212 protein-coding genes, 4 pseudogenes and 2 riboswitches (1 of these 218 only partly in view) are annotated in these 226785 nt (G+C 74.9%); of the genes and pseudogenes, 113 read left to right on the top strand and 103 right to left on the bottom strand.

The features are described from left to right. Nucleotides 1–637, top strand: the final stretch of a protein-coding gene (locus CRP39_RS22465) for a xanthine dehydrogenase family protein molybdopterin-binding subunit (protein WP_245854042.1). 1703 nt of this gene lie to the left of the window's left edge; only the last 637 of its 2340 coding nucleotides appear in the window; its start codon lies beyond the left edge, outside the window; the stop codon is at nucleotides 635–637. 170 nt (nucleotides 638–807) lie between these two features. Here the strand turns inward: CRP39_RS22465 and CRP39_RS22460 are convergent, their stop codons facing one another. From CRP39_RS22460 to CRP39_RS22450, 3 genes are all read right to left on the bottom strand, one after another. After that, a complete protein-coding gene (locus tag CRP39_RS22460; RefSeq protein ID WP_245854041.1) occupies nucleotides 808–1197 on the bottom strand; it encodes an ester cyclase in 390 nt (129 codons plus the stop codon). A gap of 133 nt (nucleotides 1198–1330) precedes the next feature. Beyond that, on the bottom strand, nucleotides 1331–2284 hold the full coding sequence (locus tag CRP39_RS22455) for an alpha/beta hydrolase (RefSeq protein ID WP_097208608.1): 954 nt from the start codon (nucleotides 2282–2284) through the stop codon (nucleotides 1331–1333). 278 nt (nucleotides 2285–2562) lie between these two features. Then, nucleotides 2563–3267 carry a TetR/AcrR family transcriptional regulator gene (locus CRP39_RS22450; RefSeq protein WP_216359874.1) on the bottom strand — a complete coding sequence of 235 codons (705 nt, stop codon included), beginning with the start codon at nucleotides 3265–3267 and terminating at the stop codon, nucleotides 2563–2565. Nucleotides 3268–3362: 95 nt separating this feature from the next. On the opposite strand from CRP39_RS22450, the gene CRP39_RS22445 reads away from it, so the two are divergent. Further along, nucleotides 3363–4385 carry a DMT family transporter gene (locus tag CRP39_RS22445; protein WP_097208607.1) on the top strand — a complete coding sequence of 341 codons (1023 nt, stop codon included), beginning with the start codon at nucleotides 3363–3365 and terminating at the stop codon, nucleotides 4383–4385. Between the two features lie 170 nt (nucleotides 4386–4555). On the opposite strand, the gene CRP39_RS22440 is transcribed toward CRP39_RS22445, so the two are convergent. Beyond that, on the bottom strand, nucleotides 4556–5863 hold the full coding sequence (locus CRP39_RS22440; RefSeq protein ID WP_097208606.1) for an MFS transporter: 1308 nt from the start codon (nucleotides 5861–5863) through the stop codon (nucleotides 4556–4558). 115 nt (nucleotides 5864–5978) lie between these two features. After that, nucleotides 5979–6596: an NAD(P)H:quinone oxidoreductase gene (wrbA, locus tag CRP39_RS22435; protein ID WP_097208605.1), complete on the bottom strand. Its 618-nt coding sequence runs from the start codon at nucleotides 6594–6596 to the stop codon at nucleotides 5979–5981. A 385-nt stretch (nucleotides 6597–6981) separates the two neighbouring features. Here wrbA and CRP39_RS22430 point away from each other — a divergent pair, with 385 nt between their 5' ends. The 11 genes from CRP39_RS22430 (at nucleotide 6982) to hutI (ending at nucleotide 20744) form a co-directional block, all read left to right on the top strand. Next, nucleotides 6982–7437: a MarR family winged helix-turn-helix transcriptional regulator gene (locus CRP39_RS22430; protein WP_097208604.1), complete on the top strand. Its 456-nt coding sequence runs from the start codon at nucleotides 6982–6984 to the stop codon at nucleotides 7435–7437. Between the two features lie 290 nt (nucleotides 7438–7727). Continuing rightward, nucleotides 7728–8759: an NADP-dependent oxidoreductase gene (locus CRP39_RS22425; RefSeq protein WP_097208603.1), complete on the top strand. Its 1032-nt coding sequence runs from the start codon at nucleotides 7728–7730 to the stop codon at nucleotides 8757–8759. A gap of 30 nt (nucleotides 8760–8789) precedes the next feature. Next, on the top strand, nucleotides 8790–9722 hold the full coding sequence (locus CRP39_RS22420; RefSeq protein ID WP_097208602.1) for an NAD-dependent epimerase/dehydratase family protein: 933 nt from the start codon (nucleotides 8790–8792) through the stop codon (nucleotides 9720–9722). 68 nt (nucleotides 9723–9790) lie between these two features. Further along, nucleotides 9791–11248 carry a nuclear transport factor 2 family protein gene (locus tag CRP39_RS22415; protein WP_097208601.1) on the top strand — a complete coding sequence of 486 codons (1458 nt, stop codon included), beginning with the start codon at nucleotides 9791–9793 and terminating at the stop codon, nucleotides 11246–11248. 115 nt (nucleotides 11249–11363) lie between these two features. Continuing rightward, nucleotides 11364–11657: a DUF1330 domain-containing protein gene (locus tag CRP39_RS22410; protein ID WP_097208600.1), complete on the top strand. Its 294-nt coding sequence runs from the start codon at nucleotides 11364–11366 to the stop codon at nucleotides 11655–11657. A 202-nt stretch (nucleotides 11658–11859) separates the two neighbouring features. Beyond that, on the top strand, nucleotides 11860–13434 hold the full coding sequence (gene dacB, locus CRP39_RS22405) for a D-alanyl-D-alanine carboxypeptidase/D-alanyl-D-alanine endopeptidase (RefSeq protein WP_097208599.1): 1575 nt from the start codon (nucleotides 11860–11862) through the stop codon (nucleotides 13432–13434). Between the two features lie 279 nt (nucleotides 13435–13713). Further along, nucleotides 13714–15252 (top strand): histidine ammonia-lyase, encoded by a 1539-nt coding sequence (hutH, locus tag CRP39_RS22400; RefSeq protein ID WP_097208598.1) that lies wholly within the window; start codon nucleotides 13714–13716, stop codon nucleotides 15250–15252. 24 nt (nucleotides 15253–15276) lie between these two features. Beyond that, nucleotides 15277–16959 carry a urocanate hydratase gene (gene hutU, locus CRP39_RS22395; protein ID WP_097208597.1) on the top strand — a complete coding sequence of 561 codons (1683 nt, stop codon included), beginning with the start codon at nucleotides 15277–15279 and terminating at the stop codon, nucleotides 16957–16959. Between the two features lie 4 nt (nucleotides 16960–16963). Beyond that, the gene (locus CRP39_RS22390; RefSeq protein WP_216359873.1) at nucleotides 16964–18181 is read left to right on the top strand and encodes an allantoate amidohydrolase; all 1218 of its coding nucleotides are present in this window, start codon (nucleotides 16964–16966) and stop codon (nucleotides 18179–18181) included. Continuing rightward, complete coding sequence (locus CRP39_RS22385) at nucleotides 18175–19503, top strand: formimidoylglutamate deiminase (RefSeq protein ID WP_216359872.1); 1329 nt, start codon at nucleotides 18175–18177, stop codon at nucleotides 19501–19503. The genes CRP39_RS22390 and CRP39_RS22385 overlap by 7 nt, the downstream gene beginning before the upstream one ends. A gap of 56 nt (nucleotides 19504–19559) precedes the next feature. Beyond that, nucleotides 19560–20744: an imidazolonepropionase gene (gene hutI / locus CRP39_RS22380; protein WP_245854039.1), complete on the top strand. Its 1185-nt coding sequence runs from the start codon at nucleotides 19560–19562 to the stop codon at nucleotides 20742–20744. Nucleotides 20745–20842: 98 nt separating this feature from the next. On the opposite strand, the gene sbnA is transcribed toward hutI, so the two are convergent. After that, a complete protein-coding gene (sbnA, locus tag CRP39_RS22375) occupies nucleotides 20843–21880 on the bottom strand; it encodes a 2,3-diaminopropionate biosynthesis protein SbnA (protein ID WP_097208595.1) in 1038 nt (345 codons plus the stop codon). Nucleotides 21881–22725: 845 nt separating this feature from the next. Between sbnA and rox the strand changes: the two genes are divergently transcribed. Both rox and CRP39_RS22365 read left to right on the top strand, forming a co-directional pair. Beyond that, nucleotides 22726–24156, top strand: coding sequence for a rifampin monooxygenase (rox, locus tag CRP39_RS22370; RefSeq protein ID WP_216359871.1), 1431 nt, complete (start codon nucleotides 22726–22728; stop codon nucleotides 24154–24156). 114 nt (nucleotides 24157–24270) lie between these two features. Further along, nucleotides 24271–25698, top strand: coding sequence for a DUF2252 domain-containing protein (locus CRP39_RS22365; RefSeq protein WP_097208594.1), 1428 nt, complete (start codon nucleotides 24271–24273; stop codon nucleotides 25696–25698). 56 nt (nucleotides 25699–25754) lie between these two features. Here CRP39_RS22365 and glgC read toward each other — a convergent pair whose 3' ends face one another. Next, the gene (gene glgC / locus CRP39_RS22360; RefSeq protein WP_097208593.1) at nucleotides 25755–26987 is read right to left on the bottom strand and encodes a glucose-1-phosphate adenylyltransferase; all 1233 of its coding nucleotides are present in this window, start codon (nucleotides 26985–26987) and stop codon (nucleotides 25755–25757) included. A 72-nt stretch (nucleotides 26988–27059) separates the two neighbouring features. Between glgC and glgA the strand changes: the two genes are divergently transcribed. Next, the gene (gene glgA, locus CRP39_RS22355; protein WP_097208592.1) at nucleotides 27060–28298 is read left to right on the top strand and encodes a glycogen synthase; all 1239 of its coding nucleotides are present in this window, start codon (nucleotides 27060–27062) and stop codon (nucleotides 28296–28298) included. A gap of 37 nt (nucleotides 28299–28335) precedes the next feature. Here glgA and CRP39_RS22350 read toward each other — a convergent pair whose 3' ends face one another. From CRP39_RS22350 to CRP39_RS22340, 3 genes are all read right to left on the bottom strand, one after another. Beyond that, nucleotides 28336–29292 carry a carbohydrate kinase family protein gene (locus tag CRP39_RS22350; protein ID WP_097208591.1) on the bottom strand — a complete coding sequence of 319 codons (957 nt, stop codon included), beginning with the start codon at nucleotides 29290–29292 and terminating at the stop codon, nucleotides 28336–28338. A gap of 69 nt (nucleotides 29293–29361) precedes the next feature. Beyond that, the gene (gene fucP / locus CRP39_RS22345; protein ID WP_097208590.1) at nucleotides 29362–30702 is read right to left on the bottom strand and encodes an L-fucose:H+ symporter permease; all 1341 of its coding nucleotides are present in this window, start codon (nucleotides 30700–30702) and stop codon (nucleotides 29362–29364) included. A gap of 127 nt (nucleotides 30703–30829) precedes the next feature. Beyond that, nucleotides 30830–31132, bottom strand: a complete 303-nt coding sequence (locus tag CRP39_RS22340) for a putative quinol monooxygenase (RefSeq protein WP_097208589.1) — start codon at nucleotides 31130–31132, stop codon at nucleotides 30830–30832. A gap of 294 nt (nucleotides 31133–31426) precedes the next feature. On the opposite strand from CRP39_RS22340, the gene CRP39_RS22335 reads away from it, so the two are divergent. Beyond that, complete coding sequence (locus CRP39_RS22335; RefSeq protein WP_097208588.1) at nucleotides 31427–31888, top strand: hypothetical protein; 462 nt, start codon at nucleotides 31427–31429, stop codon at nucleotides 31886–31888. Nucleotides 31889–31921: 33 nt separating this feature from the next. On the opposite strand, the gene CRP39_RS27050 is transcribed toward CRP39_RS22335, so the two are convergent. Further along, nucleotides 31922–32074 (bottom strand): hypothetical protein, encoded by a 153-nt coding sequence (locus CRP39_RS27050; protein WP_172442561.1) that lies wholly within the window; start codon nucleotides 32072–32074, stop codon nucleotides 31922–31924. A gap of 300 nt (nucleotides 32075–32374) precedes the next feature. Between CRP39_RS27050 and CRP39_RS22330 the strand changes: the two genes are divergently transcribed. The 10 genes from CRP39_RS22330 (at nucleotide 32375) to CRP39_RS22280 (ending at nucleotide 42647) form a co-directional block, all read left to right on the top strand. Then, a complete protein-coding gene (locus CRP39_RS22330; protein WP_097208587.1) occupies nucleotides 32375–33349 on the top strand; it encodes a zinc-binding dehydrogenase in 975 nt (324 codons plus the stop codon). Nucleotides 33350–33575: 226 nt separating this feature from the next. Continuing rightward, nucleotides 33576–34337 carry a class I SAM-dependent methyltransferase gene (locus tag CRP39_RS22325; protein ID WP_216359870.1) on the top strand — a complete coding sequence of 254 codons (762 nt, stop codon included), beginning with the start codon at nucleotides 33576–33578 and terminating at the stop codon, nucleotides 34335–34337. Continuing rightward, the gene (locus CRP39_RS26235) at nucleotides 34334–35317 is read left to right on the top strand and encodes an SAM-dependent methyltransferase (protein ID WP_143426728.1); all 984 of its coding nucleotides are present in this window, start codon (nucleotides 34334–34336) and stop codon (nucleotides 35315–35317) included. The genes CRP39_RS22325 and CRP39_RS26235 overlap by 4 nt, the downstream gene beginning before the upstream one ends. Next, nucleotides 35314–37680, top strand: a complete 2367-nt coding sequence (locus CRP39_RS22310; protein ID WP_097208584.1) for a CDP-alcohol phosphatidyltransferase family protein — start codon at nucleotides 35314–35316, stop codon at nucleotides 37678–37680. The genes CRP39_RS26235 and CRP39_RS22310 overlap by 4 nt, the downstream gene beginning before the upstream one ends. 5 nt (nucleotides 37681–37685) lie before the next feature. Next, a complete protein-coding gene (locus CRP39_RS22305; protein WP_097208625.1) occupies nucleotides 37686–38693 on the top strand; it encodes a zinc-dependent alcohol dehydrogenase in 1008 nt (335 codons plus the stop codon). Further along, nucleotides 38671–39069, top strand: coding sequence for a 6-pyruvoyl trahydropterin synthase family protein (locus CRP39_RS22300; protein ID WP_097208583.1), 399 nt, complete (start codon nucleotides 38671–38673; stop codon nucleotides 39067–39069). The genes CRP39_RS22305 and CRP39_RS22300 overlap by 23 nt, the downstream gene beginning before the upstream one ends. Nucleotides 39070–39147: 78 nt before the next feature. Then, nucleotides 39148–40257 carry a glycosyltransferase family 4 protein gene (locus CRP39_RS22295; RefSeq protein ID WP_097208624.1) on the top strand — a complete coding sequence of 370 codons (1110 nt, stop codon included), beginning with the start codon at nucleotides 39148–39150 and terminating at the stop codon, nucleotides 40255–40257. Nucleotides 40258–40298: 41 nt separating this feature from the next. Further along, complete coding sequence (locus CRP39_RS22290) at nucleotides 40299–41279, top strand: lysylphosphatidylglycerol synthase transmembrane domain-containing protein (RefSeq protein ID WP_216359869.1); 981 nt, start codon at nucleotides 40299–40301, stop codon at nucleotides 41277–41279. Then, entirely contained in the window at nucleotides 41272–41988 is a 717-nt protein-coding gene (locus CRP39_RS22285) for a RibD family protein (protein ID WP_097208581.1), read from the top strand. The genes CRP39_RS22290 and CRP39_RS22285 overlap by 8 nt, the downstream gene beginning before the upstream one ends. After that, nucleotides 41988–42647, top strand: coding sequence for a GTP cyclohydrolase II (locus tag CRP39_RS22280; protein WP_097208580.1), 660 nt, complete (start codon nucleotides 41988–41990; stop codon nucleotides 42645–42647). Before CRP39_RS22285 ends, CRP39_RS22280 begins: the two co-directional genes overlap by 1 nt. 159 nt (nucleotides 42648–42806) lie before the next feature. Here the strand turns inward: CRP39_RS22280 and CRP39_RS22275 are convergent, their stop codons facing one another. The 5 genes from CRP39_RS22275 to CRP39_RS22255 are packed head-to-tail and all read right to left on the bottom strand — an operon-like array spanning nucleotide 42807 to nucleotide 47062. After that, nucleotides 42807–43211 (bottom strand): hypothetical protein, encoded by a 405-nt coding sequence (locus CRP39_RS22275; RefSeq protein WP_097208579.1) that lies wholly within the window; start codon nucleotides 43209–43211, stop codon nucleotides 42807–42809. A 25-nt stretch (nucleotides 43212–43236) separates the two neighbouring features. Beyond that, the gene (locus CRP39_RS22270; RefSeq protein WP_097208578.1) at nucleotides 43237–44355 is read right to left on the bottom strand and encodes a lysophospholipid acyltransferase family protein; all 1119 of its coding nucleotides are present in this window, start codon (nucleotides 44353–44355) and stop codon (nucleotides 43237–43239) included. Nucleotide 44356: 1 nt separating this feature from the next. Further along, nucleotides 44357–45226, bottom strand: coding sequence for a patatin-like phospholipase family protein (locus CRP39_RS22265; protein WP_097208577.1), 870 nt, complete (start codon nucleotides 45224–45226; stop codon nucleotides 44357–44359). A 48-nt stretch (nucleotides 45227–45274) separates the two neighbouring features. Continuing rightward, entirely contained in the window at nucleotides 45275–46843 is a 1569-nt protein-coding gene (locus CRP39_RS22260) for a serine hydrolase domain-containing protein (RefSeq protein WP_097208576.1), read from the bottom strand. 33 nt (nucleotides 46844–46876) lie between these two features. Further along, nucleotides 46877–47062, bottom strand: coding sequence for a hypothetical protein (locus CRP39_RS22255; RefSeq protein WP_097208575.1), 186 nt, complete (start codon nucleotides 47060–47062; stop codon nucleotides 46877–46879). Between the two features lie 297 nt (nucleotides 47063–47359). On the opposite strand from CRP39_RS22255, the gene CRP39_RS22250 reads away from it, so the two are divergent. Further along, nucleotides 47360–49951, top strand: coding sequence for a DUF4062 domain-containing protein (locus CRP39_RS22250; RefSeq protein WP_097208574.1), 2592 nt, complete (start codon nucleotides 47360–47362; stop codon nucleotides 49949–49951). Nucleotides 49952–50051: 100 nt separating this feature from the next. Here CRP39_RS22250 and CRP39_RS22245 read toward each other — a convergent pair whose 3' ends face one another. Together CRP39_RS22245 and CRP39_RS22240 are read right to left on the bottom strand one after the other, a co-directional pair. Further along, nucleotides 50052–50519: a hypothetical protein gene (locus tag CRP39_RS22245; protein ID WP_183358930.1), complete on the bottom strand. Its 468-nt coding sequence runs from the start codon at nucleotides 50517–50519 to the stop codon at nucleotides 50052–50054. A 28-nt stretch (nucleotides 50520–50547) separates the two neighbouring features. Continuing rightward, nucleotides 50548–51363, bottom strand: coding sequence for an alpha/beta fold hydrolase (locus CRP39_RS22240; RefSeq protein WP_097208573.1), 816 nt, complete (start codon nucleotides 51361–51363; stop codon nucleotides 50548–50550). Nucleotides 51364–51530: 167 nt separating this feature from the next. Here CRP39_RS22240 and CRP39_RS22235 point away from each other — a divergent pair, with 167 nt between their 5' ends. Next, a complete protein-coding gene (locus tag CRP39_RS22235) occupies nucleotides 51531–52517 on the top strand; it encodes a rod shape-determining protein (protein ID WP_097208572.1) in 987 nt (328 codons plus the stop codon). Between the two features lie 63 nt (nucleotides 52518–52580). Here the strand turns inward: CRP39_RS22235 and CRP39_RS22230 are convergent, their stop codons facing one another. Together CRP39_RS22230 and CRP39_RS22225 are read right to left on the bottom strand one after the other, a co-directional pair. Then, nucleotides 52581–55529 carry an FtsW/RodA/SpoVE family cell cycle protein gene (locus CRP39_RS22230; protein WP_097208571.1) on the bottom strand — a complete coding sequence of 983 codons (2949 nt, stop codon included), beginning with the start codon at nucleotides 55527–55529 and terminating at the stop codon, nucleotides 52581–52583. A gap of 21 nt (nucleotides 55530–55550) precedes the next feature. Next, nucleotides 55551–56750 (bottom strand): hypothetical protein, encoded by a 1200-nt coding sequence (locus CRP39_RS22225; RefSeq protein ID WP_097208570.1) that lies wholly within the window; start codon nucleotides 56748–56750, stop codon nucleotides 55551–55553. A gap of 157 nt (nucleotides 56751–56907) precedes the next feature. On the opposite strand from CRP39_RS22225, the gene CRP39_RS22220 reads away from it, so the two are divergent. Then, nucleotides 56908–57282 (top strand): ArsC/Spx/MgsR family protein, encoded by a 375-nt coding sequence (locus CRP39_RS22220; protein WP_097208569.1) that lies wholly within the window; start codon nucleotides 56908–56910, stop codon nucleotides 57280–57282. 30 nt (nucleotides 57283–57312) lie between these two features. Here the strand turns inward: CRP39_RS22220 and CRP39_RS27045 are convergent, their stop codons facing one another. From CRP39_RS27045 to CRP39_RS22210, 3 genes are all read right to left on the bottom strand, one after another. Further along, the gene (locus CRP39_RS27045; protein WP_172442574.1) at nucleotides 57313–57480 is read right to left on the bottom strand and encodes a hypothetical protein; all 168 of its coding nucleotides are present in this window, start codon (nucleotides 57478–57480) and stop codon (nucleotides 57313–57315) included. Nucleotides 57481–57519: 39 nt separating this feature from the next. Beyond that, nucleotides 57520–58725 (bottom strand): phosphoglycerate dehydrogenase, encoded by a 1206-nt coding sequence (serA, locus tag CRP39_RS22215; protein WP_097208568.1) that lies wholly within the window; start codon nucleotides 58723–58725, stop codon nucleotides 57520–57522. Between the two features lie 67 nt (nucleotides 58726–58792). Continuing rightward, nucleotides 58793–60937 carry a DEAD/DEAH box helicase gene (locus CRP39_RS22210; RefSeq protein ID WP_097208567.1) on the bottom strand — a complete coding sequence of 715 codons (2145 nt, stop codon included), beginning with the start codon at nucleotides 60935–60937 and terminating at the stop codon, nucleotides 58793–58795. Between the two features lie 440 nt (nucleotides 60938–61377). On the opposite strand from CRP39_RS22210, the gene CRP39_RS22205 reads away from it, so the two are divergent. Then, nucleotides 61378–62079, top strand: coding sequence for a maleylpyruvate isomerase family mycothiol-dependent enzyme (locus CRP39_RS22205; protein WP_097208566.1), 702 nt, complete (start codon nucleotides 61378–61380; stop codon nucleotides 62077–62079). 154 nt (nucleotides 62080–62233) lie between these two features. Continuing rightward, nucleotides 62234–63616 (top strand): MFS transporter, encoded by a 1383-nt coding sequence (locus CRP39_RS22200; RefSeq protein ID WP_097208565.1) that lies wholly within the window; start codon nucleotides 62234–62236, stop codon nucleotides 63614–63616. On the opposite strand, the gene CRP39_RS22195 is transcribed toward CRP39_RS22200, so the two are convergent. After that, nucleotides 63596–64348, bottom strand: coding sequence for an HpcH/HpaI aldolase family protein (locus tag CRP39_RS22195; RefSeq protein WP_245854038.1), 753 nt, complete (start codon nucleotides 64346–64348; stop codon nucleotides 63596–63598). The two genes, CRP39_RS22200 and CRP39_RS22195, sit on opposite strands and share 21 nt — an antisense overlap. A 149-nt stretch (nucleotides 64349–64497) precedes the next feature. Here CRP39_RS22195 and CRP39_RS28265 point away from each other — a divergent pair. Further along, nucleotides 64498–64686: pseudogene (locus tag CRP39_RS28265) on the top strand (amino acid permease C-terminal domain-containing protein); the annotation flags it as partial. A gap of 114 nt (nucleotides 64687–64800) precedes the next feature. On the opposite strand, the gene CRP39_RS27825 reads toward CRP39_RS28265, so the two are convergent. The 3 genes from CRP39_RS27825 to CRP39_RS22185 form a co-directional block, all read right to left on the bottom strand. Further along, nucleotides 64801–65073: a hypothetical protein gene (locus CRP39_RS27825; RefSeq protein WP_245854037.1), complete on the bottom strand. Its 273-nt coding sequence runs from the start codon at nucleotides 65071–65073 to the stop codon at nucleotides 64801–64803. A gap of 89 nt (nucleotides 65074–65162) precedes the next feature. Continuing rightward, nucleotides 65163–66242, bottom strand: a complete 1080-nt coding sequence (locus CRP39_RS27820) for a PD-(D/E)XK nuclease family protein (RefSeq protein ID WP_245854036.1) — start codon at nucleotides 66240–66242, stop codon at nucleotides 65163–65165. Continuing rightward, on the bottom strand, nucleotides 66239–67735 hold the full coding sequence (locus tag CRP39_RS22185) for a DEAD/DEAH box helicase family protein (protein WP_097208562.1): 1497 nt from the start codon (nucleotides 67733–67735) through the stop codon (nucleotides 66239–66241). Before CRP39_RS22185 ends, CRP39_RS27820 begins: the two co-directional genes overlap by 4 nt. A gap of 601 nt (nucleotides 67736–68336) precedes the next feature. Here CRP39_RS22185 and CRP39_RS22180 point away from each other — a divergent pair. Together CRP39_RS22180 and CRP39_RS22175 are read left to right on the top strand one after the other, a co-directional pair. After that, entirely contained in the window at nucleotides 68337–68852 is a 516-nt protein-coding gene (locus tag CRP39_RS22180) for a DUF222 domain-containing protein (protein WP_245854035.1), read from the top strand. 475 nt (nucleotides 68853–69327) lie between these two features. Beyond that, on the top strand, nucleotides 69328–69660 hold the full coding sequence (locus CRP39_RS22175; protein ID WP_097208561.1) for a hypothetical protein: 333 nt from the start codon (nucleotides 69328–69330) through the stop codon (nucleotides 69658–69660). Between the two features lie 451 nt (nucleotides 69661–70111). Here the strand turns inward: CRP39_RS22175 and recD2 are convergent, their stop codons facing one another. Beyond that, a complete protein-coding gene (gene recD2 / locus CRP39_RS22170; protein ID WP_216359868.1) occupies nucleotides 70112–72364 on the bottom strand; it encodes an SF1B family DNA helicase RecD2 in 2253 nt (750 codons plus the stop codon). A 190-nt stretch (nucleotides 72365–72554) separates the two neighbouring features. On the opposite strand from recD2, the gene CRP39_RS22165 reads away from it, so the two are divergent. Beyond that, complete coding sequence (locus CRP39_RS22165; protein WP_097208559.1) at nucleotides 72555–73097, top strand: single-stranded DNA-binding protein; 543 nt, start codon at nucleotides 72555–72557, stop codon at nucleotides 73095–73097. A 74-nt stretch (nucleotides 73098–73171) separates the two neighbouring features. Here the strand turns inward: CRP39_RS22165 and CRP39_RS22160 are convergent, their stop codons facing one another. Continuing rightward, on the bottom strand, nucleotides 73172–74227 hold the full coding sequence (locus CRP39_RS22160) for an LLM class flavin-dependent oxidoreductase (protein ID WP_097208558.1): 1056 nt from the start codon (nucleotides 74225–74227) through the stop codon (nucleotides 73172–73174). Between the two features lie 64 nt (nucleotides 74228–74291). Then, nucleotides 74292–76625, bottom strand: a complete 2334-nt coding sequence (locus CRP39_RS22155) for a glycoside hydrolase family 65 protein (protein WP_097208557.1) — start codon at nucleotides 76623–76625, stop codon at nucleotides 74292–74294. A 141-nt stretch (nucleotides 76626–76766) separates the two neighbouring features. Here CRP39_RS22155 and CRP39_RS22150 point away from each other — a divergent pair, with 141 nt between their 5' ends. Together CRP39_RS22150 and CRP39_RS22145 are read left to right on the top strand one after the other, a co-directional pair. Then, entirely contained in the window at nucleotides 76767–77459 is a 693-nt protein-coding gene (locus CRP39_RS22150) for an NRDE family protein (RefSeq protein ID WP_221201057.1), read from the top strand. Then, nucleotides 77456–78223 carry a glycoside hydrolase family 16 protein gene (locus CRP39_RS22145; protein WP_097208556.1) on the top strand — a complete coding sequence of 256 codons (768 nt, stop codon included), beginning with the start codon at nucleotides 77456–77458 and terminating at the stop codon, nucleotides 78221–78223. The genes CRP39_RS22150 and CRP39_RS22145 overlap by 4 nt, the downstream gene beginning before the upstream one ends. A 12-nt stretch (nucleotides 78224–78235) precedes the next feature. Here CRP39_RS22145 and CRP39_RS27040 read toward each other — a convergent pair whose 3' ends face one another. Then, nucleotides 78236–78661, bottom strand: a complete 426-nt coding sequence (locus CRP39_RS27040) for an ester cyclase (protein ID WP_172442573.1) — start codon at nucleotides 78659–78661, stop codon at nucleotides 78236–78238. Nucleotides 78662–78923: 262 nt separating this feature from the next. Here CRP39_RS27040 and CRP39_RS22135 point away from each other — a divergent pair, with 262 nt between their 5' ends. From CRP39_RS22135 to CRP39_RS22125, 3 genes are all read left to right on the top strand, one after another. Beyond that, complete coding sequence (locus tag CRP39_RS22135; RefSeq protein WP_097208554.1) at nucleotides 78924–79541, top strand: carboxymuconolactone decarboxylase family protein; 618 nt, start codon at nucleotides 78924–78926, stop codon at nucleotides 79539–79541. Beyond that, nucleotides 79538–80416 (top strand): RNA polymerase sigma-70 factor, encoded by an 879-nt coding sequence (locus tag CRP39_RS22130; RefSeq protein WP_097208553.1) that lies wholly within the window; start codon nucleotides 79538–79540, stop codon nucleotides 80414–80416. The genes CRP39_RS22135 and CRP39_RS22130 overlap by 4 nt, the downstream gene beginning before the upstream one ends. A gap of 84 nt (nucleotides 80417–80500) precedes the next feature. Beyond that, nucleotides 80501–80860, top strand: a complete 360-nt coding sequence (locus tag CRP39_RS22125) for a carboxymuconolactone decarboxylase family protein (RefSeq protein ID WP_097208552.1) — start codon at nucleotides 80501–80503, stop codon at nucleotides 80858–80860. An 81-nt stretch (nucleotides 80861–80941) separates the two neighbouring features. Here the strand turns inward: CRP39_RS22125 and CRP39_RS22120 are convergent, their stop codons facing one another. Then, nucleotides 80942–82177 carry a low temperature requirement protein A gene (locus CRP39_RS22120; protein ID WP_216359867.1) on the bottom strand — a complete coding sequence of 412 codons (1236 nt, stop codon included), beginning with the start codon at nucleotides 82175–82177 and terminating at the stop codon, nucleotides 80942–80944. A gap of 107 nt (nucleotides 82178–82284) precedes the next feature. On the opposite strand from CRP39_RS22120, the gene CRP39_RS22115 reads away from it, so the two are divergent. Next, complete coding sequence (locus tag CRP39_RS22115) at nucleotides 82285–82794, top strand: HD domain-containing protein (RefSeq protein WP_097208551.1); 510 nt, start codon at nucleotides 82285–82287, stop codon at nucleotides 82792–82794. Between the two features lie 21 nt (nucleotides 82795–82815). Here the strand turns inward: CRP39_RS22115 and CRP39_RS22110 are convergent, their stop codons facing one another. From CRP39_RS22110 to CRP39_RS22085, 6 genes are all read right to left on the bottom strand, one after another. Next, complete coding sequence (locus tag CRP39_RS22110; protein WP_245854034.1) at nucleotides 82816–83628, bottom strand: sulfite exporter TauE/SafE family protein; 813 nt, start codon at nucleotides 83626–83628, stop codon at nucleotides 82816–82818. Between the two features lie 79 nt (nucleotides 83629–83707). Beyond that, the gene (locus CRP39_RS22105) at nucleotides 83708–84841 is read right to left on the bottom strand and encodes an NAD(P)/FAD-dependent oxidoreductase (protein WP_216359866.1); all 1134 of its coding nucleotides are present in this window, start codon (nucleotides 84839–84841) and stop codon (nucleotides 83708–83710) included. Beyond that, the gene (locus CRP39_RS22100) at nucleotides 84838–85044 is read right to left on the bottom strand and encodes a helix-turn-helix domain-containing protein (RefSeq protein WP_097208549.1); all 207 of its coding nucleotides are present in this window, start codon (nucleotides 85042–85044) and stop codon (nucleotides 84838–84840) included. Before CRP39_RS22100 ends, CRP39_RS22105 begins: the two co-directional genes overlap by 4 nt. Then, nucleotides 85044–85523 (bottom strand): DUF2975 domain-containing protein, encoded by a 480-nt coding sequence (locus CRP39_RS22095; protein WP_097208548.1) that lies wholly within the window; start codon nucleotides 85521–85523, stop codon nucleotides 85044–85046. Before CRP39_RS22095 ends, CRP39_RS22100 begins: the two co-directional genes overlap by 1 nt. 158 nt (nucleotides 85524–85681) lie before the next feature. Further along, nucleotides 85682–86929: a vanadium-dependent haloperoxidase gene (locus tag CRP39_RS22090; protein ID WP_097208547.1), complete on the bottom strand. Its 1248-nt coding sequence runs from the start codon at nucleotides 86927–86929 to the stop codon at nucleotides 85682–85684. Between the two features lie 159 nt (nucleotides 86930–87088). Then, entirely contained in the window at nucleotides 87089–87724 is a 636-nt protein-coding gene (locus CRP39_RS22085; protein ID WP_097208546.1) for a superoxide dismutase family protein, read from the bottom strand. Nucleotides 87725–88128: 404 nt separating this feature from the next. Between CRP39_RS22085 and CRP39_RS22080 the strand changes: the two genes are divergently transcribed. The 3 genes from CRP39_RS22080 (at nucleotide 88129) to CRP39_RS22070 (ending at nucleotide 91631) form a co-directional block, all read left to right on the top strand. Further along, complete coding sequence (locus tag CRP39_RS22080) at nucleotides 88129–88959, top strand: hypothetical protein (RefSeq protein ID WP_097208545.1); 831 nt, start codon at nucleotides 88129–88131, stop codon at nucleotides 88957–88959. 16 nt (nucleotides 88960–88975) lie between these two features. Then, nucleotides 88976–90805 carry a fumarate reductase/succinate dehydrogenase flavoprotein subunit gene (locus CRP39_RS22075; protein ID WP_172442572.1) on the top strand — a complete coding sequence of 610 codons (1830 nt, stop codon included), beginning with the start codon at nucleotides 88976–88978 and terminating at the stop codon, nucleotides 90803–90805. A 70-nt stretch (nucleotides 90806–90875) separates the two neighbouring features. After that, the gene (locus CRP39_RS22070; protein ID WP_097208543.1) at nucleotides 90876–91631 is read left to right on the top strand and encodes a succinate dehydrogenase/fumarate reductase iron-sulfur subunit; all 756 of its coding nucleotides are present in this window, start codon (nucleotides 90876–90878) and stop codon (nucleotides 91629–91631) included. Nucleotides 91632–91647: 16 nt separating this feature from the next. On the opposite strand, the gene CRP39_RS22065 is transcribed toward CRP39_RS22070, so the two are convergent. Continuing rightward, on the bottom strand, nucleotides 91648–92688 hold the full coding sequence (locus CRP39_RS22065) for a site-specific integrase (RefSeq protein WP_097208620.1): 1041 nt from the start codon (nucleotides 92686–92688) through the stop codon (nucleotides 91648–91650). Between the two features lie 130 nt (nucleotides 92689–92818). Here CRP39_RS22065 and CRP39_RS27035 point away from each other — a divergent pair, with 130 nt between their 5' ends. Continuing rightward, nucleotides 92819–93991 carry a coiled-coil domain-containing protein gene (locus CRP39_RS27035; RefSeq protein ID WP_172442571.1) on the top strand — a complete coding sequence of 391 codons (1173 nt, stop codon included), beginning with the start codon at nucleotides 92819–92821 and terminating at the stop codon, nucleotides 93989–93991. Between the two features lie 28 nt (nucleotides 93992–94019). On the opposite strand, the gene CRP39_RS22055 is transcribed toward CRP39_RS27035, so the two are convergent. Further along, on the bottom strand, nucleotides 94020–95051 hold the full coding sequence (locus CRP39_RS22055; RefSeq protein ID WP_097208541.1) for an ion channel: 1032 nt from the start codon (nucleotides 95049–95051) through the stop codon (nucleotides 94020–94022). Between the two features lie 163 nt (nucleotides 95052–95214). Between CRP39_RS22055 and CRP39_RS22050 the strand changes: the two genes are divergently transcribed. From CRP39_RS22050 to CRP39_RS22030, 5 genes are read left to right on the top strand one after another with little or no spacing between them, the layout of a single operon-like run. Further along, nucleotides 95215–95814 carry a DUF4178 domain-containing protein gene (locus tag CRP39_RS22050; RefSeq protein ID WP_097208540.1) on the top strand — a complete coding sequence of 200 codons (600 nt, stop codon included), beginning with the start codon at nucleotides 95215–95217 and terminating at the stop codon, nucleotides 95812–95814. Beyond that, complete coding sequence (locus CRP39_RS22045; protein ID WP_097208539.1) at nucleotides 95811–96320, top strand: DUF2617 family protein; 510 nt, start codon at nucleotides 95811–95813, stop codon at nucleotides 96318–96320. Before CRP39_RS22050 ends, CRP39_RS22045 begins: the two co-directional genes overlap by 4 nt. Then, complete coding sequence (locus CRP39_RS22040; protein WP_216359865.1) at nucleotides 96317–96721, top strand: DUF4247 domain-containing protein; 405 nt, start codon at nucleotides 96317–96319, stop codon at nucleotides 96719–96721. Before CRP39_RS22045 ends, CRP39_RS22040 begins: the two co-directional genes overlap by 4 nt. Before the next feature lie 46 nt (nucleotides 96722–96767). Continuing rightward, nucleotides 96768–97232, top strand: coding sequence for a DUF350 domain-containing protein (locus tag CRP39_RS22035; protein ID WP_216359864.1), 465 nt, complete (start codon nucleotides 96768–96770; stop codon nucleotides 97230–97232). A 4-nt stretch (nucleotides 97233–97236) separates the two neighbouring features. Next, entirely contained in the window at nucleotides 97237–98808 is a 1572-nt protein-coding gene (locus CRP39_RS22030; protein ID WP_097208537.1) for a polyamine aminopropyltransferase, read from the top strand. A 55-nt stretch (nucleotides 98809–98863) separates the two neighbouring features. Here the strand turns inward: CRP39_RS22030 and CRP39_RS22025 are convergent, their stop codons facing one another. Continuing rightward, nucleotides 98864–101584 carry a PEP/pyruvate-binding domain-containing protein gene (locus CRP39_RS22025; protein WP_216359863.1) on the bottom strand — a complete coding sequence of 907 codons (2721 nt, stop codon included), beginning with the start codon at nucleotides 101582–101584 and terminating at the stop codon, nucleotides 98864–98866. Nucleotides 101585–101734: 150 nt separating this feature from the next. Here CRP39_RS22025 and CRP39_RS22020 point away from each other — a divergent pair, with 150 nt between their 5' ends. Beyond that, complete coding sequence (locus CRP39_RS22020; RefSeq protein WP_097208535.1) at nucleotides 101735–103000, top strand: cytochrome P450 family protein; 1266 nt, start codon at nucleotides 101735–101737, stop codon at nucleotides 102998–103000. A 40-nt stretch (nucleotides 103001–103040) separates the two neighbouring features. Here the strand turns inward: CRP39_RS22020 and CRP39_RS22015 are convergent, their stop codons facing one another. Then, a complete protein-coding gene (locus CRP39_RS22015; protein ID WP_097208534.1) occupies nucleotides 103041–104426 on the bottom strand; it encodes a carotenoid oxygenase family protein in 1386 nt (461 codons plus the stop codon). 216 nt (nucleotides 104427–104642) lie between these two features. On the opposite strand from CRP39_RS22015, the gene CRP39_RS22010 reads away from it, so the two are divergent. The 6 genes from CRP39_RS22010 to CRP39_RS21985 all read left to right on the top strand — a co-directional run bounded on the left by CRP39_RS22010 (nucleotide 104643) and on the right by CRP39_RS21985 (nucleotide 110388). Next, entirely contained in the window at nucleotides 104643–105611 is a 969-nt protein-coding gene (locus CRP39_RS22010) for an asparaginase (protein ID WP_097208618.1), read from the top strand. A 45-nt stretch (nucleotides 105612–105656) separates the two neighbouring features. Continuing rightward, entirely contained in the window at nucleotides 105657–106547 is an 891-nt protein-coding gene (locus CRP39_RS22005; RefSeq protein WP_097208533.1) for a polysaccharide deacetylase family protein, read from the top strand. Between the two features lie 44 nt (nucleotides 106548–106591). Continuing rightward, nucleotides 106592–107587, top strand: coding sequence for a GNAT family N-acetyltransferase (locus CRP39_RS22000; RefSeq protein ID WP_097208532.1), 996 nt, complete (start codon nucleotides 106592–106594; stop codon nucleotides 107585–107587). A gap of 48 nt (nucleotides 107588–107635) precedes the next feature. Further along, complete coding sequence (locus CRP39_RS21995) at nucleotides 107636–108400, top strand: esterase/lipase family protein (RefSeq protein WP_097208531.1); 765 nt, start codon at nucleotides 107636–107638, stop codon at nucleotides 108398–108400. 117 nt (nucleotides 108401–108517) lie between these two features. Beyond that, nucleotides 108518–109699: an MFS transporter gene (locus CRP39_RS21990; protein WP_097208530.1), complete on the top strand. Its 1182-nt coding sequence runs from the start codon at nucleotides 108518–108520 to the stop codon at nucleotides 109697–109699. 74 nt (nucleotides 109700–109773) lie between these two features. Next, nucleotides 109774–110388, top strand: coding sequence for a PadR family transcriptional regulator (locus tag CRP39_RS21985; RefSeq protein WP_097208529.1), 615 nt, complete (start codon nucleotides 109774–109776; stop codon nucleotides 110386–110388). A 33-nt stretch (nucleotides 110389–110421) separates the two neighbouring features. On the opposite strand, the gene lhgO is transcribed toward CRP39_RS21985, so the two are convergent. Continuing rightward, nucleotides 110422–111633, bottom strand: coding sequence for an L-2-hydroxyglutarate oxidase (lhgO, locus tag CRP39_RS21980; RefSeq protein WP_097208528.1), 1212 nt, complete (start codon nucleotides 111631–111633; stop codon nucleotides 110422–110424). Between the two features lie 324 nt (nucleotides 111634–111957). On the opposite strand from lhgO, the gene CRP39_RS21975 reads away from it, so the two are divergent. Continuing rightward, nucleotides 111958–112515 carry a DUF1772 domain-containing protein gene (locus tag CRP39_RS21975; RefSeq protein ID WP_143426727.1) on the top strand — a complete coding sequence of 186 codons (558 nt, stop codon included), beginning with the start codon at nucleotides 111958–111960 and terminating at the stop codon, nucleotides 112513–112515. An 11-nt stretch (nucleotides 112516–112526) separates the two neighbouring features. On the opposite strand, the pseudogene CRP39_RS28410 reads toward CRP39_RS21975, so the two are convergent. Next, nucleotides 112527–112658 (bottom strand): annotated as a pseudogene (locus tag CRP39_RS28410) (LuxR C-terminal-related transcriptional regulator); the annotation flags it as partial. 232 nt (nucleotides 112659–112890) lie between these two features. On the opposite strand from CRP39_RS28410, the gene CRP39_RS21965 reads away from it, so the two are divergent. Further along, nucleotides 112891–113220, top strand: coding sequence for a WhiB family transcriptional regulator (locus tag CRP39_RS21965; RefSeq protein WP_097208527.1), 330 nt, complete (start codon nucleotides 112891–112893; stop codon nucleotides 113218–113220). Nucleotides 113221–113284: 64 nt separating this feature from the next. Here CRP39_RS21965 and CRP39_RS21960 read toward each other — a convergent pair whose 3' ends face one another. Continuing rightward, the gene (locus CRP39_RS21960) at nucleotides 113285–113833 is read right to left on the bottom strand and encodes a TIGR03086 family metal-binding protein (RefSeq protein WP_097208526.1); all 549 of its coding nucleotides are present in this window, start codon (nucleotides 113831–113833) and stop codon (nucleotides 113285–113287) included. Nucleotides 113834–113870: 37 nt separating this feature from the next. Between CRP39_RS21960 and CRP39_RS21955 the strand changes: the two genes are divergently transcribed. Together CRP39_RS21955 and CRP39_RS21950 are read left to right on the top strand one after the other, a co-directional pair. Beyond that, complete coding sequence (locus CRP39_RS21955) at nucleotides 113871–114722, top strand: helix-turn-helix domain-containing protein (protein WP_097208525.1); 852 nt, start codon at nucleotides 113871–113873, stop codon at nucleotides 114720–114722. A 56-nt stretch (nucleotides 114723–114778) separates the two neighbouring features. After that, a complete protein-coding gene (locus CRP39_RS21950) occupies nucleotides 114779–115579 on the top strand; it encodes an alpha/beta fold hydrolase (RefSeq protein ID WP_172442570.1) in 801 nt (266 codons plus the stop codon). A gap of 257 nt (nucleotides 115580–115836) precedes the next feature. Here CRP39_RS21950 and CRP39_RS21945 read toward each other — a convergent pair whose 3' ends face one another. Further along, nucleotides 115837–116190, bottom strand: a complete 354-nt coding sequence (locus CRP39_RS21945) for a nuclear transport factor 2 family protein (RefSeq protein WP_097208523.1) — start codon at nucleotides 116188–116190, stop codon at nucleotides 115837–115839. Nucleotides 116191–116316: 126 nt separating this feature from the next. Between CRP39_RS21945 and CRP39_RS21940 the strand changes: the two genes are divergently transcribed. Together CRP39_RS21940 and CRP39_RS21935 are read left to right on the top strand one after the other, a co-directional pair. Then, nucleotides 116317–117126 carry a MerR family transcriptional regulator gene (locus CRP39_RS21940; RefSeq protein WP_245854033.1) on the top strand — a complete coding sequence of 270 codons (810 nt, stop codon included), beginning with the start codon at nucleotides 116317–116319 and terminating at the stop codon, nucleotides 117124–117126. A 49-nt stretch (nucleotides 117127–117175) separates the two neighbouring features. Next, on the top strand, nucleotides 117176–118033 hold the full coding sequence (locus CRP39_RS21935) for an alpha/beta fold hydrolase (protein ID WP_097208522.1): 858 nt from the start codon (nucleotides 117176–117178) through the stop codon (nucleotides 118031–118033). Between the two features lie 42 nt (nucleotides 118034–118075). Here CRP39_RS21935 and CRP39_RS21930 read toward each other — a convergent pair whose 3' ends face one another. From CRP39_RS21930 to CRP39_RS21905, 6 genes are all read right to left on the bottom strand, one after another. Further along, on the bottom strand, nucleotides 118076–119035 hold the full coding sequence (locus CRP39_RS21930; RefSeq protein ID WP_097208521.1) for a VldE C-terminal domain-containing protein: 960 nt from the start codon (nucleotides 119033–119035) through the stop codon (nucleotides 118076–118078). Nucleotides 119036–119316: 281 nt separating this feature from the next. Beyond that, nucleotides 119317–119469, bottom strand: a riboswitch (cyclic di-AMP (ydaO/yuaA leader). A 145-nt stretch (nucleotides 119470–119614) separates the two neighbouring features. Further along, on the bottom strand, nucleotides 119615–120568 hold the full coding sequence (locus CRP39_RS21925) for a C-terminal binding protein (protein ID WP_097208520.1): 954 nt from the start codon (nucleotides 120566–120568) through the stop codon (nucleotides 119615–119617). Nucleotides 120569–120580: 12 nt separating this feature from the next. Further along, complete coding sequence (locus CRP39_RS21920; RefSeq protein WP_097208519.1) at nucleotides 120581–121465, bottom strand: dihydrodipicolinate synthase family protein; 885 nt, start codon at nucleotides 121463–121465, stop codon at nucleotides 120581–120583. A gap of 5 nt (nucleotides 121466–121470) precedes the next feature. Further along, the gene (locus CRP39_RS21915; RefSeq protein WP_245854032.1) at nucleotides 121471–122433 is read right to left on the bottom strand and encodes a sugar kinase; all 963 of its coding nucleotides are present in this window, start codon (nucleotides 122431–122433) and stop codon (nucleotides 121471–121473) included. Then, nucleotides 122426–123829 (bottom strand): Nramp family divalent metal transporter, encoded by a 1404-nt coding sequence (locus CRP39_RS21910; protein ID WP_245854031.1) that lies wholly within the window; start codon nucleotides 123827–123829, stop codon nucleotides 122426–122428. Before CRP39_RS21910 ends, CRP39_RS21915 begins: the two co-directional genes overlap by 8 nt. A 128-nt stretch (nucleotides 123830–123957) precedes the next feature. Beyond that, a complete protein-coding gene (locus tag CRP39_RS21905; RefSeq protein ID WP_097208517.1) occupies nucleotides 123958–125241 on the bottom strand; it encodes an alpha-hydroxy acid oxidase in 1284 nt (427 codons plus the stop codon). 198 nt (nucleotides 125242–125439) lie between these two features. On the opposite strand from CRP39_RS21905, the gene CRP39_RS21900 reads away from it, so the two are divergent. Further along, nucleotides 125440–127239 carry an IlvD/Edd family dehydratase gene (locus CRP39_RS21900; RefSeq protein WP_216359862.1) on the top strand — a complete coding sequence of 600 codons (1800 nt, stop codon included), beginning with the start codon at nucleotides 125440–125442 and terminating at the stop codon, nucleotides 127237–127239. A gap of 39 nt (nucleotides 127240–127278) precedes the next feature. Here the strand turns inward: CRP39_RS21900 and eda are convergent, their stop codons facing one another. The 5 genes from eda to CRP39_RS21875 all read right to left on the bottom strand — a co-directional run bounded on the left by eda (nucleotide 127279) and on the right by CRP39_RS21875 (nucleotide 131698). After that, nucleotides 127279–127929, bottom strand: a complete 651-nt coding sequence (gene eda / locus CRP39_RS21895; RefSeq protein WP_097208516.1) for a bifunctional 4-hydroxy-2-oxoglutarate aldolase/2-dehydro-3-deoxy-phosphogluconate aldolase — start codon at nucleotides 127927–127929, stop codon at nucleotides 127279–127281. Next, nucleotides 127926–128867, bottom strand: a complete 942-nt coding sequence (locus tag CRP39_RS21890; RefSeq protein WP_097208515.1) for a phosphoglycerate dehydrogenase — start codon at nucleotides 128865–128867, stop codon at nucleotides 127926–127928. The genes eda and CRP39_RS21890 overlap by 4 nt, the downstream gene beginning before the upstream one ends. Nucleotides 128868–128880: 13 nt before the next feature. Then, a complete protein-coding gene (locus CRP39_RS21885) occupies nucleotides 128881–129471 on the bottom strand; it encodes a hypothetical protein (protein WP_097208514.1) in 591 nt (196 codons plus the stop codon). 12 nt (nucleotides 129472–129483) lie between these two features. Next, nucleotides 129484–130632: a zinc-dependent alcohol dehydrogenase gene (locus CRP39_RS21880; RefSeq protein WP_097208513.1), complete on the bottom strand. Its 1149-nt coding sequence runs from the start codon at nucleotides 130630–130632 to the stop codon at nucleotides 129484–129486. A 106-nt stretch (nucleotides 130633–130738) separates the two neighbouring features. Then, nucleotides 130739–131698 (bottom strand): Gfo/Idh/MocA family protein, encoded by a 960-nt coding sequence (locus CRP39_RS21875; RefSeq protein WP_097208512.1) that lies wholly within the window; start codon nucleotides 131696–131698, stop codon nucleotides 130739–130741. Nucleotides 131699–131850: 152 nt separating this feature from the next. On the opposite strand from CRP39_RS21875, the gene CRP39_RS21870 reads away from it, so the two are divergent. Both CRP39_RS21870 and CRP39_RS21865 read left to right on the top strand, forming a co-directional pair. Beyond that, the gene (locus CRP39_RS21870) at nucleotides 131851–132828 is read left to right on the top strand and encodes a glucosyl-3-phosphoglycerate synthase (protein ID WP_097208511.1); all 978 of its coding nucleotides are present in this window, start codon (nucleotides 131851–131853) and stop codon (nucleotides 132826–132828) included. Beyond that, on the top strand, nucleotides 132825–134012 hold the full coding sequence (locus CRP39_RS21865) for a glycosyltransferase (RefSeq protein ID WP_097208510.1): 1188 nt from the start codon (nucleotides 132825–132827) through the stop codon (nucleotides 134010–134012). The genes CRP39_RS21870 and CRP39_RS21865 overlap by 4 nt, the downstream gene beginning before the upstream one ends. A 62-nt stretch (nucleotides 134013–134074) precedes the next feature. On the opposite strand, the gene CRP39_RS21860 is transcribed toward CRP39_RS21865, so the two are convergent. From CRP39_RS21860 to CRP39_RS21830, 7 genes are all read right to left on the bottom strand, one after another. After that, a complete protein-coding gene (locus CRP39_RS21860; RefSeq protein WP_097208509.1) occupies nucleotides 134075–135733 on the bottom strand; it encodes a bifunctional 3'-5' exonuclease/DNA polymerase in 1659 nt (552 codons plus the stop codon). A gap of 141 nt (nucleotides 135734–135874) precedes the next feature. Further along, on the bottom strand, nucleotides 135875–136411 hold the full coding sequence (locus CRP39_RS21855) for a DNA-directed RNA polymerase subunit alpha C-terminal domain-containing protein (RefSeq protein WP_097208508.1): 537 nt from the start codon (nucleotides 136409–136411) through the stop codon (nucleotides 135875–135877). Nucleotides 136412–136420: 9 nt separating this feature from the next. Further along, nucleotides 136421–137656, bottom strand: coding sequence for an MFS transporter (locus CRP39_RS21850; RefSeq protein WP_172442569.1), 1236 nt, complete (start codon nucleotides 137654–137656; stop codon nucleotides 136421–136423). A 102-nt stretch (nucleotides 137657–137758) separates the two neighbouring features. Beyond that, entirely contained in the window at nucleotides 137759–139006 is a 1248-nt protein-coding gene (gene fmdA, locus CRP39_RS21845) for a formamidase (RefSeq protein ID WP_097208506.1), read from the bottom strand. 12 nt (nucleotides 139007–139018) lie between these two features. Continuing rightward, nucleotides 139019–139651: an AmiS/UreI family transporter gene (locus tag CRP39_RS21840; RefSeq protein ID WP_097208505.1), complete on the bottom strand. Its 633-nt coding sequence runs from the start codon at nucleotides 139649–139651 to the stop codon at nucleotides 139019–139021. Nucleotides 139652–139654: 3 nt separating this feature from the next. Next, complete coding sequence (locus tag CRP39_RS21835; RefSeq protein WP_097208504.1) at nucleotides 139655–139984, bottom strand: zinc ribbon domain-containing protein; 330 nt, start codon at nucleotides 139982–139984, stop codon at nucleotides 139655–139657. An 85-nt stretch (nucleotides 139985–140069) separates the two neighbouring features. Next, nucleotides 140070–141125 carry a substrate-binding domain-containing protein gene (locus CRP39_RS21830; protein WP_097208503.1) on the bottom strand — a complete coding sequence of 352 codons (1056 nt, stop codon included), beginning with the start codon at nucleotides 141123–141125 and terminating at the stop codon, nucleotides 140070–140072. 143 nt (nucleotides 141126–141268) lie between these two features. Between CRP39_RS21830 and CRP39_RS21825 the strand changes: the two genes are divergently transcribed. The 7 genes from CRP39_RS21825 to CRP39_RS21795 all read left to right on the top strand — a co-directional run bounded on the left by CRP39_RS21825 (nucleotide 141269) and on the right by CRP39_RS21795 (nucleotide 147772). Beyond that, entirely contained in the window at nucleotides 141269–141697 is a 429-nt protein-coding gene (locus CRP39_RS21825; RefSeq protein WP_097208502.1) for a MarR family winged helix-turn-helix transcriptional regulator, read from the top strand. 74 nt (nucleotides 141698–141771) lie between these two features. Further along, nucleotides 141772–142146: a VOC family protein gene (locus CRP39_RS21820; RefSeq protein ID WP_097208501.1), complete on the top strand. Its 375-nt coding sequence runs from the start codon at nucleotides 141772–141774 to the stop codon at nucleotides 142144–142146. Nucleotides 142147–142415: 269 nt separating this feature from the next. Continuing rightward, a riboswitch (cyclic di-AMP (ydaO/yuaA leader) is annotated at nucleotides 142416–142565 on the top strand. An 8-nt stretch (nucleotides 142566–142573) separates the two neighbouring features. Then, on the top strand, nucleotides 142574–143194 hold the full coding sequence (locus CRP39_RS27810; protein WP_245854030.1) for a VldE C-terminal domain-containing protein: 621 nt from the start codon (nucleotides 142574–142576) through the stop codon (nucleotides 143192–143194). Nucleotides 143195–143335: 141 nt separating this feature from the next. Further along, a complete protein-coding gene (locus tag CRP39_RS21810) occupies nucleotides 143336–143683 on the top strand; it encodes a hypothetical protein (protein ID WP_097208500.1) in 348 nt (115 codons plus the stop codon). Beyond that, nucleotides 143680–144945: an FAD-binding protein gene (locus CRP39_RS21805; RefSeq protein WP_097208499.1), complete on the top strand. Its 1266-nt coding sequence runs from the start codon at nucleotides 143680–143682 to the stop codon at nucleotides 144943–144945. Before CRP39_RS21810 ends, CRP39_RS21805 begins: the two co-directional genes overlap by 4 nt. Nucleotides 144946–145133: 188 nt before the next feature. Then, nucleotides 145134–145853, top strand: coding sequence for a DUF2306 domain-containing protein (locus CRP39_RS21800; protein WP_097208498.1), 720 nt, complete (start codon nucleotides 145134–145136; stop codon nucleotides 145851–145853). Between the two features lie 80 nt (nucleotides 145854–145933). After that, nucleotides 145934–147772: a phosphoenolpyruvate carboxykinase (GTP) gene (locus CRP39_RS21795; RefSeq protein WP_097208497.1), complete on the top strand. Its 1839-nt coding sequence runs from the start codon at nucleotides 145934–145936 to the stop codon at nucleotides 147770–147772. A 105-nt stretch (nucleotides 147773–147877) separates the two neighbouring features. Here CRP39_RS21795 and CRP39_RS21790 read toward each other — a convergent pair whose 3' ends face one another. The 3 genes from CRP39_RS21790 to CRP39_RS27805 are packed head-to-tail and all read right to left on the bottom strand — an operon-like array spanning nucleotide 147878 to nucleotide 149983. After that, a complete protein-coding gene (locus tag CRP39_RS21790; protein ID WP_097208496.1) occupies nucleotides 147878–148897 on the bottom strand; it encodes an amidohydrolase family protein in 1020 nt (339 codons plus the stop codon). A 52-nt stretch (nucleotides 148898–148949) separates the two neighbouring features. Further along, entirely contained in the window at nucleotides 148950–149726 is a 777-nt protein-coding gene (locus CRP39_RS21785; RefSeq protein ID WP_097208495.1) for a DUF1932 domain-containing protein, read from the bottom strand. Further along, nucleotides 149723–149983: a hypothetical protein gene (locus CRP39_RS27805; protein ID WP_097208494.1), complete on the bottom strand. Its 261-nt coding sequence runs from the start codon at nucleotides 149981–149983 to the stop codon at nucleotides 149723–149725. Before CRP39_RS27805 ends, CRP39_RS21785 begins: the two co-directional genes overlap by 4 nt. Before the next feature lie 345 nt (nucleotides 149984–150328). Between CRP39_RS27805 and CRP39_RS21775 the strand changes: the two genes are divergently transcribed. From CRP39_RS21775 to CRP39_RS21765, 3 genes are all read left to right on the top strand, one after another. Further along, nucleotides 150329–150517: an Rv0909 family putative TA system antitoxin gene (locus CRP39_RS21775; protein WP_097208493.1), complete on the top strand. Its 189-nt coding sequence runs from the start codon at nucleotides 150329–150331 to the stop codon at nucleotides 150515–150517. A 208-nt stretch (nucleotides 150518–150725) separates the two neighbouring features. Then, entirely contained in the window at nucleotides 150726–150920 is a 195-nt protein-coding gene (locus CRP39_RS27285; protein ID WP_097208492.1) for a hypothetical protein, read from the top strand. Between the two features lie 88 nt (nucleotides 150921–151008). Further along, complete coding sequence (locus CRP39_RS21765) at nucleotides 151009–152646, top strand: flavin-containing monooxygenase (protein ID WP_097208491.1); 1638 nt, start codon at nucleotides 151009–151011, stop codon at nucleotides 152644–152646. A 68-nt stretch (nucleotides 152647–152714) separates the two neighbouring features. Here the strand turns inward: CRP39_RS21765 and CRP39_RS21760 are convergent, their stop codons facing one another. After that, nucleotides 152715–153383 (bottom strand): GntR family transcriptional regulator, encoded by a 669-nt coding sequence (locus CRP39_RS21760; RefSeq protein WP_245854029.1) that lies wholly within the window; start codon nucleotides 153381–153383, stop codon nucleotides 152715–152717. 124 nt (nucleotides 153384–153507) lie between these two features. On the opposite strand from CRP39_RS21760, the gene CRP39_RS21755 reads away from it, so the two are divergent. From CRP39_RS21755 to CRP39_RS21725, 8 genes are all read left to right on the top strand, one after another. Beyond that, nucleotides 153508–154458, top strand: coding sequence for an alpha/beta hydrolase (locus CRP39_RS21755; RefSeq protein ID WP_097208489.1), 951 nt, complete (start codon nucleotides 153508–153510; stop codon nucleotides 154456–154458). Between the two features lie 60 nt (nucleotides 154459–154518). Next, nucleotides 154519–156066 (top strand): ATP-dependent DNA ligase, encoded by a 1548-nt coding sequence (locus tag CRP39_RS21750; RefSeq protein ID WP_097208488.1) that lies wholly within the window; start codon nucleotides 154519–154521, stop codon nucleotides 156064–156066. A 166-nt stretch (nucleotides 156067–156232) separates the two neighbouring features. Further along, nucleotides 156233–156724 (top strand): DUF5994 family protein, encoded by a 492-nt coding sequence (locus CRP39_RS21745; protein WP_097208487.1) that lies wholly within the window; start codon nucleotides 156233–156235, stop codon nucleotides 156722–156724. A gap of 90 nt (nucleotides 156725–156814) precedes the next feature. Next, nucleotides 156815–156949 (top strand): hypothetical protein, encoded by a 135-nt coding sequence (locus CRP39_RS28155; RefSeq protein ID WP_260180051.1) that lies wholly within the window; start codon nucleotides 156815–156817, stop codon nucleotides 156947–156949. 281 nt (nucleotides 156950–157230) lie between these two features. Beyond that, entirely contained in the window at nucleotides 157231–157605 is a 375-nt protein-coding gene (locus CRP39_RS21740) for an ATP-binding protein (RefSeq protein ID WP_172442568.1), read from the top strand. A gap of 93 nt (nucleotides 157606–157698) precedes the next feature. Then, nucleotides 157699–158412, top strand: coding sequence for a GAF and ANTAR domain-containing protein (locus tag CRP39_RS21735; protein ID WP_143426726.1), 714 nt, complete (start codon nucleotides 157699–157701; stop codon nucleotides 158410–158412). Nucleotides 158413–158492: 80 nt separating this feature from the next. Continuing rightward, entirely contained in the window at nucleotides 158493–159242 is a 750-nt protein-coding gene (locus tag CRP39_RS21730; RefSeq protein ID WP_097208484.1) for a GAF and ANTAR domain-containing protein, read from the top strand. Nucleotides 159243–159398: 156 nt separating this feature from the next. After that, the gene (locus tag CRP39_RS21725; protein WP_143426725.1) at nucleotides 159399–159869 is read left to right on the top strand and encodes an STAS domain-containing protein; all 471 of its coding nucleotides are present in this window, start codon (nucleotides 159399–159401) and stop codon (nucleotides 159867–159869) included. 115 nt (nucleotides 159870–159984) lie between these two features. Here CRP39_RS21725 and CRP39_RS27030 read toward each other — a convergent pair whose 3' ends face one another. After that, nucleotides 159985–160236, bottom strand: coding sequence for a hypothetical protein (locus CRP39_RS27030; RefSeq protein ID WP_097208482.1), 252 nt, complete (start codon nucleotides 160234–160236; stop codon nucleotides 159985–159987). Between CRP39_RS27030 and CRP39_RS21715 the strand changes: the two genes are divergently transcribed. The 3 genes from CRP39_RS21715 to CRP39_RS21705 all read left to right on the top strand — a co-directional run bounded on the left by CRP39_RS21715 (nucleotide 160235) and on the right by CRP39_RS21705 (nucleotide 161967). Further along, complete coding sequence (locus tag CRP39_RS21715) at nucleotides 160235–160417, top strand: hypothetical protein (RefSeq protein WP_097208481.1); 183 nt, start codon at nucleotides 160235–160237, stop codon at nucleotides 160415–160417. The genes CRP39_RS27030 and CRP39_RS21715 overlap by 2 nt on opposite strands. A gap of 31 nt (nucleotides 160418–160448) precedes the next feature. Continuing rightward, nucleotides 160449–161168 carry a TetR/AcrR family transcriptional regulator gene (locus tag CRP39_RS21710; RefSeq protein ID WP_216359861.1) on the top strand — a complete coding sequence of 240 codons (720 nt, stop codon included), beginning with the start codon at nucleotides 160449–160451 and terminating at the stop codon, nucleotides 161166–161168. Between the two features lie 595 nt (nucleotides 161169–161763). Beyond that, a complete protein-coding gene (locus CRP39_RS21705; protein WP_097208479.1) occupies nucleotides 161764–161967 on the top strand; it encodes a cold-shock protein in 204 nt (67 codons plus the stop codon). 63 nt (nucleotides 161968–162030) lie between these two features. Here CRP39_RS21705 and CRP39_RS21700 read toward each other — a convergent pair whose 3' ends face one another. Beyond that, the gene (locus CRP39_RS21700; RefSeq protein WP_097208478.1) at nucleotides 162031–163806 is read right to left on the bottom strand and encodes a DUF2207 domain-containing protein; all 1776 of its coding nucleotides are present in this window, start codon (nucleotides 163804–163806) and stop codon (nucleotides 162031–162033) included. Nucleotides 163807–164019: 213 nt separating this feature from the next. On the opposite strand from CRP39_RS21700, the gene CRP39_RS21695 reads away from it, so the two are divergent. Continuing rightward, on the top strand, nucleotides 164020–164469 hold the full coding sequence (locus tag CRP39_RS21695) for a DUF5709 domain-containing protein (protein WP_097208477.1): 450 nt from the start codon (nucleotides 164020–164022) through the stop codon (nucleotides 164467–164469). Between the two features lie 47 nt (nucleotides 164470–164516). Here the strand turns inward: CRP39_RS21695 and CRP39_RS21690 are convergent, their stop codons facing one another. Continuing rightward, nucleotides 164517–165059, bottom strand: a complete 543-nt coding sequence (locus CRP39_RS21690) for a bifunctional adenosylcobinamide kinase/adenosylcobinamide-phosphate guanylyltransferase (protein ID WP_245854028.1) — start codon at nucleotides 165057–165059, stop codon at nucleotides 164517–164519. A 150-nt stretch (nucleotides 165060–165209) separates the two neighbouring features. On the opposite strand from CRP39_RS21690, the gene CRP39_RS21685 reads away from it, so the two are divergent. From CRP39_RS21685 to CRP39_RS21665, 4 genes are all read left to right on the top strand, one after another. Next, a complete protein-coding gene (locus CRP39_RS21685; protein ID WP_097208476.1) occupies nucleotides 165210–165908 on the top strand; it encodes a Clp protease N-terminal domain-containing protein in 699 nt (232 codons plus the stop codon). 165 nt (nucleotides 165909–166073) lie between these two features. Next, a complete protein-coding gene (locus tag CRP39_RS21680) occupies nucleotides 166074–166499 on the top strand; it encodes a nuclear transport factor 2 family protein (protein ID WP_172442567.1) in 426 nt (141 codons plus the stop codon). A 94-nt stretch (nucleotides 166500–166593) separates the two neighbouring features. Continuing rightward, entirely contained in the window at nucleotides 166594–167619 is a 1026-nt protein-coding gene (locus tag CRP39_RS21675) for an LLM class flavin-dependent oxidoreductase (protein WP_097208474.1), read from the top strand. Nucleotides 167620–167803: 184 nt separating this feature from the next. Continuing rightward, nucleotides 167804–169426, top strand: coding sequence for an alpha/beta hydrolase (locus tag CRP39_RS21665; RefSeq protein WP_143426724.1), 1623 nt, complete (start codon nucleotides 167804–167806; stop codon nucleotides 169424–169426). 32 nt (nucleotides 169427–169458) lie between these two features. On the opposite strand, the gene ggt is transcribed toward CRP39_RS21665, so the two are convergent. The 3 genes from ggt to CRP39_RS21650 all read right to left on the bottom strand — a co-directional run bounded on the left by ggt (nucleotide 169459) and on the right by CRP39_RS21650 (nucleotide 172816). After that, nucleotides 169459–171267: a gamma-glutamyltransferase gene (gene ggt, locus CRP39_RS21660; protein WP_097208471.1), complete on the bottom strand. Its 1809-nt coding sequence runs from the start codon at nucleotides 171265–171267 to the stop codon at nucleotides 169459–169461. An 83-nt stretch (nucleotides 171268–171350) separates the two neighbouring features. Beyond that, on the bottom strand, nucleotides 171351–172223 hold the full coding sequence (locus tag CRP39_RS21655; protein ID WP_097208470.1) for an alpha/beta fold hydrolase: 873 nt from the start codon (nucleotides 172221–172223) through the stop codon (nucleotides 171351–171353). Between the two features lie 74 nt (nucleotides 172224–172297). After that, complete coding sequence (locus tag CRP39_RS21650) at nucleotides 172298–172816, bottom strand: copper chaperone PCu(A)C domain-containing protein (protein WP_143426723.1); 519 nt, start codon at nucleotides 172814–172816, stop codon at nucleotides 172298–172300. A 156-nt stretch (nucleotides 172817–172972) separates the two neighbouring features. On the opposite strand from CRP39_RS21650, the gene CRP39_RS21645 reads away from it, so the two are divergent. The 4 genes from CRP39_RS21645 (at nucleotide 172973) to CRP39_RS28260 (ending at nucleotide 175226) form a co-directional block, all read left to right on the top strand. After that, on the top strand, nucleotides 172973–173731 hold the full coding sequence (locus CRP39_RS21645; RefSeq protein ID WP_097208468.1) for a hypothetical protein: 759 nt from the start codon (nucleotides 172973–172975) through the stop codon (nucleotides 173729–173731). A 51-nt stretch (nucleotides 173732–173782) separates the two neighbouring features. Then, nucleotides 173783–174277 carry a hypothetical protein gene (locus CRP39_RS21640; protein ID WP_097208467.1) on the top strand — a complete coding sequence of 165 codons (495 nt, stop codon included), beginning with the start codon at nucleotides 173783–173785 and terminating at the stop codon, nucleotides 174275–174277. A gap of 143 nt (nucleotides 174278–174420) precedes the next feature. Further along, nucleotides 174421–174582, top strand: a complete 162-nt coding sequence (locus CRP39_RS27025) for a hypothetical protein (RefSeq protein ID WP_172442566.1) — start codon at nucleotides 174421–174423, stop codon at nucleotides 174580–174582. Continuing rightward, nucleotides 174579–175226, top strand: coding sequence for a TMEM175 family protein (locus CRP39_RS28260; protein ID WP_311712024.1), 648 nt, complete (start codon nucleotides 174579–174581; stop codon nucleotides 175224–175226). Before CRP39_RS27025 ends, CRP39_RS28260 begins: the two co-directional genes overlap by 4 nt. Before the next feature lie 54 nt (nucleotides 175227–175280). On the opposite strand, the pseudogene CRP39_RS21630 reads toward CRP39_RS28260, so the two are convergent. The 5 genes and pseudogenes from CRP39_RS21630 to CRP39_RS21610 all read right to left on the bottom strand — a co-directional run. Next, a pseudogene (locus tag CRP39_RS21630) lies at nucleotides 175281–176351 on the bottom strand (cation:proton antiporter); the annotation flags it as partial. A gap of 91 nt (nucleotides 176352–176442) precedes the next feature. Then, nucleotides 176443–176883, bottom strand: a complete 441-nt coding sequence (locus tag CRP39_RS21625) for a flavodoxin family protein (protein WP_097208466.1) — start codon at nucleotides 176881–176883, stop codon at nucleotides 176443–176445. A gap of 30 nt (nucleotides 176884–176913) precedes the next feature. Then, nucleotides 176914–177096 (bottom strand): hypothetical protein, encoded by a 183-nt coding sequence (locus CRP39_RS21620; RefSeq protein WP_097208465.1) that lies wholly within the window; start codon nucleotides 177094–177096, stop codon nucleotides 176914–176916. Between the two features lie 63 nt (nucleotides 177097–177159). Next, complete coding sequence (locus tag CRP39_RS21615; protein WP_097208464.1) at nucleotides 177160–178029, bottom strand: tryptophan 2,3-dioxygenase; 870 nt, start codon at nucleotides 178027–178029, stop codon at nucleotides 177160–177162. A gap of 97 nt (nucleotides 178030–178126) precedes the next feature. Continuing rightward, on the bottom strand, nucleotides 178127–178810 hold the full coding sequence (locus tag CRP39_RS21610) for a CPBP family intramembrane glutamic endopeptidase (protein WP_097208463.1): 684 nt from the start codon (nucleotides 178808–178810) through the stop codon (nucleotides 178127–178129). A gap of 35 nt (nucleotides 178811–178845) precedes the next feature. Here CRP39_RS21610 and CRP39_RS21605 point away from each other — a divergent pair, with 35 nt between their 5' ends. Then, nucleotides 178846–179235, top strand: a complete 390-nt coding sequence (locus CRP39_RS21605) for a hypothetical protein (RefSeq protein WP_097208462.1) — start codon at nucleotides 178846–178848, stop codon at nucleotides 179233–179235. Continuing rightward, nucleotides 179232–179429, top strand: a complete 198-nt coding sequence (locus CRP39_RS21600) for a DUF6186 family protein (RefSeq protein WP_097208461.1) — start codon at nucleotides 179232–179234, stop codon at nucleotides 179427–179429. Before CRP39_RS21605 ends, CRP39_RS21600 begins: the two co-directional genes overlap by 4 nt. A 44-nt stretch (nucleotides 179430–179473) precedes the next feature. On the opposite strand, the gene CRP39_RS21595 is transcribed toward CRP39_RS21600, so the two are convergent. The 7 genes from CRP39_RS21595 to CRP39_RS21565 all read right to left on the bottom strand — a co-directional run bounded on the left by CRP39_RS21595 (nucleotide 179474) and on the right by CRP39_RS21565 (nucleotide 192860). Continuing rightward, entirely contained in the window at nucleotides 179474–180484 is a 1011-nt protein-coding gene (locus CRP39_RS21595; RefSeq protein WP_097208460.1) for a PDR/VanB family oxidoreductase, read from the bottom strand. Nucleotides 180485–180493: 9 nt separating this feature from the next. Then, nucleotides 180494–181756 carry an aromatic ring-hydroxylating dioxygenase subunit alpha gene (locus CRP39_RS21590; RefSeq protein ID WP_097208459.1) on the bottom strand — a complete coding sequence of 421 codons (1263 nt, stop codon included), beginning with the start codon at nucleotides 181754–181756 and terminating at the stop codon, nucleotides 180494–180496. 16 nt (nucleotides 181757–181772) lie between these two features. Continuing rightward, nucleotides 181773–183266, bottom strand: coding sequence for an MFS transporter (locus CRP39_RS21585; RefSeq protein ID WP_097208458.1), 1494 nt, complete (start codon nucleotides 183264–183266; stop codon nucleotides 181773–181775). 39 nt (nucleotides 183267–183305) lie between these two features. Next, entirely contained in the window at nucleotides 183306–185273 is a 1968-nt protein-coding gene (locus CRP39_RS21580; protein WP_097208457.1) for a 3-oxoacyl-ACP synthase III family protein, read from the bottom strand. Between the two features lie 18 nt (nucleotides 185274–185291). Next, complete coding sequence (locus tag CRP39_RS21575; protein ID WP_097208456.1) at nucleotides 185292–190808, bottom strand: ATP-binding protein; 5517 nt, start codon at nucleotides 190806–190808, stop codon at nucleotides 185292–185294. Between the two features lie 65 nt (nucleotides 190809–190873). Continuing rightward, nucleotides 190874–191689 carry a 3-oxoacyl-ACP reductase family protein gene (locus CRP39_RS21570; protein WP_097208455.1) on the bottom strand — a complete coding sequence of 272 codons (816 nt, stop codon included), beginning with the start codon at nucleotides 191687–191689 and terminating at the stop codon, nucleotides 190874–190876. Nucleotides 191690–191954: 265 nt separating this feature from the next. Further along, nucleotides 191955–192860 carry a LysR family transcriptional regulator gene (locus CRP39_RS21565; protein WP_097208454.1) on the bottom strand — a complete coding sequence of 302 codons (906 nt, stop codon included), beginning with the start codon at nucleotides 192858–192860 and terminating at the stop codon, nucleotides 191955–191957. Nucleotides 192861–192932: 72 nt separating this feature from the next. Between CRP39_RS21565 and CRP39_RS21560 the strand changes: the two genes are divergently transcribed. Next, nucleotides 192933–194012: an EamA family transporter gene (locus CRP39_RS21560; RefSeq protein ID WP_245854026.1), complete on the top strand. Its 1080-nt coding sequence runs from the start codon at nucleotides 192933–192935 to the stop codon at nucleotides 194010–194012. Here CRP39_RS21560 and CRP39_RS21555 read toward each other — a convergent pair. Further along, nucleotides 193931–195034 carry a YihY/virulence factor BrkB family protein gene (locus CRP39_RS21555; RefSeq protein WP_097208453.1) on the bottom strand — a complete coding sequence of 368 codons (1104 nt, stop codon included), beginning with the start codon at nucleotides 195032–195034 and terminating at the stop codon, nucleotides 193931–193933. The two genes, CRP39_RS21560 and CRP39_RS21555, sit on opposite strands and share 82 nt — an antisense overlap. Nucleotides 195035–195122: 88 nt before the next feature. On the opposite strand from CRP39_RS21555, the gene CRP39_RS21550 reads away from it, so the two are divergent. Then, nucleotides 195123–195593: a heme-degrading domain-containing protein gene (locus CRP39_RS21550; protein ID WP_097208452.1), complete on the top strand. Its 471-nt coding sequence runs from the start codon at nucleotides 195123–195125 to the stop codon at nucleotides 195591–195593. A 27-nt stretch (nucleotides 195594–195620) separates the two neighbouring features. Here CRP39_RS21550 and CRP39_RS21545 read toward each other — a convergent pair whose 3' ends face one another. From CRP39_RS21545 to CRP39_RS21525, 5 genes are all read right to left on the bottom strand, one after another. Next, entirely contained in the window at nucleotides 195621–196346 is a 726-nt protein-coding gene (locus CRP39_RS21545) for a maleylpyruvate isomerase family mycothiol-dependent enzyme (protein WP_245854025.1), read from the bottom strand. A 58-nt stretch (nucleotides 196347–196404) separates the two neighbouring features. Further along, nucleotides 196405–197244, bottom strand: coding sequence for an ABC transporter permease (locus tag CRP39_RS21540; RefSeq protein ID WP_097208450.1), 840 nt, complete (start codon nucleotides 197242–197244; stop codon nucleotides 196405–196407). Next, nucleotides 197241–198218, bottom strand: coding sequence for an ATP-binding cassette domain-containing protein (locus CRP39_RS21535; RefSeq protein WP_097208449.1), 978 nt, complete (start codon nucleotides 198216–198218; stop codon nucleotides 197241–197243). The genes CRP39_RS21540 and CRP39_RS21535 overlap by 4 nt, the downstream gene beginning before the upstream one ends. A 148-nt stretch (nucleotides 198219–198366) precedes the next feature. Further along, nucleotides 198367–199047, bottom strand: a complete 681-nt coding sequence (locus CRP39_RS21530; RefSeq protein WP_245854024.1) for a response regulator — start codon at nucleotides 199045–199047, stop codon at nucleotides 198367–198369. Further along, on the bottom strand, nucleotides 199044–200675 hold the full coding sequence (locus tag CRP39_RS21525; protein WP_216359860.1) for a sensor histidine kinase: 1632 nt from the start codon (nucleotides 200673–200675) through the stop codon (nucleotides 199044–199046). Before CRP39_RS21525 ends, CRP39_RS21530 begins: the two co-directional genes overlap by 4 nt. Before the next feature lie 173 nt (nucleotides 200676–200848). Between CRP39_RS21525 and CRP39_RS21520 the strand changes: the two genes are divergently transcribed. After that, nucleotides 200849–202267 carry a cation:dicarboxylate symporter family transporter gene (locus CRP39_RS21520; RefSeq protein WP_097208447.1) on the top strand — a complete coding sequence of 473 codons (1419 nt, stop codon included), beginning with the start codon at nucleotides 200849–200851 and terminating at the stop codon, nucleotides 202265–202267. 157 nt (nucleotides 202268–202424) lie between these two features. On the opposite strand, the gene CRP39_RS21515 is transcribed toward CRP39_RS21520, so the two are convergent. Next, nucleotides 202425–204212 carry an FAD-dependent oxidoreductase gene (locus CRP39_RS21515; protein ID WP_097208446.1) on the bottom strand — a complete coding sequence of 596 codons (1788 nt, stop codon included), beginning with the start codon at nucleotides 204210–204212 and terminating at the stop codon, nucleotides 202425–202427. 258 nt (nucleotides 204213–204470) lie between these two features. On the opposite strand from CRP39_RS21515, the gene CRP39_RS21510 reads away from it, so the two are divergent. Continuing rightward, the gene (locus CRP39_RS21510; RefSeq protein ID WP_221201104.1) at nucleotides 204471–205640 is read left to right on the top strand and encodes an LLM class flavin-dependent oxidoreductase; all 1170 of its coding nucleotides are present in this window, start codon (nucleotides 204471–204473) and stop codon (nucleotides 205638–205640) included. A gap of 66 nt (nucleotides 205641–205706) precedes the next feature. Continuing rightward, the gene (locus tag CRP39_RS21505; protein WP_097208444.1) at nucleotides 205707–206756 is read left to right on the top strand and encodes a 2,3-butanediol dehydrogenase; all 1050 of its coding nucleotides are present in this window, start codon (nucleotides 205707–205709) and stop codon (nucleotides 206754–206756) included. A 23-nt stretch (nucleotides 206757–206779) separates the two neighbouring features. On the opposite strand, the gene CRP39_RS21500 is transcribed toward CRP39_RS21505, so the two are convergent. Continuing rightward, nucleotides 206780–208156 (bottom strand): FAD-dependent oxidoreductase, encoded by a 1377-nt coding sequence (locus CRP39_RS21500; RefSeq protein WP_097208443.1) that lies wholly within the window; start codon nucleotides 208154–208156, stop codon nucleotides 206780–206782. A 141-nt stretch (nucleotides 208157–208297) separates the two neighbouring features. Here CRP39_RS21500 and CRP39_RS28405 point away from each other — a divergent pair, with 141 nt between their 5' ends. Then, nucleotides 208298–209164, top strand: coding sequence for a cold-shock protein (locus CRP39_RS28405; RefSeq protein ID WP_097208442.1), 867 nt, complete (start codon nucleotides 208298–208300; stop codon nucleotides 209162–209164). A gap of 108 nt (nucleotides 209165–209272) precedes the next feature. Here the strand turns inward: CRP39_RS28405 and CRP39_RS21490 are convergent, their stop codons facing one another. The 3 genes from CRP39_RS21490 to CRP39_RS21480 all read right to left on the bottom strand — a co-directional run bounded on the left by CRP39_RS21490 (nucleotide 209273) and on the right by CRP39_RS21480 (nucleotide 213437). Further along, nucleotides 209273–210310 carry a cytochrome d ubiquinol oxidase subunit II gene (locus CRP39_RS21490; protein WP_097208441.1) on the bottom strand — a complete coding sequence of 346 codons (1038 nt, stop codon included), beginning with the start codon at nucleotides 210308–210310 and terminating at the stop codon, nucleotides 209273–209275. Continuing rightward, nucleotides 210307–211692, bottom strand: coding sequence for a cytochrome ubiquinol oxidase subunit I (locus CRP39_RS21485; RefSeq protein WP_216359859.1), 1386 nt, complete (start codon nucleotides 211690–211692; stop codon nucleotides 210307–210309). Before CRP39_RS21485 ends, CRP39_RS21490 begins: the two co-directional genes overlap by 4 nt. 407 nt (nucleotides 211693–212099) lie before the next feature. Further along, a complete protein-coding gene (locus CRP39_RS21480; RefSeq protein ID WP_097208440.1) occupies nucleotides 212100–213437 on the bottom strand; it encodes an FAD-dependent oxidoreductase in 1338 nt (445 codons plus the stop codon). On the opposite strand from CRP39_RS21480, the pseudogene CRP39_RS28400 reads away from it, so the two are divergent. Together CRP39_RS28400 and CRP39_RS21465 are read left to right on the top strand one after the other, a co-directional pair. Then, nucleotides 213327–214198, top strand: a pseudogene (locus CRP39_RS28400) (AzlC family ABC transporter permease). The gene CRP39_RS21480 and the pseudogene CRP39_RS28400 overlap by 111 nt on opposite strands. Beyond that, entirely contained in the window at nucleotides 214195–214515 is a 321-nt protein-coding gene (locus tag CRP39_RS21465; RefSeq protein ID WP_097208439.1) for an AzlD domain-containing protein, read from the top strand. The pseudogene CRP39_RS28400 and the gene CRP39_RS21465 overlap by 4 nt, the downstream one beginning before the upstream one ends. Nucleotides 214516–214530: 15 nt before the next feature. Here the strand turns inward: CRP39_RS21465 and CRP39_RS21460 are convergent, their stop codons facing one another. Both CRP39_RS21460 and CRP39_RS21455 read right to left on the bottom strand, forming a co-directional pair. Continuing rightward, the gene (locus CRP39_RS21460; protein ID WP_097208438.1) at nucleotides 214531–216012 is read right to left on the bottom strand and encodes a tannase/feruloyl esterase family alpha/beta hydrolase; all 1482 of its coding nucleotides are present in this window, start codon (nucleotides 216010–216012) and stop codon (nucleotides 214531–214533) included. Nucleotides 216013–216071: 59 nt separating this feature from the next. Beyond that, nucleotides 216072–216530, bottom strand: a complete 459-nt coding sequence (locus tag CRP39_RS21455) for a winged helix-turn-helix transcriptional regulator (protein ID WP_097208437.1) — start codon at nucleotides 216528–216530, stop codon at nucleotides 216072–216074. A gap of 83 nt (nucleotides 216531–216613) precedes the next feature. Here CRP39_RS21455 and CRP39_RS21450 point away from each other — a divergent pair, with 83 nt between their 5' ends. Together CRP39_RS21450 and CRP39_RS27020 are read left to right on the top strand one after the other, a co-directional pair. Continuing rightward, nucleotides 216614–217111, top strand: a complete 498-nt coding sequence (locus tag CRP39_RS21450) for a GNAT family N-acetyltransferase (RefSeq protein WP_097208436.1) — start codon at nucleotides 216614–216616, stop codon at nucleotides 217109–217111. 15 nt (nucleotides 217112–217126) lie between these two features. Then, the gene (locus CRP39_RS27020; RefSeq protein WP_172442564.1) at nucleotides 217127–217270 is read left to right on the top strand and encodes a hypothetical protein; all 144 of its coding nucleotides are present in this window, start codon (nucleotides 217127–217129) and stop codon (nucleotides 217268–217270) included. A 6-nt stretch (nucleotides 217271–217276) separates the two neighbouring features. On the opposite strand, the gene mug is transcribed toward CRP39_RS27020, so the two are convergent. Further along, nucleotides 217277–217780 carry a G/U mismatch-specific DNA glycosylase gene (gene mug, locus CRP39_RS21445; protein WP_097208435.1) on the bottom strand — a complete coding sequence of 168 codons (504 nt, stop codon included), beginning with the start codon at nucleotides 217778–217780 and terminating at the stop codon, nucleotides 217277–217279. 53 nt (nucleotides 217781–217833) lie between these two features. Continuing rightward, the gene (locus CRP39_RS21440; protein WP_172442563.1) at nucleotides 217834–218931 is read right to left on the bottom strand and encodes a ScyD/ScyE family protein; all 1098 of its coding nucleotides are present in this window, start codon (nucleotides 218929–218931) and stop codon (nucleotides 217834–217836) included. Nucleotides 218932–219218: 287 nt separating this feature from the next. Here CRP39_RS21440 and CRP39_RS21435 point away from each other — a divergent pair, with 287 nt between their 5' ends. From CRP39_RS21435 to CRP39_RS21420, 4 genes are read left to right on the top strand one after another with little or no spacing between them, the layout of a single operon-like run. Then, nucleotides 219219–220304: an LLM class flavin-dependent oxidoreductase gene (locus tag CRP39_RS21435; protein WP_097208433.1), complete on the top strand. Its 1086-nt coding sequence runs from the start codon at nucleotides 219219–219221 to the stop codon at nucleotides 220302–220304. A 3-nt stretch (nucleotides 220305–220307) separates the two neighbouring features. Next, a complete protein-coding gene (locus tag CRP39_RS21430; RefSeq protein ID WP_097208432.1) occupies nucleotides 220308–222101 on the top strand; it encodes a sigma-54-dependent Fis family transcriptional regulator in 1794 nt (597 codons plus the stop codon). A gap of 36 nt (nucleotides 222102–222137) precedes the next feature. Beyond that, a complete protein-coding gene (locus CRP39_RS21425; protein WP_172442562.1) occupies nucleotides 222138–222956 on the top strand; it encodes an SDR family NAD(P)-dependent oxidoreductase in 819 nt (272 codons plus the stop codon). 21 nt (nucleotides 222957–222977) lie between these two features. Next, nucleotides 222978–224558 carry an RNA polymerase sigma factor gene (locus CRP39_RS21420; RefSeq protein ID WP_097208430.1) on the top strand — a complete coding sequence of 527 codons (1581 nt, stop codon included), beginning with the start codon at nucleotides 222978–222980 and terminating at the stop codon, nucleotides 224556–224558. Here the strand turns inward: CRP39_RS21420 and CRP39_RS21415 are convergent. Both CRP39_RS21415 and CRP39_RS21410 read right to left on the bottom strand, forming a co-directional pair. Further along, nucleotides 224534–225475 (bottom strand): ribonuclease Z, encoded by a 942-nt coding sequence (locus CRP39_RS21415; protein ID WP_097208429.1) that lies wholly within the window; start codon nucleotides 225473–225475, stop codon nucleotides 224534–224536. The two genes, CRP39_RS21420 and CRP39_RS21415, sit on opposite strands and share 25 nt — an antisense overlap. 37 nt (nucleotides 225476–225512) lie before the next feature. After that, nucleotides 225513–226631 (bottom strand): NDMA-dependent alcohol dehydrogenase, encoded by a 1119-nt coding sequence (locus CRP39_RS21410; protein ID WP_097208428.1) that lies wholly within the window; start codon nucleotides 226629–226631, stop codon nucleotides 225513–225515. Nucleotides 226632–226785 lie beyond the last annotated feature (154 nt).

The raw sequence follows: 226785 nt of genomic DNA, 5'->3' as shown, positions 1-226785 counted from the left end.
CGAGGACCTCGAGGTCGACCCCGCCGACCTCGCGGTCGACCGGGCAGCGGCGGGGCTGCGCGTGACCGGCGTCCCGGGGACGGCGGTGTCCTTCGCCTCCCTGGCCGAGCGCGAGCCACTGCTGGTGCGCAGCGTGTTCACCGCCCCCGGCCCCACCTACCCCTTCGGTGCACACGTCGCGGTGGTCGAGGTCGACGTCGAGTCGGGGAAGGCCGAGCTGGTCCGGCTGGTCGCCGTGGACGACGCTGGAGTGATCGTCAACCCCTTGCTCGCGGAGGGGCAACGCCACGGCGGGCTGGCCCAGGGGGCGGCGCAGGCCCTGCTGGAAGAGGTCTGCTACGACACGGACGGCAACCCCCTGACCAGCACGTTCGCTGACTACCCGATCGTCTCGGCGACCGAGGTGCCGAGCTTCGAGCTGGTCGACGCCCAGACCCCGACCAGCTACAACCCACTCGGCGCCAAGGGACTCGGTGAGGCCGGCACGATCGGCGCCACGCCGGCGGTACAGAACGCGGTCATCGACGCCGTCGCCCACCTGGGGGTGCGGCACATCGACATGCCCACCACGCCGATGCGCGTCTGGCGGGCGATCCGCCAGGCCCAGGCGACCGGTGATCGTCCATCACGGTCCTGAATGGAGGACGCCGCGCCGCGCGCACCGCCGCAGCGCCAGGGTGGCGCTCGACGGGTCGAGCCGACGGCGGGGCCGGCCTCAGGCGTCCAGCGATCTCGAGGGCTCCCTCGTCGCCGACGGGAAGCAGCCGGTGAGGGGGGACGGAGCGAGACCGCTCCGCCGCAGGTCCATCACGTCGTGGCACCTGAGCTGCGGAGTTGACGGCGGCGCTCGTCGTTGTCCTCCAGCCCCCACCAATCGACGATGCGCCCGTCCCGGACCGTGAACCAACAGACCTCTCGCACGTCGCGGAAAGCACGGCCGGTCGCGGGTCGACCCATCCACGGTCCCGTCTGGGTGCCCGAACAACGGAAGGAGCCGACGACCGTGTCCCCCTCCCCCACCAGAGCGACGGTCTGCATGTGCACGTCCGCAAAGGCCTCCCGGAACGGAGCCACCCACGCCCGCGCCGCCGCGGCGATCTCGGAGGCGAAGGACCGGTCGATGGCACCCAGGTCTCCCCGGTTGATGACCTCGGCGACCATCCGGGCCACCAGACGCTTGTTCTCGCCGACGCTCAACACCGCCTCCCCTGTGGCGATCGGTTGATGTCGGCAGGAGCCGCGAGGGGCGCGCCCCTCGCCGCTGCGGACAGCATCTCCGCGATCCGGCCAGGTCCACCCGACGCCGAGGTCGGGCCGCTTCGACCGGCGTTCACGCCTGCTCCCGCCCGGCGGCCGTCGACGCCGCGCCGTGCCGCGTCCGCTCCACCAGGTGCGCGCGCAGGAAGTCGATCTCGTCGGCCACCACCTGCTGGCGCACGGGATCGCGGTAGAGGTCGAAGTGGGTCCCCGGGTAGCGGCGCAGCTCGCCCCGTGGCGCCCGCTGCGCTATCAGCCGCGTCGTCTCCTCGGGCGTCTCGCGGTCGTTGTCGGCGATGCACACGAGCACCGGCATCCCCAGCCGGTGCGCCACGTCGCCGGGCCGGTAACGCAGCATGCCGAACAGGCCGCGCGGAGCCACCTCGTTGCGCCACAGTGAGGTCGCGCCCTCACCGGAGAGCAGAGCGATGTGCTCCTGTGCTCGCGCGGTGGTGGTCACCGCCACCTCACCCGGTGCGCCCACCATCGGTGTGTAGCGGGGCGAGAGGCCCACCCGGCCGCGCGCCGCATCCACGGTCATCGCCCACAAGAGCCGGACCGCGTCGCGCGTCGAACGGCCCTCCACCCGACGCGGGAAGCCGTTGAACGGCATCTGGGCGACCACCGCCGCGATGCGTGGGTCGTCCGCGGCGATACGGACGACGTGCCCACCTCCGAGCGAGGAACCCCACAGCGCAACCCGCTCGGGGTCCACGCCGTCCAGGCCCCGGGCGAAGCGGACCGCCGCCTGCCAGTCCTGCAGTTGTCCGGACACGTCGACCAGCTGGCGCGGCACGCCGTCGCTCTCCCCGAAGCTGCGGTAGTCGAACGTCAGAGCCGGGAGGCCGACGGCCGCGAATCGTCCCGCGAGCTCGAACAGCCGGTCCTGCGTCCCGCTGAAACCGTGCCCCATGACCACACACGGCAGCATCCCGCCGACATCGGCGGGGCGGTGCAGATACCCCGCGAGCCGCACGCCGCCCGACTCGAAGGACACCCGCGTCCGCTGGCTCTCTGCACTCGTCATGACGGTCCTCCCCGGGGCATCCACCCCGTCGGCGGAGCGACCCCTCGTTCGATGCGGACCAGCCACCCCGGACGGGGAGGCCGGTGGATGTGGAGTCACCACGGGTCGAACGACACCGGGCCCGACGCTGACTGGACCCGCCGGCAGCGGTGCAGGTCGACCCGATGGTGCTCCACGTCGACAACGGCTCGATCATCACCGGGCCGGGCCTCGACCCTCGTGGGGGACGTCGACCGCGCCGCCTGATCCGGGCTACCGGGCCGGCGGACACGGCAGGCTCATCTCCCCGCGGGAGTACTCGCCTGACCGGTCGGGCTCGGCCGGCCCTCGGGCGATCCGGCCGCGTTCGGGGGGAGCAGCCGCCGGGCCAGCCACACCAGGCCGTCGGTGATCCGCTGCCCACTGATGCCCTGGGCACGCTGGTGCGCGTACACCTCGGGCCCGAGCGGCGCCAGCAGCGGGTCCACGAGGGCGTCCGGATCAGGGACGGTCGCTGCGACCAGGAGTGACCGCACGTGCGCTCGCCAGAACCCGTAGGCCCCGGTGCCGAACCGGGCGTTGCCCGTCTCCGCCCCGAGGGCGAGGTGCAGGTGTTGGTCGAGCAGGCTCGTCATGGCCACGTAGAAGGCCGCGAGCCGGTCTGCCGGGTCGGCCCCGGGACCGAGCGGCGGAACGCCGCGGATGAGCTCGTGCTGCAGTCGCCGTTCGTGCTCGTCCAGCAGTGCCAGGGCGACCGAAGCGACGTCGGGGAAGCGCCGGTAGAGGGTCGCTCGCCCGACACCGGCCAGCCGGGCGATCTGGCCCATCGTCACCGATCTCGGGTCGCAGGTGGCGAACAGTTCCTCGGCCGCGGCCAGGACACGGCGACGGTTGCGCGCCGCATCCGCGCGCTCCCGCGGGGATGCGGCGCCGGCCGTCAGCGGATCGAGCGGCTCGGGTGAGGAGCCTTCCCCCGCCTCGTACGGCGGTGCGGGCGCGGACACGGCGGCACTTTAGCGGAATATCCGGACGCCATGTCCGCTTGGAGCCTTCGTCGTAACCGGACACCATGTCCGGGTCCGAGGCTCTTGGAGGGGTCATGCCTCTCGTCTTCCTGGCTTCCGCGCTCCTGATCGGCTGCCTGCTCGCGGTGCAGGCCTCGGTGAACCAGCGGCTGAGCAGGGCGGTCGGGACGCCGTTCGGTGCCGCGACGCTGCAACTGCTCATCGCAGGCGTGGTACTCGGGCTCGTCGCGCTGGCCACCGGCGCCGTCGCGGCGATGGGTCGGGTCCCGGAGGTGTCGCACTGGTGGCTGTTGCTCGGCGGGGTGGCGAGCCCGCTGTACATCACCGCGGGGATCCTGCTGTTCCCCCGGCTGGGCGCACTGGTCGCGGGCGCCCTGTTCGTCACCGGCCAGGTCTTCGCCTCCCTGGGACTCGACCTGCTCGGCCTGCTGTGGGTGCCTCGCCGGCCCTTCGGCCCGGGGATCCTGCTCGGCGCGTTGGCGGTGGTGGCCGGAGTCACCGTGATGATCACGGGAAGCGTCAGTGGCAGGCTCACCCGGGTCGCCGTCCCGGTGCACTCCGCGGCCGCCCTGGCCAGCGGAGGCACGCGCGTCGACGCTCCGGCGTCCCCCGTTCGGCAAGCGCTCGGGACGCCGACCGCGTCGCGGCTCGCCTGGACGCTGCTGGGCCTGGCTGCCGGGGCGGTACTCCCCGTCCAGGGCGCCATCAACAGCCGGCTCGAGGGTGAGATCGGGGCGCCGCTCGCGGTCGCGACCATCAGCTTCGTCGTTGCGACCGCCACGATCCTCGTCGTCCTCGGCACCCTCCTCACCCTCCGTCGCACGCCCAGACCGCAGCTCCGACCGCTGCGCACCATGCCCTGGTGGGGCTGGCTGGGCGGCCTCTGCGCGGCCGTCTACGTGACCGTCACCTTCCTGCTGATCCCGGTCATCGGAGCCGCGGTGACGGTGGCCCTGACGGTGACGGGCCAGCAGGTCGCATCCGCCGTGATCGATCACCGCGGGGTGCTGGCCATGCCACGCCGGCGGCTCACCGCCGCGCGCGCCGGCGGCCTGCTCCTGCTCGTCGCAGGCTCGGTGCTCGTGCACTGGAGCTGACCGGGCGACCTCGACCGCCAGCAGCGCACCTGCGGATCCGGCGCGGGACTGCGCCAACGCGCCGACGGTGGCCGCCGCCCACAGCGCCCGGGTGGCTCGATCGGCCACGCCGTGGCCGATCGACGCGCTGCGCGCCCCCTGCCGCGGGACGGACGCCACGACGAGGCCGATCAGGTCGCCGTCCGGAACCGTCGTCCCGACGCGTGCAGGCACCCCGCAGCCAGCAGGGCGGCTGAGCACAGGACGACCAAGGACCAGCGGAGCCCGGCCACGGCGTCGGTGGACGTCCAGGTCGCCGCCACCAGGGCCGGGCCGAGACCGAATCCCACCGCACGGGCCGCGCCGGAGGCTCCCCCGGTCGAGCCGAGCAGCGGGCGGGGAGCAGCCGTCATGAGCATCGCCTGGTTCGGGCCGACGAAGAGGGACGTGCCGGCTCCCACCACGGCCAGCCGCCAGCTCAGGTCCGGAACACCCCAGGTGGGGTCCAGCGGAAGCAGGACCACCAATCCGGTCGCGGCCAGGACGGCACCGGCCCTCGCCACGCGGTCGGCACCGAATCGGTCCGCCAGCACGCCGGCCACGGGGGCGAGGACCAGCATGGCGAGGGACAGGGCGCTCAGGGCCAGCCCGGACTCGACCGCCGTCGAACCGGCCCGCCCGGCGAGGGCGAGGGGAACGGCATATATCAGGCCGCTCGTGACGACGGAGACGAGGGCCAGCGCGACCAGTCCCCCGGTCACCGATCGCACCGTCAACAGCTGCAGCACCGGCGCGCTGCTCGGCAGGCGCGCCCAGACGAGCAGCAGCGGAACGGCGAGGAGGGCCGTCGCCGCCCAGGCGACGTCGGCCCGGGACGCCAGGGAGAGGCCGGCCAGGATCGCGAGTACGGCGCCGCCCAGCAGGGCCACCTGCGCCACCAGCCTCCGGTCCGGTCCGCTGACCGGCTGCCCCGAGGGGAGGCTGCGGAGGGCGATGACGGCGACGGTCATGGCGACGGGCAGGTTGATGAGGAACAGCGCCCGCCAGCCCAGCGCCTCGGCCAGCCAGCCACCCACCGCCGGGCCGGTCAGCGCACCCAGGGGCCCCAGCACGGAGACCACGCCCATGGCGCGGCCCCGGCGCTGCGGCGCGACCGCCACCGCGGCGAGCACCGGGGTGAGGGCGGTCAGCACTGCCGCTGCCGCACCCTGGACGACTCGCGCGGCCAGCAGCACCTCGATCGACGGCGCCAGTGCACAGCCGATGCCGGCCGTCGCGAAAGCCCCGACGGCGGCCAGGAGCGCCGGCCGATGACCGACGCCGTCGAGCCAGCGACCGGCCGGCAGGACGACGGCAGCCATGGCCAGCGAGTAGCCGAGAACCACCCAGGGCAGGAGCCCTGGTGTCACCGCCAACGACGTTCCGAGGTCCGGCAGCGCGACGACGACGACGTAGCTGTCCAGCATGGCCATGAACACCGCCAGACCCGCCGCGACCACGAGGGACCAGTGATCCCGGTCCGGCGAGCCGTGCGCGCTCCCCGACGGGTGTTGAGGGCGGCTCGCCGGAGGGGTTACGACCGGCGCAGCTGATCCGGGCCCGCGCCGGAGCCGATCAGACACCGGAGGTCACCGGGACGGACACCGCCCGGAGCGCCCACTGCACCAGCCGCCCACCCTGGTGGCGGGCCACACGGAGGGTGAGGTCGTCGGGGTGGCGGTGGCTGCCGGACACCCAGGTGGAGCCGTACGGGTTGCCCGTCTCGAACACCTCCGGGCTGCTGTACCCGAGGGGCACGATGACCGAGCCCCAGTGCGAGAAGACCGCGTCGAGCGACAGCAGCGTGGTCTCGTGCCCGCCGTGCGCGGTCGCGGCGCCGGTGAAGGTGGTGACGACCTTGTCGGTGAGCGCGCCCTGCTGCCACAGCGGGCCGGTGGTGTCGAGGAACTGCTTGAGCTGGGCGGCGACCATCCCGTAGCGGGTGGGCGAGCCGAAGGCCAGCCCGTGTGCCCACCCCAGGTCGGCCAGCTCGGCCTCCGGGACGTGCCGGGTGGCGGCGACGTGCCGGCGCCAGGCCGGGTTGCGGTCGATCGCCTCGTCCGGTGCCAGCTCGCGGACCCGCCGGAGGCGGACGTCGGCTCCGGCGTCGGCGGCTCCCTCTGCCACGGCTTCGGCCAGCCGGTGCGTGTGGCCGGTGGCCGAGTAGTAGACGACCGCGATGTTGACGTTCACAGCTGCCTCCTCTTGCGGTGTTCGGAGGGTCCCGGGCGGGGACCGCTCCACGGGTTGCCGGCGACCGGGCTCGTCGGGTACGGCTCAGCACCGGGCGCCGAGATGAGCTCGACGGCTGCCGTCCAGCCCCCAGGACGTGACCCCGGTCGGGACCAGGCGGATGACGGCCACTCCATCGGGTACGTCGCCCGCCGTGAGGGCCGGTCCGGGCCCCTGGACGAGAACCCGGGCGCGCCAGGGCGGTGGCACGTCGACGACGAACGCCGCCTCGCGTGACGTCCGTGTGGACATGGTCCCCTCCGGGTGCTGGACCGGTCGACGGCTCCACTGTGCGCCGAGGTCCTTGACCCAGTCAAGTGTTGACCGGACCTAGTAATGTCGGACCGTGGCGCGAGCGGACAGGACGACGTCGGCCGGTGAGGCGCGGGACACCGCCGCGTTGCTCATGCACGTGACCGAGCAGACCCTGCACAACTTCGAGGCGGCCGCCGCGGGGTTCGACCTCACCGTGGCCCAGGCGCGGGCACTCCTCGCGCTGGAGGGTGCCGCTCCCATGCGCTCACTGGCCGAGCACCTGCGCTGCGACGCGTCCTACGTCACCGGTATCGCCGACCGCTTGGAGCAGCGCGGCCTGGTGTCCCGCGCGGCTCAGGCAGGGGACCGCCGCGTCAAGCTGCTCCAGCTGACGCCCGACGGCAGGCGGCTCCGGAGCGAGCTGCAAGCCAGGATGCTCGAGACCTCACCGGTGATGGTGGCGCTCGAGGCGGGCGAACGGGCGCTGCTGCGCACCCTGTTGGCCAAGGCCGCCGGCGCCGCCTCGACGCCGCCGTCGGAGGGCTGAAGGGGCTCCCGGACCGGGCGGGGCGCCACCCCCGTACGGCCGGCCGGCCGGCGCCGAGCGCCACCTCCCCGAGTTCCCCACCGCCGTCCTGTCCGGCTGGGATGTCGCCAGATGGCCGGTGGGTCCCGCTCCGTCGGCGGCAGGATCTCGGTCTGGCAGGACCTTTGCGGAGAGGGGCAGATCTGCCACTTCCCGGCGGTGGCGGCCGTGCACACGATCGTCTCCGAGGGACCACGCCGCTGGCCTCTCCTCACCGGAGCCGGCCGCTCCGCACGTCGCGGGAGGACCCCATGATCCGACGATCGGCACTCGCGTCGGGCAGTCCGCAGGAACCCCCGCCCGGGAACGCGCCGGACGCCGACATCGGCCGGTTCGACGGTTCCCGGCGCACGCGGTCGGTGGTGACCGCGGGGTTCGGCGGACACGACGTGCTGAGGATCGTCGAGGAGCCCGCGGCCCCACCCGGGCCGCACGAGGTGCGGATCCGCGTCTCCGGAGCAACGGTCAACCCGATCGACCTCTCCACCCGCTCCGGCCGTCTCGCCGAGGCCGGACTCATGGTGCCCACCGACCGGACCGGCCTCGGGTGGGACGTCGCCGGGCACGTCGACGCCGTCGGTCGGCAGGTGCGCAGCTTCTCCAGAGGCGATGCCGTCGTCGGGCTGCGGGACCTGCTGTTCGCCGCCGGCACCCATGCCGACTCCGTGCTGCTGGACGAGTCGGTCCTGGCCTCGGCGCCCCGTACCTGGTCGCTGGTGGAGGCAGCGACCCTGCCGCTGAACGGGCTCACCGCCGCGGGGGCGCTGGCCGCCAGCGGTGCCCGTGCAGGAGACGTCGTCCTGGTCACCGGTGCCGCCGGCGGCGTGGGCGGATTCGCGCTGGAACTGGCCCGGCACCAGGGTGTACGGACCGTCGCGGTGGGCCGGCCGGACGACGCCGAGCTGCTCGAGCGGCTCGGCGCCTGGCGGGTGCTGACCAGCAGCGAGAACGTGGGCCCGGTCGTGCGCCGGCTGGTGCGCGGTGGGGTGGACGCCGTCATCGACGCCGCCGTCCTCGGGGTCGCCGCGCACGACGCGCTGCGCAGCCGTGGCACGTTCGTGGCGCTGGTGCGGCCGTTCGCGCCGCCACCCATCCGCGCGACGAGGGTCATCGTGCACGAGGTCGCCGCGGACGGGCGGGCACTGGCCGAACTCGTCCGCCTCGCCGACGCCGGCGTCCTCACCCCCCGGGTCTCCGAGGTCGTCCCGCTCGAGCACGCCGCCCGTGCCCACGCCCTCCTCGAGCAGGGCGGCCTGCGCGGCCGGGTCGTCCTCACACCCTGACCCGTCCCGACTGAGCAAGGAGGACACGTCATGGAGGTCACCGTTCTCGGCGCCACCGGCACCGCCGGGCGCTCTGCCCTGCCGGCCCTCTCGGCGGCCGGCCACGCGGTGCGCGCACACGCCAGGACCGACGCGGGCGCCGAGATGGTCACGGCCCTCGGCGCGACCGCCGTCCGCGGCGACACCGAGGCCCTCGAGGCGCTGCGCGACCTGATCACCGGGTCCGATGCCGTGATCGACCTGCGCGTGGCCATCCCACCCGCCTCCCGCGCACCCCTGCCGTGGGCGTGGCGCGAGTACTCCCGGCTGCGCGGCATCGGGGCGGGCACGCTGGTCGAGGCGGCACTGGCCGCCCGGGTGCCGCGGCTGGTCCACGACACGGTCACGATGGTGTACGCCGATGGCGGGAACGGGCTCCTCGACGAGGACAGCCGAGTGCTGGCACCCGGCGCGCTGCAGGCCAACCTGCTCGCCGAGCGGCACCTGGCCCGCTTCACCGCCTCGGGAGGCGCGGGCGTGGCACTGCGCTTCGGCGCCTTCTACGGTCCGCACGACGAGTTCAGCCGCGACCTGATCGGCGCGGCCCGCCGCGGTCGCGGCATGGTCGTCGGCGCTCCGGATGCGTGGACCAGTGCCGTCCACACCGACGACGTCGGCCCGGCTCTGCTCGTGGCGCTCACGGCGCCGGCCGGGGTCTACAACGCCGTGGACGACGAACCGCTGCGCCGGCGCGACGTGCTCGCCGTCCTGGCCGAGGCGGCCGGCATCTCGAGGGTGCGCCCGCTGCCGTCATGGACCGTTCGCGCCGCCGTTGCCCCGGTGCGCGCGCTCGCCCGCTCGCAGCGGGTCAGCGCCGCCAGGTTCCGGGCGCTGGGGTGGCAGCCCACGGTGCCGAGCCGGCGGGAGGGTTGGCCACGCGCCTTCCGCGAGGCGGAGGAGCGCACCGCGGCCGGCGGCCGGTGACCCGCCGTGCACGCCGGCGCGGTCGTGGGCCCGGCCGGCGACCAGCGGTGCGGTGGGGTACGTGAGCGATGACGAGGGCGCCGTCCGTCGCGCGGTTCCTGAGCCTGTTGCTCACCCTGTCGCTGCCCTTCTACCTCGCCGGCTGGCTGGCCGGTGCCCGCGCCGTCGGGACGGGACTCCCGCTGCCGGTGAGTGCGGCGGTGTTCATCTGCCCGGCAGTCGCCGCGGTCGTGCTCACGCGCTCCGAACGAGGCCCAGGCGCGGGACGGAGCCTGCTGGCGCGGGCCGTGGAGCTGCCTCCGGCCGGGCGACGACGGTGGCTGCTCCCGGCGGCGCTGGTCGTACCGGGGGCCACTGTCGCGTCGTACCTCGTTCAGCAGGTGATGGAACGCGACCTCCCCAGCGGGCAGGTCTCCCTGGCGCTGGTGGCCGGTCTCCTCGCCGTCTTCCTCGTCACGGCGGCGGCGGAGGAGATCGGTTGGACGGCCTACCTGCTCCCAGCCGTGCGGAGGAGGCGGCCCGCGGCGCACGCCGCCGTCCTGATCGGCGTCGCGTGCGCGCTCTGGCACGCGCTCCCGTACGTCCAGGCAGGCCACCGCATGGGTTGGATCGTCGCGCAGTGCGTGGTCACCGTGGCTCTGCGGGTCCTGACCGTCTGGGTCCACGAGCGCTCGGAGCGAGCGCTGGGGAGCGCGGTGTTGCTGCACGCCTCGGGAAACGCCTCGGTCTGGGCCTTTCCTCGCCTGGGCTCGCACTACGACCCGGCCGTGCTCGTGCCGTTCCTCCTCGTGCTCGCCGGCTGCGCCGCCCGGCGGTTGCGGGTTCCCGAGAGCACGCCGGCGGCGGGCGGCGGAGGTCGAGTGAGCGGGGCGAAGACGACCTCCGGTTCCCGGCGTGCTGCGGACTCCTCGGCAGGGCGACCCGCCGGCGCGCACCACGTGGTCGCCGCCCTCGTCGGCGCGCCGACCTCGCACCCCCCAGATCCCACACCCCCGATCAGGAGGCCCGCCATGTCCGTCGACCTGGAGGACACGACTCCCCGCGACGCCGGGATCCCCGACGTCGCCCGACAGGTGCGGCAGCTGCGCGACAGGCAGGAGGTCGTCGACGCCCTCTACCGCTTCGGCGCAGGCCAGGACCTGCGGGACCGGGAGCTGTTCCTGTCCGCCTTCGCTCCCGACGCCGTCCTCGACTTCACCCAGCCCGCGGGCCGGTTCGGGGCCGCCGTCCCGGTCATGCACGGCCGGACGGCGATCGAGGCGATCCTGACCACCCTCGAGCCGCTGGCCACGACGCACACCGTGACCAACCCGCGGGTCGGCCTCGACGGCGACCGCGCGCGACTGTGGGCACTCGTCGAGGCCCAGCACGTCCTCCGCGCGCAGCCGCACCGGCACCTCCTGCTCAAGAACACCTACGACGTCGACCTCGTGCGCCGGGACGGCGTGTGGGTCATCACGGCCATGACGATCCGGACCGTCTGGTCCGACGGGGAAGGCTCAGTGCTGTTCGGGGAACCGACGTGATCCGGTCGACGAACGGGCTGCCCGACGCGTGCGGCACGGGCATCGGAGGAGCGGTCGACATCCACCGGGACCGGTCGGGATCGTCGACGCCAACTCGGCGGAGAAGGGACACACCGTGACGAAGGCGTACTGGATCAACACCTTCCGGTCGATCAGCGACCCGGACAAGCTGGCCGCCTACGTCGACCTCGCCGGTCCGGCGATGCTCGCCGGCGGCGGACGGTTCCTCGCCCGAGGCGCCCCGGCCGCGGCGTTCGAGTCGGGCGTGCTCGAGCGGACGACCGTGATCGAGTTCGACACCGTCGACCAGGCCGTCGCGGCGTACCGCAGTGCGGCATACCAGAGGGCCCTCGCGGCGCTCGGCGACGGCGCCGAGCGGGACATCCGGATCATCGAATCGATCCCCTGACCTCGCTGCAGCGGCCGAAGCGGCGGAAGCGACCGGGGCGTCGGCGTCGGCTACGCGAGTGAGGGCGGCTCTCCACCCGGGACCAACGGCACTGTGCGGTCTCGGCGACCAGCACCAGTGTGGGCCACCCCCGCAACGGTTCGGCTGTCCCCTCTCTCCTGAGCCCCCGCGGGCCTCCCGACAGGGGTACGCCGTGCAACTGATGAGTCGTGAGCGGCGGACGTCGCTCGTCGTCGCGGTGGTCGCGCTGACCGCTGCCGTGAACGTGCCGGTCGCCATCGCCTCCGCCGACGATCTCGATCCGCGGATCACCGCGGTGATGGACAAGCCTGCGTACGAGCACGCGCAGTGGGGCCTGCTCCAGATCGATCCGTCCGACGGTCGGGTCGGCCTGTCACAGTTCCCGGATCAGTCGTTCCTCCCCGGGTCGGTGACCAAGCTGTTCAGCGTCTCGGCCACGTGGGGCACGCTGGGCGCAGACCATCGGTTCGAGACGCCGGTCCACGCCGTGGGCAGGCAGGACGGCTCGACGTTGGACGGCAACCTGGTGCTCGTCGCCCAGGGTGACCTGACGATGGGCGGCCGGACCAAGCCGGACGGCACGGTCGACTACACCGACACCGACCACACGTACGCGAACGACCTCCCCGGGGCGACGCTGACGCCGGAGGACCCCCTCGCAGGGCTGGACTCCATCGCCGAGCAGGTGCGCGCCGCGGGGATCACCCGGGTCGCCGGCGACGTGCTCATCGACGACCGGGCCTTCTCCGCGGTCGGCGAACTCGACCCCACGCCCACTCCCCTGATCATCAACGACAACCTGATCGACCTGCTGACCACACCCACCGCCCCGGGCCAGGCGGCCGACTTCTCGTGGCGGCCACAGGTCAGCACGTTCCAGGTCACCTCCGACGTCCGTACGGTCGCGGCGGACGACGCGACCGACATCCAGGTGACGACCTCCCCCGACGGTCACCAGATCTCGGTCAGCGGCACCATCGCCGCCGGCTCGCAGCCGCAACTCCGGGTCGCACAGGTCGACGACGCGTCCGCGTTCGGCCGGACCGCGCTCATCGAGGCCCTCGCCCGCGCCGGCGTCACCGTCGACGCCCCCGCGGGCGGTCCCAACCCGGTGGACCAGGCGCCCCCCTCGTACACCGCCGACCGGACCGTGGCGTCCTACGTCTCCCCCGTCTTCTCCGAGTACGCGGAGCTGATCCTGAAGGTCAGCCACAACCTCGGCGCCAACCTGACCCTCTGCCTGATGGCCGTGCACGCCGGGTCGCCCGACTGCATGGACGGGTTCCCGGTGGAGAAGACCTTCCTCCAGGGAGCAGGAGTGGACACCGACGCGGTCAGCTTCTCCGACGGCCGCGGCGGCACCCCGGACGACCGCGTGACCCCCCGAGCGGTCACGCAGATCCTCGAGTACTGGCTGGGCACCGAGGACGCGGACCGGTTCCGCACCTCGTTGCCCATCCTGGGGGTGGACGGCTCGCTGGGCGGGTTCTGCCCCTCCTGCCCTGCGCACGGTCGCGTGTTCGCGAAGACGGGGACGGTCGCCGGTCCCGACGACCTGAACGAGCGTCTCCAGATCGGCGCCATGACCCTCGGTGGCTACCTCGAGGTGGGCGACGGCCGCTACGAGGTGTTCTACGTGGGCGTGACCGGCGCGACGGCGACGACCATCGAGGAGCTCGTCGCCGTCCTCGGGGACGTCGCGGACATCTCCGCCGTCATGCAGGAGAACGCTGCCGCATCGGCGCCGCCCGAGTGACCCTCCCCGGGACGCGCCGGGCACGCACCGACGAGGTCGGCCAGAGCAGAGCGGGCACGCCGCCTCCGCTCACGGCCGTAGCCGTGTGCGTGTCCAGCGAGTCGCCCCTCGGACACCGCGGCTCGACGGCCGTGGGCGTCCCGTCGCCATGGGGCAGATCCGCACGTTGCCGTCCGCAGCGACCGTCCCGCGGCCCGGTTCGGCAGGACGTCGGAGGTGTCCGGCGCGACCGGGCGAACAGGTCTAGGCGGACCGGCGGTCACGGTGTCCCATGGCCCCATGCGCCGCGAGTGCGTGGTCGTGGGGACCGGCCCGGTCAGGCCGGGGGATGTGGTGCGCGTCGCTCGCGACGGGTGCGGGGTCCGGCTGTCCGCCGACGCCGTCGCGGAGATCGCCCGTAGCCGCTCCGTCGTCGACGCCCTGTCCAGGGACGACCGGCCGCACTACGGCGTGTCCACCGGTTTCGGGGCACTGGCCACCCTGCACATCCCGGTCGAACAGCGCGCCAGGTTGCAGCGCAGCCTCATCCGGTCCCACGCCGCCGGGTCCGGGCCCGAGGTCGAACGCGAGGTCGTCCGGGCCCTCATGCTGCTGCGGCTGTCCACACTCGCGACCGGCCGCACCGGCGTCCGGCCGCAGACGGCTCAGGCCTACGCGGCCATGCTCGATGCCGGTCTCACGCCGGTCGTGCACGAGTACGGCTCGCTCGGCTGCTCCGGCGACCTGGCCCCGCTGTCCTCGGTCGCGCTCGCCCTCACGGGAGAAGGCCGGGTCCGAGACGGCGCCGGTGTGCTCCGCCCGGCCGCGGACGCCCTTCGGGCGCACGGGATCGAGCCCGTGGAGCTGGCCGAGAAGGAGGGGCTGGCGCTGGTGAACGGGACCGACGGCATGCTCGGCATGCTGGTGCTGGCCCTCGTCGACCTGCGCCGCCTGCTGACGACGGCCGACGTCGCCGCGGCCATGAGCGTCGAAGCCCTGCTCGGCACCGACGCCGTGTTCGCCGCGGACCTCCAGGCCCTGCGTCCGCACCCGGGGCAGGCTGCCTCGGCCGCCAACCTGCGCATGCTGCTGAGCGGCAGCGGTGTGATGGCCAGCCATCGCGGGCCCGGGTGCACCCGCGTGCAGGACGCCTACTCGCTGCGCTGCGCACCGCAGGTGCACGGCGCGGCGCGTGACACCGTCGCCCACGCCGCAGTGGTTGCCGACCGTGAGCTGGCCGCGGCCATCGACAACCCGGTGGTCACCCTCGACGACCGCGTGGAGTCCAACGGCAACTTCCACGGCGCCCCGGTCGGGTACGTCCTGGACTTCCTCGCGATCGCGGTGGCCGACGTCGCGGGCATGAGCGAGCGACGCACCGACCGGTTCCTCGACCCGGCCCGCAGCAACGGCTTGCCGCCGTTCCTGGCCGACGCTCCCGGGGTCGACTCCGGGCACATGATCGCCCAGTACACGGCGGCCGGGATCGTCAGCGAGCTCAAGCGGCTGGCCGTGCCCGCCAGCGTCGACACCATCCCCTCCTCGGCGATGCAGGAGGACCACGTCTCGATGGGCTGGGCCGCCGCTCGCAAGCTGCGGCGCGCGGTCGACGGCCTCACCCGTGTCCTCGCCGTCGAGATCCTGACCGCGGCCCGAGCCCTCGACCTCAGGGCCCCGCTGCAACCGGCCCGGGCCACCGCCGCGGTGCGCGACGCCGTCCGCGCCGCCGGCGTCGGCGGCCCCGGGCCGGACCGGCACCTGGCCCCGGAGATCGAGGCCGTCGTCGGCCTGGTGGCTGACGGAGCGCTGCTCCGGGCCACCCGCCTCCCCCTGAGCTGATCCCGCCGAGACGAGGAGCCACCCATGGACGGAGCACGACCCGTACGGGCCCCGCGGGGCACCACTCGCACGGCCCGGAGCTGGCAGACCGAGGCGCCGCTCCGGATGCTGCAGAACAACCTGGACCCAGATGTCGCCGAGCGGCCCGACGACCTGGTCGTCTACGGCGGCACCGGCCGCGCCGCCCGCGACTGGCGCAGCTTCGACGCCATGGTCCGCACGCTCACGACCCTCGCCGACGACGAGACCATGCTCGTGCAGTCCGGTCGGCCGGTCGGCGTGCTGCGCACGCACGAGTGGGCGCCCCGGGTGCTGATCGCCAACTCCAACCTGGTGGGCGACTGGGCCACCTGGCCGGAGTTCCGGCGCCTCGAGCACCTGGGCCTGACCATGTACGGCCAGATGACGGCGGGGTCCTGGATCTACATCGGGACGCAGGGGATCCTCCAGGGCACCTACGAGACCTTCGCGGCCGTGGCGGCGAAGCTCGCCGGCAGGCATGACGGGCAGGGGCAGAGCGGCGGCACGCTCGCCGGCACCCTGACGCTGACCGGCGGCTGCGGCGGCATGGGCGGCGCCCAGCCCCTCGCGGTGACCCTCAACGGCGGTGTCTGCCTGGTGGTCGACGTCGACGGGGGCCGGCTGCGCCGCCGGGTCGGGCACCGCTACCTCGACGAGGTGGCCGAGGACCTCGACGACGCGGTGGCGCGCTGCCTGGCCGCCAGACGGGACCGGCGGGCACTGTCGGTCGGGCTGGTCGGCAACGCGGCCACGGTGTTCCCCGAGCTGCTGCGCCGGGGCGTGGAGATCGACGTCGTCACCGACCAGACCTCGGCACACGACCCGCTCAGCTACCTGCCGGAGGGCGTCGACCTCGACGACTGGCACGACTACGCCGAGACCAAGCCCGAGGAGTTCACCGACCGGGCCCGCGCGTCGATGGCCAGGCACGTCGAGGCGATGGTCGGGTTCCTCGACGCCGGGGCCGAGGTCTTCGACTACGGGAACTCCATCCGGGACGAGGCCCGCCAGGGCGGTTACGAGCGGGCGTTCGCGTTCCCCGGTTTCGTGCCCGCCTACATCCGGCCGCTGTTCTGCGCGGGCAAGGGCCCCTTCCGCTGGGCCGCCCTCTCCGGGGACCCGGCGGACATCGCCGCGACCGACCGCGCCGTCCTCGACCTGTTCCCGGACGACGACCACCTGCAGCGCTGGATCCGGGCGGCCCGGGACCGGGTCGCCTTCCAGGGCCTGCCCGCCCGCATCTGCTGGCTCGGGTACGGGGAACGCGACGTCGCCGGGCTCCGCTTCAACGAGATGGTCGCGTCCGGCGAGATCACCGCACCGATCGTCATCGGCCGCGACCACCTCGACTCCGGGTCCGTCGCCTCCCCCTACCGGGAGACGGAGGCCATGGCGGACGGATCGGACGCCATCGCCGACTGGCCGCTGCTCAACGCACTGGTCAACACCGCGTCCGGGGCGACCTGGGTGTCCGTGCACCACGGCGGCGGCGTCGGGATGGGCCGGTCGCTGCACGCCGGCCAGGTCAGCGTCGCCGACGGCACGGGCCTGGCCGCCCGGAAACTGGAGCGGGTGCTGCGCAACGACCCCGGCACGGGCGTGCTCCGCCACGTCGACGCCGGCTACGACCTGGCCGCCCAGGTCGCGGAGGAACGCGGCCTGCGGGTCCCGATGGCGGAGCGCTGAGCCGGTGACCACGTTCGACGCGATGTGGTCGGACCTGAGACCGGTCGGCCGGCACCCGGCGACGGGCGGCTACCGCCGGTACGCGTGGACGCGCACCGACGCCGCGCTGCGCGAGTGGTTCCGCGGCGAGGCCCGGCAGCGCGGGCTGGACGTCGTGCCCGACCGGGCCGGCAACACCTGGGCGTGGACGGCGGATCCCGACGCCGCCGCGGACGCCGGCCGGCCGGGCCTGGCGATGGGCAGCCACCTGGACTCGGTCCCCGACGGCGGCGCCTTCGACGGCCCGCTGGGCGTGGTGTCGGCGTTCGCCGCACTGGACCTGGTCCGGGCGCGGGGCCGCTCGCCACGGCGACCGCTCGGCATCGTCTGCTTCGGCGACGAGGAGGGCGCCCGCTTCGGCGTCGCGTGCGCCGGGTCGCGGCTGCTCACCGGCGCGCTCGACCCCGACCGGGCGCGAGGGCTGACCGACGACCAGGGCACCACGCTGGCCGAGGCGATGACCGCGGCGGGAACCGACCCGCGGCCCCTCGGCCGCGACGACGAGGCGCTGCGCCGTGTCGGCACGTTCCTGGAGCTGCACGTCGAGCAGGGCCGCGCGCTCGCCGACGTGCCCGGCGACCGGGGCGCGGTCGGGGTGGCCGAGGGCATCTGGCCGCACGGCCGGTGGCGGCTGGACCTCCGCGGCCGGGCCGACCACGCGGGGACCACCCGGCTGGCCGACCGGCAGGACCCGACGCTGCCGCTGGCCGCCGCCATCCAGGCGGCGCGCACGGCCGCCCAGCGCCACGGTGCCCTCGCGACCGTGGGCAGGCTCCGGGCCCGGCCCAACGCCGTCAACGCGATCCCCGCGGAGATCACCGCCTGGCTCGATGCCCGCGGTCCCGCCGCAGCCGACGTGCACGCCGTCGTCGCCTGCGTCGCCGAGGCGGCCGGCAGCACTCCCGTCGAGGAGTCGTGGACGCCGGCCACGCCGTTCGACCCCACCCTGCGCGACCGGCTCGCCGCTGTCCTCGCCGGCCCCGACGGCCGCCCGGCGCCGGTCCTGTCCACGGGAGCCGGTCACGACGCCGGGATCCTGTCCGCAGCCGGCGTCCCCACCGCGATGCTCTTCGTCCGCAACCCGACCGGGGTGTCCCACTCCCCCGCCGAGCACGCCGACCCGGCGGACTGCCGGGCCGGCGTCGCCGCGCTCGCCCGCGCCGTGGAGCACCTGGCGTGCTGACCGGCTTCTGGTGCGAGCACGCCGACCTCGGTACCGGCCCCGTGCCCGGCGTGCGGGTGGTCGTGGACGGCGGCCGGATCCGCACCGTCGAGCGGGCTGCGACGCCGCCCGCCACGGACCACCGGTTGCCGGGCGTCGTGCTGCCCGGCTTCGCGAACGCGCACTCGCACGCCTTCCACCGGGCACTGCGCGGGCGCACCCACGACCGGGCCGGCACGTTCTGGACCTGGCGGGAGCGGATGTACCGCGTCGCCGCGCGGCTCGACCCCGACAGCCACCTCGCCCTGGCCCGGGCCGCGTACGCCGAGATGGCGCTCGCGGGGGTCACCTGCGTCGGCGAGTTCCACTACCTGCACCACCCGCCCGGCGGCGGTCGGTACACCGATCCCAACGCCATGGCCGAGGGGCTCATCCAGGCTGCCGCCGACGCCGGCATGCGGCTGACCCTGCTCGACGCCTGCTACCTCACCGGCGGGCTCGACGGGGCCGGGCACCTGCCCCTCGACGACGTCCAGGTCCGGTTCTCCGACGGGGACGCCGAGGCCTGGGCGGCACGGACCGGGCTGCTCCCGGAGCGGGACGGGGTCCGGGTCGGGGTCGCGGTGCACTCCGTGCGGGCCGTGCCGGCGGCGCAGCTGCCCACCGTCGCGCACGCCGCCGGTGAGCGCCCTCTGCACGTGCACCTCTCCGAGCAGCCTGCGGAGAACGCGGCCTGCCTGGCCCACTACGGCACCACGCCCACCGGGCTGCTGCACGAACGGGGGGTCCTCGGTCCGTCGACCACCGCCGTGCACGCCATCCACCTCACCCCGGACGACGTCGCGACCCTCGGCAGCACGGGAACGGGGGTCTGCGCCTGCCCGAGCACCGAGGCCGACCTCGCCGACGGCATCGCCCCCCTCCTGCGGCTCCGGGACGCCGGCTCGCCGCTCAGCCTCGGCAGCGATCAGCACGTCGTCACCGATCTGCTCGCCGAGGCCCGGCTGCTCGAGGACCACGAGCGGCTGCGCACCGGCGAACGTGGCCGCTTCTCCCCGGCCGGGCTCCTCGCCGCGCTCACCGTCGACGGGCACCGCGCCCTCGGCTGGCCCGACGCCGGTCGGATCGCCCCGGACCAGCGGGCCGACCTGGTCGCCGTCCGGCTGGACAGCCCGCGGACCGCCGGCTGCGCACCGGACCAGCTGCCGATGGTGGCGGCGGCCGCGGACGTGCACACCGTGGTGGTCGACGGCCGGGTCGTCGTCACCGAGGGCCGGCACGTGCTGGGCGACGTGGGCCGCCTGCTCGCCGCGGCCATCGACCCGCTGTGGGACGACGCATGAAACCAACTCCACGAAACCGCTCCGCCGGCGCTCCACGTCTCCGCGGGGGCCCCGGTGTGAGCACGCTGGTCACCGGCATCGCCGAACTGGTCACCAACGACCCTTCCCACGGGAGGGGCCCGCTGGGCCTGGTCGCCGACGCGGCCCTCGTCGTGGAGGACGGCGCCGTCGCCTGGAGCGGACCGCGACGCCGCGCACCGGCCGCCGATGCGTCGATCGACGTCGGCGGCCGGGCGGTGATCCCGGGCTTCGTCGACAGCCACACCCATCTGGTCTTCGCCGGTGACCGGGCCGCGGAGTTCGAGGCCCGGATGTCCGGCGCGCACTACGACGGCGGGGGCATCTCGGCCACCGTCGCGGCGACACGCTCCGCCTCCGACGACGTCCTGCGCAGCCGGCTCCGCGATCTGGTGGCGGAGATGCGCGGCCAGGGCACGACGACCGTGGAGGTCAAGAGCGGCTACGGGCTGACCGTCGAGGACGAGGCGCGGTGCCTCCGGCTGGCCGCGGAGGTCACGCCGGACACCACGTTCCTGGGCGCGCACGTGGTGCCGGTGGAGTACGCCGGCCGCCGCGAGGACTACGTCGCCCTGGTCACCGGTCCGATGCTCGAGTCGTGCGCCCCGTTCGCCCGGTGGATCGACGTCTTCTGCGAGCCCGCCTCGGCGCACGCCTTCGACGGCGAGGAGGCGCGCGCCGTGCTGGAGGCCGGGCTCGCCCGGGGCCTGCAGGCGCGGGTGCACGCCAACCAGCTCTCGGCGGGCCCCGGTGTGCGCCTGGCGGTGGAGCTCGGCGCGGCCAGCGTCGACCACTGCACCCACCTGACCGACGCCGACGTCGACGCGCTCGCCGGTGGCACCACGGTCGCCACCCTGCTGCCGGGCGCCGAGTTCTCCACCCGCTCGCCGTACCCGGACGCCCGGCGGCTGCTGTCGGCGGGGGTCACGGTGGCCCTGGCCACCGACTGCAACCCCGGCAGCAGTTTCACGTCGTCGATGCCGTTCTGCATCGCGCTCGCCGTCCGCGAGATGGGGATGACCCCCGTGGAGGCGCTGTGGGCGGCGACCGCCGGCGGCGCGGCGGCGCTGCGGCGTCCGGACGTCGGGCACCTCGGTCCCGGCGGGCGGGCCGATCTCGCCGTCCTCGATGCGCCGTCCTACCGGTACCTGGCCTACCGCCCCGGCGTGCCCATCGCCCGAGCACTCGCACCGGAGGACAGTGGTCCGCGGACCCGGTCATGACGGTGACGATCCTCCTTCCCGAGTTGCCGATCGGCATGGCTGCGACGGAGCTGGATGCGCCTCGTGGTCCCCCCTCGAGGGCGGCGCGGACCGCGCCCTCAGCGCCGGTTGCTCAGGACGGGCGAGCGGGAGCCGGATGAGCGCGGCTCGGGCACGGTCGCTGTGACGCCGGCTCCCTCGTCGAGACGGAGCACGTCCCCGCCGTAGAGGTCCTCCACCCAGTTGGTCTGGTACAGGGTGTCCAGGTACCGCTCGCCGAGGTCGGGGGCGATGGTCACTGCGGTGAGGTCCTGCGCGTCGTTGCGCGTCAACCAGCTCGTCGCGGCGCTCACCACCGTGCCGGTGGAGCCACCGAACAGGAAGCCGCGCCGAGCCATCCGGTGGCAGGCACGGACGGTCTGCGCCTCCTCGACCAGCACGACCTCGTCGATGTAGGACTCGTCGAGCACGTCCGGCCGCTCGGCGCTGCCCAGGCCCGGGATCATCCGCCGGCTCGGCGGTCCGCCGAACGTCACCGAACCGACGGAGTCGACGGCCACGATCCGCACCGGCCGGTGCCACTCCCGGAAGAAGCGCGCGCAGCCCATCAGGGTCCCGGTGGTGCCGGCACCCACGAAGAGCACGTCCAGCTCCGGGAAGGACCGTGCGATCTCCTGCGCCGTCCGGCGGTGGTGAGAGCCCCAGTTGTTCGGGTTCTCGTACTGGTTGAGCCACACGTACCGGCGGTCGGAGGCGCACATCGCCCGGACGTAGTCCTTCCGCGCGCCGAGGAAGCCGGTGACCGGGTCCGGCTCGGTGATGGTGTGCACCTGGGCGCCGAGCGCCTCCATCAGCCGCCGGGTCGACAGGTTGCACCGCGGGTCGGTGATGCAGAGGAACTCGTAGCCCCTGCTCGCCGCGATCATGCTCAGCGCGACGCCCAGGTTGCCCGACGAGGACTCGATCAGCACCGATCCCGGCGTCAGGACGCCGGCGCGCTCGGCGGCCTCGACCATCTCGGTCGCGGCCTTCATCTTGATCGAGCCGGCGAAGTTGAAGCCCTCGCACTTGAGGAAGAGCGAGCACCCGAAGACGGAGCGCAGGTCGACGTACAGATCCTCTTCGTTGAATTCCTGCGGCACGGAGATGATGGGCACGTCGGTCCCCTGTCTGCATGGACGCCGGAATGCGGCGCGATGTGTGTCCGGTGGAGGAACTGCATTCCCGGGCACAGGAAGAGTGCGGGGCACCGCGTTGGCGAGCGATGGGGTTCTTCCCAGAACTGGCGGCCTCTTCCCCCGTATCGAGGTAGGGAGAACCCCCTCGGCAAGCCCCACCCGTCCGACCGTGCGGGCGCTGGAGCCGGCCGACGTCGCCGTCGGCGTCCCGCCGGGGACTCGGCGTCCAGCCGGCACGGGTGAGATCCCTGGGGGTTGTCCCCCGTCTCACAACGGGGGTTCTCGCCGGTGATACGGGAGTTGACTCCCTGTCGTCCCCGTCCGCGCCCGCCGATCCTGGTCTCACGACATCGACGATCACGGAGCCTCCGATGAACACCTACGACCCCTCGGACTACATCCGCTACGTCGACATGTCCGGACCGGCGGATGCCCGCTCCGCTCCTGCGGACAGGGAGACCGCGTGCGCTCCACTGCCTCCCGGATACGCCAACCAGTCGCCGCGGACCCGGCTGCAGCGCCGCCCGGCACACGCCCGGGGAAGCCGGGCGGGAGTCGCTCTCCGCACCGCGTGAGCGTGCCGCTCAGGTGCGCCGATTCCTCATCGTGTGAAGGTGACGGGTACTCCCCCCGTAGGGACGAGGTCGCCGACCACGACCCTGCACGCCGGTTCGACCGCTGGAGGGCCACCCCCGGGACCGGACGATCCTGGCCGGGCGGCGGGGCTCTCCCACTCCAGGATCCATCTCACCTCGGGGCTTGCGGCAAGCCCCCGGTCGTGCCGCAGAGTGCCGGCCGGAGCACTGATCGAGGGAGACGGGGTCGTGGATTCCGACGTGATCGTCATCGGTGGTGGTCCCACCGGCGTGATGCTGGCCGGCGAGTTGCGGCTGCACGGCGTGCGGGTGCTCGTGCTGGAGAAGGAGGCGGAGCCGACCCGGGTCGTCCGCGCTCTCGGCTTGCACGCACGCAGCATCGAGGTGCTGGACCAGCGGGGTCTGCTGGACCGGTTCCTCCCGCTCGGCACGCGGTACCCGCTCGGTGGCTTCTTCGCCGGGATCGACAAACCCGCACCGGAGCGCTTGGACACCGCCCATCCGTACGTCCTCGGCATCCCGCAACCCACGACCGAGCGGCTGCTCCTCGAGCACGCCACCGAGCTGGGCGTCGAGATCCGGCGCGGCTGTGAACTGGTCGGGCTGAGCCAGGACGACCACGGGGTGACCGCCGACCTGGCCGACGGCACGCAGCTGCGCTCGCGGCACCTCGTCGGCTGCGACGGCGGCCGCAGCACGGTGCGCGGACTCCTCGGCATCGGCTTCCCCGGCGAGCCGGCCAGCCGCGAGTGGCTGTCGGGCGAGGTGGAGGTCACTGCGCCGCCGGAGGAGGTGGCTGCCGTGGTGACCGAGGTCCGTACGACCCAGAGGGGGTTCGGTGTCGGCCCTTCCGGAGAGGGCCTGTACCGCGTCGTCGTGCCCGCCGAGGGGGTGGCCGAGGACCGCTCGGTCCCGCCGACCCTCGAGGAGGTCAGGCAGCGCCTGCGGGTGGTCGCGGGCACTGACTTCGGCGTGCACTCGCCGCGCTGGCTCTCCCGCTTCGGGGACGCCACCCGGCAGGCCGAGCGGTACCGGGACGGTCGCGTGCTGCTGGCCGGCGATGCGGCGCACGTCCACCCGCCGACCGGCGGCCAGGGCCTGAACCTCGGCCTCCAGGACGCGTTCAACCTGGGCTGGAAACTCGCCGCCGACGTCAACGGCTGGGCCCCGGAGGGGCTCCTGGACAGCTACCACACCGAACGGCACCCGGTGGCCGCCGACGTGCTGACCACCACCCGGGCGCAGGCCGAGCTGCTGTCCACCGAGCCGGGGCCCCAGGCGGTGCGCCGGCTGGTCTCGGACCTGATGGACTTCGACGAGGTCAACCGGTTCCTGATCGAGAAGATCACCGCGATCGGCGTCCGTTACGACTTCGGCGAGGGACATCGGCTGCTCGGCCGGCGCCTGCGCGACGTGGGATTGCAGCGCGGGCGCCTCTACGCGCTGATGCACGCGGGGCGCGGGCTCCTGCTGGACCAGACCGGCCGGCTCTCGGTCGCCGGCTGGGCCGACCGGGTCGACCACGTGATCGACGTCAGCGAGGAGCTGGCCGTGCCTGCGGCGCTGCTCCGGCCGGACGGTCACGTGGCGTGGGTCGGTGACGACCAGCAGGACCTGCTCGGCAACCTGCCCACGTGGTTCGGCGCCGCGGCCGGTTGAGCACCCTCCGGGAGGTGCCCGGTGGTACACGGCCTGGAGTCGTCGAACGACGCCGCTCCATCGCCGACCGTGCCAGGATCGACGGCGGCACACGAGGCCGTTGGGGAGGTCGAGATGGCCCACGTCCGTCCGCACGCCCCCGCCCCGACAGTGCTGGCCACCGTCGACGGCCAGACCTACGGCTCCTTGCGCACCCGGAGCACTCCCCGCGCGGAGCGGTATGCCATCGGCCGCAGCCTGCGGCAGCAGGTGCCGCGATCGTCGCTGTCGCGGTGGAGCCCCTCGGCCGACCGGCGCGACGTCCTGGACCTGCTCGAGGAATCGCACGATGGCCGGATCAGCTGGCTCGTGCCGGTGCGGATCGGGCGGATGACCGCCTCGCCGTACGGGTTCCTGCGCGGCGCCGCCGTGGTGATGGCCGAGGACTTCGCCAGGCTGCCGGCCACCGGCATCACCCCGATCATCTGTGGCGACGCGCACGTGGGCAACATCGGCTTCTACGGCTCTCCCGAGCGGGAGCTCGTGCTCGATCTCAACGACTTCGACGAGGCCCACCCGGGTGCTTGGGAGTGGGACCTGCGCCGCCTCGTGGCGAGCGTCTGGGTCGCCGGACGGCAGAACTCCATGAGCGAGGACTCCTGTGCCGACGCCGTGATCTCCTGCGTGGCCTCGTACCGCAGCCACCTCTGGGAGCTGTCGGACCAACCGCTGCTCCGGCGCTCGTTCCAGCGCCTGGATCTCGACCGGCTCCAGACGGCGGCTTCCGACGAGGCACTGCGTCAGGAGTTGGACCGGGCCGCGAAGAAGGCACGTTCCCGGACGGGCGACCGGGCGCTTCCCCGCTTCACCGAGCAGCACGAGGGACGCCGGCGCATCGTCGAGGAGCCACCGCTGATCACCAGGGTGGGCGCCGCCGAGGCGGACGAGCTGGCCGCGGCCCTGGACGGCTACCTGGCGACGCTCGCCCCGCACTGGCGCCGGATCCTCGGCGGCTACACCATCGTCGACATCGCCCACAAGGTGGTCGGCGTGGGCAGCGTGGGGCTCCGGGCGTACGTCGTCCTGTGCGAGGGATCCGACCCGGAGGACGTGCTGTTCCTCCAGCTCAAGCAGGCGCGCCGTTCCGTCGTCGCCCCCTTCGTCCACGGCGACTCCGCATGGCACGCGCACCAGGGCGAGCGGGTGGTGGAGTACCAGCAGGCACTGCAGACCGTGAGCGACCCCCTGCTCGGCTGGGCGACCGTGGGAGGCCGGCAGTACTACGTGCGCCAGTTCCGCAACATGAAGGGCAGCGTCCAACTGGACGCGATCGACCCCTCCGCTCTCGCCGACTACGCGGGGATCTGCGGGCGGCTGCTGGCCAAGGGCCACGCGCGCACCAGCGGCGCCTCGATGATCGCCGGCTACCTGGGCAGGTCCGACAGGGTGGAAAGTGCCCTGTGTGAGTTCGCCCGCGTGTACGCCGACCAGACCGAGCAGGACCACCAGCGCCTCGTCGATGCCGTGGCGCGCGGCACCGTTCCCTGCGACGAGGGGGTGTGAGCCCGCCGGCTCCCGGGACCTCTCGAGAGTGCCGGTGGCTCACGTCGCGGGGACCGTCAGGGCACGACCTGTCGGCCCTTGCCGATGACGACGATCCCGTTGTCCGACACCGTGTACAACTCGCGGTCGCGGTCGGTGTCCACACCGACCCTCGCGCCCTCGGGGACGACGACGTCCTTGTCGAGGATGGCGTTGCGCACCACCGCGTTCCGCCCGACCTGCACACCCTGCATGAGGACCGAGGAGTCGACCTGCGCCCAGGAGTGCACGTGCGCTCCCGGGGACAGCACCGACCGGTTCACGGTGGAGCCCGACACGACCGACCCCGGCGACAGCAGGGACTCCGTCGCCATCCCGACGCGGCCGGCCGAGCCGTGCACCGACCGGGCCGGTGGCCACGGGTCCTGGCTGGTCAGGATCGGCCACTCCGGGTTGTACAGGCTGAACTCCGGATCGACCGAGATCAGGTCCATGTGGGCGTCGTAGAAGCTGTCCAGGGTGCCGACGTCGCGCCAGTACCCCCGTTCGGTCTCCCGCTGGCCCGCCACGTCGTTGTCCCGGAAGTCGTACACGCCTGCTTCGCCGCGCTCCACGAGCATCGGCACGATGCTCCCGCCCATGTCGTGCTTGCTGTCCGGGTCCTCCGCGTCGCGGGTCAGGGCGTCGACGAGCACGCTGGTGGTGAACACGTAGTTGCCCATCGAGGCGAACACCTCGTGGGGGGCGTCCGGCAGGCCACGGGCGTCCGTCGGCTTCTCCCGGAACGCCGAGATCCTCCGGCCGCCCTCGTCGACCTCGATCACCCCGAACTGGTCTGCCATCGACAGCGGCTGGCGGATGGCGGCCACGGTCACGCCGGCGCCGGACTCGACGTGCCGGGCGACCATCTGCCGCGGGTCCATCCGGTAGATGTTGTCCGCGCCGAAGACGACGACGTGCGCCGGCCGCTCATCACTGATCAGGTTCATGCTCTGGTGGATCGCGTCCGCCGACCCGGCGAACCAGCGGGGGCCCAGCCGCTGCTGCGCCGGCACCGGGGCGACGTAGTTGCCCAGCAGCGTGGACAACCGCCAGGTCTTGCTGATGTGCCGGTCCAGGGAGTGGCTCTTGTACTGGGTCAGCACCACGAGCTTGAGGTAGCCGCCGTTGACCAGGTTGGACAGGACGAAGTCGATCATGCGGTACATGCCACCGAAGGGGACCGCCGGCTTGGCCCGGTCCGCAGTCAACGGCATCAGCCGCTTGCCCTCGCCACCGGCCAGCACCATCGCGAGCACGTCAGTCGCCACAGACGCGGAACGTAGACCTCATCCGGGTCGGCAACCAGGGTCGTCGTCGGCTTGCGGCTCTAGGGTCGGCGTGTGACCCAGGACACACCGGCTGACGCCGCGTTCCCGACCACCGGCAGCGGCCTCCGCGTCGACCTGCTGACCCGCGAGTACCCGCCGGAGGTGTACGGCGGGGCGGGCGTGCACGTGGAGTACCTGGCTCGTGAGCTGCGCCCACTCGTCGACGTGCGCGTCCACTGCTTCGGGGGGCCGCGGAACGAGGCAGGCGTCACGGCCCATGCCGAACCGGCCGGGCTCGAGGGCGCCAACCCGGCACTGCGCACCTTCGGCGTCGACCTGGAGATGGCGGCGGGCTGCGCGGGCACCGACGTCGTGCACAGCCACACCTGGTACGCGAACCTGGCCGGTCACGTGGCCAAGCTCCTGCACGGAGTCCCACACGTCGTGTCCACCCACAGCCTGGAGCCGCTCCGACCCTGGAAGGCCGAGCAGCTCGGCGGTGGCTACGCGCTGTCCTCCTGGGCGGAGCGGACGGCCCTGGAGGCTGCCGACGCCGTGATCGCGGTGTCGGCCGGGATGCGCCGCGACGTCCTCGCCGCCTACCCGGCGGTCGACCCGGACCGGGTCACGGTGGTGCACAACGGCATCGACACGACGGAGTACGCACCGGACGAGGGAACCGACGTCCTGGCCCGCCTGGACATCGACCCGGACCGACCCAGCGTGGTGTTCGTCGGCCGGATCACCCGCCAGAAGGGGCTGCCCTACCTGCTGCGGGCCGCGCGCGACCTGCCGGCGGACGCGCAGCTGATCCTGCTCGCCGGCGCGCCCGACACCCCGGAGATCAGCGCCGAGGTGACGGCCCTGGTCGAGGAGCTGCGCGCGGTGCGGAGCGGTGTCGTGTGGGTCGCGGACATGTTGCCCAAGCCCGAGGTCATCCAGGTCCTCAGCCACACCACCGTCTTCGTCTGCCCGTCGATCTACGAGCCGATGGGCATCGTGAACCTCGAGGCCATGGCCTGCCGGGCCGCCGTCGTCGCCACGGCGACCGGTGGCATCCCCGAGGTCGTGGCCGACGGCGAGACGGGCCTGCTCGTGCCGATCGAGCAGGTGCCGGACGGCAGCGGCACGCCCCTGGACCCCGCCAAGTTCACCGGCGACCTCGCCGCGGCGATCACCCAGCTGCTCGAGGACCCGTCCCGCGCGGCGGCGATGGGCGATGCCGGGCGCCGGCGCGCGGTCGACCACTTCTCGTGGGCGACGATCGCCGAGCGCACGGTGGAGGTGTACCGGTCCGTCGGAGCCGGTTGACGCACCGATCGGCTCGAGGACCGCCCGCCGGCGGTGGTCAGCGCGGGATGGACTGCCCCGTCGACGGCCGGGCAGCGCGGGCGGTCTCCACCTCCGCCCAGGTCGGCGGATCGGCACCCGGACGCGAGCAGGTGATCGACGCGATGAGGCTGGCCTCGTCCAGCACGCTGATCAAGCTCGACTCGTCGATCCTCGCGAGGGCGTCCCGGCGGACACCACCGAGCAGGTCCGCACGCCCCAGCCCGTCCAGGAGTCCCGAGGTGAAGGAGTCACCCGCGCCCACGGTGTCGACGAGGTCGATCCGGGTCGCGGGGCGATCCAGCTCCAGGTGCGCGGTGACCGCGAAGACGCCTTCACCGCCGCGGGTCACGATGACGAGCGGGGCGCCCAGCGCCAGCCAGTCCCTGGCCACGTCCTCGTCCCGGCGGTCGGGGTAGAGCCAGCGCAGGTCCTCGTCGCTGACCTTGACCACGTCCGACAGGGACACGAGGTGCTCGATCGCGGGCCTGGCTCCCTCCGGCTCACCCAGGAGGGCGGGGCGCACGTTGGGGTCGTAGGAGATGGTCACCCTCCCCCGCTCACGCTCCCGTTCCAGGAGGTTCGTCACTCGGGCCGCACCGGGCGCCAGAGCGGTCGCCAACGAACCGGTGTGGACGCACCGGGTCTCGACCGGGAGGGGGGCCAGGTCACCGATGTCCCACTCGATGCGGAAGTCGTAGGAGGCGACTCCCGCGGCCAGGCTGGCCACGGCCAGGCTCGTCTTGGCGCCGGCATCGGGCCCGGCGTCGACCCGGACGCCACTCGCCTTGAGGTGGGCGGAGACCATCTCCCCGAAGGAGTCCCGCCCGAGGCGCGTCATCAGGGCGACCCGGTCCCCGAGTCGGGCGAGCCCGAGCGCGACGTTGGCCGGACTCCCGCCCGGGTGCGCGACGAGCGTTCGACTGCCCCGTTGCCCCACGAGATCGACCAGTGCTTCCCCGACCACGACGAACATCCGCCTGCTCCCATCGACGAGAACGGTGTACCGGTACCCGAGGCCGGCGGGCCGGGACGGCCCACCCGGTCAGTGCGCGGCGCCCTCGGACACCAGGGGACCGCCGTGCCGCGAGGACCGCAGGTCGAACAGCGCGTAGGCGGCGACGATCGCGAGGCACACCGCCGGGACGACGAAGCCGATGTTCGTGTCCGCCCCGTCCATGATGAGTCCCTGGACCGGGGGGAGGAGCGCTCCGCCGAGGATGGCCATGACCAGGCCCGCGGCGCCGAACTTGGTGTCCGGGCCCAGGCCCTGCAGGGCCACCCCGTAGATCGTCGGGAACATCAGCGACAGGGAGAGGGAGATCCCCACGACGGCGAGCAGGCCGAGCATGTTGGGAGAGACCACGGCCACCAGGGAGAGCACGACGCCGAGCGCCGCCATGGCGAAGAGCAGCTTCGTCGGCCGGATGATCCCCAGCAGGTACGTCATCACGAAGCGCGCGATCAGGAAGAGGACCAGGCTGGCCTGCAGGTACAACCCCGCGATGTCCTCGGAGACACCCACCACGTCCATGGCGTACTGGATGGTGAACGACCACGCGCACACCTGCGCACCGACGTTCAGGAACTGTGCGATCACCCCGAAGCGGTAGTGCTGGTTGCGCCAGAGGCGGCTCGTCGCCCCGCCCGAGGACTCCTCCAGTCCGAAGTGGGCGTGCTCGTCGGGCGTGTTGATCTTCTTCAGTGCGATGAGCACCCAGATGAGCAGCAGCGCGAGGGCGATCCCGAGGTAGGGGCCGAGCACCAGGGACAGGTCCTGTTCCTGAGCTGCCTCGAGCTCCTGCGCCGTCATGGACTCCTTCTCGGCGTCCTTCGTGATGCGGGGCAGGATGAGGACGGCCCCCAGCAGGACGCCGATGTTCGCGCCGACGGGGTTGAACGCCTGCGCCAGGTTCAGCCGCTGCGTGGCGCTGATCTCGGGGCCCATCGCGATCACGAAGGGATTGGCCGAGGTCTCCAGGATGGAGAGCCCGGCCGCGAGCACGAACAACGCGATGAGGAAGAACCCGTAGGCCAAGAGCTGGCTCGCGGGGATGAAGAGGAGCCCGCCGACGGTGGCCAGCCCCAGGCCGGTGAGGACACCGGTCTTGTACCCGAACCGCCGGTTGATCAGGGCCGCGGGGATGGCCAGTGCGAAGTACGCCCCGTAGTACGCGAACTGGACCAGCGCCGACTGGAAGTTCGACATCGTGAAGATCTGCCGGAACACGCCGACGAGCACGTCCGTGAGGTTCGCCGCCGATCCCCAGGCTGCGAAGCAGGCGATGAGCAGGATGAACGGGCCCTTGAGCCCCGGGTAGACCAGCGCCGCCTTCGCCGGTCCTCCGACGTTCGGTGACTGCTGGGTCGCGGACGGTCGGGCCATGGGATCCACCCCTCGCCGACGCGGGAAAGAGGATCTCTGTGACCTCGATCACAGCCCGCTCCGCGAGAGTAGCCGCCACCCCGAGCACATTCCACCCGGACCCGCGCTGCCTGGAGCCGGGAAGCCGCTACTTCTCGTCCATCAGGCGCAGGTCCGACGGTTCGCGGAGCAGGCCCTCGAGGATGCGGTTCCCCTCGGTGTTGTAGGGCTGCTGCATGTGCTCGTCCCAGGCAGCCCGGGAGCGGAACATCTCCAGCATCACCCAGTTGTCCGGATCGTCCTGCGGCTGCACGAGGTGCATGAAGACGCAGCCGGGCTCGGTGAGGGTCTGCCGGCGCATGGACTGCAACTGCTCCTCGGCCTCGGCCCGCCGGTCCGCACGCGGCTTGATGGTGACGACGAGGAAGAGCGCGCGGTCCGGTTCGGTCATGGCCGCGTTCCTACACCCGCGTGGAGCCCTCCGGCGGAGTGCGGGACGTCGTCGGGACCGGCGCCGCCCCGACCGTTGCCCGGCCCGGCTCCGCGTCCGTTCTCACGGCTCCGGATGAGCGGTACGGTTCCGCCGTCGATCCCCTGCTGCCCGACGCCCGGAGCACCAGGTGGGCGAAGCGGCCATCCGCCTCTCCTGCCGCCGCCCCGGGTCGGGACCACAGCGGTGACGGCCCCGCGACGTCACCGCGTCGCCTCGGTTCGCGCACGTCCAACGGTTCGTCCGGAGGAGACCATGCACCGCTACCTCGTCGTGGCGAACCAGTCGCTCGACAGCGACGAGCTCATGGAGCTCGTCCGTGAGCGCGTGGCCAGTGGCCCGGCCGAGTTCTGGCTCGTCGTGCCGGCGACGCCGGTGAAGGACCTCGCGTCGAACGCCATGCCGATCCCGATGCCCGTCATGGGTGGGATCCCGACGTTGCCCGCCCCACCGGAGGAGGCGCGGAGGATGGCGCAGGCCAAGCTCGACGCCGCCGTGCGGAGGCTGACCGCTGCGGGGGTACGTGCCGACGGCACGGTGGGTGACCCCGACCCCGTGCGGGCGGTCGAGAACGCCATGGCCACCCGCGAGTTCGACGAGATCATCGTCTCCACGCTCCCCGCGCGGGTGTCCCGCTGGCTGCACCACGACCTGCCCGGTCGCCTGGAGCACCAGTTCCACCTGCCGGTCACCCACGTGCCCACCAGGGACGTCTAGCCCGGCGGACCCCCGTCCGGCGAACCGGGCGGATCAGGCTCCGGGGCGCGCCTCGGGCTCACGCCCGGCGGTGAAGGCCGGGTGCTGCGCGGCCAGTTCGCTGGCCCGTCCGAGCCCGGTGAGCGGACTCCAGGGCAGGAACGCATCGAGGTTCCGGCGGGCGACCTCGACGAGGTGAGTGGTCAAACGAGTCATCGTGCTGGCACCTCTTCTCCATGTGATCGATCAGTGACATCAAGGCTAGCCACGAGTGCACGAGCACTGTTCCGGTCGTCGGCGTGAGGTCGCTTACGCTCGGAGGCACGCCGGCGTCGGGCGTCCGGGCCCGTCCACGCCGGACGACTCCCCGGGTTGGACTGCGCGCCCCCGCACGGCACCGCAGCGATGCAGCAAGCTGAGAGACCTCACCCGGGCACGGGCTCGCGTCGACGACACGGTTGCTGGCAGCGTCCGGGTGCCGGCCCGCCCAGCAGGACGGAGACATCCATGTGGGCACAGACGCTCCGCGGTCCCTTCCGTTTCGAGCAGGTCGAGGTCGCGGCGCCGGACCCCGCTGCCCTGGCACCCGGGCACGTGCTGCTGGCCACCCGCGCCGGCGCCATCTGCGGCAGCGACCTGCCCAACTTCCGCGGTGGGGTGTGGCCGCACCCGGCCGCCGAAGACGGCTGGGGCGCCACGCGGGCGCCGGGCTTCCCGATGCACGAGATCCTCGGGTCGGTGGTCGCCAGCCGGCATCCCGCCCACTCCCCCGGCGACCTCGTCGTGGGCTGGGCGTCGATGTTCGACGGCATCGCCGAACTCGTGGTCACCGACGGCGAGGGGCTGGCGCGCTACGACACCGGCCTGCCGGCCACCACCGCGGTCATGCTCCAGCCGCTGGCCTGCGTGCTCTACGCCGTCGAGCAGCTCGGCGACGTCTCGGGGCGGACGGTCGGCGTGATCGGTCAGGGCCCGATCGGGCTGCTGTTCAGCCACGTCCTCAAGGTCCGCGGCGCGGCCCGGGTGACCGGCGTGGACCCGGTCGACCGCACCGACGTCGCGTCCGCCTTCGGTGTCGACGAGGTCGTCACCGCCCGCGCCGAGCGGTGGGCCGGCTCGCTGTCCGACGCCGACCGGCCGTCGGTGGTCGTGGAGGCGGTGGGCCACCAGATCTCGACGCTGCAGCCGGCGCTGGACGCCGTGGCACCCGGCGGTCAGGTCTTCTACTTCGGCGTCCCGGACGACCCGGTCTACCCGCTGGACATGATGACCATGCTGCGCAAGAACCTGACCCTGCGCTCGGGCATCACCCTGGAGCGGCGCCGCGTGCTGGCCGACGCCGGCACCCACCTGGCGGCACACCCCGTCCTGCAGGAGTGCTACGTCAGCCACGTCCATCCGGTCGCCGACGTCCAGTCGGCCTTCAGCGCCGCCAACGCGCCCCGGCCGGGGCAGGTGAAGATCGCCGTCGACATGACGTGACCGCGGTCTCCCGACCGCCCCGGCCCGGCCCAGGACGACCGGTCGTCACCGACTCCTACGGACGCGAGGTGCGCGGCCACCTGGACGGCCGATCCGTCCACCGGTGCACGGGAGTTCCGGAAGCGCAGTCGACACCGTTCCCCCCCGGCTCGATGTCCGGCATCCTCACGAAGTCCGAGGGCCGGGGTCCCCGACCTCGCCGGACGACGACCGTGAGGACCGAGCGGTGAGACAGGACCAGCGCGCCCCGTTCCTCGCGGGGCTGCAGCGGGCGCGGGAAGCCGCCTACCCCGCGGGCGAGTACGTCGGCCAGGAGAGCTTCATGCGGGCCGCCGAGATCCTGCACCTGGCCCGCCGCGCAGGGATCGGCCCCGGCGTCTCGGTGCTCGACCTGTGCTGCGGGGTGGCCGGTCCGGGCCGGCTGATCGCGGCGGAGCTGGGCTGTCACTACCTGGGGCTGGACTCCTCCGCGAGCGCCGTGGAGATCGCTCGCGGCCTGGCCGGGGACCTGCCGTGCGGCTTCGAGCGGGCGGAGGTCCCGCCGCTGCCGGACGGTCGCTTCGACGTCGTGCTCCTCCTGGAGACGATGCTGGCCTTCCCCGACAAGGGAGCCCTCCTGGCCGACGTGGCCTCCGTGCTCGAGCCGGGAGGCCGCTTCGCCTTCACCCTCGAGGAGGGCCCGCCGCTCACGCCGGACGAGCGCGTCCCAATGCCCGACGCCGACACCGTCTGGCTCATCGAGCTCGCGGAGATGGCCGTCCTGCTGCGCGAGGCCGGGTTGACGGTGACCTGGCAGGAGGAGTGGAGCGCCGTCCACCACGCGACGGCGACGTCCCTGCTGCGGGAGTTCCGGGCCGGGACGAGCGACATCGCCCGGCAGATCGGGCCGCCGGCCCTGACCGAGTTGATCGCAGCCCACGAGCTGTGGAGCGACTGGCTGGGCCGCGGACGGGTGCGGAAGTTCGCGCTGGTGGCGGAGAAGCGATGACCCCAGAAGCGGTGACCCCAGAAGCGATGACCTACGCCTACACCCGCTACCTGGCGGCGAAGAAGAGCGTCGACGACCGGGCCCTGAACCGTCACGTGCTGTCCGAACTGTGCCGCCTCGTGCCGCCGGGCAGGCCCCGGGTCCTGGAGGTCGGCGCCGGGCTGGGGACGATGGTGGCCCGGCTGTTCGAGTGGCAGGTCGTCACCGCCGGGGAGTACACCCTGCTGGACGTCGATCGCCGGCTGCTGTGGGACTCCCGCGCGTGGCTCTGCGAGTGGGCGGACGCCCGGGGCCTGCCGGCCCGACCCCTGCCGGACGGCGTGCGTCTGGGAGACCTGCGGGTGCGGCTCGTCGAGGCCGAGCTCGGGAGCTACCTGGAGGCCGGTTCCGGGACACCGGTCGACCTGGTGATCGCCAACGCCTTCCTGGACCTCGTGGACGTGCCGGCCGTCCTGCCCGGACTGCTGCGGCTGCTGGCCCCGGGCGGCGCGTACTGGTTCACGGTCAACTTCGACGGCGAGAGCATCTTCCAGCCCGACCATCCCCACGACGACGACGTCATGGGCGCCTACCACCGCAGCATGGACCGCCGCGTCCGTCACGGCCGATCCGCCGGGGAGAGCCGCACGGGCCGCCACCTGTTCGGCCACCTGCGTGCCGCCGGCGTGCCCCCTCTGTCGGCGGGTTCGTCCGACTGGGTCGTGCTGGCCGGCCCGGACGGCGCCTACCCCGACGACGAGGCGTACTTCCTCGAGACCATCCTCCGGACGGTCCAGGACGAACTGGACGGCCCGGCGGCACCGGCCGGCCTCGCCGACTGGCTCGCCGTCCGGCGCCGGCAGCTCGCCGACGGGGAGCTGGTCTACCTGGCCCACCAGCTGGACGTCGCAGGCAGATCCCCCGGGTGGCAGACCGATGGGCCGGCACGATCTCCCGCGTGGGGTGAACCGTTGCGCCTGCACGGCCGTGATCCACGATGACGACAGCGGATCGTTCCGGCGGTGCCGTGCGCTGGGTGCGGCTGGAGACGGTCCTCGGCGGGCTCGCGACGCCCACCCTGCTCGGCGTCCTCTCCCTGACCGCGGGCCTCGGCGCGGCCGGATGGGGCGTCGGGTTGGCGTCCGGCTGGGCGGCGACCGCGCTGCTGGCCGCCGGCCGGATCCGCAGCGGGCGGTCGATCCTCCCGGCGGACTGGGTCACGCTGACCCGGGCGCTGTTGAGCGCCGGGGTCGCGGGACTCGTCGCCGACTCCGTCCACCGGCCGCTGCCGGTTCCCGCGCTGGTCGTCCTCTCCTGCGTCGCGCTCGCGCTCGACGGCGTGGACGGGCAGGTGGCGCGCCGCACCGGGACCGTGACGCCCTTCGGGGCCCGCTTCGACGGTGAGGTCGACGCCTTCCTCATCCTGGCGTTGAGCGTCGCGGTGTCCTGGGACCACGGCGGCTGGGTGCTGGCCATCGGCGCCGCCCGCTACGTGCTGCTGGTCACGGGCTGGGTGGTCCCGTGGCTGGCCGCACCCCTGCCACCCCGGTACTGGGGCAAGGTCGTCGCGGCCGTCCAGGGCATCGTCCTCACCGCCGCGGTCTCGGGGGTGCTGCCGCGCCCGGTCGACACGATCGCGGTGGGCGTCGCGCTGGTGCTGCTGGCCGAGTCGTTCGGGCGCAGCGTCATCTGGCTGTACCGGACCGGCGCCGGTCCGCGCACCCGCCGGACACTCCGGTTCGCCACCGCGCTGGTCGCGGTCGCGGTCGTCTGGGCCGTCCTCGTCGCGCCGCCCCGCCTCGACCAGCTCACCCCGGCCGCGTTCGCCCGCATCCCGCTGGAGGGGCTGGCGCTGGTCGCCATCGGACTGGTGCTGCCGCCCCGGCCGAGACGGGTCGTGGCGACGGCGGCGGGCGTCGCGCTCGGCCTGCTCACCGTCGTCAAGGGCCTCGACGCCGCCTTCACCGCGCAGCTCAACCGGCCGTTCAACCCGGTCCTCGACTGGAGCTCGTTCGGGCCGGCGATCGGGGTGGTGCGCGACTCGGTCGGGACGACCGCGACCGCCGTCGCCGTCGTCCTCGCCGTCCTCGCCGTCGCGCTGCTGATCGCCGTCGTCGTCGGGTCGACCATCCGGCTGAGCAGCGGCACCGCCCGGCACCGGCGCCGCGCGGCCCGCGGGGTCGCCGTCCTGGGCCTGCTGTGGGCGGTGTGCGCCGCGCTGTCGCTGCAGCTGGCCCCGGCAGGCCCCGTCGCCTCGGCCAGCACCGCCGGACTGGCTCTCGAGCACGGACGCGACGTCGGGGCCGCCGTGCGGGACCAGCAGCGCTTCGAGGCGGCCACCCGGGCTGCCGACCCGTCCGCCGGCCTCTCCACGTCCGACCTGCTCGCCGGCCTGCGCGGCAAGGACGTCGTCGTCGCCTTCGTCGAGAGCTACGGACAGGTGGCCGTCCAGGGCTCTCCGATCGCGCCCGGCGTCACCGCCGTCCTGCGCGACGGGACCGCCCGGCTGGCCCGGGCCGGGGTCGAGGCGCGCAGCGCCTTCCTCGACTCCCCCACCTTCGGTGGGCAGAGCTGGCTGGCCCACGCGACCCTCCACTCGGGCCTGTGGATCGACAGCCAGTCGCGCTACGACCAGCTCATGGCCAGCGACCGGTTCACGCTCAGCAGCGCCTTCGGCCAGTCGGGCTGGCGCACCGTCAGCGTCAACCCCGCAAACGACCGGCCGTGGCCGGAGGGCGCGTCCTTCTACCACTACGACCAGATCTACGGCCGGAACGACCTCGGCTACCAGGGCCCGGGGTTCAGCTGGGTCACCATGCCCGACCAGTACACCCTGGCCGCCTTCCAGCGGCTCGAGCTCACCCCGGGGCACCCCCCCGTGATGGCCGAGATCGACCTCATCTCCTCGCACCAGCCGTGGACCCCGCTGCCGACCATGGTGCCCTGGGACCAGGTCGGCGACGGCGCCGTCTTCGACCCCATGCCCGCGCGGGGGCTGTCGGCGGACGAGGCCTGGCGCGATCCCGACACCGTCCGCCGGCTGTACGGGCAGTCCATCGAGTACTCCCTGCAGGCGCTCATCGAGTGGGTGGTCACCCTGCACGACGACGACCTCGTCCTCGTCCTGCTCGGCGACCACCAGCCGCTCACGGTGGTCACCGGTCCCGACGCAACCCACCAGGTCCCCATCTCCGTCGTGGCCTCCGACCCCGCCGTGCTCGACCGCCTCGCCGACTGGGACTGGCAGGCCGGGCTGCTGCCGAGCCCCGCCGCGCCGGTGTGGCCCATGGACGCCTTCCGGGACCGGTTCCTCGATGCGTTCACCGACGGCGTCGAGCCGCAGGCGCTCCGGGTACCGCGGTGAACGCCGTGCCCGACGTAGCCCGTGCCTTCTGGCTGCGGGAGGCCGGAGCCGGGGAGATCCGGCCGGTGCGGCTCCCGGAGCCGGGTCCGCTCGACGTCGTCGTCCGGGCGCTGTACTCGGGGATCAGCCGGGGAACCGAGACCCTCGTCTTCCGCGGCGAGGTGCCCGAGAGCCAGCGCGAGGTCATGCGCGCTCCGTTCCAGGCCGGGGACTTCCCGGGTCCGGTCGAGTACGGCTACCTCAGCGTCGGGGTCGTCGAGCGCGGACCCGCCGACCTCCTCGGACGGACCGTCTTCTGCCTGTACCCGCACCAGACGGCCTACGTCGTGCCCGCGCACGCCGTCATCCCCGTCCCGGACGACGTCCCGGCCCGGCGCGCCGTCCTCGCCGGCACGGTCGAGACCGCGGTCAACGCGCTGTGGGACGCCCCTCCACTGCTCGGTGACCGGGTCACCGTCGTCGGCGCCGGGATGGTGGGGTGCTGCGTCGCGCGGCTGCTGGCGCGGTTCCCGTGCACCGACGTCGAACTGGTCGACGTCGACGCGGGCCGGGCGGAGGTGGCCGCTCGGCTCGGCGTGCCCTTCGTCGCGCCGGCGGACGCCTCGGGCGACCGCGATCTCGTGGTGCACGCCAGCGTGACCGCCGCGGGCCTGCAGCTGTCGCTGGGCCTGCTCCGGGCCGAGGGCACCGTGCTCGAGCTGAGCTGGTACGGCGACCGGGAGGTGACGCTGGCGCTCGGCGGCGCCTTCCACTCCCGCCGGCTGGACCTGCGTGCCAGCCAGGTCGGCACCGTGGCGCCGGCGCGCCGGGGCTCGCGGACCCACCGGGACCGGCTGGCGCTGGCCCTCGACGTGCTGCGCGACCCGGCCTTCGACGCGCTGCTCAGCGGGTCGTCGTCGTTCGACGACCTGCCCGAGGTCATGGCGCAGCTCGCCGACGGCCGCCTGCCGGCCCTGTGCCACACGATCGCCTACGACGAGGAGGCAGCCCGTGTTCAACGTGACGGTCCGTGACCACATGATGATCGCGCACAGCTTCACCGGCGCGGTGTTCGGCCCGGCCCAGCAACTGCACGGCGCGACCTACGTCGTCGACGCCACGTTCCGCCGGGCCGAGCTGGACGACGACGGGGTGGTCGTCGACATCGGCGCCGCCGCCGGCCTGCTGCACGAGGTGCTCGGCGCGCTGACCTACCGCAACCTCGACGACGACCCCGACCTCGCCGGCACGAACACCACGACCGAGGTCCTGGCGCGCGTGATCGCCGACCGGCTGGCGCTGCGGATCCGCGACGGCGCGCTGGGTCCCGGCGGGGACCGTCTGGAGGCCCTGGCGGTCACCCTCCACGAGTCGCACATCGCCTGGGCGAGCTACGACCTCCCCCTGTGAGCGGACAGGAACGTGAGCATCGCAGTGAGGGACGAGCGAGGAGCGGAGCGCCCCGCGGAAGTGAAACCGGGCAGCACCGTGAGCGCCGTCCACGTCGTCGTCCCGGCGGGGATCCACGACCCCGCGCGGATCAGTGGCGGCAACCGCTACGACCGCGAGGTCTGCGCCGACCTGCGCGACGCCGGGTGGAGCGTGACCGAGGTCGCCGCAGGAGGCTCCTGGCCACGACCCGACGCCATCGCGCAGGCCGCGCTGGCGCGATCGCTCGACGCCCTCCCGGACGACGCACTGGTCCTCGCCGACGGGCTGGTCGCCTCCGCGGCCGGTGCGGTGCTCGTACCACGCTCGGAGCGGCTGCGGCTCGTGGTCCTGGTGCACATGGTCTTCGGTGGCATGGACCTCGGGGGCAGGGACCTCGACGGCGTGGCCGTCGAGGAGCGCGACGAGTCCGCGGTGCTCGCCGCCGCGCGGGCCGTCGTCACGACCAGCGCCTGGACCCGTCGGCGGCTGCTCGAGCGGTACCAGCTGCCGGTGGACCGCGTGCACGTCGCCCGCCCGGGCACCGAGCCGGCGCCCGTGAGCCCTCGGACGGCCGGCGGCGGACGGCTGGTGTGCGTCGGGACGCTGTCGCGGCTCAAGGGCCAGGACCTGCTGCTGGAGGCCCTGGGGCGCCTGGTGGGCCTGCCCTGGCGCTGCGCCATGGTGGGCCCGCTCGACAGGGACCCGGGCTTCGTCGCGTCGCTGGCGCGCGGGGCCACGGCCACCGGCATCGCCGATCGCGTCCGGATGCCCGGGACCCGCACCGGGGCGGCGCTGCGACGCGAGTACGAGGACGCCGACCTGCTGGTCCTCCCGTCCCGGGCGGAGACCTTCGGCATGGTGGTCCCCGAGGCGCTGGCCGCCGGGGTGCCCGTGCTGGCGACCGAGGTGGGCGGCGTCCGGGAGGCCCTGGGCCGCACCGCCGCAGGCAGGCCCGGCCTCCTCGTGCCCCCGGAGGACCCCGCCGCGCTCGCCGGCGCCCTCGCGCGGTGGCTCACCGACGCCGGGCTGCGCAGCCGTCTGCGGCGCGCGGCGCTGCGCCGGAGGGAGACCCTGCCGGACTGGCGGCGGACCGGCGAGCGCATCCGCAGCGTCCTGTCCGCGGTCCGGCTCGAACCGGGTCCGCCGCAGATCCGGGGTGTCCCGTGACACGGACGGTGACCGATCACGGACGACGACGCGCGTGGGCAGTGGCCCGTGTCCTGGGCGGGCTCCTGATCCTCGCCGTCCTGGTCTGGCGGTTGGGCGCGGACCCCTTCGTGGACGGCCTGCGCGGACTCGGCCCCGGCACGCTGCTCACCGCGGTCGCCATCGGCGCCGGGACCACGGTCTGCTCTGCCTGGCGCTGGCGCGTCATCGCCGCGGCGCTCGGCGTCGGCCTGCCGCTGCCCGGTGCGACCGCCGCCTACTACCGCTCGCAGTTCCTCAACAGCACGCTGCCCGGCGGCGTGCTCGGAGACGTCCACCGGGGGCTGCGGCACGGCATCGACGCCGGCGACCTCGGCCGCGGGCTGCGCGCCGTCGTCTGGGAGCGCGTCGCGGGCCAGGCGGTCCAGGCAGCGGTCGCGATCGCGGTGCTGCTGGCTCTCCCCTCGCCGGTGCCCGCGGCGGTACCCGTGGTCGTCGCGGTCAGCGCGGTGGCCGGGGGCATCCTCCTGGTCACGGGCCGCAGTGTGGTGCGGCGTGGTCCGTCCCGGCCGGCCGGGACCCTCCGCCCGGCCGCGGCCGAGGCCCGGGGCGCGCTGCTGCGGCCGGCGACCCTGCGACCGGTCCTGCTCGCGTCCCTCCTCGTGGTCGGCGGGCACCTGGGCATGTTCCTGCTCGCCTCCCGCGCCGCCGGTGTGCACGGCGCGCCGCTGCAACTGCTGCCACTGGCGCTGGTCGTCCTGCTGGCCGCCGCGATCCCGCTCAACGTCGGCGGCTGGGGCCCCCGCGAGGGCGCGGCCGCGTGGGTCTTCGCGACCACCGAGTGGGGGGCGGCTGCGGGGGCGTCGGTCGCCACCGCCTTCGGCGTGCTGACCCTGGTGTCGGTGCTCCCCGGCGCCGTCGTCCTCCTCGCGGCCCGGCGGCAGCCACGGCCGCGGGGTCCCCGGCCCCCAGTTCCCCGATGGGCAGCGGTGGCCGACTGCCTGCAGAGCGCGACCCGAGAGGACGGTGCGGCACATGGCTGATCGGCCCTACACCCTGCTCAGCTGCGGCATGTCGATCGACGGCTACCTGGACAGCACGGAGGCCACCCGGCTGCAGCTGTCCAACGCCGCCGACTTCGACCGGGTCGACGCGGAGCGGGCCCGCTGCGACGCGATCGTCGTCGGTGCCGCCACCGTCCGGAACGACAACCCGCGCCTGCTGGTCCGCTCCGCGGACCGGCGCGCCGAACGACTGTTGCGTGGGTTCCCCGCATCACCCACCAAGGTCACGCTCACCCGGCGGGGGGACCTGGCCGCAACGGCCGCCTTCTTCACCACGGGCGACTCCGACAAGATCGTCTTCTGCCCCAGCCGTGCCGTGGACGACGTCCGGGCCCGGCTGGGTGCGGTCGCGACCGTCGTCGACACCGGCCCGGCGCGAGACGTCGACGTGGGCGAGGTCCTCGAGCACCTCTCGGCCCGGGGGGTCAACCGCGTGATGGTGGAGGGCGGCGGGAACGTCCTCACCCAGTTCCTCTGCGCGGGCCTCGTGGACGAACTGCACCTCGTGGTGGCGCCGCTGTTCGTGGGCGATTCCCGCGCGCCCCGGCTCGTCGGCGATGGGCGATTCCCCTGGAACGCCCACCACAGGGCGACCCTGGCCGCAGTCCGGCAGATCGGCGACGTGGTGCTGCTCCGGTACGCACTGTCCGAGCGGTTCTGCGCCGAAGACCCCGCCGGCGAGGACTGATGGCACCCCATCTGGCCGACGCGGCGATCCGCACCCAGGTGCGGATCCCGTTGCGCTTCCCCGACGGTTACGCCACCACGGCCCTCGTCACCAGCTTCCGCGGACTCGTCGACGGCCGGGAGCACCTCGCGTTCGCACTCGGCACCTCGACGGCCGTCCCGCTGGTCCGCCCGCACAGCGAGTGCCTGACCGGAGACGTCTTCGGCAGCCAGCGCTGCGACTGCGGACCACAGCTCCGGGAGGCGGCCGAGCGGATCACCGTGGCCGGCGGCTACCTGCTCTACCTGCGCCAGGAGGGCCGCGGCATCGGTCTCTACGACAAGCTCGACGCCTACGCGCTGCAGGACACCGGCCTCGACACCTACGAGGCCAACCTCGCCCTCGGCCACGCCCCCGACGAGCGCGACTACACGGTCGCGGCCCAGATGTTGCGCGCGCTCGGCGTGTCCTCGCTGGCCCTCCTGAGCAACAACCCGGACAAGGCAGCCCAGCTCGAGCGACTGGGCGTGACCGTGGCGGCCCGGATCTCCACGGGCGTGCACGCCTCCGAGGCGAACGCCGGCTACCTCGCCACGAAGGCCCGCAACGGTCATCACGGCCTGGGCACGATCCACCCGTCCGGCGCAGCCGGACGGGTGGACCGGGCCGAGGCCGGCTGAAGACGGCGCGATCGCCCCGGGCCGACCCGAGGACGGTGACCGACCGCCCGGCCCGCGGGAGACCTGCCCGTCCCCGCCGGTCAACGGGCACCGGACGGTTCCGGTGGCTGCTCCGGCGACGTGCCCGGACGCCCCCGGCCGGCACGGCGGGAGCAGCGGTCAGCGGCGGGCGAGGACGGCCATCGCCGTCGCGCAGCTCCACCCGACTGCGACGATCGGGGTCTCGAGCGGGTCGACCCCGCCCGGGCGGACCCGGACGCGGTTCCACCGCTCGCTCGGATAGCCCAGCACCAGACCCGTACCCAGCCACCGCAGCACCCAGCGCGCCCGGACGTCTGGCCCGCGGAGCAGCCGGGCGATGGCCCAGACCTGTGGCCCGAGCAGGTACGGAGGCGTGCTGTAGGCCGTACCGAACCAGAGCCAGTCCCGGACCATGTGCTCAGGGCTCCCCGCCATGAACGGGACGTCGAAGGTGCGACGCCGCCGCAGGGCGACGACGTGGCCGGCCACCTGAGCGGCCAGTTGGGTCGAGGCGACCGCCACGAGCGTCCACCGGTGCGCCATGTCGCCGCACCGTAGTCCCTGCGGGTCAGGGACCCGCGGCGTCGCCACCCGGGCCCGCCGGCTCGACCGTCGGGCCGGGCGCCGCCGGCGCGTCGGTTCCGCGCGCGGTCTGCGCCGGCTGCTCCGCGGCCGAGGTGGTGGTGATCCAGTCGTCGATCGTCTCCCACCACTGGTAGAGCCAGTCGGTCAGCCGCGTCTCGTCCCGCGGCACGTCCGCGGCCGGGATGAACCACCAGCGCAGGTGCAGCGTCTTGTCCATGGGCAGGCTCCGCCACAGGTCCCGCACCGTGCTCAGGTGCTCCAGCCCGGTGTGCGCGACGAGGACGACGTCGGCGTGCGGAGCTGCGCGCAGCGCCGCGACGACCCCGCCCGGACGCGGGGGCAGCAGGTTCCGCATCGCCTCGGCCCGGCGGACGGCCGCCAGCAACCCCCGGTCCTGCAGTCGCTGGATGGCCCGGGTCCGGCGCCGCGCGGTGAAGTTCGCGCCCTCCGGGAAGATCAGCAGCGCGTCCTCCTCGCCCAGGTCGCGGGCCAGGTCGGCGATAGCCTGCTCGGAGCCGGTCCCCCCGGTGGGATCGGCCGGGACGAAGTGGTTGGGCAGCCGGTTGAGGTAGACGTCGATCAACGGGTCCAGCTGCAGCAGGTCCTTGAGCACGATCCGCGGCCGGCGCAGGTGGTCGCGGTTCATCAGGGTGTGCACGAGCAGGAAGGAGTCGCCCGGACCGGCGTGCCGGGACAGCACGACCATGGCGTTCGTCGAGCCGGGCACCCCGTCGTCCAGCGGCGACCAGGACGCGCCGTCGGTGACCAGCCGCAGCGCGAACAGCCGCTGTGCCACCCGCATGAGGACGTCGAGCAGCAGGCGCAACACGGTGTAGTGGGCCGCCCGGAACGCCGGGGCCCGCAACCGGCGACCGAGTCCGCTGAGCCCCCAGAGCACCGCCGCAGCCGCCAGCCCCGCCACCTCCAGCACCAGGTACACCAGCCCGAAGCCCAGCAGCCGCAGCGCGCGCCAGCGTCCCGGCAGCAACAGCGAGGCGAGCACGGCCACCACCACGAGCACGGGGAGGAGGACGACGGCCGCCACCAGCGCGCCGATGAGCAGTGGACCGGCGACCCGGCGGACCCGGCGTGGGGGCAGCACCTCAGGCCACCCCGTCCCGGGACACGCCGCTGCGTTCCAGGTAGCCGCGGGCCGCGGCGTGTGCCCGCTCGATGCGGGCGGGCACACCCGAGAAGTCGCGGTAGCGCAGGTTGCCGGCCCCGGGCGGGGTGGGGTCACCCGCCGGCAGGACGTGCACCGTGACACCCGGCGGCAGTGCCGCCAGGTCCGCCGCGAACCGGTGCCGGCGGGCGATCTCGAAGGCGACCGTCGCGACCTCCCACGGCCGGGTCGGTGGGCGTAGCGGATGGTCGATCCGCCCGACGTGGAGCACGTAGACGGTGTCGGCTCCGAGGGCGATCGCCCGGCCCACCGGGATGCTGTTCACCAGGCCCCCGTCGAGGTAGTGCTCCCCCTCGAGCTCGACCGGCGGCAGCAGCCCGGGGACGGCGCAGGAGGCGAGCACCGCATCGACCAGGGCACCGCCGGTGAACCAGCGCTCGGCGGCCCGCTCGATGCTGGCCGCGACGCACTGGAACGGGATCTGCAGTTCGGCGAAGGTCTGCACCGGCAGGTGGGCCAGGAGCAGGTCCCGCAACGGCTCGCGCGGGTGCAGGTGGGTGCGGGTCCGCACCAGGGTGCCCACCCGGGCCAGCACGGATCCGGCGAAGATCCGCTGGGAGGTCAGCTCCTCCCACACCCCGCGCAGGCGGTCCACGGCGCACGGCGCCGGGTCGGCGGCGACGAACGCGCCGTTGATCGCCCCCACCGACGTCCCCACGACCAGGTCGGGCCGGACGCCGTGGTCGAACAGCGCCTGCAGCATCCCGACCTCGGCCGCGCCGAACACTCCCCCGCCACCGAGGACGAACGCCGTGCCGCCCCGCCCGGCAGGCACCCCTGGCGAGGCCATGGTCGCATCGTGCCACCCCCGGCACGACGGGACACGACCTCCTGCGGGTCAGGGGCCCGGGGCGTTCGACCGTCCGGGCTCCCGAGGCCCTCGTGACGCCCGGGGGGTGCTCCGCGCCCCCGCTCGGGCACGGATCAGGGCGCCCGCTCGTCCGGCGGAGACGGCGAGCCCCGCCAGGGCGGTGGCCACGAGCAGGACGACGACGTCGGGAGCGGCCAGAGTGAGCTGCCAGACGGTGAAGGACCGGCCGATGGCCGCGCGGAGGACCCCGGGGAGGAGGAGCAGCAGCACCGCCGGGATGAGCGTGGGCACCAGCCGGATGGCCGTTCCCCACCCCGACCTGGCCCGGCGGCGCGCCGCCCAGCGCGACGCCCGCAGCAGTCCTCGCGTCCCCGCGACGAGGACGGCGAGAGTCGCTGCGGCGAGGAGCCCGGCGGTCAGGCGGGTGTCCCGGACCGCGCTCGGCTCCGAACCGGTGAGCAGGGCCGCCACACCGTCGGCGACCCCTGCGGTGTCGGCCGGCGCGCTGTTGCCGTTGTAGAGCAGCGCGAACGCGTCGCCGGTGTCCGGCAGGAGCACCTGCTGGGCGGAGGAGGTCGAGAGCACCCCGGTGTGCTCCAGCCGTGCCGGGCCGTTCCCCGACCGGTGCGTCACCTGCCAGCCCATGGCGTAGCTCCCCCCGCCGGCGGGCGGGCGGTGGGTGAGGTCGAGCAGGTCCGGTCGGAGCAGGAGTTCCCCGCTCGACGTCCGGCCGCTGGTCTGGAACGCCAACCAGCGCGCCATGTCCGCGGCCGTCGTGACCACGCCGCCCGATCCGGCCAGCAGTCCGTCGAGCTCGTCCCGGGGCAGCGCCCGGCCGTAGAGCAGCACGTGCCCGCGAGCGAGCCCGTCCAGCCGTGCGCCGTCGGCTGCCGTGGTCACCGAGACGGTCCGGTCCATGCCGAGCGGCCCGAACACCTGCTCACGGAGGTGCCCGCCCAGGGGCATCCCGGTGACGACCTCGACCAGCCGGCCCAGCACCTGGTAGTTCAGGTCGGAGTAGCGGAATCGGGCACCCGGCTCGTCGACCAGGTGCGCGGCACGCAGGTCGGCGACGCGGGTGGCGAGGTCCTCGGCATCGTCGTCGGCGACCTGGGGGAAGCTCGCGTCGGCCAGCCCGCTCGTCTGGTTGAGCAGGTGCCGGACGGTCACGCGCGCCGCGGCGCCGGCGTCGCTCGTGGTGAACCCGGGCAGTTGGGCCTGGACGGGCGCGTCGAGGCGGACCCGCCCGGCCTGCACCAGCTGGAGCACCGCGACCGCGGTGAAGGCCTTGCTCAACGACCCGACGAAGAAGCGGGTGTGCGGCGTGACGGTGCTCCCGCGGCCGTCCCGTCCGACGCCACCGACGAAGACGGTCCGGTCCCCCCGGACGACGGCCGCCGCCACGCCCGGCAACCGCGTGTCCCGCAGCGCGGACTCCAGGTACGCGGTCAGCCGCGCGGCATCGGGCGGCCCCGGCCTCGCAGCAGCAGCGGGGAGGACCCCCGACGTCACCACGACCGCGGCGAGCGCCGCACCCAGGAGCAGCCTGCCGAGCCGGGCGGGCGCCGGGGGTGTCCGCACCACCGGTGTCGTCACGGCGCGACCACCAGGCCGGCGGCGAGTCGGGTCTCAGGCCAGGGCGGGCACCAGGTACCTCGGGTCGTCCGCCGTCCCGCGGAGCGGGTCGGCGAAGCCGATGGCACGGAGGCCCCGGCCCTGGAGGGCTCGGATCACCCCCGTGGAGCCGGCGGCGTCGGCCCAGACGCCGTGGACGAGGAGGATCGTCGGCTCGGTCCGGTCAGGGTGCACGCCCATCAGCTCGGCTCCTCGCCTGCGAGCGGGATCGGAGGGCCGCAAGGGTTCTCCGGCCCACCGTGCCCCGCCAGGGTCGTCCGCCCCGTTCATCGCCCGGCCGGACGGGATCCCGCGGGAACCGGCGCGTCACCGCGGTCCGGCGCCCGCCGTCTGCGCAGCGGCACGTCCACACCCGGCGCACCGACCTCGGGGCGGCCCAGGGGCTACCCCCCGCTGCCGGAGGGACGACAGGATCGTCCCGGCGGTCATCCGGCACGACCGCCGGACGTCGACGGCGAACCCGGACGAGGACGACGCATGACGGTGACCGAGCAGGAGAAGGCCGCGATCTGGACCCCCGACCAGCGACTGCGCGTCTTCGTGAGCTCCACGCTGGCCGAGCTCGCCGAGGAGCGGGCGGTGGTGGCCCGGGCCATCTCGGCGCTGCGGCTCACGCCGGTGCTGTTCGAGCTCGGCGCTCGACCGCACCCGCCTCGTGAGCTGTACCGGGCCTACCTGGCGCAGTCGGACGTCTTCATCGGTCTGTACTGGCAGCGGTACGGCTGGATCGGGCCCGACATGGACGTCTCGGGTCTCGAGGACGAGTTCCGGCTGTCCTCCTCGATCCCCCGGCTGCTGTACGTCAAGGGGCCGGCGCCCGAGCGGGAACCACGGCTGACGGCCATGATCGCCGAGCTCCAGTCGGAGGGCACCGACTCCTACCGTCCGTTCCGCACCCCGCGGGAACTCGCGCGGCTGGTCCGCGACGACCTCGCCCTGCTCCTCAGCGAGCGGTTCACGGCCGCCGCCCCCGCCGCCGCGCGGTCCTCCCCGTCGCGGACCGGGGACCGGCCGGGCTCACGGTCCCTGCCGGTGACGTCGACGTCGTTGATCGGACGGGAGCAGGACATCGTCGACGTCGCCACGTTGCTCCGGTCACCCGAGGCGCGGTTGGTCACCTTGACCGGTCCCGGTGGCGTCGGCAAGACGCGGCTGGCGATCGCCGTGGCGCACGAGCTGGACGACCGCTACCCGCGCGGAGCGGTGTTCGTCCCGTTGGCGTCGGTCGTCGACCCGGCGCTGGTGCTCCCTCGCATCGCCGCCGCCGTCGGCGCCGCCACCGACGGAGCGCGGCAGCCCCTGGACGCCGTGGCCGAGCACCTCGCGGAGGCGCCGACGTTGCTCGTGCTGGACAACCTCGAGCAGGTCGTCGGCGTCGCCCCCGACCTCGACCACCTCCTGGCGAGGTGCGCCGGGCTGACGATCCTCGTGACGAGCCGCACCGCTCTGCGGCTCCGCGCCGAACGGGAGTACCCGGTCGGCGCGCTCACGGTGCCGGCCCTCCCCGATCGGCCGGACACGGACCGGCTGGCCGCGCTGCCCGCAGTGCGGCTCTTCGTCGATCGGGCCCAGGCGGTCCGCCACGACTTCGCCCTGACCCCGGACAACGCGATGGCCGTCGCGGAGATCTGCCGGCGCCTCGACGGTCTGCCGCTGGCCATCGAGCTCGCGGCGGCGCGCAGCCGGCTGCTGGCCCCGGGGGCACTGCTCGCCCGGCTCGGCAGCCGCCTCGACGCCCTGGGACCCGGACCCGTCGACCTCCCCGAGCGCCAGCGCACCCTGCGCGCGACCGTCGAGTGGAGCGTCGGACTGCTGGCGGACCCCGAGCAGTCGATGCTGGCCACCCTGTCGGTCTTCGTCGGGGGCTGGACCGTCGAGGCGGCCACGCACGTCTGCGGCCTCCCCGAGGACCAGACGCTCGACCTGCTCGACGCCCTCGCCCGGCACAGCCTCGTTCCCATCGCCGTGACCGACGCCGGACCGCGGTTCGGCATGCTCGAAGCGGTACGGGAGTTGGCCGCCGAACGCCTGTCCGCCCGGGGGGACCTGGCCGACGTGCAACGGCGCCACGCCGGGTACTTCGGCGGGCTCGTGGAGAACGCCGACTGGCCCGCCCAGCGTCAGGGCGAGTGGGCCGAGCGGTTGCGCACCGAGGAGGAGAACCTCCGGGTCGCGATCCGGTGGTTCCTCACGCACGACATCGCGCCGCTACCGCACCTGTTCCGCATCCTGTGGCTGTTCTGGCAGATGCGCGGTCGCATGCCGGAGGCCCGGGCCTGGATCGGCGAGCTCCGGTCGCGAGCCGACGCACTCGACGACCGGGCCCGCGCCGAGCTGCTGTTCACCTCCGCCGTCACGGCCGTCGAGGTCGGGGACGACGACAGCGCGCTCGCCGCCGTCGACGGGCTCCGCCGACTCCAGGGCCGCATCGACGACCCCTACCTCGAGAGCGCCGCCCAGCTGGCCCTCTCGTGGATCCTGCCCCTCGTCGACGACGTCGACGGTGCGCTCCGGACGGCATCGACGGCGCTCGACGGCTTCCGCCGTCAGCACGAGCCGTTCCAGGCGTTCGCCGCCCTGACGGTCGGGATGGCCGAGATGGCGCTCGGCCGGGACGAGGCCGCCCGGGCGCACCTGACCGAGGTCGACGAGCTCGGCGGCCAGTTCGACAACGACTGGCTCAGGTCGACGGCACGGACCCAGCTCGCCGCGCTCGCGGTGGGGTCCGGTCGCCTGGACGAGGCACGTGACCTGCTGGTGCGGTCCGTCGACGCGCGTGAGGACACCGAGGTGAGCACGCTCAGCCTCACCTTCGCACTCGTCGCCGCCGCCCGGCTCGCGCTGGCCCGGGCAGACGCGCGGCGGGCGGCGACCGCCCTGGGCGCGGCCGACGGGCTGCGACGACAGGCGGGCCTGCGGGCGTGGCCGTCGACGAGGCGGAGCGAGGCCGAGCTGATCAGCCGCGTGCGGCAGGCGAGCGCTGCCGAGGACTACGCCGAGGCCTTCTCCGCGGGCGGCGAGCTCGGTCACCGCGAGGCGGTCGCCCTCGTCCGCGGTGGTCAGGGCTGAGGACCCCCGCCATCGGGGCACGGCCCCCGGAGACGCGCGTCCGCGGCCCCTGACCTCCGGGCGCCCACCGCGACGGCTCGCCCGGGCTCGCCGCAGAGCGCTACCGGCGGCGCACGCCGACGGCGCCGACGGCGCCGCGGAGGCCGACGCAGCCCACGCAGCCGACGCACCCCACGCAGTCGACGCACGCGATGCAGGCGACGCACGCGGTGCAGCCGACGTCGGCGAGGCCGGTGAGGATGCCAGCACTGCCGACGACGCCGGCGCTCAGCGCGACACCGGCGCTGCCGATCACCCCGGCGCCGGCGGCGACGCCCGCGCTCCCCAGGACGCCGGCGCTCGCAACGGTGGCGGCGCTGCCGACGACGCCGGCGCTCGCGACGGTGCCGGCGCTGCCGACGACGCCGGCCGACGCGGCGGTGCCGGCGCTGCCGACCACGGCCGCGCTGCGCGCGGTGGCCGCGCTGCCGACGACGGCGGTGCTGCCGGCGGTCTCGACGCTGCCGTCCGGTGCCGCTCCCGCTGGTGGGCCGGCCCTGCCCCGGCGAGTGACGCGCTCTCGCGACATCGAGGTGCCTCCTGAGTCGTCGGAACCGTCATGGACCCGTGCACGCGGGCGCGTCCGTTCCCGGCCGACGCGAGCGCTGGACGCGCGCCAGCCACTCGGCGAGGAGGCCGCGCAGGAGCTCCGGCTGCTCGTGGGGCAGGGCGTGTCCCGCGCCGTCGACCACGGCCAGCGAGGCGTGCGGATGGTCGTCGAGGAGCCCGACGGCGGCGGCGTACCCGACCGTCGAGTCCAGTCGCCCCGCCACGAGCACCGTCGGACCCGCGTAGGCCGGCCCGGAACCGGGGGTGAGCTCCCACCGTTCCCCGATCCGCTCGAGCGCCGCCCGGTCGACGAGCGCCGCGGCCGGGGCGACGAAGCGCTCGTACCGCGCCAGCATCTCCGGGGTCTGGACCACGAAGTAGCTCCGGAAGACGTCGTCCCCGATGGCACCCGATCCGTCGGCGACCCGGTGCTCCGGGACGTCGCGCAGTCCGGGCAGCAGCGGGCAGACGAGCGCCAGGCCGGCGACCTGCGCCCGGCGCCGCGCGGCCATCGCCCGCGCGAAGTACGCACCTGCCGAGTGACCGATGAGCAGGAACGACCTCCTGCCGGTGACCTCATCGGCGAAGTCGAGCAGCGTGCCGAGGACGTCGTCGGCGCTGCGCAGCGTCTCGGGAGCGGGCGTCCGGCCCATCCCCGGGAGGTCGGGGTAGATCCGCCGCAGCCCGGGAACGGCGTCGAGGGCCGGCTCGAAGCAGGCCTCGGCCTCGCGGTGGTCGACGCCCGCGCCGTGGAGCACCAGCACGGGCAGGCCGGTCCCGTGCTCCACGTGGTGGACCACCACCTGGCCGGCTCGGGTCCCCATCCCGTCAGCCAACCGCGCCGGGGGCCGCGGGACAACGGCGAGCCCGATCCTCCCTGGGCGACACGCGGACCGGCGCGCCGTCCCCGAACCGATGGTGGCGCTGAGCCTGGACCAGGTCACGGCGCAGCCCCCAGACTGTCCCGGCAGCCGGCGGTCAGGAGGCACGGGTGGATCTCGGTATCGATCTCGGCACCGCCAACACCGTGGTGAGCGATGTCCACCGCGGCATCGTCTTCGACGAACCCACCATGATGCTGCTGCGCAGCGGAGGGGCCCGCCGGGAGAAGGTCCTCGCCGTCGGCAGCGAGGCGGCCGACCTCCTCGGCCGTGCCCCGTCCCGCTTCGTCCCCGTCCGGCCGCTGCACGACGGTGTCGTCACGGACCTGGAGACGGCCCGGTTGTACCTGCGCCTGGTCCTGCAGCGGGCGGGGCGGCGGGTGTGGTCCCCCGTCCGGGCCGTCATCGGGGTGCCCGTCGGTTCGACGGCGCTGGAGAACCGCGCGCTCCTCGAGGCCGCCCAGGAGGCGGGCATCCGTCCGGTGACGGCTCTCGACGAGTCGATCGCGGGCGCGGTCGGCTGCGGCATCGACCCGCTGGAGCGGCGGGTGCACATGGTCGTCGACGTCGGGGGTGGTACCGCGGAGGCGGTGGCGTTCTGCTTCGGCGGCGTCCTGGCCCACCGGACCAGCAAGCTCGGCGGCGACGAGATGACGCTGGCCGTCTCCCGCCACCTCCGCGAGCAGCACCAGCTGCACGTCGGCGAGCTCGAGGCGGAGGACCTCAAGATCCGCTCCGGGACGGACCTCAACGGCTCGCTCGTGGTGCAGGGCCGCGACGGCGCCACCGGCCGGCCGCGGCTGGCGACCGTGCAGGCGGCCGAGGTCGCCGACGCCGTGCGGCCGATCACCGACGAGATCATCCGGACCCTCGCCGCGGCCCTGGACGACCTCCCCCCGCAGGCGATCGCCGACGTGCTGTCGGAGGGCGTGCTGGTCTTCGGCGGGTCCTCCCTGGTCCCCGGCTTCGCCCAGGAGCTGGAACGGAGCCTCGGCCTGCCGGTCAAGCTGGCGGAGGACCCGCTGACCTGCGTGGCCGAGGGCGCCGCGCGGGCGCTGCGCAACCGCCCGCTGCTCGCCGCCTACGGCCGGAGCTGACCTCAGGGCGGCGGCACGGTCCGGAGCTGACCTCAGGGCGCCGGCACGGTCCGGAGCTGACCCTCAGGGCGCCTGCACGGGGCCGGTGCCGACCACGTCGGCCCGGTGCTCGAGGTAGTGGCGCAGGGTGTCGGCCACCACGTTCCGCGCGGTGTTGCCGCCCGTGCCCGGCCCCTGCACGAGCGCGGTCACCACGATCTCGGGGGCGTCCATCGGGGCCGCGGCCGACATCCAGTTGTCGTACTCGTCGTCCCGGAGGCCGCCGTCCTGAGCGGTGCCGGTCTTCGCGCCAGCCGGCGCCGGGAGGTCGGCCAGCCGTGTGGCGGTACCGCGGGTCACCGCCTCGCGCATCCCCTCGCGGACCGGTCCCAGCTCGGCGGCGAACGGCACCGGCGTCGCGGCCGGCGCGGGGAGGGCGGTGTAGGTGCCGGCGTCGGTCCCGACCGCCAGGGCCAGCCGCGGGGTGACCAGTTCCCCGGTGGCGACGGCGGCGGTCCACCGGGCGTTCTGCAGCGGCGTCACCTGGATCTCGCCCTGCCCGATACCGAGGATGACGGTGGACCCGCCGTACCACGCGCCGCCCCGCTCCCGGACGGACTCCGGTGTGCCGAGGTATCCGGCGGACTCGGCCGGGAGGTCGATGCCGGTGCGCTCCCCCACCCCGAGCGACCGGGCGGTCTCGGCGATCGCGTCGACGCCGAGCGCGAGGGCGAGCTTGTAGAAGTAGACGTCGTTGGAGATCGCGATCGACTCCACCAGGTCCATCGGTCCCATCGGCTTCCAGTTGCCGAACGTGTGACCGCCGTAGGTGAAGCTGGCCCCGGTGGGGATGGCCCGGTGGGGCGCGAACGCGGCATGGGCCTGGTTGGCCGCGGCGACGACGAGCTTGAACGTCGACCCGGGCGGCGCGACGGCCTGGGTCACGTGCTCGAGCATCGGCGAGCCCGGCGCGTCGGCCAGGGCCTGCAGGGCCCCGGTGTCGACGGGTGGTCCGTAGACGTTGTTGTCGAACGACGGGGTGCTGGCCATGGCGAGGACCTGCCCCGTCCTCGGGTCCATCGCGACGGCGGCGCCGATCTTGCCCTGCGGCCGCGGCTGCGCGCGCAGGGCCGCGGCCAGGCCGCTGTCCAGGAGCCGCTGCAGGCCCAGGTCGATCGACAGCCGCAGCTCGGCACCGGGGACGGGGGCCTGCCGTTCCCCGAGCGCCGCCGGCACGCCCGTCGGGTCGACGTAGACGCACTGCTGCCCGTTGATGCCGCGCAGCACCGCGTCGTACTGCTGCTCGAGCCCGGCCCGGCCGACGAACTCCCCCCGCGGCAGGTCCGGCCAGCGTTTCTCGTCCTCCGGCGTGGCCACCCCCGCGAAGCCGAGGACCGGCCCGAGCAGGGCGCCCTGGGGATAGGAGCGGCGGGGCTCGGGGACGACGAGCACGGCGGCGATCCCGGCCGCGGTGATCGCGTCGCCGACGTCGCGGGGCACCTCGGCCACGGGCAGCGACAGAGTGGTCGGCTCCGTCGTCGCGATCTGGGCGTGCAGCTCCTCCCGCGGCCGGGCGAGGAGGTCGGCGAGGCGGTCGACGTCCGCGGGCCGGGTGCGCAGCAGGGCGGGCACCACGAGCACCCGGTCCACACCGCGGCCGACGTCCGCGGCGTTCACGGCGAGCGGCTCGCCGTGCCGGTCGGTGATCGCGCCGCGCTCGGCGGGGAGCCGGATGCAGCGCGTCATCTGCTCCTGCCCGACGACCTGGAGGGCCTCGCCCTGGGTGCGCTGCAGGTTCCACCCGTAGAGCCCGAACGAGATGAGCAGGACCGAGAGGGCGAGCGCGGCCAGCCGGACCAGCCGCGGTCGCGGGTGGTAGCGGTTGGGCACCCACAGCCGCCTCCGGGCGCCGTCCCGCCGGACGGCGAGGACGACGCCGATCGCGGCCAGGTGGACGACCAGCGCCGTCCCGCCGTAGCTGAGCAGGGGGAACGGGACGCCGGCCAGCGGCAGCAGCCCGAGGTTGGCCCCGACCGAGACGACGGTCTCCACGCCCATGAGGACCGCCAGCCCGCCGCCCACGAGCGCGCCGTGGGGGGTGCGGGAGGTCCGGCTGGCCAGCGCGAGCCGCCAGACGAGGACGATCGCGGCCAGGACCGCGCCGGCGCCGGCGACCAGCCCCCACTGCCCGACCAGGCTGGCCAGGGCCAGGTCGGTGTCCCGCTCGGGCAGGTACTGCGCACGCAGGCCGCGGAGGGGGTCGTCGGTACGCCCGAACAGCCCTCCGGAGCCCACTGCGATGTGCGCCTGTCGCAGCGCCCACCCCGAGCCGGTCGGGGACTCGTGCGCGCCGACCAGGAAGGTCCCGAGGCGCTCGACCTGGTAGGGCCGCAGCAGGCTGATCAGCAGCGGCGCCGCGACCGCCGCCGCGGCGACCAGCGGCAGCAGGAACCGGGCCGGGACGCGCCCGATGACCAGCATGGCCCCGGACAGGACGACGAGCAGGGTCGTGGTGCTGAGGTCCGGCTGGAGCAGCGTGAGCCCGATGGGTACGACGGCGAGCAGCACGGCCAGCGTGACCCGCTGCCACGGCGGCCGGCCGGAGCCGAGGACGGCGGCGAGGACCAGGATCAGCCCGAGCTTGGCCAGCTCGGAGGGCTGGAAGGTGAGGGAGCCGATCGCGATCCACCGGGTGGCGCCGTTCGCGGACAGGCCGACCGTGAGGACGCCGACGAGGAGGACGACGGCCGCACCGTAGGCCAGCCAGCCCAGGACGCCGAGGTAGCGCACGCGGACCCGCCAGAACCCCGCGAGGGCGACCACCCCGCCGAGGGCGATCACGGCCTGCCGGGCAGCGAGCTCGGTGGCACCGACGAGGTACAGGTTCGCCAGCCCCAGCCCGACCAGCGCCAGCGCGGCCACGACGGCGAGCAGGTCGAACGCGCCGCTGCGGAGGGCCCGGCGCTGCTCCCGGGTCCGCGGTCGACCCCTCCGCACGTCCGTGAGCGGCCCGGCCGGTCCTGAGATCGGCATGGCGTCCTCCCTCCGGTGGGGTCAGCCGGCCTGGCCGGCGGACGGGCACGAGCCGAGGGAGACCGGCGGCGAGGCCGCGATCGCCGGGGAGTCGGTGACGGCGACCACCGCCACGCCGTCCAGGGCCGGGAGCGCGACGGTGCCGACGACCGCCGCCCGCTCTCCCGCGGGCGGCACGGTCACGGTGCCGCCCGGTGCGGTCTCCGCCGCGCCCGTGCAGCGGTCCACGATCCGGTACGACCAGGTCACGACCTGCGGCTCGGCTCCGGGGACGAGCCGCACCAGCAGCCGCAGGGTGCAGGGCGTGCCCGGCGCACACGGGGTGAGGAGGCGCAGGTCGACGCCGGTCACCGCCCCGTTCGCGGCGGGGGCGGGGGGCACGACCGGCAGGCCGTCGGGCTCCGGCGTGGTGGACGGTTCCGCCCCGCTCCGCCCGGCGTCCAGCAGCAGGCCGATGTCCTTGGCGATGTCGTCGCGCAGGAGACCCACCTCCAGCGCGACGACCCCGGCCAGGACCAGTACCGAGAGCAACCACGCGCCGATCCGCCGCACGGCGACCCTGGGACCCCCGGGAGTGGCGCGCCCGGACGGGGCGGCGCGCGCCCGGGTGGAGGGTGGGGTCCCGCTCGGTCCGGGTCCGTACGTCGACCCCGCCGTCCGACCGGCCGCCCTGGCCAGCGCGCCGAGCTCGGCGCGGACGGTGCCGCGGTCGATCGACGCGGCCGCCGCTCGCAGCACCTCCGCCGCGGCAGCGACGCCAGCGACCGGCAGCTCCGCCACCGCCCGGTCGAGCTCGTCCAGCAACCGCTCGGCGGCCGGATCCGGACGGCGGGCGCCCTGCCGGGCGGCCCGCGCGACGTCCGCGAGCACCGCCTCGGCGGTGGCCCGGGCCGTCCCGACCGTCGCCGGTGCCCCGGCGGGTCCGCCGTCCGCGGTGGAGCCGGCCACCACCTGCCCGTCGGCCGTGACGACCAACGGGCCGATCCCGACGCGGTCCTCGCCGGGGCCCTCGGCGTCCGGTTCCGCCAGCGCCGCCGCCCGTGCCAGCACGCCGACGCCGATCTCGACGGCCTGCGGTGGAGTGAGCCGGGCCAGGCCGATCAGGCGGGCCAGCGCCACGCCGCCCGAGGCGTCCGGCGGACCGGCCGGCGCCGGCTCGGCCTGGTCCGGGCGGCCGGGATCGGGACCCGGTTCACGGCGCGCGGTCACCAGGTCCGTCACCGACCGCCACCCCCGCCCAACAGCCTCTGACTGGGCCTTCCCCCGTGCACGTCTGGCCAGATGCTGGCCCGCGCCGGCCCGGATGTCACGGGGTTCCCGCGCGGCTCCCGGTCGTCGGATGACCGCCGCGCGGGGCGCCGTGTGCGAGGGTTCACGCGTGGAGGTCTGGTTCAACCCGTCGTGCTCCAAGTGCCGCACCGCGCGGGACCGCCTCGACGAGGCGGGCGTGGAGTACACGCTCCGCCGCTACCTCGACGACCCGCCGAGCGAGGCGGAGCTGCGGGCCGCGCTGTCCGCGCTCGGCCTCGAGCCGTGGGACGTCACCAGGATGTCCGAACCGCTCGCCCGCGAGCTCGGGCTGAGGGGCATGACCAGGGACGCTGACGCGTGGATCCGGGTGCTGGCCGAGCACCCGCGGCTCATCCAGCGTCCGCTGGTCCTCACCGACGACGGCCGGGCGTGGGTGGCCCGGGACGACGAGACCCTCACCGAGGTGGTCGCGACCACGCGGCGTCCGGCCGGGGAACCGTGACCCACCGGTCCTGACCGCGCGGCGCGCCCCTCACCCGAACGTGATGACGCCGTTCTGCGGCTCATCCCGGTGGACGGCGACATCGACGCGCTCCGCGAGCGCCTGGTCCGGGCGATGGCCGCCGAGCACGTCCCCGGTCCGCGGGTCCTCGACATGCTGCTGGCCGTCACCGAGGTCGTCGCCAACGCCGACCAGCACGGCGGCGGCGTGGCGGCGGACCGACGATCTCCAGCCGGCTCAGCGGTACCGGGGGAACGTCGTCAGGCGGACGGTCTCGGGGAGCGCCTCGAGCGCGGTCAGCAGGGCTGGGGGCAGGCCGCCGTTGACGTCGGTGACGACGTAGCCGAGTTCTCCGCGGGTGGCCAGGACCTGGCCGTCGACGTTGAGGCCGTGCTCGCCGACCAGCGCGTCGACGCGCGCGAGGACGCCCGGCACGTTGCGGTGCAGCAGCGCGAAGCGGGCCGCCGAGGACCCGTGCAGCGCCACCGCGGGCAGGTTCACACTCAGCGTCGTCGTCCCGGTGCGGGCGTAGTCGGCCAGCTTGCCGGCGACGAACCGCCCGATGTCGTACTGGGCCTCCTGGGTGGACCCGCCGACGTGTGGGGTCAGGATGACGTTGGGCAGCCCGCGCAGCACCGAGTCGAACGGGTCGCCCTGCTCCCGCGGCTCGTCGGGGAACACGTCGACCGCCGCGCCGGCGATGTGGCCGCTGAGGACGTGCTCGCGCAGCGCCTCGTGGTCGACGACGAACCCACGGGAGAGGTTGAGGAACAGGCTGCGCGGCCGCATCCGAGCGAACTGCTGCGCGCCGAACAGCCCCGCGTTGCCGGCCCGCCCGTCGACGTGCAGCGTGACCGTCTCCGCCCGCTCCAGGAGCTCGTCCAGGCTGCCGCAGGCCTGCGCGTTGCCCAGGGCGAGCTTGTCCTCGAGGTCGTAGAACAGCACCCGCATGCCCAGGGCCTCGGCCAGCACCGACAGCTGGCTGCCGATGTTGCCGTAGCCGACGATGCCCAGCGTCCGCCCGCGGATCTCGTGGCTCCCGGTCGCCGACTTGTCCCAGATCCCGGCGTGCAGCGCGCGGTCCCGGTCGTTCAGCCGCCGCGCCAGGCTGATGATCTCCGCGATCGCCAGCTCCACCACGCTGCGGGTGTTGGAGTACGGCGCGTTGAACACCGCCACCCCGGCCGCGGCCGCCGCGCCCAGGTCGATCTGGTTGGTGCCGATGCAGAAGGCCCCCACCGCCGCCAGCCCCGGATGCCGCTCCAGCGCGGAGGCGCTCACCTGCGTCTTCGACCGGATGCCCAGCAGGTGGACGCCGTCCAGCGCGGCGATCAGGTCGGCCTCGTCCAGCGCTCCCCGCACCGACTCCACCTCGTACCCGGCCGCGGACAGCGTCTCCACAGCCACCGGGTCGATGTTCTCCAGCAACAGAGCTCTGGGCATGTCCGACCCGTCCCCTCGAGAAGCGCGTTCCCGCCGATCCTCGCAGTCAGGGCAGGAGCGCCGTCGGTCAGGCCGCGCCTGGCTGCGGCACGGCCGACAGTGCGTCGGTCAGCAGCGTGACCAGTGCCTCGAGCTGTACGTCCGCCGACGAGGAGACCTCCTCGTCGGACCCGTCGAGCGCACGGGCGGCGAGTCCCGCCTTGCTGTCGATGAGCTCGGCGATCCGGGCGTCGATGGTCTGCGCGGCGATGATGCGCCACGCGGTGACCGGCTCGGTCTGCCCGATGCGGTGGCTGCGGTCGATGGCCTGGGTCTGCTCCGCGTCGGTCCAGGACAGCTCGGCGAGCACGATGTTGGAGGCGACCTGCAGGTTCAGGCCCACGCCGGCGGCGGTCAGCGAGCAGACCGCGACCGCGACGTCCGGGTCGCTCGTGAAGGCGTCGATGTTCCGCTGCCGCGACGCGGGCGTCTGGTCGCCGCGGATCGAGGAGAACCGGACGCCCTGGCGGGTGAAGGTCTGCTCGGCGGCGTCCATCACGTCGACGTGCTTGGCGAAGAAGACGACCTTGCCGGCGCTGCGCGCCAGCTGCGCCGCGTAGTCCGCGGCGAGCCCGGCCTTCGCCTGGCCGATGCGCCGCATCATGCTGAACACGTTCTCGCCGGCCTGCGCGGTGGTGGCGTCCTTGAGCTCCCACCGGGCCACCCGGCGCACCAGGTCGTGGTCGATGCCCTCGACGACGGTCGCGGACTCCCGGGCCGCGAGCGCGGTCTCGTACCGCGCCACCATCCGGCGGGCGAGCTCCCGCTCGGCCGCCCGGATCGACCGGCCGGCGGGCCCGTCGAGCTCGACCGGGAGGTCGGCGATGCGGCGGGCGGGGATGTCGGCGGCGACGTCGACCTTGCGCCGGCGGACGATCCCGAGGTCGATCACGCAGCGCCGGGCGGCGGCGTAGAAGCCGGGGTCGGCGGGCGTCAGACCGGTGTCCTCGAGCGCGTCCATGAGCTCGCCGCGCGGTCCGGTCTCGTCGATCCAGCCGAGGAACTGCCAGATGGCCCGGAAGTCGTCGATGTCGTTGATCAGCGGCGTGCCGGTGAGGGCCATCAGCAGCGGCCGCGGAACCCGGGCCCGGACCCGCTCGGACAGCTCCAGCACGTGCTGCGACCGCTGCGAGGTCTTGTTCTTGATGAAGTGGGCCTCGTCGACGACCATCCCGCGGAAGCCGAAGTCGCCGAGCCAGCCGACGTGGCGGTCGAGCACCTCGTAGTTGACGACGACGATGTCGGCGAAGCCGTCGATCGTGTCCCCGTTGCCCTGGACCACGGTGGCCGCGCGGTGCGGCGTCCAGCGGCCGGCCTCGCGGGCCCAGTTGGTCTTGACGACGTTCGGCACGACCACGAGCAGCGGGTAGGCGTCCGCCGCCTCGGCGGCGAGCAACGACTGGGCCGTCTTGCCCAGGCCCGGCTCGTCGGCGAGCAGGAAGGTGCGGTGGCCGGCCGCGGCCGCGGCGACCAGCTGGGCCTGGTGCGGCATCAACTCCGACCCCGCCGGGGTGAAGCGGCTGGTCGGGAAGGGCAGGTCCATGCACGCCGGGGCTCCGCTGCCGGCGCGCTCGAAGGAGCTGAGCAGTGGCGCCATCAGCTCCCAGCCGGCCAGGCGACGCGGGCGGGGCGCGCGCTGTGGAGCGGCGGAGAAGTCGGGGGCCAGGAACGGGTTGGCCAGCTGCCGGGAGATCACCGACTGCGGCACGACGCGGCGCTCCAGGGTGGCCGGCGCGGCCGGGCTCTCCGCCGGCGGGACCTCCTCGGGGGCCGGCTCGACACCGACCGACTTCAGGATGTCCCGCTTGAGCGCGCGGGCCGCGTCGGAGGCGACGGCGTCCTCGGCGAGCAGCGCCAGCAGGCCGGCGTCCCGCACGGCGGTCGTCGCGAGGATGGTCGCGATGCCGTCCAGCCGCTTGAGCTGCTCGGCCCGGTGACCGTCGCTGCCGTTCGTCGCGGCCTGGACGCGGGCCCGCTCGTCCCGCAGCAGCAGGGCGACGGCCTGGAACTTGGTGCGCACGGCAGGCGTCACGCGGCCGCGCTGGGCGGCCGCCTCGACCTCACGGACGGCCCGGGCGAGCACCGAGACGACGTCGTCGCGGGTGCGGGCCCGTCGCTGGCTCCGCGGGGCGCTACGGCGAGCGCCTGCCTGGCGCTGGCCTGGTCGAGCCACAGACTCCTCCTCTGCAATGCCGGCCACAGTGGCCGCGACAGCACGGCCACGGTGGCCGCGGCAACATGCCGCACACACCCGCGGACGGGGCGAGGAACGCCCCGAGCGGGAGGACCTGGTCCTCCGGACGCCCAGCCGGCCGGTGGATCTCCGAGGATCGACGCCGCGGGGCCCCCGCAGCCTCTCAGAAGCGAACCGCAGCTGCCGGGTACGGGTCGGTGGACACGGACCAGGACGCCGACGCCGGACGATCGATCCCGGTCGCCTCGTTGGCACTCCGTCCCTGTCAACGCGTGCGGGGCGGCAGGATTCCCGGCCGCCGGCACCGCGCTGTCCTCCTCCGCCGCCGGACCGACGGCGAGCACTCGTGGCGGACCGATGAGTCCGGCGCCGCCATGCAGTCCTCACCGGTGTCCGTGCCACCCGTTCCGGAGGTCCCGATGTCCGACGCCGTGTCCCGTGCGGCCCTGTGGGCGGCCGCCCATGCCGAGCGCGCCGCCCTGGCCGAGGACCTCGCGGGTCTCGAGGACGCCCAGTGGGGGCAGCAGTCGCTGTGCGGACGGTGGATGGTCGAAGAGGTCGTCGCCCACCTCACGGCGGCGGCGAGCACCGGCAGGTGGCGCTGGATCGCCAGCGTCCTCGGCGCCCGGTTCGACTTCGACCGGCACAACGAGCGCCGGCTGGCCGAGCACCGGGGGAGCTCGCCCGCGGAGACCCTCGACCGCTTCCGGCGGACGCTCACGAGCACCACGGCGGCGTCCGGTCACACCGCTGCCTGGCTGGGCGAGGTGGTCGTGCACGCCCAGGACATCCGCCGTCCCCTCGGGCTCGCGCGCACACCGGACGTGGCCGCCGCCACCGCGGTGGCCTCCTTCTACGCCCGCCGTGACTTCACCGTGCCGAGCCGCAGCGCGATCGCGGGCCTGCGGCTGGAGGCAACCGACAGGCCCTTCGGAACCGGGACCGGCCCGCTCGTCAGCGGCCCGACGGTGGCGCTGGTCATGGCCATGGCCGGGCGGCGGGAGTACTGCGACGACCTCAGCGGTCCCGGCGTCCCGACGATCCGCTCCCGATGCGCCCGCCCGGACGACGGGACCCGGCCCCGGGCCACGGAACGCAGCCCGGGCCGCGCAGCCCGCTGACGCTCGCGCTGCCGGTGCGGCGCACGGCGGACCGTCACGGCCGGAACGAGAGACCCCGCCGATTGTGACCGGCCTCACTCCTGGGTAGTTTCGGCGCTCCACGACCGACCGCACCGGTCAGTTCCGGCGCGGCACAAGATGGGCCAGGTGCGCGATGTCCGGACGATCGGTCACTGCACCCGCCGGGCGCGAGCGGACGACCTCCGAGGAACGCAAGGTCCTCGCCGCCACGCTCGCCGGCACCACCATCGAGTGGTACGACTTCTTCATCTATGCCCAGGCCGCGGGCCTGGTGCTGGCGCCCCTCTTCCTCGCGCCGGTCAGCGAGGACTCCCCCGGGCTGGCCACGATCCTCTCGCTGGCCACCATCGGGATCAGCTTCCTCTTCCGGCCGCTGGGCGCGATCGTCGCCGGGCGCTTCGGCGACCGGCTGGGCCGCAAGCGGATGCTGGTCTTCACCCTGGTGCTGATGGGTGCCTCCACGGCCCTGATCGGCCTGCTGCCCACCTATGACGCGATCGGCGTCGCCGCACCGGCGCTGCTGATCCTGCTCCGCGTCCTGCAGGGCTTCTCGGCCGGCGGCGAGTGGGGCGGCGCGGCGCTGATGTCGGTCGAGCACGCGCCGGTCCACCGCCGCGGCCTCTTCGGCGCCTATCCGCAGATCGGCGTCCCGATCGGGATGATCCTCGCGACCGGCGTGCTGTGGGTCCTGAGCACGGTGACCACCCCGGAGCAGTTCGAGTCCTGGGGCTGGCGGATCCCGTTCCTGTTCTCCGTCGTCCTGATCGTGATCGGCTACCTGATCCGCCGAGCCGTCGAGGAGAGCCCCGTCTTCGAGGAGATGCGGCTGCGCAGGAAGGAGTCCTCGGCACCGCTGCGCGACCTCTTCCGGACCAACACCAGGGAGGTGGTCCTCGCCGCGCTGATCTTCATCGCGAACAACGCCGCGGGCTACCTGCTCATCGCCTTCTTCATCGCCTACGCGAGCGGGGCCCTGGGGATGCCCCGGGAGTCGGTGCTGCTGGCGACCACGCTGGCCTCGTTCGGCTGGCTGGCCTTCACCATGTACGGCGGCGCGTTGTCGGACCGGATCGGCCGGGTGCGCACCTTCCAGATCGGCTACGCGCTGGTGTTCGTCTGGATGATCCCGCTGTTCCTGCTCATCGACACCCGCAACATCTGGCTGTACGGGCTCGCGTTGTTCCTGCTCACCGTCGGGTTGGGCCTGTCCTACGGGCCGATGTCGGCCATGTACGCGGAGATGTTCCCCGTCGCCGTCCGGTACTCCGGCGTCTCCATCGGCTACGCCCTGGGCGCGATCCTCGGCGGCGCCTTCGCCCCCCTCATCGCCGAGGTCCTCCTGCAGTCGACCGGGTGGTCGGGGTCGATCGGCATCTACATCATGGTGCTGTGCGTCATCTCCTTCGCGGCGGTGACGGCCGCCGGCGAGACGAGGGGCAACAACCTGCGGGTGCCCGAGGCGCACGAGCAGTACCTGCGGGAGCACCCGGACGAGTCACGCCGGCTCGGGCCCTGACCGTGACGGCCTGCCGCCGCGGCCGAGGCCGAGGTGATGCGCCATGACGTCGCCCAGAGCGACGACGTCCACGGCGACCGTGCTGATCGTGCCCCCCTCGGCGGTGTACCCGGCGGCCTCCTCGCCGCTGTAGGCGTGCACGCCCACGGGCACCCCGGCGGCGCCGGCACGGGCGAGGATCGAGGACAGGACGCTGCGGAGCTCGGCCCGCCGGTCGGCGCCGGTCAGCCCGAGGGACAGCGCGAGGTCGCCGGGACCGACGTACAACCCGTCCACCCCGTCCACGACGAGGAGCGCGTCGAGGTCCTCGAGCGCGCTCGCGGTCTCCACCATCACGATCACCAGCGGCTCGTCGGCCCCGCCGGAGAGCCGTCCGATCGACCGCCCACCGGCCGGGGCGTACCGGGTGGCGGCGACCACCTCCCGGGCATGGACCGCGTCGCGCACGTTGGGCACGAGAACGCCGCGGGCGCCCAGGTCCAACGGGCGGCCCACGTCGGCGAACGACGGGCTGCGGGTGCGGACGAGCGGCACCGAACCGGCAGCGGTGATCGCCGCCGTGACCGCCGGCAGCCCCGCCTCGGCCGTGGCGCCGTGCTGCAGGTCGACGACGACGAAGTCGGCGCCGGTCCGCGCCAGGACCTCGCCGGTCACCGCTCCCGGCAGCATGTTCCACAGGCCGTGGCACGGCTGTCCCGCGGACCACCGCCGTCGCAGGTCGACCTCGCTCATCGCCATCCCAGGACACGTCCTCTCCGAGGGCTCCCGGGAATGCGGCGTGGTCGGACACCGACCCTGGACCTCGCCACGCGATCCTGCCGCATCGACGGAGTCCGCGAGGGCGCCGGACGGCCGGGCGGCCCCCGGCCGGGGCTGTTCCGATGAGTTCGCACCGACCTCCGTCACGACCCGTGGCCCGACAGCCGCGGCACGAAGACCTTCGGCCTTTCGAGCTCGTGGCCGTGGCCATGGCCATCAAGATCGTCCTCATCCTGCAGTTGCGCTGGGAGACCTGGCTGCGCTTCGGCATCTGGCTGCTCATCGGGCTCGTCCTCTACGCCATCCACCGCCGCAAGCACTCGCTGCTGAACCCCGACAGCCCTCTCCACCAGCGGCAGCCGACCCGTTCCGCCGGGGAGGCGCCACCACCACGGACGGCGGGTGAGCGCCGGAGCCGCCCCGGGTCACGCCACCCCGCGCGCGGCCGTGGGCTCGTCGGGACCCGGCTCGGCGAGGACCCAGGCCGTGCGGCCGTGCAGGGGCGGCGTCTTGGTGCCGTCGGTGAACCAGACCACGACTCCCCCGTGGGCCCGGCAGCGCGAGCGCACGACCCGCACCTCGCTCCCCCGCCTGGTCCGGGTCGGGCGGACGAGCGGGAGCCCGAAGTCCGTGCCGACGACGCTGGTGGTCAGGACCGGTTCCCCGGCGGGCAGGTGGGACGTGGCGACGGTGGTCACCGGGACCTCCTGGACTTCGGTGGTGGACTCACTCGAACGCACGTTCGATTGTGCATGGTGCGTCCGACGACTCCGGGCCTGCCGGGTGGTCAGTCCGGGCGGGTCACGTTCTTCGTCACCCGGATGGCCTGCGGGCTGCGGGTCCTCCGGGTCGGCACGACCTCGCCCAGCTCCGTCAGGCGCTCGACCGCGGCGTCCTTGTCCACCTGCGTGCGCAGGCCGCCACCGGACCACTCGCAGTAGAGGTCGTCTGCCGGCCCGGACCGGCCTCTCAGCCGCTCCCGCGCGAACTCCTTCTGACGCCTGGCCTCGTTCTCCGCGGCCCGCCAGGTGTCGTAGTCGTGGACGGCGTCGACGTAGTCCTCGTCGGTGACGGTCAGGCGGGACTGGCGGGAGACCTCACCCTCGGTCTCCGGGTCCACGGGCGGGCCCCAGCACAGGTCCAGGAAGGGGCACCAGTCGCACATGCTGTCCACGCCCGGGCCGAACCCGTCGCGGGGGACGGCGTCGACCCCCTCGTCCTCCACGGTGGCGTAGACGTCGGTGAGCCACAGGATCGCCTCGGCGGTCAGCGCCGGGTCGTGGTCGGCCTCGATGACGACGTCCTCGCCGGAGTCGCGGGACAGGTAGCGGATGCGCAGGCCGTCGACCTCCTGCCCGGTGCCGGCCGGGAGCCGCCGGTCGTGGACCTGCCCGGTGCGCAGCAGCCAGGCGTAGACGGCGACCTGGAACCAGTGCTTGGTCGGCACGCCACGCGTGAGCACCCGCTCGAACCCGAACCGGGACGTGGTCTTGAGGTCCTCCACGACCGGGGCGTGCCACCAGTCGCAGCGGCCCTTGACCTGCTCGCCCCTCAGCCCGACCTCGGTCAGCCCGCCGTACTGGCGGCGCAGGACGCGCAGCACGCCGCGGTGCAGCTCGGTGCCGAGGAAGGCCTGCAGCCCGGTGTGGGTGTTGGTCGGCCGGCGCCGGGCGACCCGGTAGGCCGCCCGGCGCCGGCACTCGCCCAGCTCGGAGGCGCCGATCATCCGCTGGCGGGCGCGGGCCCGCCGACCGTCGAGGTCACGGACCGCGGCGGCCAGGCTCGGAGCGGCCCGTCGCTCGGCCGCGCTGGGGCGGGCGGGCAGGACCGTGGCCCCCGTGGGCCGGGCCGGTAGGACCGCTGTCACGCGACGATCTCCTGCTGCCCGGCGAGGCCGGCCCGCTGGACGGCGATCGCCTCGCGGACGAGAGCGGTCAGCCGCCTGGTCGCCACGTGCTCGACCGGCCGGCCGAACCGGGCACCGATCTGCTCCGCGGTCACGCCCAGGCTCTCCAGGCTGGCGAGCACGCCCCGGCGGGCTGCGGTGAGCCGGCGCTCGCGCGGGTCGTCCGGGGTCGGCGAGGCCTCCAGCAGCGGGTTCGCCGGCGCGACCATCCCACCGGTGGCGGCGGACGGGGCTGCCGCAGCGGGGGCCGACGGGGCCGGCGCCCCACCGGTGGCCGACGCGGCGGCCGCTGGCTCCACCGCGGCGTCGGACGCCCGCCCGGCCGCCGGCCGGCGACGACCGGCGGGGTGGGCCTGCATCGACGCCTCGACGAACTCCTCGTGGCGGGCCCGGATCAGCTCGGCGACGCTGAACGACCCGCTGGGGGTCGGCACGTCCGCCTGGAGCAGTGCGCCGTGGTCGGCCTCCGTCCAGATCTCGCGCAGCTCGTCGTCGTCCGCGGCGTCGCCGATGCGGGCGACCAGGTCGGCGACGTCAGGCTCTGGCCGTCCGCCGGGCCGGGGGGCGGGACGGGTGTCCGGCCGGCCGGCCGGGACCTCCTCGGTCCGCTCGTGGTCGAGCAGCCCGCCGCCGTGGAAGGAGACGAGGTCGCGGACGTGCGCCGTCCCCGGGTCGCACTTCAGGGCGTCGAAGACCAGCCACTCCAGCAGCCGGCCGGTCGCCGCCGGGTCGGTGACCTCCTTGGCCGGGTCGGTGTTGGGCTTGATCCCGACGTGCACGCTGCGCGCGCCGACGATCAGCGGCCGCCGCCCGCGGCGCAGCCGCACCCACACGCTGGCCGCGTACGGGAACTCCCGGTGGGTCTGCACCGACCAGGTCTTCTGCCCCTCGATCGGGCGGCCGTTGGCGTCGACCTCGGTGACCTCCTTGCCGCGGGCGGTCACCACGACGATGCCCGGGAAGGTGAGCAGCTCGGTCTGCAGCTTGCGCCAGCGGGCGCCGGCGTCGTTCCACAGGTTCTGGCTGATGGTGATCTCGGCGTTGGGGTCGCGCTTGAGCAGCTCGCGGTTGCGGGCCGACTTCGCCGCCCGGTCGCTGGCCCAGTCCTTCAGGCCGTCCCAGATGGCCGAGCCGGTGTCGATGCCGAGCACGAGCGGCGGCTCGCCGGCGTCGGCCGCGCGACGCGCCTGGGCCTTCACCGCCTGGACGGCGGTCAGCACCTGGGCGTAGGAGCCGTCGTGCTCGATGATCTGGTAGTTCGCGCCGGGGATGGCGCCGTACTCGTCGCCGGCGCCCTCGTTGAGGTCGATCCAGTACAGCGCGCCGATCTTGTCACTGGCGCTGAACTGGGCCAGCGACCAGCTCTTTCCCGCCTTCTCGTCGCCCTCGAGGAGGATGCACGGCCACGGGACGCGACCGGTGGGCTTGCGGGTCTTGAGGCCGGAGAGGGCCATGGGGGACTCCTTGTCGACACGGGGAAGATGTCGCCTCGGAACCTAGGAACGGGTGCTGACACATCCGGCGGCCTCTGCGCAAGCACCTGGAGGCGTCACGGCAGAAATCGCAGGTCGCGGCGCCGACCGGCGTGTCGGCCGTTCGCTGTCGGCGTAATCGCACGCCACCACCGACGGCAGGGCGGGCGCTGCCCCCGGATCACCGGGCGCTGCACCGGTTCGGCCCAGGCCCACCGTTGCAGCCGCCCGTCGCCACCCGGACCTGGTCCGCAACGTGCCTGGTCAGGCGCGAGAACTGTCAGATCCCGCCCGTACGTTCTGCGCATGGAGCGGATCGGGGCCGGCAGTCGGTGGAGGGGCTGCTGCTCGACTGGGCCCACACCCAGCCGCTGCCCGACCGCGGGCTGCCCGTCGCCCTGCTGTCCCGGGAGCAGAAGGCCGCCGAGTTGCAGCGGGTGCAGGTCCGACGGGCCATGGACGCCGCCTACGAGGCCGAACTCGTCATGGCCCTGGCCGATGACACCCCGGACCCCCTCGACCCCGCGCCGGGCTCCCCGGCGCGCGGAAGGGCTCCTGGGCCCCGGATCCGGAGCTGCCCGGGGTGTCGGAGTTCTTCCCCGCCGAGTTGGCGGTGGTGCGGAACTGTGGACGTGGCACCGCCTCCCACCTGGCGCAACGCGCGTGGGTCCACCGCGAGCACCTGCCCGCCACGTGGTCGGCGATGGCCGCCGGCGGCCTCGACGAGCCGCGGGCCAAGGTGCTCGCCGACGTGCTGGCCCACACCTCACCCCGGGTCGCCCGCCAGATCGAGGCCCGGCTGCTGCCCGAGGCCACGCAGTTGTCCACCGGGCGGTTGCGCCGCCGGGCGCTGGCGCTGCTCCTGGAGCTGGACGCCGACGCCGTGGACGCGTGCCGTGGCCACCACCGGCTGAAGACCCTGGCCCGCGGGTGGCGTTTCGTGATGGACGACGACGGCACGCTCCACGTCACCAATCCGTCGGGGATCACCCGCACCACCCGCCCACCCGGCCTGCGACCACCCGGCCTCCGACATCCCGTGCCCGAGCCACCGACGACCGAGTCGTCACCCCACGGCGACGACCCGCCACCGTTCTGACCTGAAGACGGAGTGGAGTTGTCGGCTCGTCGACATGTCGACGAGACCCCACGCGTCTCCATGCACGCCGCCAGGCCCAGATGCGTCCTGGCATCGACACCGCGGGAGCACGGCAGCCCGGAGCCAAGGGCCGCTGTCCGCTCCGTCTGGGCCCGCAAGGCCGGCCGCTGGACGCCGCACCGCGCGGCCCCGCGGTCCAGGCAACGGGGACACGATCGGCGGATCGTGCGTGTCACCACCCACGTCCCTTGAGGCAGCCCATGGGACAGCTGACAGTCGACAGGAGTGGCACCGGGCGGGCCGCACTTGCGTTCGTCGGGCACCGCAGGTGTGAACCGTCGACCCACAGGTGGTGATTCTCATCACCCAGGGTGGCTACTGACCGCGCGGGCGGTGCTCCAGATTTGTGGCAGGCCGTTGCCGGGGCGTCCGGGACAGGCCAGATCGTGGAGCATCCGGTTCAGGAAGGTCCGACATGACGACCACCGCCGACCCGACCATCACCGCCCAGCCTGGCGTAGCCGCAGGGCAGCCGCGAGCGGAGACGGGGTCTTCGCGGCAGTCGCCTCCCGTCGAGGAGTCGACAATGGAACGCCCGATTGTCTCCGCCGTGATCCACCTGCTCGGCGCCTGCGCCCTGCTGGGGCTTGCTGGCATCATCGGGCTCATCGCCCTGAGGGCCGAAGCCAGCAACCTCGCCGCGCTGACCGCACTCGTCGGTCCGGCGATCGGCGGGCTGGCGAGCATTCTGGCCACCACTCGGACGAGTTCACCGGCCGCAGGCCGCAGGGACGCTGCGGGCAGTTGACGCATCGGCCGTCCGGTGGTGCCGCAGGACGGAGCCCACGAGAAAGAGCGCCGTGCTCTCTCAGCTCGCCTTTCAACCCCGAGGCACCCGGGAGTTGCACTGGCGTGATCCGGGGCTGACACGAGCGCGGCCACCGATGGGTCCTTCGGAGTCGCGACGCTTCGAAGCAACGGCGGTGGCCGCGATGGACAGTGTGTGTCCGACCGATGGTCCTGACCAGAGCCTGGCTGTTTGCGGGGCTGCGGAGCTTCCGTGACGAGGCGTTCGGCTGTCTGGGGAGGCGCGGAGACGCGCAGTTGGAGCTCGTCGACGCTCTGTTGACGGCCGAGTCGATGCCCTCGCTGCCGCATCTGAGCCTGTTGCCGGTCCATCAGCGGGCCGGGGCAGCGCGAGCTGACCTTCGACGAGGCCTTGAGGACACGCGGGTCGTGCCCAGCCAGTCGCGCCCCGATCAGACGGCGGCCGGCACGGGCGGCGCGAGATCGGGCGCGCGCCGTCCGCCGCGGAGGCGGTGCGCGAGGGCGGTGTGGCGGCGGCCGGAGCCGTCGGCCCGCACGGCCTGGGCGAGCGCCCGCGGCGAGCCGACGAGGACGACGAGCTGCTTGGCGCGGGTGACGGCGGTGTAGAGCAGGTTGCGCTGCAGCATCATCCACGCGCTGGTGGTCAGCGGGACGACGACGCAGGGGTACTCGCTGCCCTGGGAGCGGTGGACGGTGACGGCGTAGGCGTGCACCAGCTCGTCGAGCTCGCCGAAGTCGTAGCCGATGGTCTCGCCCTCGTCCGTGACCACGGTCAGGGTCTGCTCCACGCCGTCGACGGCGGTCACGACGCCCTGGGTGCCGTTGAACACCCCGTTCGCGCCCTTGTCGTAGTCGTTGCGGATCTGGCTGACCTTGTCCCCGACGCGGAACACCCGCCCGCCGAAACGCTTCTCGGCGCGGTCGGGCCGGGCCGGGGTGAGCGCCTCCTGCAGCAGCTCGTTCAGCGCGGCGGCGCCGGCCGGCCCGCGGTGCACCGGGGTCAGGACCTGGACGTCGCGGCGGGGGTCGAGGCCGAACCGGGCCGGGATCCGGCGCACCACGACGTCCACGGTCAGCCGGGCGGCCTCCTCGGCGTCGTCGGTGCTGAACAGGAAGAAGTCGTCGAGACCGCGGACCTGCGGGGGGCGGCCGGCGTTGATCCGGTGCGCGTTGGTCACCACCCCCGACCGGCTGGCCTGCCGGAAGACCTGCGTCAGGCGCACGTGCGGGATCGGGCTGCCGTCGGCGAGCAGGTCCCGCAGCACCTGCCCGGCGCCGACCGAGGGCAGCTGGTCGACGTCACCGACCAGCAGCAGGTGCGCGCCCGGCGGAACGGCGCGCACCAGCTTGTTGGCCAGCAGCAGGTCCAGCATGGAGGACTCGTCGACCACGACCAGGTCGGCCTGCAGAGGTCGCTCCTTGTCGAAGGCGGCGTCGCCGCCCGGCCGCAGCTCCAGGAGCCGGTGCACGGTGACCGCCTCGACCCCGGTCAGCTCGGTCAGCCGCTTCGCGGCCCGGCCGGTGGGGGCGGCCAGCACGATGCGGGCGCCCGTGGCCGCCGCGAGGGTGACGATCGAGCGGACCGTGAAGCTCTTGCCGCAGCCGGGACCACCGGTGAGGACGGCGACCTTCTCGGTCAACGCCAGGCGCACCGCCTCGCGTTGACCGCCGGCCAGCTGCACGCCGGTCCGCCGGTGCAACCAGGTCAGCGCGGCGTCCCAGTCCACGCCGGCGAAGGAGGGCACCCGGTCGGTGTCGGCCGCCGCCAGCCTGCGCAGCGCCGCGGCCAGGGAGACCTCCGCCCGGTGGAAGGGGACGAGGTAGAACGCCACCGTCGGCGGCTCCCCGTCCGCGCCGGGGAGCTCGTCGCGGATGACGCCCTGCTCGGCGACCAGCAGGGCCAGGCAGTGACCCACCAGGTCGGCCGGCACCTGCAGGATCTCGACCGCCCGGGCGACCAGCTCGCTCTCGGGCAGGAAGCAGTGCCCCTGCCCCGTGGCCTCGGAGAGCACGAACTGCAGCCCCGCCTCCACCCGCTGCGTGCTGTCGTGCGGGATGCCCACGGCGGCCGCGATCGTGTCGGCGGTCCGGAAGCCGATGCCCCACACCTCCGCGGCCAGCCGGTAGGGCTCGTGGCGCACCACACCGATCGAGGCGTCGCCGTACTGCCGGTAGATGCGCACGGCCAGCGAGGTGGACACACCGACCCCCTGCAGGAAGACCATCACCTCCTTGATGGCCCGCTGCTCCTCCCAGGCGGCGGTGATCAGCCGGGTCCGCTTCGGGCCGAGGTTCGGCACCTCGGCCAGCCGCCCCGGCTCCTCCTCGATCACCCGCAGCGCGTCGGCGCCGAAGTGGTCCACGATCCGCTCGGCCAGCCGCGGGCCGATCCCCTTGACCAACCCCGAGCCCAGGTAGCGGCGGATGCCCTGCACGGTGGCCGGCAGCACGGTGGTGTAGTCCTCGACCTGGAACTGGCGACCGTACTGCGGGTGCGCTCCCCACCGTCCGCGCAGCCGCAGCGTCTCCCCCGGGTGGGCGCCCAGCAGCGAGCCCACGACGGTGACCAGGTCACCGCCGCGCCCGGTGTCCACCCGGGCGACGGTGTAGCCGGTCCGGCTGTCGGCGTACGTGATCCGTTCCAGCGTCGCCTCCAGGACCGCGCCCACGCGCGCCTCGCCCACTGCCGTCACCTCGCCCCCGGACCGTCCACTCCCGGATGGTCACACGCCCCAGGGACAGCTCCGCCGTCGTCGTCCGGACGACGGGGACCGTGCGGGCGGCCCGTGGCCGCCGCCACGGAACTGTCAGCAGGTCTCCCTAGCCTCCAGACGCTCACCTGAGCGATGCACCGACGACACGGAGGACCGGATCATGGCCGGCGAGACAGTCATCACCGTCATCGGCAACCTGACCAGCGACCCCGAGCTGCGCTGGACGCCCTCGGGCGCGGCGGTCGCCAACTTCACCATCGCGTCCACCCCACGCACCCTGGACCGCCAGACCCAGGAGTGGAAGGACGGCGATGCGCTCTTCCTGCGCTGCAGCGTGTGGCGGCAGGCGGCGGAGAACGTCGCGGAGTCGCTGACCCGCGGCTCGCGGGTGATGGCGCAGGGCCGCCTCAAGCAGCGCTCCTACGAGACCAAGGAGGGCGAGAACCGCACCGTGGTCGAACTCGAGGTCGACGAGATCGGCCCGTCACTCCGGTACGCGACGGCGACGGTCGCCAAGACCACCCGCTCGGGGGACGGTCCCGGCGGGCACGCCGGCGGCGGGTTCGGTGGTGCCGGGATGAACGGGGGCGGGACCAGTGGGGGCGGGACCGGCGGCGACGGCCGCGCCGGGGCCGGGCGCGAGAACTCGACCGATCCGTGGGCGGCGCCGGTCGGCGGTGGCAGCGAGGAGCCGCCGTTCTGAGCCCCCGCCGCCTGTCGGAGGGCCACCGTCGGTGGCCCTCCGACACGCGGACCGCGCCGCCCCGGGCGTCCGGGTCAGGCCACGGACGCCAGCTCCAGCTGCGGCTGCACCTCGCTGACGAACAGGTCCAGGGAGCGCCGCGCCTCGGCGAGCGTCATGTCCCCGGTGGGCAGCATCAGGACGACCCGGTCGACCATCCCGGACGCCAGGAAGCCGGTGAACCGCTCGGTGATCTGCGCCGGCGTCCCGGCGCCCAGACCGATCGACATCTCCAGGCCCGCGAGGATCGCCTGGAGTGGCGCCATCACGGCGTCCCGCTCGTCGTCGGTGATCACCACGTGGTCGAACCGGTGGGCCGACACCGTCCGCCGGGCCAGGCCGTCGGCGCCCCGGCGGGCCACCGCCACGGCGTCCTCCTCCCGTTCCGCCACCGCCAGCAGCATCGAGCAGGCGACCTGCGGCTTCGAGTCGGGACCGTCCAGGCGGATGCGCTCCCCGCGGTGGGCCTCCCAGCTCGTCACGTACGTCTCGTACGACGCCGGGTCGATGGGGCCCGGCCACATCAGGCTCATGCCGTACCGGCCGGCGGTCTCCGGGTTGCCCGGGTACCAGAACGGGATGTGGTCCTGGAACGGCCTGGTCGACATCGGCATCGTCGGGAAGTCGTGGTAGCGGCTGTGCTCGCTGGAGATCTCCCCGGTGCGTAGCGCGTCGGCGATGATCCCCAGCGTGTCGACGAAGCGCTCCCTGGCGTCGCGGTGACTGCTGCCGTGCCACGCGTGCTCGGCCGGCACCGCACCGCGGCCGACCCCGTACTCCAGCCGGCCCTCGGTGAGCTGGTCGACGACGCACATGTCCTCGATCAGCGAGACCGGGTGGTGCATGGGCAGCAGCTTGACCATCGGGCCCATCCGGATGTCCGTGGTGACCTGTGAGGCCGCCGCCACGACGAGGTCCTGGTTCGGCGCCAGTGACAGGTCCGTCCCGTGGTGCTCGGCGAAGTGCACGCTGGCGAACCCGGCCTGGTCGGCCGTCCGGACGAGCTCGAGCCGGTCGCGGAGCAGCCGGTGCGTGGGCGTGCCCGGGATGCCCTCGATGTGGTCGAACAGCCCGAAGGTCGGGATCGCCATGTGCCCTGCCTCACTCCTCGGTGGTCGGTCCGGGGAGTGTGCCACCCGGGTGAGCCGACGCGCCTCAGGTGCGCGGTTCGCGACCGGCCGGCTGCCGCGGCTCGTCGAGCAGGGGGGTCGGGGCACGGAGCGGCACGGAGACCGGTGCCGCGGCCGTGACCGGCAGCGGGGCGCCGTCCACGACGACGGTCACCGGCCCCTCGCCGCGCAGCAGCGTGACCGTGGTGCCCTCGCGCGTCGTCTCGACGCGGAGCAACCGGCCGCGCCAGGTGAGGTGGTACGCGGTGCGGGTGAGCGAGGAGGGCAGCAGGGGCGCGATCTCGAGGTCCTCGTGGTCCTCCCGCATGCCGCCGAGGCCCGCGACCAGCGCCAGCCACGCCCCTCCGATCGAGGCCAGGTGCAGGCCCTTGGCGGTGTCGCCCTGCACGTCCCGCAGGTCGACGAGGGCGCACTCCCGCAGGTAGCGCAGGGCGAGGTCGGGGTGCTGCGCCTGGGCGCACACGACCGCCTGGACGGCGGCGGAGAGGGAGGAGTCCCGGACGGTGCGCGCCTCGTAGTAGTCCAGGTCGCGCGCCACCTCCTCGTCGGTGAAGTCGTCGCGGCACCACCACAGGGCCTGGACGAGGTCGGCCTGCTTGAGCACCTGCCGCCGGTAGAACTTCGCGTAGTGCTGGTGCTCCTGGACCGGGTAGTCCTCGCGCTTGTCCTCGAACCGCCACTCCCGGTAGGTCGTGAAGTTCTCGTTCATCGGGTGCACGCGCAGCCCCTCGTCCCACGGGACGTGGACGGCATCGGCCGCGGACCGCCAGGCAGCGGTCTCGGTGTGGTCCACGCCCAGCTCCCGGGCGCGCGCCTGGTGCCGCCGGCAGGCGTCGGCGGCCCACCGGAGGTTGCGCCGGGCCATGAGGTTGGTGAAGACGTTGTCGTCGACCACGCCGGTGTACTCGTCCGGTCCCGTCATGCCGAACAGGTGCCAACCCCCGGCCGCGTCCTCGTGGCCCATGGACATCCACAGCCGCGCCGTCTCGACGAGCACCTCCAGGCCCCCGACGGAGTCGAGGTCCTCGCCCGTGGCGTTCTGGTGGAGCCGGAAGGCGCGCGAGATGTCGGCGTTGACGTGCATCGCTGCCGTGCTCGCGGGCCAGTACGCGGACAGCTCGGGCCCGCTGATCGTCCGCCACGGGAAGGCCGCGCCCGCCAGCCCCAGTGTCCCGGCCCGCTCCCGGGCGTGGTCCAGCGTCGACGAGCGCCACCGCAGCAGCCGGGCCGCCGCGTCCGGGCGCAGCAGGGTCAGGGCGGGCAGGACGAAGCCCTCGACGTCCCAGAAGGTGTGGCCGCTGTACCCCATGCCGGTCAGCCCCTTGGCGCCGACGGGGGCGTCGGAGATGCAGGCGGCGGCGCAGAACAGCTGGAAGACGGCGTAGCGCAGCGCCTGCTGGAGCTCGGGGTCGCCGTCGACCTGCACGTCCGCCGTCGCCCACAGCTCGTCGAGCACGGCACGCTGACGGGCGAGCAGCCCCTCCCACCCGAGGTCGCGCGCCGACCCCACGGCGGCCGAGGCCTCACCGACGACGGAGTCGACGACGGCGTCGTAGGACCAGCTGTAGCCGACGGCCTTGACGACCGTGAGGCCCTGGCCGGGGAGCAGGTCGGCGGCGACCGTGGTGATGACGTGGTGCTCGTCGGCGTGCGTGCTCACCCGCCCGCCGTCGATCTCGTGGTCCACCGCGGCGGCGATCGTGATGCCCGAGCGGTGCGTCCGTGACCCGAGGGCCCCGCCGGTCGCCGTGCTGACGTGGACGAGCGGTTCGAAGGCGTGGTCCAGGGCCGGTGCGACCCGCGGGTCGTCGTTGTCCACGCCCGTGGGCGTCACCTCCCCGGCGGCCACCTCCGACCGCACGACGACGTGCGCGGGACCGTCGAGGGCGCGAACCTCGTACCGCACCGCGCAGACCGACCGCTCCGCCAGGGAGACGATCCGCCGCGAGGTCACCTCCATGGTCGTGCCCGACAACGCCGTCCAGCGCACCCGGCGGTCCAGCGTGCCGGCGCGCAGGTCCAGCGTGCGCTCGTGGACCTGCGGGCGGACCTCGCGCACGTCGAGCGGGACGCCGTCGACGAGGACGCGCACCGGCGTGCCGTCGGTGACGGTGAGCAGCCCCTGCCCCACCTCGGGGTGCCCGTAGCCGCCCTCGGGATAGGACAGCGGGTGCGTCTCGTAGACCCCGGACAGGTAGGCGCCCCGCATGCCGAAGGGCTCGACCTCGTCGAGCGTCCCCCGGATCCCGAGGTAGCCGTTGGCGAGGCTGAAGACCGACTCGGTGACGCCGAGCGTCTCGAGGTCCACGTGCGGCTCGCGGACCAGCCACGGGGCGGTGTCGAGTCTCGGGGTGGTCACGTGCGGCCCTTCCGTCGTCGCAGGAACGGTCCGGGCGCCCGCGGGGCCCACTCCCCTGTCCTACCTGTCCTACCGGTCGGCACGCCGCGGCGCGATCCGGCGGCACGGCCCCGCCGCGGAGGAGCACGGCAGGATGCGGGCATGTGCACGGTGGTGGTGCGTCGGTCCGCCGACCGGCCGGTGCAGGTCCTCGCCGTCCGCGACGAGGTGACCACCCGCGACTTCGACGACCCCGGCCGCTGGTGGCCGCGCTTCCCCGACGTCGTCGGCGGGCGTGACCACGCCGCCGGGGGCACCTGGTGCGCGACCCGGATCGACACCGGCGTCACCGCCCTCGTGCTCAACCGGTACCACGAGCGACCGGCCGCGCCGGGGGCTCCGAGCCGCGGGGAGCTGCCGCTGCTGGGTGCCGTCCACGGCGCCGACTGGGTCTCCCACGTCCGGCTCGACGGGATGGCGGGCTTCCTGCTCGTCCTGGCGGCTCCGGACCGGCTGACCACCTGGGAGTTCGACGGCGACCGGCTCACCCGCACCGAGTGCGCCGACGGCACGTACGTGATCACCTCCGGCGGCCCCGAGGACCGCAAGGCCGAGCGCTGGCGGGCGACCTTCGCCGGGACGGACTTCCCCGACGGCTGGCGCGGGCTGGTGCAGGACGGGCCCCCAGCCGACGACCCCTCCGCGCTGGCCGTCCGGCACGAGCGCGACGGTCAGGTGTACGGCACCGTGTTCGCCGAGATCGTCGACGCCCGGCCCGGACGGCTGCGCCTCGAGTACAGCCGCCGCCCCTGGACCGGCGCCCCCTGGGACACCGCCGCGTTCGACGGGCCATGACCGCGACGCTGCCCTTCGAGGACCACTTCGACGCCCCGGTCCTCGACACCACCGTCTGGGTCCCCCACTACCTGCCGCAGTGGAGTTCCCGGGCCGCCACCGCCGCGGTGTACGACGTCGGGGACTCCTGCCTGCGCCTGCGGGTGCCGGAGCACCACCCCCTCTGGTGCCCCGACGACCACCCGCCGCTGCGGGTCTCGGGTATCCAGTCCGGGGTCTTCTCGGGTCCCGTGGGCAGCACCGTCGGCCAGCAGCCGGTGCGCCCGGGCGCCGTCGTCCGCGAGGAGCAGCCGGCGCACTGGGGGTGGACGCCCCGGTACGGCCGCCTGGAGATGCGCGCACGGGCGACGCTCACCCCGCGGTCCATGGCCGCGTGGTGGCTGGTCGGCCTGGAGGACCGGCCCGAGCGCTGCGCCGAACTCTGCGTCATGGAGGTCTTCGGCGACGCCCTGGACGCGACCCCGAGCGCCGCCGTGGGGATGGGCACGCACCCGTTCCGCGACCCGCGGGCGGTCGAGGACTTCGCCGCGCCCCGGCTGGACCTGGACGTCGCGGAGTTCCACACCTACGCCGTCGACTGGCGGCCCGACCGGGCGGTGTTCCTCGTCGACGACGAGCCCGTCCGCACCGTTGCGACCACGCCGGACTACCCGGTGCAGTCGATGCTCGCCGTCTTCGACTTCCCCGAGAAGGCCGTCCGCGGGGAGCCCTACGTCGAGCCCGAGCTCGTCGTCGACCGCATCGGCGGGACCCCGGTCAGCTGACCACCCACCTCCTCAGGCCGGGGCCGGGGCGGCGCCCAGCTGCACCAGCAGGCCCAGGAAGTCGGCGGCGGTCCAGCGCTCGGCCACCTGGTCGCTGCGGAACCGCATGATCGTGATGACCTCGAGCAGGTAGGGCCGGCCCGTGGCGGGGACGCCCATGAAGTCGCCGTGGTGCTCACCGGACACGGTGAAGCGGCCGCTGTACAGGTCGCCGTCGACGAGGTGCTCGTGGATGCGCAGCTCCGGGTTGGGGCGCCCCGGTGCACCCAGCGCCGACCAGAACTGCTGGTAGAAGCCGGCCACGCACGGCTTGTCCATCGGATCCGGCTGGACGCCGTGGAACCGCAGGTCCTCGGCGTACAGCCGGAGGTAGCCGGGCAGGTCCCCGGCGTTCCACGACAGCCGCGCCCGTTCCACCCGCTCGGCGAGAGTGGTCATGGCTCCTCCTGCACGGTACGACCGGCACTGCACGGCATGACCGGCACTGCGCAGTGCGACCCGACGCCGCACAAGACCACCCGGCGCTGCGCGAGGTGACCTGTCGGCCCCGCCGAGGACCCTCGCAGCCGGGCCCGGCGCCCCCCAGGGCCCTTCGTCCTCCGCCGGGATCTGCTCCTCCCGCGCCGGGTGCGGGACGCTGCTGTCACGGATCGGCCTCGGCCGGTGTCTTGATGCCGCGACCAGCACACGAGGAGGAGACATGACCAGCACCCCGCGGATCCCCCCGGCCGAGATCACCGGCGTCTACGGCGCCGTGCTCAAGGCGGCCAGCCGGAAGATGCTCGGCGACGTGCCCGAGGCCCTCGGCATCATGTGGCACAACCGGCCGGTGCTCCGGTTCAGCTTCGGGCTGGGCCAGAAGGCCGGGCGGTGGCACGCGTGCGACGAGGACCTGAAGTCCTACGCCCACATGGCGGTGGCCGCGCTGATCGGCTGCTCGTTCTGCCTGGACCTGGGGTACTTCCAGGCGCACAACAAGGGGCTCGACGAGGCCAAGGCCCGGGAGGTGCCGCGGTGGCGGGAGTCCGACGTCTTCACCCCCCTGGAGCGTGACGTCCTGGAGTACGCCGAGGCGATGTCGCAGACGCCGCCCTCGGTGACCGACGAGCTCTCCGCCCGGCTGCTCGAGCAGCTCGGGGCGCCGGCGCTGGTCGAGCTCACCGCCTGGATCGCGCTGGCCAACCAGTACGCGCGCACCAACGTCGCGCTCGGCATCGAGGCCCAGGGGCTGGCGGCGTCGTGCGGCCTGGCGCCCCTCGCGCAGCCGAGTGCGGTCACCGCCCCGGCGCAGCCGACCGGGGTCGCGTCGCGGGCATGACCGACGACCCGTTCCTCGCCCACCGCAGCCTGCTGTTCACGGTCGCCTACGAGATGCTCGGCACCGCCGCCGACGCCGAGGACGTCGTGCAGGAGACCTGGCTGCGGTGGGCGGCCCTCGGAGCCGGTGCCCGTGCCGAGGTCCGCGACCCGCGGGCCTACCTGGTGCAGATCGTCACCCGGCAGGCGCTCAACCGGCTGCGCACGCTGGCGCGGCGACGCGAGGAGTACGTCGGCGAGTGGCTCCCCGAGCCGCTGCTGACCAGCCCCGACGTGGCCGAGGACGTCGAGCTCGCCGAGAGCGTCTCCTTCGCGATGCTGACCGTGCTGGAGACCCTGGGCCCCACCGAGCGGGCGGTGTTCGTGCTGCGCGAGGTGTTCCAGTCGCCCTACGACGAGATCGCGCAGGCGGTCGGCAAGACGCCGGCGGCGGTGCGGCAGATCGCCTCCCGCGCGAGCCGGCACATCGCCGCGCGGCGGCCGCGGGTGCGGGTGAGCCGGGCCGAGCAGGAGGCCGTCGTGGCGCGGTTCCTGGCCGCGGTCCGCGGTGGCGACCTGCAGGGGCTCCTCGACGTGCTCGCCCCGGACGTCGTCGTGGTCCCTGACGGCGGCGGCGTGGTCGCCGCGGCCCGGCGGCCCATCCACGGAGCCGACCGGGTGGCGGCGCTGCTGAGCGGCCTGGCCCGGCTGGCCGGCGAGCTGACGGCGACGCCGGTGTGGCTCAACGGCGGCCCGGCGGCGCGCCTCGACCTCGACGGCCGGCTGGACACGGTGGTGAGCCTGGTCGTCGAGGACGGCCGGATCACCCACGTCTACGCGGTCCGCAACCCGCACAAGCTGACCCGGGTCGACGAGGAGGCCGAGCTCAGCCGGTGACCGTGCGCGCCGACCGGACGGTTCCCGCCGACCGGGGCCCGCCGCCACCGCGCCCGGCGGCGCAGTGGCTGACACCATCGCGGCATGAGCCACGGCCACGCCGTCCAGCGAGAACTCCGCGAACCGGCCCGCGCGTTGCGCCGCGCGATCCCCGAGGTCTACGACGGCTACCGCCAGATGCACGCCGCCGCGTACGCCGCGGGTGCGCTGGACGAGAAGACCAAGGAGCTGATCGCCCTCGCCATCGCGGTCAGCAAGGAGTGCGACGGGTGCATCGCGTCGCACGCCCGGGGGGCGGTCCGCACCGGCGCGACCGAGGCGGAGGTCGCCGAGGCCCTCGGCGTCACCATCGCGATGAACGGCGGTCCGGGCACCGTGTACGGCCCGCGCGCGTTCGCGGCCTTCCGGGAGTTCGCCGAGGAGACCGACCCCCAGCAGGGCTGACCGGCGGTTCGCCGGGCGGGGCGAGGTCACCGGACTGGAAGCTGCCACGGCCGGAGGGACGGCCCACCCGGCAGCCGGGCCTCAGACCCCCATGTCGGCGGGCCGCTCGCTGCGCCGTCTGGACGGCGACAGCACCCCCGCCGCGACGAGGGACGAGCAGACGCCCGCGACGGTCGCGACGACGGCGGCGAGCCCCACGAGCTCCGTCGCGAGCGGCAGCAGCAGGACGACGGCAGCGGCCCCGAGGAGCAGGGGTGGGGAGATGACCGGCCCGCGCACGATCGGCGCGTGCACCGCCCAGAGGAGGACGAGAAACACGCTCACCGGGAGGGCGACGGCGTAGCCGACGCCGGTCGCGGACACCTCCAGGGAGTGGCCGGTGCCCTCCACGGCCACCTCCAGCCCGGCGCCCACGGCCGCGAGTGCGACGAAGATGCCGTAGTGGCCGTAGCCCCACAGGAACGACCGGTCGCGCCGGTGGGCGAGGCCCTCTCCCGACGGCTCCAGGAAGTAGAGCCACCAGAGGGCGAAGAGCAGGACCAGCCCCCCGAGGGCGACGGTGACGAACGACCCGGTCACGCCCGCCCCGGCCGCGGATGCCGCCTGCACCCCGGTCGACGCGGCCAGCACGCTCTCCCCGAGCAGGATGATCACGAAGAGTCCATAGCGTTCGGCGATGTGGTGCGGGTGCCAGCTGGTGGGCCGGGTCCGCTCCGCCCAGCGCGGTACCGCCAGCTCGCCGACGACGAGGACGAGGAACACCGGCAGCAGGGCCGGCTCCGGCAGCACACCGGTCTCCGCGAGCACGAGGCGGGCGAACCAGCCCACCTGGAGGACGGAGATCCCGAGGGCGTAGCGGACGGCGGTGCGCCGGCTCGCGGCGTCCTCCAGCCCCGCCCGGAGCCACTGCGCCACCAGGCCGATCCGCATGACCAGGTAGCCGAGGGTGATGGCGCGGTAGTCGTTCTCCTCGAACGCGGACGGCACACCCGCCGCGAGCACGAGGACGCCCGCCATCTGGACCATCGTCAGGACCCGGTAGGGGACGTCGTCGGTGTCGAAGGACGAGGCGAACCAGGTGGCGTTCATCCACGCCCACCAGATCGCGAAGAAGACCTGGAGGAAGGGCATCAGGTCGTCCAGGGCGTGCCCGGTCGCGATGCCATGGGCCAATTGCGCGGTGATGCTCGCGACGGCCACGACGAACGTCAGGTCGAACAGCAGCTCCAGCGGGCTGGACACCCGGTGCGGCTCGTCGGGTGACCGTTCCCGCATCCGGATGCGCAGCCGCCCCGAGTGGTCCGCGATCCCGGTCACCCGGCCAGGCTAGGAGTCCGGGGCCCGGCGGGCGAGGTTCGACCCGACACCGGCGGGCCCCTCGCCCGCTCCGCTCGGGCGCCGTGCCCAGCGCCTAGCCTCGACGCGTGGCGTTCACCGTGGCCGACGCGCACCTGCTCGCACTGGCGGCGCACGAGGGTCAGGTGGACCGCCAGGGCCGCGACTACTACCTCGCCCACCTGCGGCCGATCGCCGAGGCGCTGCGCCCGTACGGGGAGTACGCCGAGATGGCCGGCCTGCTGCACGACATCGTCGAGGACACCCGCGACGCCCCCGACCCGGCCCGCCGCTACGACCTGGACCGGCTGCGCGCACTCGGCGTCCCGGAGGTGGTCGTCGAGGCCGTCGACGCGGTCACCCGGCGCCCCGGTGAGCCCTACATCGCCGGCCTGATCCGCCGCTCCGCCGCGCACCCGCTCGGCCGGCTGGTGAAGCTGGCCGACAACCGGCACAACCTGGCCGCCAACGCCGAGCTGGCCCGGACCGACCCCGACAAGGCGCGCAGCCTGCGCGAGGGCCGCTACCGCCCGGCCCGCCGGATCCTGCTCGCCGCCGAGGCCGCGGACCCGGTCCACGGCCGCCGCGTCCTGGCCTGACCGCGCCGGACGGTCCGGGCCTCATCCGACGAGGGGCCGGAGGTTCTCCGTCCACACGTCCCAACCCACCCGGCCGATGAGCGCGGTGACCACCACGAGGAAGGCGACGCGGATGAAGCCGCTGCCCCGCGTGGTCGCCGTCCGCGAGCCCAGGTACCCGCCGAGCATGTTGGCCGCGCCCAGCAGGAGACCCAGGCCCCAGAAGACCGAGCCGTGCGGCACGAAGAACAGCAGGGCACCGAGGTTGGTGGCGACGTTGACGATCTTGGCCTTGGCGCTGGCCGCGAGGAAGTCGTAGCCGAGCAGCGACACCATGGCGAACACCAGGAAGGACCCCGTCCCGGGGCCGAGGATGCCGTCGTAGAAGCCGATCACGGCGCCGACGACCGCGGCCACGCCGTGGTGCCGGCGGCCGGTGTGCCGCAGTGCGGTCACCTCTCCCAACGACGGCCGCAGCAGCGTGAACAGCGCGATCGCGACGAGGGCGACGACGATGACCGGCTTGAACACGCTGGCCGGCAGCAGCGCGGCGACCGAGGCCCCGGCGAAGCTGCTGACCAGCGCCACCGCGGCCATGGGCAGCGCCGTGCGCAGGTCGGGGTGGACGCGCCGCTGGTAGGTGACGGCGCTGGTCGTGGTGCCGAAGATCGACGACAGCTTGTTCGTCCCCAGCGCCTGCACCGGGGTGATCCCGGGGACCAGCAGCAGGGCGGGCAGCTGCAGCAGGCCGCCGCCGCCCACGACCGCGTCGATCCAGCCGGCCGCCAGCGCGGCGACCAGCACCAGCACCAGCACGGTGGGGGTGATCCCGTCGGGCAGGAGTTCGGTCGGCACGAGCAGCCAGTCTCCCCGGCCGGCCGCGCCACGGGTGGCACCACCCCGCGAGCCGCCCCCGCCAGGAGGACACCTCCGGCTACCGGGGGGTGGGGAACGACCGGTCGCCGAAGAGGACGCGCCGCGCCGCGGCCTGTCCGAACGGCGTGCGCAGCAGGGGGAACGCCGCCGCCGCCATCGCGGGCGTGCGCACCTGGGCCAAGCCGTGGCGCAGCGCCAGCCGTCCCCGGAAGCGGGCCCGCAGGGCGCCGCCGTCGTACCGGGCCAGGGCGCCGGGCCGACCGGTGCGCAGGGCGTCGTCGAGGACGTCGGCGGCGTGCTCCGACAGCCGCAGGCACGGATCGAGACCGCCGGCGGTCAGCGGTGAGACCGCGCCCGCCGCATCGCCCACGAGCAGCCCGTCGGGGCCGCCGATCCGGCGCAGCAGACCGCCGACGGGGATCGGCCCACCGCGCCGCTCGACGTCGAGGGGGCGGTCGACGCCGGGCAGTCCGGGCGCCGAGACGGCGAACCGCTCCAGGGCCCCGCGCAGTCCCTCGGGGAAGCGGTGGGCGTAGCCGGCCACCCCGACGTGGGCGTGCCGCCCGTCGTTGACCACCCACGCCAGGTAGCCGGGAGCCAGCGAGGGGTCGAGCACGCAGTGGAACGCCGGGGGCTCCACGCCGCCGGGGACCGCGAAGACCTCCTCGGCCCCGACCAGCAGGGCGCGGTTGCGGTCCAGGCCGAGGTCGCGGGCCACCCGCGAGCGGGCTCCGTCGGCGCCGACGACGAACCGCGCCCGCACCCGGGCCGGTCCGTCCGCCCCCGTCACGACGAAGGCGTCGTCCCGCCGGCCGGCGTAGCGGGTGCCCAGCGCGATCCGCACGCCGGCGTCGGCCGCGGTGCGGGCGGCGGCGAGGTAGAGCGGCGCCATGTCGCCCACCCGGAACTCGTCGCGCGCGCTGTCCAGGGTCACCGGGCGGCCCCGCCCCGGGGGGTGGAGCACCACGCGCCGGATCGGCGGCCCGAGGCAGTCGGGCGGGAGTGGGAAGTCGTCCAGCGTCTTGCGGACGAAGATGCCGGTGGTGCGGATCGCGCCGGTGAAACCGGGGCGCCGCTCGACCAGCAGCACCTCGTGGCCGCGCCGGGCGAGCAGCGTGGCGGTGTGCAGCCCGGCCAGCCCGGCGCCGACGACCAGCACGTCGACGGTCGCCGGGACATCGCGGGCGGTCACTCCTCGACCCACTCGAGCAGGTCACCGGGCTGGCACTGCAGCACCCGGCACATGGCGTCCAGGGTGCTGAAGCGGACCGCCTTGGCCCGGCCGTTCTTGAGCACCGCCACGTTGGCCGGGGTGAGCCCGACGCGCTCGGCGAACTCGCCGACGCTCATCTTGCGCCTGGCGAGCTCGACGTCGATGCGCACGACGATGGGCATCAGATGACCGCGTCCATGTCGGTCCGCAGCGTCGTGGCCTGCCGCAGCAGGGCGCGCATCACCACCATGAGCAGCCCCACCACGGCGCCGGCCACGACCACCAGCAGCAGCGCCGCCGACAGACCGGGCGGCCCCCCGCCGAGGACCGACCAGCCGAACCCGCCGAGCAGCAGCACCCAGGCGGCGGCGAGCGCGCCCACGATCGTGTTCACCCAGCCCATGGACGCCGCGCTGAAGATCCGGTCGTCCTCGACCAGGGTGAGCAGCCGCCAGGTGCAGGCGATCACGACCTGGACGCACAGCAGCGCCGGCACCGCGAGGGCCAGGACCGGCCACCGGAGCGACGCCAGCTCCGGCGACTCCTCGGCGATCTGCCGTAGCAGCACGGGGAGGACGGCGACCTGCGCCGCGAGGAGGGCGCCGAACGCCAACACGAGCAGGACCCGCAGCAACCCGACCACCCGGGAGGTTCTCGTCACCCATCGAGTCTCGATGGGGATCCATCGGATGTCGATATGTCAGACGTGCCGAACCGCCGGTCTCCCCGTCGTCAGGTCCCGCCGTGCTCCCCTCGGCGTCCGCCGGTCCGGCTCGCGCTCGCAGGGGGCGGGGACGAGCCGGTCCGACGTCGGGCGGCTCACCGGACGGTCGGCCGGAACCCGTCCTCGACCACCGCGTCGGCGACGCCGCGGCCGATCTCGCGGGAGTCGTCCATCGCGTCGCGGAAGTGGAACCCCAGCCAGATCCGCGCGTCCGTGACCTCGTCCAGCCAGGTCTCCTCGTCGTCGTAGGTCCGGGTGGTGTTCGTGACGTTGCTGCGGATCTCCATGTCCACCTGCCCGCGGCCGTACAGCTCCTCGAGGGTCTCGGCGACGGCAGAGCTGACGCAGCCGTGGCCACTGGGGTTGTCCGGGTACGGCGGGGCGGGCCGCAGCGAGGTCCACGCCGGGTCTGCCGTCGTCGCGGGGTTGCCGTCCCGGTCCGCCTGCTGGATCCCGGTGACCGGGCGCCAGAAGGGGGTGTCGTACTTGACCCGCCAGCAGGTGATCAGCGCGTCGGCCCCGGCGGTGTTGACGGCGGCGAACATCCGCACGGTGTCCGCGATGTCCATCTGCTGCCGGACGGCTCGCTCCCGCATGGCGTCCTGGTACTGCCGCACGGGGTTGTCGCTCCAGAACAGAGCGAGGTCGGTCTGCTCCGCGGAGCGGCTCGCGCTCGTCGCTGAGCCCATCGCCGCCACCTCGGCGAGGTCCGCGGCGTACTCGTCGCTCTCCAGCGGGTCGGGCCCGTCGGTGGCGAACTCCTCCGGGGAGTCGACGAACAGCGGCTCGGTGAAGCCCAGCCACGGGGCCTGCATCTCGCCGGTGCCGGTCGGCACCCACATCCCGGCCGGCGGCTCCTCGGGCCGGTGCAGGGTGATCGGGGCGTCCCGCCCGTCGTCGGCGCGAGCCGCGACGAGGGCGGCCGCGGCGTCGGCCCCCACCTGCTGGCCGTTCCGCCGCACCTCGTCGTCCGGGACGCCGCCGAGCCAGGCGTCGTAGTCCGCGTCCAGGGCGGCCCGGGACGCCGGGAACCAGTGGACGAGCACGTCGTGGGCCGCGGTCGCCGCGGCCACGTCCGACGCGCCCCCGCCGTCCTCGGCGGTGACGACGGCGTCGTACACGGCCGTCGACACCATGCCGAGGTAGAGCTGGGCCACCGGTGGAGGCTTCTCCCCCTCGACGCCGATGGTGCGCCAGGCGATCGCGTTCCAGCTGAGCACGACCCCGGGGTCACCTGGCGGCTCGGCCGGGGGGTGCGCGGCCGCCGCGGTCGGTGTCACCGTGAGCACCAGCAGCGCGGCGGCCGCGGCACCCTGACGCCGTGCGGTGCGGGCCCTGGTCATGGAGTGCCTCCGCGGTCCCGCTGCCCGCCACCCCTGGTCCCCCGTCTCGGGACCGGTGGCGGCGCCGGGAGCAGAGGAGGAACGCTAGTCCCGGGTGCGGGCCGCGGACAGGGCCCGGCGCGCGCCGTCGGCGAGCGGGGTGTCGCGACGCTCCGACGGTCAGCCCTCGACCGGCCCGCAGGCGATGCGGCCGCCGGCGTCGCCGGTGTTGCGCGTCATCTCGTCGGGGCCGTCGGGGGCGTACCGCTCGGGGACGTTCGCGTAGTTGTCCCGCCCCGCGTGCACCATGACCGCGCTGCCGTCGTCGTCGGTGAGGTCCGCCCGGGTCAGGGCGTCGGTGACGACCGCGAGCGACCCGGCACCCGTCTGGTCGACGAACAGCACGGGGAGGTCGCCGGCGTGCTCGCCGTGGTCGGCCGTCCCGGCACCGAGGTGTCCTCCGGCGGAGAGGAAGTCCCCGGTCATGGACGGGTCGGCCGGGTTGGTGCTGTCCGGCTCGCAGAGGCCGACGGCGTGCACGTGGAACCCGTGGAACCCCGCCGGGAGCCCGTCCACCTCGACCTTCACCTGCAGGCCGCCCTCGACCTCGCGGAAGACGGCGGTCCCGACCTCCCCACCCTCGGGGTCGACCAGGCGCGCGGTGAGCTCCTCCTCCCCCTCGGCCGGGTCGGCCGCTCCCGCGCCGCCCCCAACGTCCGGCGCGGCCGCTGCCCCGTCGTCGGCCGCGCACCCCCCGACGAGCAGGAGCGGGACGACGCAGGGACAGGCGAACGCGAGAGCGACCGTGCGGCGCATGGGGATCCTCCTGACGGGCGGTCGACGGCCGGACGACCGCGACCGGGACGGGTGCGGGTCCCGGCGCCGCCGACGGATCGGCCCAGCCCCCCGCGCCGGGACGCAGCCAGCGTCCTCCGGGGGACGCCGCGGAGGAACCCGGTCCGCTCCCGCCGCCGGGCCGCGCCGGGCCCCGGGCCGCGGCCGGTGGCGTTCCGCGCTCCCGGAGCCGAGGCCCTTTCCCCGGACCCGGGTCCGTGGTGCACTGCGTCCCTCCGTCGGCCCGGCGGCGTCGACAGTGAGCTGGGGGCAGCGATGTCTGTGGAGCAGGACGTGACCGGAGCGATCGGGGCGGCACCCGCCCGGAGCGAGGTCGCAGGCGACAGAACCGACGGCGGCACGGGCACACCGGGCCGCACCGCGCCGTGACGACCACCGCGCCCCGCGGCACCGGGGCGGTCACCCCCGGCAACGGCAACGGTGGCCACCCGCCCCGCCGCGCGACCATCGCCGCGCGGACGCTGCGCACCGACCGCTGGTGGCTGCAGCCCCTGCTGACCGTCGTGGCGCTGGTGGCGTTCATCGTCTACTCGACGGTCCGCGCCTTCCAGAACGCGTACTACTTCTCCGAGCCCTACATCTCGCCGTTCTACTCGCCGTGCATCACGACGGCGTGCGAGGGCGACACGTTCCCGGAGTGGTTCACCGGGCCGGCGTGGATCTCCCCGGCGATCTACATCCTGGTCGTGCCGCTGGGTTTCCGCCTCACCTGCTACTACTACCGGAAGGCCTACTACCGGTCGTTCTGGCTCTCCCCGCCGGCCTGCGCGGTCGCCGAGCCCCACCGGCGCTACACCGGCGAGACCCGGTTCCCGCTCATCGCGCAGAACGTGCACCGGTACTTCTTCTACCTCGGGCTGCTGTTCAACGTCGTCCTCACCTACGACGCCGTGCTCGCCTTCCGCGACGAGACCGGCGCCTGGGGGCACATGGGGCTGGGCACGCTGGTGCTGCTGGCGAACGCGGCGCTGCTGTGGCTGTACTCGCTGTCGTGCCACTCCTGCCGGCACATCGTCGGCGGCCGGCTCAACTCCTTCTCCCGGCACCCGCTGCGCTACCGGTTCTGGACCGTCGTCTCCCGGCTCAACACCCGGCACATGCAGTTCGCCTGGATCTCCCTGGCCGGCGTCGCCTTCGCCGATCTCTACGTCCTCCTCCTGGCGACCGGCACGATCTCCGACCTTCGCTTCTTCTGATGCAGGAGTTCTTCTGATGGAGCTCGAGCGGCACGAGTACGACGTCGTCGTCGTCGGCGCGGGGGGTGCGGGGCTGCGGGCCGCGATCGCCGCCCACGAGGCCGGGGCGCGCACGGCGGTCGTCTGCAAGTCCCTGCTCGGCAAGGCGCACACGGTGATGGCCGAGGGCGGCATCGCCGCGGCGATGGCCAACGCCTACCCCGAGGACAACTGGCGGGTGCACTTCCGGGACACCATGCGCGGCGGGAAGATGCTCAACCACTGGCGGATGGCGCAGCTGCACGCCCAGGAGGCTCCCGACCGCGTCCGGGAGCTGGAGGACTGGGGCGCCCTGTTCGACCGCACCCCCGACGGGCTGATCAGCCAGCGCGACTTCGGCGGCCACCGGTACGCCCGCCTCGCCCACGTCGGCGACCGCACCGGCCTGGAGCTGATCCGCACCCTGCAGCAGCGCACCGTGGCCCTCGGCATCGACGTCTACATGGAGTGCACGGTCACCCGGCTGCTCACCGGTCGAGGTGCTGGGGCGGCTGACGACGCAGCCGACGGCGTCGGCGTCACCGGCGCCTTCGGCTACTGGCGGGAGTCGGGGCGGTTCGTCGCCTGGCAGGCGCCGTCGGTGGTGCTGGCCACCGGCGGCATCGGCAAGTCCTACAAGGTCACCTCGAACTCGTGGGAGTACACCGGCGACGGGCACTCCCTGGCGCTGCAGGCCGGCGCCACGCTGGTGAACATGGAGTTCGTCCAGTTCCACCCCACCGGGATGGTCTGGCCCCCGTCGGTGCGCGGGATCCTGGTCACCGAGAGCGTGCGCGGCGACGGCGGCGTCCTCAAGAACTCCGCGGGCAACCGCTTCATGTTCGACTACATCCCCGACTTCTTCCGCAAGGAGACGGCGGAGACCGAGGACGAGGCCGACCGCTGGTACGACGACAAGAAGAACAACCGGCGCCCACCCGAGCTGCTGCCCCGCGACGAGGTCGCCCGCGCCATCAACAGCGAGGTGAAGGCCGGGCGCGGGACCCCGCACGGCGGGGTGTTCCTCGACATCGCCTCGCGCCGCCCGGCCGACTACATCCGCAAGCGGCTGCCCTCGATGTACCACCAGTTCAAGGAGCTCGCCGAGGTCGACATCACGGCCGAGGCGATGGAGGTCGGGCCGACCTGCCACTACGTGATGGGCGGGGTGGAGGTCGACCCCGACGACGAGGCGGCCCGCGTCCCGGGCCTGTTCGCCGCCGGCGAGGTCGCCGGCGGCATGCACGGGTCCAACCGGCTGGGCGGCAACTCCCTGTCGGACCTGCTGGTGTTCGGACGGCGCGCCGGGCTGGCCGCCGCGGAGCACGCCCGCGGGCGGGTCGACCGGGCGCCGCTGCCCGACGAGGCGCTGGCCGACGCCGCGCGGGCGGCGCTGGCGCCGTTCGAGCGGGAGGGTGGCGAGAACCCGTACACGGTGCAGCAGGACCTGCAGCAGACGATGCACGACCTGGTCGGCATCATCCGCACCGCACCGGAGATGGAGCAGGCGCTGGAGCGCATCGCGGCGCTCAAGGAGCGGGTGGCGAACCTGTCGGTCGAGGGGCACCGCCAGTACAACCCCGGCTGGCACCTGGCCCTGGACCTGCCGCACATGCTCCGCGTCAGCGAGTGCATCGCCCGCGCGGCGCTGGAGCGGCAGGAGAGCCGCGGCGGGCACACCCGCGACGACCACCCCACCCCTGACGCGGAGTGGGCCCGGACCAACCTCGTCTGCTCCCTCGCCCCGGACGGCTCCGTGGCGCTCACCCGGCAACCGCTCCCGCAGATGCCGCCGGAGCTGGCCGAGATCTTCGAGGAGTCGGCGTGAGCCAGCGTGCGAGCTCCGTCATGAGTACAGCCACATGCATGCAGGCGACCAGCGCCAGCGAGGAGACGGCATGAGCTACGACGCCACCTTCCGGGTCTGGCGGGGCGACGCCGCGGGCGGAGACCTGCAGACCTTCACCGTGCCGGTCAACGAGGGCGAGGTGGTCCTCGACGTCGTCCACCGGCTGCAGGCCACCCAGGCCGGCGACCTCGCCGTCCGGTGGAACTGCAAGGCCGGCAAGTGCGGGTCCTGCAGCGCGGAGGTCAACGGGCGGCCGCGGCTGATGTGCATGACCCGGATGAGCACCTTCGGCGAGGACGAGACGGTGACGATCACCCCGTTGCGCACCTTCCCCGTCGTCCGGGACCTGGTCACCGACGTGTCCTTCAACTACGACAAGGCCGCGCAGATCCCGCCGTTCACCCCCCGGGCCCGGGACGCGGACGGCAACCACCGGATGCAGCAGGTCGACGTCGAGCGGCCGCAGGAGTTCCGCAAGTGCATCGAGTGCTGGCTGTGCCAGGACACCTGCCACGTCATCCGCGACCACGAGGACAACAAGCGGGCCTTCGCCGGCCCGCGCTTCCTCATCCGCCTGGCCGAGCTGGACATGCACCCGCTCGACGTCGTCGACCGCAAGCACGCGGCACAGGACGAGTTCGGGCTCGGCTACTGCAACATCACCAAGTGCTGCAGCGAGGTGTGCCCGGAGGGCATCCACCTCACCGACAACGGCATCATCCCGCTCAAGGAACGCGTCGTGGACCGCCGGTACGACCCGCTGACCTGGCTGGGGTCGAAGATCGGCCGGCGCCCGCGCCGGTGACCCCCGGCCGCGGCGCTCAGAGCCCGAGGGAGCCGGACGCGGGGTCGGCCCACCGGCCGGAGGCGTCGTAGGAGCGGACCACCAGGGACCTCCACCGGCCGGTCCGGCTGATCTCCTTCTCCGACACCCCCTGCGCGTATGCCGTGGTGGCGAACCCGCGGCGCAGCGAGTGCGGTGACAGCCCCTCGGGGGAGACGCCGGCGCGCTCGGCGGCGCGGGTCAGGACCAGGTCGACGCTGCGGGTGGTGAGCGCGGCCGTCCCGAGCCGCGGGGCGCGCCCCTTGCCGACCGACCGGAACAGCGGGCCCGACGTGATCCCCTGCCCGGCCAGCGCGGCCAGCCACGCGCGGGCGGCGCGGACCGGGCAGGTCACCTCGCGCACGCCCTCGGCCAGCGCGAGCGTCTCCCCCGCGCCGTCCTGGTCGGTCTTGGAGAAGCGCACCAGGACGTCGAGGCCGCCGTGCCCGGCCGGGGTGAGGTCCTCGATCCGCAGCCAGCACAGGTCCGAGGCGCGCAGGCCCAGCGCGTAGCCGATCAGGATCAGGCAGCGGTCACGCGTGCCGGCGAGGGTCTCCGGGAGGTCCTCGACCAGCGCCCGGACGGTCGCGGTGTCCACCGCCCGGGCCCGCCGCGGCCGGTGGCCGGCGCGGGCGGCGGTGCGGCGGATCCCGGCCAGGGTCCGCCGGACGCCCGCGCTGTCGCCCGGGGCGGGGTGCCCCGCGGTGCGGTGCGCGTCGTTGAGCGCCGACAGGCGCCGGGCCACGTACCGCGGGCTGTGCCCGTCGTCGGCCATCGACGCCAGCCAGGCGGCGACGGCCAGCGGGTCCGCGGGCAGCGTCGCCGGCAGGGCGCGGCCGGCGCACCAGGCCGCCCAGGCGGCCACGTCGCGCGCGTAGGTGCGGCGGGTGCTCTCGGCCTGGGCCGCGGCGACGTACGAGCCGATCGAGGTGAGGTCGCCGGACCGGAGCGTGCCGTCGCCGGCCGGCGCCGGGACGACGGTGCCCTCCGCCGCGGCGGTGGCCTCCGGGTCGGTGTCCGCGGCCTGGTCCGGGTGCATCCCGGGAGTCTCCCGCGGGACGCCGGGGCGCGCGAGCTGCACTTCGTAGAAGTGGTGTTTCTCGGAAGTGGTCCTGCCCTCCAGAAGATGGATGGGATCACCGGATCGCCCATCCGACTATCGTCCGTACATGGACACCCCCGCCGCCTCGGCAACCCCGGAGCCGTGCGCCTTCCCCGGCTGCGCGGCACCGCGCCGTCCCCGGACGCCCGGACGCAGCGGCCCGTCCCCCAAGTTCTGCACCGACCCCGGTCACAACCCGGAGTCCGCCCGGCAGGAGCGGGCCCGGGTGAGCGGCCAGCGGTCGGCCCGGCTCGGTGCGGCCACCGCGGCGTTGACCGACGACCTCCCTCCGGAGGGCCGGGTCCGGCACCTGGTGGCCCGGTGGGCCACGGCGACCCGGGAGGCCGCCGTCGCGGCGGAGACGCAGGCCGCCCTGCTCGCCGCCGCCGCCGACGCCCTGGCCGAGTACCGGGACGAGGAGACCGTGGAGGCCCGGATCGCCCAGGCCCGGTCCGACGTCGACGCCGCCCACGCCGCGCGGCTGCGCGCCGAGGAGCGGGCCCTCCGGGCCGAGCAGGCCGGCGCGGAGGCGCGGGCGGCGCGCCAGGCGGCCGAGCGCGACGTGGAGGCCGCCCGGACGGCCGCCGACCGGGCGGTCACCGAGGCCCGCGCCGACGCCGCGCACCGGATCGGGCTGGCCGAGGAGGCGCGCTCCGCCGCCGAGTCCGGCCGCGAGCAGGCGGAGGGTCAGCGGGACCGGGCCGAGGCCGAGCGGACCTCCGCCGAGGCGCGGGGCGCCGACGCCGACCTGCGCCGGCGGGCGGCCGAGCAGGACGCCGAGCGGGCGCGGCGTGCGGAGGAGCGGGCCCGCGCGGAGGCCGCCCGCGAGCACGACGCGCTCGTCGAGGCCCGGGCGAGGTGGAGCGTCACCGAGCGCACCCTCGCCGAGACGGTGCGGACGAGGACGGAGCAGCGCGACGAGGCCCTCGCCGCGCGGGACGAGGCGCTCGCCGCCGCGGCGGGCGCCCGGGCGCAGGCGCGCGAGGCCGACCGGGACCGGGACCGGGCCCGGGACGCCGAGCGGGACGCGCGGGCCTCCGCGCGCGAGGCCGGTGACCTGGCCGCGGCCGCCGAGCAGGCCCGCCAGGAGGCCCGCACCGACGCGGCCCGGTCGGCTCAGCGCGCCGAGGACGCCACCGCCCGCGCGACCGCGGCCGAGGCGACGGCACGCTCGGCCAGCGAGCGGGTCGGCGCGCTGACCGCCGAGGTCGAGGCCCTCCGCGCGCGGCTGCGCCCCTGACCGGACGGGGCGGCCGGCGGGACCGCTCTCAGCGTCCGGCGGTCAGGCGGTCGGCGTCGATCCGCCGCCGCGCGACGTAGTAGAGCGTGGCCCCTGGCGGCACCGGCCGGTCCCACGGCGGGCTCACCACCAACTCGTCGTCGGAACGGACGGCCAGCACGGTGGCCCCGAACTCGCGGCCGAAGCGGCTCTGCACCTCACCGAAGGCGACCGGCGGCCAGCCGGCCGGGACCCGCACGGAGTAGGTGTTGCCGGAGCCGCCCTCGGTCATCAGCTCGTTGTAGATCTCGGTGATGCCCGGGTCGTTGGCCTCCTCGGTCAGCAGGAAGGGCATGTGCCACTGCACCACCTGCACGTCCGGGTTGACGTAGCGGAGGTTCTCCCGGCGCCGGAGGTCGCGCACCGCGACCACCAGGTGGACCCGCGGGTTGGCGTGGTCCACGGCCACCGCGACGGCGAGGGCCTCGTTGTCGTCCCGGGCGTCGACGACGGCGGTCCGGGCCCGTCCGATCCCGGCCCGGTGCAGCACGTCGGCGTCGGCGAGGTCGCCGCGGACGAAGTGCACCGCGTCCTGATGGGGCATCGGGTTCTCCGCGACCTCGTCCCAGGCGCACAGGGCCACCTGCTGCCGGCCCTCCGCGGTCAACTCCGCCACGATCCGCTCGGTCCGCCCCGGGAGGTAGCCGAGGAGGACCACGTGGTCGTCCAGGTCCAGGGTCACCCCTCCTCTGAGCCGCCTGCCCCGCACCGACTGCAGCGCCTCGGCCAGCTGGGTGAACAGCAACGTCAGCGTGACGATGCCACCCACGATGACGTACAGGCCGACCGCCCGGCCGCCGGCCGAGACGGGGAAGAGGTCGCCGTAGCCCACGGTGGCCGCCGTGACGACGAAGTACCACCAGTAGTTCCCCGGCGCGACGATCTCGCTGCCCCGCGGCTCGACGAGGGCCATGGCCAGCCAGCTGGTCAGGAACACCCCGACCGCCACGGTCAGTGGCAACCGCCACCCGCGCAGCCGCAGCCGCAGCAGCCGCGCCAGGCGACCGATGAAGAACAGCACACGCCCTCCCGAGGATCATGGCGGCACCGCAAGCTACCGCTCGCGCGCGCCGGCTCCGGCGACCCGGGCGGTCCGGTGCTGGTCAGGCACCCGTTCGGCCCCCGGGCCGGGTTGTCGGGATACGGTCGGCCAGGCCTCGACCCCTCCGCAGGAAGGCGGCCCCATGACCGAGGTGCTGCTCGTCCTCCTGGCGCTCCTGGCCGTGCTGGCCGTCGTCATCCTGGTGCTGCGCCGGCGGAACCTGGCGCGGCGGCCCACCCCGCGCCGGGTGGACCCGCTGGCCGACGAGCCGGACGTCTACGACCCCCACGCGATCGGCGTCGGCGACGTCATCACCTACGCCGGGATCGACCACGTGGTGCGCGGCACCATCGTGCTCGAGGAGGGCGGCACGACCTGGCGCGAGCACCTGCTCGACGGCTCCACCGGACGGCGCTGGCTCACCGTGGAGGACGACGAGGGCGAGCTCGAGATGACGCTGTGGATGCGCCGGGAGGGCACCGGGCTCACCCCGGACGGGGACGTCGTCCTCGACGACCGGGTCCACCACCAGCTCGAGCGGGGCCGCGCCTCCTACACCGCGGAGGGCACCACCGGCACTCCCGCCAGCGGGACGGTCGACTACGCGGACTACGCGACCCGGGACCGCACCGGCCTCATCGCCTTCGAGCGCTGGGCGCCGACCCAGTCCTGGGAGGTCTCGACCGGGCGCGCGGTGACCCGCGGCGAGCTGACCGTCTACCACCGGACCCCCGAGGCATGACGCTGCTCTCCTTCGATGTGCCGCCGCGCGACGTCACCGCCGGCGCCCTCGGTCTGCTGCTGCACGCCCCCGCACCGGCGGCGCTGGCCGAGGTCCGGCTGCGGGCCACGCACGGGGGGACGCTCCGCCTCGGGGTGCTGGGCGCCTCGCACGTGGTCACCGCGACCGTCCCCGGGCACGAGCTCACCGAGCAGGTGTCCTGCGACGCGCTGCCGGCCGGGGGCACGGCGCTCCCCCGGCACCTGCGCTCCGGCGGCTTCGAGATCAGGTCGTCGGTGTCCGCGGTGTCCCGCGCCGAGCTCGACGCCACCGCCGGCGACCTGCGGGCGCGCGCCGCGGAGGACCCCGCCTGGCTGTGCGGGCGGTTCCCCGGCTCCGACAGCGCCCTCACCGCCCTGACCGGCGCGGCCCTCGCCGAGGGCGGCTGGGCGTGGCAGACCTGGCACCTGTACCCGGCCGGGGCCACCGGCGAGATCGTCACGACCCGCAGCCGGTGGACGCCGTGACCGCGCGCCGGTGGACCGCCGTCCTCGTGGCCGCGGTCCTGCTGCTGGCCGCGTGCGGCAGCGGCAACCAGGTCCGGGACTTCCTCCGCGACACCTACTCCCTGCAGACCTCCACCGGGGACACCGCCGTCTACAGCTCGTCGGACCCCGTCGGCACCACCACGACGGCGATCGTCGACGCGGTGCCGCCCGCCGAGCGCGCGGCCGACGGCGGCAACGAGTACCTGCGCTACGACGACGACATCGTCATCGTGAGCCCGGCCGGGAGCGGCAGCACCGTGCAGGTCGAGGACGTCGACGGCCGCTACAGTCGCGGCGCCTTCGTCTTCCTCGGCCCCGGGTTCCGGCCCGGCTCCCCCGCCGGAGGCGGCGCCGGGAGCGGCCCGGGCGACGGCAAGTGACGTCATCGCCACCCTCTCCCCCGATCCCCGTCCCCAGGAGTGACACGTGAGCGCGACAACCCATGCGCTGCAGTTCGGCTCGGTCGACGGCGGCCTGCTCGCCCAGGGCGTGGTGGCGACCCTGCTGTTCTTCATCGTCGGGCTCGCCGTGCTGACCGTGGGCTTCCTCGCCCTGGACCTGCTCACCCCCGGGAACCTGCGCACCCAGGTCTACGTCGACCACAACCCGAACGCCGCCATCCTGCTCGCGGGCAACCACCTGGCGCTGGCGATCATCGTGGTGACGGCGATCATGACCAGCGCCGACCGCCTCGCCCAGGGCCTGGTCGACTCGGCGGTCTACGGGCTGCTCGGCGTCGTGCTGCAGGCGCTGGCGCTGCGGCTGCTCGACGTCGTCGTGCCGGGCCACCTGCGCGACGTCGTCAACACGCCCCACATGACCGGCACCGCGTGGGCGGTGGCCAGCAGCCTGGTGGCGATCGGCGCGGTGAACGCCGCCGCGCTGTCCTGATCCGGTGACCGCATCGACGGCCGGGGCCCGGGCCGCCACGGGCACCCCTCTCCCGCTGCGCGCCCGCCCGCTGCTGCTGGCCGCCGTCGCGGTGTGCGCGGCCTGCGGCCTGGTCTACGAACTGGTCCTGCTGACGCTGTCGGCGAGCCTCGTCGGTGGCGGGATCAGGCAGACGTCGCTGATCGTCGCCGGCTTCGTCGCGGCGTTGGGTGCCGGGGCGCTGCTGGTCAAGCCGTTCCTCGGGCACGCGGCCGCCACCTTCGTCGCCGTGGAGATCGTTCTCGGCGTCGCGGGCGGCCTCAGTGCCGTCACGCTCTACGTCACCTTCTCCTTCTACGGGACCAGCACCGCGGTCCTGCTCGTCGCCACGGGGGTGCTGGGCGTCCTGGTGGGCGCCGAGGTGCCGCTGCTCATGACCCTGCTGCAGTCGGGCCGCACCGGCATCGACGCGGAGGGCACGGGCAAGCTGCTGGCCGACCTCAACGCGGCGGACTACGCCGGGGCCCTGCTCGGCGGGCTGGTCTGGCCGTTCGTCCTGCTGCCGCTCGCCGGGCAGATCCGCGGCGCGGCCCTCACCGGCGTGGTCAACCTCGTGGCCGCGGCCGTCGTCGCCGGGTTCCTCCTGCGGCGGCAGCTCAGCGCGCGGTCCCGCCGGGCGGCCACCGCGGCGCTGCTCGCGGCGGCCGCCGTGCTGGGGGTGCTGCTCGTGCGGGCGCAGGACGTCGAGGTGACGGCACGCCAGCGGCTCTACTCCGACCCGATCGTCGCCGCCGTGCGCTCGGACCACCAGGAGATCGTGGTGACCGAGCGGGCCGGCGACCTCCGGCTGTTCCTCGACGGCGACCTGCAGTTCGCCAGCACCGACGAGCACCGCTACACCGAGGCCCTGGTCCACCCCGCGCTGGCCCGCGACCCGGCGCGGGTGCTCATCCTGGGCGGCGGCGACGGGCTGGCCGCGCGGGAGGTGCTCCGCCACCCGTCGGTCCGGCAGGTCGTGCAGGTGGAGCTCGACCCGGCCGTCGTCGAGCTGGCGCGCACCCGGCTGGCCGGCCTCAACGACCGCGCCCTGGACGACCCGCGGGTCGACGTCGTCGTCGACGACGCGTTCCGCTGGCTCCGCCGGCCCACCGGGCGGGACTTCGACGCCGTCGTCGTCGACATGCCCGACCCGGACACGCCCGTCCTCGGCCGGCTGTACTCGACGGAGTTCTACGGGCTCCTGTCCGGCGTGCTGGCACCCGGCGGGCTGGTGACGGTGCAGGCCGGCAGCCCCTACTCCACGCCGACCGCCTACTGGCGCACGGTCAGCACGCTGGAGTCCGCCGGGCTGCGCGCGACGCCGTACCACGTGCACGTGCCGAGCTTCGGCGACTGGGGCTTCGCGCTGGCGCGGGCCGGCGACGCGGCGCCCGACCTGGGCCTGTCGCCGCAGGCCCCCTCGTTGCGGTTCCTCGACCCGGCGGTGCTGCGGGCCTCCGGGGTGTTCTCCGCCGACCGCGGCCCCCAGGCGCTCCCGCCCTCGACCCTGGACCAGCCGCGGATCGTCGAGGACATGCGGCACGGGTACGCGGGATAGCGGTGCCGCCGGGCCCTCGAGGCGTGCGTCCGGCCCGTCCCGGGGGCGCCGGCGCTCAGCCCTGGAGCTCTCCGTCGACGGCCGAGACCAGGCCGCGCGTGCCGTCCACGGTGAGCTGCTGGCCGGTCGCGATCCGGCCGGTGGCATCCGGTACGCCGACCACCGCCGGGATGCCGTACTCGCGGGCGACCACCGCGCCGTGGGAGTTCGCCCCGCCCATCTCCATGACCAGCGCACCGGCGGTGAGGAAGAGCGGGGTCCAGCCGGGGTCGGTGGACGGCGCGACGAGGACCTCGCCCGGGACGAGGTGCGCACCCACGGGGTCGAGCACGACGCGCGCCGGGCCGGTGGCGGTCCCGGCGGATGCCGGGGTGCCCACGAGGGCACCGTCCGCCGCCGGCGGGGTCCCTGCGCGCGCCTCCGGCTCGGTGCCGTCGCTGAGCAGCACGCGGGGCACGTGCCGACGCCTCATCTCCCGGTCGTAGCCCGCGCGCCGGCCGGCGACGACGTCCCGCACGTCGCGGCCGTCGAGGGCGGCCGCGACCTCGCGCGGGTCGAGGAAAGACACGTCCGCCGCGTCCGCGAGGCGGCCCGCGGCGGCCAGCTCCGCCCCGATCGCCAGGAGCTCGCGCCTGGCCTGGGCGAGGACCTGCACGATGAGGTACTTGGGCAGCTCGCGGATCCCCGCGAGCTGCCGGGCCCGGTCCAGGGCGAAGCCCACGGCCCTCCCCCGCAGCCGGCCACGCCGCAGGGCCCGCTCCGTCAGCGTCGACACCATGGCCCGGGCCTCCGCGGCGCCGCGGTCGAACACCCGGTCCGGAGCCCGGTCCGGGTCGTCGAGCCGCAGGTAGTTGCCGAGGACGCCGATCACGTGGGCGGGGTCCTCGGCCCAGCGGGGCAGGCCGACGTCGATCTCGGCGACGGCGCGGTGGCCGTAGCGGTCGAGGAAGTCCCGCAGCCGGTCCTGCAGGACGCGGGGCAGCGTCCCGGTCCGGTAGCGCTCGGCCAGCTCCGCGGCCGACGCCGATCGCACCGCCGCCGCGGCGGCCTCGTCGGCCCGGACCGCGGTCGCCACGCTCCACAGCGCGAGGTCCATCTCCGTCGTCACGTTGTGCGGGAGACCGCGCAGGACGGTCGCCAGGTCCCCGGGCCGGGCGTCGGCCCCGAGCAGCCGCCCGGCCAGCCACAGCATGGCGAACCCGGTGGCCGCGGGCGGCGCCACCCGCGGGACGATCCGGACCGCGGCCTCGCCGAGGAGCCCGACGACGAACTCCAGACGTCGGGCCGGAGTCGCGGACGCGGGCGGCACCGGACGGGCCCGCAGCCCCGCGCCGAGACGGTCGAGGCGACGCCGTGCCGCTGCCGGCCGGGCCACCGCCTGCACCACCTGGAGCGGGATCCCGGAGCGTGCCGCCACCTCCGCGAGCCGCCGGACGACCGGCGCCCACGACGGGTGCACGACGGAGAGCCGGGGATCGCCGAACAGCCCGCGCAGCACCGTGGCCGAGCGGGCCTCCATGACGTCGAGCACCCGGGGGACCACCGCCCGTCCGGCGGAGCTGCGCAGGATCGGTGTGACGTCGAAGAACAGCCGCCCGGCGGCCTCCCGGATCGCGGGTGGCCCGGCCACCGGGTCCGCCGGCGGGCGGCCGTAGAGGCGGGCGATGGAGGAGCCGATCAGCCGGATCGCGGACACCCCCAGGGGGGTCAGGGGACGGGTCAGCCCCTGCGCCAGGCTGAAGCAGAAGAAGACGCGGATCCCGTCCCCCGCCGGGTCGCCGTCCAGGAGCGGGAACAGGGTGGTGACCGGCCGGGCCTGCGTGAGCCAGAGGGCGCCGGCCCCGTCGATGGCCCACTCGGTGTCCTGCGGCTGCCCGTAGTGCTGCTGCACGCGGGCGCCGAGCCGGACCAGCGCGCGGAGCTGGTCGTCGGACAGGCAGGCGACCTCGGATGCCGGCTGGGGGACGGTCTCCGTCCCGCCGCCCGCGCGGGCCCGGACGACGAGGCGCTTGTCCCCCAGACGTCGCTCCAGCACGGCGCCGGTCCGGCTGTCGAGGACGAAGTGGTCGGGGTTGACCGCGCCGCTGACGACGGCCTCGCCGAGGCCGGGGCTGGCGTCGACAACGGTCTCCCCGCGCCGTCCGGTCACCGGGTTGACCGTGAACAGCACGCCCGCAACCGCGGAGTCCACCATCCGCTGCACCACGACGGCGAGGCGCGTGGTCGCGTGGTCGATCCCGTTGCGGACCCGGTAGACGACGGCCCGGTCGGTCCAGAGGGACGCCCAGCACCGGTGGACCGCGTCGAGGACGGCATCCGCGCCCACCACCCCCAGGAAGGTGTCCTGCTGGCCGGCGGCGCTGGCGAAGGGCAGGTCCTCGGCCGTCGCCGAGGAGCGGACGGCGACCACCGTCGACCCGCCGAGCTCCCGGTAGGCCGCGGTCACCGCCTGCGCCACGTGTGCGGGCACCGGGGTGGACACGATCCGGTCCCGCGCTCGCCGGGCCAGCTCAGCGGACCGGACCAGGTCGTCCGCCGCGGTGTCGGCCAACGCGTCGATGACGTCGGTGAGGTCCGCCGCGGCGGCCAGGTCGCGGTACGCGTCGGTGGTCACGCAGAAGCCGTCCGGCACCGGCAGGCCCGCGCCGATCAGCTCGCCCAGGTTCGCGGCCTTGCCCCCGACGCGCTCGCCGGCGCCGGCGTCGACGTCCCGGAGCCCGACGACGAGCGGGGGCGTGTCCTCTCCTCGACCGCCCACCTGCGACGTCGTCCCCACGACCATCTCCCGCCGTCGTCACCGGCGCAGCGGTCCGGACGCTACTCCGGACCCGCACCCGGCGACCGCCGATCGCCCCTCACGCCCGGCGGACCGGAGCCGCTCCCACGGGGGTTGTGCCGTCGGCGGACCCGGGGGGAACCTCGCACGATGGAACACGGCCGGTCGGGTGCCGCACGGACCGCGGGCACGGTGGTGGAGCTCGACGCGGCCTTCTTCGCCGATCCGTACGCCCTGTACGCGCGGCTCCGCGCCGAGGACCCGGTCGCGCGGGGGCGGACCCCGGTGGGCCTCCCGGTCTGGCTGGTCACCCGCTACGACGATGCGCGGGCAGCGCTCAACGACCCCCGGCTGGCGAAGGACGCGGCCGGGTTCGCCCGGGTGCTGGAACGGCACCCGCTGCCCGCCGAGCGCCGGACCGTGTTCGCCCAGGAACTCAGCCGGCACATGCTCAGCTCCGACCCGCCCGACCACACCCGGCTGCGCAAGCTGGTGAGCCGGGCCTTCACGATGCGCGCCATCGCCGGCATGCGGCCGCGGATCGAGGCGATCGCCACCGAGCTCGCCGACCGCATGGCCGCCGGTCCCCCCGAGGTCGACCTGCTCGACGCCTTCGCCTTCCCGCTGCCCATGAGCGTGATCTGCGACCTGCTGGGGGTGCCCGACGCCGAGCGCGGGACGTTCCGGAGGTGGTCCAACACGCTCCTGTCGTCCGACGGCGACGCTGCCGCACGCACGGCCGCGGGGGCGGCGATGGCGCAGTACCTCACCGCCCTGGTCGCCGAGAAGCGGGCCAGACCGGCGGACGACATGCTGTCCGCGATCGTGGCCGCCTCGGCCGACGCCGACCAGCTCTCGGCCGACGAGACGGTGGCCATGGCGTTCCTGCTGTTGGTGGCCGGCCACGAGACGACGGTCAACCTCATCGGCAACGGCGTGCTGGCACTCCTCCGTCGTCCCGACCGGCTCGCGGAGCTGCGTGCCGACCCGGAGCTCGTCCCCCGGGCCGTGGAGGAGTTCCTGCGGTTCGACGGCCCGGTCAACCTGGCCACGTTCCGCCACACCACCGAGGACGTCGAGATCGGCGGCGTCCCCATCCCGGCCGGCGAGGTGGTGCTGGTCGCCCTGGCCTCCGCCGACCACGACCCGGACCACTACCCCTCCGCCGAGGACCTGGACCTGCACCGCGACGCCTCAGGTCACCTGGCGTTCGGTTTCGGGCTCCACCACTGCCTCGGCGCCCCGCTGGCGCGGCTGGAGGGTGAGGTGGCGTTCCGGACGCTGCTCGCCCGCTTCCCCGACCTGGCGCTGGCGGTCGAGCCGGACCAGTTGAGCTGGCGGGCCAGCATCCTGATGCGCGGGCTGACCCGGCTGCCGGTGCGGCTACGGGACACCGCCGGCCCCGGCCCGGGGTGAGCGGGCGGCTGCCCGTGGCCCCGGGATCACGGGCAGCGCCTCACGCGTCGGCGACCCAGCTGCCGTGGAAGCCGAGCGGCACCCGCGCCGGCAGGTGGACGCGGGCGACCGGCGGGGCGGTGAAGTCCTGCGCGGCGAGGACCACCAGATCCGCGGCGCCCCGGTCCGCGTCGTGCGCGAAGGCCAGGACGTAGCCGTCGTCCTCGGCCGCCTCCGGTGCCGCCGGGGCGAAGACGGCCTCCCCCACGGTGGCGTCCCGCGGGAAGCGGTGCGCCTCGACCCGGCCGGTGCCCAGGTCGTGCTTGAGCAGGGCGTCGGCGAACGCGTCGTCGGCGAAGGTGCCGTCCATCCCGACGGTGGCCCGGCCGACCTCGCCGGTCACCGCGCTGTAGCCGTAGCGGTGCGGCCGCGAGACGACCCGCTCGTCGACGCGCGGGAACTCCTGCCCGCGGTCGTCGAGGCGGTCCTGGCGCACGGTGCCGGCGACCGGGTCGACGGTCCACCGGTCCAGGGTCAGCGGCCCCGTCCCGGACAGGTTCGGCAGGTCGAAGGAGCCCGCGTAGCGGCACAGGTCGACCACGACCCGGTCGCCGTCGTCGTAGGCGTTGAGCGTGTGGAACACCCAGCACGGCTCCACCTCGAACCAGCGCACCTCGCGGGTCGTCCCGGCCCGGGGCAGCAGGCCCACGCGCGGCCGGTGCCCGGGGTTCCACCCGTAGGGCAGCGAGGAGCCGGCGGCCGCGGCGTCCATGCTGAAGGTGACCGGCAGGTCGAGGAGGACGACGTAGCGCTCGGTGAGGGCGAAGTCGTGCATCATCGGCCCGTCGGGCACCGGCACGTCGGTGGTGCCGGTGACCTCCCCGCCCGGCCCGACGACGACGTGCTGCACGTGGTCCCACGCCCAGAAGTAGGCGACCGCGTGCAGCTCCCCGGTCCGCCGGTCGAGCTTGGTGTGCGCCGCGTAGCCACCGGGCAGCGTGCCGCCGAAGTCGCACGGGCCGACGGTGTCGAGGTCGTCGGTGAGCTCGTAGGGCAGCGCGCCGGCCTCGACGGTCGCCAGCGTGCGCCCGGCGTGGGCGATGACGTGGGTGTTGGCGGCGAAGTCCATGTCGGCGTGCACGGGTCCGCCCGGCCACGGCTCGCCGAGTGCCCCGGCCACCTGCCGGGAGCGGACCCACCGGTTGCGGTACCACTCGGCCCGGCCGTCGCGCAGGCGGACGCCGTGCACCATGCCGGGCCCGAGGAACCAGTGCCGGACCGGCTCGTCCAGGCCCAGCGGGTTGGGCCCGTTGCGCAGGTACCGCCCGTTCAGCTCGGCCGGGAGGCGGCCGGACACCGGCAGGTCGAACGCCGTGACCTCCTCGGTGACCGGCGCGAAGGGCCCCTGGACGAACCGGCTGGGGTCGAGCATCGGGTGGTCGAGCATCGGAGTCCCCTCGGGGGAGCGTCGGCGTGCGCCGCCGTGTGGTTGCCCTGCACCCGGGAGTCTGGCCCTCTCCGCCGTACCACCGGAAGGGCCCGGCCGGAAGGCCCGGCCCCGGGGACGGCCGACGACGTGCGCCGGGGCCGCCGACGTGGTGACCTGGTCGGGCAGCGCGCCGGCCGCCCCGACGGCGGCGCCACCGGCGGACCGGGAGGGTGCGTGGGACGGGTCCAGCTCCTGGCGACGGGCGGCACCATCGCCAGCCGGCGCAGCGCCGACGGGCTCACGGCCACGACGACGGCGGCCGAGCTGCTCGCCGCGGCCGGCCGTCCTCCCGGTGTCGAGGTCGGCGTCGCGGACCTGACCACGGTCGCCAGCTTCGCGCTGTCCTCCGCCGACCTGCGGGGGCTGGTGGCCGAGGTGCGCCGGCACCTGGCCGACGACGTGGACGGCGTGGTCGTCACGCACGGCACCGACACGATGGAGGAGTCCGCCTACCTCGCCGACCTGGTGCACGACGACCCGCGTGCGGTGGTCTTCACCGGCGCCCAGCGGCCGTTCGACTCCCCCGCGCCGGACGGGCCGGCGAACCTCTCGGCCGCGCTGCGGGTGGCCGCCTCCCCGCTGTCCCGGGAGCTGGGCGTGCTGCTGTGCTTCGACGGGCTGGTCTTCGCCGGCCGCGGGGTGCGCAAGGTGGAGACGCTCCGCACCGCCGCCTTCGCCGCGCCGGGCCGCGGGCCGCTGCTGCAGGTGGGCGACGAGTCCGTCGTCCCGCTGGCCCGCCCGGTCCGGCACCGGCCGCTGCCGCTCGACCTGGACCGGGAGCTGCCGCGCGTCGACGTCATCCCCTGCTACCTGGGCGCGGACGCGGCCCTGCTGCGCGCCGCCGTCGACGCCGGCGCGGCGGGGGTCGTGCTGGAGGCCCTCGGTGCGGGCAACGCCCCTCCCGCCATCGCCGAGGAGGCCGGCCGGCTGGTGGCCCGCGGCGTCCCGGTGCTCGTGTGTTCCCGGGTGCCGTCCGGACCGGTCGCCCCGCTCTACGCCGGCGGGGGCGCCGGCCTGGCCCGGGCCGGGGCGCGGTTCGCCGGCGACCTGAGCCCCTGGCAGGGCCGGCTGCTGCTCGCCGCCGCCCTCTCCCTCGACCCGCGCGATCCGTTCCGGGTGCTGGCCGACCGGCTGCCCGGCTGACCCACGTCGGGGAGTCGTCCGGCCCCCGGGGAGGAGCTGACAGGGATGAGCAAGGAGATCTTGGTGGCGTTCGGCGTCGACATCGACGCGGTGGCCGGCTGGCTGGGGTCCTACGGCGGGCAGGACTCCCCCGACGACATCTCCCGGGGCCTGTTCGCCGGGGAGGTGGGGGTGCCCCGCGTCCAGGAGCTGTTCCGGCGCCACGGGCTGACGCAGACCTTCTTCTGGCCCGGTCACTCGATCGAGACCTTCCCGGAGCAGTTCGACGCCTGCGTCGCCGCCGGGCACGAGATCGGGCTGCACGGCTACAGCCACGAGAACCCGATCGCCATGAGCCGGGAGCAGGAGGAGGCGGTGCTCGACCACTGCATCGACCTGATCGAGCAGCGCAGCGGCCGCCGTCCCACCGGCTACGTCGCACCGTGGTGGGAGTTCAGCACGGTGACCAACGAGCTGCTGCTCGAACGCGGGGTCACCTACGACCACTCGCTGATGCACCGGGACTTCGAGCCGTACTACGTCCGGGTCGGCGACAGCTGGACGAACATCGACTACTCCAAGCCGGCGCGGGAGTGGATGCGGCCCCTCGTCCGCGGCGAGGAGACCGACCTCGTGGAGATCCCGGCGAACTGGTACCTCGACGACCTGCCGCCGATGATGTTCGTCAAGACCAGCCCCAACAGCCACGGGTTCGTCAGCCCCCGGGACATCGAGCAGTCCTGGCGGGACCAGTTCGACTGGGTGTACCGCGAGCAGGACCACGCCGTGTTCACGATGACCGTCCACCCCGACGTGTCCGGGCGCCCGCAGGTGCTCCTGGCCCTGGAGCGGCTCATCGAGCACATCAACGGCCACGAGGGCGTCACGTGGGCGACCTTCGACCAGATCGCCCAGGACTTCCTGCGCCGCTGTCCGCGCCGGCGTCCGGAGGCGTGAGCCGGCCGCCGGAACCCGGTTGCCCGGGGCGGTAGGACGGGGACGTGCGCATCGCGGAGACCGGCCCGGACGACGAGCGGTTCACTGCCTGGTGCCGGGTCTGGGCGGCGAGCCAGCGCGCGGACCGGCCCGGTGACCCGCCGCGGCCGGCGAGCGACCACGTCGCCCTGGCGCGCCGGCTCCTGGCACCGGGCGGCTCGCTGCGGGGCACCCACCGGGCCCTCCTCCTCGGGGACGCCGTGGTGGGTGCGCTGCGGCTGCTGCTGCCGGTGCGGGACAACCCGACCGTCGCGCACGTCGACCTGGCCATCCACCCCGGGCACCGCCGTCGGGGGATCGGCGGTCTGCTGCTGGCCGAGGCGGTGCGGCTGGCCGGGGCCGCCGGCCGCACCGAGGTGGTCACCGAGGTGGACGAGCCCGGTCCGCAGGTGGCCGGCCGCGGCTTCGCGCTGCGCCACGGATGGCGCTGCGACCTGGCGGAGAGCCGCCGCGACCTGCTGCTGCCACCCGACGAGGCGCGGCTGTGCGCGCTCGAGGAGCAGGCGCGCGCCGCCGGCCGTGGCTACGAGGTGGTCACCTGGCGGGACCGGACGCCGGACGCGCTGCTCGACGACCGGGCGCTGCTGGAGCGCCGGATGACCACCGACGCCCCGCACGGGGACCTCCCGGTCCAGGAGGAGCACTGGGACGCCGCGCGGGTGCGCGAGTACGAGGACGCGCACCTCGCCCGGGGACGGACGGTGCTCTCCGCCGGGGCCGTGACCGGGAGCCGGCTGGTCGCCTTCACCGACCTGCAGGTGCCCCTGGAGCACCCGGCACTGGCCCAGCAGGGCGGCACGCTGGTCCTGCGCGAGCACCGTGGCCGCCGGCTCGGCGCCCTGGTCAAGGCCGCGGTGCTGCGCGAGGTGGCCGCGACGCTGCCGGCGGTCCGCCGCATCACCACCTACAACGCGGAGTCCAACCGGGCGATGGTCGCGGTCAACGAGGCGCTGGGCTTCCGGCGCGCCGGGCGGCTGTCCACCTGGTCCCGGCGGATCTGACCCCGCAAACGGTGGGACGGCGGCCCGCAGCCGGGGAAGGAAGGGGGTGTGCCGACGACCCGACGCCGCCTTCCCCGAGCCCTGCTGCTGACCGAGCCGCCCCGGGCCGGTATCGACCTCGCCGCCCTGCTGGCGACCTGGCCGCTGCTGGCGACGGCCCGGCGCGGGGACGGGCACCCGGTGCTCGTGCTCCCGGGACTCCTGACCGGCGACCCGTCCACGGTGCTGCTCCGCGGGGTCCTCCGCGCGCTGGGGCACCACGTGTCCGGCTGGAGCCTGGGCACGAACCGGGGTCCCACGGGACGCGTCGTGCGGGACCTGCGCGCCCGGCTGGACCGGTTGCACCGCGAGTCCGGCAGGCGGGTGAGCCTCGTCGGCTGGAGCCTCGGCGGGTTGTACGCCCAGGAGCTCGCCCGGGCCAGGCCGGGGAGCGTGCGCAGACTGGTCACCCTCGGCACGCCCGTCCTCCGGCACCCGCCGTGGGTCCGCACACTGTCCCAGCTGGTCGACCAGGGGACGCGGCTCGCCCCGGGCACCGGCGGCTTCGCGCGCCCCTGGGCCGAGGCGGGCTCGCTGCGGGTACCCGCCACCTCGGTGCTCACCCGGTCCGACGGGATCGTCGACTGGACCGCGTGCCGCTACCCGCCCGGCCGGCACCGCGAGAACGTCGAGGTGCGCGGCAGCCACCTCGGCCTGGCCCACAACCCCGCCGTGCTGTGGCTGCTCGCCGACCGGCTGGGCGCGCCGGAGGGCAGCTGGCGGCCCTTCTCCCCGCCGCCGGCCCTGCGCCCGTTCTTCCCACGGCGTCGCTGACCCGCTCCGCGCGGACGGTGGGCTCCGTGATCGGGAACCCGGACGCTCGGGTGGACCGGGCGGACCGGGGAGACCGGGGAGACCGGGGAGACCGGGGAGACCGGTAGCGTCCGACGGATGCCGGAGGCCACGCTCCAGCGCGACCCCACGCGGCGGCACCTCGACGCCCTCACCTTCGGGCTGTTCACGGTGGCCCTGGGCACCAACATCCCCACGCCACTGCTGCTGGTCTACCGGCGCACCCTGGGCCTGTCCGACGCCGACCTCACCGCCGTCTTCGGCTGCTACGCCGTCGGGCTGATCGCGGCGCTCACGGTGTCCGGGGCGGCGTCGGACCGGTTCGGCCGGCGCGCCCTCGTCCTGCCGTTCGCGGTCGTCGCCGGCCTCGTCTCCCTGCTGTTCCTCCCCGCCGTCGACCACCTCCCCCTGCTCTACACCGGCCGGCTGCTGCAGGGCGTCGTGTCCGGGGTCGTGTTCTCCGTCGCCAACGCCTGGCTGCAGGAGCTGGCCGGCCCGGAGGGCCAGCAGTCGGCGGCCACCCGCGGCGCGGTCTCGACGTCCCTCGGCTTCGCCGTCGCCCCGGCCATGAGCGGGGTGCTCGCCCAGTACGGGCCGGCGCCGACGACGCTGCCGTACCTCGTGCACGTCGCCGTCCTGACCGTGGGCATCGGCGCGCTGGTCACCGTCCCGGAGACCGTGCGCGCCCGGCGTCCGGGCCGGCTGATGACGCTCGGCCTGCCGCCGGAGGCGCGCCGGCCGTTCCGGGCGGTGCTGGCCCCCACCGCGGTGGGCGTGTTCGCGTTCCCGGCCATCGCGGCCACGCTGCTGCCGCTGCTCGTGGTGCGGGACGGGGTCGGCGTCGCCTACGCCGGCCTGATCGGCGGGCTCGCGCTGGCCGCGAGCGCCGTCGCCGCCCGCGTCGGACGCCGGGCCGAGCGCGGCGCCGCACCGCTCGGGATGGCGCTCGGCGCGCTCGGCCACGGCCTCGGGGTGGCCGCGGTCGTGGCCGGGTCCGAGGCGCTGTTGCTGCCCGCGGCGGTGCTGCTGGGCGCCGGCGGCGGACTGTGCCTCACCGCCGGGCTGACCCTGACCGCCCGGCTGGCGCCGCCGCACACCCGGGGCGCGATGAACAGCGCCTTCTACGCCTTCGCCTACACCGGGTTCGGCACCCCGCTGCTGCTGGCCTGGCTGGGCTCCACCCTCGGCACCGTGCCGGCGATGGCCGCGTTCGTGGCGGTGCCGGTGGCGCTCGCCGTCTGGCTGTGGCAGGAGCTGCGGGGCCCCCGGTCCGGCTCCTGACCGCGGCGTCCGGCGGCTTGACGAATGACGGTAGCGATGTATCGTTACCGTCATTCGATAGTCCAGGAGGACCCATGCTGCACCCCATGCGAGGCCGTGACGGCCAGCACCCCGGCCGGCGCCACCACCACTCCGGCGAGCGCCACCACCACCCCCACCACGGGCGGCCGGGCCCGTCCGGCGGCCCCCCGCCCCACCGCCGGGGCGGCCGCGGTCGCGTTCCGCGCGGCGACGTCCGCGCGGCCGTGCTGCTCCTCCTCGCCGAGGAGCCGATGCACGGCTACCAGCTCATGCAGTCGATCGCCGAGCGCAGCGGCGGCCGGTGGACGCCCAGCCCCGGCGCGATCTACCCGACGATCAGCCAGCTGGAGGACGAGGGGCTGGTGACCGTCACGGCCGACGCCGGACGCAAGCTGGCCACCCTCACCGAGGCCGGCCGCGAGCACGTGGCGTCCCGGCGCGGCACGTGGCCGGACCCGTTCGCCGGTCCGGCCGGAACCGCGCCGGGGACCGACCTCCGGGGGCCGCTCGAGCAGCTGCAGGCGGCCGCGCGCCAGGTGGCGCGCACCGGCTCCGAGGCCCAGCGGGCCGCCGCGGCGACGATCCTGGGCGAGGCACGCCGCTCGCTCTACCTGCTGCTCGCCGAGGGGCCCGACCAGCCCGGCACCCCGCCCGCCGGCGGCGACTGACCCGGCTGCCGCTCGCGGGCGGCCCGGCTCAGCTCACTCCGGCGCCAGGACGCGATCGGCGACGTACTCGCCGATCGCCAGCGCCGAGGTGGCCGCCGGGGACGGCGCGTTGCGCACGGTGACGACCGAGCCGAGCCGGTTGACGCGGAAGTCGTCGACCAGGGTGCCGTCACGGTCGACGGCCTGGGCACGGACGCCGGCCGGGGCCCGCCGGACGTCGGCGCCGGTCAGCGCGGGGACGAACTCGCGGGCCGCCGCCAGGAAGACCCGGCGGGACAGCGAACCCCGGAACTCCCCGAGCCCCGTCCGCCAGTGCCGCCGCGCCAGCGGCCGCATCCCCGGCCAGCTCAGGGTCTGGAGGACGTCCGCCGGCCGGACGTCGCGCCGGCGGTACCCCTCGCGCGCCAGCGCCAGCACGGCGTTCGGCCCGATGTCCACGCCCCCGTCGACCCGGCGGGTGAAGTGGACGCCGAGGAACGGGTACCGCGGGTCGGGCACCGGGTAGACCAGCCCGCGCACGAGGGAGCTGCGTTCCGGCACCAGCCGGAAGTACTCGCCACGGAAGGGCACGATCGCCGGGCCCTCCTCGTCCCCGGCGAGCCGGGACACCCGGTCGGCCTGCAGACCCGCGCACACGACGAGCCGGTCCACGGCGAGCGCCTCCTCGCCGGAGGTGACGACCACTCCCCCGCCGACCTGCCGCCGCACCCCGGTGACCTCGAAGCCCAGCCGGATCTCGTGGCCCGCCTGCCGCAGGTCGTCGGCCACCGCCCGGGCGACGGCCCGGAAGTCCACGATCGCGGTGTGCGGCGAGTGCAGCGCCGCCTCCCCGACCACCTCGGGCTCGACCTCCCGCAGCTGCGCCCCGGACAGCCGGCGCAGGCCGGGCACCCCGTTCTGCGTGGCCCGGCGCTCGATCTCCCGGAGCGCCGGGAGCTCGCCGGCGTCGCGGGCGACGACGAGCTTGCCGCACTCGTCGTAGACCAGGCCGTGGTCGGCGCAGAACTCCCGGAGCAGCCGCCGTCCCCGTGTGCACAGCTCGGCCTTCAGCGAGCCCGGCGCGTAGTAGAGGCCGGCGTGGACCACGCCGCTGTTGTGCCCGGTCTGGTGGACGGCGACGTCGCGCTCCTTGTCCAGCACGGTGATGTGCGCGTCGGGCCGCAGCCGGGCGAGCCGGCGGGCGACCGCGAGGCCGACGATGCCGGCGCCCACCACCCCGATGCGGACGGGTCCGGTCGAGCTCATGGGGCACCTCCGGCCGGGTGGTCCGTGGCTGCGACCCCGTGCGGGCCCGCTGCCGAGACATGACACCAGGCGCCCGGCCGGGCGCCAGCCACGCGGTCCCGGGAGATCCGGGCCGGGGTCGCCCGAGGGCGACGGCCCCGTGCTCCCCCGGGCGCCGTCGCGGACCCGGCCGGTCGATCCGTCGGCGGCTCGCCGTACGTCGTGGGGCGACCCCGGATCGCGCCCCCGGCCGGCAGACCGGCGAGGTGGCCCGGACCCATCCTCGCTGGACGACGGCGGCCCGGCCGGGCGCCGGGGCCGGGACCAGCGAGAGGACCACCCGCGATGAACCGCACGACGCTCACCACCGTCTCCCTCGTCGTCCTCGTGTGGGCGGCGATGCTCTCCTTCGGCGGCGTCGCCGCCGAGACCGTGATGCTGTACCCGAACGTGTTCGGCGACCCCCCGGCGTCCCTGGAGCGAGCCCGCGAGTTCCTGGTCGCCGGCGGCCCGAGTGACTACTTCCCGCCATTGGGCGCCTCCGTCGTGCTGGCCGGCCTGGTCACGACGGTGCTGACGTGGCGTGAGCCGCGGCTGCGGTGGTGGGTCGCCGGCGCCGCGGCGGTGTACGTCACCTGCGAGTTCCTGTTCTCGGTGCTGTTCTTCTGGCCGCGCAACGAGATCATGTTCGTCGACCCGGTCGGCACCCACAGCCCGGAGGTCCTCCGCCGGGTGGCCGGGGAGTTCGTCGCCGGCCACCGGGTGCGTCTCGCGGGCGGCGCCGCAACCGCCGTCCTGGTGTTCACGGCGCTCCTGCGCTGGGTGCGGGCCGACGGCGGCCGGGGGTCCGCGACCACCGGGAGCCGGTCCCAGGCCCCCGGCACCACGAGGCCGGTCTCGTAGGCCAGCACCACCAGGCGGGCGCGGTCCCGGGCGTCGAGCGTGGTCAGCAGCCGGGAGACGTGGGTCCGCGCGGTCGCCGGGGAGAGCACGAGCTCCCCGGCGATCTCCTCGTTGGACAGGCCGCGACTCACGAAGGCGAGCACCTGCCCGGCGTGACGTCCTCGAGCAGGAAGCCGGCCGCGCCGGCCCCGTGGCCGGCCTCCGGCTCGCCGGACACCAGGGAACGGCCGACACAATCCACCAATCGGACGAGGTGGTTTCGTTCGGTTTGTGCCTGTGCCACCCGATGGGGGGATCCGTAACGTCACGGACAGCAGCCAGTTCGTACCGGTCCGTCACGCCGGTGCGCCGCCGACCCACCTCCAGGAGCTTCCCGTGCCGTCCTCCGCCCGCCCCTCCCTGACCCTGCTCCCCGACTGGTCCGCCGGCCTGGAGCCGTCGTTGCCGGAGTGGCCCGTGTCCGGCCCCGCCGACGAGGCGTGGCGGCTGGACGCCCTGTGCGCTGAGACCGACCCCGAGGCGTTCTTCCCGGAGAAGGGCGGCTCGACCCGCGAGGCCAAGCGCGTGTGCACCGGGTGCGCGGTCCGCGCCGAGTGCCTGGAGTTCGCGCTGGCCAACGACGAGCGCTTCGGCATCTGGGGCGGCCTGTCCGAGCGGGAGCGCCGCCGGCTGCGCCTTCAGCGCCGCGACCAGCTCAGCGCCTGACCCGTCCCGACCGCCGGTCGCGCCGTCCCGACTGCCGGTCGCGCCGTCCCGTCGGGGCCGCCGGTCAGGCGCGCCTCCCCAGGCGGGCGAGCACGCGCGTGACCCGGTCCGCGCCCGGGGCGGCCGGCACCGCCGGGCGGCAGATGCCGTCCCCGTACAGGGCCTCGCCGAAGCTGTCCGCCCCCCGCTCGATCCAGTCGAGCTCGGCGTCGGTCAGGCCGGCGTCCGCGCCGACCGACCGGGCGACGTCCCAGCGGTGCACCACCATGTCCCAGACGTAGAACTGCTCGAACGTCGCGCCGACGGTCGTGGGGCCGAAGAAGCCGTCGTAGGCGGCGGTGACGACCCCGCCGTCGGAGATCGCCGCCAGCACCCGCTTCGCGTGGTCCCGCCACCCCGCGGCGGGATCTGCGGCCACGTCGGGCGCCGGGCCCAGGTCGACGCCGCGTCCGGTGAGGAACTCACGCTGGGTGTCGACCAGGTGGGCGACGACGTCGCGGGCCGTCCAGCCGGTGCAGGGTGACGGGTTCGCCCACCCGTCGTCGGGCACCGCGTCGAGGACGTCGGACAGGGGCCGGTGGGCCGACTCGTACAGAGCCGCGGTGTCGGTCATGGCCGCAGCATGCGGGCGTGCGGCACCCTGCGTCTTGATGAAACCCGACAGCGAGCAGGCCGACGGTCGGCCGACCCGGCTGGACGTGATCGAGCGGGCCCACCTCAGGGACCCCGGCGACGCGTCGCACGTCATGTACCGCTACGCGGCGCCAGCCGAGTGCGCCGGCCTCCTCCAGCGCTTCTGGCTGCCCGTCTGGTCGGTCCCGCCGGGCCGGGAGGCGCCGCAGCGGGTCCTGCAGTACCCCGGCTCCCTGCTCGTCGTCGCGACCGGGTACGCCCGCTTCTACGGCGTGGTCTCCGGCCTGTCGACGACCACGCTGAGCGGCGAGGGGTGGGCGGTCGGCATGATGCTCGCCCCGGCCGCGGGAGCCCTGCTCACCGGTGCCCCGATGGCCCGCTACACCGACCGCTCTGCCGACGTCGCCGACGTGCTGGGCGCCGACGGCGAGCGGCTGGTCACGCGGGTGCGGGCCGCCATGTCCGGCGACCCCCACTCGGCCGAGGCGCACGGGCGCGCCGTCTCGGCCTGCACGGAGGCGCTCCTGCCGTTCCTGCCCGTCGACGCCGAGGGCGACCTGGTCAACCGGGTCGTCGCGTTCGTGGAGTCCCGGACCGACGTCATCAGGGTCGCCCAGGTCTGCGCCGAGTTCGACCTGTCCGAGCGCGGCCTGCAGCGGCTGTGCCACCGGCGGCTGGGCCTGACGCCGAAGTGGCTGATCCAGCGCCGCCGGCTCCAGGAGGCGGCCGAGCGGCTGCGGACCCGAGGGACGACGCTCGGGGAGGCCGCGGCCGCCCTGGGGTACGCCGACCAGTCCCACTTCACCCGCGACTTCTCCCGGGTGACCGCCATGACGCCGGGTGAGTTCGCGGCCCGCTACGCCGTCTGATCCCCCGGCGACCGGTCGGCGGGCACACGCCGGTCGGCCGTCGTTCAATGGGCCGGGTGGAGACGTCGACGCGCCATCCGCGGCTGGACGGGCACCGGGAGGGCAGCGGAGCGCCACTACTGCTCCTGCCGGGCCTGGGCAGCACGCGCGCGGAGTTCCAGGCGGTGCTGCCAGAACTCGCCCGGCGCTACGACGTGCTGGCCCTCGACCTACCCGGCCAGGGCCGCTCCCCCGCCCTGCGCACCGCGCCGGACGTCGCGGCCCTGACCGACGCCGTGGAGCAGGAGCTCGACGCCCGGGGGGTCGGCGTCCCCCACCTCCTCGGCGTCTCCCTCGGCGGGCGGATCTGCCTCGAGCTGGCCCAGCGCCAGCGGGCCCGGTCGGTGGTCGCCATCGCACCGACCGGACCGCTCACGCCGCCCGAGCGGGCCTGGCAGGTCGCGCTGCTGGTGTCCGCGCGTCTCGGCTTCCGGGCCCTGGCCCCTGTCGCGGGGCCGCTGCTGCGCCCGGCCGTGCCGCGCACCGCCGCGCTGGCCCTCCTGCGTGCGCGGGGATGGCGGACGCCGCCCGCCGAGGCGGTGGCCCTCGTGCGCGGGTTCGCGGAGGCGGAGGACTTCTGGCGGCTGGTCCGCCACGCCGTGGTGCCCGAGGCGACGATCGACTACCGCGCGGTCGGGTGCCCGGTCCTCATCGCCCAGGGCAGCCACGACGTCCTGACCCTCAGCCAAGCCGCGCTCCTGGCCTTCCTCGTGCCCGGGGCCCGGTTCCGCGTGCTCCCGTTCGCCGGCCACAGCGGCGTCGCCGACGTCCCGGAGCGGGTGGTCCGCCTCGTCGACGAGGCCGCCGCCTCGCAGTGACGTCGACGAGACCACCGCCCGCGGTGACCCGGTAGGACGGTCCCTGCCCCCGCCGCGGACGGGCCACGGCCCCGGCGCGGGGGTTTCACGGCCACGCCGGGGCCGGTCGCACGATGGGTGCCCCGTGGGGCACGACCCAAACGCGCGGCACACGCTGGCGGGCGAGGCGCACCCGGAGAACGCCCCAGGGCCCCGCCCGCCGACAGGATGCGACGGGGACGCCGTCGCCGCAACAGATGTCCAGGACGTCTGCATGCTCACGGCGCGATGGTCAGCCCGGCGATCCGGTCGCCGCGCAGCGTGAACGCGTAGTGCAGGTCCACCACCCCGCCGGGGAAGTCACCCTCCAGGTGGTGGGTGACGATCCAGTGCTCGTCGTCGACCCGTGCCGCGCCGGTCAGCTCGGTCGTGTACGTGTACTCGGCCGCCGACCGGCTCATCCAGTCGGCGATCTCCGCCTTCCCGCGGTGGGGACGCGCCTCGTCGACGACGACCGCGTCGTCGGTGTACGCCGGCAGGGCGGCGTCGACGTCGTGGGCGGCGTGCGCGGCGAGGAAGTCGCGGACGACGGCCGGCAGCCGGCCCGGGTCGATGCGGGTGGGTGTGCTCACGGGTGCTCTCCTCCTCAGGGGACGGCGGGCGCCGCCGCCGACCCGACCCTGCGGGCTCCCCCTGCGGGAGGGTCAAGACGCGTCGAACTGGTCCCTCCCCCCGGGCGAGGGTGCACAGTCCCGGGCGTGCCCCCGCTGCTGTCCATCGGCGAGTTCTCCCAGGTGACCCACCTCAGCGTGCGGACGCTGCGCCGCTACCACGAGGCCGGGCTGCTCGAGCCGGCCCGCGTCGACCCGGCCAGCGGCTACCGCTCCTACGGCCCGGAGCAGATCCCCACGGCGCAGGTCATCCACCGCCTGCGCGAGCTCGACGTGCCGCTGGCCGAGGTCGGGCGCATCCTCGCCTCCCCCAGCACCGAGGACCGGGCGCGGTTGGTCGCGGGCCACCTGCAGCGGCTGGAGGACCAGCTGCAGCGCACCCGGTCGGCGGTCGCGTCCCTGCGGCGCCTGCTGCACCCGGAGCCGGCCCCGTTGCCGGTCGAGCTGCGCCGGGTGCCTGCCACCCTGGTCGCCGCCGTCGAGGGCACGGTGGGCTCCGACGACGTCCTCGACTGGTACTCCGCCGCCATGGCGCAGCTGGACGCCGCGGTACCCGCCCCGGCCGGCCCGCCCGGTGGCCTCTACGACAACGCCCTGTTCACCGACGGCCACGGGCAGGCGGTGGTGTACCTGCCGGTCTCCCACGCACCGCCGGCCACCGGACGGGTGCGGGCCCGGACGCTGCCGGCCGCGGAGCTCGCCGTCACCGTGCACCCCGGTGAGCACGACACCATCGACGTCACCTACGGCCGGCTCGGGTCCTGGGTGGTCCGGTCCGCGCTGGCGGTGGCCGGCCCGGTGCGGGAGACCTACCTCGTGGGTCCGCGAGACACCCCCGACCCGGCGCGGTGGCGCACCGAGATCGGGTGGCCGGTCTTCCGCGTCGCGCCCGGCTGACGCAGACTCGCCGTCGTCGCGTCCCCGAGGCAGGCGGAAGGCGATCGGCGTGACCACCACCTTCGTCCTCGTGCACGGCGCGTTCTGCAACTCCGCGGTCTGGTCGCCGACCGCGCGCGAGCTCACCCTGCGCGGGCACCGCGCGGTCGCCGTCGACCTGCCCGGGCACGGCCTGGCCGCCACCATCCCCGACGGGTACCTGGGCGCGCAGGACCTCGCCGTGCTGGCCTCCTCCCCCAGCGGGATGGCCGGCATCAGCACGGCCGACGACGTGGCCGCCGTCTCCGCGGTCGTGCGGCGGGCCCGCGAGCACGGCCCGGTCGTCCTGGTCGGCGCCAGCCGCGGCGGCCTGACGCTGACCGCCGTCGGCAACGTGCTCAGCGGGTCGATCGACCGGCTGGTCTACGTCTCGGCGTGGTGCCCGGTGGGGGCCACGGTCGCCGAGTACTCCGCCGGCCCGGAGAACGCGGCCAGCCTGCTCGGCGCGGCCGGTGCCCTCGCCGTGGGGGACCCCGCCGAGATCGGCGCGATCCGGCTCAACTGGCGGACCGCGGACCCCGCCCACCTCGACCTGCTGCAGGAGGCGCTGCTGGCCGACGGCACCCGGCGGGAGCTGCTGGCCTACCTGCACACCCAGGAGCCGGACGAGGCGCTGGTCGTCGACGAGGTCGCGACCCGCGCGGACCCGGCGACGTGGGGCACGATCCCCCGCACCTACGTCCGGCTCACCGACGACCGCGCCCTGCCCCTCGCGCTGCAGGACCGCTTCATCGCCGAGGCCGACGCGCTGCTGCCGGACCGGCCCTTCGCGGTGCACTCCCTGGCGGGCAGCCACCTGCGGTTCCAGCTGCACCCCGCGGAGCTCGTCGGCGTCCTCGACCGCCTCGCCCCGGACCGGGCCACGTAGCGGTCCCGGTCGCCCGCGGGAACGGAGCCGAGGGGCCGGGCCTCAGCCCCGGTAGTTCACGTGGACGTGGTCCATGTGGTTGGCCGTCGGGCTGCCCCGGTTCGCCATCGGCTTCCAGGAACCGTTCGGTGAGCTGAGCATCCGCTGCTTCCAGATGACGTACTCGACGCCGAGCTCGTCCCAGTGCGCGATGTGGTAGGCGGCGATCGCATCGCCGAGCGACGAGCTGCACATGTAGTCCAGGGCCAGGCCGGACGGGTGGCCGTGCGGGTCGGCGGCGCTGGCGCGGGTGCCGCCGATGGTGATGCCGGCGGCGCCGGGCACGTTGCTGACCACCACGTTGGCGGCCGCCTGCGCCGCGGGCTTGGTGGGCCCCGCGCTGTTGCTGATGCGCGCGACGGTGGACGCGGCGACGCCGGCCGCGACGGCGGCGGACCGGGGAGCGGCCGCCGGCGCCGGCTGCTCGGACTGTTCCGCGGCCGCGGCCTCGGCGGCCTTCGCGGCGTCGGCCGCCCGCGCGACCTCGGCGGCCTTCGCGGCCTCGGCGGCCTTCGCGGCCTCGGCGGCCTTCGCGGCCTCGGCAGCCTTCGCGGCCTCCTCGGCGGCGCGGACGGCGGCCTCCGCCTCGGCCCGCTGCCGGTCGATCTCGGCCTGGTCGGCGGCGGCCTGGGCCTGCTGCGCCGCGGTCTGCTCGGCCTCGCGGGTGCTGCGGCTGGCCGTCAGCTGCTCCAGCGGCTGCAGGTCCGGCGTCGCCGCGGCGGTGGGCACCGAGCCGGCGGTGAGCCCGAGCTCCTGGGCGACGCTGACCGACTCCGACACCCCGGCCTCGGCCTGCGCGCCCGGGTCGGACCCGAACACGACGTTGACCATCAGGGCGCCGGCCGTGGCCACACCCAGGTACAGGCCGGGACGGCGGACGGCCGACGGCGGGCGGCGGCGGGAGCGGGGGGCCTGGGCGCGGCGGTCGGCGGCGCGGCCGGACGTGGTGGTGCGGGGGTCCATGGGGGATGTGCTCCGAGGTGTGCGGGCACAGCTGCGCCGGGGCGGCGGGCTGCGGGGGGAGGGCGGGCAGCGACGGCTGCGGGCGTCCGGGAGCCGGCGCGGGTCACCAGGGAGGATCGGCGGTCGGCCGGTCGAGCGAGGGTGCTCGGGTGGTGGGCCCGCGGGCGGCGTCCATCAGGGACGGCCGCGTGCGATCAGCTGCGCGGGCGCACCGGGTTCCGGCGGTACCGGTTCGGGCGGGGTCGTGCTGCAGGGCAAGGGCGCGCCATCCGGCCGCTCTCCGTTCTTCCGATGGCCGCCTACCGAGTTAGCTGACGGGTTCGGGCGGGAAGCAGCCCTACCCGCTCCCGGACAGGCGTCCAGGAGCGGGATTCACCCCAGTACTGCGGTGGGTCCCCGGCTCGCCCCGGAGGGCGACTCGGCGGCGTCCGTTCGGCCTCCCCGGGCGGGGACGTGACGATCGACCGGACCCGCCCACGGTAGCCGTCGTTATGCAGTTGTGACAATCGTGAGCCGTCGATTCGTCGGGTGATGCGCGTCGCGCACCGTCCGTTCCGCGCCGCCAGGGTGTAGGGGTCCTCAGCGGCCGTCGACGACGGGGTACGTGGGGCGCCCTGTCCGTGCCCACGTGACGACGTTCTCCGCCGCCTTCCGGCGCAGCTCCGCCTCGGCCTCCGCGGAGTACCACGCGACGTGCGGCGTGAGCAGGGCGCGCGGGTGGTCCAGCAGGGGGTGCCCCGTCGGCGGCGGCTCCTCGGGGAGCACGTCGAGGGCGACGCCGGCCAGCCGCCCGTCCGCCAGCGCCGCCAGCACGGCGTCGAGGTCCACCAGGCCCCCGCGCGAGGTGTTGACCAGGTACGACGCCGGGGGGAGCCGCGCCAGCAGGTCGGCCCCGACGAGGCCCCGCGTCCGCGGGGTCAGCGGCAGGTGCAGCGTGACGGCGTTGCTCCGGGCGGCGAGCTCCTCCAGCCCGACCCGTTCGACGCCGGGCGGCCAGGCCTCCTCCGGCAGGTGCGGGTCGTAGCCCACGCAGCCGCCGAACCACGGCGCCGCCCGCTCCATCGTCATCCGCCCGATGCGGCCGAGGCCCACCACACCCAGGGTGAGCCGGCCGGGGCGCTGTAGCACCCCACCGGCCCGGTGGTCCCACCGCCCCGCGTGCACCTGCCGGTCGTGCTCGGGGAGGTTGCGGAGCAGGGCCAGCAGCATCGCGACGGCGTGCAGGGAGACCTCGGAGGTGCCGTAGTCGGGGACGTTGCAGACCCACACGCCCCGGGCGCGGGCGGCGTCGAGGTCCACGACGTCGACCCCGACGCCGTAGCGGCTGACCAGCCGCAGCCGCGGCAGCGCCGCCAGCACCTCGGCGGTGACCGGGGCGTACTGCACGAGGACGGCGTCGACGTCCCGGGCCGCCGCGATGACGTCCTCCGGTGTCCGGCACTGCGCGGTGCGCAGCTCGTGGCCGGCGGCGGTGAGGACGTCGGCCTCGATGTCGAGCTCCCCGTAGTCGGCGTCGGTGACGAGCACCCGCATGCCGCCCCCGCCTCAGCCGACCGGGACCGCCACGGCGCGCTCGGTCGCGGCCGCGGCGTCGAACGAGTCCGGGACCGGGACCAGCGGCGGGCGCACGGTCCCCATCGGGTGCCCGTGCCGGCGCTGGGCGACGCGCTTGAGCACGCCGGGAGCGGCGTGCTCCTTGGTCATCGCCCGCACCCGCTGCAGGTGGGCGGACAGTGCCGCCGCCTCCGCCGACCGGCCGCCGCGGACGTGCCCGTAGAGCGCGACGACCTGCTCGGGGACGATGTTGGCCAGCGCGGAGATCGCGCCCTGGGCGGTCGGCAGCCGGGCCGGCAGGTCGTCCTCGGTGCCGACGAGCACCCCCTTCCCCGCCGCGGAGACGGTCGCGGCGTAGCCGGCCTCCCCGCCGGAGTCCTTGACCCCCCACACCGGCAGGCTGGTCACGAGGTCGGCGGGGACGGGCACCGCGTACTTGGGGACGTGGTAGACGACGACCGGGTGCCGGGTGGCGGCCAGGACGCGCTCGTAGAACGGTCGCAGCCCCTCGGCCGACACCGGCTTGAAGAAGTAGGGCGGCAGCACCATGACCGCCCGCACGGGCAGGTCCTCCAGCTCGGCCAGCAGGTCCAGGGTGTCCGGCAGATTGCCCTCGGCGACCGTCGGGACGACGTACAGCCCGCCGGGGTCGGCCAGGAGCGCCCGGAGCACGGTCCGCTTCTCGCTCGCCGACACCGAGGGGCCCTCCCCGTTGGTCCCGAACGGGATGACGCCGGTGACCCCCTGGCCGGCCAGCCACCGGACGTGGGCGAGGTAGGCGTCGACGTCGATGCTGTACCGCGCGTCGTCGCGGAAGGGCGTCACGTTGGCGACGTAGACGCCCTCGAGGAGCATGGCGGGGTCGCCGGCGGTCATCCTCGTCACCTCCCCAGGTCGACGGTCCGGTCCAGGAACGCGCTCAGCTCCCGGCGGCTGGGCAGGCCCTCGTAGTCGCCGAGGTCCTGCACGCAGAAGGCGCCCATGGCGTTGGCCGTCCGCATGCGCTCGGTGGCGTCGAGTCCCCACAGGCTCGCGGCGAGGTAGCCGGCGGCGAACGCGTCCCCCGCCCCGATCGGGTCGAGCTGGCGCGCCGGGAACCCCGGGGAGGTCAGCCGCTCGCCGCCCACCGATGCCGCGCAGCCGCGGGCGCCGAGCTTGAGCACCACCTCGTCGGGGCCGGCGGCGGCGAGGCGCTCCAGGCAGGTCTCGTCGTCCTCCCCCCACAGGGCGCGGGCCTCCTCGTCGCCCACGAGCAGGACGTCGACGTGCGGCAGGAGCGCCTCGGTGGCGGCGCGGGCGGCCGCCGGCTCCCACAGCCGGCTGCGGTAGTTGACGTCGTAGCTCACCCGGACGCCGGCCTCCCGGGCCGTCCGCGCCGCCCACGGCAGGAACTCGGCGGACTCGGGCGACAGCGCCCCGGTGATCCCGGTGAGGTGCAGGAAGGCCGCGCCCTCGAGGACCGCCGGGTCGAAGGCACCCGGCGCCAGGGTCGAGGCAGCCGACCCGCGGCGGTAGTAGTACACCCGCAGCGCGCCGGCGACCTCCTCGCGCAGGTAGAGCCCGGTGGGCCGGTCCGGCACCCGCCGCACGGCGCTGGTGTCCACCCCCTCGGCGCGCACCCGGTGCAGCACCAGCTCGCCGAGCTCGTCCTCCCCCAGCGCGCTCACCCAGGCCGCCGGGACGCCGAGCCGGGACAGGCCGATCGCCACGTTGCTCTCCGCGCCGCCGATCGACAGCGTCACCGCGCCGGCGTGGCGGAGCCGGCCGGGGGCGGTGGGGACGACCAGCACCATCGTCTCCCCCGCGGTGACCACCCGCGGGACGGCGCCCACCGGTTCACCCACCGAAGAGCGTCCGCAGCTGCTCGTTGAAGGTCAGCACGGAGAGGAACCCGAAGAGCAGGAAGGCCCAGACGAGGGCGACGATCCGGACGGCGCCGGGTCGGATCTCCCGCGGCAGCGTCCGCCGGTTCACCAGGAGCAGCAGCGCCGAGTACATGAACATCATCAGCCCGCCGGTGACGGCGGAGATGACCAGCAGGATCAGCGGCTGCGACAGCCCGGACAGCAGCACGATGATGCCGATCGCGACCAGGCCCCACACCAGCGCGAAGTAGATCTTGCTCTCGTTGGCGTTGCGGAGGTACGCGGTCTTGAGGACGTCGGCCCCCAGCCGGCTGGTGTAGTCCACGATGCCCAGCGCGGCGGCGAACAGCGAGAACGCGCCGATGATCCAGAAGAACGTGCCGAACCAGCCGCCGACGGTGTCGTTGAGGACGTTCCCCTCGGCCTCGAGGAAGGAGATGTCGCTGGCCAGGCCCTCCTGGCCGAACACCGTGGCGTAGGCCAGCAGCGAGGTGAACAGGATCGTCAGGAAACTGATCAGCACGAACGTGGTCAGCTGCTCGGTGTTGGCGAACTTCCACCAGCGCCGCCACCGGCCCAGGTTCTCCGGCGTCGGCTCGAACACGAAGCCGGTCGACGGTGCGGCCTCCGGGTGGCCGGTGATCGGGCTGACGATCCGCGGGACGTAGGCGCCCATGCCGAATCGCTTGTCGCGGATCCAGTTGCTCTGGCAGAGGTTCTGCCCGCCACCGGCTCCCGCGAAGGCCAGCGCGCCCAGCAGCAGCGCGAACCCGAGCTCCTCGGCCGGCACCCCGGCCTCGGTGACGATCTGCGGCACGTCCGCCCAGGTCGATGCACCGATCACGGCGACGGAGGCGACGACGATGAGCAGCAGGACGGCGGCGACCTTGACCATCTGGATCTTCTCGAGGGCCTGGTACACCACCGGCGCCATGGTCAGGATGATGCCGATCAGCAGGAGGAAGCCGATCGCGATGGGCACCACGCTGCCGCCGACGAGGTAGGTGACCAGCGTCGCCGAGCTCGTCGCCCACCCCGGCCAGATGTTGGCGAAGTAGGCCATGATCGCGAACACCAGGCCCCAGTGCCGCCAGTACCGGCTGAAGCCGGTGAGTGCGGTCTCCCCGGTGGCGAGCGTGTAGCGCTCGATCTCCATGTTGAGGAAGTACTGGGTGGCCAGGCCCACGAAGGCCGCCCAGACGAAGACCAGGCCGACCTGCGAGGCGATGTAGGGGTAGAGGATGAACTCACCGCTGGCCATGCCCACGCCGGCGGCGATGATCCCCGGGCCGATGACGTGCCGGAAACTGGCCGGCGGCTCCGGCATGTCCCGCACCGACGGTGCGGCCAGGTACTTGGTCGGGAACAGGTCCACCACCGAGGACGGTCGTCCTCCCGGACGGGTCGTGACCATCGCGCCCCCTGTGTGAGCAGCGTCACTTCCTGGTGGGTCCAATCCTGCACGTCGGCGGCTCGCCGGCAACCCGGGACGGGCGACCGCGGTCAGACCGAGACGTTCGGGTAGTCCCCGGTGCCGTGCGGCGTGAACGCGACGTGCCGCTCGCACAGGTCCGCGCTGCACCGCGCGCCGAGCAGCTGCATGGACCGCAGGTACTCCTCGGCGAGGATCTCGTAGGCACGGGCCACGCCCCGCTGGCCACCGGCCATGAGCCCGTACAGGTAGGCCCGGCCGATCAGCACGGCGTCCGCCCCCAGCGCGCGGGCCGCCACGACGTCCTGCCCGTGCAGGACCCCGCCGTCGATGAGGACCGTGGCCGACTGGCCCACCGCCGCGCGGATCGCCGGCAGCACGTCCAGCGTCGCGGCGGAGCGGTCCAGCTGGCGGCCGCCGTGGTTGGAGACCACCACGCCGTCGGCGCCGTGCTCCACGGCCTCCCGCGCCGACGCGGGCGTCGTCACGCCCTTCACCAGGAGGGAACCCCGCCACCGATCACGCAACCAGTCCAGTGCGGAGACGTCCAGGCACGGGTCGAACATCATGCTGGCGACCTCGCCGGGGGTCGGGTTGCCGGGGACACCGGTCAGCGAGGCGAAGGTCATCCCGCCGGTGGTCAGCTTGTCGAACCACCAGCGCGGGAACCGGGACATGTTCAGCACGGTCCGGGCGGTGAGGGTCGGCGGGATGGTGAGGCCGTTGACGACGTCCCGGTAGCGCATCCCGGAGACGGTCGTGTCGACGGTGAGCAGCAGCGTCGAGTACCCGGCCGCCGCCGCCCGCTCCAGCAGGCCGGCGTTGAGCTCCCGGTCGGCCGTGAAGAACAGCTGGAACCACAGGTCGGCGTCCGGCGCGGCGGCCCGCACGTCCTCGATGGAGGTGGAGCCCACCGTCGACAGGGCGTAGGGGACGCCCACGTGCCCGGCCACGGAGGCGACGGCGGCCTCCCCCTGGTGGTGCATCATCCGCGTGTAGCCGGTGGGCGCGAAGGCCAGCGGCATCGCGATGCGCCGGCCGAGCAGCTCCACGCCCGGGTCGGGGTCGGCGACCGAGCGCAGGGCGTCCGGGGAGAAGGTGACCCGCCGGTAGGCCGCGACGTTGCGGGCCGCGGTGATCTCCTCCTCCGCGGCGCCGTCGACGTAGTCGAACACCGCGCGGGGCGTGGTGCGCCGGGCCGCGGCGCGCAGGTCGCGGATCGTCAGAGCCCGTTCCAGGCGCCGCGCGGTGCGCCCCAGTGGCGGCCGGCGGAACTGCACGACCTCCCGCAGCTCCGACCACCTCGGCGCCTGCCGGGCCGTCGGGACGGGTGGCAGCGCCCGCTCGTCGGTCATGGTCCTCGCTCCCGGGTGTGCGCCAGTGCCGAGCGGCCAGGGACGTGGTGCCGTCCAGGGTCGCAGGGTCCCCGTTGGTCCGCTCGCCGTCCACCGCGCCGTCGTCGCCGCTGGCGCCCGGTGCCCGCCGGGACCACGATCCTGCGGAAACGGCCCGGGCGGTCGGGTGCGGGCCGGTCACGGCGGGAGGAGACCCCGGTGGACGACGGAACGCCGGCACGGCGGCTGCGCAGCCAGGCCTGGTTCGACGACCCGCACGACCCCGGGATGACGGCGCTCTACGTCGAGCGCTACCTGAACTGGGCGCTCACCCGCGAGGAGCTCCAGTCCGGCCGGCCGGTCATCGGCATCGCGCAGACCGGTTCGGACCTCGCCCCGTGCAACCGGCACCACCTGCAGCTGGCCGGGCGCGTGCGCGAGGGCATCCGGGACGCCGGCGGGGTGGCGCTGGAGTTCCCGGTGCACCCCATCCAGGAGACCGCGCGACGGCCCACCGCGGCGCTGGACCGCAACCTGGCCTACCTCGGCCTGGTCGAGGTGCTGCACGGCTACCCGCTGGACGGCGTCGTGCTGACCACCGGCTGCGACAAGACGACGCCGGCCTGCCTGATGGCCGCGGCCACGGTGGACCTCCCGGCGATCGTGCTGTCCGGGGGCCCGATGCTCGACGGCTGGTACGACGGCGTGCGGACCGGGTCGGGGACCATCGTCTGGAAGGCGCGCGAGCTGCTCGCCGCCGGGCAGATCGACGAGGCGGGGTTCGTCGACCTGGTCGCCTCCGCGGCCCCCTCCCCCGGGCACTGCAACACCATGGGGACGGCGTCGACGATGAACGCCGTCGCCGAGGCCCTCGGCATGAGCCTGCCCGGCTGCGCCGCCATCCCCGCCCCGCACCGGGACCGCGCCCGCATGGCCTACCTGACCGGCCGGCGGGTCGTGGAGATGGTGCACGAGGACCTCCGGCCGTCCGACGTCCTCACCCGCGAGGCGTTCGAGAACGCCGTGGTGGTCACCTCCGCCATCGGCGGCTCGACCAACGCCCCCATCCACGTCAACGCGATCGCCCGGCACGTCGGCGTCCCCCTGGACGTGGCCGACTGGCAGGAGCTGGGGCTCGCGGTCCCGCTGATCGTCGACCTGCAGCCGGCCGGCCGGTTCCTCGGCGAGGAGTTCCACCGCGCCGGCGGCGTGCCCGCCGTCGTCCACGAGCTGATGGGCCACGGCCTGGTCCACGAGGACGCCCGGACGGTCAACGGCCGCACGATCGGGGAGAACTGCCGGGACACCCCGGCGACCGACCGCGAGGTCATCCGCACCTTCGACACCGCCCTGCTGCCCGACGCCGGCTTCCTCGTGCTGCGCGGCAACCTGTTCGACAGCGCGATCATGAAGACCAGCGTGATCTCCCCGGAGTTCCGCGACCGCTACCTGTCCGACCCGGAGCAGCCCGGCGTGATGGAGGGTCGCGCCGTCGTCTTCGACGGACCGGAGGACTACCACGCCCGCATCGACGACCCCGCCCTGGAGATCGACGAGACGTGCCTGCTGGTCATCCGCGGGGTCGGCCCACTGGGCTACCCGGGCGCGGCCGAGGTCGTCAACATGCAGCCGCCGGCGGCCCTGATCCGGGCGGGCGTCCACGCGCTGCCGTGCATCGGGGACGGCCGCCAGTCGGGGACGTCGGGCTCCCCGTCGATCCTCAACGCCTCTCCCGAGGCGGCCGACGGCGGCGGGCTCGCGCTGCTGCGGACCGGCGACGTCGTCCGGATCGACCTCGGGGCCGGCCGGGCCGACGTCCTGCTCCCCGACGAGGAGCTGGCCGAGCGGCGGCGCGCGCTGGAGGAGGCCGGCGGCTACCCCGTGCCGGCCTCGCAGACGCCGTGGCAGGAGATCCAGCGCTCGATGGTCACCCAGCTGGACGAGGGGATGGTGCTGCGTCCCGCGGTGGGCTACCGGCGGGTGGCGCACACCGCGGGCATCCCGCGCGACAACCACTGAGCCGCGACCACTGAGCCGCGACCACCACCGGGCAGGGGGTCAGTCCTCGGGGCGCCGCACCAGGGCCACCGCCTCCGCGGTGAGCCGGCGGACCGCCTCGACGTCGCCGGCCGCGATCCGCTCGCGCGGGACCATCCAGGACCCGCCGACCGCGACGACGGCGTCGACGGCCAGGTAATCGGCCACGGTGGCCGGCCCGACCCCGCCGGTCGGGATGAAGCGGACACCGCCGAACGGTGCGGCCAGCGCACGGATCGCCGGCGCCCCGCCCGACGTCCCGGCGGGGAAGAACTTCACCGCGGTGAGGCCCAGCTCCAGGGCGGCCTGCACCTCGGTCGCCGTCACCGCGCCGGGCAGGGCCAGGACGCCGTGCTCGGCGCACCGCTCGACGACGGCGCGGCTGAGGCCGGGCGAGACGACGTAGCGGGCGCCCGCGGCGACGGCCTCGTCGACCTGCGCCGGGGTCAGCACGGTGCCGGCGCCGAGGAGGACGTCCCCCCGGTCGGCCATCGCCCGGATCGCGTCGCCGGCGGCCGGCGTGCGGAAGGTGACCTCGGCGACCGGGAGCCCCCCGGCCACCAGCGCGCCGGCCAGGGGCGCGGCGTCGGCCGCGTCGTCGAGCACCACGACCGGGACCAGCCGGAGCCGGCCCAGGGCGTCGAGCACCTCCCCCGGCGAACGCGCGGTCACCGCTGCACCACGTTGGTCAGCGCCCCGCCGGCCAGCAGCGCCGTGAGGTTGTGCGTGATGAGCGCGTCGGCCCCCACCGGCCGCCCGCCGGCGGCGTGCGGGGTGAGCAGCAGGTTCGGCGCGTCCCACAGCGGCGAGTCCGCCGGCAGCGGCTCGACGGCGGTGACGTCGAGCGCGGCCCCGGCGATGCGTCCCTCGCGCAGCGCCGCGACCAGCGCCGTCTCGTCGACGGTGGAGCCCCGCCCGACGTTGACGACGAGGGCGTGCGGCGGCAGCGCGGCGAGGCGGCGGCCGTCCAGCGCCTGCGCGGTGGCGGGCGTCGACGGCAGGACCATGACCAGGACGTCCGTGCGCCCCAGCTCGGTCGCCAGCCGGTCCTCGGCCACGACGGGGAAGCCGGCCCGCTCCCCGCCGCTGCGGGCGACCCCGCGGACCTCCGCCCCGAGCTGGCGGAGCACCGGGGCCAGCGTCTGCCCGATGCTGCCGAACCCCCAGACGAGCACGCGGGCGCCCAGCAGCGTGGTGACCGCGTCCTCGGGGTGCAGCGGCTGGAGGCCGCCGAGTTCCCCGGCCCACCGGTGCTCGGCCTGCGCGCGCAGCGCGGCCGGCAGCCGGCGGAGCAGCGCGAGGACCAGCCCGAGGGCGTGCTCGGTGACCGGCCGGTCGTGCAGCCCCACGCCGGCGGTGACGACGACGCCCTCGGGGAACCCCGCGGCCAGGACGGCGTCCGGCCCGGCGGCCAGGGTCTGCACCCAGCGCAGCCGCGGCATCCGGCCGGCGACGGCGGCGAGGTCGGCGCCGGAGTTGCCCCAGACCACCAGCGCCTCGGCGTCCCGGTGCTCCTCGGGGACCGGGGCCGAGGCGGCGTAGGTCACCGCGGAGACGCCCTCGGGGAGGTCCGGCGCGAGCGGGAGGGAGTCGGGGAGCAGCAGCTTCACCGGGCCCTCCTGCTCAGCGCCGGAGTGCCCGCACCAGCGAGCGGGCGCCGAGGACCGCCCCGCCGGCCGCGGCCACCCACGGCCCGGCGACCAGTACCGGGTCCAGGACGTGGTGCCGGGCGTCGCTGCGGCCGCGCCGCGAGCGCAGCCCGCCGGAGGTGACCTCGCTGCGCACGCCGGTCTCGGTTCCCGGGCTGTCCGGCCGCAGCGTGGCGAACGAGCGCAGGTGGCTCCCCCACGCGTCCACCCGGTCCCCGACGATCAGCAGCAGCCAGTGCGCCAGGCGGCCCTCGCTGTACCGCCGGTAGGCGAGCTTGCGGATCGCCCCGGACAGCCCCCTCGGCGGCTGCGCGGTGCCGAAGACCGGGGTGAGGAAGGCGTGCTCGACGGAGCGCTCCCGCGGCCACGTCTCGGGTTGCCGTTCGGGGAAGTCCCAGTGCGCGCCGGTGGTGTCCGGCGCGTACCGGAGCTTGGGGTGCGACGGCCGGTCGGCCGGGTCCAGGTCGGCCCCCCAGCCCGGGATCCGGGCGCGCAGCTGCTCGGTCGTCTCCCGGGGTGGGCGCTTGTCCCGGACGTAGGCGCTCGGGATGTCGGGGGTGGTCATCGTCGCTCCTCCTCAGGCCGCATCGGGCAGGACCAGCGGCTTGATGCAGCCGTCGAGCTTGGCCGAGAACACGTGGTAGGCCTCGGCGATGTGCTCCAGCGGGAACCGGTGGGTGACCATCGCCCGCGGCGTGAGGTGGCCGTTGCGCACGTGCTCGAACATGCGGGGCCACTGGCGCTTCACCGGCGTCTGGTTCATCCGGAGGGTCAGCCCCTTGTTGAGCGCGTCACCGAACTTCACCGCGCTGGGGATCGGGCCGTAGGCGCCGACGACGGAGACGGTGCCGCCCTTGCGCACCCCGTCGATCGCCCAGTTCAGCGCCACCGGTGAGCCGCCCTGCAGCTTGAGCTTGGTCCCGGTCACGTGCTGCAGCAGGTTGCCGTCGGCCTCCGCGCCGACGGCCTCGATGACGACGTCGGCACCGAGGAAGTCGGTCTGCTTCTTCAGCTCGACCACGATGTCGTCGTACTCGTCGTAGTCCAGCGTCTCGGCGTAGGCCATGGTGCGGGCCTTCTCCAGCCGCTCCTGGAGGTGGTCGACGACGATGACCCGGCCGGCGCCCATCAGCCACGACGACTGGGCGGCGATCAGGCCGACCGGCCCGGCACCGAGGACGACCACGGTGTCGCCCTGCGCGATCTCGCCGAGCTGGGCGCCGAAGTAGCCGGTCGCGGCGGCGTCGGTCAGCAGGACCGCGTCCTCGTCGTGCATCCAGTCCGGGATCTTCACCGGGCCGACGTCGGCGAACGGCACGCGGACGTACTGCGACTGGCCGCCGTCGTAGCCGCCGGTGGTGTGCGAGTAGCCGTAGATGCCACCGACGGCCGTGGCGTTCGGGTTGACGTTGTGGCAGTTGGAGTACAGGCCCCGCGCGCAGAACCAGCACGAGCCGCAGAAGATGTTGAACGGCACCATCACCCGGTCGCCGACCTGCAGGTGCTGCACGGAGGAGCCGACCTGCTCCACGACGCCGATGAACTCGTGGCCGAACGTGTGCCCGATCCGGGTGTCCGGCATGAGGCCGTGGTAGAGGTGCAGGTCCGAGCCGCAGATCGCGGCGAGCGTCACGCGGACGATCGCGTCGTTCGGGTGCTCGATGGCCGGGACGTCCTTCTCCTCCACCCGGATCTTGTAGGGCCCCCGGTACACCATCGCCCGCATCGCAGCTCCCTCGCACATCCGTCCCGGTGGCCGCCCACCGGCCGGTCGCGGAGTGCCCAGGAAGCGCGCGGACGAACCAGGCAGTCCAGGTCGGTGTGCGGACCGGTCACGGTTCCCCGACCCGGACCGCAGCGCCGGTGCGGGCGGCCTCCGCGACGGCGCAGGCCAGGTGGTGCGTGCGCAGTGCCTCGGCGACGTCGACCAGCCCGGGCGCCCGGGGCCGGCCGGAGAGCACGTCGACGAAGGCGCGGTCGACGGCACGGCGGGCGTCGACGGTGGGGATGACCTCCTCCACCCCCTCCGCGGTACCCACCCGCAGCGAGGTCTCGGTGAGGGCGACCGACACGCCGGCGGCCGCCACGTCGAGGCCAGCCGCGGTCGGGAGGGGGAGGACGCACGAGGTGCTCGCGGTCCCCACGGCGCCGGACCGGAACCGGAGCACCGCGGCGGTCGCGTCCGGCACGTCGCGGGCCTCCCTCGTGGAGGGTGCCGCCGCACCGACCACCTCCGTGACCTCGCCGGCGAGCACGCGGACGAGGTCGAGCACGTGGGTCGCCTGCTCGACGACCTGCCCGCCGGAGCGGTCCTCGCGGCGCCACCAGGCCGCCGGGGGCGTCGTCCCCCACCAGCGGACGTCGACCAGGCGGACCCGGTCGCCGCCCAGCACCTGCCGGGCCCGCTCCACGGTGTCCAGGTGCCGCCAGTGGTAGCCGGTCGCGGTCGGCAGCCCGGCCGCGGCGACGGCGTCGGCGACCCGGCGCGCCACGGGCAGGTCGGCGGCCAGCGGCTTCTCGACGAAGAACGGCACGCCCGCGCGCACCGCGGCCAGCTCCGGGTCGCCGTGCGCGAAGGGCGGCACGCACAACCAGACGGCGTCGACCCCGGCCCGGAGCAGCCGGTCCAGGTCCGCGACGGCCGGCACGCCGAGCTCCGCGGCCAGCGCCCCGGCCGCCGCCGGCACGGGGTCGCAGACACCGACCAGCTCGACGTCGTCGAAGGCGGCGAGCGTGCGGGCGTGCCGGGCACCGACCGCGCCGGCACCCACGAGCCCTACCCGAACGGTCATCGCGCCCCCTCCCCGTCGGACCCGCGCAGCGTCCGGGTCCGTGCACCGGCGCGTCAACCGGTTCCGTCGGGGCCGTCTACTCCGCACACTGACGGCCGCGCCGGACGACCGGCAGGAACGGGTGCGCCCGTACCGCAGAAGGGGGATCTCGGATGAGGGCGGACGTCGCCACGTGGCTGGCCCGACGGACCTACCGGGCCGCGCAGTTCTCGGCCCCGCACCTGCTGGAGGCCAAGAGACGGTCCGGGACGACGACCAGCGTGGTCCTGCCCGCGCTGGACGAGGAGCGGACCGTCGGCGCCATCGTCGAGGTGATCCGGCGGGCCTTCGTCGAGGACGTCCCCCTCGTCGACGAGCTGGTCGTCGTCGACAGCGGCTCCAGCGACCGGACGGCGTCTGTGGCCGAGGCCGCCGGGGCGCGGGTGGTGCACGTCGACGACGTCCTGCCCGGGCACGGTCACGTCTCCGGCAAGGGCGAAGCCCTGTGGAAGTCCCTGTTCGTCACCAGCGGCGACGTGCTGGTGTTCCTCGACTCCGACGTGCAGGACTTCGACCCCTGCTTCGTCGTCGGGCTGCTGGGGCCCCTCCTGGCCGATCCGACGGTCGGCTACGTCAAGGGCCTCTACGACCGGCCGCTGGCCACCGCCGAGGGGATCGTCCCCTCAGGGGGTGGGCGCGTCACCGAGCTCACCGCCCGCCCGCTGCTCGGCGCCCTCTGGCCGCACCTGGCGGGGTTCGTCCAACCGCTGTCCGGGGAGTACGCCGGCCGCCGGCGACTCCTGGAGCGGGTCCCGTTCGCCTCCCACTACGGCGTGGAGTTCGGCCTGCTCGTGGACCTCGCCGAGCTCGCGGGGATCGACGCCCTCGCCCAGGTCGACCTCGGCGTCCGCCGGCACCGGCACCAGAGCGACGCCGCCCTGGGCCGGATGGCCGGCCAGATCCTGCAGACCGCCCTGGCCCGCTGCCCGTCGTTGCAGGTGCCGGGCGACCAGCTGGTCCAGTTCGTGCGCTCCGGGGGGTCGGTGGAGCCGGTCGCCTGGGAGGTCGGGATCCGCGAGCGCCCACCCATGGACCGCCTGCCGGAGTACCGGGCCCGCCGTGGCATGCCGGCACCAGGGCGCCTGCGGTGAAGGTCCTCATGGACGCCGGGCCGTGGCTGGCGGTGCCGCCGCGCGGGTACGGCGGCCTGGAGAACGTCGTCGCCACCCTGACCACCGAGCTCCGCCGCCGGGGGCACACCGTCGTGCTCGCCACCGTCGCCGAGAGCCGGCAGCCGGCGGACGGTCTGGTCTCCGCCTTCGCCACCGGGCAGTTCACCCGGCTGGCCGCCCCGTATCCCGACGTGACGGGGCTGGCGCACGCGCACGAGCAGGCCGTGGTGACCGAGATCCACCGGCACGCCGCGGCCGGGGCGCCGTTCGACCTGGTGCACACCCACCTGGAGGTGGTCGGGCCGGCGGTGCTGGCGGCGATGGGCGACGCGGCGCCGCCGGTGCTGCACACGCTGCACTGGGACCTGCGGCGCAACGCCGAGTTCTACGCCGCCTTCGACGGCCGCGGCCGGGTCTTCTTCGCCGGCGTCTCGGACACGCAGGTCGCCCGGGGGCCCGCCGCGCTCCGCCGCCAGACGCTCGGCGCGGTGCCGCTGTCGGTCCCCCTCCCGGAGCAGGACCCGGTGCCGCGCGCCGACCGCACGGACGCGGTGCTGGTGCTGTCGCGGCTGTGCGAGGCGAAGGGCACCGACCTCGCTGTCCGGGCCTGCCGTGAGGCGGGCGTGCCACTGGTCCTCGCCGGCCCGGTGGGCGGGCAGCCGGACCGCGCTGCCCTCGAGGCGGCCCTGGCCGACCCGGGCAGCCCGGCGCGGACCCACCCGGACGTCCGGTGGTTCCGCGAGCACGTCGAGCCTGAACTGGGCGAGCACGCCCGCTGGATCGGGTCGGTGTCCGGGGCGGAGAAGGACGACCTGTTGCGCCGGTCTCGGGCCGTGCTGTTCCCCGTCCGCTGGGACGAGCCCGGCGGGACCGCTGTGTGCGAGGCACTGGCCGCCGGGACCCCGGTCGTCGCCATGGCACGGGGCTGCCTGCCCGCCCTCGTCGACGACGGCGTCACGGGGTTCCTGGCGGGCGACGCGGCGCAGTTCACCGCGGCCCTGCACCGCATCCACGAGGTGGACCCGCGGGTGTGCGCCGCCACGGCCCGGCGACGCTTCTCCCCCGCCGTCATGGCCGACGGGTACGAGCGGCTCTACGCCGAGGTCCTCCGCCGGACCGGGCGTCCCCACCGGTCCGCGGCCCCCGCGGCCCGCTCCGGCTGACGGGCCGGTCAGCCGGGGAGTCGGGCCCACCGGAGTGACCCCGTCCGCCCACATCGTCACCGTCAGCCCGCGTCGGCCCAGGAACGGACGACGGCGACGTCCAGGGGGAAGTCGACGGGGAAGTCGCCGAACAGCAGCCGGCCGGCCGTCGACGCGGCGCGGCGCACCTCGTCGGCGACGTCCGCGGCCAGGTGCTCCGGGGTGTGGACGACGACCTCGTCGTGCAGGAAGAAGGCCAGGTGCGGCCGGCTGTCCCCCGGACCGCCGCCCAGGCGCCACAGCCGGTTGCGGAGGTCGGCCAGCCAGCACAGGGTCCACTCCGCGCCGGTGCCCTGGACGACGAAGTTGCGGGTGAACCGGCCCCAGGCGCGGCGGGCCCGCTCCCGCTCCTCGCGCGAGCCGCTCCGGTCCGGCGCCTCGCCCAGGTCGACCGGGCGCTCCGCCCAGGCGCCGGTGGGCGGCGGGGACCCGCGGCCGAGCAGGGTGTGCACCACCTCGCCGCGTTCACCGGCGCGGGCAGCCTCCTCCACCAGCCCGATGGCGCGCGGGTAGCGACGCGCCAGCCGGGGCAGCATGCGGCCGCTCTCGCCGCGGGTGCCGCCGTACATCGCCCCGAGCATCCCCACCTTCGCCTCGGCGCGGGTCGCCACCGCGCCGCCGGCCACCATGCCCTGGTACAGGTCGGCGGAGCGGGCCGCCTCGGCCATCGCCACGTCCCCGCTCATCCCCGCGAGCACGCGCGGCTCCAGCTGGGCGACGTCGGCGACCACGAGCCGCCAGCCGTCGTCCGCGACCGCCGCCGGGCGCACCTGGGTGGGCACCGACAGCGCTCCCCCACCGTTGGACGCCCACCGTCCGGTCACCACCCCGCCGGGCAGGAACCACGACCGGAACCGGCCGTCGCGCACCCAGCTGTCCAGCCAGCTCCAGCCGTTGGCGGTCAGCAGCCGGGACAGCTTCTTGTACTCCAGCAGCGGCGGGACGGCGGGGTGGTCGATCGGCTCCAGCGTCCACGACCGGGTGTCGTCCACCGGCAGCCCCGCCGTCTGCAGCGCACGGAGCACCGCGCCCGGTGAGTCGGGGTTCAGGTCGGGAGCCGCGAGCGCCACGCGGATCTCCCCCGCCAGCCGCTCGAGCACCGCCGGCCGCTGACCGGGCGCCGGCCGGGGCCCGAGCAGCTCGGTGAGGATGCGTTCGTGCACGTCGGCCCGCCACGGCAGGCCGGCGGCGGTCATCTCGGCGGCCACCAGCGCGCCGGAGGACTCGGCGGCGAGCAGCAGCCCCAGGCGCCCGCGGTGCGCCGACGCGGCGAGGGCCGCCTGCTGGCGCTCGTGCTCGGCGACCGGGTCCAGCCGGTCGGCGGGGTCCTCGAGGGGGAACAGCGCGGCGTCGGGAGCCGTCACCGGCTGCAGCGCGTCCCAGCCCGCGGTCTGGTCGTCGGCGAGCAGCGCCTGGTCGACGAACGGCGACCGGCGCAGGACGGCGTGGCTGAGCCGCAGGTCCGTGCAGCGCTCCACGCGGACGCCGGCCGTCAGCAGGTCCGGGTACCAGCGGGTCGTGTCGTCCCACACCCAGCGGACCGGCGCGCGCTCCCGGTCCCGGACGAACCGGGCCAGCTCCGCGGTGGGCAGCCGGGTCGCGGCGGTCGTCGTCCCGTCGTCGGCCAGCTCCCGCGCCTCGACGGCGGACCCGCCGCGCCGCAGGAGGACGACGCGGTGCACCCGCCCAGTGTCGCCGCCGGGACCACCGCCGACCGCGCCCGTGGACCGCGATGACGGCGGCGCACCCCGGCTGACGTGCTCAGGGCGTCCCCCGGGCCGACCGGCGCGCGGCACCCCGGCCCGACCCCGCCCGGGAGTGCGTCAGCCGGGCTGTCCGCCGACCAGCCGGCGCAGGCAGCGGACCGGCCACCCGGCCATCCGCAGCGGCACGCCCGCGGCGGCGCGGACCACGCGCGCCCCGAGGCGGAGCAGGTCGGCGTACTCCGCCGGCCGCGGCCCGGTGGCCGGTCGAGCCGCGGCGCGGGGGCCTGACGGCGCCGCGGCCGGCTCCCCCGGCCGCGTCGCGGCCCGGTCAGCGGGGTGCGGTGTCGCCGGCACGATGAGGTCGACCGCGGTGCGTCGCCGCGGGTCCCGCAGCGACGCGAACGACGGGATCGCCGGCGCGGCCGGCGACTCCTCCTCGGCGGCCGCGGCGTCCGGTTCCGGGACGACGCGCCGGATCGCGGCCACCGTGCCGGGGCCGAGGCCGGGGACGGCGGCCAGCTCCGCGCGGGTGAGGCCCGCCAGCTCCGCGGCGCTGGTCACGCCGGCGCGGGTCAGCGCGGTCACCGCCCGCCCGGGCAGGCCGAGCTCCTCGAGGGAGCCCGCGGGCGCGTCGCCCGGCGACCTGGTCGGCATGGCCCGACCCTAGCCGCGTCCTCCGGCGGGCGTCGGCCGGTTCCCGGCCGCGGACGGGCCCCGGCCGGTGGGCCGGCGGGCCAGGGCCACCACGGCCAGGACGGCGGGGACGACGGGGGCGGCCAGCAGGAGCAGGGCACCGGGCCGGCGGCTCCCCGCCGCGGCCACCTCCCCGGCCAGCGCCGGGGCGAGGAGACCGGCGCACCCCCACGCGGTGAACACCCGGCCGTACACCGTGGCGAACGCGCGGGCGCCGACCCGGTCCGCCGTCGCCGCGGGCACCAGCGCGGAGACGGCGCCGTACGCGAGGCCGACCGCGGCGAAGGCCGGCAGCACGGCGGCCGCTCCCGAGGACACGGCGAGTGCTCCCAGGGCCGTCGTGGTGACGGCCAGGGCGGTGACCAGCGCGGGCAGCCGCCCGACGGCGTCGGACCACCACCCGGCCGCGAGGCGGCCGGCCAGGTTGCCGGCGGCCAGCAGCGAGACCGCCGCTCCGGCGGCCTCGGCGTCCAGGCCCCGCGCGGCCGCCAGCGGGGCGGCGGTGGCGAACAGCACCAGGCCGGGCGCGGCACCGCCGGCGAACAGCACCCACAGGGCGACCAGCGCCCCGCGCTCCACCGGCTCCCGCGCGCGGTCCGCACCCGCACCGGCTGCCCGGTCCGCGGGGGCCAGGGCGGCCGCCGCGACCAGCAGTCCGGTCGCGGTGACGGCCAGGACGGCCAGCGCCGTCCGCCACCCGGCGACCGCCAGCGCGGGCGGGGCCGCGAACCCGAGCAGCACCGGCCCGGCCGCGTACGCCCCGACCACCAGGCCGCTGGCGGCGCCGCGGCGGCGTTCGGGCACCCGGGCGGCCAGCGCGACGGAGACGCCGTAGGCCACGCCGTTGGCGGCGCCGAACAGCAGCCCGACGCCCAGCCACGGCAGCTCCGGCCGCTGTGCCGTGGCGGTCAGCCCCAGCCCGGCCCCGGCCAGGACGGCGGCCGCGCCGAGCAGCCACCGTGGCCCGAAGCGCGCCATCCCGCGGCCGACGCCGAGCAGCACGGCGGTGAAGACCACGAGCGCGGCGGCGAACACCGCGGAGCCGCTGCCCGGTGGCGCCCCGACGTCGGCCGTCACGTCCGGCGCGACCAGGCTCCAGGCGAACAGCGTCCCCACCGCGAGGTTCGCGAGCACGCCGGAGGCGACCGGCCGCAGGGACGGCGAGCGGTCCGGGGAGCCCGCGTCGGGGCCGGGTGCCCGGCTCACCGCTCCCGCGCGGCGGCGCGGCCGGCTCCCCCGCCGCGGCAGCGCGGTGGAGCGGGCGGGCCGGGGTGCGCCCGGCCCGCCCGCTCCGTGCTCACCCCCCGGTCAGGAGGTGACGGCCACCTGGCCACGGTCCTCCCGCTGCGGCCCCCGGCCACCGGGCCGGATGTCGACGTCGAAGATCTCGGTCGGCAGGAACAGCGAGCAGCACGCGTTGGGGATGTCCACGACGCCTCCGATGCGGCCCTCGATGGGCGAGGTGCCCAGGATGAGGTACGCCTGCTCCCCGGTGTAGCCCCACTTCTCGAGGTACCGGATCGCGTTGAGGCAGGCGTTGCGGTAGGCCAGCGTGGCGTCCATGTAGTGGTTGGTGTCGTCGCGGTGGTCGACCGAGACGCCGATGAACGTCAGGAACTCCGAGTACCGCGGCTCCACCCGGCCCGGCATGAAGATCGGGTTGGTGGTGACCCCGTAGGTCTCCATGCCGCCCTTGATGAGGTCGACGTGGAAGTCGATGAACCCACCCATCTCGATGGCGCCGCAGAAGTTGATCTCACCGTCGCCCTGGCTGAAGTGCAGGTCGCCCCCGGAGAGCAGGCCCCCGTCGACGTAGACCGGGTAGAAGACCCGGCTGCCGCGGGTGAAGTTCTTGATGTCGTGGTTGCCGCCGTTCTCGCGGGCGGGGACGGTCCGGGCGCCGTCCTGGCCGATCGAGGTGAGCAGGTCGCCGGTGGCGGTGCCGGCCAGGATGTTCTCCGGCAGCGGCGGCAGCCCCAGCGGCGGCACCCGGTCGGGGTCGGTGGCGATCAGCGCCCGCTCCCGCGCGTTCCAGCGGGAGAGCAGCTCCGCCGACGGCGCGGTGCCGAACAGCCCGGGGTGCGTGATGCCGGTGTACTTGACGCCGGGCACGTGGCGCGAGCTGCACTGCTGGCCCTCGAAGTCCCAGATGGCCTTGTAGGCGTCCGGGAAGTAGTCGGTCAGGAAGCCGCCGCCGTTGACCTTGGCGAAGATGCCGGAGTAGCCCCAGCCCTCCCCGCAGTTCGGTCCCTGGGTCTGTGGGACCGGCCCGAGGTCGAGGATGTCCACGACCAGGAGGTCACCGGGCTCGGCGCCCTCCACCGCGATCGGGCCGGAGAGCATGTGGGCGTGCGACAGGTCGACGTCGCGGACGTCGTTGGCGGAGTCGTTGTTGCCGATCTGTCCGTCGGTCCACTCCTTGCACTCCACCCGGATGTTCTGCCCGGGCCGGACGGTCACCGCCGGCGGGATGTCCGGGTGCCAGCGGTTGTGGCCGGGGACCGCCTGGTCCCGCATGGACTTGCTCTGGTCGACGCTGAACACGACATCGGGCATGGCGACTACCTCTCAGTGGACGCCCGGCGCGGTACCGGACGGAACGGGGGCGGGGGCGGTCAGCGAACGGCTCAGCGGGGCGCTGACGCCGAGCAGGAGTAGGCCGAGGGCCGCGACGACGAGCGCCTGGGCCCAGGAGTCGTCCCACCAGCCGGCGAGGATCAGGAAGGCCGGGACGAAGGCGGTGAGCAGGCCCTCACCGGCGGCCAGGACGCCGATGGCGGGCGCGAGATGGTCCCGGTGCAGGGCCATCAGCAGGAAGAAGGCGGTCCAGAGCACCGCCCAGAGCAGCCAGATGACGCCGAAGACCCGGTCGCCGACCTCGACCCACGAGTGGACGGCGAAGCCCACCGCCGCCACGGCCACCACCAGGGAGAACCAGCCGAGGCCCTCGTTCGGCCAGCCCGTGATGCCGTTGATGCCGACCCACAGGTAGGTGAAGCCGAAGAAGTACAGCCCCGCGGCCAGCGCGATGCGCGCCGGGTCACCGGCGGCGAAGACGATCAGGTAGGTCGGTGCCACGACCTGCAGGGCGCCGACGAAGAGGTTCAGCGGCGCCGCGCCGCGCGGGCTCACGTGACCCAGCAGCATGACGCCGTTGACGACGAGGACGGCGCCGACGTAGAGCAGTCCGACCGTGCCCATGGGTCACCAGCGGGGCAGGGAGGGGTGGGGACCCGCGGGGCGGCGGGCCGCGTTGACCGGGGCCGGCCCGGTCACGGGGCTCCACCGGCGGCTGCGCGGGCGTGGCGCGCCGTTGGGGATCGAGCGCACCACCTGGGGGGTCTCGGCGCTGGCGTCGGCGGCGTCGATCGCGCGATGCGTCCCGGTGGGCACCGTCGCGAGCGCCGGCGCGGTGTACACGCGGGCGGCGTCCGCGCCGCAGGCGGGGCACGGACTGGTGGGCCGCAGCGCGGCCATGGGCTGGACCACCTCGAAGACCGAGCAGTCGGGACACCGGAACAGGTACGTCGCCATGGGGCTCTCCCTTCCTGTCACGTGGAACATATTCACATGAAAGGAAGTGTCAAGCCCTCCGCACCCGGCGGCGCGTGTGCGCCGGTCAGAGGGTGGCGAGGACGTCGAAGTCGTACCCGTCGGCGACGGCGAGGTGGACACGCTGCTGCAGGTGGTTGCCGGCGAAGGACACCGGACCGCGCGGGCCGTCGTAGCCGAGCCCGTCGGCGGCCCCCAGCACGTCGGGGACCCGCAGGCTGCCGGCCCGCTCGGCCAGCGCCGCGAGCGTCATCAGCCCCTCGTAGCAGGACTCCGCGGCGTTGTTCAGCGGAGGCGCGTCGGGGCCGTGCTGGTCGACGTAGGCCCGGGTCAGGTCCAGCGCCGACGACGTCGCCAGCGAGCGGAAGTAGGCGGCACAGACGAAGAGGTTCCGGGTGGCCTCCGCCCCGCTGGCCAGGAGCATGTTCTCCTCCATCAGCGGACTGAAGCGGACCAGCCGCTCCTGCAGACCGGCCCGGGCGAAGGCCCGGTTGAACCCGACCGCGTCCTGCCCCACCAGGTAGAGCAGCACCCCCTGCGCGTCGCTGTCCCGGATGCGGTCGACGACGGCGCCGTACTGCTCGGTCCCCAGCGGCACGTACGCCGTCCCGGTGAGCTCCAGCCCCAGCTCGCGGGCGAACACCCGGGTGACGTCGACGGAGGCGCGCGGCCAGACGTAGTCGTCCCCCACGACGAACCACCGCCGCAGCCCGCAGACGTCGCGCAGCCACCGCAGCGCCGGCGCGATCTGGCGCGCCGGCGTCTCGCCGGAGCAGAAGACGCCCGGTCGCCGTTCCCCGCCCTCGTAGAGCGAGGTGTAGACGTAGGGGATCCGCCCGGCGGTCACCGGGGCCACCGCGTGGCGCACCGCCGAGATGTGCCAGCCGGTCACCGCGTCGATGCGCCCGGCGGCGATCAGCCGGCCGACCTCGGCACCGACCCGCTCCGGGCGCGCCCCGCCGTCGACGACCTCGACGGTCACCTGGCGGCCCAGGACCCCGGTGCCGTTGATCGCCGCCAGCGCCGTCGCCGCCACGGCCTCGCACGACGGCCCGAAGATGCCCGCCGGCCCCTGCAGGGGGACGATCAGGCCGATGCGGGCGACGTCTGCCGTCGATCGCATCGATTCCCCCTTCGGCGTGAACCGTGCGGCGAAGGAACGCAGCATCCCGGGGGTCTGCGAGAATCGAGGGCCCCGAGTGGAGGCCCACTATGCTGACCTCACCCGGCCAAGGGAAGAGCGTGCGCGGCCGAGGAGAGACGAGCATGGGGCCAGACGGTCCGGGGAGCCCCGCGTCCCACGTCGACCTGCTGCGGCGGGCCGCCTCCGGCCTGACGTCCCGCCTCGAGGAGATCCTCGGCGCCGACGACCTGACCCTGGACCAGTGGCGCGTGCTCAGGACCCTCACCGAGCAGGGGCCGCTGTCCATGAGCGACCTGAGCGCGCTCACGCACGTCACCGGTCCGACGCTCACCCGGATCGTCGACCGGCTGGTGGAGCGCGCGCTCCTCTACCGCAACGTCGACGCCGCCGACCGCCGCCGCGTCCTCGTGCACGCCGCCGAGCGGGGGTCCGCGCTGTGCCGGTCACTGGCGCCCCGCGTCGCCGACGCCGAGCGCGACGGGCTGGCCCCGCTGTCGGACGCCGAGGCGCGCACCCTGCGCCGGCTGCTGGAGCGCCTGGCCACCGGCTGAGCGGCGGCGCGCGCAGGCCTCCCGGCCGGACCGCCGGCGTGCTTGGCTGCCGGCACGGCCTGCGAGGAGTCCCGATGCCCGTGCAGCTGAACCACACCATCGTCGCGGCCTCCGACAAGGAGGAGTCGGCGCGCTTCCTCGCCGACGTCCTCGGCCTCCCACCGCCCACGCCGTTCGGCCCGTTCGCCGTCGTGACCCTCGCCAACGGCGTCTCGCTGGACTTCATGGACGAGGCGGAGGTCTCCCCGCGGCACTACGCGTTCCTGGTCACCGAGGAGGAGTTCGACGCGATCCTCGGCCGGGTCCGCGCCCGCGGCCTGGACCACTGGGCCGACCCGTTCCGCAGCCGCCCCGGCGAGGTCAACACCAACGACGGCGGTCGGGGCGTCTACTGGCCCGACCCCGACGGTCACCTGCTGGAGGTCATCACCCGCCCCTACGGCGGCTGAGCGCCGCGACAGCGCGCCGGGCACCCCTTCGCGAGGCGCGCGACGCGACGCGTCCGGTCCGCGGGCGCCCGCGGCCGGCCGCGGACCGGCCTCTGCGCGGCCGTGAGTCGGCTCACCGAGCCGGTACGGGCCGCCCTGCACGACCAGCACTTCTCCCCTCGCCCGCGGGTCACCGTGACCGCCGTCACGGCGACATTGCACATGACAGAACGTAGCGTTTCGGCTGCGTTCAGCTCGTGAACGTGGCGCCGGTCCGCCAAACCCTGCCCACCGGCTGCCCTCCAGACCCTCAGGGCAGGGGTGGGGGACCCACCGTTCCCGGCGCGTTCCGCGCGCCTCGGGGTGAAGCCGCGCACCGCGGCCGGGCACCGATCGCCCGAACCCGACAGCTCACCTCGCCGGCGGTGATCGGAGATCACACACCACCATGGCAAAGCACCGCGCACCCCGTTACGTCCGCACCAAGAAGGCCCTCGCGGGCGTACCCGTCGCAGCCGGCGCCACCGTCGTCGGCCTCGGCGTCCTCAGCTCCCCGGCCAGCGCCGCCACCACCCACGACTGGACCGGCGCCGCCCAGTCGGCCGTGGCGGTGGCCCCGGCCACCCCCGCCGTGGCACCGCTCCCCGTGGTCGCACCCGAGCCCGTCGCGACCCCGCTGCCTCCCATCGCCCCGGCCCCGACCGCCGCCGCGGAGATCACCAACAGCGCGGGGGCCGTGCAGCCCCGGGCGCAGGCGGCCGCCGACGCCGTCGTCGCGGCCGTGCCCGGCGCCGCCGGCATCACCATCGGCGGCACCCGCGCCAGCGCCGCCGACCCGCACGGCCACCCGTCCGGCCTGGCGCTGGACTACATGGTCGGCACCGACGCCGCCCTCGGCGACGCGATCGTCGCCCATCACCTGGCCCACTGGGACGAGCTCGGCGTCGAGTACGTGATCTGGCAGCAGCGGATCCTCACCTCGCCGACCGGCGTCTGGAAGGCGATGGCCGACCGCGGCAGCCCGACGGCCAACCACATGGACCACCCGCACGTGAACTACCGGGCGTGACCGGGGACCGCACCCCGCACGGCCGTGCGGACGCGGCCTGACGACCGGACCCGCACCGTGGTCCCCGGCGGCCCCGCACCCGACACCGGGTGCGGGGCCGCCGGCCGTCCCGGCCGCGGTCGTCGTCGGCACACTGGTGCGGTGCCTCCTGCGCCGCCCGACAGCGCCACCGCCCGCGGCGTCGTCCGCCTGCTCAACACCGCCGGCGGGCGGGTGCTGTGCCTGGCCGGCGACGTCGACGCCGCCGCGGTCGAGTCCTTCCTGCGGCGCTACGGCCGCGAGCCCGCCCGGGTCGAGGCGATCGACGCCGGCTCGGTGACCGGCCTGTCGGCGCCCGCGGTGGAACTGCTGCTGGACCACCTCGACGCCGCGGAGCGCGCCGGCCGGCCGGTGACGGTGCGCCGCTCCCCGCTGGTGGACCGGGTGCTCGCCACGGCACTGCCGGGCCGACGCCGACCGCCCGCGCCCCCCGGTAGCGTCCCGCCGTGACCGCGGGGACCAACTGGGCCGGCAACCACACCTACCGGGCGCGGCGGCTGCACCGGCCGACGACCCTCGAGCAGGTGCAGGAGATCGTCGCCGCCGCCCCGCGCATCCGCGTGCTGGGCTCCCGGCACTCGTTCACCGGCATCGCCGACTCCGCGGAGCTCCTCTCGCTGGAGGCCGTCTCGGCCGCGGCGTCCCCGCTCGCCGGCATCGACGTCGACCTCGACGGCGGCACGGTGACCCTGGGCGGGGGCGTCCGGTACGGCGAGCTGGCCGAGGTCCTGCGCGACGCCGGGGCCGCCCTGCACAACACCGCCTCGCTCCCCCACATCTCCGTCGCGGGCGCCGTCGCGACGGCCACCCACGGCTCCGGCGTGACCAACGGCAACCTGGCCACCGCCGTCGCGGCGCTGGAGGTGGTCACCTCCGACGGGGAGGTGGTCCGGATGGCCCGCGGGGACGCGGACTTCGACGGGATGGTCGTGGGCCTGGGTGCCCTCGGCGCGGTCACCCGCCTCACGCTCGACGTCGAGCCGGCGTTCGAGGTGGCACAGCGGGTGTTCGAGGGACTGTCCTGGGACGCCCTGTCCGAGCACTTCGACGAGGTCGTCGGCTGCGGCTACAGCGTCAGTCTCTTCACGCTCTGGGGCGAGGACGTGGAGATGATCTGGGTGAAGTCCCGGACCGACCGGGACGGCGCACCGGACGGCGACCTCTTCGGCGCCGTCCCCGCGGTCGTCGACCGGAACCCCGTGGTCGGCCTGGACCCGACGCCGTGCACGCCGCAGCTGGGCCGGCCGGGGCCGTGGTCGGACCGGTTGCCGCACTTCCGGATGGGCTTCACCCCGAGCGTCGGGGACGAGCTCCAGTCGGAGTACCTGCTCCACTCCTCCCGCGCCGTCGAGGCGATCACCGCTGTCCGCGCGATCGCGGCGCGGATCCGGCCGCTGCTGCTGACCTGCGAGATCCGCACCGTCGCGGCCGACCGGCTGTGGCTGAGCACCGCGTACGGCCACGACTGCGTCGCCCTGCACTTCACCTGGCGACGGGATCCGGCGGGGGTCCTCGACGTCCTGACCGACCTGGAGGCGGCGCTGGACCCGTTCGGGGCGCGCCCGCACTGGGGGAAGGTGTTCCGGTCCGGCGCCACCAGGATCGCCCCGCTGTACGAGCGGCACGCGGACTTCGTCGACCTGGTGCAGCGGCTCGACCCCCGCGGCGCCTTCCGCAACGACTGGCTGGAGGAGAGGGTGCTCGGTCGCTGAGCCGGCGGCAGCACGCCGGCCGGCCCGAGCCGGAGGCCCACCAGCTCCTCCAGCGTCACCGAGACCCGCCGGGAGCGGGCCTCGGTGACCTCGGGACCTGGCGACCTTGGGCCCTGGCGGGGGTCCCGGGGCGCGCCGACCCTCGGCGGCGCACGGGGACCGGCACACGGCGAGCACGGAGCCCCCGCATGACCCTGACCGCACCCGCGACGTCGCCCCGGCCGTCGACCTGGCGCACCCGCGGCGCCTACTGGTGGATCGCGCTCAGCGCGCTCGCGATCGCCGTGTTCGCACCGCTGCCGTACCTGCTCAACCCGCTGGGCGAACTCGACGGCCTGGAGGTGGCGGCCACCTACGCCGACCGCTCCCCGCTGGTCCAGCTGGCCCTCTACCTGCACGTGGGGGCCGGCGGGCTCGCCCTGCTGCTCTCGCCGCTGCAGTTCGCGACGCGGCTGCGGGCCCGGGCTCCGCAGGTGCACCGGGTCCTCGGGCGGGTCACGGTCGCGGCGATCGCGGTCGCCGGCGTCGCCGGGCTCGTCCTCGCGCCGCACAACCTCGCCGGCCCGGTCGGGACCGCCGGCTTCGGCCTGCTGGCGGTCCTGTGGCTGGGCTGCGCCGCCACGGCCTTCCGGGCCATCCGGCGCCGGGACGTCGTCACCCACCGACGCTGGATGGTGCGGACCTTCGCCCTGACCTATGCCGCGGTCACCCTCCGGCTGTGGCTGCTCGTGCTGATCAGCGGTCAGACCGCCGTGGCCGGCGTGGACGCCGCGGTCGCGTTCGACCGCGCCTACCTGCTGGTGCCCTTCCTCTCCTGGGTGCCCAACCTGCTGGTCGCGGAGTGGTACCTCGCCGGCCGCCGGTCCCGTCGTGCCGCCCCCGGCGAGACGCCGGCAGCGCTCCGTTAGGTTTGCCGGTCAGCAGGCCCCCACCGCGCCCGATCGGGTGGTGCGGTGGCGGGAGTTCCGGGTGAGGGAGAAGGTGGGTCGTGGCCGCCATTGACGCCGTGCTGGACGACGCAGGACTGAAGAACGCCCGCGTGCGCGAGTTCGTGCACCGGTACGCCGAGCTGACCGGAGCCGAGCGGATCGAGGTGGTCAACGCCTCCGACGACGCCCGCCTGATCCAGGAGGCGCTGGACGCCGGCGAGCTCCTGCCCGCGGGCGAGGGACGCTACTACTCGCGCAGCCACCCCAAGGACACCGCCCGCTCCGAGGAGCGCACGGTCGTCGCCACGAACAACCCCGCCGACAAGGGCGTCTACAACAACTGGCGCCCCGCGCAGGAGATGCGCCCGCTGCTCGAGGAGCGGATGCGGGGCAAGTCGGCGGGCAAGACGATGTACGTCGTCCCCTACCTGATGGCCCCGCCCGGCTCGCCGCTGGAGCCCTACGCCGCCGGCGTCGAGCTCACCGACACGCGCACGGTCGTGCTGCACATGATCCGCATGGCGCGCGTCGGGGTCGACCACATCAACGACCTCGCCGACCAGGACAGCTTCGTCCGCGCCGTGCACGTCACCGGCGACCTGGAGAACCTCGGCCACGGGACCGAGGACGACCAGCGGTACTTCGTCACCGTCGCCGACGAGCGGACGATCCTGCACTACGGCTCCTCCTACGGCGGCAACGCGTTGCTGGGCAAGATCGCCCACGGCCTGCGGCAGGCGGCCTACGACGGCTGGGCGTCGGGTGAGTTCCTCGCCGAGCAGTTCATGCTGCTGGGGATCACCGACAAGCAGACCGGTCGCACCTACCACATCTGCGGTGGCTTCCCGAGCGCCTCGGGCAAGACGAACCTGGCGATGATGCTGGCGCCCGACGCCCTCGGGGACCGCTACCACGTCTCCTTCTACGGCGACGACATCGCGTGGCTGCGGGTGGACCCCGAGGACGGCCGGGTCTACGGGATCAACCCCGAGTTCGGCGCGTTCGGGGTCGCCAAGGACACCAACGAGGTGACCAACCCGACCGCCGTCGACGCCATCGCCGAGGGCACCGGCACGATCTTCACCAACGTCGCCTACAACGAGGACACCGGCGAGGTCTGGTGGGAGGGCAAGACCCCCCGGCCGCCGGCCGACCCCACCGGGTGGCGGGACTGGGCCGGGCAGCTGATCTCCGAGCGTCCGGCGGACGCCAAGGACGCCCCGTGGGCGCACCCGAACAGCCGGTTCACCACCACGCTGGCCAACGTGCCGAACATCGCGGAGGACTACGAGAACCCCAAGGGCGTCCCGATCGACGGGATCATCTTCGGTGGGCGCACCCGGGACCGCGAGCCGCTGATCCGGGCCATCACCGACCTCGCCGAGGGCGTCTACGACGGGCTCACCCTGGGCGCGGAGGCCACCTTCGCCGCGGAGGGCACCGAGGGCGTCCTGCGCTACGACCCCATGTCGATGCGCCCGTTCATGTCCTACCCCGAGGGTCGGTACGCCGCGCACTGGCTCAAGGTGATCGGCGCCGCGACGAACCAGCCGATCTTCGCCCACGTCAACTGGTTCCAGCGGGGCGAGGACGGCCGGTTCCTGTGGCCGGGCTACCGCGACAACCTGCGCCCCCTGCTGTGGCTCATGCGCCTCCGGGACGGCGAGGTCACCGGTAGGCAGACCCCGGTCGGGGTCGTGCCCACCGAGGACGAGCTCGAGCTCGAGGGCGTCGACATCACCCCCGAGGACCTCGAGACGATCCTCAGCATCGACACCGTGCGGTGGCGGCAGGAGATGGCGTACCGCGAGGAGCACCTGTCGGCGTTCCAGGGGCTGCCGGAGGAGATCTGGGAGGCCCACCGCCGCGTCGCGGCGGCCCTCGACGAACAGGACTGACGCCCCACCCCGAGACGAGAACACCGACGCCCCGCCCGGTTCCCCGGCGGGGCGTCGGTGTCGTCGGGGCGGGGGTCGGCCGGCGTCGATCTGCGTGGCGGCCCCTCAGCGGGTGCGGTTCTCCAGGGCGGCGTTGAGCCGCGGGTACACCCGGCGGACGTTGCCCTCGAACACCTTCTCGCGGTCCTCGGGTGTCAGGTCCAGCGCCTCGACGTAGCGCCGGGTGTCGTCGAAGTAGTTGCCGGTCCGGGGGTCGATCCCCCGGACCGCGCCGACCATCTCGGAGCCGAAGAGGATGTTGTCGACGTCGATCACCTCGAACAGGAGGTCGATCCCCGGCTGGTGGTACACGCAGGTGTCGAAGAAGACGTTCCTCATCACCGCCTCCTCGACGGCCGGCCGGCCGAGCATGTCGGCGAGCCCCCGGAAGCGGCCCCAGTGGTAGGGCACCGCGCCACCACCGTGCGGGATGACGAAGCGGAGGTCCGGGAGGTCCCGGAACAGGTCCGCCTGCACGAACTGCATGAACGCCGTGGTGTCGGCGTTGAGGTAGTGCGACCCGGTGGCGTGGAAGTTCTCGTTGGTCACCGCGGAGACGTGCACCATGGCCGGCACGTCCAGCTCGACCATCGCCTCGTAGAACGGGTACCAGCTGCGGTCGGTCAGCGGTGCCGCCGTCCAGTTGCCACCGCTGGGGTCGGGGTTGAGGTTGCACCCCACGAAACCGAGCTCCTCCACGCAGCGCCGCAGTTCGGCGACGGAGTGCTCGATCGGGACGCCGGGCGACTGTGGGAGCTGGCCGACCCCGATGAACCTGTCCGGGTACAGCTCCACCACCCGGGCGACGAGGTCGTTGTTCACCTGCGCCCAGCGGGTGCTCATCGCCTGGTCGCCGACGTGGTGGCCCATCGCCGAGGCGCGCGGCGAGAACACGGTCAGGTCGATGCCGCGCTCGTCCATCAGCCGCAGCTGGCTGCCCTCGATCGTCTCGCGGATCTCGTCGTCGGAGATCTGCGGGTAGGGCGGCGGCTCCTCGTCCGCGCCGAACGCCGCCGTCTGCTCCTCGCGCCAGGCGGTGTGCGGTGCCGGTGCGGTGGTGTAGTGGCCGTGGCAGTCGATGATCATGCGCTGTCCCCTCGTGCGGTCGTCTGTGGTCTGTTCGTCGGCGGCGCGTCGGTCAGGTGTCCTGGCGGTCCCGCAACTCCACGAGCAGGTCGCGGGCGGCGGCCGAGATCCGCGCCGGCACACCCAGCTCGATGAGCTGGTCGGTGGCGGCGGTCATCTCGTCGGCGCGACGCCGGGCGTGCCGGTGGGTACCGTCGACCAGCCGGTCGATGGCCCGCTCGTCGAAGCCGGCCAGCTCGCCGCTGATGTCGTCCCGCAGCCAGTCGGCACAGCCGGCGGCCTCGGCCGCCGTGAGCGCCTCGACCACGGCGGCGGCCAGGCCCTTGTAGAAGACGCTGCGCAGCAGCTTGCGGGAGATCGCCTCCCCGGCCGGGCCGGGCTGGATCGCGACCTGGATCCCGAACCCGGCGAGGATCTCGGCGTAGCGAGCCGCGCCCTCGCCGGAGACCAGCATCGGCGCCCGGAGCCCCTTGCCGGGCACCGGCGACATGAGCGCCACGTCCGCGACCGGCACGTCACGGCCGGCCAGCTGCTCCACCAGCGCCGCCTTCACGCCGGGGGGCGCGGTGTTCAGGTCGGCCCACACGGTGCCGGGACGCAGCGCCGGCAGCGCGTTGACCAGGGCCGGGACGGCGTCCTGCGAGCTGTTCACGCTGAGCACCAGATCCGCGTCGGCGACCGTCTCGGCCTCGCTGCCGCGGGGCTGCACGCCGTCGACCACGATGCCCTTCGGGTCGTAGCCGCGGACGTCGGCACCGGCCGCGACGAGGTCGCGGCCGATCTCCGACCCCGCCTCGCCCAGCCCGAGGACGGCGATGCGGACGGTCACGCGAGACCCCCCTCGGCACGCAGGCAGGCGATCCCGTCGAACAGCGTGCGGGCGGTCCGCACCACGCCGGACCGGACCACGCGGGGCTGGTCACTGACGGTGGTCTCGTCCACGCCCAGCTGCAGGCACAGGTGGTGGACGTCGGCCCCGGGGTGCTCCGACGGGCCCTCGTGGACGGTGGCGACGCCGTAGGCGCCCAGCGTCCGGGCCTCGCCGGCGTCCGCCCGCGACGGGTCGGTGACGACGACGGTCCTCATGCCGGCACCATCGCACGCTCGACGCGGCCGGCCACGAGGGCACCGGCCACCGGCTGCCGCCGGGTGGGGGGACGGGGGGCGGACACGGACTCCTCCTCGCGGGGTGGTGGGTCAGGCGACAGGATGTTCGGCGAGAGCGGCGACGACGCTCGCGACGTGGCTGCACGCCGCCGCCCCGGCCGCCCGCGGGTCCCGGGCCACGATGGCCTCGACGATCCGGCGGAGTTCGGCGAGCGACTGCTGCCCGACCCTTGCCCGCCTTCCTCCTGGAGGACACGCGAGGGGTCGGTGGCATCCCGGCCGGGTAGTGCCACGGGGCATCGCACCCACAGGGAGGAGCACCACATGGACGTCGGAGGACTCGGCGACAAGGCGAAGCAGGCCCTCGACAGCGAGAAGGGCGAGAAGGGCAGCGACGCCGCCCTGGACAAGGCCGAGCAGGTCGCCGACGACAGGACCGGCGGCAAGTTCGACCAGCAGTCGGACAAGGTCGGCAACATGGCCGACCAGCGGATCGGGCAGCAGGAGGCCTGAGGCCGGTACCCGAGCGGCGGGCGGCCCCGGACGGACACCCGTCCGGGGCCGCCCGCCGTTGCCGTGTCCACTCCGGCCACCGCCTTTGTGGGCTGGCGACCATTGACCCCCACCTCCGATGCATCCTATTTTGTGGTTCCGATCACACCCCTTCGGGTGAACTCCGAGCCCGGGTGGGACGAGCCCTACTGACGTCGAGGTGACGCGGATGGCGCTGGACGAGACGACGGCCTTCCTCACCGGGTTCTGCGACCACCACGCGCCCGACCCGGACTCCCGACCGCAGGTGGACGCCCTCCCGCTGCGGGCCGCCGACCTCTCCGGCCTGCCGCCCGGCGCGGCGGTCGCCATCGACCACGTCCCCGCCGCGATCGCCGCGCGGTCCGCCCCGCAGCCCGCCTGAACCCCCTCCCCCACCCCTGAACGGCGCCGGCTCCCGGCCGGCGTCCCCGCACACCCCTGTCCCGCACCGGCTCCGCCCAGGAGGACCCATGTCCGCACCAGCAGCCGACCCCCAGGCCGCGACCCCGCCCGTCCCGTCCACCGTCGACGCCGTCATCGTCGGCGCCGGCTTCTCCGGCATGTACCTGCTGCACAAGCTGCGCGGCATGGGGCTGACCGCGGTGGTGTTCGAGGCCGGCACCGACGTGGGCGGCACGTGGTACTGGAACCGCTACCCGGGCGCGCGGGTCGACGTCGAGAGCCTGGCGTACTCCTACTCCTTCGACCCGGACCTGGAGCAGACCTTCGAGTGGGAGGAGCGCTACCCGACCCAGCCGGAGATCCTCCGGTACGCCCAGCACGTCGCCGACCGGTTCGACCTGCGCAGGGACATCGTCTTCCGCACCCGGGTGGTCGGGGCGCACTTCGACGAGGACGGCGGCACCTGGGAGGTCCGCACCGAGCACGGGGACGCGGTGCACGCCCAGTACCTGGTGATGGCCACCGGGTGCCTGTCGGCGTCCAAGCACCCGGAGATCCCGGGCCTGGAGACGTTCAAGGGCGCCAGCTACCACACCGCGCACTGGCCGCACGAGGGCGTGGACTTCACCGGGCTGAGCGTCGGCGTCATCGGCACCGGCTCCTCGGGCGTGCAGTCGATCCCGGTCATCGCCGCCCAGGCCTCCGACGTGACGGTCTTCCAGCGCACCCCGGCGTACTCCCTGCCCGCCCGCAACCGCAAGCTGCGCCCCGACGAGGTCGCGGAGATGAGGGAGCACTACCGGGACTACCGGCAGGCGCAGAAGGAGTCCGGGTTCGGCGTCCCGGTCCCACCGGCCACCAAGTCGGCCCTGGAGGTCTCCCCGGAGGAGCGCGAGGCCCGGTTCGAGGAGGCCTGGGAGAGCGGCAGCCTGGTCAACCTGCTGACCACCTACACCGACCTGGCGCTCTCCCAGGAGGCCAACGACCTCGCCAAGGCGTTCGTCCACCGCAAGATCAAGGAGATCGTCGAGGACCCCCAGACGGCCGCGGACCTGTGCCCGGAGTACCCCGTGGGCACCAAGCGCCCCTGCCTGGACACGCACTACTACGAGACCTACAACCGCCCGAACGTGCACCTGGTCAACCTGCAGCGCGAGCCCCTGGTGGAGATCACCGAGAAGGGCATCCGGACGGCGGCCGAGGAGTACGTGTTCGACGCGATCGTCTACGCCACCGGCTTCGACGCCATGACCGGGTCCCTCACCAACGTCGACATCCGCGGCCGGGGCGGGGCCTCGCTCAAGGAGACGTGGAGCGCCGGGCCGCGGACCTACCTGGGCATCGGCTCGGCGGGCTTCCCCAACCTCTTCATGATCACCGGGCCGGGCAGCCCGTCGGTGCTGTCGAACATGATCGTGTCCATCGAGCAGCACGTGGACTGGGTGTGCGACGCCATCGCCCACCTGCGCGACCAGGGCCTGCGCACCATCGAGGCCAGCCAGGAGGCGCAGGACGCGTGGGTCGACCACGTCAACCTCATCGCGTCCTACACCCTCTACCCCAAGGCCAACTCCTGGTACATGGGCGCCAACGTCCCCGGCAAGCCGCGGGTCTTCATGCCGTACGCCGGAGGTGTCGGGGAGTACCGCAAGAAGTGCGACGAGGTGGCCGCCAAGGGCTACGAGGGCTTCCTCCTCGACGCGTGACCACCACCCACCGGCACACCCGGGCCGCGGACGGCGCCGTCCGCGGCCCGGGCCCGGCGCGCCTGCCGTCAGGCGTCCCCGGCCTCCCCGGGCCACAGGGAGCGCTCCACCGCCGCGCGGAACTCCACGTAGATCCGCCGGTAGCGGGCCACGGCGCCGGCGCGATCGCCGCGCTCGAGCAGCTCGAGCACCTCGCCGTAGCCCTCGACCCACGGCCGCCAGGAGTCGCTGTGGGACTCCATGGCCAGCATGCGCAGCACCCGCACCACCACCAGGTCCAGCATCGACTGGAGCTCCCGGTTGCCGTTCGCCATCACGACGATCGTGCTGAAGTCCGCGCCCGCCGCCGAGGCCGTGGTGACGTCGCCGCGGGCGAGCGCGCCGGTGTACTCCGTGTAGCGCGTGCGCAGCCGGGCCAGGTGCTCGTCGGTCAGGTTGTCCACGCCCCCGGCGAACCCCGCGCAGGCGAGCAGCTCCATGACGTCGACGAGCTCGAGCGCCGACTTCTGCGTGAGCCCGGCGACCTTCCGGGTGCGGTTGGGTGCGACGTCGACCAGCCCCTCGGCGGCCAGCTGCGTGATGGCCTCGCGCACCGGGGTGATGCTCACGCCCAGCCGCGCCGCGAGCTCGGCGTCCTTCAGGACGGTGCCCGCCGGCAGCTGGCCGGCGGTGATCTCCTGCCGCAGCCGCCGGACGACTGCCTCCCGCCGCGTGAGCGGGACCTCGAACGACGTCACCGGACCCCCTCTCCCGGTCATCCTGCCAGCCGGGCGCCGCACCTGCCCGGCTCCGCCCCCCAGTCCCCGGCCGCACCCTCGCCGGTCCCGCACACACCCGAGCACCCGACCCGATGGAGGACCCATGTCCCGCCGTGACCTGATCGACCCCGAGTGCCGCGTCCCGCTCGACGGGTTGCTGGAGGCCCTGCCCGGGGGCTTCAACTCGATCCCCGACATCGTGGCCCGGCGCGCGACGGTGCAGCAGATCCTCGCCTCCATGGAGGTACCGGAGAACCCGAACGTCACCAAGGAGGACCGGGTCGTCCCCGGACCCGAGGGCGAGCCGGACATCTCCGTGCGCATCTACCGCCCGGCCGGCGCGACCGGCACGCTGCCGGGCATCTACTACATCCACGGTGGCGGGATGGTCCTCGGCGACGTGGCCGGGGAGGACATCCCCGCGACGATGCTGTGCGAGCAGGTCGGCGCCGTGGTCGTCTCCGTGGAGTACCGCCTGGCCCCCGAGCACCCCCACCCCGCCCCGGTGGAGGACTGCTACGCCGGGCTGCGCTGGATGGCGGCCAACACCGCCGACCTCGGGGTGGACGCCGACCGGATCGCCGTCTACGGGGCCAGCGCGGGCGGCGGCCTGACCATCGCCACCGCGCTGTTGGCCCGGGACCGGGGCGGCCCCGCCCTCCGGTTCATGATGCCGATCTACCCGATGATCGACGACCGCAACGAGACCGTGTCCAGCCAGGAGATCACCGACATCGGCATCTGGGACCGCGCCGGCAACATCGAGGCGTGGGCCTGGTACCTCGGCGGCAAGCCGGCCGACGAGTACGCCGCGCCGGCCCGGGCCGTGGACGTCTCGGGGCTGCCGCCGGCCTTCATCGACGTCGGCACCGTGGACCTGTTCCGTGACGAGGACATCGCCTTCGCCCAGCGGCTGATGGCGGCCGGCGTGCCGTGCGAGCTGCACGTGCACCCCGGCAGCTACCACGCGGCGGAGACCTTCGCGCCGGACGCGGCCCTGTCCCGGCGGATCTGGGGCATCCGCATCGACGCCCTGCGGCGCGCCCTCACCTGATCGCGGTACCAGGGGGCGCCGGCACCGCGCGGTGCCGGCGCCCCCTGCCACGATCCCCCCGTGCTGCTCGCCGACGTCGTCGCCGCCTCCGCCGCCGTCGCGGCCACCCGGTCCCGCACGGCCAAGGCCGCGGCGATCGCCGACCTGCTGCGGCGCGCCGCAGCCGACGAGGTGCCGCCGGTCACCGCGTGGCTGGCCGGCGAGCCGCTGCAGCGCCGGCTCGGCGTCGGCTGGCGCACGCTCGCGCGGCTGACCGGCGACCCCGCCGGTGAGCCCTCGCTGACCGTCCCGGCCGTGGACGCCTCGCTCGACGAGATCGCCACGACCGCCGGCACCGGCTCCACCGCACGGCGCGAGACGCTGCTCGGCGCGCTGCTGTCGGCGGCCACCGCCGACGAGCAGCGGTTCCTCGTCCGCCTGCTCACCGGCGAGCTGCGCCAGGGCGCCCTGGAGGGCGTCGTCCTCGACGCGGTGGCCGCGGCGGCCGGCGTCCCGGCAGCGAGCGCGCGCCGGGCCGCCATGCTCTCCGGAAGCCTGCCGGAGACCGCGGCGACCGCGCTGGCCGGCGGTCAGGCGGCCCTGGACGCCGTGCGGCTGCGGGTCGGCCGCCCGCTGCGGCCCATGCTGGCCAGCCCCGGGTCCTCGTTGGACGCGGCGCTGGACGACCTCGGCACCGACGTCACCGTCGAGTTCAAGCTGGACGGCGCCCGCATCCAGGTGCACCGGGACGGCGACGACGTCCGGGTCTGGACCCGCACCCTGCGCGAGGTGACCGACGGCATGCCCGAGCTGGTCGAGCGCGTCCGTGCCCTGCCCTGCTCGGCCGCCGTGCTCGACGGCGAGACCCTCGCCCTGGACGACGACGGGCGCCCGCGGGCCTTCCAGGAGACGATGAGCCGCTTCGGCAGCCAGCTCCCCGACGGCGGGTCCTCCGACGCAGGCGTGCTGCTCAGCCCGTTCTTCTTCGACCTGCTGCACCTGGACGGCCGCGACCTGCTCGACGAGCCGCTCGCGGTCCGCCTCGACGCGCTCGCGCAGCTCCTGGCCGGCGACGAGCACGCGGAGCTGCGGATGCCCGGCGTCCGCTCCCCCGACGCCGACCAGGCCGCCGGGGTGCTCGACGCGGCGTTGTCGGCCGGGCACGAGGGCGTCGTCGTCAAGGCCCTCGACGCGCCCTACGCCGCGGGCCGGCGCGGCCGGGCCTGGCAGAAGGTCAAGCCGGTGCACACCCTCGACCTCGTCGTGCTCGGCGCGGAGTGGGGGTACGGCCGCCGGTCGGGGAAGTTGTCCAACATCCACCTGGGCGCCCGCGACCCCGACGGCGGGGAGCCGGTGATGGTCGGCAAGACCTTCAAGGGCATGACCGACGAACTGCTGGACTGGCAGACCGCCACCTTCCCCGGCCTGGCCCGCGAGCAGGCGGAGTGGGGCGTGCTGCTGCGCCCGGAGCTGGTCGTCGAGATCGCCCTGGACGGCGCCCAGCGCAGCCCCCGTTACCCCGGGGGCGTCGCGCTGCGCTTCGCCCGCGTGCTGCGCTACCGCCCGGACAAGACGCCGGCCGAGGCCGACACCGTCGACGCCGTGCGCGCCCTGCTCACCGGGGCCTGAGAGGCCCGGGCGGAGGTGGCCGGCGCGGCGGCCGACTGCGCGTAGCGTCAGCGGCAACGCCAGTTCGGCGCCCAGCCCCTCCGCTGCCGGAGGGAGATCGGCGGTCCCCGATGGGGCCCACCAGGACGACCACGCCCTCCGCCGCGACCACGACGTCCGGTCGGCCGTGACCACCATCCGCGTCACCCGCGTCGACCGGACGGCCCCGGCCGCACCCGCCCCGCCCGTGACCGCCGGCGCGCCGCTGCGCCTGGCGCTGCTGGACGGGCCCGGCGACCACACGACACTCGACGGCGGGTGGTGGCCCCGCTCCCGCAGCCTCGCCGACGAGCTGCCCGGGCTGCTCACGGACCTGCAGCGCCGCGGCATCCGGGTCAGCCGCGTCACCTTCAACCCGCAGAGCTGGGACGCCGCGCCCCGGCGGCTCACGGTCGGTGGGCGCACGGTCCGGCTGGGCTGGTTCCGCGGCCTCGACCCGCACCTGGTGAACCTCAGCGGCGGCGACGACGGGCGCGACCGTCTCGACCTCCTCGTCGTTCCGCCGGACACGGCGGACGCCGTCGCCGCGCGTGCCCTGTCCGCCGCCTCCGCCCCGGGCAACCACGGCGGCCCGACCGCCGTCCTCGACGGCGTCGAGGAGGGCCGCCCCGGCACGTGAGCCGCCGGCTGTCGGGACCGTCTCGGGGGCGACCCCGGGGGCGTACGGTTCGGGCACGGAGCCGCTCAGGCTCCCGGTGAGGGAGCTCCCATGGCCGACAAGTCCCCGCGACACTCGATGTCGAAGAAGTCCGGCAAGTCGCTCAAGGAGAAGCGCGTCGAACGCAAGGCCAAGGCCGACACCACGACGCAGATGGAGCGGCTGACACAGGACAAGAAGCACTGAGCCTCCCCGGCGCGGGGCGGCTGCAGCTCGCCGGGCCGTCGCCGGCGGTGACCACCCGCCGGCGCGGACCAGGGCTACCCTGGTGACCACGGGAGCGGATCAGCCGCTCTGTGGGAGCCCCGGACCCGGCGACCTCACCTCCCGAGGAGCCGGCCGTGCTCGAACCCGTCACCGACCCTCCCGCCGAGCCGCCCGACCCTGACGGCGTGCGGCCCCGCCGTGGTGCTCCGGCTGCCGCGAGTCCGCCGTCGCGCGGGAGGACGTTGCGCCACGAGTGGCGGGTGCCCTCCACGGCGCTGTCCCTGCGCGCCGTGCGGCGCGACCTGCGCGGCTGCCTGGAGAGCACCTGGTTGCCGGCCGATGACGTCGAGGACCTCGTCCTCGCGACCAGCGAGGCCGTCAGCAACGTGCTGGAACACGCCCAGCACCCGACCGAGCCGTTCTTCGACGTCGTGCTCTCGGTGGTCCCGGACCAGGTGACGATCACCGTGCGCGACTCGGGCCAGTGGCGCGACGAGCCCAGCGGGACCCACCGGGGACGCGGCCTGGCCATGATGGACACCCTGGCCGAGACGACCATCCTCACCGAGGCCCGCGGGACGACCGTGACCCTGCGCCACCGTGCGGGTCGGCGAGCGGCGGTGGCCAGCGGCTGAGCCGGGGACACACCCGGAACGGGGCGGCGCGCACCTGGCGCGCCCGCCGGGCACCGTGAGACCTCGGGACCAGGCACCCGGTCGGAGGGAGACGTGGCGTCGAGACGAGTGACCCGGATCCTGGCCGCCGTCGTCGCGGGCGCCGCCGGTGGGGAGGCGCTGCCCGAGGTCTTGGTGCGCGCCTGCGTCCGGTCGCTGCCGGTCACCGGCGCGGGGATGGCGCTCATGTCGCCTGCGGGCCCCGCCGGGACGGTGACGGCCACCGACGCGGCCGCGCAGCAGCTAGAGGAGCTCCAGTTCACCCTCGGGGAGGGCCCGTGCATCGACGCCTCCCGGACCGGACGCCCCGTCCTCCAGCCCGACCTCGCCCGCACGGCCCCCCAGCGGTGGCCGGCGTTCGCCGACGGCGCGGCACGCGCCGGGCTGCGCGCCGTCTTCGCCTTCCCCCTGCGCGTGGGCGGCATCCAGCTGGGCGTGCTCGACCTGCACCGGGACGTCCCCGGCGTCCTGTCGTCGCGGGAGTTCGCCGACGCGCTGGCCTTCGCCGACGCGGCGACGGTGCTGCTGCTGCACGCGCAGGCGCTGCAGGCCGGCGCCCGGCTCCCCCCGGACCTCACCGCGGCGGTCGAGGACCGGGCCGAGGTGCACCAGGCGACCGGGGTCGTCTCCGTCCAGGCCGGGGTCGGCCTCGCCGTCGCCCTGGTCATGCTGCGGGCCCGGGCCTACGCCGACCACCGGCCCATCGCCGAGCTGGCCCGGGACGTGCTGCGCGGGCGGGTCCACCTCGGTCAGGACGACGGCGCGTGACCCCGGGCGGTACGGGGCAGACTCTCCGAACGCGGTCGGTCCCGGGCAGGGTCCTGGGCAGAGGGGGGCGGGAGGTGTCGATGAGCGGGGACCAGCGCCTGGTGGAGGTCTTCGTCGAGCTGGCCGACACGCTGGTCGACGACTTCGACGTCGTCGACCTGCTGCAGGTGCTCACCGAACGCTGCGTGGAACTGGTCGACACCGATGCCGCCGGTCTCATGCTCGACGACCAGCGCGGCACGCTCCAGGTGGTCGCCAGCACCTCCGAGTCGGCCCGGCTGCTGGAGCTGTTCGAGCTGCAGAGGGACGAGGGGCCCTGCCTGGAGTGCTTCCGCACCGGCCAGGTGATCGCCAACATCGACCTGACCGAGGCCGGGAGCCGCTGGCCGCGGTTCGCCGAGGCCGCCCGGGGCGTCGGGTTCGCCGTCTCGCACGCCGTTCCGCTCCGGCTGCGCCAGCAGGTGATCGGCGCGCTCAACCTGTTCACGGTCGAGCAGCGGCGGCTCAGCGACGAGCACCTCGCCGTCGCCCGGGGGCTCGCCGACATCGCCACCATCGGGCTGCTGCACGAGCGTGCGATCCGCGACCAGGTCGTGCTCTCCGAGCAGCTGCAGGCCGCCCTGCACAGCCGGATCCTCATCGAGCAGGCCAAGGGGGTCCTGTCGGCGCGCGCCGCGACCAGCGTCGACGAGGCCTTCCGGCTCATGCGCACCCACGCCCGCCGGACCGGCAGGCCGCTGACCGCGGTCGCCGACGCCGTCGTCGCCGGCACGCTCGGGGCCGGCGAGCTGTCCGACGGCCGGCCCGCCCCGTCCCGACAGCGACGGTGACGCGGCCGCCGCGCACCCCGTGGGCGGGCGGCGACCGGCGCGCTCGCCCCACCGGATCGACCTCGCCGCCGTAGGCTGGGCACGACGCCCGCGCGAGCGGGCACTGCCCCGGACCCGGCAGCCGCGCGTCCGACTGCCCGGGGAACGAGGCACGGGATGACTCCACGGCCACGGCACGGCCTGCACGTGGTCCCGGACGCCGCAGCGTCGGCCGAGCCCGGGACGATCCCGCTCCGGCCCGGCCCGCTCAGCCTCCGTCAGGAGTCCCTGGTGCTGGGGATCGGCGGCCGGCTCGACGCCGACACGGCCGGCCGCCTGCGCATGTTCCTGTCGATGTTCACCGTCGTCGGCGGTCCGCGGGAGCTGGTCCTCGACCTGTCCGGGGTGCGCGCCGTCGACGAGGACGGGATGGCCCCGATCCACGAGGCCGACGAGGCGATGGCCCTGCGCGAGGCGGTCCTGCGGCTGGTCGCCCCGTCACCGGCCGTCACCCACCACCTGGCCGACCCGCGCTGTGCGCGGACCCTCCGCTGCGGTCCACCGCCCGGCGCTCCGTGGCCGGGGCCCTACGACGGGCGACCGGACGCGGCGGTGGACCCCGACCACCCGCCCCGGGACGAGGCCTGACGTGACGGCCCCCCCCGCCGCTCGCCGCTCGGGGGGCTCGACCACGAGGTGGAGCACCACCTGTTCCCGAGCAGGCCGGTTGGCCGCCGGACGGCATCCCGGGCCGCGCGACGTCCTAGTGGGTGGCGCTCGACTGCAACGCCGCTCCGCCGAGCTCGTGCAGCGCCGACACCGAGAGCACGCGGCTGACCGGGTACAGCTCCACATCGGCGTCCTCGGTCAGCACGTCCACCACGGTGAGCCAGCCCGGCGGGCCGAACCGGACGACCCGCGACGGCAGCTCGACCCGGCCGGCCGGGTCGTCGGCGTCCTGGAGGACGACCCGGCCCTCGTAGAGGTGCCGGTCGTTGACGGTCGTGATGTCCATGGCCACAGCGTCCTCGGCACGCCGCACCGCCGCCCCTCCGCCCGGCCCGCCCTCCCGTGCGGGCGGGCTGCAGTCGACGGCGCTGCAGGTGGGCGGTGCGCTGGGCACCGCCGTGCTCATCAGGGCCTGGACCGTCGTGCGCCGGGGCGAGGCCCTCGTGCTGGTGCCCGCGGCGCACTGACCGACCGTGGCCCGGCCGTACATTGGGCGGCATGACGCAACGACCGGCCGCGGGGAGGTCACCGGCGGTCCGGCCGAGCGCGAGAGCGGGGACGAAGGCGGGGGCGACCACGGGGGCGAAGCCGCGCGGCAGGGCCCCCTCGGGGCTGCGCGCCGCGCAGAAGGAGATGACCCGCCGGCTGCTGCTCTCGACCGCCCTCGAGCTGTTCCGGACCCAGGGCTACGCCGCGACGACGGTCGACGACATCGCGGCCGCCGCGGGCACCACCCGGGTGACCTTCTACGCCTACTTCCCGTCCCGCAGCGACCTGATGCGGGCGCTGATCGACGAGCTCAACGAGATCCTCGACCGGATCAACTCACCGGCGCACGGCTCCACCGCGAAGACGCTGGTGGCCGCCGTCGCCGAGGGGACCCGGGAGTCCCTGCGCGGGTGGCTGACCGGGGTCGCGGCGCAGTGGGACACCATCCGGCCGTACACGAACGCCGCGAATGAGGCGGCGACGGTCGATCCCGAGCTGCGGGGCCTGGTCGACCAGTGGATCGACGAGGTCGTCGCCGACATCGAGGACGGCCTGGAGCAGGCCGGCCGGTTCGACCCGGCGACCCGGCACGCGCGGGGCGTCCTCGCCTTCGCCCAACTGGACTTCGTGGCCCGGCACTGGGCCGAGGGGCGCCCGGCCGACGAGCTCGACCGGATGATCGACGTCCTGGCCGACAGCTGGTCCCACCTGGTGTCCGAGCCCGGCTGACCGCGCTCCCTGGCACACCGCCGGGTGCAGGGGCACGCGTCGGTCCCGGCCGCCCCGCGCGCCGGGACGATCCGGACCGGCGGGCCGCCGCAACCGGGGTAGCGTTCCCCCTGAGCGAAGGGGAACCCCATCACCACGAACCACGGCCGTTGCGCCGAAGCCCACCTCGGGTGCCCGTGCCGGGGCGACGAGACCATCCACGAGGAGCGGTCCCGGGAGATCACCGACGCCCGGGCGCGGTCGGGCGAGGTGGTGGAGTGCCCCGAGTGCGGCACCCCGACGACCCCCCTGGCCATCGTCACGTGGGGCAACTGCCGCGCCTGCCGGACGGCCCACACCCGCGTCACCGACCCGCTGCGCTGGTGACCGCCGGCGGCGTCGGGCCACCCCCGGACGGGGCAGGTGTGACCGGCTCCGCAGCGGAACCGGCCCGCAGGCCGTATGGTGGGCGGCGGTCGCTGTTGCGCCTCTGCCTCGTTCTCGAACGTCCGCAGGAGTCTCTGCCTGACGTTCCTCTCGGTCCTTCCGGTCGGTGCGGCGATCCCGGTCCGGCACACGTCGGTCCGGACACCTCCAGCACGGAACGAGATGTGACATGGCTCAGGGCACTGTGAAGTGGTTCAACGCGGAGAAGGGCTTCGGGTTCATCGCCCAGGACGGCGGCGGCGCCGACGTCTTCTGCCACTACTCCGCCATCGCCAGCGACGGCTACCGCTCGCTGGACGAGGGCCAGAAGGTCGAGTTCGACGTCACGCAGGGCCAGAAGGGCCCGCAGGCGGAGAACGTCCGCCCCGTCTGATCGCCGCATGACGAAGGGCCCCGGCGCGCTGCGCCGGGGCCCTTCGTCGTGTCCGGGTCGCGCTCACCAGCTGCCGCCGCCACCGCCCCCGGCTCCGCCGCCCACCGACACGCCCCCGCCGCTCCCGCCGGTGGCCGGGGGTGTGAGCACCGGGTTGCTCGGGGAGGAGAACGCCACCAGCGCCGGCCACACCGGGACCCCGCCGTAGCGGGCCGAGGGCGTGTACCAGTCCGGTGTGGCGTCCAGGCCGGCCGCGGTCAGCCGCCGCGACCACTCGTCGGCGACACCGAGCGCCACGGCGTACGGCAGGTGGCGGACCGCCACGTCGGTGCGCGCGGCCCCCGCGAGATCGGGGACCCGCACCGACTCCGCCGGCTCGCGCGGTCCGGCCGTCGCCAGGTGGTCGCGGAAGGCCGCCGCCGCGCGGCGCAGCTCCTCGCCGGCCGCTGTGCGCTGCGGCATCCGCCCGGCGGTCCCGAGGACGACGAGGCCGGCGAGGACGAGCCCGGTGCCGGCGAGCGCCCAGGTCGAGGTGAGCGCCAGGACGACGGTGGCGACGACGCCGGCGACCAGAGCGGCCGCACCGAGGGCGTACCAGCGCCGCCGGACGGCCGCGGGGTCGGCGACGAACCAGCCCAGCTCGACGACGTCGCGGTACAGGGCCGCGCGCACCCGCGTCTCCAGTGCCCCGAACCGGGGCTGGAGGTCCGACAGCGCCGTCTCCTCGCCGTCGGCGAACAGGCCCTCGAGCAGTTCCCGCTCGTACCCGCGCAGGCCCCGGGCGTCGCCGGGGGTGCGGACCAGCCGCCAGTCCGCCGGCGGGTCACCGGTCTCGCGCCCGGCGTCGGCGTCGTCGACCTCCTCGATCCGCAGGTGGCCGCGGACGGCGAGGTCGAGCAGGGTGGCCGTCACCTCGTGCCGCTGCGCGTGGCCGTCCAGGACGGTGCCCAGCTGCCCGGGGCGGGCGTCCCGCGGCGGCGTCAGCTGGGGGGCCGCCGGGCCCGGGTCCCGCGCCGGCCGGCCGCGCCGCGCCCGCGCGAGGACGGGGAGGACGACGGCGAGCAGCGCCGCGAGCCCGACCCCCACGGTGGCCGGGGTGGCGCGGAAGGCCTGCGCCGGGCTGAAGGTGTCCTCGTACCGGGGCGCGGCGCCGGGGAGGGTGCCGACCGGGAACGTCGCCGCGACCGTCACGCCCTCACCCGCGTCGAGACCGGACGCGGTGGCGCGCAGCTCGCCGCCCGGCCCGACCTCGGCCGCGCAGCGGGTCCGCTCCCCCTCGCCGCCGACCGCGCACGAGGCGGTGACCGGCTCCACCGGACCGGACAGGACGACCTCGACGTCGTCGATCGGCACCTCCCAGCCGGTGCCGACGGCGTTCCAGGCGACCCGGTCGCCGTCGGCGCCGCGGTCGGCCACCGCGGCCACCCGGTAGGCCAGGACGTAGGTGTGCCGGCCGGTGACCTCGGTGTCCTCGTCGCCGACCCGGATGCTCAGCGCGCCGCCCTCGTCGGTCACCTCGGTGTCCACCGGCGCCCCCGTGGGGCTCTCGACGGCCAGGTCGGTGACGGGGTACACGCGGTCGCGGTTCTGCGCGAAGGGGGCGCGGTCGGGCAGCAGCCGGACGATGCCGTGCCGCTCCTCCCCGGCGAAGTCGTAGTCGATGGTCTCCTCGACGGCCAGTGACCCGTCGGCGGCGACCTGCACGCGCACGTCGTAGGAGCGGATCCCCTCCGCCGCCTCCTCGCCGCTGCACCCGGCGAGGGCCAGCACCGCCCCCGGCAGCAGCAGGCCGAGGACCCGCGCGGGCCGCCGCCCTCGGGACGACGTCGGAACCGCCATGTGCTCTGCCTCCGGTCGTGGTCGGGACCCGCCGGCGCGGACCGGCGACCTCGCACCCGATCCTGGCAGCCTCCCCTCGGCGCCCGGCCGCACCGTCCGCCGCGACCCGCCGGGCCGGCCGCGCACGCGCACGCGATCACGCGGCCGCGGGTGGTGCCGGAGCCGCGACCGGAGCAGGCTGCCCGCGTCCACCGGCGACGCCAGGAGGCCCGCATGTTCCCGTACGGCAGCCCCGACGACCTCGACGGCGAGAACGACTCCGGCGTCCTGGACCCGGAGGACAGCCTCGACGCCCGCGGCTCGGACCCCCTCGACGAGGGCTGGTCGCCGGCCGAGCGTCCCTGGGCGGTGGACGACTGGGGTACCACCGGCGACGAGGAGGAGCGCGGGGAGAGCCTGGACGGCCGCCTCGCCCGTGAGGTGCCCGAACCCCGGGACGCCGACGGCGACGGGCTCGGGGACGCCTCCGACACCGACGGGGAGCTGCTCGACGAGGAGGTCGGGGACGCCCGCGCCGGCCGGCTCGCGGAGGACGACGACGGCACGGGGGCCGACACGGAGGCGGAGCTGACCGCCTGGGACCGCGGCATCGACGGTGGCGCCGCCTCGGCGGAGGAGGCGGCGGTCCACCTCGTGAGCGACCGCGCGACCGACGACGGGTAGCCGGTCGCCGAGCCGCCGACGGCGTGGCCGGCGCCCGCCCGGGGCGGTCAGCGCAGCCGCTGCGGGATCCCCGCGGTCAGCAGCCAGACCCGGTCGGCGGTCGCGGCGACCCGGGCGTTGAGGGCGCCGAGCTCGTCGCGGAAGCGCCGTCCGGCCCCCGTCGCGGGCACGACCCCGCTGCCGACCTCGTTGCTGACCGCGGTCACCCGGCGCGGCGTGGTGGCCCAGGCGCCCACGAGCGCGTCCACGGCCGCGGCCAGCCGGGCGTCGGCGTCCGGCGCGCCGGACCACAGGCCGCAGGCGTCCATGGTGCCGGCCAGCCAGGTGGTGAGGCAGTCCACCAGCACCGGCGTGCCCGGGCGGGAGAGCACTCCGGCCAGGTCGAGGGTCTCGACGGTGCGCCAGGCCGGCGGGCGACGGGCGCGGTGCCGCGCGACCCGGTCGGCCCACTCGGGGTCGGCGGCGTCGGGCACCGGCCCGCAGGCCACGTACTCGACGTCCCGCACGCGGTGCAGCCGGCCCTCGGCGAACGTCGACTTCCCCGACCGTGCGCCGCCGAGCACGAGCACCCGTCGCGGCCGGCCGATCACGCGGGCGCGTCGGGAGGCGGTGGGGTGGGCGGTGCGGCAGTCGGCATCCGGCGTCCAGACGTCGGGGGTGGGAGTCGGGACAACCTACGGCCCGCGTCGACGTCAACCCACGGTTGACGAAACGAAGCGCGTCAACCTACGGTTGACGACATGACGCAATCTCCAGCCTCCGGCACCGTCCGTCTCGACGACCTCATCGCGGCGGTCACCCGCGCCCACGAGACGCCCCTGGACCAGCTCTCCGGCGCGGTCCTGCTCGGCGAGCACCTCGGCGAGGTGGCCGACCACCTCATCGGGCACTTCGTCGACCAGGCCCGCCGGGCCGGCGCCTCCTGGTCCGACATCGGCGGCAGCATGGGGGTGTCCAAGCAGGCGGCCCAGAAGCGCTTCGTGCCGAGGCCGGCCGACGCGCCACTGGACCCGAGCCAGGGGTTCAGCCGGTTCACCGAGGAGGCCCGGGCCGTCGTCGTGGGCGCCCAGGAGCAGGCGCGGCAGGCCCGCAGCGCGACGATCGGCGTGACCCACCTGGTGCTCGCCCTGGTCGCCGACGCCGACAGCGAGGCGGCCCGCGCGGTGGTGGCGGCGGGGGCGTCGCTCGACGCCGTCCGGCGGACCGCCACCGCGTCGCTGCCGCCGGCCGCCGACGACGTCCCCCAGCTGATCCCGTTCGACGCGCACGCGCGGCGGACCCTCGAGCTCACCTTCCGGGAGGCGCTGCGCCGGGGCGACGACGCCATCGGCGGCGGGCACGTGCTGCTGGCGGTGCTGGAGGCCGAGGACAGCACCGGGGTGCTCGCCGCGCTGGGCGTCACCAAGGCCGCCGTCGAGGCGCACCTCACCGGGCGCTGACCCACAGCGCGAGCACCGCGGCAGGACCGCCCACCCCGCATCGCAGCGCCCCGACGCCCCTGCGATCGGGTTCCGCGCGCCAGGATGACCCGGGCGGCACCCAGGGGCCGCCGCCGTCCGGGGTGACGCCGGACCGGCGAACCACTGTCCGAGGAGGTCGGAACGGTGACGTCGAACCGGGAGATCGTGACCGACGCCTTCGCGGCGTGGTCACGCGGCGAGGGGTACGTGGCCGGCATCTTCGCCGACGAGATGACCTGGGAGATCGTCGGTCGGTCGTCGGTGGCGGGGACGTACGCGAGCGCGCAGCAGTTCAGCGACGAGGTGCTGCACCCCTTCGGAGCGCGGTTCCGGCCGGACGCACCGTTCCGGCCGGTCACCGTCCGCGCCGTCCACGCCGACGGGGACACCGTCGTCGTCGTGTGGGACGGCGAGGGCACCACCACGGCGGGGACCACCTACCGCAACACCTACGCCTGGTTCATGACCCTGCGCGACGGCAAGGTCGTCGACGGCACGGCGTTCTTCGACAGCATCGCGTTCGACGAGCTCTGGCGGAACGTGCCCCCGGACGGCCCCGGCGCGACGTAGCCCCGCACCGGCCGGCGGTCCCGGCCCGGCCACCGCCTCGGCCCCGGACGCCCTCGGGGATGATCACGGCCACGCCGTCCCGAGGAGTTCCCGCATGCCCGCACCGTCGGTCCCGCTGCAGAAGCTGGGCTTCCTGACCATCGGCTCGTTCGACGGCGCCGACCCCGGCCCGGGGCACGAGACGACGCTGCGGGTGATCGAGCTCGGCGAGCGGCTCGGCTTCGACAGCGCGTGGGTGCGCAACCGGCATCTGCAGTACGGCATCTCCTCGCCGGTCGCGGTCCTGGCCGCCGCCACGCAGCGCACCCGGCGCATCGAGCTCGGCACCGCGGTGATCCCGCTGGGATGGGAGAACCCGCTGCGGCTGGCCGAGGACCTCGCCACGGTCGACGTCCTCTCCGGCGGCCGGCTCAACCCGGGGGTGAGCGTGGGCCCGCCGATGCACTGGGACGACGTCAAGGGAGCGCTCTACCCGGACACCGCCGACGTCGAGGACTTCTCCTACGAGCGGGTGTCCCGGCTGCTGCGGTTGGTCCGCGGCGAGCCGGCCAGCACCTTCGCCGGGCGGGAGGGCGTCGTCGAGGAGTGGTCGGACCGGGTGCAGCCGCACTCCCCCGGCCTGGGCCGGCGGCTCTGGTACGGCGGCGGCAGCCTGCGCTCGGCGCAGTGGGCCGGCGAGCAGGGCGTGAACTTCCTGACGTCCAGCGTGGTCAAGGCCGAGGCCGGGTCGACGGACTTCGCCGGGATCCAGCGCTCGCACGTCCGGGCGTTCCGGGCCGCCCACCCCGACGGCGACGCGGCGCGGGTCTCCCAGGGGCTGGTGGTGATCCCGACCGACAGCGCCACGGCCGACCAGCGCGACCGGTACGCCGCCTACGTCGCGGCCCGCACCCCGCGGACGACCAGCCCGCAGGGGCCCGCGCGGCTGCTGTTCGCCCGCGACCTGGTCGGCACGTCGGAGCAGATCGCCGAGCAGCTGTACGCGCACGCCGGCTTCCAGGAGGTCACCGAGGTGGTCTTCGCGCTGCCCTTCAGCTTCACCGACGCCGACTACGAGCAGATCCTCACCGACGTCGCGACGCGGCTGGGCCCCGCACTGGGCTGGCGTCCCACGACCTGATGCCCGGCCACGGCAGGTCAGCCGGCACACCCGCACCGCGAGGGCGCGCGGGAGGAGTTCCGGAACCCACCGAGGACGCAACCGCCGACCCGTGACGGCGGCACCGGGGTCCCGGTTGACTGCCCGCGACCGAGCCAGCGGGCGCGCGTCGGTCGCGCCCCGTCACGGAGGGGTCGGTGTCCCCATGACGCCTCGTCGCACCACCGTCGTCGGCGGGCTGGTGGCCCTGCTGCTCGGCGCCGCCCCGGCCGTGGCGAACGCCCAGCCGGAGGCGCCCCCCGAGGCCACGCCGGTGCCGGTCCCCACACTGGTCTGGGCGCCCTGCGGCACCACCCCCGAGGGCACCGCGGCCGGGGTCGAGTGCGCCCGGGCGCCGCTCCCCCTGGACCACGACGACCCCGGCGGGGAGCAGGTCGGCGTCTTCGTCGCGCGGGTGCCGGCCACCGACCAGGCCAACCGCATCGGGTCGCTGTTCGTCAACTTCGGCGGTCCGGGCGGCCCGGCCGCGGAGTACTTCCAGGCCCTGGGCGCCGGGCTCTTCGGCCTGCTCAACCAGCGCTTCGACATCGTCGGGTTCGACCCCCGCGGCGTCGGCCAGAGCACCCCCGCCGTCGACTGCGACGCCCCACCGGAGCCGTTCCCCACAGCCGAGAGCCCCTGGGAGCTCGACGTCGACGCGCTGGTCGCCGTCAGCCAGCGCTACGTGGACGCCTGCCGCGAGAACAACGGGGCGGTCCTCGAGCACGTGTCGACGGCGAACGTCGCCCGGGACATGGACCTCCTGCGCGCCGCCCTCGGCGAGGAGCAGCTGAGCTACCTGGGCTTCTCCTACGGCACCTTCCTCGGCGCCACCTACGCCAGCCTCTTCCCCGACCGGTACCGGGCCCTCGTCCTGGACGGCGCCGTCGACCCCGAGCTGTACGCCACCGACCCTGTGCCGTTCAGGAGCGTGCAGCTCGCCGGTTTCGAGGACGCCCTGGACCGCTTCCTCGACGCCTGTGCGGCCGACCAGGCGGCCTGCTCGGGCTTCGGCGGGAGCGATCCGCAGGCCGCCTTCGACGCGCTCCTGGCGACCGCGGTCGCCAGCCCGCTCCCCGCCCCCGGCTTCCCCGAGGACCCGACCCCGGTCACCGCGGACGAGATCCGCGCGGTGACGTTCGGGCTGCTCTACGCCAAGCAGGTCTGGGGCCTGCTCGCCATGGCGCTGGCCGCCGCCGAGGACGGCGACGGCTCGCTCGTCCGGGCCCTGTCCGCCCTGCTCTTCCCGCCGGACGACCCCACCAGCGACGCCTTCTCCGCCATCCAGGCCGTCGACATGCGCTGGCCCGCCGACCTCGATCCCTACCTGCGGGCCAGCGCGGAGCAGTGGGCCGAGTACCCCCACTTCTGGAGCATCGTCGGCGCGCACGGAGTCGTCTACCAGGCGCTCTGGCCGGCGGACGACGCGGACGCCTTCGCCGGCCCGTTCACCACCGATGCCTCGGCACCGCCGGTCCTGGTCATCGGCACCACGCACGACCCGGCGACGCCGTACTCCGGGGCGTCCGCGCTGGCCGGCCAGCTCGGCAACGCCCGGCTGCTGACCATGGACGGCGACGGCCACACCGCCTACGGCGGCAACTCCTCCTGCGTCGACAGCGCCACCGACAGCTACCTGGTCTCCGGGGTGCTGCCGGCCGAGGGCACGGTCTGCCCGCAGGAGGTCCCCTTCACCGCCCCCTCGCCGGCACCGGTCTCCGTGGTCACCGCCACCACCCTCCCGCTGTCGGTCACCACGGCGACCGGCGTGCTCGCCGGCGGACGCTGAGGCAGCGGCACCGCCGGTCACCGGCGGTGCCGCTACCCGGCGCCCCCCTCGACGAGGACGTCGCGGACGACGCCGGCGCTGCCGCCGCCGCGTCGCTGCGGCTCGGCCGCGGCGAGCAGCAGCCCGCCGGGCAGGAACTCGACGCCGGTCGCGGCGCCGATCTCGGCCACCTCCGCGAAGGCGTGACCCCGAGCGGTGAGGTCGGCCCCGTACGCCTCGAGGAAGGCCGGTTCGGCGTCCGTCGTGGCGCCGTTGCGCGAGCTGGCCCGAGGTGCGGCGATCGCCTCACCCAGGTCGGCGTTGCGGTCGAGCCGGCCCACCAGGGTCTGCAGCACGGTGGTGATGATCGTGGCACCGCCCGGGGAGCCGAGGGCGAGCACCGGGGCACCGTCGTCCAGCACGATCGTCGGCGCCATGCTGCTGCGCGGCCGTTTGCCCGGGCCGGGCAGGTTGGGCTCCGGCTGCGCCGGGTCCGCCGCGGCGAAGGTGAAGTCGGTCAGCTCGTTGTTGAGGATGAACCCGCGGCCGGGGACGGTGATCCCGCTACCGCCGGTCTGCTCGATCGTCAGCGTGTAGCTGGCGATGTTGCCCTCGGCGTCGGCGACCGTCAGGTGCGTGGTCGACGGTCCCTCGCTGCCCCCACCGACCGTCGCCCCCACCGGCGCGGGGCAGGGGTCGTAGGCGCCGTCCGGCGTCCCGGCGGGCACCGGCCGGGCGGCCGCCCGGGCCGGGTCGACGGCGCAGGCCCGCTCCGCGGCGAAGCCGTCGGACAGCAGCTCGGCCAGCGGCACCTCGGTCGTCGCCGGGTCGCCCACGTAGGCGTTGCGGTCGGCGAAGGCCACCGCCGACGCCTCCAGGTACACGTGCAGGGCGTCGACGTCGGACAGGGAGCCCAGCGGGAACCGCTCGAGGACGTTGAGCGCCTCACCGACCGTCGAGCCACCGCTGGACGGCGGCGCCATCCCGTAGACCTCCAGGCCGCGGTAGTCGATCCGCGTCGGCTCGCGCAGCGGCGCGTCGTAGGCGGCGAGGTCGGCCGCGGCGAGCAGGCCGCCCCGCACCGCGGCAGCACCGGGGGCCTCCGGCGGGTCCTGGGCGGTGCGGACGACGTCGTCGGCCAACTGCCCGGTGGCGAAGGCCCCGGCCCCCTCGGCGGCGAGGACCTCGTAGGTGCGCACGAGGTCCGGGTTGCGGAAGACCGAGCCCACCTCCGGCAGCGCGCCGCCGGGGAGCCACAGCTGCGCGGAGGCGTCGAACCGGCGGAACTTCTCCTCGTTCTCCGCGGTCTGCTGCCGGAACGTCTCGTCGACGACGAACCCGTCCTCGGCCAGCCGGGTCGGGCCCTCGAGCACCTCGGCCAGCGACCGGGTGCCGAACTCCGCCAGCGCGCGTTCCCACGTCAGCGGCGTCCCGGGCACGCCGACCGACAGGCCGCTCTGCACCGCCTCCTGGAACGGGAGCGGGGCGCCTGCCTCGTCGAGGAACGCGTCCGGGCCCATCGCCTGCGGCGCGGTCTCGCGGCCGTCGATGGAGGAGACCGTCCCCGTCGCGGCGTCGTGGTACACGAAGAAGCCGCCACCGCCGACGCCGGCCGAGTACGGCTCGCTGACCCCCAGCGCGGCGGCCGCGGCGACCGCGGCGTCCGCGGCGTTGCCCCCCGCAGCCAGGACCTCGAGGCCGATCCGCGTGGCGTCGGGGTCCACGGTGGCGACCGCGCCGCCGGTGCCGATCGCCACCGGCTGTTTGCCGGGGTCCGGGCCGGCGGCGGCGGCCGGCGGGGCGGTGGCCACGCCGGCGGCCAGCGCGGCGAGGGCGACCAGGGTGGGGGCACGGCGGGGCATGGCGACTCCCGGGGAGGCTTCGACAACGCCGTCCCATCGCACACCCGCCGCGGCGCCCCCGCCAGCCGGGACGACGCCCCAGGTCACCCGCGCAGCACGGCGTACACCTCGGCGGCGTGGTCGAAGACGAAGAAGTGGCCCCCGCCGGGAACCCAGTGCACCGTGCTCCGGGGCAGCATCGCGCCGAGCACGCGGGCCAGCGCGGCCGGCACCTCCCAATCCTGGGTGCCGTGCCAGACGTGCACGTGCTGGCTCACCGTCGACAGTGGGAAGCCCCACGGACGCAGCAGCAGCGCGCGGTCCTCGGCGACCGCGCCGGGGCCGTGGCGCATGCCCTCGGTGAACGTCGCGACCAGGAGCCGCCGGACGACCGGGCGCCGGATCACCCGGCGGTCGGCCGGGGCCAGCCGCGCTTCCAGGTACCGCGGGATGAGCCCCGGACGCCGCGCGGCGGGGATGAACAGGGGCTTGAGCAGTGCGGCCACCGGCGACGAGCGCCGCGCTGCCGACCGCAGCTGGTGTGGCACCCAGTCGTGCCACGGCCACGGGACGTCGGGCGGCGGCGCCCCGCCGAGCACGCCGACCGCCCGCACCCGGTCCCCGAAGGCGGCCGCGCAGGCCAGCGCGTACGCCGCGCCGCCGGAGAGGCTGAGGACGGCGAACTGCCCCACCCCCAGCGTGTCCAGCAGCTGGCGGACGTCGTCGGGCCAGTCGGTCACCCGCCGGCCGGGCTGCGGGTCGGAGCCGCCGAAGCCGGGCCGGTCGGGGACCACGAAGCGCACCCCCCAGCGGCGGTAGTCGGCCGGGTCCGCCACGTGCCGTTCCAGCCGCGAGCTCGGCGAGCCGTGGCAGCCGAGCACCACCCGGCCGTCCGGGTCGCCGTACTCCGCGTAGGCCAGCGCCCGGCCGTCCGGGAGCCGGATGCTGCCCTCACGGGGTCCCGCGTCGCCGTCCACGTCGCTGCGGTACCCGCCTCCCGCCGGACGACCCTCCCGACCGGTGCCCGCGTGCGCCCGGCCCGTCGTGCCGCTCAGTCCACGGGGCCGGGGCCCGGGGCGACCGGCACGTCCAGCGCCACCTCCCCGGCCGTCTCGAACGTGAAGGTGACCCGCACGGTGTCGGTGGGCGCGATCGGCTCGGTCACGCCCTCCAGCTGCATCCGCACGGTGTCGGTGACGGCCTCCACCTGGCCCCCGGCCGGCAGCTCGATGCCCGCGGGACTGACCTGTCCGGACGCGTCGAGCAGCTGGACCGACCGCGCGGCCGGCGTGGTGACGCCGACGAGCCGGTCGGCCTCCTCGGCGTCGTTGGTGAGCACCCCGCGCAGCGGCACGGCGGCACCTGCCGCGACGGTGTCCTCGGCGTCGAGGAAGACGTCGTCCAGGGCGACCCGGCCGACCGTGCCGTCGACCCCAGCGACGTCGGGGGTCTCCTGCGCCGTCTCGGCGTCGTTGCCGGCAGCGCACCCCGCCAGCATCAGGATCCCGGCGGCGAGCAGCACCACCCAGCGGCCGCAACGGGGAGGGCGGGGCGGTCCAGGGTGTCGCACGGGGCGTCTCCCTCCGTCGTGTCTGGCGTTCCGCGCGGACGCTCCTCCTCCCCCGCCGTCGACACCAGAGGCCGCGGCCCCGCGGGGAGGGACCCCTGGTCCCCGTCCGGTCCGGGCTGCACCATCGCAGGACGGGCCGGGAGAGGGCGGTGGCGGGTGGACGTCGAGCTGGAGCTCCTCCCGGTGCTGGCCGGCCGGCGCACCGTCGTCGCGTGGATGCTGGGCGCCTTCCTGGTGACCTTCCTGGCCACGCGGTTCGTCACGCGGGCCATCCGCACCGGCCGCGGCCCGTTCCGGGACGCCAGCATCGGCGGGGTGCACCTGCACCACGAGGTCTACGGCATCTTCCTGCTGCTGGGCACCGGCACGGTGCTGCTGACCTATCGGCCGGGCGGCGCCTGGCTCGACGTCGTGGCCGTCCTGTTCGGGGTGGGGGCGGCGCTCACCCTCGACGAGTTCGCGCTGTGGCTGCACCTGGAGGACGTGTACTGGTCGCGCGAGGGCCGCAGCTCGATCGACGCGGTCCTCATCGCGCTGGTCGTCGGCGGGCTGCTGCTGGTGGGGGCCAACCCGTTCGACGCCGACCGGCACGCGGGCGAGCTGCCGCTGGCGGTCACGGTGGTGCTGGACCTCGCGTGCGCGCTGGTGGCGATCCTGAAAGGCCGCGCGGTGCTCGGCGTGGTCGGCGTCTTCGTGCCGGTGGTGGCGCTGGTCGCCGCCGTGCGGCTGGCCCGCCCGGCCTCGTACTGGGCCCGCCGGCGGTACCTCCCGGGGTCGGCGCGGCGGCGGAGGTCGGAGGCCCGGTTCCCCCCGGGCCGGCGGACCCGCTGGGACGCGCTGGTCGACCTGTTCGCCGACGTGCCCCACGCAGCGCGCCCGGCGACGGTGGTCGGCGCGCCGCACGCGGAGCGATGACCGGCCGAGGTCGGCGCAGCGAGCCCGCACCGTCCCGGGAGGTCGATCACGATGGACGCCTACGACGCCGAGGCCTGGTCGGACTTCGCGGTGGCCACGGTGGGCGCCTGTGCCGCGCTGGCCGGCCTGATCTTCGTGGCCGTCTCCATCAACCTGGCCCGCATCCTCGAGTTCCCGGACCTCCCCGGACGGGCGGCACGCAGCCTCGGCCTCCTCATGGCACTCCTGGTGACCTGCGTGCTGGTCCTGGCCCCCGGTCAACCCGTCGCCGTGCTCGGCCTGGAGCACGGCGCGACCGGTGTCCTCCTGGCCGGCAGCGCGCTGCCGCCCCTGCGCGGGGGCCGCGCTGACCCGACCGCCCCGGCGTACCGGGTGCTGGTCCACGCGGCGATCGTGCTCGTACCGGCCGCCGCCCTCGTCGCCTGCGGGGCGACCCTGCTCGCCGGTGCCGGGGGCGGGTTGTACTGGCTGGCAGCGGCCGTCGTCTCCGGGCTGGGCGGGGCGACCGCCAACGCGTGGGTGCTGCTGGTGGAGATCCACCGGTGAGCGGCCGGTCGGGGTGTCACGCACCCGCACGCGCCCCTCGCACCACGTCCCGACCTGCGGCGCCGGTGCGCGCAGGGGTGTCCCGCGCGCGCCGACCCCGGCATCGTCGTCCCACGGTTCCCGGCGGAGAGGCGGCAGGGCCGATGCGACCCTTCTCCCAGGACGGCGACGTCGACGTCGCGACCCGGGACGTGCTGACTGGCGTGTACCACCGGGCCGCGGACGTCGCCGGGGTGCTCACCACCACCGGGCGGAACCACGACGGCCGGGCGCGGTCCTCGGTCGACGAGCGGGTCCCCGCGTGAGTGCGGAGGCCGGCCGGGCCCGCGCGTCCCCCGCCGTGCCGACCGCGCGGGGGCTCGACCGCCTCATCACGTTCATCGACGCGGTCGTGGCGATCGCCATCACGCTGCTCGTCCTGCCGCTGGTCGACGTCCTAGCCGACGTGGCGCCCGAGGACGACCTCGCCGAGGTCCTGGCCGCCGACGCCGGCCAGTTCGGCGCCTTCCTGCTCAGCTTCGCCGTCATCGCCCGGCTCTGGCTGGTGCACCACCGGCTCGTCGAGCAGGTCGGCGCCTACGACCGGGCCTTCGTCGCGGTGAACCTGGTCTGGCTGCTCACGATCGTCCTGCTGCCCTTCGCCACCCAGGCCGTGGCCGTGTACGGCGCGGACCGGCTGGCCGTCGCCGTCTACATCGGCACGATGGCCGCCAGCTCGGCGTGCCTGACGGCGCTGAGCGTGCTGATCTGGCGCCGGGGGTGGCTGCGCCGGTCAGGGACGCGCCCGGCGCCGCCCGTGCCGGGCCTGGTCACGACGGCGACCATCGTCGTGGCCCTCGTCCTGGGGGTGCTCGTCCCGGCGGTCAACTACCTCGGGCTCTTCCTGCTGCTGGTCACCGGTCCCCTCGAGCGGCGCCTGCTCCGCCGGTCGGCCGGGACGCCGGGCTGAGGACCCGGCGGGGGCCGGCGCCGGCCGGCCGAAGGCGACGGCCAGCGCGGGGAACACCAGCACGGTCAGCACACCGGCACCCACCAGCGCCGCCGCGTTCTCCCGCAGCATCGTGCCGTTGCGCACCCCGATCTCGGCGAGCGCGACGAGCACGGGCAGGGCGGTCGCCGTCACCAGCGCGGTCTGGCTCCGCTGCCGCCAGGTCAGCACGCCGCGGTAGACCAGCAGCGCGGGCGCGCCGCGCACGGCGAGCATCAACGCGAGGAACAGCGCGACCCGCAGCGGTGCCTCCGCGATCGAGTGCAGGTCCAGGCTCATCCCCGAGTACACGAAGAACACCGGGATGAAGAACCCGTAGCCGACGGCGTCGAGCTTGGACTCCAGCACGGGCGACGCCCCGGCCGCCCACCGCCGCAGGACGACGCCGGCGAGGAAGGCCCCCAGGACGGCGTCGAGGTGGAACTCGTCGGTGACGGCGATCAGCGTGATCAGCAGCAGGATCGTCGCGCGCAGCGTGATCTGGGCGGTCTCGTGCTGCCCGAGCAGGACCACCGTGGCCAGCCGCCCGCCGTCGCGCACCGCCCGCCGGGCCAGGGCCAGCAGCACCGCGAGCACCGCCACCGCCCCCAGCGAGGCCAGCGCCGTGAACCGGTTCTGGGCGCCCAGGAGCAGCGCGATCGCCAGCACCGGGAACAGCTCCCCCACGCCGCCGGCAGCCAGCAGGTACCGCCCCAGCCGCCCGGAGAGCAGCCCGTTCTCGCGCAGCACGGGCAGCAGCGTGCCCAGCGCGGTGGTGGTCAGGCCCAGCGCCACCGGCACGAACGCCTGGACCAGGCCGGCCGTGGCCAGCAGCGCCACCACGCCGAGGGCCAGGACGACCGAGACGGTCCAGGCGACGACGGCCCGGCGTCCGGCGTCCTCCCGGAACAGCCGCAGGTCCACCTCGTATCCGGCGAGCAGGAACACGAAGCCGAGGCCGACGTCGGCGAGTACCTGGACCCCGGACGGCGAGCTGAGGCCCAGGACCTCCGGGCCGATCAGGATGCCGCCGGCCAGCAGGAGCACGACCTGCGGCACGGGCAGGCGGGGCAGCAGCCCCACCACCAGCGGGGCCAGCAGCGCCACGGCCAGGACGGGCACGAGCGCGTCGACCACGAGGACGCCGTCCACCCGGTTCTCCCGTCGTCCGGCCGCTGCTGCCGGGGGATTCTGCTCGCTAGATGCTCACCGCGACCGTCGCGGCGAGCTCCCGGCAGGCCTCCAGGTCCGCCGGTCCGGGCGTGCCGGTCAGGCTGAGGGGTGCGGCGACCTGCTTCCAGCGCAACGCCCCGGTGATGCGGGCGATGCTGGTGAGCGCGCCGGCGGTGTCGTCGTTGCCGTGCACGTACACCCCGTACGGCAGGCCGACGGTGGCGTCCAGGCAGGGGTAGTACACGGTGTCGAAGAAGTGCTTGAGGGCGCCGGACATGTACCCGATGTTGGCGGGGGTGCCCAGCACGACGCCGTCGGCGGCGAGCACGTCGGCGGGCCCGGCCGACAGCGCGGGGCGCACCGTCAGCTCGACGCCGTCCACCAGCGCGACGCCCTCCCGCACCGCCTCGAGCACCGCCTGCAGGGACGGCGACGGGGTGTGGTGGACGACGAGCAGGCGCGGCACCCCCGGATCATCCCCCGGCGGGCCGGCCGGTCACCGCGACCGGAAGTCGTGCGCCTCGTCGTAGGAGTGGTCACCGGCGTCCTCGTCCGGGCCGGCCGGCGGCGGCGGCGGCCCAGGGTGCGGCTGCGCCGGCGGCCCCGGTGACGCCGTCGCGTCCTCGTGCGCCAGGTCGTAGCCGTAGTCGCCGGTCCGGTCCGTGCGGTCCTGGGTCATCGCGGCCTCCTCGTGCTGGACGGCGTCGCCATGCTCGTCCCGAGCCTGCGCCGGGACAAGCCGTCAGGTCCCGATCTCGGTGCGGACGGCGTACAGCTCGGGGAAGAAGGTGAGGTCCAGCGCCCGCCGCAGGAAACCCACGCCCGAGGAGCCGCCCGTGCCGGTCTTGCCGCCGATCGTGCGCTGCACCGTGCGCAGGTGGCGGAAGCGCCAGAACTGCAGGTTGTCCTCGATGTCGACGAGGCTCTCGCACGCCTCGTAGACGTCCCACGGCGCGTCGGGGTCCTCGTAGACCGCGCGGAACACCGGCACCAGCCCCGGCTGGAACTCCCACGGCTCGCGGACGTCGCGGGTCAGGACCTCCGACGGGACGGCGAAGCCCCGGCGGGCCAGCATCCGCAGGAACTCGTCGTAGAGGGTCGGCTCCGCCAGCAGGCCGTCGAGCACGGCGCGGGCGTCGGGGTCGCCGTCGAAGACCGCGAGCACGGCGGCGTTCTTGTTGCCCAGGATGAACTCGACGGCGCGGTACTGGGCGGACTGGAATCCCGAGGCGGAGCCGAGGACGCCGCGGAACTGGGCGTACTCGCGCGGGGTCAGGGTGGCCAGCACCGACCACTGCTCGGTGAGCGTCCGCTCGATGCTCTTGACCCGGGCCAGGCACTTCAGCGCCGGCGCGGGCTCGTCGTCGGCCAGGTGTCGCCGGGCGGCCCGCAGCTCGTGGAGGACCAGCTTGAACCACAGCTCGCTGGTCTGGTGCTGGACGATGAACAGCAACTCGTCGTGGTGCTCGGGTTCGCTGCGCGGGTGCTGGGCGCTGAGCAGCCGGTCCAGGTCGAGGTAGCCGGCGTACGTCGAGCCCCGGGTCAGCCCGGTGCGGATGGAGCTCTCCATGGGGCGGACCGAGCGGTCCCGGCCCTCCTCCGGCGGTGCCATCAGGCCAACCTAGCGCCGGACGACCCTGCGGTGAGCCAGAGGAGTCCGGGGCACGGGTCGAGCGCGGTCCTGTGGTCGGCTCCGCACCCTCGCCGGCTCAGCGGAGCCGGTGGGCGGCGGCCGCGGCCAGGATCCCCAGCGAGTTGGCCGCGAGGTGGAGGAGCGCGGGGGCGAGCAGGCTGCCGCTGTGCCGCCGGAGCTGCGCGAACAGGAGGCCCGCGGCCGCCGTGCTCAGGCAGGCCAGGAGCACCGCCGCCACCCGCTCCCGGGGCCTGGTCGCCAGGCCGTTGACCGCGAGGGCGTCGAGCGTGGGCCGGACGTGCCAGATGCCGAAGAGGGCGGCGGAGGCGCCGGCCGCCCGGCGCGGGGACACCAGCCGGGCGAGGACGGCCGGCAGCGCTCCCCGGAACGCGACCTCCTCCCACAGCACGGTGCCGAGCGGGACCCGGACCAGCACCTGACCGGCGATCCCCCGGCCGTCGAGACCGGCCACCCGGGCGTCGGCCAGCAACGGCCGGGCGCCGGGCACGGCCAGCGCGACCGCGTAGCCGGAGGCGACGACGGCGGCGCACACCCCGCCCTCCCGTGCCCCCGCCGCGAGCCGGCGCCGGTCGAGGCCGAGGTCCGCCCAGGCGAGACCGGCGGCCCGAGCGGCCGCCAGCAGCACAGCGGTGGCGGCTCCGTTCGCTGCCACGTACGCCCCCGGCCGCGCGGGGAACCGGGGGACGACGACGATGTTCCAGGCTCCGAGGACGACCACCAGCGTGGCGCCGAGGGCCATCGCGCTCCGGTGGTCGGGGGCACCAGCATGCACGGGTGCTGTCTTCCCCCGGACCCCGTCGGCTCACCCTGGCGGTGCTGTCGGGCACGTGCGTCTCCACGGTCGCGATCGCCGGTGAGCTCTCCCCGGTCGCGCTGGCGGCCGTCGTCGGGGCCGGCCTCGTCGTGTCCGGGGTGACCCTGGCCCGGCGGGCCGGCGAGGCGGCGCCGCCGGTCGGCCGGCGGGGCCTGCCCTGGCTGGGGTGGCTGGCGGCGGCCGTCGCGTGGGAGACGGCGACGCTGGCCCACGGCGGCCTGCCGGCGCTCAGCGACCTCGCCGACCCGGTGCTGGCGCACCCGCTCGCGCGGGCCGCCGCGACGGCGTGCTGGCTGGCGGCCGGTGCCTGGATCGCCACCCGTCCGCGCTCTCCGCGGCGGCCGGGGTGAGCGGCACGGCGGGAAGCGTCGTCGGCTTCGCCCTCCTCCTGCTCACCGCCCTCGCGCTGCAGGTCGCCGCCCGGCGAGGGAGTTGCGGGGTGACCGTCGCCCGGGCGGTCGGCGCCGCCATGCGGACGACACCCGGCCGGGCGGCGGTCCTGGTCGTCTGGCTGTGGCTCGGGGTGCACTTCCTGGCCCGCTGACGCCCCGGTCGGCGACCCGCCCAGCCGCCCGGACGGGCCGCCGGTCAGGGCACGTCGATGGTGACCACGGCCGGCTGCCCGTCGGCTCCGGCGAGTCCGCCGGTGCGCGCACTGACCACCCGGGAGACGCAGCACTGCAGCCGGTCGCCGGCCTGGTGCTGGGCGTCGCTGAGGAAGACGTCGCGGTGGTCGATGACGCCCTCGACGTCGACCACCTTGACCTGGCAGAGGCCGCACTCGCCGCGGCGGCAGTCGAACATCAGGTCAGCGCCGCAGGCCTCCAGCGCCTCCAGCATCGACACGTCGTGCGGGACGACGGTCTCCAGCCCGAGCCGCGGGATGCGCACCGTGAACGCCTCGGGGGCGAACCGGCCGCTGCTGCCGAAGGTCTCGAACCGCAGGTCCGCCGGGCGCCGTCCGGCCGCGGCCCAGGCCGCCTTGATCGCGTCGAGCATCGGGGTCGGGCCGCAGACGTAGAGCTCGCCGCCGTCGGGCACGCCGGCCACGAGCCCGGCGACGTCCAGGCCGGTCCCCTCGTCGTCGACGCGCAGCTCCAGACGGTCGCCGTGCTCGGCGACCAGCTCGTCGGCGAAGGCCATCAGGCCCCGGGAACGTGCGCCGTAGACGAACTGGTAGTCCGCGCCGCGGGCCTTGAGCGCCCTGCCCATCGCGACCAGCGCGGTGATCCCGATGCCGCCGGCGGCCAGCACGTAGGCGGGCTTGCCGTAGTTGAGCGGGAAGTTCTGCAGCGGCTGGGTGATCGACACCTCCTGGCCGCGGCGCAGCGCGTGCATGTACGCCGAGCCGCCCCGGCTCTGCCGGGCCAGTTGCACGCCCAGGACGATCTCGGTGCCGTAGGCGCCCATCCCGACGACGGAGTACGAGCGGACGTCGGCCCGGCCGTTGACGTAGACGCCGATGTCGATGTGGCTGCCCGGAGCGGCCGGCGCCTCCAGGTGCTCGGGTTCGAGCACCACCTGGCGGACGTGCTCGGCGACCTCGCAGACGTCGAGCACCCGGGCCCGGCGCCACTTCTTGGCGCTGGTGGCCGCCATCGCCGGCGCCTACAGCCCGCGGCCCATGAGGCCCACGGTCGGCTGCTGCCGGTGCCCGGCGATGCCGCCGGCGACCTCGGCCGCCATCCCGGTGCCCTCCTCGTGCACGGCGGCGTTGGCCGCGCCGGTGACCGCGCCCATCGCCACCGCGGCGTCGCCGGAGGCCTCGTCGGGCGGCTCGGAGTCGGACCCCCGCTCGGCGTCGATCATGCGTTGCACGATGCGGCGGGTCCACATGCTGCCGGCGTCGATGTTGAGGTTGTAGAAGTCGTAGTCGGGGTTGGCCTCGATGCCGCGCTGCTGCGCCTCGAGCATCACCTCGTCCTCGAAGAAGACGCCGGAGACGCCCTCGCGCAGCCGGGTGGTGATGACCTGCTTGTCCAGGCACCAGTCGCGGGCGAAGGCCCACAGGTAGAAGCAGGTGCGGTCGGTCTCCGGGGTCATGGTGTTGATGACGGTGCCGGTCACCCCCTGGCTGCGGTCGCCGTCGGGGGCGCCGGTGCCGGCCTTGGCGACCCCGACGTCGATGGCCACCGTGGACGGCGCGGTGAAGTGGATGATCTGCCACCTGTCGACCGGGCCCTCGTAGTCGGGGAAGCGGTCCTGCAGGTTGCGCTTCCAGAACGGCGGGGGGTCGATCCCGAGCATCCACTTGGTCACCGTCACCGTGTGCGCGTCGTGGGTGACCTCGAAGTCGGACTCCGACAGCGCGTCGTGGCCGATGCTCGACCCGTGCACGAACTGCTCGTGCGTGAGGTCCATGAGGTTGTCGACGATCAGCTGGTAGCTGCAGTTGACGTGGATCGTCTTGCCGTCGCCGGCCCAGTCGGGGTGGTCGTTCATGTGCAGGTCGGGGACGAGGTCGGGGTCGGCCAGCGCCGGGTCACCGGGCCACACCCACACGTAGCGGTGCCGTTCGACCACCGGGTAGGAGTGCACGGTCGCGCTCGGGTTGATCGTCTCCTGCGCCGGCATGAAGGTGGCACGGCCGTCGGCGTCGTAGCAGATGCCGTGGTAGCCGCACATGACCTCGTCGTCGCCGCGCAGCTTCCCCATGGACAGCGGCGCCAGCCGGTGCCAGCAGGCGTCGGCCAGGGCGACCGCGCGGCCGCCGGCGGTGCGGTAGAAGACGATCGGCCGGTTGGCGATGGTCTTGGGCAGCAGGTTGCGGCCCACCTCGTGGTCCCACGCCGCGGCGTACCAGGCGTTGGACGGGAAGCTGCGGAAGGCGGCGTGGGCGGGTGCCGCACCGGGCCGGGCGGGCTGTGACACGGGTTCCTCCAGGAGCTCAGGCCGGTATCGGGTCCTCGTGGTGGGCCGGGGCCTCCCTCACGAACGCGTAGAGGAAGAAGGAGACGATCATGATCCCGGCGGCGACGTAGACGCCGGTGGCCCAGCTGCCGGTGGCGTCGCGCAGGATCCCGCTGACCACCGGGCTGAGCACGGCGCCGATCTCCGAGACCAGGTTGAGCATCCCGAAGGCCGCGCCCCGCTCCCCGGCCGGCACCAGGTCGCCGGTCATGCCCTGCACGATGGGCTGCAGCGCGTTGAAGAAGACGCCGGAGGAGAACAGCAGCACGCCCAGCAGGAGCAGGGACGGCTCCCGCCCACCGGAGATGCTCCAGCCGAAGACCAGCACCAGGACGGAGTAGACCCCGGTGCACACCAGCGCCAGCGGCTTGCGTCCGCGGCCGGTGCGGATGGCGCGGTCGGCCAGCCAGCCGCCCACCGGGAAGCCGAGGATCCCGGCCCCGGCGTTGAACGCCGCGGTCAGGGCCGCCGCGATCAGGCTGCTCTCCGCCGCCTCCCGGACGATCTGCACCGACCAGAAGCTGAAGAACCACAGGTTCCACAGGATGGCGATGTAGGCCACGTAGATCAGCCACATGTTGCGGTTGAGCAGCGCCGCCCCGCGACCGGACCGCTGGACGCCGCGGACGATCACCGCGATGTAGACCAGCGCGATGACCGAGGCGATCGTCGCGGTCAGCCACTCCGGCCACTCGAGGGTGTCGGCGAGCAGGAACAGCGCCACGATGACGACGAAGGTGGGCGCCGAGAACGCGGCCAGCTGCACGAACGGCGCGCCCAGCCGCATCGGCCCGCCGAGCCGCGCGCGGAAGAACACGAACGCGATGGTGACGACGACGAACGTCGCGGCGGCGAAGACGAAGAACGGGACCCGCCAGGCGCCGTCCCCCATGCCCAGCGCGCCACCCCAGTCGATGAGGACGGGGGTGAGGACGATGCCCAGGGTGAGGCCGATCGACAGGCCGGTGATGACCACGCCCAGACCGAGGGTCCGCTTGGCCACCGGCGTGTGGTTGATGATCAGCGTGCGGTCGTTGGAGTAGAAGACGCCCTCACCCAGGCCGGTGAGCACCCGGGCCGCGACGAAGGCGACCAGACCGGTCATCAGGCCGGACACGACGGTGAGCACGGCGGCGGCCAGCAGCGAGACGATGATCATCTCGCGGTGCCCGAACCGGTCCCCCAGCCGCCCGCCCGGGTACTGGGTGAGCATGTAGCCGAGGAAGAACATCGAGCCGACCAGACCGCCGACGGTCGCCGGGTTGCTGGCGTCGCCGATGAACCCGGACTCCGTCTCGATCATCCAGGCGATGACCGGCCCGGTGACGGTGCGGTCGGCGTAACTCACCACCCAGCCGAGGAGCAGAACCGCCCACAGCGCCCGGTAGGGCGCCACGGGATGGCCGTCGCGGTGGTCCTCCAACAGCAGTTCGTTGTCGGCGGTGTCGCCCTCGGGCGTGCCCCCTGCCACGGTCGCCCCCTCCCGGTCCGAGCTCGGTTGCGCCGCGGGTCACCCGAAGGCGACGCCGACGTCGTCCGAGGGCTTCGGCAGCTCGCCGGGCTCCGGTTCGGCCGCCGACGCGGCCGGCTGCTCCCCCGCCGTGGGCGCCGCCGCCGTCTGCACGGCCACGACCGCTGGGTCGAGCCGCATGATCGCGTAGCCGGCCACGGCGCCGGCGCCGAACCCGGGCGCGAAGAGGCGGGCCGGCTCGGTGAGGACGCCGTCGCGCACCGCGTCGTGGATGGCCAGCGGGATGCTCGCCGAGGAGGTGTTGCCGACCGTCTCGATGTTGAAGTAGAGCTGGTCGGCGGTCAGCCCGGCGCGCTCGGCCAGCTGGATCACCATCGTCTTGTTGGCCTGGTGCGGCACGATCAGGTCGACGCTCTCCATCAGCGAGCCGGCCCGGCCGTCCGGGTCGGGCAGCTCCGACAGCTCCTCGATCATCTGTGCCAGGTAGCGGCCGGCCAGCGCCTTCACCTGCGGCCCGAACACGGTGATGTTGTTGTCGAACTCGGGGTTGGGCCACAGGATCGAGTTCACCTCGCTGGCCGGCCCGCTGGCGTAGGTCTTCATGACCAGCAGGTCGGGGTCGGCGCCCTCGGGCGCCGGGCCGACGACCATCCCGGCCGCGCCGTCGCCGAAGATCATCCGCGACGTGCGGACGTTGCCGATCTTGTCGGAGAACTTCTCGACGCAGACGATGAGCACCGGCCGCTCGACCTCCTGCAGCAGCCGGGTGGCGTCGGCCAGGCCGTACGGCATGCCGGCGCAGGCGGCGATGAGGTCGTAGGCGGCGGCCACCTGGTACATGCCGAGCTGGCCGCACAGGTAGGTGGCCAGCGAGGGGATCAGCCGGGAGCTGGTGCAGGTGCACACCAGCACCGCGCCGATCTCCTCCGGTCCGCGGCCGGACTTGGCCAGGGCGGCCTCGGCGGCCTGCAGCGCCAGCTCCTCGACGGTCACCGAGCTGTACCGGCGCTGCTCGATCCCGGTCTTCTGGCTGATCTCCGCGGCGCTCATGGGCGACCAGTTGTAGGCGGTGTTGCGGATCAGGTCGTCGTTGCTGCACACCTGGTCGCCGTGCACCGCGGCCAGCGCCTCCAGCCGCGGCATCACCCGGAAGTCGCGGCGCACGTCGACCTCCCGGTAGGGCCGCGCCGGCTGCCGGGACTCCCGCGGCTGCGGCGCCGGCCGGCTCGTGGCGCCGTCCTCCAGCCGGCGGAGGAAGTCGCGGACCGCCTTGTCGCGGGGGGTGAAGACGACGACGAAGTCGTCGTCGGACAGCTGGCCGGCCTCGGCCAGCTCCACCTGCGTGCGGTCCCACGGGTACTGGTTGTGCAGCACCATGGCCCAGCGGTGCAGTGCCTCGAGCTCGGGCACCTCCTCGTCGCAGTCGAGGATGTCCCGGTAGTCGTAGACCGGGTAGTCGGGGTCGTAGGAGGGCAGCCGGAAGGTGAGGCCGCCGGGCTTGTCCAGGAACTCCGCCACGGTGGGCTTGATGGCCGGCAGCGTCGTGGCGTGGTGCTTGCGGTTGCCGAAGACGTCGAACAGGACGCCGAACACCCGGTCCTCGACCTCGGCGTCCCACTGCGCCGGCAGCGCCGCGTAGGCCTCGCGGACGGCGGCGACCTTCGTCTCCCCCTCCTCCCACGGCTCGACGACCGGCAGGAAGACGTCCGGCCGGTTGCGCGGGACGTCGGCCCAGCGGGTGGGCCGCTTCTCGTACATGGTGATGGAGAACCGGTTGGCCCAGAACAGGTTGAGCGCGAGGTCGCGCATGAGGGCGTAGCGCGTGGCGTAGCCGCCGGTGCGGACCTTGTCGAGGATGTCGGTCCCGCTGGGGGCCTTGGTCTCGAAGTCCCGCTGGATGACGCTGTCGAGCTGTTCCAGCGTCTCCACCGTCGAGAAGTCCAGCTCGGGGACGATGTTGGACGGGAACACCATGCGGCCGTGCCGGTTCAGGACGAACGCGTTCATGCCTGGTCCTCTCGGGGGCTACGGGGACGGCGGGGAGCCGGCGCGCGCCATCCCCCGCTCCACCGCGTCGATGAGGCGGGGGCGGAGCTCGGCGGCGGGGATGATCGCGTGCACGGAGCCCATCTGCTGGGCGCGCTCGATGTTGTGGATGGCCTCGAACTCGGCGGCGACCTCACCGAGTTTCTCGGAGCGGACGGCGGTGCGCACGGTGGCCAGCTCGACCCGCAGGTGCGCCGCCTCGACGCCGTCGGCGGCGGCGATGTCGGCCTCCAGCTCCCGCACGCGGGGGTCCTTGGCGGTGCGCTGGTCGACGTCCCGGGTGAAGACGACGGCGGCGGCCGGCGCCCCGCCGAGGACCGACGCGTAGGAGCCCTCGACGGCGAGGACCTCCATGTTGTCGTTGAGGACGCCGGAGAAGACGACGAACGCGCCCCCGTGGTAGCGGGAGACCACGCAGAAGACGATCGGGCCGTCGAAGTTGGTGATGGCCCGGCCGATCTCGGCGCCGTACTCGAGCTGGATGTTGCGCAGCGACTCCGGGGAGCCGTCGAAGCCGGACAGGTTGGCCAGCACGACGAGCGGACGGTTGCCGCTGGTGGCGTTGATCGCGCGGGCGGTCTTCTTCGACGAGCGCGGGAACAGCGTGCCCGCCGTCCACTGGTCGGGCCCGTCGGCCGGGTGGCTGCCCCGCCGCATGATCGGGCGCGACTCGATGCCCAGCAGGGTCACCGGGTACCCGCCGAGGTGCGCGTCGTAGACGACGGACGTGTCGGCGTCGGCCATGCCGGCCCAGCGCTCCAGCGTCGGGTGGTCGGCATCGGCCACGGCGCGCATGACCGTGCGGATGTCGAAGGCCTTCTTGCGGTCGGGGTTGGTCTCCGCCGAGAAGATGTCGCCGACCCGCGTGAAGTCGCTGTCGGGGTGGGTGTGCGGGAAGTCGCGCACGTCCCGGCCGCGCGGGTCGCTGGTCCGGGCGGACCGGGGCCAGCGCTCCCCCGGCGCCCGGTAGGTGTGCTCGTAGTGCTGGGTGAGCAGCTGGCAGGCGGCGGTGAGGTTGGGGGCCCAGTACTGCGCCTGCCCGTTGGGGCCCATGACCCGGTCGTAGCCACCGATACCGAAGTTGTCCTCGGCCGAGACCCCGCCGGAGTAGTCGAGGGAGTGCTTGCCGGTGAGCACCATCGCGCTGTCCGGCGTCATGACCAGGATGCCCTTGGTGTGCATGAGCATCGTGGCCTCGGCGTTCCAGTAGGGCTGGGCGCCGACGTTGATGCCGGTGACGACGACGTTGATCTCGCCGCCGGCCTGGGTGAACTCGATGATCCGGCGCAGCGCCCGGGAGACCCAGTCCATGTTCTCGGTGCCGCTGTCCATCGAGATCCGCGCGCCGGAGGAGAGCGCGAACCACTCCAGCGGCAGGCCGCGCTCCTCGGCGAGGTCCAGGGCGGCGACGACTCGGGCGCACTCGGGCTCGGAGACGGTGCCCAGCTGCTTGGTCGGGTCGCCGAACAGGGCCACCCTCGTCATGCCCTCGGGATAGCGCGGCGTGGGCGTGCTGACCACGCCGACGACCAGCCCGGCCTTGTTCCGGCCGGGCGGCCGCTGGACCGGCACCAGCCGGCCGCGGTCGTCCAGGTCGTGCTCGACGAAGCTGCCGTCCGGGCCGGCCAGATAGGGGGCCAGCTCGTACGGGTAGGGGGCGCCGCGGGCCCGCGAGCTCAGCACCTTCTCGGTGTACTCGTCGAGCGGGCGCATGGGCTCGGTCGGGCGGTCGGTCACCTCCATGCGCACCCCGGTGCCCGGCCGGGCGGAGAAGCGCAGCGCCACGTCGCGGGGCGGGCGGCCCTGCTCCTCCTGCAGCCGGGCCAGCAGCACGATCTGGTCCAGCCCGGCGCCGATCGTCAGCGGCGCCGCGGTGCCGGCGAAGGCCGCCACCTGGGACAGCGGCACCTCGATCGACGGCCAGGCGTAGAGGTAGACCCGGTTGTGCTGCAGGGGCCGCCGGGACCGGCGCAGGGACTGCGCCCGCCGCAGGCTGTCCAGGCACGAGGCCAGCTGCCGCTCGATCGTCGGGAAGCCGACGACCTCGCCGGCGTCGTCCCGGACGGGGGTCAGGTCGCGGACCTCGGCCATCGCGATGAACCGCTCGTCGTTCGGGTTCTCCTTCCCCGTGATGTGGAACAGGTAGGTGTCCTCGGCCGAGGGCGCCCGCTCCCCGTCGAAGTGCTTCAACCGCCACAGGTTGAGCCGTTGCGCGGTGAGCGGGTGCAGGCCGCGGACGATCCGCTCCTCGGCCAGTCCATCGCGGTCGGGCGTCGGCCGGAAGGTGATCGGCTCCACGTCGCCGTCGGGGGTGCAGACGCTCACCGTCACCCGGCGGCCGGCGCGCAGCGCCGCGACTCCGGCCAGCTGCTCCCGCAGCCGCTCGGCCACCTCGTCGCCGTCGGCGGGCCGGTCGGGCCAGGACAGGTAGAGGTCGAGGACCAGCCCGGCGGGGTCGGCGACGCCGGCCAGCACCGGCGCCAGCGAGGCCAGCGCCGCGGGCAGGCCGCCGGCCTCCACCATGAGCGCGACCAGGTGCAGCCGGGAGCCGGCCAGCTCGTAGTCGGCGGTGACGCAGGACCGGCCGTCGAGCAGGGTGGTGCGCAGGTCCTGGAGGGCTCGGCTGCGGTAGTAGCGCCGGGTCAGCACCTCCAGGACCGGGTCGGGGACGGTCGTCTCCCGCTCGAACCGCTGCGCCAGCAGGGTGATCAGCGGCTCGGGGCTGGCGACCAGGGCCTCCATGCGGTCCACGCCCGCACTCGGGTCGCCCCGTTCCGCGGCCTCGTCGAGCGCGGCCAGCAGCCGGCGGGCCTCCTCCAGCACCTCCTGGCGGGCCTGCAGGACGACCGGCTCCTCGAAGTGCCGGTACCGGACGGCCCGGGCGAGGTCGCCCACCGAGGGGTACCGCAGCTGGGTCGCGACGACGAGCCGGTCGAGCACCTCGCCCACCTTCGACCGCACCGGGTCGGCGGGCAGCTCGGCAGCGGTGAGCCAGCGGTCGAGCAGGGCCAGGACGGCGGGCAGCTGGTCGGCGACGCGCTGCTGGGAGAGGAAGACCCGGTACACCGCCTCCTGCAGCGCCGGACCCGGCTCGAGCTCCTCGACGCCGTAGTGCCGCAGCGCCCGGGCCAGGCGGTCCCGGAAGCTGTCCGGCAGGCCCTCCCGCTCGACGTCCAGGGAGTGCAGGTAGGCGTGGAAGTACTCGCGCGGGCTGTGGACCTGCTGGTCGGCCTCCTCCTCCTCCTCGCTGGCCGGGCGGTTGCGGGAGAGTTCCGCGAGGTCGGCGACGGTGGTGAGGACGGCGAGCTCGCGCTGCACCAGGTCGGGGTCGTCGACGGGCAGCTCGCCCCGGACGCGCCCGTAGTCGGCGATCAGCTGACGGGCGTGGTGGGCGGCGACGTCGTAGCCGGTGATGAGCGCCTGCATGCCCGACAGCAGCGCCGTGGCGCGGTCGCGGGCGTCGGCTGTGGAGCCGGCGACGGCGCCGTCCGGCAGCTCGACCCGCTCGCCGGTGGCCTCGGCGGCCTCGCCGCCCGCGCGGTCCAGGCTCAGCAGCGCGGCGCCTGCGTCGACCTGGACGTTGACCGTCGCGAGCACCTCGCGGACGCGCCCGGCGAACGGCGCGCGCACCGCCGTCTCCATCTTCATGCTCTCGAGGACGACGATCGTCTGCCCCGCCTCGACCTCCTGCCCCGGCTGGGCGCGGACGTCGACGACCACGGCCGGCGCCGGGGCCCGCACCGTGCCGCCGGCGTCCCGGCCCACGCGGTGGGCGACGCCGTCGACCTCGACCAGGTGCGAGCCGGGTGCGGTCACCGCGACGATGGCGTACCGGCGGTCGCCCACGGCCAGCCGGCTCTCCAGGGCGCTGAGCCGGTCGAGCTCCACGTCGACCGACCGGCCGTCGAGTCCCACCCGGTAGCGGTCGGGGCCGGTGCGGGCGACGGTCAACCGGTACACCTGACCGCGGTGACCGAGGTCCATGGGGCGGCCGACGCCGTGCGGCGCCCGCGGCCGCCCGCCGCGGGCGGAGGCGAGGAACGCGGCCCGCTCCCCGGACTCCTCGGCGTCGGCGACGTCGATGGCCACCTGCACCAGGGCGACCCACGCCGAGGTCACCTCCGGGATCGCGACCGCGGTGTCCGCGCGGTCCAGCCAGCCGGTGTCGGCCGTGCCGGCGACCACCTCGGGCCGGTCGAGCAGGTCCAGCAGGAACGACTTCGTGGTGGTGCCGCCGCGCAGGACGACGGTGGTCTCCCGCAGGGCGCACCGCAGCCGGGCCAGCGCCTCGGGGCGGTCGCGGCCCCAGGCGATGACCTTGGCGACCATGGAGTCGTAGGCGGGCGGGATGACGTCGCCGACGCTCATCCCGGTGTCCACCCGCACGCCCGGCCCGGTGGGCAGCCGCATGAGCTCGACCCGGCCGGGCGCGGGGGCGAAGCCGGCCTCGGCGTCCTCGGCGTTCAGCCGCGCCTCGATGGCGTGCCCGGACTCGGCGGGCGGGTCGCCCTCGAGGCGGCCGCCGGCGGCGACGTGCAACTGCAGCTTGACGATGTCCAGGCCGGTGACCTCCTCGGTCACCGGGTGCTCGACCTGCAGCCGGGTGTTCACCTCCAGGAAGGTGAACAGCCGCTCGTCGGGCTGGTACAGGAACTCCACGGTGCCGGCGCCGACGTAGCCGGCCGCCTTGACCAGCGCGATCGCCGAGCCGCGCAGGGCGGCGTCCTGCTCCTGGCTCAGGGCCGGGGAGCGGGACTCCTCCAGGACCTTCTGGTTCCGGCGCTGCACCGAGCAGTCGCGGACGCCGGGGGCCCACACCGCGCCGTGCTGGTCGGCGATGACCTGGACCTCGACGTGGCGGCCGCCCTCGACCAGCCGCTCCATGAAGACGACCGGGTCGCCGAAGGTGCGCTGCGCCTCGGCCTGCGTGCGGGTCAGCGCCTCCTCGAGCTCGGCCTCGCTGCGGACCACGCGGATCCCGCGCCCCCCGCCGCCGCTGCGGGCCTTGACGATCAGCGGGTAGCCGATGGTCGCGGCGTGCCGGCGGCCGTCGTCGAGGGTCTCGACCGGCCCGCGGCTCCACGGGGCCACGGGGACGCCGGCCTCCTCGGCGAGCACCTTGGCCTCGATCTTGGCCCCGAGCAGGCGCATCGACTCCGGCGTCGGTCCGATGAAGGTGACGCCGAGCGATCCGCACAGCTCGGCGAAGGCGGGGTCCTCCGCGACGAAGCCCCAGCCGACCCACGCGGCGTCGGCGCCGCTGGTGCGCAGCGCCCGGGCCAGCTCGTCGTGGTCGAGGTAGGGGTTGCCGGCGCCGGTCTCCCGGAGCAGGACGGCCTCGTCGGCGGCCCGGACGAACGTGGCCCGCCGCTCCGCCTCGGTGTGCAGGGCGATGACGCGGGTGTGCGTCCCGTGCTCGGCGTCGAGCTCCCGGACTGCACGGATGAGCCGCATGGCGGGCTCGCCCCGATTGACGACGGCGATGCGGCTGAACACCCGTGCACCCCTCCCGGTTCGGATCGGACGGTCCGTTCGCCCCACGTCGACGGGGCCCGCGGTGACTACATGTCCAGACCGCCGTTGACGCCCCAGACCTGTCCGGTGATGTAGGCGGAGGCGTCGGCGGCGAGGAAGTGCACGACCCGGCCGATCTCCTCGGGGCGGCCGAGCCGGCCGAGCGGGATCTTCGCCTTGAGGCCCTCCAGGACCTTCTCCGGCACGGTCTCGAGCATCTCGGTGGCGATGTAGCCGGGGGTGACGGCGTTGACGGTGACGCCGATGCCGTCGGTGAGGCCCTTGCGCTGCATCTGCATGGCCGCCTCGCGGGCGAGGGTCTTGGTCAGCCCGAACAGGCCGGACTTCGCCGCGGCGTAGTTGACCTGGCCGATGCCGCCGGTCTCGCCGATGACCGAGGAGATCATCACGATCCGTCCGCTGCCGCGTTCGAGCATGTGCGTGAGCGCTGCCTGGGACAGGTAGAAGGCGCCGGACAGGTTGACGTCGATGACCCGGCGCCAGTCGTCCTCGGTCATCTTCAGCGCCGTCCGGTCGGCGGTGATGCCGGCGTTGTTGACCAGGATGTCGAGCCGGCCGTGCTGCTCGATGACCTCCCCGATGGTGCGCCGGCAGTCCTCGGCGGAGCCGATGTCGCCGCGGTGCACCGTGGTGCGGGTGTCCGGGTGGGCCGAGGTCAGGTCCTGGCAGAACTGCTCCGCGGCCTGCGTGTTGCCGCTGTAGCCGGCAGCGATGTCGGCGCCCTGCGAGGCGAGGCTGCGGCAGATCGCCGCACCGATGCCGCGGGTGCCGCCGGTCACGAAGGCGACCTTGCCGAGGAGCTTGTCGCCGGCACGGGTGGGTCGGGCCTGGGTCTCTGTCACGGAGTCCTCCTCGGCTGAGGGGTGTCACCCCCCCGTCGGTTCCCAGGTCGGAGGCGGCCGCGACTGCAGGCCGCTGGCTCCGGCGTCGGTACGACGGCAGCCTCCCGCTCCCGCCGGACCCCGTCAAACCGAGATCGTGATGTGCGTCACCGCCGACCGGGGGTGCGTCGCCGGACAGCGCGCAACCGCCTCCGTCCGGTCACGTGTCCGTGCGCCACGGCTGCTCGCCGACCCGCGCCGGTGCACTGCGCGAGCTCGCCGACCGCTATGCCCGCTCCCCGATGCCCGCCGCGACGGCGACGAGCTCGTCGAGGACCCGGCGGACGACGAGCCGTTCGGCGTGGTCGCGGCGCAGCAGCGCGTCCACGCGGCGGCCGGCCCGGACGCCGGCCAGCGGCAGCAGCCGGACGCCGGGGTGGCCGCCACAGCTGTAGCGCGGCAGCAGCGAGATCCCGTGGCCGGCGGCGACGAGCGCCTCGACGACGGTGAAGTCGTTGATCCGGTGGGTGATGCGCGGGGCGGTGCCGGAGCGCGCGGCCACCGCGTCGAGGACGGTGGCGACGGGGAAGCCCTCGCGGACGGTGATCCAGTCCTGGCCCACCAGGTCCTCGGGCCGCACGCCGCCGCCGCCGGCGAGGGGGTGGTCGGCGGCGACCGCGACGTCGAGCGGCTCGCGCAGCAGGGGCACCACGCGCAGCCCGCCTCCGACCCACTGCGGGCCGCGGTCGGGCCGGTGGGCGATCACGATGTCGACGCGGTCGGTGAGGGCCGCGAAGTCGGCGAGGGCGACGTCCTCGTCGGAGCACTCCAGCGTGATGCCGCCGACCCGCGCGACCCGGGTGAGCAGGTCGGGCAGGAGGAGGCGGGCGCCGCTCTGGAACGCCGAGACCCGCACCGTGCCCCGCGGGCTGTCGAGGAAGACGCCGCAGGCGGCGCGCGCCCGCTCGACGGCGACCGCCACCTCACCGGCCGCGTCGGCGAGGGCCGCTCCCGCTGGGGTGAGCTGGACCCCCCGCCCGACCCGCTCGGTGAGCGGGACGCCCATCTCGCGGGTCAGCGCGGCCAGCTGCTGCGAGACGGCCGACGGGGTGAGGTGCAGGACCGCCGCGGCGGCGGTGACGCCGCCCTGGGTGTGCACCGCGCGCAGCATCTCCAGCGACCGGAGCTCCATAAAGCAACGCTACAACGATGGATGCCGATTACTCGATGGTGCTGAAGTGTTCGTGGCAGGCACCCTGGGGTCATGCCGCTGCGCGACCGCCTGCTCGCCCTCGCCGTCGCCGTCATCTGGGGGCTGAACTTCCCGGCGATCCACCTGTCGCTGGAGCAGTTCCCGCCGTTCTTCCTCGTCGTGCTGCGGTTCGCGCTGATCGCCGTCCCGACGCTGCTGCTGGTGCCGCGCCCCGCGGTGCCGTGGCGGTGGGTCCTGGGGTACGGCGCCGGCTTCGGCGTCCTGCAGTTCCTGTTCCTCTACCTGGCGATGGACACCGGGATGCCCACCGGGCTGGCCTCGCTGGTACTGCAGTCGTCGGCGCCGTTCACCGTCGTGCTCGCCGGGTTCCTGCTGCGCGAGCGGTTGACCGCCCGGCAGGTGGCCGGCGTGGGGCTGGCGGTGGCGGGACTGGGCGGCATCGCGGTGCACCGGGCGGACCTCGGCGGGGGCGCCACGCTGCTGCCGGTCGTGCTGACGTTGTGCGGGGGGCTCGGCTGGGCGCTGGGCAACCTGTGCAACCGGCAGGCGCGCACGGTCGAGCCGTTCCGGTTGATGCTGTGGATGACGGTGGTGCCGCCGCTGCCGATGCTCGCCGCTTCACTGCTCGTGGAGGGGCCCTCGGCGATCGGGACGTCGCTGACCACGCTGGGGACGACGACGGGGGCCTTCGCGCTGGCCGGGCTGGCGTTCACGGTGGTGGTCGCGACCGTGGTGGGTTCGGGGATCTGGACGTGGCTGATGAGCCGGCACCCGTCGAGCACGGTGGCACCGTTCTCGATGCTCGTCCCGGTGGTCGGCATCGGGACGTCCTGGCTGGCGTTCGGCGAGCCCCTGTACGCGGTCGAGCTGGCCTGCGGGGTCGTCGTGGTCGCCGGTGTCCTGCTGGGCAGCAGCGGTGGCCGGGCCGCGGAGCGCCCCGTCGACGGCCGGCTCTCCGGCCCGGCCGCGCGCCCGTCCGGTCGAGAGGACGACGTCACCGTCACCGAACCGCTCGCCGTCGGCCGGCGGTCCGAGGAGAGAACAGCGGCCTACCGACGTCGCTCGGGGTCGTTGACCGAGCCTGCGTCGACCGTGCCCTCTCCCCCGGCGGCCGGCGGGCCGCCGTCCTGAGGCTGGCCGTCGGGGTCCTCGACCTCGCCTGGCGACGACGCGCGACCGTCCTCCTCCCCCTCGAACGAGACGTCCACCCGCTGGTGACGCACCGCCCGCTGCGCGTGGGCCGCCCCGGCGAACACCCGCTCGTCGCCCTCGGTGAGGTCGTCGTGGTCGATGAAGGGTGTGAGCAGGGCACGCGGGTGCAGGCGGTCGACCCGGACGACGTTGACCTCCGCACACAGCACGAGGGCGAAGGCCGCCACGTAGATGAAGGCGATCAGCCCCAGGACGAGGGCGAACACCGCGTCGACGGCGCTGGCGTTGGCCACCACTCGCGCGACGTACACCCCGCCGAAGGACTGGAGCAGCTGCCACAGCACCGCGGCGGCCAGGGCACCGGGCAGCACCTGCCGGACGGTGAGCCGGCGGGCGGTGGTGATCCGGAAGCCGAGCACGAACACCCCCGCGTTCACGAGCACCGACGCGACCGTGACCAGGACGTGCACCGCCCCGCTGAACCCGCCGCCGTACGCGGCCGCGCCGCTGCCGAGCGCCGAGAGCACCGTGGACGCCAGCACCAGTACCCCGAGGGTGCACAGCAGCAGCAGGCTGCGGCCGCGTGAGGTGAACGGGTCGGGGCGGCGGTGCCGCGGCACCGCCCAGACGGTGTTCATCGTGTGCTGCATCGCCTGCCCGAGCCCGAGCGCGCCGTACAGCGCGACCAGCCCGCCGACGACCACCCCGGTGAAGCCGCCGCCCAGCGCCTCGGGCGTGCCCAGCTGCGGGCCGATGACGGGGAACTCGGCGAGCGCGGAGTCCAGCAGCCGCTGCTGCAGCTCCGGGTCACCGGCCAGCACCAGCCCCAGCACGGTGGCCAGCAGGAGCAGCACCGGGAACAGCGCGAGGAAGCCGTAGTAGGTGATGAGCGCGGCGAGGAAGTGCCCGTCGTCGTCGAAGAACTTGTAGAGCACGGCGATGGGGAACCCCGCGCCGGGGTGCCGCCGCTGGAACCGGTCCACCCGCTCGGTGATCGTCATCGCGCACCCCTGTCGGCTCGGGTGCCTCCACCTCTACCCCGTCCGGCGCACGGCCGCGCGCGGACGGCGTCCCCGGTAGGAAGGGGCCATGGTCGACGTCTTCCCCGCCCTCGCCGAGCTCGCCGCCGAGGAGCAGGAGCTGCAGTTCGCCGGCTTCACCAACGACGACGCCTGGGACCTCGGCGCCGCGCTGGTGGCGACGGCCCGTGGACAGGGCGCCCCGGTCGCGGTCGCCGTCGTCCGCAACGGCCACCGGCTGTTCTCCGCCGCGCTGACCGGCGCGACGCCTGACAACGACGCGTGGATCGAGCGCAAGACGCGGGTGGTGCACCGCTTCGGGCACAGCAGCCTCTACGTGCGGCAGGCCTCGATCGAACGGGGGACGACGTTCGAGGACGAGTTCGGTCTGGACCCCGACCGGTACGCCGCCCACGGCGGGGCCTTCCCCGTTCTCGTGCGGTCGGTGGGGCCCATCGGCGCGGTCGTCGTCTCCGGACTCCCCCAGCTCGACGACCACCGCATGGTGGTCGCCGCGATCCGCGCGCACCTGGCGCGCTGACGGAGGGGCCACCCGCGGCTCCGGCGGTCACGGGCGGGCGGCGCCCCCTGACCGCGCGGCGCCCCCTGACCGCGCGGCGCCCTCGAGCCGGGCGGCGGCCTCCGGGACCCCGGCCCCGGTCACGTCCGACAGCCCGGCCGGCCGGCCGGTGGCCAGCAGCAGCAACGCCCCCGTCGGTCCGTGCACCTCCCGCGGCCCGTCGCCGGCCGACCAGTCCGCGTCCGTGGCGACGAAGCGCAGCGCGCGGAAGCGGCGGTCGGCCCGGCCGTAGAAGGCGCTGGACCACACGTGGCGCAGAGCCGGCAGCACCCGGTCGGCCGGCATCGCCCGCGGCCGGCCCAGCGGACGGGCGACGTCCTGACCGTGGACGAGGACGTCGACCAGCGGGTCCAGCCGCCCGTTGAGCGCGAACCGGGAGTCCCGCCCCGCCGTCGCGCGCAGCTGCGCCACCAGCTCGGCCGGGCCGAACCGGGCGGCGTGCTCGCGGGCCAGGTCGGCGTTGACCCGCTCGAAGTCGCCGCGCGCCCGCGCCACGCGGACCAGCGTGGGCCACGTCCGCTCCACCGGGGCCAGGGTCAGGTGCGCGACGACGTCGTGCACCGTCCACCCCGGGCACAACGACGGCGTCGCCCACTCCTCATCGGTCACGGTGTCCAGGAGGTCGGCGAGGGAGAGACGTTCGGCCCGGACGTCGTCCAGGTGGGCGACACGGGGACGGCGGCGGCGTGCGGGGAGGGCGGGAGCTCGGGTCACACGAGGTGGACGGCCGGTCGCCGACGGACTCATCGGTGGACCTCCGGCGACCGCCCGGTCAGCGGCTGCGGTAGAGCCGGGTGGTGACCGGCAGGAAGACCGCGGCGAGCGCGGCGGCGACGGCCAGCGAGACGAGGATCGCGACGCCGTCGGGCTGCCCGGCCATCAACGACCGCGACGCCGTCGCCAGCACCGAGATCGGGTTGGCCTCGACGAACGCCTCCAGCGGCCCGGGCAGGGTGCGCGGGTCGACGAAGACGTTGGAGAGGAAGGTCAGCGGGAAGATGCCCATGAACCCAGCGTTCATGACCGCGTTCGGCGACCGCATCAGCAGCCCGAGCACCGAGAACACCCACGAGAGCCCGAACGAGAAGACGACGACCAGCGCGAGCGCGGCCACGGCGCCCAGCGGGCCGCCCTCAGGGCGGTAGCCGAGGGCGATGCCGACCACGATGATCACCGTGCCGGCGACGACGTAACGGACGCTGTCACCGAGCAGCGAGCCCAGCAGCGGCGCCGGCCGCCAGATCGGCAGCGAACGGAAGCGGTCGACCACGCCCTTGGTGAGGTCGGTGTTGAGCGAGACGCCGGAGTAGACGGTCGTGAACAGCACCGACATCACCAGCAGGCCGGGGAGCGTGTAGTCCAGGTAGGCGCTGGTCGAGCCGGCGATGGCGCCGCCGAACAGGTACGTGAACATCAGCAGGAACATCACCGGGGTGACGGTCACGTCGAGCAGTTGCTCGGGCACGTGCTTGACCTTCAGCATCCCGCGCCAGCCGAACGTCAGCGCGGTCGACAGCGGCCCCGGCCGCGGCGGCCTGGCGGTGGCGGCGATGGCCCGGCGGACGGCGGCGGTGTCGGCGGCACCGGCGGCGGGGTCGGTGGTGGTGGTCATGAGGGCTGCTCCTGCAGAGCGGGCTCGTCCGCGGCCAGGTGGCCGGTGAGCGCCAGGAACACCTCGTCCAGGCTGGGCTGGTCGAGCGAGAAGTCGGCGAGGCCGATGCCCGCGCGGGCGAGCTCGGCGAGGCCCACGGCGGCGCGTCCGGCGTCCGCGCAGGCCGCGGTCAGCACCGTCGGGTCCGCCGCCGGCGTCACCGCGCCGACGGCGCGGTCGAACAAGCCGGCGGCCTCGGCACGCCGGCCGGGGTCGAGCAGCCGCACGTGCAGCCGCCCGCTGCCGACCGAGGCCTTGAGCTGCCCCGGGGTGCCCTCGGCGATGACCCGGCCGCGGTCGATGACCGCGATCCCGTCGGCGAGCTGGTCGGCCTCCTCGAGGTACTGGGTGCAGAGCAGGATCGTCGTCCCCTCGGCCACCAGGGCCCGGGCGATCTCCCACACCTGGTTGCGCGACCGCGGGTCCAGGCCCGTCGTCGGCTCGTCGAGGAACACCAGCTGCGGCGTGACGACGATGCTCGCCGCGATGTCGAGCCGGCGGCGCATCCCGCCGGAGTAGTGCTTGACCAGCCGGGTCGCCGCCTCGGCGATCCCGAACGCCTCGAGCAGCTCGTCGGCCCGGGCACGGGCCGCGGCCCGACGGTGGCCGAGCAGCCGGCCGATCAGCACGAGGTTCTCCCGGCCGGTGAGCTCCTCGTCGACGGAGGCAAGCTGGCCGGTGAGGCTGACCAGCCCGCGGACCGCGTCGGCCTCGGTGGTCACGTCGTGGCCGAGGACGCGGGCGCTGCCGGCGTCGGGCCGGATGAGGGTGGCCAGCATGCGGATCGTCGTCGTCTTGCCGGCCCCGTTGGGGCCGAGCACGCCGTAGATCGAACCGGCCGGCACCACCAGGTCCACGCCGGCCACCGCCTGCGTCTCCCCGAAGGACTTCGTCAGGCCGGTCGCCTCGATGGCGAGTGCAGTCCGTGTGCTCATCGCGCTCCCTCGTCCGGGGGTGTCTCCGCAGCGTCTCTCGTCCTACTGACGGGATCGGCGCCGCGGAGTCATCGGCCCGGTCCCGCCGGGCGGGGGCCAGCGTCGGGGTTCGAGTGCGCTCGAGGTCAAGCGCCGGCCGCGGGCCGGCTCACCGCCAGCGGTACTCGAGTTCCGGACGGCCGGCGCCCCCGTACCGCGGCGCCCGGTCGACCAGGCCGGTGTCGGCGAGGTACTCCAGGTAGCGGCGCGCGGTGATCCGCGAGGCGCCGATCAGCTCCCCGGTCTCGGCCGCCGAGAGCCCCTCGGCGGCGCGGACGGCGGCCACGACGGCGTCCAGCGTCTCCCGGCCCATCCCCTTGGGCAGCGGCGCCGGCCGGTCGGGCCGCGCCGCGCCGAGCACCCGGTCGACCTCGTCCTGGCCGGCGGCGTCGCCCGAGGCGGACAGGCGGGCGCGGTACTCGGCGTAGGCGGTCAGCCGGTCGCGTAGCGCGGGGTAGGTGAACGGCTTGAGCAGGTAGCCGACGACGCCGTGCGCCGCCGCGGCCCGCACCGTGGCCAGCTCGCGGGCCGAGGTGACCGCGAGGACGTCGACCGGCGCGCCGGCCGCCCGGATCCGCCGGCACAGCTCGATGCCGTGCGTGTCCGGGAGGTTCATGTCCAGCAGCACGAGGTCGACCGGCACCCGCGCCAGCGCGTCGAGGGCGGTCGCCCCGGTACCGGCCACGGCCACGGTGTCGAAGCCCGGCGTCCGGTCCACGTAGGCGCGGTGCGCCTCGGCGGCGACCGGCTCGTCCTCGACGACGAGCACGCGGATGGCGGCGGCCGTCACGACGCCGCCTCCGCGGGCACCCGCGCGGGCAGCGGCAGCGACACCACGAACTGTGCGCCGGAGCCGGGGCGCACCGTCACCGTGCCGCCGTGCCGGCGCACCGCCTGGGCGACCAGCGCCAGCCCGAGCCCGCGGCCGAGTCCCGCCGGCGCCCCGCCGGCGTCCTTGGTCGACCAGCCGCGCTCGAAGACGTGCCCCAGGGCGTCGTCGGGTACCCCGGGCCCGGTGTCCTCGACCCGGATCTCCAGCCGGCCGCCGGTCACCTCGGCAGCCAGCTGCACCTCTCGCGGCGGGTCCCCGGCCAGCGCGGCGTCGATGGCGTTGTCCAGCAGGTTGCCCACGATCGTGACCAGGTCGCCGCCGGGCAGGCCGGTCTCCCCCACCGCCGTCGCCGGGTCGATCTCCAGCAGCACACCGCGCTCGTGCGCGGTCGCCGCCTTGCCCAGCACCAACGCGGCCAGCACCGGCTCGCCGACCGCCCCGACCACGCGGTCGGTGAGCCGCTGCGCCGACGCCAGCTCAGCGGTGGCGAAGTCGACCGCGTCCTGGGTGCGGCCGAGCTCGACGAGGGAGACGGTGGTGTGCAGCCGGTTGGCGGCCTCGTGCGCCTGGGCCCGCAACGACTCGGCGAACGCCCGCACGCTGTCCAGCTCGCCGGTGAGCGCCTGCAGGTCGGTGTGGTCCCGCAGGGTGACCACGGTGCCGGCCGAGGCGTCGCCGGCCCGCGGCGGCGCCTGGTTGACCACCAGCACCCGGGTGCCGGTCACGTGCACCTCGTCGACGGCCGTGCGCTGCCCGGTGAGCAGCGCGGTCAGCTCCCGAGGCAACCCGAGCTCGGTGACGTGCCGGCCGGCGGGGTCGCCCTCGAGGCCCAGCAGCCGCCGCGCCTCGTCGTTGACCAGCTGCACCCGCCGCTCGCCGTCCACCAGGAGCAGGCCCTCCCGGACGGCGTGCAACACCGCGTGGTGGTACTCGACCATCCGCGCGAGCTGCGCCGGGGACAGCCCGTGGGTCTGCCGCTGCAGCCGCCGGCTCAGCGCCCAGCTGCCCAGCGCGCCGACGGCGAGCGTCACCAGTGCCGTCCCCGCGATCCCGGGGACGGCACTGGTGAGGTCCTGCCCGATCGCGGCGACGGTGATCCCGGCCGACACCAGCGCGACGACGTCGCCGTCGGCGTCCACCACCGGCGAGGTGGCCCGCACGGACGGGCCGAGCGTGCCGGTGTAGGTCTCGGTGAAGGTCTCCCCCGCCAGCGCCGGGGCGATCGTGCCCCGGAAGGAGCGGCCGATCTGGGCGCGGTCGGGGTGGGTGAACCGCGTGCGGTCCGGCGCGAGCACGGTGATGAACGAGGTGCCGGTGTCGGCGCGGACCTGCTCGACGTAGGGCTGCAGCACCGCCGTCGGGTCCGGGCCGGTGACCGCCTCGAGCACCAGCGGGGAGTCGCCGAGGCTCTCCACGATCGCCGTCGTCTCCTGCTCGGCGGCCTGCTGCACGGCCTGGCGGGCGTCGAGGTAGGCGACGGCCGTCGCGGTGAGGACGACGACGGCGACGACCAGCGCCTGGAGCAGCAGCAGCCGCCGGGCCAGGCTCGTGTCCCGGCGGTGCGACAGGAAGGCGGGCACGCGCACGCGCCGAGTGTGCCGCCTGCCCACGCCGCGACCACCGCTCGTTGCTGCGGCCGTGAACGCAATGAACACATGGGTGACCGCCGTCACCACGCACAGGAGTGTGACTGGCATCGCCTCCGCCGAGGCACAGCCCCCCGGGCCGGCGAGCACACCCCCAGACGACAGGAGCAGCCATGGCGACAGGCACCGGACACGACACACCTCCGCCCACCCGGCGGAAGGACCGCACGCACTGGCTGTACCTCGCCGTCATCGGCGCGGTCGTGGCCGGCATCGCGGTCGGCTTCCTCTTCCCCGGCTTCGCGACCGAGCTCAAGTGGCTCGGCACCGCGTTCGTCGGCCTGATCAAGATGCTGATCGCGCCGGTCATCTTCTGCACGATCGTGCTGGGCATCGGCGCCATCCGGCAGGCGGCCAAGGTCGGCCGGATCGGCGGCCTGGCGCTGGGCTACTTCATCTTCATGTCGACCGTCGCGCTGGCGATCGGCCTGGTGGTCGGCAACCTGATCCACCCCGGTGACGGTCTGGCGCTGTCGGACGAGCTGCGTGGCCAGGGGTCGGCGCTGGCCAGCACGGCCGAGGGGGGCGGCGGCACCATCGACTTCCTGCTCGGGCTCATCCCGACCACGCTGCTGTCGGCCCTGACCGAGGGGTCGGTGCTGCAGGCGCTGCTGGTCGCGCTGCTGGTCGGCTTCGCGATCCAGGCCATGGGCCGCTCCGGCGAGCCGATCCTGCGCGCCGTCGGGCACCTGCAGAAGCTGGTGTTCCGCATCCTGGCGATGATCATGTGGCTGGCCCCGATCGGCGCCTTCGGGGCGATCGCCGCGGTCGTCGGCGAGACCGGCATCGACGCGCTGACGAGCCTGGCGGTGATCATGATCGCCTTCTACGTGACCTGCGCGATCTTCGTCTTCGTCGTCCTCGGGACGATCCTGCGCCTCGTCGCCCACGTCAACGTCTTCTCGCTGCTGAAGTACCTCGGCCGGGAGTTCCTGCTCATCGTCTCGACGTCCTCGTCGGAGACGGCGCTGCCCCGCCTGATCGCCAAGATGGAGCACGCCGGTGTGAGCCAGCCGGTCGCCGGCATCGTCGTCCCGACGGGGTACTCGTTCAACCTCGACGGCACCGCGATCTACCTGACGATGGCCTCCCTGTTCATCGCCTCGGCACTGGGCGACCCGCTGTCGGTCGGCGAGCAGCTCGGCCTGCTGGTCTTCATGATCATCGCCTCGAAGGGTGCGGCGGGCGTCACCGGCGCCGGCCTGGCCACCCTCGCCGGTGGGCTCTCGGCGCACCGTCCCGACCTGCTCGACGGCGTCGGCCTGATCGTCGGCATCGACCGGTTCATGTCCGAGGCCCGCGCGGTGACCAACTTCGCCGGCAACGCGGTCGCCACCGTCCTGGTCGCCACCTGGACCAAGGAGCTCGACCGCGAGCAGCTGTCGGCGGCGCTGTCCGGGGAGAGCCCCTTCGACGAGGACACCATGATCGACGACCACGGCGACCTGCCGGAGTCCGGGAGCGACGCCGGACCGGGGCAGCGGGATGCCGGGGCCGAGCAGCGCGAGGTCGCGGCGGCCTCGGTGCGCTGACCGACCCGCACGCAGCACGGCAGAGCGCCCGGACCCCCGAGGGTCCGGGCGCTCGGTCGTGCTGCGGTCCCGCCGGCGCGGTCGTCGAGTGGGCCTGGCGCGGACGTGGACACGAGGGTCTGCGGCACCGCACGAGCCGGCCCGCGCCCGGCCGGGTTCAGCGGCCGAGGACGCTGCTCAGCGCCGACGACAACCAGTCCCGTGCCTCCCCGGCCGACGACGGCGCCGCGAGGTGGCGGGCCGCGACGTAGAGGTCCGGCCGCACCAGCAGGGCCCCGCCGTCCTCGATCTCCCGCAGCTCCGCCCAGGTGCCGTACGGGTCCTCGACCGGCTCGCCGGGGCCGATCGACACCGGCGTGATCGTCAGCCCGAGCTCGGCACCGAGGTCGGCGGCCGCGGCCAGCCAGTCGGCACCGCCGATGCCGGTGACGACGGCGAACCGGCCGCGTCCCACCAGGTCCAGCGTCGAGGTGCGCCGTCCGCCGACGGTGACCCAGGTGTGCGGGATCTTCGCGCCCGGCCAGGTGGTGGCCTGTGCGTAGAGCTCCGGGTCGCGGCGGAACTCCGGCATCGGCGTCCCGTCGGGGACGACCGCCGAGGAGGCGTACCGGTGGTTGTGCTCGACGCCGTGGGCGTCGAACTCGTAGGCCTTGTAGGCGATCGCCTCCCGCAGCGCCGTGCGGATCTTCTCGCCCTCCGGCCCGGGTGACCTCCACAGCGCCAGTTGGCGCTGGAGCGCGGCGGCCTCGGTGTGTTCCAGGTCGAGGGCACTGAGGATCTTCCCGGTGTCGGCGATGCTCTGGTTGGCCCGCTCCACGATCTGCCGGGCGACCGGTGCGCGCTCGGCGTCGTAGCTGTCGAGCAGCGACGGCGCCGCGGTGCCGGCGACGACGTGCGCGATCTTCCAGGCCAGGTTGTAGCTGTCCTGGATCGAGGTGTTCGACCCCAGGCCGTTGGTCGGCGGGTGCCGGTGGATCGCGTCACCGGCGCAGAACACCCGGCCCTTGGCGATCGTGGTCGCGAAGTGGTGGTTGACCGTCCACGGCGAGCGCGACTTCACCCGCATCTCGAAGTCGTCCGTGCCGACCAGCGCGACCGCCAGCTCCCGGACCACCTCGTCGCTGAGGTCCGGCGGGCCGCCGGCGACCTCGTAGCCCCACATGAGCATCCACTCGTGCCAGGGCTTGATCATGCGGAGCACGCCGAGGCCGACGCCCTCCTTCTCCGCGCCGGGCTGCAGCATCCAGTACAGGACCGACGGCCGGTGGGCCACCAGGTGGGACAGGTCGGCCTCGAACACGATGCTCAGCGCGCCGGCCACCGCCCCGGGACCCTCGTAGGGCAGGTCGAGGTCGGCGGCGACCGCGCTGCGGGCACCGTCGGCACCGATCAGGTACCGCGACCGGATCGTGTACTCGGCACCGGAGAGCCGGTCGCGCACCGTCGTGGTCACGCCGTCGTCGTCCTGGACGTGGGACACGTACTCGGTGTCGAAGCGGATCCGCGCGCCGCGCTCCTGGGCGGCCTGGACGAGGATCGGCTCGGTGATGGTCTGCGGGGCGTCGAGCATCGTGCAGGGGCTGGCCAGCTCGTAGTCGGCGTGGCGGACGGTGTCGGTGCCCCACGACGGGATCCGGCCCAGCTCCTCACCGGCCAGGCTGGTGCAGAACGTCGTGTTGCCCATGTACTGCCACGGCGTCGCCTCGCGCATGAGGCGTTCCTCGACGCCCATGTCGCGCATCGTCTCCATCGTGCGCTGGTTGGTGATGTGCGCCCGCGGGGTGTCCGACAGCCGGCCGTACTTCGTGACCAGCAGCGTGGACGTGCCGTAGGTGGCCAGGAACAGGGCCGCCGAGGCGCCGGCCGGCCCGGACCCGACCACGAGGACGTCGACCGCGACGGCCGCTCCTCCGGTGGTGGGGACCGACGTCGCGGATGAGCTCATGAACGTCCTCTTCTCGCAGTGGATCACTTCGGACACGTGTCCGCAGCGCGGCCACCGATTCCAGTCGCTGCCCGGGCCGTGTGTCAACCGCCACACCGGCTGCTCGCATCCGGGGTCCCCAGGCCGGTGTGTGTGACCTGGGCCATACTCGCCGGGTCGCAGCCCACGTCGCTGGCGCCGGCGGGCGTGCCCGCTGCAGCCGGCGCCGGCCGCACCTCGGTCCACCGCCGCCCCGGAGGAGATCCGCCTGTGAACAAGATGCGCTTCGGCCTGTTCATGCCGCCGTTCAACAGCCCGCCCACGCAGAACGCGACGACCTCGCTGCAGCGCGACGTCGAGACCATCCAGCTGCTGGACCGCCTGGGCTTCGACGAGGCGTGGATCGGGGAGCACCACTCGGCCGCCACGGAGATCATCGCCGACCCGCTGACCTTCATCGCCCACGTCGGCGCTCTCACCCGCGACATCAAGCTGGGCACCGGCGTCGTCTCGATCCCGTACCACAACCCGCTGTGGGTGGCCGACCGCGCGATCCTCGTCGACCACCTGCTGCGCGGCCGGTTCATGCTCGGCGTCGGCCCGGGGTCGCTGCCCACCGACGCGGCGATGATCGGCCTCGAGCCGGCCCAGCTGCGCCCGGCCCTCCACGAGGACCTCGACGTGCTGCTCCGGCTGCTGCTGAGCGACGAGCCGGTGACGGTGACGACCGACCGGTACCGCCTGGTCGACGCCCGCTGCCAGCTGGCCCCCTACCAGGACCCCTGCTTCGAGGTCGCGGTCGCCGCCACCGCCTCCCCCACCGGGCCCACCCTGGCCGGCAAGTACGGGCTGGGCATGCTCTCGGTCGGCGCGACCACCAAGGAGGGCTTCGACGTCCTCGGCCACCACTGGAACGTGCTGGAGGCCGAGGCGGCCGCGGCCGGTCGGCGCACCGATCGGTCGCGCTGGCGCCTGATGGGGCCGATGCACATCGCCGAGACGCGGGAGCAGGCCGTGGAGGACATCCGCTACGGCTTCGACGCGTTCGTCGACTACACCCAGAAGACCCTCGCCCTGCCGCCGGTCCGCATCCCCGGCGACACCTTCGACGAGCGGCTGGCGTGGCTCGACGAGAGCGGCTGGGGAGTCGTCGGCACGCCGGACGACGCGATCGCGCAGATCCAGCGGCTGGTCGACCAGTCCGACGGCGGTTTCGGCTGCTACATCCTGCTCCAGCACGACTGGGCGAACTGGCAGGCGACCCAGCGCAGCTTCGAGCTGTTCGCCCGGCACGTCATCCCCGCGTTCCAGCCGTCCCAGCGGCGGCTGCTCGCCGCGGAGTCCTGGGCCCGCGGCAAGCACGCCGAGCTGGACGCGAAGAACGGTGCCGCGATCCAGGCGGCGTCCGACCGGTACGCGCAGGAGAAGGCGGCCACCGGCCAGGCCTGACCCGCACGGGGGTGCCGCCGGGCCGCCCCGGCGGCACCCCTCCCCCCGACCCACCGAGGAGCACCCGTGAAGGCAGTCCGGTTCCACGCCCGCGAGGACGTCCGTGTCGAGGACGTCGAGCAGCCCACACCCGGCCCCGGCCAGGCCAAGCTGCGCAACGGCTACGCCGGCATCTGCGGCTCGGACCTGCACGTCTACTACACGCCGGAGAGCTCGGGGCTGGACTACACGACGCCCCACCCGATCACCGGATCGATGCCCCCGCAGGTCCTCGGCCACGAGTTCTCCGGCACCGTCGTGGAGCTCGGCGAGGGCGTGGACGGCGTCTCCGTCGGCGACCGGGTCGCGGTCTGGCCGGTCTACCACTGCGGGACCTGCGCGGCCTGCCGCGTCGGCATGGTCAACACCTGCCGCAGCTTCGGGTTCCACGGCCTGACCAGTGACGGCGGCGGCATGGCCGAGTACACGACGGTCCCGGCGACCATGCTGCACCGGCTGCCCGAGGGGGTGGACCTGCGCATGGGCGCCCTCGTGGAGCCCATGGCGGTGGCCTGGCACGCCGTCGACACCAGCGGCATCCGGCCCGGCCAGACCGCGCTGGTCGCCGGCGCGGGACCGATCGGCATCGGTCTGTGGTTCGCGCTGCGCGCCCGGGGCGTCGAGACCGTGGTCGTCTCCGAGCCGAGCGCGAGCCGCCGCGCGGCCGTGGCGGGCCTCGGCGCGCCACTCGTCGTCGACCCGACGACCGGGGACCTCGCCGCCGCCGTCGCGGAGGCCACCGGCGGGGACGGGATCGACGTCGCGTTCGACGCCGCCGGCGCCGGGGCGGCGGTCGTGCAGGCGATCGGGCTGCTCGCCCCGGCCGGGCGGCTGGTCGTCGTCGCCCTGCACGAGAAGGGGTTCGAGTTCAACCCGACGATGCTGGTGTTCGGCGAGACCTCCATGACCGGCGTCCTGGCCTACCTGCCCCGCGACTTCGACGCGGTCATCGCCGCGATGGCCGAGGGCCGCTACGACACCACCGGGTGGGTGGAGGAGGTGGGCGTCGACGACGTGGTCGCCGCCTTCGGGCGGCTGCGCAGCGGCTCGGGGATGAAGATCCTGGTCCGGGTCTGACGGACGGGCACGCCGGGCCCGGGTCACAGCAGGCGGACGTCGGCCTCCACGGCGTCGAAGGCCTTGCGCGCCGCGATCAGCACCGGGTCCCAGACCGGCGAGAACGGCGGGGCGTAGGACAGGTCCAGGGAGAGCACCTCGTCGACGCCCATCTCGTTCCAGATGCAGATCGCCAGGGCGTCGATGCGCTTGGCCGACTCCTCGCGTCCCACGATCTGGGCGCCCAGCAGCCGACCGCTGCGCCGTTCGGCGAGCATCTTGACCCGGATCGGCCGCGCACCTGGGAAGTAGCCGGCCTTCGTGGTGGAGTCGACGACGGCGGTGACGAAGGAGTACCCCGCCGCCTCCGCCTCGGCCTCCGACAGGCCGGTGCGGGCCGCCTCGATGTCGCAGATCTTCGTGATCGCGGTGCCGATGACGCCGGGGAAGGTGGCGTACCCGCCGCCGATGTTGATGCCGGCCACCCGGCCCTGCTTGTTGGCGTGGGTGCCCAGGGCGACCACGATCCGCTGGCCGGAGAGCCGGTGCCGGGACTCCACGCAGTCCCCCGCCGCCCACACGCCCTCGACATCGGTGCGCATGCGCGCGTCGACGGCGACCCCACCGGAGACGCCGAGCGGGATGCCGGCCCCCCTGGCCAGCCGCACGTCGGGACGCACCCCGAGACCCAGCACGACGAGGTCGGCGGGCAGCTCGCGGCCGCTCGCGGTGACCACGGCGCGGGCCCGGCCGTCGGCGCCGGTCCCGATCGCGGCGACCGGGTCGGAGAGCACGAGCTCGATCCCCTCCCGGCGCACCGCCTCGGCGATGAACTCGCCGACGTCCGGGTCGAAGGTGCCGATCGGGGTGGGCGAGCGGTCGACCACGGTGACGTCCAGACCGCGCACCCGGCAGGCCTCGGCGATCTCCAGCCCGATGTAGCCGCCCCCGACCACCACCACCCGGCGCACGTCGCCCCCGTCGAGGGCCGCCCGCAGTGCCACCCCGTCGTCCAGCACCTGGACACCGTGCACCCCGGGGGCGTCGATGCCGGGGACGGGCGGGCGCATCGGGACGCTGCCGGTCGCGTAGACCAGCTCGTCGAAGTGCTCGACGCCGCTGCCGCCGTCCTCCAGGTCGTGCCAGTGGACGGCCCGGCGGTCCAGGTCGATCCCGACGACCTCCGTGCGCATCCGGACGTCGATGCCCGCGGCCCGGTGCTGCTCCGGCGTCCGGGCGATCAGCGCCGCCTCGGACCGCACCGCCCCGCTGATCCAGTACGGGATGCCGCACGCCGAGTACGACGTCGCCCGGCCCCGCTCGAACATGACGACGTCGAGGTCCGGCCGCCGCTTGCGCGCCTGCGACGCGGCGCTGCCCCCGGCGGCGTCCCCACCCACCACGACCACCCGCTTGCCCACGACCGGGACGCTAGGGGGTGCTGCGCCCTCCCGCCGGACGACCTCGTCCGGGGCGGGGCTACTGGCCGTCGGCTGGGTAGGGCACCCTGGAGGTGGCCGTCGGGACCGACCCGTCGCGCCGGAGAGTGCAGGAGCAGGTACATGCCGCAGGGCACGGTGAAGTGGTTCAACGCCGACAAGGGGTTCGGGTTCATCGAACCCGACGACGGCAGCCCGGACGTCTTCGTCCACTTCTCGGCGATCGCCGACACCGGGGGCTACCGCAGCCTCGACGAGGGTCAGCGGGTCGAGTTCGAGACCACCCAGGGGCAGCGGGGCCCGCAGGCCGAGGGGGTCCGGCCCGTCGGCGGGGCACCCGCCGGCCGCGACCGGGGCAGGGACGACGACCGGGGCAGGGACGGCGGCCGTGACCGCGGCCGCGCACCGTCCCGGGGCGGGGGCCGCAGCAGCGGCACCGTGTCGTGGTTCAACGCCGAGAAGGGCTTCGGCTTCATCACCCCCGACGACGGCAGCGCCGACGTCTTCGTGCACTTCTCCGCCATCGCCGACACCGGCGGCTACCGCAGCCTCGACGAGGGCCAGCGCGTCGACTTCGAGACCACCCAGGGCCAGCGCGGTCCGCAGGCCGAGGACGTCCGCCCCGAGGGTGGCTCCGGGGGCGCGCCCCGCGGACGGGACTCCGGCCACCGGGACAGCGGCTACCGCGACGCGGGCTCGCGCGACTCCGGCTACCGCGACTCCGGCCCGCGCGGCGGGGGCGGTTCCCGCGGCTCCGGCGGAGGCTCCGGCTCCGGCGGGGGCCACGGTCGCGGCACGGTGAAGTGGTTCAATGCCGAGAAGGGGTTCGGCTTCATCGAGCCCGATGACGGCGGCCCCGACGTCTTCGTGCACTTCTCGGCGATCGCCGACCAGGGCGGCTACCGCAGCCTGGACGAGGGCCAGCGGGTCGAGTACGACGCCAGCCCCGGCCAGCGCGGCCCCCAGGCGGACTCCGTCCAGGGCATCTGACCGGCACGCCCGGCGCGGCGGTCAGCCGCGCCGGGCGTCGGCCTGCCCCGCGGGGCGTGGTGCACGTCAAGGTGCTGTCCTCCTGGGACGAGCTGGCGGGGCGTCTGCTCAGGAGGTGACGGCGCCGGGTGCTGCCGGCTCGGCCGCATCGTGCCGGGGCGCGCGCTGGAACAGGACGTAGAGGTAGACGAGCGCCGGGAGCAGGACCACCGAGCCGCCGAGCAGCGCCACCAGCATGGCGACGAGGGTGGACCGCCCGCCGGCGGCCTCCTCGATCGTCAGCTCGGGGACCAGCACGTACGGGTACTGGGCCACGGCCCAACCCACGAGGATCGCGGTGACCGCCAGTGCCGACGCCGCCCGGGCCGGCACGTACCTCCGGGCGGCGAGCAGGCCGAGCGCTGCCACGCCCGCGACCACCGACAGCGCGACCACGGGCAGCGCCCGGCCGGTCAGCCCGTCGAACAACTGGCGCGCGTCGGCCCGCAGGACGAACAACCCGGCGATGCCCACCGCACCGGTCACCGCCGCGGTGGCCAACCCCCGGAGCCGGAACTGCCCGGCCAGGTCGTCGGTGCCCTCGCGCCGCGCGTCCGCGCAGAGGAACACCGCGGCGAGGTAGGCGCAGACGAGGACGGCCAGCACCCCGCCGAGGACCGACGTGGGGTTGACCCAGCTGGTGACGACGTCGCCGGCCGCGATGCCCGGCGGCACCCGCCCGGAGGCCACCCCGCCGACGACCGCGCCGAGGAAGTACGGCGTGACCAGCGAGGACAGCGCGAAGCAGGCGCCCAGGGAGCGGCGCATGCCCAGGGTGGTGACGCTCTTGCGGAACGCGAACGCCGCCCCCCGGGCGATCATCCCGAAGGCCGCGAGGGTCAGCGGGATGTAGAGCGTGGTCACCACGGCTGCGAACGCCCCGGGGAACGCCGTCCACAGGACGACGAGCACGAAGATCAGCCAGACGTGGTTGGCCTCCCAGATCGGGGCGATCGACCGCTCGATCAGCCCCCGCTGCGGGCCACCGCGCCGGGTGCCACCGGCCAGCAGGTCCCAGATGCCGGCCCCGAAGTCCGCGCCGCCGAAGACCCCGTAGGCGATGAGGCCCAGGAACATGACGCTCAGCACCACCTCGGCCAGCGTCATCGCAGCGCCACCTCACCGGCGTCCCGGTCCGGCGGCGGGGCATCGCGCTCCTGCGGAGCCGGGGTGGTCGAGCTGTGGGCGAGCCGGCGCAGCACGACGACGGTGAGCACGGTCAGCAGCACGTAGACGACGACCACGGCGTAGAAGCCGAGGTACAGGCCCGGCGCGGGGCTGACCGCGTCCGCGGTCCGCAGGATGCCGTAGACGGTCCACGGTTGGCGTCCCACCTCGGTGGTGATCCAGCCGGCCTCCATGGCGACCACGGCGGCCACCCCCGAGACCGCCACCGCCCGCAGGAACCACGGCGTCCCAGGGATCCGCCGGCGCCGCCACCAGACCCAGCCGAGCCAGCCGGCGAGCAGGAGCAGCGCCGTACCGAGACCGACCATCGCGTTGTAGGCGAGGTGGACGACGTTGACCGGGGGCCGCTCGTCGGCGGGGACCTCCTCCAGCCCCTGGACCACGCCGTCGGGATCGTGGTGGATGAGCAGCGACAGCCCGTTGGGGATCTCCAGTGCGTAGCGCAGCTCGTCGTCGACGTAGACGCCGCCCAGCGAGAGCGACGCGCCGGCCGTCGTCTCGTACTGCGCCTCCATCGCGGCGAGCTTGACCGGCTGGTTGTCGGCGACGGTGTTGGCGATCCAGTCGCCGACACCGATCTGCACCGGTGTCAGCGCGGCGGCGAGCGCCAGCGGCAGGAGCAGCCCGGCCCGGTGCCGGTGGTCCCGCCGGCCGCGGAGCATGCCGACGGCGTAGACGGAGGCGATCGTGAAGCCGGTGACCATGTAGGCCGCCAGCAGCATGTGCACCACCTGCGGCCAGGTGGAGGGCCCGAACATCGCCGCCCACGGCTGCGCGTCGACGACCCGGGCCTCCTCGTCGAGCCCGAAACCGGTGGGGTTGTTCATCCAGGCGTTGGCGGCGACGACGAAGAAGGCCCCGGCCATGCCGGAGATGATCATGGGAACAGCGCTGAGCATGTGGGCGCGGGGTGACAACCGGTCCCAGCCGAACAGGTAGACGCCCACGAAGATCGCCTCGATGAAGAAGGCGAAGCCCTCGAGCACGAAGGGGAAGCCGTAGACCTCGCCGAAGCGGTCCATGAGGCCCGGCCAGAGGATGCCCATCTCGAACGACAGCAGGGTCCCCGACACCGCGCCGGCGGCGAAGAGGACGCCCATCGCCTTGGCCCAGGTGTGCGCCAGACCCGCCAGCGCGGCGTCCCCCCGCCGGTGGCCGAGCCACTCCGCCACGACGGTGATCAGTGGGAAGGCGACGCCGAAGCAGGCGAAGACGATGTGCCAGCCCAGCGACAAGGCCATCTGCATGCGGGCGGGGTAGAGGTTCTCGGCCGCATCGGCCAGGAGTACCGAGGGGTCCACGACACGGCTCCGCTCGCGACGCCCCACGTGCGTGGGTGGGACCTGGGTACCCGAGGACGCGGGCTCCGCACCTCGGACACGGGACGGCGCTCCGCACCTCGGACACGGGACGGCACGCGGGGCCCCGCGGGTCTAGCGTCGGGTGATGACGATGCCTCCGCCGCCGGGGCCCCAGCCGCCCTCGCCGTCACCCTCACCGACGGACCCGGTCTCCCCGCCCGGACCGGCGCCGATCCCGCACCCCGGGCCCACCGACCCGACGGCGCCCCCGCCGGAGCAGCCGCCGCCGGTCTGATCCCCGGCGGCGCGCGGCCCGCCGCCGGCGCGCAACCGGTTCTCTGCCGCCGTGGCGGTCGCTGGCGTGGGCCGGTGCTCGGACGCCGGATGCAGTTGTCCCTGCTGCGCGGTCAGCGGGTCTGCAACCGCCGCTTCAGCGAGGCCACCGCGTGGCGGCGGCGGGCGTGCAGCCCCGTCGGCGGCCGGCCGCGGCCCACCGCCGCGGTGTCGGCTCCCGCCGGCTCCCGAGCAGCGGGTGGCGCGTGCTCGGGCAGCACGCCGATCCCGATCAGGCGCGCGGGCAGGCCCTGCAGGACCGGGTGGCGGGCCAGCAGCCGCACCAGCGGCGGTGTGCCCACCGGCCGGTCGCCGGCCAGCACCCGCAGGAGGAAGCGGGTCTGGATCTGCCGCTGCACGAACTGGGTCACGACGGTGGGCAGCATCCGCCGGCGGCGGACCCGCGCCAGGTCGCGCGCGGTCGGCGCGCCGCGGCGCAGGGGTCCGGCGAGCAGGCGGGCCGCCGCGGCGGCGTCCTGGACGGCGAGGTTGATGCCGACCCCGCCGATCGGGGACATCGCGTGCGCGGCGTCCCCGATCAGCAGCAGCCCGGGACGGTGCCAGCGCCGCAGCCGGTCCACCCGCACGGTGAGCACCCGGACGTCGTCCCAGCCGCGCAGCGAGCCCACGGCGGCGGGCAGCGCCGGCAACAGCCCGGCCAGGTCGGTGCGGAAGGCCTCGAACCCGGCCGCCTGCAGGGCCGCGTAGCCGCCCTTGGGCACCAGGTACGCCGACTGCCAGTAGTCCCCGCGGTCGAGCAGGATGAGCAGCCGGCCCCGGGTGACCCGGCCCGCGCCGCCGAACGGCGACCCGCCGTCCCCGGCCGGCTTCGGCAGCCGGAACCACAGCACGTCCATGGGCGCGCCGAACTCGCGCAGCCGGAGGCCGGCCGCCTCGCGCACCCGGGAGGTGCGGCCGTCGGCGGCCACGGTGAGCGCCGCCCGGACCTCGGACTCCGTGCCGTCGGGGGTGCGGTAGCGGACGCCGCACACGGCACCGTCCTCGCTCAGGAGGCCGGTCACCTCGGCATCCATGCGCAGGGAAAACGTCGGCTGCTCGCGCGCGCGGTCGGCGAGGAAGTCCAGCAGGTCCCACTGGGGCACCAGGGCGAGGAAGGGGAACCGGCCCCGGAGCCGGCCGAAGTCGGCGAGCACGAACGTGCCGTCGTCCGTGGTGACCCCGATCCGGGTCACCTCCTGGTGCGGCAGCGCGAGGAACTCGTCCGCCAGGCCGAGCTCGTCGAGCAGGCGCAGCGTCGAGGGGTGCACGGTGTCCCCGCGGAAGTCCCGCAGGAAGTCGCTGTGCTTCTCCAGGACCAGGACCTCGACCCCCTGCCGCGCCAGCAGCAGCCCGAGCACCATCCCCGCCGGGCCGCCCCCGGCGATGCAGCAGGTCACCGACTCGACGGTCATCCCGAGTCCCCTCTCAGCCGCGACTCCTGGCAGGGTCGCGCCACTCCCCCGTCCGGGCAAGAGGCGCCGGTCGGGCAGGTGACGGGAGGGCGCGTGGACGACGGCACGGGAACGCACAGGGGCTGGCGCGAGGGGGTGCGGGAGGGCGCACCCTACGGCGCGGCGGCGTTCGTGCTCGCGGTGTCCTTCGGCGTGGTCGCCACCGACGTCGGCATGCCCGTCGCGGCGGCGGTCGTCATGTCGACGCTGGTCTACTCCGGTTCCGGCCAGTTCGCGGCGCTGGGCATCGTCGCCACTGCGGCAGCGTGGGGGCTGCGGTCGGCGCGGCGGCGCTGGTCAGCTCGCGCTTCCTCCCCATGGGCTTCGCCCTCGGACCGTCGCTGCGCGGGAACCGGCTGCGACGGGCACTGGAGGGGCAGGCGACCGTCGACGCCTCGTGGGCGATGGCCGCCCGCGGCGACGGCCGCTACGACCGCGAGTACCTGTTCGGCCACTCCGGCATCCAGTACGTGCTCTGGGTCCTGGGCACGGTCGTCGGGGTCTTCGTCCCGGCGCTGGACACCCGCGCGCTCGGCCTCGACGCCGTCTTCCCCGCGTTCTTCCTCGCCATCCTCGTCGCCGAGGTCCGCGACCGGCTGCGCCTGGGGGTCGCCGTGGCCGGCGCGGCCGCCGCGCTGGCACTCGTGCCGGTCGCCCCGCCCGGCCTGCCGGTGCTCGTGGCCGGCGCCGCCGCTCTCATCGGCCTGCGGGTGCCCCGGTGAGCGCGGCCACCTGGTGGGTGCTGGTCGCCCTCTGCGTGGTCACCACCGCGCTCACCCGCGGCGTCGGCCCTGCCGCGACCGCGGATCGGGAACTGCCCCCGGCGGCAGTCCGCGTCGTCGTCCTGCTGTCCTCGGCCCTGCTCGCCGCGCTCGTCGTCACCTCGGCGCTCGCCGACGGCACCGACCTGCGCATCGGCGCCGACACCGCCGGAGTCGCGGTGGCCGGGCTGCTGCTGTGGCGTCGGGCCCACGTCCTGGTCGCCGTCGTGGCGGCGGCCGCGGTCACCGCCGGCCTCCGCGCCCTCGGCGTCGGCTGAGGACGGCACGAGCTCTCAGCGGCCGGGTGGCAGGACCAGCCGCGTGCCCTCGGCGCGGGTGAAGCTCGCGGCGTCGTCGGGGTCGCCCTCGCCGGTCCACCGAGCCACCCCGGGGTAGGCGTAGACCGGCCGGGTCTGCAGCACCGCGCCGTCCTCCGCCGTCCGGACGGCGGGGATCTCCTCCGGCGGCGTCCCGTGCTCGACCCAGGCGACGAGGGCCTCGAACTGGCCGGTCGGCTGGGGGCCGGCGCCGCCGCCGCAGTGCCCGACGCCGGGGGCGAGGAACAGCCGCAGGAACTCGTCGGCGCGCTCGGCGCCCATCCGCGCCCGGACCCGCTCGTAGTAGTCGACGGTGCCCTGGAACGGGATGCCGAAGTCCGCCGCCCCGTGCCACAGCAGGGCCCGGCCACCGCGGTCGGCGAACGCCGAGAGGTCGGGGTCGTCGGCCGCGAGCACGGCGGAGTACATCTCCACCGACCGGTCGAAGTAGGCCTCGAACGCCTCCCGGGTGAGGGTCCGCCAGTCCCAGGCCGGGTCCTGCTCGAGGAACAGGCCGATCCACCACAGGTCGAAGGCGAACGGCTGGCCGACGAGCTCACCGTCGACGACGGCGGTGTCGTGCAGGCCGGCGAACGGGGCGCCGGGTGCGAGGCCGTACCAGAGGAAGCTCCCGTCCCGGCGCCGGGGGCCCTGCCCGATCAGACCGATGACCTCGACCTCGGCGGCGGTCAGCGCGCCGTCCGGGCTCGGCAGCCCGACCAGGGCCGACAGGTCGACGTCGGCGGCGAGCGGGTCGCCGATGACGCGGTCCCGGACTCCGTCGCCGACGGTGTCGTGCGCCGCGACGATCGCGGCCAGCGCCGCCTCGAACTTGGCCGCCGAGACGAAGGTGCCCGACTCCAGCATCACCAGCTGGCCCCAGATCTGGCCGACCTGCATGCGCGGCCAGTTGATCGCCGGCGCGCCGGACAGGACGCCGTCGTAGTCGGCCGGGTACCGCTGGACCGCCATCAGCCCCTGCCGCCCGCCGGTCGAGCAGCCGGTGAAGTAGGAGTACGCCGGCGGCTGCCCGTAGTACGCGGTGACGACGGCCTTGGCCGCGACGGTCATGTCGTGGATGCCGACGTGGCCGAAGTCCCGGATCGCCTGCCAGTCCAGCCGGCCGCGGGCGTCGAGGGCGAAGGAGGCGGTGGCGCCGGGGTGCCCGGCGTCGGTCGCGGCGCAGGCGTACCCGGCCCGCAGCGGGTCGAGCAGGAACTCCGGGGAGCCGCCGAGGAAGCCCCCGCCCCCGACGCCCTGGAACCGGCCGTTCCAGCTGGTGGTCGGCAGGTGCACCCAGGCGGTGACCCGGTCGCCGGCCGGGGGGTGGGTGAGGGTGAGCTGCACGCGGCAGGACGCGGGCGTCGTCGCGTCCCCCGGGTCCTCGACCACCGAGTCGACGGTCGTGTGCGGCAGCGACAGCGAGGCGAGACGGCGAGGGTCCCCCGGAACCGGCATGCCGCGAGCCTGGCAGCGCCGGGGACCGGGGGCACCCGGCCTTCCGTCCGCGGGAACGATCAGCCGGCGGGCACCCGGGGCACGGCCCGGACCTCGCGGGCACCGGCCAGCTCGTGCCCGGCCGCGCAGACCAGGGCCAGGTGCACCGGCTCGCCGCAGTCGCGGTGCCGCAGCTCCAGCGGGGCCTCGCCGTCCTCGGCGAGGTAGCGGTCCCCCCACTCCATCAGCGCGACCAGGGCGGGGTGCAGGTCGATGCCCTTCTGCGTCAGCCGGTACTCGTGGCGCTGCCGCTCCCCCTCCGCCTGGTACGGCACGCGCTGCAGCACGCCCTGGGCCACGAGAGTGGCCAGCCGGTCGCTGAGCACCGCCCTCGGCGCGCCGAGCACCCGCTGGAAGTCGGCGAACCGGCGCACGCCGAGGAACGCCTCCCGCAGCACCAGCAGGCTCCACTTCTCCCCGACGACGGCCAGCGTGCCGGCGACCGAGCACCGGGACCGGTCCCAGACGGCTTCGCTCACGGCGCCAGGATAGCCCGCTGGGTTCACTTGACGAACCCCCTTCGGGTGGGGCAAAGTTCGTTCTCTGAACCCAGGAGGACGGCATGGAGATCCCCCTTCCCACCCGGCCGGTGCGGGCCGACGACGGGCCCCGGTTCTGCCGGCTGTGGAGCCGGCTGTCCCGCGAGACGGTCTACCGCCGCTTCCACGCCCCCCTGCACCGGCCGCCGTCCGACGCCCTGCCCCACCTGGTGGGGGTCGACCACGACCTGCGCGAGGCGCTGGTCGCCGTCGTCGGCGACGAGGTCGTCGGCGTCGCCCGGTACGACCGCCCCGCCACGGCCCCGGGCACCGCCGAGGTCGCCGTCGTGGTCGAGGACGCGTGGCAGGGGGCCGGCGTCGGCCGGCAGCTCCTGCGCGACCTGCTGGACCTGGCCGGACGGCGCGGCGTCACCACCGTCACCGCGGACGTCCAGGCCGACAACGACCGCGTCGTCGGACTGGTCCGGCGGCTCCTCCCCGGCGCCACCCTCACCCCCGCCGACGGCGTGTACGCCGTGACCGCTCCCCTCCCCCGCGTGCCGGCACTCGCCGGCACCTGACCAGAGGAACCCACCATGTCGCATCTGCGCACCCGCCTCGCCGAGCGCCGCCGGATCCGGACCCGGCTCCGCGAGGAGCGCGCCTTCGCCCAGTCGCTGGCCGCCGCACCGACGCTGGAGTCCGCGCACGAGCTGCGCTCGCTGGCCACCCGCCGCTGAGCGGGCTCAGCCCGGTCGCAGCCGCGCGTAGATGCGGGCGAGGTCGGGCAGCTGGTGGTGGGCGTTGAGCCCGCTCGGGTTCGGCACCACCCAGGTCTCCGCTCCCCCGAGGCGTTCCTCCTGCCGGCCGGCCACCGCCCGCGGGCGGCCGAACGCCTGCCGCCAGGCGGTGATGCCCAGGACGGCGAGCACCCGCGGCCGGTGCCGGACCACCAGCTCGGCGAGCGCCGCCGCACCGTCCCGCAGCTCCTCTGGCGTCAGCTCGGCCGCCGTCCGGGTGGGCCGGTCGACCAGGTTGGTCACCCCGAGCCCGTGGCGCAGCAGCTCGCGGTCCTCCTCGGAGGTCAGCAGCCGGGGCGTCAGCCCGGCCCGGTGCAGCGCCGGCCAGAAGCGGTTGCCGGGCCGGGCGAAGTGGTGCCCGCGCGCGGCCGACGTCAGCGACGGGTTGATGCCGCAGAACAGGACGTCGAGGTCGTCGGCCACCACGTCCGGCAGCGGTTTCCCCGGCACCCGGCGGAGCGTAGTTCCCGCCGGGTGCCGGGCGCGTCGTGCGCGCGCCGCGGCTACTCGGCGAAGGCGTCGCTGCCGATGCGGACGACCTCGCCGGGGTGGTCGAGCATGAGGAACGCCGCGATGCTCCAGGCCGCGCCGTACAGCTCGCCGTCGGAGACGACCAGCCCGGTCGGCATGGTCACCTGCGCGGTGCTGCGGTCCTCGCCGTCGATGCGGACCACCTCGCCCACGGTGGCCGGGTCGAAGTCGGGGGCCGGCGGGCCCTCGCCCACGGGAGCGCCCTCGAGCAGGTCGGACACGTAGACGGTCCCGTCGTCGTCGACGGCCACGCCGGTCGCGGAGGTGAGGTCCTCGATGACGTCGACCACCTCGCCCCGGCGGTCCAGCACGTACACCCGGGCAGCCCCCGCCACCTCGGCGCCGAGGGTGCTGACGTAGAGGCGCCCCTCCGGCCCCTCGGCCACTCCCGTCGGGACGGAGTCGCAGCCGGTCGTGCCGGGGTTGTTCGGGGCGCCCTCGCAGCCCGGGACGTCGTCGACGACCGGCGGGACGAAGAAGGTGCTGACCTCGCCCGATTCCCGGTCCACGGACAGGACGGCGTTGGCCCCGGCGTCGGCCACCAGCACCCGGCCCCGCTGCGCGAGCACGGCGAACGGGTTGGACAGCGCATCCACGGGCGCGCCGTCGACGAACTGCGTCTGGCCGTCGGGGTTGTTGGCCAGCTCGTACGCGAGCAGGTCGATGGTCTCGACGACGATGCCCTCGGCGTCGGTCACGACCAGCCCGGGGCCGCCCTGCCCGACGGCCGGCGGCTCGGGCGGTGGTGCGGCGCCCGGCTCCGGCTCCGCGGTGCCGACGGCGACGTAGAGCTGCCCGCCCCGGTGGTCCACGCCCTGCACGAACTGCAGGCCCGAGACCAGCGTCGTCACCTCCCCGGTCGCCGGGTCGACCGACGCGACCTCGCCGGAGTCGGACTCGGCGACCAGCAGCCGGTCGTCCTCGTACGCGCTGACCTGGCGGGGCCCGGACAGCCCGGTCGCCACGGTCTCGATCCCCCCGTGGTCCTCCTGGGCCCCCGCGACGCCGGCCGGGGCGGCCAGCAGCGCGACGGCGGCGGCGCCGACGACGGTCCTCCGACAGGTCCTCATGGGACTCCCCTCACCCTCGTGGGTGGACGGGACGGTAGGGCCGGGCGCGGGCCGGGCGGAACCGCGCGGTCCAGGCATCCGTGGCGGAGGGCGCGAGCCGTCGCCGGTGGTAGTCGCGCCGGTCGGCGCCGTCCGCGGTACTCGGCCGCGGCGGCCCGTCTCAGAGTGAGACGATCGGGCGCCGTCCCGTCCGTAGCGTGCTCCCGGGGACGACGCGCACCACGTCCCGACGACGCCCAGCAGATCGCCCCGGCCCTGTGCGGGCCGGCCACCGGGAGGCAGACGCAGTGCTCAGCATCGGGATCAACCTCGGCTTCGGGAAGCTCGACCCGGAGCTCACCGACCAGGAGATGTACGCCGGGGAGGTCGACCTCGCCGTCCTGGCGGAGACGCTCGGCTACGACAGCGTCTGGGTCGTCGAGCACCACTTCGAGGACTACTCGCTGTGCCCGGACAACCTGCTGCTGCTGGCCAACGTCGCCGGGCGCACCGAGTCGATCCGGCTGGGCACCGGCGCGGTGATCGTGCCGTGGAACGACCCGCTGCGGGTGGCCGAGAAGGCCCTCATGCTCGACACGCTCTCCGGCGGACGGCTGCTGCTGGGGCTGGGCCGGGGCCTGTCCCGCAAGGAGTACGTGCCCTTCCGCGTCCCGCTGGACGAGACCCGCGACCGCTTCGACGAGGCCGCCCCGATGATCTTCGAGGCGCTGGAGACCGGCGTCATCGAGGGCGACGGCCCGTTCTACCCGCAGCCGCGGGCCGAGCTGCGCCCCCGCCCCCGCGCCACCTTCCGCGGCCGCCGCTACGTCGTGGCCGGCTCCCCGGACTCGCTGGTGATGGCGGCGCGGCTGGAGGCGCAGATGATGTCGTTCATCGTCCGGCCGGTGCCCGCCCTGATGCCGAACTTCACCCGCTACCGCGAGCTGTTCGAGGCCGAGCACGGCCGGGTGGCGCCGCCCATCTCGCTGAACGTCAACATGTACTGCCACGAGGACGACGAACTCGCCCGCGAGCGCCACTTCCGGTACGTGAACCGCTTCTTCATGTCCAACGTCGACCACTACGAGATGGCCGGCACCCACTTCGCGACCACCAAGGGCCACGAGCGGTACGCCGAGAGCGCGGCCTACTTCCGCGAGATCGGGCTGGAGAAGGCCGCGGACGACTACGCGGCGACCGCGCTGTGGGGCAGCCCGGAACGCATCCTCGGCCAGATCGAGGCGATCCGCGACGTCCTCGGCGACTACGAGCTCGTCGTCGCGCCGTGCTTCGGCGGGATGCCGTACGACCAGGCCCGGGCCAGCCTGGAGCTCTTCGCCCGCGAGGTGATGCCGAAGGCACGCGGCCTCCGGGTCGTGCCCGAGACGGCCTGAGCGATGACCGCGTCCCCCTCCGCCGGCGGTCTGCGGGTGCCGAGGACCGCCGCGGAGTGGGACGCCGTCCGCGCGGCGAAGGCCGAGGTCCTGACCCGCGACCCGTTCGCGATCACCCCCGACGACGCCCCGGGGGTCCGCCCCGAGGTGGTGCGGTCGTGGCGCCGGTCCCTGCTCGCCGGCGTCGACCCCGCGGCCACCCGCTTCCCCGTGGACGACGGGTTCGCCCCCGGCACCCGGCTGGCGGCGGTGGCCCAGCCGATCCTCGACCGGCTGGCCGACCAGATCTCCGACCTGGGCTCGTGGGGCTTCCTCACCGACCGCGCCTGCCGGCTGCTCACCACCGTCGTCGGGGAGCTGCCGCCGCCGGGCCGCTTCCAGGAGATGGACCTGCGCCCGGGCACCGTCTTCGCCGAGGACGTCATCGGCACCAACGGCCTGGGCTGCGCGCACGAGGAGCAGCGGCCGTTCCTCATCTCCGGCACGGAGCACTTCCGGACCGACAGCGAGGTGCTCACCACGACCGGCGTGATCATCCGCGACCCGTTCACCCGGCGGCACGTGGGCACGCTGGGCGTGCACTGCCGCCGGGAGTACGCCTCGACCGCGGTGCTGCCGCTGGTCGTGGAGATCGGCCGCTCGATCGAGGCCCAGCTGCTGGCCAGCCGCAGCGACGGCGAGCGGGAGTTCCTCGACGCCTACCTGCGCGTCTCCCGGGGCGCCCGCGGCGCCGTCGTCGGGGTGACCTCGCGGCTGTGCGTGGTGAGCACGCAGGCCCGCGAGCTGGTGCACGAGGCCGACGAGCCGTTGCTGCGCCGCCTCGCCGAGGAGTCCGGCCCGGGGAGCGGAACGGTCCGGCGCCGGATGAGCAGCGGGACGACGGTCGAGGTCTCGGTGCTGCCGGTGGCGCAGCCGCGCGGGGAGTACGCCGCCGTCCTGGTGCTGGAGCCGGTCGACCGGCCGGTCGGGGCCGGCGACGGCGTCCCGGGCGAGCCGGCGCCGGGCGACGTCGCCGCCCGGCTGGCGCGGGCTCTCGCCGACGGACTCCCGGTGCTGCTCACCGGGGAGCGCGGCACCGGCAAGCGGCACATCGCGCGGGCGGCGCTCCGGGCCGGCGGCGCGGAGGCGCTGGGGACGGCGGACGGTGCGGCGATCGAGCTCGACGGGGCCCTGGCCGCACTGGACCCGGACGCCTGGTTGCGCGCCCTGGTCGCCGCCCTGGACGGCGGGCGGCCGGCGCTGCTGGCCCACGTCCCCGACCTGCCGGCCGAGCTCGTACCCACCGTCGCCGACCTGGTCGCCGGCGCGCGCACCCCCGTCGTCGGCACCGCGCCCGAGGACCGCGGTGGCGAAGGCGGTCCGGTGCGGCTGCGCGAGGCGTTCCCCGTCGTCCTCCCCGTGCCCCCGCTGCGGGACCGGCGTGCGGAGTTCCCCGGCCTGTGCCGCGCCCTCCTGGCCGCGCTGGGCGACCGGGACGGCCGGCCGGCCACGCTGGCGCCGCGGGCCGAGGCGGCCCTGCTCGCCGGCGACTGGCCGGGCAACGTACGCCAGCTGCTGCAGGTGCTCGCCACCGCCCGGGTGCGCGCGGCCGGCCCGGAGATCGGCCTCGAGGACCTGCCCGCCCACCACCGCCGGGCGCCCGCGGGACGCCCGCTCGGCGAGCTGGAGCGCCTGGAACGCCAGGCCCTGGCCGTGGCCCTCCGCGAGACCGGGGGTGACCGCAGCGCCGTCGCCGCCCGGCTCGGGATCTCGCGGGCCACCGTCTACCGCAAGCTCAAGCGCTACCAGCTGCACTGACCCCCAGCTGCACTGACCCCGAGGAAGGGACGACGCGTGACCCGTACCGTGGAGTTCGCCGGCACCACCGCCGTGGTGACTGGAGGCGCCTCCGGCATCGGCCGGGGTCTGGCCCGGGCGTTGCTCGGCGCCGGCTGCCGGGTCGTGATCGCCGACGTCGACGAGGCCGCGCTGGCCACCACGGCGCGCGAGCTCGGGGTGCTCGGCGTCCGGACCGACGTGACCGACCCCGACAGCGTCGCCGCCCTGGCCGACCGGGCCGTCGCCGAGTACGGCGAGGTGCACGTGGTCTGCAACAACGCCGGGGTCGGGCCGTTCGGGCCGGTGTCCCGGCTGGGCCTCGACGACTGGCGGTGGGTGCTCGACGTCAACCTCCACGGGGTGGTGCACGGCATCTCGGCGTTCCTGCCGGTGCTGGAGCGCAACCCCGACTGGGGACACATCGTGAACACCTCGTCGATGTCGGTCCTGGTGACCCCGCCGAACGTCGCGCCCTACGTCGCGAGCAAGGCCGCCGTCCTGGCGATGAGCGAGGTCCTGGCCGCGGAGCTGGCCGAGGCGGGGTCCCGGGTCGGGGTCACCGTCCTGCTGCCGGGGGCGGTGCACAGCAACATCAAGGCGAGCCTGCGTTCCCGGCCGGCGACCAGCGGCAGCGGGCTGTACGACGTCGACCTCGCCGAGACCGGCCGGCTGCGGTTCATCGAGCCCGACGAGGTGGGCGCGATGGTCGTCGACGCCGTGCGGGACGACGAGCTCTACGTCCTCACCCACGGCGAGTTCCGGGATCAGGCCGCCGCCCGGGCCGCCCGGGTGCAGGCCGCCTTCCCCGCGGCGCCGGCACCGGCGGGGAGCTGACCGGCCCGCCAGACTGGGCGCGTGCGGGACGACGACGAGGCGGCGTTCGACCGGTTCGTCGCCGCGGAGCGGCCGGGGCTGCTGGCCGACGCGCTGCGGCTGACCGGCGACGCCGGTCGCGCCGAGGAGGCCGTCCAGGTCGCGCTGACCCGGGTCCGGCGGCGCTGGGGACGCGGCGACCCCGCCGCCACCGCCGCGGCGGCTCTCGCCGACGCCGCCGGACGCGGTCAGGTGCTGGAGGCCCTCGACGCGCCGCCGCCCGCCCCGGCCGGCTGGCGGCTGGACGCCGCCGCGGCGGGAGCCGACGTCCGCCGCAGGACCCGGCGCGCCCGCCGTCTGCGTGCCGGTGCCGGCGTCGCGGTCCTGGCCGCGGCCGCGCTGGCGGTGCCGCAGCTCCTCGACGACCCCGTCCCGCCCGCGGCGCCCGTGCCCGACGAGGTGCCCGTGCTCGCCGAGGTGCCCGTGCTCGCCGGTCCGACCCGCGGGTCCCTGGCCGGGGATCACGCCTTCGTCGAGGCCGTCCGGCGGGCCGGCTGGGGTCTGGTGGCCGCCGCGCCGGTCGAGGAGCGCACAGTGGTGCTCGCGACCGACACCCCCGCCGGCCGGGTGGTGCTGGTGACCGGCACCGTGGACGAGGACGTGCGCGGCGTGTGGCTGACCGGTCCGGTCGGCGCCGAACCCGCGGATCTGCAGCTGCACGTCCCCCGGCACCTGGGCCCGTTCCGGCCGGCGTCGCTCCTGCTCGGCGGCCCGGGGACCGCCAGCCTGGTGGTCGTCGCGGGGCCGGACGACGAGGTCGAGGTCTCCCCGCGGCTGCAGGTCGGCCCGCGCGGGACGGTCGCCCGCGTCTACGAGCCGGTGCCCGGCGACGACGGGGTGGCGGTGACCGAGGTGGCGACGACGAGCGGCGGCACCGGGGCCAGCATCCGGATCCGCCGCGGCGGGCAGGTCGTGTACCGCACCGCGGCGGCGCTGGACCTGACCCTGCGCGGGCCCACCCCGGACGCACCGCCGTTGCCGCCGCTGCGGCCGGCCGAGGTCCCCCCGGCGCCCCGGGCGGTCGCCGCGGCGCTCACCGAGGTCGCCGTGCCGCTCGGCGTGGAATCCGCGGAGCTGCTGCCGGAGTTGCTGTGGTCGGGCCGGCTCCCGCTGGAGGGGGTGCCGGGCTCGGTGGCCGTCGTGGTCGCCCGCAGCCCCGGCGGCGGGCTGGTCGTGACGACGTGGGCCGCGCAGGTGGGCCCCGCCGGCGCCGGGCGGGTGGTGCCGTGCGGGGTGCAGACCCCGCCGGGCACCGCGCCGGTCGCGGAGCTGGTGATCGCCCGGGTCTGCGACTTCTCCTCCCCGGAGACCGAGCCGTCCGACGCCGGCCGCTGGCTGGTGGTGTCCGCTCCCCCGGACGCCGCGGGCGCCGCCGTCCTCGACGACCGCGGCACGGTGCTGGCCACGCCGGCCCTGGCCGGCGGCAGCGCCGTCGTCCCGCTGCCGGAGGGAGCCGACACGGTGCGCACCCTCGACGCCGGGGGACGGGCGGTCGCGGAGGTGCCGGTCGCCGCCGCGCCCGTCGCACCGTTCGGCGACTACGGCGGCGGCCCCGTGCGCTGATCGGCGAGCCGGCGCGGGACCGGCACGGTCTGCAGGTCGGCGGCGACCACCAGCTCACCGCCGAAGACGGCGGCGGCCTCCGCCCGGAACCGCTCCGGGTCGCGGTAGCGCTGGGAGAAGTGGGTGAGCACCAGCGTCCGGACGCCGCACTCCGCGGCCACGGTCGCCGCCTGCCGCGCGGTGAGGTGGCCGTACTCGAGGGCCAGCACGGCGTCCTCGTCGAGGAAGGTGGACTCGGCGACGAGCAGGTCCACGCCGTCGGCAAGGGCCCGGACGGCGTCGCACGACCGGGTGTCCATGACGAATGCGAAGCGCTGGCCCGGCCGCGGCGCGCTGACGTCGGCCAGCCGCACGGTCCGCCCGCCGGCGTCGATCACGCCCTCGCGCTGCAGCCGCCCGACGTCGGGACCGGCCACGCCGGCGGCGGCCAGCGCGTCGGGCAGCATGCGCCGGCCGTCGGGCTCGACCAGCCGGTAGCCGAAGGCCTCCACCGGGTGGTCGAGCCGGCGCGCCTCCAGGGTCCAGGACGGCCCCGCCGCCACCGGCCCGTCGGCGCGCACCGGCTCCTCGCGCAGATCCAGGACGTCGTGGAAGACCGACGCGGCCCGCAGCCGGGCGAAGTACTCCGCCCCGGACGCCGGGTAGTGCGCCGGCACCGGGTGCGGCACGCGGTCCAGGCTCATCCGCTGCACCACCCCCGGCAGGCCGAGGCAGTGGTCGCCGTGGAAGTGCGTCAGGCAGATCCGGGTGATCGCGCTGCTGGGGACACCGGCCAACAGCAGCTGCCGTTGCGTGCCCTCCCCGGGGTCGAACAGCAGCCCCTCGCCGTCCCAGCGCAGCAGGTAGCCGTTGTGGTTGCGCTCCCGGGTGGGCGCCTGGCTCGCGGTGCCGAGGACCACCAGCTCGCGGGCCGTCACGGCGGCGACGCTAGCGCCGCCGCGGTGACGCCGCCGCTCAGCTGTCGTGCAGGACGACCCCGCGGACGATCTTGCCCTCGTCGAGGTCCTGGTAGCCCTGGTTGATCTCGTCGAGGGTGTAGCGGCGGGTGATCAGCTCCTCCAGCTTCAGCCGGCCCTTCCGGTACAGGTCGAGCAGCCGCGGGATGTCGTAGAGCGGGTTGCTCATGCCGAAGATGTGGCCCTGGATGTTGCGCTGGTAGCCGACCACCATGCCGTTGGCCCGCAGCCGGATCTGCTCGTCGTCCTGCCGGCCGACGGAGGTGACCGTCACCTGCCCGCCCTTGCCGACGATCGCCGCCGCAGCGTTGACGACGTCGGAGGTGAGCACGCCGACGGTGCAGATGGCGTGGTCGGCCAGCTGACCGCGGGTCATGTCGACGACGGCCTGCTGCGCCTCGCCGGCGTCGGCGAACACGTGGGTGGCACCGAACTCCAGCGCCTTCTCCCGCTTGAAGGCCACCGGGTCGACGACGACGAGGTTCTTCGCCCCGGCGTAGGCCGCGCCCTGGACGGCGTTCATGCCCACCCCGCCGGCGCCGAAGACGACCACGGTGTCCCCGGCCCGCACCTTGGCCACGTTGACCGAGGAGCCCCACCCGGTGGGCACGCCGCAGCCGACCAGCGCGGCGACCTCGAAGGGGATGTCCTCCTCGATCCGCACGCAGGAGGCCTGGTCGACCACGGCGCGCTGGCTGAAGGTGCCGAGCATGCAGAACCCGCCGAGGTCCTCGCCGGCGTCGTCGTGGAAGCGGAAGCCGCCGTCGCCGAGCTTGCCGGTGGCCATCTCCGCACCCCGGTCGCACAGGTTCTGCCGGCCGGTCGAGCAGTACCGGCAGACGCCGCAGGCGGGGATGAAGGAGCAGACGACGTGATCGCCGACGGCCACGCGGGTCACCCGGCTGCCGACCGCCTCCACGATCCCGGCGCCCTCGTGGCCGCCCACCATCGGCAGCCGGGCCACGCTGTCGCCGGTGCGCAGGTGTTCGTCGGAGTGGCACATGCCGGAGGCGACGAAGCGGATGCGCACCTCGTCGTCCTGCGGCTCGTCCAGTTCCAGCTCGGTGACCACCCAGGGCTTGCCGGTCTCCCGGATGACGGCGGCGCGTGTCCTCATGCTCGTGACTCCTGGTGGTCGTGGGTGCTGTGGTCGTGGGTGCTGTGGTCGTGGGTGCTGTGGTCGTGGGTGCTGTGGTCGTGGGTGCTGTGGTCGTGGGTGCTGTGGTCGTGGGTGCTGTGGTCGTGGGTGCTGTGGTCGTGGGTGCTGTGGT

The sequence above is a fragment of the Geodermatophilus sabuli genome, assembly GCF_900215145.1.
Taxonomy (GTDB): domain Bacteria; phylum Actinomycetota; class Actinomycetes; order Mycobacteriales; family Geodermatophilaceae; genus Geodermatophilus; species Geodermatophilus sabuli.
The sequence above is the reverse complement of the archived record's forward strand: the minus strand, read 5'-3'. Positions and strand labels throughout refer to the sequence as shown.

Excerpts from the sequence above, each read along its gene's own strand:
- CRP39_RS22455 (WP_097208608.1), bottom strand. The coding sequence starts at position 2,284 with ATGACGAGTGCAGAGAGCCAGCGGACGCGGGTGTCCTTCGAGTCGGGC.
- CRP39_RS22445 (WP_097208607.1), top strand. The coding sequence starts at position 3,363 with ATGCCTCTCGTCTTCCTGGCTTCCGCGCTCCTGATCGGCTGCCTGCTC.
- CRP39_RS22425 (WP_097208603.1), top strand. The coding sequence starts at position 7,728 with ATGATCCGACGATCGGCACTCGCGTCGGGCAGTCCGCAGGAACCCCCG.
- CRP39_RS22420 (WP_097208602.1), top strand. The coding sequence starts at position 8,790 with ATGGAGGTCACCGTTCTCGGCGCCACCGGCACCGCCGGGCGCTCTGCC.
- CRP39_RS22415 (WP_097208601.1), top strand. The coding sequence starts at position 9,791 with ATGACGAGGGCGCCGTCCGTCGCGCGGTTCCTGAGCCTGTTGCTCACC.
- dacB (WP_097208599.1), top strand. The coding sequence starts at position 11,860 with ATGAGTCGTGAGCGGCGGACGTCGCTCGTCGTCGCGGTGGTCGCGCTG.
- hutH (WP_097208598.1), top strand. The coding sequence starts at position 13,714 with ATGCGCCGCGAGTGCGTGGTCGTGGGGACCGGCCCGGTCAGGCCGGGG.
- hutU (WP_097208597.1), top strand. The coding sequence starts at position 15,277 with ATGGACGGAGCACGACCCGTACGGGCCCCGCGGGGCACCACTCGCACG.
- CRP39_RS22365 (WP_097208594.1), top strand. The coding sequence starts at position 24,271 with ATGGCCCACGTCCGTCCGCACGCCCCCGCCCCGACAGTGCTGGCCACC.
- CRP39_RS22350 (WP_097208591.1), bottom strand. The coding sequence starts at position 29,292 with ATGTTCGTCGTGGTCGGGGAAGCACTGGTCGATCTCGTGGGGCAACGG.
- fucP (WP_097208590.1), bottom strand. The coding sequence starts at position 30,702 with ATGGCCCGACCGTCCGCGACCCAGCAGTCACCGAACGTCGGAGGACCG.
- CRP39_RS22340 (WP_097208589.1), bottom strand. The coding sequence starts at position 31,132 with ATGACCGAACCGGACCGCGCGCTCTTCCTCGTCGTCACCATCAAGCCG.
- CRP39_RS22335 (WP_097208588.1), top strand. The coding sequence starts at position 31,427 with ATGCACCGCTACCTCGTCGTGGCGAACCAGTCGCTCGACAGCGACGAG.
- CRP39_RS22330 (WP_097208587.1), top strand. The coding sequence starts at position 32,375 with ATGTGGGCACAGACGCTCCGCGGTCCCTTCCGTTTCGAGCAGGTCGAG.
- CRP39_RS26235 (WP_143426728.1), top strand. The coding sequence starts at position 34,334 with ATGACCCCAGAAGCGGTGACCCCAGAAGCGATGACCTACGCCTACACC.
- CRP39_RS22310 (WP_097208584.1), top strand. The coding sequence starts at position 35,314 with ATGACGACAGCGGATCGTTCCGGCGGTGCCGTGCGCTGGGTGCGGCTG.
- CRP39_RS22285 (WP_097208581.1), top strand. The coding sequence starts at position 41,272 with ATGGCTGATCGGCCCTACACCCTGCTCAGCTGCGGCATGTCGATCGAC.
- CRP39_RS22280 (WP_097208580.1), top strand. The coding sequence starts at position 41,988 with ATGGCACCCCATCTGGCCGACGCGGCGATCCGCACCCAGGTGCGGATC.
- CRP39_RS22275 (WP_097208579.1), bottom strand. The coding sequence starts at position 43,211 with ATGGCGCACCGGTGGACGCTCGTGGCGGTCGCCTCGACCCAACTGGCC.
- CRP39_RS22265 (WP_097208577.1), bottom strand. The coding sequence starts at position 45,226 with ATGGCCTCGCCAGGGGTGCCTGCCGGGCGGGGCGGCACGGCGTTCGTC.
- CRP39_RS22255 (WP_097208575.1), bottom strand. The coding sequence starts at position 47,062 with ATGGGCGTGCACCCTGACCGGACCGAGCCGACGATCCTCCTCGTCCAC.
- CRP39_RS22250 (WP_097208574.1), top strand. The coding sequence starts at position 47,360 with ATGACGGTGACCGAGCAGGAGAAGGCCGCGATCTGGACCCCCGACCAG.
- CRP39_RS22245 (WP_183358930.1), bottom strand. The coding sequence starts at position 50,519 with ATGTCGCGAGAGCGCGTCACTCGCCGGGGCAGGGCCGGCCCACCAGCG.
- CRP39_RS22240 (WP_097208573.1), bottom strand. The coding sequence starts at position 51,363 with ATGGGGACCCGAGCCGGCCAGGTGGTGGTCCACCACGTGGAGCACGGG.
- CRP39_RS22230 (WP_097208571.1), bottom strand. The coding sequence starts at position 55,529 with ATGCCGATCTCAGGACCGGCCGGGCCGCTCACGGACGTGCGGAGGGGT.
- serA (WP_097208568.1), bottom strand. The coding sequence starts at position 58,725 with ATGCCCAGAGCTCTGTTGCTGGAGAACATCGACCCGGTGGCTGTGGAG.
- CRP39_RS22205 (WP_097208566.1), top strand. The coding sequence starts at position 61,378 with ATGTCCGACGCCGTGTCCCGTGCGGCCCTGTGGGCGGCCGCCCATGCC.
- CRP39_RS22200 (WP_097208565.1), top strand. The coding sequence starts at position 62,234 with ATGTCCGGACGATCGGTCACTGCACCCGCCGGGCGCGAGCGGACGACC.
- CRP39_RS22195 (WP_245854038.1), bottom strand. The coding sequence starts at position 64,348 with ATGAGCGAGGTCGACCTGCGACGGCGGTGGTCCGCGGGACAGCCGTGC.
- CRP39_RS22185 (WP_097208562.1), bottom strand. The coding sequence starts at position 67,735 with ATGGCCCTCTCCGGCCTCAAGACCCGCAAGCCCACCGGTCGCGTCCCG.
- CRP39_RS22175 (WP_097208561.1), top strand. The coding sequence starts at position 69,328 with ATGACGACCACCGCCGACCCGACCATCACCGCCCAGCCTGGCGTAGCC.
- CRP39_RS22165 (WP_097208559.1), top strand. The coding sequence starts at position 72,555 with ATGGCCGGCGAGACAGTCATCACCGTCATCGGCAACCTGACCAGCGAC.
- CRP39_RS22160 (WP_097208558.1), bottom strand. The coding sequence starts at position 74,227 with ATGGCGATCCCGACCTTCGGGCTGTTCGACCACATCGAGGGCATCCCG.
- CRP39_RS22150 (WP_221201057.1), top strand. The coding sequence starts at position 76,767 with ATGTGCACGGTGGTGGTGCGTCGGTCCGCCGACCGGCCGGTGCAGGTC.
- CRP39_RS22145 (WP_097208556.1), top strand. The coding sequence starts at position 77,456 with ATGACCGCGACGCTGCCCTTCGAGGACCACTTCGACGCCCCGGTCCTC.
- CRP39_RS27040 (WP_172442573.1), bottom strand. The coding sequence starts at position 78,661 with ATGACCACTCTCGCCGAGCGGGTGGAACGGGCGCGGCTGTCGTGGAAC.
- CRP39_RS22135 (WP_097208554.1), top strand. The coding sequence starts at position 78,924 with ATGACCAGCACCCCGCGGATCCCCCCGGCCGAGATCACCGGCGTCTAC.
- CRP39_RS22130 (WP_097208553.1), top strand. The coding sequence starts at position 79,538 with ATGACCGACGACCCGTTCCTCGCCCACCGCAGCCTGCTGTTCACGGTC.
- CRP39_RS22125 (WP_097208552.1), top strand. The coding sequence starts at position 80,501 with ATGAGCCACGGCCACGCCGTCCAGCGAGAACTCCGCGAACCGGCCCGC.
- CRP39_RS22100 (WP_097208549.1), bottom strand. The coding sequence starts at position 85,044 with ATGCCCATCGTCGTGCGCATCGACGTCGAGCTCGCCAGGCGCAAGATG.
- CRP39_RS22090 (WP_097208547.1), bottom strand. The coding sequence starts at position 86,929 with ATGACCAGGGCCCGCACCGCACGGCGTCAGGGTGCCGCGGCCGCCGCG.
- CRP39_RS22085 (WP_097208546.1), bottom strand. The coding sequence starts at position 87,724 with ATGCGCCGCACGGTCGCTCTCGCGTTCGCCTGTCCCTGCGTCGTCCCG.
- CRP39_RS22075 (WP_172442572.1), top strand. The coding sequence starts at position 88,976 with ATGGAGCTCGAGCGGCACGAGTACGACGTCGTCGTCGTCGGCGCGGGG.
- CRP39_RS22070 (WP_097208543.1), top strand. The coding sequence starts at position 90,876 with ATGAGCTACGACGCCACCTTCCGGGTCTGGCGGGGCGACGCCGCGGGC.
- CRP39_RS22065 (WP_097208620.1), bottom strand. The coding sequence starts at position 92,688 with ATGCACCCGGACCAGGCCGCGGACACCGACCCGGAGGCCACCGCCGCG.
- CRP39_RS27035 (WP_172442571.1), top strand. The coding sequence starts at position 92,819 with ATGGACACCCCCGCCGCCTCGGCAACCCCGGAGCCGTGCGCCTTCCCC.
- CRP39_RS22050 (WP_097208540.1), top strand. The coding sequence starts at position 95,215 with ATGACCGAGGTGCTGCTCGTCCTCCTGGCGCTCCTGGCCGTGCTGGCC.
- CRP39_RS22045 (WP_097208539.1), top strand. The coding sequence starts at position 95,811 with ATGACGCTGCTCTCCTTCGATGTGCCGCCGCGCGACGTCACCGCCGGC.
- CRP39_RS22020 (WP_097208535.1), top strand. The coding sequence starts at position 101,735 with ATGGAACACGGCCGGTCGGGTGCCGCACGGACCGCGGGCACGGTGGTG.
- CRP39_RS22015 (WP_097208534.1), bottom strand. The coding sequence starts at position 104,426 with ATGCTCGACCACCCGATGCTCGACCCCAGCCGGTTCGTCCAGGGGCCC.
- CRP39_RS22005 (WP_097208533.1), top strand. The coding sequence starts at position 105,657 with ATGAGCAAGGAGATCTTGGTGGCGTTCGGCGTCGACATCGACGCGGTG.
- CRP39_RS21990 (WP_097208530.1), top strand. The coding sequence starts at position 108,518 with ATGCCGGAGGCCACGCTCCAGCGCGACCCCACGCGGCGGCACCTCGAC.
- CRP39_RS21985 (WP_097208529.1), top strand. The coding sequence starts at position 109,774 with ATGCTGCACCCCATGCGAGGCCGTGACGGCCAGCACCCCGGCCGGCGC.
- lhgO (WP_097208528.1), bottom strand. The coding sequence starts at position 111,633 with ATGAGCTCGACCGGACCCGTCCGCATCGGGGTGGTGGGCGCCGGCATC.
- CRP39_RS21975 (WP_143426727.1), top strand. The coding sequence starts at position 111,958 with ATGAACCGCACGACGCTCACCACCGTCTCCCTCGTCGTCCTCGTGTGG.
- CRP39_RS21960 (WP_097208526.1), bottom strand. The coding sequence starts at position 113,833 with ATGACCGACACCGCGGCTCTGTACGAGTCGGCCCACCGGCCCCTGTCC.
- CRP39_RS21955 (WP_097208525.1), top strand. The coding sequence starts at position 113,871 with ATGAAACCCGACAGCGAGCAGGCCGACGGTCGGCCGACCCGGCTGGAC.
- CRP39_RS21930 (WP_097208521.1), bottom strand. The coding sequence starts at position 119,035 with ATGGACCCCCGCACCACCACGTCCGGCCGCGCCGCCGACCGCCGCGCC.
- CRP39_RS21925 (WP_097208520.1), bottom strand. The coding sequence starts at position 120,568 with ATGCGGGTGCTCGTCACCGACGCCGACTACGGGGAGCTCGACATCGAG.
- CRP39_RS21920 (WP_097208519.1), bottom strand. The coding sequence starts at position 121,465 with ATGACCGCCGGCGACCCCGCCATGCTCCTCGAGGGCGTCTACGTCGCC.
- CRP39_RS21905 (WP_097208517.1), bottom strand. The coding sequence starts at position 125,241 with ATGACCGACGAGCGGGCGCTGCCACCCGTCCCGACGGCCCGGCAGGCG.
- CRP39_RS21885 (WP_097208514.1), bottom strand. The coding sequence starts at position 129,471 with ATGACCACCCCCGACATCCCGAGCGCCTACGTCCGGGACAAGCGCCCA.
- CRP39_RS21880 (WP_097208513.1), bottom strand. The coding sequence starts at position 130,632 with ATGCGGGCGATGGTGTACCGGGGGCCCTACAAGATCCGGGTGGAGGAG.
- CRP39_RS21875 (WP_097208512.1), bottom strand. The coding sequence starts at position 131,698 with ATGACCGTTCGGGTAGGGCTCGTGGGTGCCGGCGCGGTCGGTGCCCGG.
- CRP39_RS21870 (WP_097208511.1), top strand. The coding sequence starts at position 131,851 with ATGAGGGCGGACGTCGCCACGTGGCTGGCCCGACGGACCTACCGGGCC.
- CRP39_RS21855 (WP_097208508.1), bottom strand. The coding sequence starts at position 136,411 with ATGCCGACCAGGTCGCCGGGCGACGCGCCCGCGGGCTCCCTCGAGGAG.
- fmdA (WP_097208506.1), bottom strand. The coding sequence starts at position 139,006 with ATGCCCGATGTCGTGTTCAGCGTCGACCAGAGCAAGTCCATGCGGGAC.
- CRP39_RS21840 (WP_097208505.1), bottom strand. The coding sequence starts at position 139,651 with ATGGGCACGGTCGGACTGCTCTACGTCGGCGCCGTCCTCGTCGTCAAC.
- CRP39_RS21835 (WP_097208504.1), bottom strand. The coding sequence starts at position 139,984 with ATGGCGACGTACCTGTTCCGGTGTCCCGACTGCTCGGTCTTCGAGGTG.
- CRP39_RS21830 (WP_097208503.1), bottom strand. The coding sequence starts at position 141,125 with ATGCGATCGACGGCAGACGTCGCCCGCATCGGCCTGATCGTCCCCCTG.
- CRP39_RS21825 (WP_097208502.1), top strand. The coding sequence starts at position 141,269 with ATGGGGCCAGACGGTCCGGGGAGCCCCGCGTCCCACGTCGACCTGCTG.
- CRP39_RS21820 (WP_097208501.1), top strand. The coding sequence starts at position 141,772 with ATGCCCGTGCAGCTGAACCACACCATCGTCGCGGCCTCCGACAAGGAG.
- CRP39_RS27810 (WP_245854030.1), top strand. The coding sequence starts at position 142,574 with ATGGCAAAGCACCGCGCACCCCGTTACGTCCGCACCAAGAAGGCCCTC.
- CRP39_RS21800 (WP_097208498.1), top strand. The coding sequence starts at position 145,134 with ATGACCCTGACCGCACCCGCGACGTCGCCCCGGCCGTCGACCTGGCGC.
- CRP39_RS21790 (WP_097208496.1), bottom strand. The coding sequence starts at position 148,897 with ATGATCATCGACTGCCACGGCCACTACACCACCGCACCGGCACCGCAC.
- CRP39_RS27805 (WP_097208494.1), bottom strand. The coding sequence starts at position 149,983 with ATGAGGACCGTCGTCGTCACCGACCCGTCGCGGGCGGACGCCGGCGAG.
- CRP39_RS21775 (WP_097208493.1), top strand. The coding sequence starts at position 150,329 with ATGGACGTCGGAGGACTCGGCGACAAGGCGAAGCAGGCCCTCGACAGC.
- CRP39_RS27285 (WP_097208492.1), top strand. The coding sequence starts at position 150,726 with ATGGCGCTGGACGAGACGACGGCCTTCCTCACCGGGTTCTGCGACCAC.
- CRP39_RS21765 (WP_097208491.1), top strand. The coding sequence starts at position 151,009 with ATGTCCGCACCAGCAGCCGACCCCCAGGCCGCGACCCCGCCCGTCCCG.
- CRP39_RS21755 (WP_097208489.1), top strand. The coding sequence starts at position 153,508 with ATGTCCCGCCGTGACCTGATCGACCCCGAGTGCCGCGTCCCGCTCGAC.
- CRP39_RS28155 (WP_260180051.1), top strand. The coding sequence starts at position 156,815 with ATGGCCGACAAGTCCCCGCGACACTCGATGTCGAAGAAGTCCGGCAAG.
- CRP39_RS21730 (WP_097208484.1), top strand. The coding sequence starts at position 158,493 with ATGAGCGGGGACCAGCGCCTGGTGGAGGTCTTCGTCGAGCTGGCCGAC.
- CRP39_RS21725 (WP_143426725.1), top strand. The coding sequence starts at position 159,399 with ATGACTCCACGGCCACGGCACGGCCTGCACGTGGTCCCGGACGCCGCA.
- CRP39_RS21715 (WP_097208481.1), top strand. The coding sequence starts at position 160,235 with ATGGCCACAGCGTCCTCGGCACGCCGCACCGCCGCCCCTCCGCCCGGC.
- CRP39_RS27030 (WP_097208482.1), bottom strand. The coding sequence starts at position 160,236 with ATGGACATCACGACCGTCAACGACCGGCACCTCTACGAGGGCCGGGTC.
- CRP39_RS21710 (WP_216359861.1), top strand. The coding sequence starts at position 160,449 with ATGACGCAACGACCGGCCGCGGGGAGGTCACCGGCGGTCCGGCCGAGC.
- CRP39_RS21705 (WP_097208479.1), top strand. The coding sequence starts at position 161,764 with ATGGCTCAGGGCACTGTGAAGTGGTTCAACGCGGAGAAGGGCTTCGGG.
- CRP39_RS21700 (WP_097208478.1), bottom strand. The coding sequence starts at position 163,806 with ATGGCGGTTCCGACGTCGTCCCGAGGGCGGCGGCCCGCGCGGGTCCTC.
- CRP39_RS21695 (WP_097208477.1), top strand. The coding sequence starts at position 164,020 with ATGTTCCCGTACGGCAGCCCCGACGACCTCGACGGCGAGAACGACTCC.
- CRP39_RS21685 (WP_097208476.1), top strand. The coding sequence starts at position 165,210 with ATGACGCAATCTCCAGCCTCCGGCACCGTCCGTCTCGACGACCTCATC.
- CRP39_RS21675 (WP_097208474.1), top strand. The coding sequence starts at position 166,594 with ATGCCCGCACCGTCGGTCCCGCTGCAGAAGCTGGGCTTCCTGACCATC.
- CRP39_RS21665 (WP_143426724.1), top strand. The coding sequence starts at position 167,804 with ATGACGCCTCGTCGCACCACCGTCGTCGGCGGGCTGGTGGCCCTGCTG.
- ggt (WP_097208471.1), bottom strand. The coding sequence starts at position 171,267 with ATGCCCCGCCGTGCCCCCACCCTGGTCGCCCTCGCCGCGCTGGCCGCC.
- CRP39_RS21640 (WP_097208467.1), top strand. The coding sequence starts at position 173,783 with ATGGACGCCTACGACGCCGAGGCCTGGTCGGACTTCGCGGTGGCCACG.
- CRP39_RS27025 (WP_172442566.1), top strand. The coding sequence starts at position 174,421 with ATGCGACCCTTCTCCCAGGACGGCGACGTCGACGTCGCGACCCGGGAC.
- CRP39_RS21620 (WP_097208465.1), bottom strand. The coding sequence starts at position 177,096 with ATGACCCAGGACCGCACGGACCGGACCGGCGACTACGGCTACGACCTG.
- CRP39_RS21615 (WP_097208464.1), bottom strand. The coding sequence starts at position 178,029 with ATGGCACCGCCGGAGGAGGGCCGGGACCGCTCGGTCCGCCCCATGGAG.
- CRP39_RS21610 (WP_097208463.1), bottom strand. The coding sequence starts at position 178,810 with ATGGCCCTCGGCGCCACGCTGGTGGTCGTCCTCGGAGCCTGGAACATC.
- CRP39_RS21595 (WP_097208460.1), bottom strand. The coding sequence starts at position 180,484 with ATGGCGGCCACCAGCGCCAAGAAGTGGCGCCGGGCCCGGGTGCTCGAC.
- CRP39_RS21580 (WP_097208457.1), bottom strand. The coding sequence starts at position 185,273 with ATGAACGCGTTCGTCCTGAACCGGCACGGCCGCATGGTGTTCCCGTCC.
- CRP39_RS21565 (WP_097208454.1), bottom strand. The coding sequence starts at position 192,860 with ATGGAGCTCCGGTCGCTGGAGATGCTGCGCGCGGTGCACACCCAGGGC.
- CRP39_RS21560 (WP_245854026.1), top strand. The coding sequence starts at position 192,933 with ATGCCGCTGCGCGACCGCCTGCTCGCCCTCGCCGTCGCCGTCATCTGG.
- CRP39_RS21555 (WP_097208453.1), bottom strand. The coding sequence starts at position 195,034 with ATGACGATCACCGAGCGGGTGGACCGGTTCCAGCGGCGGCACCCCGGC.
- CRP39_RS21550 (WP_097208452.1), top strand. The coding sequence starts at position 195,123 with ATGGTCGACGTCTTCCCCGCCCTCGCCGAGCTCGCCGCCGAGGAGCAG.
- CRP39_RS21540 (WP_097208450.1), bottom strand. The coding sequence starts at position 197,244 with ATGACCACCACCACCGACCCCGCCGCCGGTGCCGCCGACACCGCCGCC.
- CRP39_RS21535 (WP_097208449.1), bottom strand. The coding sequence starts at position 198,218 with ATGAGCACACGGACTGCACTCGCCATCGAGGCGACCGGCCTGACGAAG.
- CRP39_RS21520 (WP_097208447.1), top strand. The coding sequence starts at position 200,849 with ATGGCGACAGGCACCGGACACGACACACCTCCGCCCACCCGGCGGAAG.
- CRP39_RS21515 (WP_097208446.1), bottom strand. The coding sequence starts at position 204,212 with ATGAGCTCATCCGCGACGTCGGTCCCCACCACCGGAGGAGCGGCCGTC.
- CRP39_RS21510 (WP_221201104.1), top strand. The coding sequence starts at position 204,471 with ATGCGCTTCGGCCTGTTCATGCCGCCGTTCAACAGCCCGCCCACGCAG.
- CRP39_RS28405 (WP_097208442.1), top strand. The coding sequence starts at position 208,298 with ATGCCGCAGGGCACGGTGAAGTGGTTCAACGCCGACAAGGGGTTCGGG.
- CRP39_RS21490 (WP_097208441.1), bottom strand. The coding sequence starts at position 210,310 with ATGACGCTGGCCGAGGTGGTGCTGAGCGTCATGTTCCTGGGCCTCATC.
- CRP39_RS21480 (WP_097208440.1), bottom strand. The coding sequence starts at position 213,437 with ATGACCGTCGAGTCGGTGACCTGCTGCATCGCCGGGGGCGGCCCGGCG.
- CRP39_RS21460 (WP_097208438.1), bottom strand. The coding sequence starts at position 216,012 with ATGCCGGTTCCGGGGGACCCTCGCCGTCTCGCCTCGCTGTCGCTGCCG.
- CRP39_RS21450 (WP_097208436.1), top strand. The coding sequence starts at position 216,614 with ATGGAGATCCCCCTTCCCACCCGGCCGGTGCGGGCCGACGACGGGCCC.
- CRP39_RS27020 (WP_172442564.1), top strand. The coding sequence starts at position 217,127 with ATGTCGCATCTGCGCACCCGCCTCGCCGAGCGCCGCCGGATCCGGACC.
- CRP39_RS21440 (WP_172442563.1), bottom strand. The coding sequence starts at position 218,931 with ATGAGGACCTGTCGGAGGACCGTCGTCGGCGCCGCCGCCGTCGCGCTG.
- CRP39_RS21430 (WP_097208432.1), top strand. The coding sequence starts at position 220,308 with ATGACCGCGTCCCCCTCCGCCGGCGGTCTGCGGGTGCCGAGGACCGCC.
- CRP39_RS21410 (WP_097208428.1), bottom strand. The coding sequence starts at position 226,631 with ATGAGGACACGCGCCGCCGTCATCCGGGAGACCGGCAAGCCCTGGGTG.